Annotated in this window: 196 protein-coding genes and 2 pseudogenes (2 of these 198 cut by a window edge); 87 read left to right on the forward strand and 111 right to left on the reverse strand. The window is 37.9% G+C overall.

The annotated features are described in order from the left end of the window. Both EV142_RS06770 and EV142_RS06775 read left to right on the forward strand, forming a co-directional pair. Nucleotides 1-239, forward strand: partial view of a SusC/RagA family TonB-linked outer membrane protein gene (locus EV142_RS06770; RefSeq protein ID WP_132033796.1) — the final stretch only. 3,040 nt of this gene lie to the left of the window's left edge; 239 of the gene's 3,279 nt are visible here — the last part of the coding sequence; its start codon lies off the left edge, out of view; its stop codon occupies nucleotides 237-239. Nucleotides 240-242: 3 nt separating this feature from the next. After that, on the forward strand, nucleotides 243-2,009 hold the full coding sequence (locus tag EV142_RS06775; protein ID WP_132033798.1) for a RagB/SusD family nutrient uptake outer membrane protein: 1,767 nt from the start codon (nucleotides 243-245) through the stop codon (nucleotides 2,007-2,009). A gap of 90 nt (nucleotides 2,010-2,099) precedes the next feature. Here the strand turns inward: EV142_RS06775 and EV142_RS06780 are convergent, their stop codons facing one another. From EV142_RS06780 to EV142_RS06825, 11 genes are all read right to left on the reverse strand, one after another. Beyond that, a complete protein-coding gene (locus tag EV142_RS06780; protein ID WP_132033800.1) occupies nucleotides 2,100-2,309 on the reverse strand; it encodes a hypothetical protein in 210 nt (69 codons plus the stop codon). Between the two features lie 19 nt (nucleotides 2,310-2,328). Next, nucleotides 2,329-2,730, reverse strand: coding sequence for a hypothetical protein (locus tag EV142_RS06785; RefSeq protein WP_132033802.1), 402 nt, complete (start codon nucleotides 2,728-2,730; stop codon nucleotides 2,329-2,331). 338 nt (nucleotides 2,731-3,068) lie between these two features. Next, nucleotides 3,069-3,968, reverse strand: a complete 900-nt coding sequence (locus tag EV142_RS06790; protein ID WP_132033804.1) for a hypothetical protein — start codon at nucleotides 3,966-3,968, stop codon at nucleotides 3,069-3,071. A gap of 3 nt (nucleotides 3,969-3,971) precedes the next feature. Further along, complete coding sequence (locus EV142_RS06795) at nucleotides 3,972-5,243, reverse strand: ABC transporter permease (protein WP_132033806.1); 1,272 nt, start codon at nucleotides 5,241-5,243, stop codon at nucleotides 3,972-3,974. A 3-nt stretch (nucleotides 5,244-5,246) separates the two neighbouring features. Further along, a complete protein-coding gene (locus tag EV142_RS06800; RefSeq protein ID WP_132033808.1) occupies nucleotides 5,247-5,642 on the reverse strand; it encodes a hypothetical protein in 396 nt (131 codons plus the stop codon). 9 nt (nucleotides 5,643-5,651) lie between these two features. Next, nucleotides 5,652-5,984: an excalibur calcium-binding domain-containing protein gene (locus EV142_RS24350; RefSeq protein ID WP_132033810.1), complete on the reverse strand. Its 333-nt coding sequence runs from the start codon at nucleotides 5,982-5,984 to the stop codon at nucleotides 5,652-5,654. A gap of 2 nt (nucleotides 5,985-5,986) precedes the next feature. Then, nucleotides 5,987-6,217, reverse strand: a complete 231-nt coding sequence (locus EV142_RS06810) for a DUF4236 domain-containing protein (protein WP_132033812.1) — start codon at nucleotides 6,215-6,217, stop codon at nucleotides 5,987-5,989. Nucleotides 6,218-6,307: 90 nt separating this feature from the next. After that, complete coding sequence (locus EV142_RS24010; RefSeq protein ID WP_156062672.1) at nucleotides 6,308-6,466, reverse strand: hypothetical protein; 159 nt, start codon at nucleotides 6,464-6,466, stop codon at nucleotides 6,308-6,310. Between the two features lie 150 nt (nucleotides 6,467-6,616). Further along, nucleotides 6,617-7,285, reverse strand: a complete 669-nt coding sequence (locus tag EV142_RS06815; RefSeq protein WP_132033814.1) for a response regulator — start codon at nucleotides 7,283-7,285, stop codon at nucleotides 6,617-6,619. A 6-nt stretch (nucleotides 7,286-7,291) separates the two neighbouring features. Continuing rightward, on the reverse strand, nucleotides 7,292-8,929 hold the full coding sequence (locus EV142_RS06820) for a tetratricopeptide repeat-containing sensor histidine kinase (protein WP_306462552.1): 1,638 nt from the start codon (nucleotides 8,927-8,929) through the stop codon (nucleotides 7,292-7,294). A 91-nt stretch (nucleotides 8,930-9,020) separates the two neighbouring features. Beyond that, nucleotides 9,021-9,200, reverse strand: coding sequence for a hypothetical protein (locus EV142_RS06825; RefSeq protein WP_132033818.1), 180 nt, complete (start codon nucleotides 9,198-9,200; stop codon nucleotides 9,021-9,023). A 336-nt stretch (nucleotides 9,201-9,536) separates the two neighbouring features. Between EV142_RS06825 and EV142_RS06830 the strand changes: the two genes are divergently transcribed. Then, the gene (locus EV142_RS06830) at nucleotides 9,537-10,472 is read left to right on the forward strand and encodes a hypothetical protein (RefSeq protein WP_132033820.1); all 936 of its coding nucleotides are present in this window, start codon (nucleotides 9,537-9,539) and stop codon (nucleotides 10,470-10,472) included. Nucleotides 10,473-10,603: 131 nt separating this feature from the next. On the opposite strand, the gene EV142_RS06835 is transcribed toward EV142_RS06830, so the two are convergent. Next, the gene (locus EV142_RS06835; RefSeq protein WP_132033822.1) at nucleotides 10,604-11,452 is read right to left on the reverse strand and encodes an SDR family oxidoreductase; all 849 of its coding nucleotides are present in this window, start codon (nucleotides 11,450-11,452) and stop codon (nucleotides 10,604-10,606) included. A gap of 262 nt (nucleotides 11,453-11,714) precedes the next feature. On the opposite strand from EV142_RS06835, the gene EV142_RS06840 reads away from it, so the two are divergent. Beyond that, a complete protein-coding gene (locus tag EV142_RS06840; protein ID WP_132033824.1) occupies nucleotides 11,715-12,083 on the forward strand; it encodes a SpoIIAA family protein in 369 nt (122 codons plus the stop codon). 71 nt (nucleotides 12,084-12,154) lie between these two features. On the opposite strand, the gene EV142_RS06845 is transcribed toward EV142_RS06840, so the two are convergent. Beyond that, nucleotides 12,155-12,430: a PrgI family protein gene (locus EV142_RS06845; protein WP_238698663.1), complete on the reverse strand. Its 276-nt coding sequence runs from the start codon at nucleotides 12,428-12,430 to the stop codon at nucleotides 12,155-12,157. Between the two features lie 123 nt (nucleotides 12,431-12,553). Continuing rightward, entirely contained in the window at nucleotides 12,554-12,742 is a 189-nt protein-coding gene (locus EV142_RS06850) for a hypothetical protein (RefSeq protein ID WP_132033826.1), read from the reverse strand. Between the two features lie 306 nt (nucleotides 12,743-13,048). Here EV142_RS06850 and EV142_RS06855 point away from each other — a divergent pair, with 306 nt between their 5' ends. Then, nucleotides 13,049-13,513, forward strand: a complete 465-nt coding sequence (locus tag EV142_RS06855) for a response regulator (RefSeq protein WP_132033828.1) — start codon at nucleotides 13,049-13,051, stop codon at nucleotides 13,511-13,513. A 109-nt stretch (nucleotides 13,514-13,622) separates the two neighbouring features. On the opposite strand, the gene EV142_RS06860 is transcribed toward EV142_RS06855, so the two are convergent. Beyond that, nucleotides 13,623-14,018 carry a hypothetical protein gene (locus EV142_RS06860; RefSeq protein ID WP_132033830.1) on the reverse strand — a complete coding sequence of 132 codons (396 nt, stop codon included), beginning with the start codon at nucleotides 14,016-14,018 and terminating at the stop codon, nucleotides 13,623-13,625. Between the two features lie 172 nt (nucleotides 14,019-14,190). Continuing rightward, entirely contained in the window at nucleotides 14,191-14,586 is a 396-nt protein-coding gene (locus EV142_RS06865; protein WP_132033832.1) for a hypothetical protein, read from the reverse strand. 355 nt (nucleotides 14,587-14,941) lie between these two features. Between EV142_RS06865 and EV142_RS06870 the strand changes: the two genes are divergently transcribed. Together EV142_RS06870 and EV142_RS06875 are read left to right on the forward strand one after the other, a co-directional pair. Beyond that, a complete protein-coding gene (locus EV142_RS06870; protein ID WP_132033834.1) occupies nucleotides 14,942-15,778 on the forward strand; it encodes a sulfite exporter TauE/SafE family protein in 837 nt (278 codons plus the stop codon). 4 nt (nucleotides 15,779-15,782) lie between these two features. Beyond that, a complete protein-coding gene (locus tag EV142_RS06875) occupies nucleotides 15,783-16,172 on the forward strand; it encodes a DUF1634 domain-containing protein (RefSeq protein WP_132033836.1) in 390 nt (129 codons plus the stop codon). Between the two features lie 125 nt (nucleotides 16,173-16,297). On the opposite strand, the gene EV142_RS06880 is transcribed toward EV142_RS06875, so the two are convergent. The 7 genes from EV142_RS06880 to EV142_RS06910 form a co-directional block, all read right to left on the reverse strand. Further along, complete coding sequence (locus tag EV142_RS06880; protein ID WP_132033838.1) at nucleotides 16,298-17,578, reverse strand: acetyl-CoA C-acetyltransferase; 1,281 nt, start codon at nucleotides 17,576-17,578, stop codon at nucleotides 16,298-16,300. A 597-nt stretch (nucleotides 17,579-18,175) separates the two neighbouring features. Further along, nucleotides 18,176-18,538, reverse strand: a complete 363-nt coding sequence (locus tag EV142_RS06885) for a hypothetical protein (RefSeq protein WP_132033840.1) — start codon at nucleotides 18,536-18,538, stop codon at nucleotides 18,176-18,178. Between the two features lie 5 nt (nucleotides 18,539-18,543). After that, on the reverse strand, nucleotides 18,544-18,984 hold the full coding sequence (locus tag EV142_RS06890; protein ID WP_132033842.1) for a hypothetical protein: 441 nt from the start codon (nucleotides 18,982-18,984) through the stop codon (nucleotides 18,544-18,546). A gap of 10 nt (nucleotides 18,985-18,994) precedes the next feature. Further along, nucleotides 18,995-19,315, reverse strand: a complete 321-nt coding sequence (locus EV142_RS06895) for a hypothetical protein (RefSeq protein WP_132033844.1) — start codon at nucleotides 19,313-19,315, stop codon at nucleotides 18,995-18,997. Between the two features lie 136 nt (nucleotides 19,316-19,451). Continuing rightward, entirely contained in the window at nucleotides 19,452-20,042 is a 591-nt protein-coding gene (locus EV142_RS06900) for a hypothetical protein (RefSeq protein WP_132033846.1), read from the reverse strand. A gap of 1,781 nt (nucleotides 20,043-21,823) precedes the next feature. Continuing rightward, nucleotides 21,824-22,417 carry an SMI1/KNR4 family protein gene (locus tag EV142_RS06905; protein WP_132033848.1) on the reverse strand — a complete coding sequence of 198 codons (594 nt, stop codon included), beginning with the start codon at nucleotides 22,415-22,417 and terminating at the stop codon, nucleotides 21,824-21,826. 894 nt (nucleotides 22,418-23,311) lie between these two features. Beyond that, on the reverse strand, nucleotides 23,312-23,677 hold the full coding sequence (locus EV142_RS06910; RefSeq protein WP_132033850.1) for a winged helix-turn-helix transcriptional regulator: 366 nt from the start codon (nucleotides 23,675-23,677) through the stop codon (nucleotides 23,312-23,314). 80 nt (nucleotides 23,678-23,757) lie between these two features. Here EV142_RS06910 and EV142_RS06915 point away from each other — a divergent pair, with 80 nt between their 5' ends. After that, nucleotides 23,758-24,636 carry an SDR family oxidoreductase gene (locus EV142_RS06915; protein ID WP_132033852.1) on the forward strand — a complete coding sequence of 293 codons (879 nt, stop codon included), beginning with the start codon at nucleotides 23,758-23,760 and terminating at the stop codon, nucleotides 24,634-24,636. A gap of 74 nt (nucleotides 24,637-24,710) precedes the next feature. Here EV142_RS06915 and EV142_RS06920 read toward each other — a convergent pair whose 3' ends face one another. The 4 genes from EV142_RS06920 to EV142_RS06935 all read right to left on the reverse strand — a co-directional run bounded on the left by EV142_RS06920 (nucleotide 24,711) and on the right by EV142_RS06935 (nucleotide 29,573). Further along, nucleotides 24,711-27,062 carry a mechanosensitive ion channel family protein gene (locus EV142_RS06920; protein ID WP_132033854.1) on the reverse strand — a complete coding sequence of 784 codons (2,352 nt, stop codon included), beginning with the start codon at nucleotides 27,060-27,062 and terminating at the stop codon, nucleotides 24,711-24,713. A gap of 326 nt (nucleotides 27,063-27,388) precedes the next feature. Beyond that, on the reverse strand, nucleotides 27,389-27,775 hold the full coding sequence (locus EV142_RS06925; protein WP_132033856.1) for a DUF5367 family protein: 387 nt from the start codon (nucleotides 27,773-27,775) through the stop codon (nucleotides 27,389-27,391). Nucleotides 27,776-27,785: 10 nt separating this feature from the next. Continuing rightward, complete coding sequence (locus EV142_RS06930; RefSeq protein ID WP_132033858.1) at nucleotides 27,786-28,622, reverse strand: SDR family oxidoreductase; 837 nt, start codon at nucleotides 28,620-28,622, stop codon at nucleotides 27,786-27,788. Between the two features lie 72 nt (nucleotides 28,623-28,694). After that, complete coding sequence (locus tag EV142_RS06935; protein WP_132033860.1) at nucleotides 28,695-29,573, reverse strand: helix-turn-helix domain-containing protein; 879 nt, start codon at nucleotides 29,571-29,573, stop codon at nucleotides 28,695-28,697. A gap of 206 nt (nucleotides 29,574-29,779) precedes the next feature. On the opposite strand from EV142_RS06935, the gene EV142_RS06940 reads away from it, so the two are divergent. Beyond that, the gene (locus EV142_RS06940; RefSeq protein ID WP_132033862.1) at nucleotides 29,780-30,343 is read left to right on the forward strand and encodes a Crp/Fnr family transcriptional regulator; all 564 of its coding nucleotides are present in this window, start codon (nucleotides 29,780-29,782) and stop codon (nucleotides 30,341-30,343) included. A gap of 172 nt (nucleotides 30,344-30,515) precedes the next feature. Next, nucleotides 30,516-30,905, forward strand: a complete 390-nt coding sequence (locus EV142_RS06945; protein ID WP_202978491.1) for a RidA family protein — start codon at nucleotides 30,516-30,518, stop codon at nucleotides 30,903-30,905. A 255-nt stretch (nucleotides 30,906-31,160) separates the two neighbouring features. On the opposite strand, the gene EV142_RS06950 is transcribed toward EV142_RS06945, so the two are convergent. Then, entirely contained in the window at nucleotides 31,161-31,883 is a 723-nt protein-coding gene (locus EV142_RS06950) for an AAA family ATPase (protein ID WP_132033866.1), read from the reverse strand. Between the two features lie 214 nt (nucleotides 31,884-32,097). On the opposite strand from EV142_RS06950, the gene EV142_RS06955 reads away from it, so the two are divergent. After that, nucleotides 32,098-32,574, forward strand: a complete 477-nt coding sequence (locus EV142_RS06955; protein ID WP_132033868.1) for a TlpA disulfide reductase family protein — start codon at nucleotides 32,098-32,100, stop codon at nucleotides 32,572-32,574. Between the two features lie 3 nt (nucleotides 32,575-32,577). Then, on the forward strand, nucleotides 32,578-33,186 hold the full coding sequence (locus EV142_RS06960) for a thioredoxin family protein (RefSeq protein WP_132033870.1): 609 nt from the start codon (nucleotides 32,578-32,580) through the stop codon (nucleotides 33,184-33,186). A gap of 111 nt (nucleotides 33,187-33,297) precedes the next feature. On the opposite strand, the gene EV142_RS06965 is transcribed toward EV142_RS06960, so the two are convergent. The 12 genes from EV142_RS06965 to hmpA form a co-directional block, all read right to left on the reverse strand. After that, nucleotides 33,298-33,543 carry a hypothetical protein gene (locus EV142_RS06965; protein ID WP_132033872.1) on the reverse strand — a complete coding sequence of 82 codons (246 nt, stop codon included), beginning with the start codon at nucleotides 33,541-33,543 and terminating at the stop codon, nucleotides 33,298-33,300. Between the two features lie 279 nt (nucleotides 33,544-33,822). Then, nucleotides 33,823-37,797, reverse strand: coding sequence for a hybrid sensor histidine kinase/response regulator transcription factor (locus tag EV142_RS06970; RefSeq protein ID WP_132033874.1), 3,975 nt, complete (start codon nucleotides 37,795-37,797; stop codon nucleotides 33,823-33,825). A gap of 169 nt (nucleotides 37,798-37,966) precedes the next feature. Continuing rightward, the gene (locus tag EV142_RS06975; protein WP_132033876.1) at nucleotides 37,967-40,831 is read right to left on the reverse strand and encodes a TIM-barrel domain-containing protein; all 2,865 of its coding nucleotides are present in this window, start codon (nucleotides 40,829-40,831) and stop codon (nucleotides 37,967-37,969) included. A 216-nt stretch (nucleotides 40,832-41,047) separates the two neighbouring features. Next, a complete protein-coding gene (locus EV142_RS06980) occupies nucleotides 41,048-42,097 on the reverse strand; it encodes an alpha/beta hydrolase (RefSeq protein ID WP_202978486.1) in 1,050 nt (349 codons plus the stop codon). A 77-nt stretch (nucleotides 42,098-42,174) separates the two neighbouring features. Beyond that, entirely contained in the window at nucleotides 42,175-42,990 is an 816-nt protein-coding gene (locus EV142_RS06985) for a helix-turn-helix domain-containing protein (RefSeq protein ID WP_132033878.1), read from the reverse strand. A gap of 5 nt (nucleotides 42,991-42,995) precedes the next feature. Next, nucleotides 42,996-43,397 carry a response regulator gene (locus EV142_RS06990; RefSeq protein WP_132033880.1) on the reverse strand — a complete coding sequence of 134 codons (402 nt, stop codon included), beginning with the start codon at nucleotides 43,395-43,397 and terminating at the stop codon, nucleotides 42,996-42,998. A gap of 6 nt (nucleotides 43,398-43,403) precedes the next feature. Beyond that, nucleotides 43,404-44,669, reverse strand: a complete 1,266-nt coding sequence (locus tag EV142_RS06995; RefSeq protein ID WP_238698664.1) for a sensor histidine kinase — start codon at nucleotides 44,667-44,669, stop codon at nucleotides 43,404-43,406. Further along, a complete protein-coding gene (locus tag EV142_RS07000) occupies nucleotides 44,662-44,961 on the reverse strand; it encodes a circadian clock KaiB family protein (RefSeq protein WP_132033884.1) in 300 nt (99 codons plus the stop codon). Before EV142_RS07000 ends, EV142_RS06995 begins: the two co-directional genes overlap by 8 nt. Beyond that, entirely contained in the window at nucleotides 44,961-45,257 is a 297-nt protein-coding gene (locus EV142_RS07005) for a circadian clock KaiB family protein (protein WP_132033886.1), read from the reverse strand. Before EV142_RS07005 ends, EV142_RS07000 begins: the two co-directional genes overlap by 1 nt. A gap of 7 nt (nucleotides 45,258-45,264) precedes the next feature. Continuing rightward, nucleotides 45,265-46,938: a circadian clock protein KaiC gene (kaiC, locus tag EV142_RS07010; RefSeq protein WP_132033888.1), complete on the reverse strand. Its 1,674-nt coding sequence runs from the start codon at nucleotides 46,936-46,938 to the stop codon at nucleotides 45,265-45,267. A 481-nt stretch (nucleotides 46,939-47,419) separates the two neighbouring features. Next, complete coding sequence (locus EV142_RS07020) at nucleotides 47,420-48,073, reverse strand: hypothetical protein (RefSeq protein ID WP_132033890.1); 654 nt, start codon at nucleotides 48,071-48,073, stop codon at nucleotides 47,420-47,422. 323 nt (nucleotides 48,074-48,396) lie between these two features. Continuing rightward, nucleotides 48,397-49,608, reverse strand: coding sequence for an NO-inducible flavohemoprotein (gene hmpA / locus EV142_RS07025; protein WP_132033892.1), 1,212 nt, complete (start codon nucleotides 49,606-49,608; stop codon nucleotides 48,397-48,399). Between the two features lie 287 nt (nucleotides 49,609-49,895). On the opposite strand from hmpA, the gene EV142_RS07030 reads away from it, so the two are divergent. After that, complete coding sequence (locus EV142_RS07030) at nucleotides 49,896-50,330, forward strand: PepSY-like domain-containing protein (RefSeq protein WP_132033894.1); 435 nt, start codon at nucleotides 49,896-49,898, stop codon at nucleotides 50,328-50,330. Between the two features lie 387 nt (nucleotides 50,331-50,717). Then, nucleotides 50,718-52,178, forward strand: a complete 1,461-nt coding sequence (locus tag EV142_RS07035; RefSeq protein ID WP_132033896.1) for a glycosyltransferase family 2 protein — start codon at nucleotides 50,718-50,720, stop codon at nucleotides 52,176-52,178. 97 nt (nucleotides 52,179-52,275) lie between these two features. Here EV142_RS07035 and EV142_RS07040 read toward each other — a convergent pair whose 3' ends face one another. Together EV142_RS07040 and EV142_RS07045 are read right to left on the reverse strand one after the other, a co-directional pair. Beyond that, complete coding sequence (locus EV142_RS07040) at nucleotides 52,276-52,926, reverse strand: HD domain-containing protein (RefSeq protein WP_132033898.1); 651 nt, start codon at nucleotides 52,924-52,926, stop codon at nucleotides 52,276-52,278. A 99-nt stretch (nucleotides 52,927-53,025) separates the two neighbouring features. Then, nucleotides 53,026-53,883, reverse strand: a complete 858-nt coding sequence (locus tag EV142_RS07045) for a helix-turn-helix domain-containing protein (protein WP_132033900.1) — start codon at nucleotides 53,881-53,883, stop codon at nucleotides 53,026-53,028. Nucleotides 53,884-54,171: 288 nt separating this feature from the next. Here EV142_RS07045 and EV142_RS07050 point away from each other — a divergent pair, with 288 nt between their 5' ends. The 7 genes from EV142_RS07050 (at nucleotide 54,172) to EV142_RS07080 (ending at nucleotide 62,462) form a co-directional block, all read left to right on the forward strand. Then, complete coding sequence (locus EV142_RS07050) at nucleotides 54,172-54,750, forward strand: TetR/AcrR family transcriptional regulator (protein ID WP_132033902.1); 579 nt, start codon at nucleotides 54,172-54,174, stop codon at nucleotides 54,748-54,750. 76 nt (nucleotides 54,751-54,826) lie between these two features. Further along, nucleotides 54,827-55,648, forward strand: coding sequence for an SDR family NAD(P)-dependent oxidoreductase (locus EV142_RS07055; RefSeq protein ID WP_132033904.1), 822 nt, complete (start codon nucleotides 54,827-54,829; stop codon nucleotides 55,646-55,648). Between the two features lie 16 nt (nucleotides 55,649-55,664). Then, a complete protein-coding gene (locus EV142_RS07060) occupies nucleotides 55,665-56,879 on the forward strand; it encodes an MFS transporter (protein ID WP_132033906.1) in 1,215 nt (404 codons plus the stop codon). A 410-nt stretch (nucleotides 56,880-57,289) separates the two neighbouring features. Beyond that, nucleotides 57,290-58,771, forward strand: a complete 1,482-nt coding sequence (locus tag EV142_RS07065; RefSeq protein WP_132033908.1) for an ankyrin repeat domain-containing protein — start codon at nucleotides 57,290-57,292, stop codon at nucleotides 58,769-58,771. 7 nt (nucleotides 58,772-58,778) lie between these two features. Further along, complete coding sequence (locus EV142_RS07070; RefSeq protein WP_132033910.1) at nucleotides 58,779-59,258, forward strand: DUF2271 domain-containing protein; 480 nt, start codon at nucleotides 58,779-58,781, stop codon at nucleotides 59,256-59,258. A gap of 5 nt (nucleotides 59,259-59,263) precedes the next feature. After that, complete coding sequence (locus tag EV142_RS07075; protein ID WP_132033911.1) at nucleotides 59,264-61,465, forward strand: PepSY domain-containing protein; 2,202 nt, start codon at nucleotides 59,264-59,266, stop codon at nucleotides 61,463-61,465. Between the two features lie 10 nt (nucleotides 61,466-61,475). After that, nucleotides 61,476-62,462 carry an FAD:protein FMN transferase gene (locus EV142_RS07080; RefSeq protein ID WP_238698665.1) on the forward strand — a complete coding sequence of 329 codons (987 nt, stop codon included), beginning with the start codon at nucleotides 61,476-61,478 and terminating at the stop codon, nucleotides 62,460-62,462. A gap of 913 nt (nucleotides 62,463-63,375) precedes the next feature. On the opposite strand, the pseudogene EV142_RS24355 reads toward EV142_RS07080, so the two are convergent. The 6 genes and pseudogenes from EV142_RS24355 to EV142_RS07110 all read right to left on the reverse strand — a co-directional run. Continuing rightward, nucleotides 63,376-63,594 (reverse strand): annotated as a pseudogene (locus EV142_RS24355) (transposase); the annotation flags it as partial. Between the two features lie 85 nt (nucleotides 63,595-63,679). Further along, on the reverse strand, nucleotides 63,680-64,075 hold the full coding sequence (locus EV142_RS07090) for a hypothetical protein (RefSeq protein WP_132033913.1): 396 nt from the start codon (nucleotides 64,073-64,075) through the stop codon (nucleotides 63,680-63,682). 169 nt (nucleotides 64,076-64,244) lie between these two features. Then, nucleotides 64,245-64,637 carry a helix-turn-helix domain-containing protein gene (locus tag EV142_RS07095; protein ID WP_132033915.1) on the reverse strand — a complete coding sequence of 131 codons (393 nt, stop codon included), beginning with the start codon at nucleotides 64,635-64,637 and terminating at the stop codon, nucleotides 64,245-64,247. 118 nt (nucleotides 64,638-64,755) lie between these two features. Further along, nucleotides 64,756-65,277: a hypothetical protein gene (locus tag EV142_RS07100; protein WP_132033917.1), complete on the reverse strand. Its 522-nt coding sequence runs from the start codon at nucleotides 65,275-65,277 to the stop codon at nucleotides 64,756-64,758. 657 nt (nucleotides 65,278-65,934) lie between these two features. Then, nucleotides 65,935-66,426, reverse strand: a complete 492-nt coding sequence (locus tag EV142_RS07105; RefSeq protein WP_132033919.1) for a hypothetical protein — start codon at nucleotides 66,424-66,426, stop codon at nucleotides 65,935-65,937. Nucleotides 66,427-66,808: 382 nt separating this feature from the next. Next, complete coding sequence (locus EV142_RS07110; protein WP_132033921.1) at nucleotides 66,809-67,837, reverse strand: LacI family DNA-binding transcriptional regulator; 1,029 nt, start codon at nucleotides 67,835-67,837, stop codon at nucleotides 66,809-66,811. Between the two features lie 362 nt (nucleotides 67,838-68,199). On the opposite strand from EV142_RS07110, the gene EV142_RS07115 reads away from it, so the two are divergent. From EV142_RS07115 to EV142_RS07125, 3 genes are all read left to right on the forward strand, one after another. Continuing rightward, nucleotides 68,200-70,839 (forward strand): TonB-dependent receptor, encoded by a 2,640-nt coding sequence (locus tag EV142_RS07115; RefSeq protein ID WP_132033923.1) that lies wholly within the window; start codon nucleotides 68,200-68,202, stop codon nucleotides 70,837-70,839. Between the two features lie 124 nt (nucleotides 70,840-70,963). Further along, nucleotides 70,964-72,184 (forward strand): MFS transporter, encoded by a 1,221-nt coding sequence (locus tag EV142_RS07120; RefSeq protein ID WP_132033925.1) that lies wholly within the window; start codon nucleotides 70,964-70,966, stop codon nucleotides 72,182-72,184. Beyond that, nucleotides 72,174-74,039 carry a trehalase family glycosidase gene (locus EV142_RS07125; RefSeq protein WP_132033927.1) on the forward strand — a complete coding sequence of 622 codons (1,866 nt, stop codon included), beginning with the start codon at nucleotides 72,174-72,176 and terminating at the stop codon, nucleotides 74,037-74,039. The genes EV142_RS07120 and EV142_RS07125 overlap by 11 nt, the downstream gene beginning before the upstream one ends. 106 nt (nucleotides 74,040-74,145) lie before the next feature. Here EV142_RS07125 and EV142_RS07130 read toward each other — a convergent pair whose 3' ends face one another. Further along, a complete protein-coding gene (locus tag EV142_RS07130) occupies nucleotides 74,146-75,150 on the reverse strand; it encodes a hypothetical protein (RefSeq protein ID WP_238698666.1) in 1,005 nt (334 codons plus the stop codon). Nucleotides 75,151-75,164: 14 nt separating this feature from the next. Further along, entirely contained in the window at nucleotides 75,165-76,397 is a 1,233-nt protein-coding gene (locus EV142_RS07135) for a hypothetical protein (RefSeq protein ID WP_164502522.1), read from the reverse strand. A gap of 353 nt (nucleotides 76,398-76,750) precedes the next feature. Between EV142_RS07135 and EV142_RS07140 the strand changes: the two genes are divergently transcribed. From EV142_RS07140 to EV142_RS07190, 11 genes are all read left to right on the forward strand, one after another. After that, the gene (locus EV142_RS07140) at nucleotides 76,751-77,347 is read left to right on the forward strand and encodes a TetR/AcrR family transcriptional regulator (protein WP_132033931.1); all 597 of its coding nucleotides are present in this window, start codon (nucleotides 76,751-76,753) and stop codon (nucleotides 77,345-77,347) included. Nucleotides 77,348-77,352: 5 nt separating this feature from the next. Further along, the gene (locus EV142_RS07145; RefSeq protein WP_132033933.1) at nucleotides 77,353-77,580 is read left to right on the forward strand and encodes a hypothetical protein; all 228 of its coding nucleotides are present in this window, start codon (nucleotides 77,353-77,355) and stop codon (nucleotides 77,578-77,580) included. A gap of 15 nt (nucleotides 77,581-77,595) precedes the next feature. Then, nucleotides 77,596-78,840: an MFS transporter gene (locus tag EV142_RS07150; RefSeq protein ID WP_132033935.1), complete on the forward strand. Its 1,245-nt coding sequence runs from the start codon at nucleotides 77,596-77,598 to the stop codon at nucleotides 78,838-78,840. 446 nt (nucleotides 78,841-79,286) lie between these two features. After that, on the forward strand, nucleotides 79,287-80,297 hold the full coding sequence (locus tag EV142_RS07155; protein ID WP_132033937.1) for a LacI family DNA-binding transcriptional regulator: 1,011 nt from the start codon (nucleotides 79,287-79,289) through the stop codon (nucleotides 80,295-80,297). A 285-nt stretch (nucleotides 80,298-80,582) separates the two neighbouring features. Beyond that, on the forward strand, nucleotides 80,583-83,675 hold the full coding sequence (locus EV142_RS07160) for a SusC/RagA family TonB-linked outer membrane protein (protein ID WP_132033939.1): 3,093 nt from the start codon (nucleotides 80,583-80,585) through the stop codon (nucleotides 83,673-83,675). A gap of 11 nt (nucleotides 83,676-83,686) precedes the next feature. Further along, entirely contained in the window at nucleotides 83,687-85,201 is a 1,515-nt protein-coding gene (locus tag EV142_RS07165) for a SusD/RagB family nutrient-binding outer membrane lipoprotein (protein ID WP_132033941.1), read from the forward strand. 457 nt (nucleotides 85,202-85,658) lie between these two features. Beyond that, nucleotides 85,659-87,647 (forward strand): beta-mannosidase, encoded by a 1,989-nt coding sequence (locus EV142_RS07170; RefSeq protein WP_132033943.1) that lies wholly within the window; start codon nucleotides 85,659-85,661, stop codon nucleotides 87,645-87,647. A gap of 179 nt (nucleotides 87,648-87,826) precedes the next feature. Next, on the forward strand, nucleotides 87,827-90,103 hold the full coding sequence (locus EV142_RS07175; RefSeq protein ID WP_132033946.1) for a GH92 family glycosyl hydrolase: 2,277 nt from the start codon (nucleotides 87,827-87,829) through the stop codon (nucleotides 90,101-90,103). Nucleotides 90,104-90,186: 83 nt separating this feature from the next. Continuing rightward, nucleotides 90,187-92,472, forward strand: coding sequence for a GH92 family glycosyl hydrolase (locus EV142_RS07180; protein WP_132033948.1), 2,286 nt, complete (start codon nucleotides 90,187-90,189; stop codon nucleotides 92,470-92,472). A gap of 5 nt (nucleotides 92,473-92,477) precedes the next feature. Next, entirely contained in the window at nucleotides 92,478-93,941 is a 1,464-nt protein-coding gene (locus EV142_RS07185) for a glycoside hydrolase family 125 protein (protein ID WP_132033950.1), read from the forward strand. 23 nt (nucleotides 93,942-93,964) lie between these two features. Continuing rightward, nucleotides 93,965-94,867: an ROK family protein gene (locus EV142_RS07190; RefSeq protein ID WP_132033952.1), complete on the forward strand. Its 903-nt coding sequence runs from the start codon at nucleotides 93,965-93,967 to the stop codon at nucleotides 94,865-94,867. A 466-nt stretch (nucleotides 94,868-95,333) separates the two neighbouring features. Here the strand turns inward: EV142_RS07190 and EV142_RS07195 are convergent, their stop codons facing one another. After that, entirely contained in the window at nucleotides 95,334-96,239 is a 906-nt protein-coding gene (locus tag EV142_RS07195; RefSeq protein WP_132033954.1) for a DUF6268 family outer membrane beta-barrel protein, read from the reverse strand. Between the two features lie 145 nt (nucleotides 96,240-96,384). On the opposite strand from EV142_RS07195, the gene EV142_RS07200 reads away from it, so the two are divergent. The 3 genes from EV142_RS07200 to EV142_RS07210 all read left to right on the forward strand — a co-directional run bounded on the left by EV142_RS07200 (nucleotide 96,385) and on the right by EV142_RS07210 (nucleotide 99,030). Next, nucleotides 96,385-97,413 (forward strand): sensor histidine kinase, encoded by a 1,029-nt coding sequence (locus tag EV142_RS07200; RefSeq protein ID WP_132033956.1) that lies wholly within the window; start codon nucleotides 96,385-96,387, stop codon nucleotides 97,411-97,413. Then, a complete protein-coding gene (locus tag EV142_RS07205) occupies nucleotides 97,410-98,102 on the forward strand; it encodes a LytR/AlgR family response regulator transcription factor (RefSeq protein WP_132033958.1) in 693 nt (230 codons plus the stop codon). The genes EV142_RS07200 and EV142_RS07205 overlap by 4 nt, the downstream gene beginning before the upstream one ends. Before the next feature lie 115 nt (nucleotides 98,103-98,217). Further along, entirely contained in the window at nucleotides 98,218-99,030 is an 813-nt protein-coding gene (locus EV142_RS07210) for a polysaccharide deacetylase family protein (RefSeq protein ID WP_132033960.1), read from the forward strand. A gap of 38 nt (nucleotides 99,031-99,068) precedes the next feature. On the opposite strand, the gene EV142_RS07215 is transcribed toward EV142_RS07210, so the two are convergent. Beyond that, complete coding sequence (locus tag EV142_RS07215) at nucleotides 99,069-99,914, reverse strand: AraC family transcriptional regulator (RefSeq protein WP_132033962.1); 846 nt, start codon at nucleotides 99,912-99,914, stop codon at nucleotides 99,069-99,071. A 179-nt stretch (nucleotides 99,915-100,093) separates the two neighbouring features. On the opposite strand from EV142_RS07215, the gene EV142_RS07220 reads away from it, so the two are divergent. From EV142_RS07220 to EV142_RS07245, 6 genes are all read left to right on the forward strand, one after another. Beyond that, the gene (locus EV142_RS07220) at nucleotides 100,094-101,008 is read left to right on the forward strand and encodes a dihydrodipicolinate synthase family protein (RefSeq protein ID WP_132033964.1); all 915 of its coding nucleotides are present in this window, start codon (nucleotides 100,094-100,096) and stop codon (nucleotides 101,006-101,008) included. Between the two features lie 68 nt (nucleotides 101,009-101,076). Next, complete coding sequence (locus tag EV142_RS07225) at nucleotides 101,077-102,660, forward strand: aldehyde dehydrogenase (NADP(+)) (protein WP_132033966.1); 1,584 nt, start codon at nucleotides 101,077-101,079, stop codon at nucleotides 102,658-102,660. A gap of 1 nt (nucleotide 102,661) precedes the next feature. Then, nucleotides 102,662-103,672: a 4-hydroxyproline epimerase gene (locus EV142_RS07230; RefSeq protein ID WP_132033968.1), complete on the forward strand. Its 1,011-nt coding sequence runs from the start codon at nucleotides 102,662-102,664 to the stop codon at nucleotides 103,670-103,672. A gap of 70 nt (nucleotides 103,673-103,742) precedes the next feature. Further along, nucleotides 103,743-104,978, forward strand: coding sequence for an NAD(P)/FAD-dependent oxidoreductase (locus EV142_RS07235; protein WP_132033970.1), 1,236 nt, complete (start codon nucleotides 103,743-103,745; stop codon nucleotides 104,976-104,978). Between the two features lie 21 nt (nucleotides 104,979-104,999). Continuing rightward, nucleotides 105,000-107,159 (forward strand): S9 family peptidase, encoded by a 2,160-nt coding sequence (locus tag EV142_RS07240; RefSeq protein WP_132033972.1) that lies wholly within the window; start codon nucleotides 105,000-105,002, stop codon nucleotides 107,157-107,159. A gap of 316 nt (nucleotides 107,160-107,475) precedes the next feature. Further along, nucleotides 107,476-111,306 (forward strand): M43 family zinc metalloprotease, encoded by a 3,831-nt coding sequence (locus tag EV142_RS07245; protein ID WP_132033974.1) that lies wholly within the window; start codon nucleotides 107,476-107,478, stop codon nucleotides 111,304-111,306. Nucleotides 111,307-111,460: 154 nt separating this feature from the next. Here EV142_RS07245 and EV142_RS07250 read toward each other — a convergent pair whose 3' ends face one another. Further along, complete coding sequence (locus tag EV142_RS07250) at nucleotides 111,461-112,672, reverse strand: M24 family metallopeptidase (protein WP_132033976.1); 1,212 nt, start codon at nucleotides 112,670-112,672, stop codon at nucleotides 111,461-111,463. 362 nt (nucleotides 112,673-113,034) lie between these two features. Between EV142_RS07250 and EV142_RS07255 the strand changes: the two genes are divergently transcribed. The 10 genes from EV142_RS07255 (at nucleotide 113,035) to EV142_RS07300 (ending at nucleotide 125,353) form a co-directional block, all read left to right on the forward strand. After that, a complete protein-coding gene (locus EV142_RS07255; protein WP_132033978.1) occupies nucleotides 113,035-113,661 on the forward strand; it encodes a response regulator transcription factor in 627 nt (208 codons plus the stop codon). 287 nt (nucleotides 113,662-113,948) lie between these two features. Beyond that, entirely contained in the window at nucleotides 113,949-115,367 is a 1,419-nt protein-coding gene (locus tag EV142_RS07260) for a pyridoxal phosphate-dependent decarboxylase family protein (protein WP_238698667.1), read from the forward strand. 7 nt (nucleotides 115,368-115,374) lie between these two features. Then, a complete protein-coding gene (locus EV142_RS07265; protein WP_132033982.1) occupies nucleotides 115,375-116,706 on the forward strand; it encodes a lysine N(6)-hydroxylase/L-ornithine N(5)-oxygenase family protein in 1,332 nt (443 codons plus the stop codon). Nucleotides 116,707-116,716: 10 nt separating this feature from the next. After that, on the forward strand, nucleotides 116,717-117,817 hold the full coding sequence (locus tag EV142_RS07270; RefSeq protein WP_158286305.1) for a heparan-alpha-glucosaminide N-acetyltransferase domain-containing protein: 1,101 nt from the start codon (nucleotides 116,717-116,719) through the stop codon (nucleotides 117,815-117,817). Nucleotides 117,818-117,829: 12 nt separating this feature from the next. Beyond that, nucleotides 117,830-120,259, forward strand: a complete 2,430-nt coding sequence (locus EV142_RS07275) for a GNAT family N-acetyltransferase (RefSeq protein ID WP_132033986.1) — start codon at nucleotides 117,830-117,832, stop codon at nucleotides 120,257-120,259. Between the two features lie 11 nt (nucleotides 120,260-120,270). Further along, entirely contained in the window at nucleotides 120,271-120,870 is a 600-nt protein-coding gene (locus tag EV142_RS07280; protein ID WP_132033988.1) for a GNAT family N-acetyltransferase, read from the forward strand. A 12-nt stretch (nucleotides 120,871-120,882) separates the two neighbouring features. After that, a complete protein-coding gene (locus EV142_RS07285) occupies nucleotides 120,883-122,688 on the forward strand; it encodes an IucA/IucC family protein (RefSeq protein WP_132033990.1) in 1,806 nt (601 codons plus the stop codon). Between the two features lie 88 nt (nucleotides 122,689-122,776). Further along, entirely contained in the window at nucleotides 122,777-124,204 is a 1,428-nt protein-coding gene (locus EV142_RS07290) for an MATE family efflux transporter (protein ID WP_132033992.1), read from the forward strand. Nucleotides 124,205-124,378: 174 nt separating this feature from the next. Beyond that, nucleotides 124,379-124,978: an REP-associated tyrosine transposase gene (locus tag EV142_RS07295; protein WP_132033994.1), complete on the forward strand. Its 600-nt coding sequence runs from the start codon at nucleotides 124,379-124,381 to the stop codon at nucleotides 124,976-124,978. 96 nt (nucleotides 124,979-125,074) lie between these two features. Next, nucleotides 125,075-125,353, forward strand: a complete 279-nt coding sequence (locus EV142_RS07300; protein WP_132033996.1) for an MATE family efflux transporter — start codon at nucleotides 125,075-125,077, stop codon at nucleotides 125,351-125,353. Nucleotides 125,354-125,467: 114 nt separating this feature from the next. Here the strand turns inward: EV142_RS07300 and EV142_RS07305 are convergent, their stop codons facing one another. After that, entirely contained in the window at nucleotides 125,468-125,938 is a 471-nt protein-coding gene (locus tag EV142_RS07305; RefSeq protein ID WP_132034408.1) for a JAB domain-containing protein, read from the reverse strand. A gap of 607 nt (nucleotides 125,939-126,545) precedes the next feature. On the opposite strand from EV142_RS07305, the gene EV142_RS07310 reads away from it, so the two are divergent. The 4 genes from EV142_RS07310 (at nucleotide 126,546) to EV142_RS07325 (ending at nucleotide 130,298) form a co-directional block, all read left to right on the forward strand. Beyond that, nucleotides 126,546-126,734, forward strand: a complete 189-nt coding sequence (locus EV142_RS07310; RefSeq protein ID WP_132033998.1) for a hypothetical protein — start codon at nucleotides 126,546-126,548, stop codon at nucleotides 126,732-126,734. Between the two features lie 793 nt (nucleotides 126,735-127,527). Further along, nucleotides 127,528-129,282, forward strand: a complete 1,755-nt coding sequence (locus EV142_RS07315) for a type VI secretion system amidase effector protein Tae4 (protein ID WP_132034000.1) — start codon at nucleotides 127,528-127,530, stop codon at nucleotides 129,280-129,282. Nucleotides 129,283-129,288: 6 nt separating this feature from the next. Then, entirely contained in the window at nucleotides 129,289-129,711 is a 423-nt protein-coding gene (locus EV142_RS07320; protein WP_132034002.1) for a hypothetical protein, read from the forward strand. A 164-nt stretch (nucleotides 129,712-129,875) separates the two neighbouring features. Further along, nucleotides 129,876-130,298 (forward strand): hypothetical protein, encoded by a 423-nt coding sequence (locus EV142_RS07325; RefSeq protein WP_132034004.1) that lies wholly within the window; start codon nucleotides 129,876-129,878, stop codon nucleotides 130,296-130,298. Between the two features lie 413 nt (nucleotides 130,299-130,711). Here the strand turns inward: EV142_RS07325 and EV142_RS24655 are convergent, their stop codons facing one another. From EV142_RS24655 to EV142_RS07460, 28 genes are all read right to left on the reverse strand, one after another. Further along, complete coding sequence (locus tag EV142_RS24655) at nucleotides 130,712-130,804, reverse strand: IS3 family transposase (protein ID WP_132034006.1); 93 nt, start codon at nucleotides 130,802-130,804, stop codon at nucleotides 130,712-130,714. Beyond that, the gene (locus EV142_RS07335; RefSeq protein ID WP_132034008.1) at nucleotides 130,801-131,223 is read right to left on the reverse strand and encodes a hypothetical protein; all 423 of its coding nucleotides are present in this window, start codon (nucleotides 131,221-131,223) and stop codon (nucleotides 130,801-130,803) included. Before EV142_RS07335 ends, EV142_RS24655 begins: the two co-directional genes overlap by 4 nt. 232 nt (nucleotides 131,224-131,455) lie before the next feature. Then, nucleotides 131,456-132,559: a hypothetical protein gene (locus EV142_RS07340; RefSeq protein WP_132034010.1), complete on the reverse strand. Its 1,104-nt coding sequence runs from the start codon at nucleotides 132,557-132,559 to the stop codon at nucleotides 131,456-131,458. 66 nt (nucleotides 132,560-132,625) lie between these two features. Continuing rightward, nucleotides 132,626-133,264 carry an HNH endonuclease signature motif containing protein gene (locus tag EV142_RS07345; RefSeq protein WP_132034012.1) on the reverse strand — a complete coding sequence of 213 codons (639 nt, stop codon included), beginning with the start codon at nucleotides 133,262-133,264 and terminating at the stop codon, nucleotides 132,626-132,628. A gap of 78 nt (nucleotides 133,265-133,342) precedes the next feature. Then, a complete protein-coding gene (locus EV142_RS07350; protein WP_132034014.1) occupies nucleotides 133,343-134,824 on the reverse strand; it encodes an eCIS core domain-containing protein in 1,482 nt (493 codons plus the stop codon). Between the two features lie 81 nt (nucleotides 134,825-134,905). Next, a complete protein-coding gene (locus tag EV142_RS24220; RefSeq protein ID WP_202978487.1) occupies nucleotides 134,906-136,063 on the reverse strand; it encodes an eCIS core domain-containing protein in 1,158 nt (385 codons plus the stop codon). 69 nt (nucleotides 136,064-136,132) lie between these two features. Next, entirely contained in the window at nucleotides 136,133-137,458 is a 1,326-nt protein-coding gene (locus EV142_RS07360; protein ID WP_132034016.1) for an eCIS core domain-containing protein, read from the reverse strand. Nucleotides 137,459-137,521: 63 nt separating this feature from the next. Beyond that, nucleotides 137,522-138,298 carry a GH-E family nuclease gene (locus tag EV142_RS07365; RefSeq protein ID WP_132034018.1) on the reverse strand — a complete coding sequence of 259 codons (777 nt, stop codon included), beginning with the start codon at nucleotides 138,296-138,298 and terminating at the stop codon, nucleotides 137,522-137,524. A gap of 45 nt (nucleotides 138,299-138,343) precedes the next feature. Then, nucleotides 138,344-138,994: a GH25 family lysozyme gene (locus tag EV142_RS07370; protein WP_132034020.1), complete on the reverse strand. Its 651-nt coding sequence runs from the start codon at nucleotides 138,992-138,994 to the stop codon at nucleotides 138,344-138,346. A gap of 59 nt (nucleotides 138,995-139,053) precedes the next feature. Further along, a complete protein-coding gene (locus tag EV142_RS07375; RefSeq protein WP_132034022.1) occupies nucleotides 139,054-139,611 on the reverse strand; it encodes a hypothetical protein in 558 nt (185 codons plus the stop codon). A 1-nt stretch (nucleotide 139,612) separates the two neighbouring features. Next, complete coding sequence (locus EV142_RS07380; RefSeq protein WP_132034024.1) at nucleotides 139,613-140,980, reverse strand: ATP-binding protein; 1,368 nt, start codon at nucleotides 140,978-140,980, stop codon at nucleotides 139,613-139,615. Next, complete coding sequence (locus EV142_RS07385) at nucleotides 140,970-141,893, reverse strand: hypothetical protein (protein WP_132034026.1); 924 nt, start codon at nucleotides 141,891-141,893, stop codon at nucleotides 140,970-140,972. Before EV142_RS07385 ends, EV142_RS07380 begins: the two co-directional genes overlap by 11 nt. A gap of 68 nt (nucleotides 141,894-141,961) precedes the next feature. Further along, nucleotides 141,962-142,795: a hypothetical protein gene (locus EV142_RS07390; RefSeq protein WP_132034028.1), complete on the reverse strand. Its 834-nt coding sequence runs from the start codon at nucleotides 142,793-142,795 to the stop codon at nucleotides 141,962-141,964. A 24-nt stretch (nucleotides 142,796-142,819) separates the two neighbouring features. Next, nucleotides 142,820-145,321, reverse strand: a complete 2,502-nt coding sequence (locus tag EV142_RS07395) for a kinetochore Spc7 family protein (protein ID WP_132034030.1) — start codon at nucleotides 145,319-145,321, stop codon at nucleotides 142,820-142,822. Nucleotides 145,322-145,403: 82 nt separating this feature from the next. Then, nucleotides 145,404-149,129, reverse strand: a complete 3,726-nt coding sequence (locus tag EV142_RS07400; RefSeq protein WP_132034032.1) for a contractile injection system tape measure protein — start codon at nucleotides 149,127-149,129, stop codon at nucleotides 145,404-145,406. After that, nucleotides 149,116-151,887: a hypothetical protein gene (locus EV142_RS07405; RefSeq protein ID WP_132034034.1), complete on the reverse strand. Its 2,772-nt coding sequence runs from the start codon at nucleotides 151,885-151,887 to the stop codon at nucleotides 149,116-149,118. The genes EV142_RS07400 and EV142_RS07405 overlap by 14 nt, the downstream gene beginning before the upstream one ends. A 5-nt stretch (nucleotides 151,888-151,892) precedes the next feature. Then, nucleotides 151,893-155,615 (reverse strand): hypothetical protein, encoded by a 3,723-nt coding sequence (locus tag EV142_RS07410; protein ID WP_132034036.1) that lies wholly within the window; start codon nucleotides 155,613-155,615, stop codon nucleotides 151,893-151,895. Continuing rightward, the gene (locus EV142_RS07415; protein WP_132034038.1) at nucleotides 155,615-156,049 is read right to left on the reverse strand and encodes a GPW/gp25 family protein; all 435 of its coding nucleotides are present in this window, start codon (nucleotides 156,047-156,049) and stop codon (nucleotides 155,615-155,617) included. Before EV142_RS07415 ends, EV142_RS07410 begins: the two co-directional genes overlap by 1 nt. Beyond that, nucleotides 156,042-156,341: a PAAR domain-containing protein gene (locus EV142_RS07420; RefSeq protein WP_132034040.1), complete on the reverse strand. Its 300-nt coding sequence runs from the start codon at nucleotides 156,339-156,341 to the stop codon at nucleotides 156,042-156,044. The genes EV142_RS07415 and EV142_RS07420 overlap by 8 nt, the downstream gene beginning before the upstream one ends. Nucleotides 156,342-156,455: 114 nt before the next feature. Continuing rightward, nucleotides 156,456-158,255, reverse strand: a complete 1,800-nt coding sequence (vgrG, locus tag EV142_RS07425; RefSeq protein WP_132034042.1) for a type VI secretion system tip protein VgrG — start codon at nucleotides 158,253-158,255, stop codon at nucleotides 156,456-156,458. Further along, nucleotides 158,252-158,929 carry a CIS tube protein gene (locus EV142_RS07430; protein ID WP_132034044.1) on the reverse strand — a complete coding sequence of 226 codons (678 nt, stop codon included), beginning with the start codon at nucleotides 158,927-158,929 and terminating at the stop codon, nucleotides 158,252-158,254. The genes vgrG and EV142_RS07430 overlap by 4 nt, the downstream gene beginning before the upstream one ends. An 11-nt stretch (nucleotides 158,930-158,940) precedes the next feature. Continuing rightward, on the reverse strand, nucleotides 158,941-159,111 hold the full coding sequence (locus tag EV142_RS24015; protein ID WP_158286306.1) for a DUF5908 family protein: 171 nt from the start codon (nucleotides 159,109-159,111) through the stop codon (nucleotides 158,941-158,943). A 5-nt stretch (nucleotides 159,112-159,116) separates the two neighbouring features. After that, complete coding sequence (locus EV142_RS07435) at nucleotides 159,117-159,584, reverse strand: phage tail protein (RefSeq protein ID WP_132034046.1); 468 nt, start codon at nucleotides 159,582-159,584, stop codon at nucleotides 159,117-159,119. Next, complete coding sequence (locus EV142_RS07440; protein WP_127340819.1) at nucleotides 159,574-160,044, reverse strand: phage tail protein; 471 nt, start codon at nucleotides 160,042-160,044, stop codon at nucleotides 159,574-159,576. Before EV142_RS07440 ends, EV142_RS07435 begins: the two co-directional genes overlap by 11 nt. Nucleotides 160,045-160,094: 50 nt before the next feature. Further along, entirely contained in the window at nucleotides 160,095-161,672 is a 1,578-nt protein-coding gene (locus tag EV142_RS07445) for a phage tail sheath family protein (protein ID WP_132034048.1), read from the reverse strand. Between the two features lie 38 nt (nucleotides 161,673-161,710). After that, the gene (locus EV142_RS07450) at nucleotides 161,711-162,547 is read right to left on the reverse strand and encodes a hypothetical protein (RefSeq protein WP_132034050.1); all 837 of its coding nucleotides are present in this window, start codon (nucleotides 162,545-162,547) and stop codon (nucleotides 161,711-161,713) included. Continuing rightward, the gene (locus EV142_RS07455) at nucleotides 162,544-163,113 is read right to left on the reverse strand and encodes a DUF4255 domain-containing protein (protein ID WP_132034052.1); all 570 of its coding nucleotides are present in this window, start codon (nucleotides 163,111-163,113) and stop codon (nucleotides 162,544-162,546) included. The genes EV142_RS07450 and EV142_RS07455 overlap by 4 nt, the downstream gene beginning before the upstream one ends. Nucleotides 163,114-163,634: 521 nt before the next feature. Beyond that, entirely contained in the window at nucleotides 163,635-164,504 is an 870-nt protein-coding gene (locus tag EV142_RS07460) for a helix-turn-helix transcriptional regulator (protein WP_132034054.1), read from the reverse strand. 911 nt (nucleotides 164,505-165,415) lie between these two features. Here EV142_RS07460 and EV142_RS07465 point away from each other — a divergent pair. From EV142_RS07465 to EV142_RS07475, 3 genes are all read left to right on the forward strand, one after another. Further along, complete coding sequence (locus tag EV142_RS07465; RefSeq protein ID WP_132034056.1) at nucleotides 165,416-165,964, forward strand: REP-associated tyrosine transposase; 549 nt, start codon at nucleotides 165,416-165,418, stop codon at nucleotides 165,962-165,964. Nucleotides 165,965-166,900: 936 nt separating this feature from the next. After that, nucleotides 166,901-167,266 (forward strand): SMI1/KNR4 family protein, encoded by a 366-nt coding sequence (locus tag EV142_RS07470; RefSeq protein ID WP_132034058.1) that lies wholly within the window; start codon nucleotides 166,901-166,903, stop codon nucleotides 167,264-167,266. Between the two features lie 23 nt (nucleotides 167,267-167,289). Beyond that, the gene (locus EV142_RS07475; RefSeq protein WP_132034060.1) at nucleotides 167,290-167,676 is read left to right on the forward strand and encodes a hypothetical protein; all 387 of its coding nucleotides are present in this window, start codon (nucleotides 167,290-167,292) and stop codon (nucleotides 167,674-167,676) included. A 66-nt stretch (nucleotides 167,677-167,742) separates the two neighbouring features. On the opposite strand, the gene EV142_RS07480 is transcribed toward EV142_RS07475, so the two are convergent. From EV142_RS07480 to EV142_RS07495, 4 genes are all read right to left on the reverse strand, one after another. Then, nucleotides 167,743-169,125 (reverse strand): exonuclease domain-containing protein, encoded by a 1,383-nt coding sequence (locus EV142_RS07480; RefSeq protein WP_132034062.1) that lies wholly within the window; start codon nucleotides 169,123-169,125, stop codon nucleotides 167,743-167,745. A gap of 162 nt (nucleotides 169,126-169,287) precedes the next feature. After that, nucleotides 169,288-169,992 carry a hypothetical protein gene (locus EV142_RS07485; RefSeq protein WP_132034064.1) on the reverse strand — a complete coding sequence of 235 codons (705 nt, stop codon included), beginning with the start codon at nucleotides 169,990-169,992 and terminating at the stop codon, nucleotides 169,288-169,290. A gap of 1 nt (nucleotide 169,993) precedes the next feature. Continuing rightward, on the reverse strand, nucleotides 169,994-170,980 hold the full coding sequence (locus tag EV142_RS07490) for a hypothetical protein (protein WP_132034066.1): 987 nt from the start codon (nucleotides 170,978-170,980) through the stop codon (nucleotides 169,994-169,996). A gap of 101 nt (nucleotides 170,981-171,081) precedes the next feature. Further along, nucleotides 171,082-171,996: a phytanoyl-CoA dioxygenase family protein gene (locus tag EV142_RS07495; RefSeq protein ID WP_132034068.1), complete on the reverse strand. Its 915-nt coding sequence runs from the start codon at nucleotides 171,994-171,996 to the stop codon at nucleotides 171,082-171,084. A gap of 341 nt (nucleotides 171,997-172,337) precedes the next feature. Here EV142_RS07495 and EV142_RS07500 point away from each other — a divergent pair, with 341 nt between their 5' ends. Continuing rightward, nucleotides 172,338-172,922 carry a Crp/Fnr family transcriptional regulator gene (locus EV142_RS07500; protein ID WP_132034070.1) on the forward strand — a complete coding sequence of 195 codons (585 nt, stop codon included), beginning with the start codon at nucleotides 172,338-172,340 and terminating at the stop codon, nucleotides 172,920-172,922. Between the two features lie 85 nt (nucleotides 172,923-173,007). Further along, entirely contained in the window at nucleotides 173,008-174,108 is a 1,101-nt protein-coding gene (locus EV142_RS07505) for an SDR family oxidoreductase (protein WP_132034072.1), read from the forward strand. 136 nt (nucleotides 174,109-174,244) lie between these two features. On the opposite strand, the gene EV142_RS07510 is transcribed toward EV142_RS07505, so the two are convergent. From EV142_RS07510 to EV142_RS07520, 3 genes are all read right to left on the reverse strand, one after another. After that, a complete protein-coding gene (locus EV142_RS07510) occupies nucleotides 174,245-175,786 on the reverse strand; it encodes a hypothetical protein (protein ID WP_132034074.1) in 1,542 nt (513 codons plus the stop codon). A gap of 425 nt (nucleotides 175,787-176,211) precedes the next feature. Next, nucleotides 176,212-176,949 carry a hypothetical protein gene (locus EV142_RS07515; protein WP_132034076.1) on the reverse strand — a complete coding sequence of 246 codons (738 nt, stop codon included), beginning with the start codon at nucleotides 176,947-176,949 and terminating at the stop codon, nucleotides 176,212-176,214. Nucleotides 176,950-177,176: 227 nt separating this feature from the next. After that, a complete protein-coding gene (locus EV142_RS07520) occupies nucleotides 177,177-177,557 on the reverse strand; it encodes a hypothetical protein (RefSeq protein ID WP_132034078.1) in 381 nt (126 codons plus the stop codon). A gap of 336 nt (nucleotides 177,558-177,893) precedes the next feature. Between EV142_RS07520 and EV142_RS07525 the strand changes: the two genes are divergently transcribed. Further along, nucleotides 177,894-178,922 carry a rod shape-determining protein gene (locus tag EV142_RS07525; protein WP_132034080.1) on the forward strand — a complete coding sequence of 343 codons (1,029 nt, stop codon included), beginning with the start codon at nucleotides 177,894-177,896 and terminating at the stop codon, nucleotides 178,920-178,922. A gap of 89 nt (nucleotides 178,923-179,011) precedes the next feature. On the opposite strand, the gene EV142_RS07530 is transcribed toward EV142_RS07525, so the two are convergent. Beyond that, complete coding sequence (locus EV142_RS07530; protein ID WP_132034082.1) at nucleotides 179,012-179,950, reverse strand: ring-cleaving dioxygenase; 939 nt, start codon at nucleotides 179,948-179,950, stop codon at nucleotides 179,012-179,014. 316 nt (nucleotides 179,951-180,266) lie between these two features. On the opposite strand from EV142_RS07530, the gene EV142_RS07535 reads away from it, so the two are divergent. Then, the gene (locus tag EV142_RS07535) at nucleotides 180,267-181,856 is read left to right on the forward strand and encodes a sigma-54 interaction domain-containing protein (protein ID WP_132034084.1); all 1,590 of its coding nucleotides are present in this window, start codon (nucleotides 180,267-180,269) and stop codon (nucleotides 181,854-181,856) included. Nucleotides 181,857-181,864: 8 nt separating this feature from the next. Here EV142_RS07535 and EV142_RS07540 read toward each other — a convergent pair whose 3' ends face one another. From EV142_RS07540 to EV142_RS07615, 16 genes and pseudogenes are all read right to left on the reverse strand, one after another. Then, nucleotides 181,865-182,482, reverse strand: coding sequence for a TMEM175 family protein (locus EV142_RS07540; RefSeq protein WP_132034086.1), 618 nt, complete (start codon nucleotides 182,480-182,482; stop codon nucleotides 181,865-181,867). Between the two features lie 186 nt (nucleotides 182,483-182,668). Next, a complete protein-coding gene (locus EV142_RS07545) occupies nucleotides 182,669-183,019 on the reverse strand; it encodes a cupin domain-containing protein (RefSeq protein ID WP_132034088.1) in 351 nt (116 codons plus the stop codon). Then, a complete protein-coding gene (locus EV142_RS07550) occupies nucleotides 183,016-183,639 on the reverse strand; it encodes an alpha/beta hydrolase (RefSeq protein WP_132034090.1) in 624 nt (207 codons plus the stop codon). Before EV142_RS07550 ends, EV142_RS07545 begins: the two co-directional genes overlap by 4 nt. A 190-nt stretch (nucleotides 183,640-183,829) precedes the next feature. Further along, entirely contained in the window at nucleotides 183,830-184,120 is a 291-nt protein-coding gene (locus EV142_RS07555; protein ID WP_132034092.1) for a GNAT family N-acetyltransferase, read from the reverse strand. 5 nt (nucleotides 184,121-184,125) lie between these two features. Further along, nucleotides 184,126-185,484: a sigma-54-dependent transcriptional regulator gene (locus EV142_RS07560; protein ID WP_132034094.1), complete on the reverse strand. Its 1,359-nt coding sequence runs from the start codon at nucleotides 185,482-185,484 to the stop codon at nucleotides 184,126-184,128. Nucleotides 185,485-185,493: 9 nt separating this feature from the next. Further along, nucleotides 185,494-187,773, reverse strand: a complete 2,280-nt coding sequence (locus tag EV142_RS07565; RefSeq protein ID WP_132034096.1) for a tetratricopeptide repeat-containing sensor histidine kinase — start codon at nucleotides 187,771-187,773, stop codon at nucleotides 185,494-185,496. 55 nt (nucleotides 187,774-187,828) lie between these two features. After that, on the reverse strand, nucleotides 187,829-188,491 hold the full coding sequence (locus EV142_RS07570; protein WP_132034098.1) for a YoaK family protein: 663 nt from the start codon (nucleotides 188,489-188,491) through the stop codon (nucleotides 187,829-187,831). Between the two features lie 7 nt (nucleotides 188,492-188,498). After that, nucleotides 188,499-188,972, reverse strand: a complete 474-nt coding sequence (locus EV142_RS07575; protein WP_132034100.1) for a Dps family protein — start codon at nucleotides 188,970-188,972, stop codon at nucleotides 188,499-188,501. 1 nt (nucleotide 188,973) lies between these two features. Then, nucleotides 188,974-189,402: a DoxX family protein gene (locus tag EV142_RS07580; protein ID WP_132034102.1), complete on the reverse strand. Its 429-nt coding sequence runs from the start codon at nucleotides 189,400-189,402 to the stop codon at nucleotides 188,974-188,976. Nucleotides 189,403-189,413: 11 nt separating this feature from the next. Next, nucleotides 189,414-191,300: pseudogene (locus EV142_RS07585) on the reverse strand (amidohydrolase). Nucleotides 191,301-191,307: 7 nt separating this feature from the next. Beyond that, nucleotides 191,308-192,069 (reverse strand): M17 family peptidase N-terminal domain-containing protein, encoded by a 762-nt coding sequence (locus EV142_RS07590; protein WP_132034103.1) that lies wholly within the window; start codon nucleotides 192,067-192,069, stop codon nucleotides 191,308-191,310. A gap of 17 nt (nucleotides 192,070-192,086) precedes the next feature. Next, nucleotides 192,087-193,475 carry an alginate export family protein gene (locus EV142_RS07595; RefSeq protein WP_238698668.1) on the reverse strand — a complete coding sequence of 463 codons (1,389 nt, stop codon included), beginning with the start codon at nucleotides 193,473-193,475 and terminating at the stop codon, nucleotides 192,087-192,089. Nucleotides 193,476-193,601: 126 nt separating this feature from the next. After that, entirely contained in the window at nucleotides 193,602-194,234 is a 633-nt protein-coding gene (locus EV142_RS07600) for a hydrolase (RefSeq protein WP_132034105.1), read from the reverse strand. Between the two features lie 151 nt (nucleotides 194,235-194,385). Further along, nucleotides 194,386-194,703, reverse strand: a complete 318-nt coding sequence (locus tag EV142_RS07605; protein ID WP_132034107.1) for a phosphoribosylpyrophosphate synthetase — start codon at nucleotides 194,701-194,703, stop codon at nucleotides 194,386-194,388. 58 nt (nucleotides 194,704-194,761) lie between these two features. Further along, the gene (locus tag EV142_RS07610; RefSeq protein ID WP_132034109.1) at nucleotides 194,762-195,691 is read right to left on the reverse strand and encodes an alpha/beta fold hydrolase; all 930 of its coding nucleotides are present in this window, start codon (nucleotides 195,689-195,691) and stop codon (nucleotides 194,762-194,764) included. A 118-nt stretch (nucleotides 195,692-195,809) separates the two neighbouring features. Beyond that, complete coding sequence (locus tag EV142_RS07615; protein WP_132034111.1) at nucleotides 195,810-196,628, reverse strand: alpha/beta fold hydrolase; 819 nt, start codon at nucleotides 196,626-196,628, stop codon at nucleotides 195,810-195,812. Between the two features lie 601 nt (nucleotides 196,629-197,229). On the opposite strand from EV142_RS07615, the gene EV142_RS07620 reads away from it, so the two are divergent. Further along, nucleotides 197,230-197,421, forward strand: a complete 192-nt coding sequence (locus EV142_RS07620) for a cold-shock protein (RefSeq protein WP_127339275.1) — start codon at nucleotides 197,230-197,232, stop codon at nucleotides 197,419-197,421. A 133-nt stretch (nucleotides 197,422-197,554) separates the two neighbouring features. On the opposite strand, the gene EV142_RS07625 is transcribed toward EV142_RS07620, so the two are convergent. The 3 genes from EV142_RS07625 to EV142_RS07635 form a co-directional block, all read right to left on the reverse strand. Continuing rightward, entirely contained in the window at nucleotides 197,555-198,181 is a 627-nt protein-coding gene (locus EV142_RS07625) for an NAD(P)-dependent oxidoreductase (RefSeq protein WP_132034113.1), read from the reverse strand. Between the two features lies 1 nt (nucleotide 198,182). After that, nucleotides 198,183-198,992, reverse strand: coding sequence for an inositol monophosphatase family protein (locus tag EV142_RS07630; protein ID WP_132034115.1), 810 nt, complete (start codon nucleotides 198,990-198,992; stop codon nucleotides 198,183-198,185). A 78-nt stretch (nucleotides 198,993-199,070) separates the two neighbouring features. Further along, entirely contained in the window at nucleotides 199,071-200,042 is a 972-nt protein-coding gene (locus EV142_RS07635) for an AraC family transcriptional regulator (RefSeq protein ID WP_132034117.1), read from the reverse strand. Between the two features lie 219 nt (nucleotides 200,043-200,261). Between EV142_RS07635 and EV142_RS07640 the strand changes: the two genes are divergently transcribed. From EV142_RS07640 to EV142_RS07700, 13 genes are all read left to right on the forward strand, one after another. Next, entirely contained in the window at nucleotides 200,262-201,923 is a 1,662-nt protein-coding gene (locus EV142_RS07640; RefSeq protein WP_158286307.1) for a right-handed parallel beta-helix repeat-containing protein, read from the forward strand. Nucleotides 201,924-202,007: 84 nt separating this feature from the next. Then, nucleotides 202,008-202,577 carry a Crp/Fnr family transcriptional regulator gene (locus EV142_RS07645; RefSeq protein WP_132034121.1) on the forward strand — a complete coding sequence of 190 codons (570 nt, stop codon included), beginning with the start codon at nucleotides 202,008-202,010 and terminating at the stop codon, nucleotides 202,575-202,577. 129 nt (nucleotides 202,578-202,706) lie between these two features. After that, entirely contained in the window at nucleotides 202,707-203,501 is a 795-nt protein-coding gene (locus EV142_RS07650; RefSeq protein ID WP_202978488.1) for a type 1 glutamine amidotransferase domain-containing protein, read from the forward strand. A 115-nt stretch (nucleotides 203,502-203,616) separates the two neighbouring features. Further along, nucleotides 203,617-203,925 (forward strand): putative quinol monooxygenase, encoded by a 309-nt coding sequence (locus EV142_RS07655; protein WP_132034123.1) that lies wholly within the window; start codon nucleotides 203,617-203,619, stop codon nucleotides 203,923-203,925. A 131-nt stretch (nucleotides 203,926-204,056) separates the two neighbouring features. Beyond that, on the forward strand, nucleotides 204,057-205,451 hold the full coding sequence (locus tag EV142_RS07660; protein ID WP_132034125.1) for an aldehyde dehydrogenase family protein: 1,395 nt from the start codon (nucleotides 204,057-204,059) through the stop codon (nucleotides 205,449-205,451). 235 nt (nucleotides 205,452-205,686) lie between these two features. Then, nucleotides 205,687-208,632, forward strand: coding sequence for an Ig-like domain-containing protein (locus EV142_RS07665; protein WP_132034127.1), 2,946 nt, complete (start codon nucleotides 205,687-205,689; stop codon nucleotides 208,630-208,632). Nucleotides 208,633-208,944: 312 nt separating this feature from the next. Then, nucleotides 208,945-210,291 carry a hypothetical protein gene (locus EV142_RS07670; protein ID WP_132034129.1) on the forward strand — a complete coding sequence of 449 codons (1,347 nt, stop codon included), beginning with the start codon at nucleotides 208,945-208,947 and terminating at the stop codon, nucleotides 210,289-210,291. 19 nt (nucleotides 210,292-210,310) lie between these two features. Continuing rightward, nucleotides 210,311-210,742 carry a hypothetical protein gene (locus EV142_RS07675; RefSeq protein ID WP_132034131.1) on the forward strand — a complete coding sequence of 144 codons (432 nt, stop codon included), beginning with the start codon at nucleotides 210,311-210,313 and terminating at the stop codon, nucleotides 210,740-210,742. A 3-nt stretch (nucleotides 210,743-210,745) separates the two neighbouring features. Then, on the forward strand, nucleotides 210,746-211,162 hold the full coding sequence (locus tag EV142_RS07680; protein WP_132034133.1) for a hypothetical protein: 417 nt from the start codon (nucleotides 210,746-210,748) through the stop codon (nucleotides 211,160-211,162). 40 nt (nucleotides 211,163-211,202) lie between these two features. After that, nucleotides 211,203-211,622 carry a hypothetical protein gene (locus tag EV142_RS07685; RefSeq protein ID WP_132034135.1) on the forward strand — a complete coding sequence of 140 codons (420 nt, stop codon included), beginning with the start codon at nucleotides 211,203-211,205 and terminating at the stop codon, nucleotides 211,620-211,622. A 5-nt stretch (nucleotides 211,623-211,627) separates the two neighbouring features. After that, nucleotides 211,628-212,047 carry a hypothetical protein gene (locus tag EV142_RS07690; RefSeq protein ID WP_132034137.1) on the forward strand — a complete coding sequence of 140 codons (420 nt, stop codon included), beginning with the start codon at nucleotides 211,628-211,630 and terminating at the stop codon, nucleotides 212,045-212,047. Between the two features lie 5 nt (nucleotides 212,048-212,052). Further along, entirely contained in the window at nucleotides 212,053-212,469 is a 417-nt protein-coding gene (locus tag EV142_RS07695) for a hypothetical protein (protein ID WP_132034139.1), read from the forward strand. A gap of 5 nt (nucleotides 212,470-212,474) precedes the next feature. Then, complete coding sequence (locus EV142_RS07700) at nucleotides 212,475-212,906, forward strand: hypothetical protein (RefSeq protein ID WP_132034141.1); 432 nt, start codon at nucleotides 212,475-212,477, stop codon at nucleotides 212,904-212,906. 67 nt (nucleotides 212,907-212,973) lie between these two features. Here EV142_RS07700 and EV142_RS07705 read toward each other — a convergent pair whose 3' ends face one another. Next, nucleotides 212,974-213,735, reverse strand: a complete 762-nt coding sequence (locus EV142_RS07705) for a phosphatase PAP2 family protein (RefSeq protein WP_132034143.1) — start codon at nucleotides 213,733-213,735, stop codon at nucleotides 212,974-212,976. 198 nt (nucleotides 213,736-213,933) lie between these two features. Beyond that, nucleotides 213,934-217,902, reverse strand: coding sequence for a hybrid sensor histidine kinase/response regulator transcription factor (locus EV142_RS07710; RefSeq protein ID WP_244606811.1), 3,969 nt, complete (start codon nucleotides 217,900-217,902; stop codon nucleotides 213,934-213,936). A gap of 370 nt (nucleotides 217,903-218,272) precedes the next feature. Between EV142_RS07710 and EV142_RS07715 the strand changes: the two genes are divergently transcribed. The 8 genes from EV142_RS07715 to EV142_RS07750 form a co-directional block, all read left to right on the forward strand. After that, nucleotides 218,273-221,302 (forward strand): SusC/RagA family TonB-linked outer membrane protein, encoded by a 3,030-nt coding sequence (locus EV142_RS07715; protein WP_132034145.1) that lies wholly within the window; start codon nucleotides 218,273-218,275, stop codon nucleotides 221,300-221,302. Between the two features lie 17 nt (nucleotides 221,303-221,319). Continuing rightward, complete coding sequence (locus tag EV142_RS07720) at nucleotides 221,320-222,846, forward strand: RagB/SusD family nutrient uptake outer membrane protein (RefSeq protein WP_132034147.1); 1,527 nt, start codon at nucleotides 221,320-221,322, stop codon at nucleotides 222,844-222,846. A gap of 77 nt (nucleotides 222,847-222,923) precedes the next feature. Continuing rightward, on the forward strand, nucleotides 222,924-224,099 hold the full coding sequence (locus EV142_RS07725; RefSeq protein ID WP_132034149.1) for a glycoside hydrolase 5 family protein: 1,176 nt from the start codon (nucleotides 222,924-222,926) through the stop codon (nucleotides 224,097-224,099). Nucleotides 224,100-224,377: 278 nt separating this feature from the next. Continuing rightward, nucleotides 224,378-225,418, forward strand: a complete 1,041-nt coding sequence (locus tag EV142_RS07730; protein ID WP_132034151.1) for a glycoside hydrolase family 43 protein — start codon at nucleotides 224,378-224,380, stop codon at nucleotides 225,416-225,418. 259 nt (nucleotides 225,419-225,677) lie between these two features. Further along, nucleotides 225,678-227,498, forward strand: a complete 1,821-nt coding sequence (locus EV142_RS07735; RefSeq protein WP_132034153.1) for a glycoside hydrolase family 2 protein — start codon at nucleotides 225,678-225,680, stop codon at nucleotides 227,496-227,498. Nucleotides 227,499-227,509: 11 nt separating this feature from the next. Then, on the forward strand, nucleotides 227,510-228,532 hold the full coding sequence (locus EV142_RS07740) for a glycoside hydrolase family 43 protein (RefSeq protein WP_132034155.1): 1,023 nt from the start codon (nucleotides 227,510-227,512) through the stop codon (nucleotides 228,530-228,532). Nucleotides 228,533-228,557: 25 nt separating this feature from the next. Beyond that, nucleotides 228,558-229,730: an aldose epimerase family protein gene (locus EV142_RS07745; RefSeq protein WP_132034157.1), complete on the forward strand. Its 1,173-nt coding sequence runs from the start codon at nucleotides 228,558-228,560 to the stop codon at nucleotides 229,728-229,730. A 128-nt stretch (nucleotides 229,731-229,858) separates the two neighbouring features. Next, nucleotides 229,859-230,686 carry the 5' portion of a glycoside hydrolase family 43 protein gene (locus EV142_RS07750; protein ID WP_132034159.1) on the forward strand. Its footprint extends 150 nt past the window's final position, so only the first 828 of its 978 coding nucleotides appear in the window; it begins with the start codon at nucleotides 229,859-229,861; its stop codon lies beyond the right edge, outside the window.

Raw genomic sequence — 230,686 nt, forward strand, 5'->3', positions numbered from 1 at the left:
TTATAAGATTAAATGCGGCACGTATAGGTTACAATTTTGATTTGAAAGGATTGAACTGGATGAATGGCTTAACACTTTATATTACAGGAAATAACCTAATTACAATTACAAATTATACCGGATTTGATCCATTAGTAAATACTCCTAAAGCAACCGACGGAAATCAATCTATTGGAATTGATTACGCAGCTTATCCAACTTCGAGAACGTTCAGTTTCGGAGCAACTTTAAAATTATAAATTATGAAGACAAAGACATTTTTAAGTATAAAAGTTTTAACATTATTCTCTTTTATTTTTCTTCTAAACAGCTGTACTGATCTGGATGAAGTTTTTTTAGATGAAATACCTGGAAATACAGTTTCAGATCCTGCGGGTTCACTTGCTGCCGCTTATGACAGATTGGGTGACGGAACTTTTACCGATCATGGAGCCATTTTTGCCATGCAGGAATACACTACAGATGAAGCAATCTTGCCAACCCGCGGAAGTGACTGGGGAGATGGCGGAAAATGGAGAGATATGCACGAATTTACCTGGAGCTCTAGTAATTCAATCATTGTAGGTAACTGGGATTTATTAACAAATGGTATTACACGTTGTATAACAGCTATACAATCGGCTGAACAAAGTTCAGTTCCTGAAAAAAAATTATTTGCTGCAGAAGCAAAAGCACTTTTGGCTTTTTACACGTATACCACTTTGGATTTATACGGACAGGCTCCATATAAAGATCCAATGGATCCAAAAGCGACTTTACAAATTTTAAAAGCAGATACTCAAATAGATAAATTAATTACAGATGTGGAGGCTTTACTTCCTGATTTAGCTGATATTGGTACACAACGTACACACCACGGAAGATTCACCAAACAAGCTGGTTATGCTTTTTTAGCGACGATGTATTTGAATCGTGCGGTATTTAAAGATCGTTACAATCCTGCATCCAGCTTCAATTTTAATGAACCTGCCGTATCAGGTACCGGAACAGATATGGACCGTGTTATTTATTACACCTCATTACTAATCGATTCAGGGAAATATAGTCTGGAAAGTGATTTTTTCAAAAACTTCGCAAGAAATAATGAAAATGGTAAAGAGCTTATTTTTGCCATTACTCAAAAGATAGATTACATCAGAAACGGTTCTAACAGTTTTGCTTATGTGTCTATGGAGCGTAACCAAAGAGCATCTGCGGCAAACAGAGGTACAAATGCTGCTTGTATTACGCCGGAATTCTATGCCTCATGGGCTGGTAATCACGATGATCCAAGATTTGAGCAGCATTACCAATATGCTGATGGTACCTGGTTTATGAATGATGGTACAGATGTAAGTGTTCCTGCAACTGACATCGTACCTAAAAGTGCCAACCTGCCATGGTTTCATTTTAACAGAGGAATTCAGGCCGGACTTCAGTATGGGCCTATATTATTGCCTTCCGGATCTCTTGAAATGATAGGGAACCGTATTAAAGTTTCGCCATTATTTATGGAAAAAAGTACGGGTACGAGAATGAACTTTACACCAACATTAACGTTTGCCGATCCTAATAAATCTGTTTTTGCCCAAAATGAAATCAATCAGGGAGCACGTGTTTTTAAATATGAATTTGATCCTGAAGGAGGAAACGGTAACAGTAATGTTGATATTCCGTTGTTCCGTTTAGGTGGAATTTATGCGATGCGAGCAGAAGCCTATTTCAGAAAAGGAAGCACAGGTTTGGCGATGGACGATTTAAACAAATTGCGTACCAGCAGAACAAGAGAATCCCTGTTTGCAAATGCTCCCGGGAAAGCCCTTACTTCTTTAGATGCAGAGCAATTGTATAAAGAATTAGGTTTCGAATTGTACTGGGAATTACAAAGAAGACCGGAAAGCATCCGTTTTGGAAAATTTGATTTAGCCGGAACTGCAAAAGCTGCTTCTCAACCCTTCAGAAGAACATTCCCAATTCCACAAACCGTTATAGACCAGAAAGTTTTCAAACAAAATCAAGGGTATAATTAAGTTTTTGTGTTAGTTTATTTTTACGTAAAAGCCTGTTTCTTTATTGGAACAGGCTTTTCTTATTTCCGTAATTTTAACTTAGAATTTCATTTAATCTTCCCAACCGCATAAGGTCAATCCGTAGCCCTGGGCCCGGGAAACAGAGACTTTTGTCAGTTCATGTCTGCAGGCCGTTAGTCCGCGGCAGTTTTCATTATAATGGTATTTTTTCGCTCCTACAGGACCACAGATATAAACTTTGGTTTCTACAGGATGAAAAGAGGTGAGGAACATTAATAGTAGGAGTGGGGCATATTTCATACGATGAGTTTTGGAGTTTTTAATCGACTATTAAGAAGTATTCATTTGCCTGATTATCTATTGCTTTTAGCTTTCCCTGACCAATCCATTCCGTTTTAATTTCAATATCGGGAATGGTATCGAAACGTAATATTCCGGCGCCACTTTTTCCTTCAACATTGATGTTTCCAAAAACGGAATCTCCTTTAGCATTAATTCCTTTTACATCATAGTTGTACTCGTAATGGCCCGATTTGCCTGTCTGGTATTCGTATTGGTAATCGGTATCAACATGATAGGTTTTAGCTTCTTCCGGTGTAATAATTTTTCGGTCATTGGCGGTGATAGCTTCTTTGTAGAAGGTATTTATTTTTGGGGGCTGGACTACTTTTTTGCAGCCAATGAGCAGGAAAAGAAATAGAAAGAGTAGTTTTTTTATCATAATTTTCAGCTGTTAAGAAGGGTTGTGGAACTATACATCAAATACATCAGAGTTTAATTCTAAACGTAATTGATACATTTTAAACAGGTTATAAATTTAGAGTTGAATACGATGCAATAGATGCGTATTTATACCTGAATTTAAACAGTTTCAATTTTATCTTTTAGAATTTATTAGTTCTTTTGATTATTTACTCAAATGTAAAACCAATAAAAATCAGTATTTTATGCTAAACCGTAAAGCATAAAAGAGTTACTGTTATTTTTAGATTGAGTACAAAAAAAGAGGATTAATAAAATCCTCTTGGCAGGTATTTTTGTTTCAATGTGGTGTAAAGATTAATGATTTTGCACTATAAAATCCCTGATAATCTTTTCCATATTAGAAGGTAAATCGGCATTTTTGATTTCGAAGTGTTTTACTTTCATTTCAGAAAACCATTTTGTCCAGTAGGCTTTTATTACTTTCTCCTCATACGGATTACTTTTAGCAGGGTTAATCCCTAAAACCAGCACTTCCAGTTTCGATAAATCATCTCCGGCCCTGATAAAACCAAAATCCCCATTTTGAAATTTTTTCTCCCAGTCTTTTGTATTCAGGCCATTTTTTCGAATAAAATCAGGCGTAATAAAAGTAGTTCGGTTGGCCTCTTTCATTATCGTGCTGTCGTAATACATATAACCGTCGGTTAATATGACCAGTATATTGCGGTCTCCGGTTTCAATGCATTGGTCTTTCACTTTAGTGTCAAAAAAACTCCAGATATCCGAACCAATAAAATTGTTGTCTTCTAGGGCTGATTCATAGATTTTTGAGGTACGGGCCGCATAATTCGAGTTGATGGAATTCAGTAAATCTTTTGAAGCATTATTTTTATCAATAGCAATTTTCAGCTTTTGGGAAATCGAATTGATCTCCGGATCTTTCGGCTCGGGATTAAAAAACAATTGCATTTTATCATCAATCTGCCGTATTCTTTTGGATTTTAAATGTTGCGTAAATGCGTCCGAAACCGATTTTATATACCCCAGATCCCTCTGATAATATTCCATTGTCGGGTTTGGATTTTTCTCAAGGCTAATCCTGTCTGATAAATCCAGCAGGATACTAATGTTATAATTTTCTGCGACAGGTTTTTTAGTTACAGTTTCCTTTTCGTTTTTATCAGAATCCTTTTTGCAGGAAAATGCAGAAATGAATAATAAGGAAAGGGCGAATGTTTTCAGTATGTTTTTCATAAATTAATTTTTAATGGAATACACTAAATGCTGAAAGTCCGGATCTGTTAAATTTAATTTACTCAGATGTTCTTCCGAATGAATTTCGCAGCTTACCAGCAGTTCTTCTTTTTCTTTATACGGCAATGCTATTTCGGTGCCAATTGCCTGAAACCAGCCTTCCTTGTATTGGTGGTGGTAATGCAGATATTCTTTTACCGGAAAAATAAATCCATCAATTTTCGACTGCAGTTCTGCAATTTTACCTGTAATAGTAATAATCTGCTGTTTGAAATCATTTGTTTTATTGCTGTAATCGATTTTTAGTTTTTCCAAATCAATAAGTTTTTCTTTTTTACCTCTTATGAAAGCCCTGATCTTGTCAATGTTTTCAAATTCCTTCATCACAAAATCAAAAACAAGTCCCCAAATAATATAGACCACGAATCCGGCAAATATGATCATCCAGAATTCGGCTTCCCCTAAAGCAATATTTAAATTATAAGGAGCAGAATCGGTAGTTTTGTTAAATTCATAGATTTTCTTTTCAATCTGGTAAGCCAACAGCGCATCAAACAAAAAGGTGGTAAGGAACAAAGCAATCATTCTGAAAACATTTTTAATGCCTTTTCCTTTCTGAACCATATGGATTACATAGCCTAATCCCATAAAGACAAACGGAATCGTCACCACCAAAACCCCTTCAAGCCAGCTTGCCTTAAAGGAATTGGTCAGGGCATCAGCATCAAAAATGGCAGCCGTTAAACTATCATTGGCAAACTCTTTAAAAAAGGCCGAGTAAGAAGCCGAAATGTAGAAAACCAGTACATAAAGCGTTATGGGAAGAAGCAAAAACAAACCGATATAAAACTGGGCTTTCAGGCCTTTTCCGTCTTCGATTCCATATTTATCAGGGTTTCTTTTTACCTCAATAATTTCATTTTTGATCTGGTCGACAGTCTCATTGATATCCTGTTCTTTCTTTTCGTAAATACCAATTGCGGCTTCACATTTTTTAAGTTCCGTTCTGTTTTTTTCCTGTTCTTCGCGGTACGGCTGCTTCAATTTATCCTGTTCCAGTTTTTGTTTTCGGCATTGGTCCTCAAAACTCATATACAGATTTTGAAGACAGGCTTTGAGAACAATCGGTTTTCCGGTTGCTTTTATAGAAGCTGCAAATCCGCTTTGGTAATAGGTAATTCTGATCTTTTCCCTGTCTTCTTCGTTGTCCTCAAAAAGAGTGAAGGGAGATTCCTCAGGTTTTTTTAAACTGAATATTTGTGTAAGTGATTTCATAAGCTAAGCGTTTAATTGACTAATAATTTCTTCTTTTAGAATGTTTTTCTGCACACAATCAATGAGATAGTTCGATAAATCAGTGATGTTTTCGTCCAGGAAATTAAATTTCCTGCAATACTTTTTCAGCATATTCAATTCATCATCAGTAATTTTTCCATCTGCCCAAATGATTCTTGTAAAATCATATAAGTATTCTATTCGTGTGATAAGATCTTCAGGAACAACGAATTCTGTATTCACCGGATTCAGGAAAAGTTTATCGAGTTCCTCCTTCGGAATGCCGCGTTCATCGGCAAAATGATAGAGCATTTGAAGTTCTAATACATCAAACTGATCATCGGATAAGGCCATTTGATATAATCTCAGGAAATGACTTTTTAGTTCTAGTGTTATCATGTTATAATTTTATTTAGATAAATTTTCGCAGGCAATTCCGTCTCCGTCAGCATCCAGGTTTTTATAACAGCTTTTATTGCTGTTGTAGGTTGATTGAGCAGCGGACTGAGATGAAAAATCACCGCAGGTTTTAGTTGGACAATTTGAATTTGGTTTGGATGGTTTATCTGGTGAGTCTGAAGATGAATCTGAGCAAGACATAGGCAATCCTAATAACAAACCTGCTAAAAGAAGGACCAGACATCCGTTATTTTTATTTGAAAATGATTTGGATCTGTTATTGGCATAATGTCCCTGAACATAAGTTCCGTCTTTTCTGTAATATCCATTTCTGTATCCCATAATTATAGATGTTTTATTGTATAAATTAAAAATGTTAAGGCTCCTGTAAATAGAAAGAATACCATACAGCCACTATTTTGATATCGCACTCCGGGTATACCCGTTTTGGTCGAATAGCCATTTTTGCTAAAAGTTCCCATTTTTGTTCTTAAACTTGGAGAAATTCCGGATCTGCTGATGTTTAATCCAAGTCCTCCTCCAAGTTTTACTCTTTTTTGAAATCGAAAGCCCATGATTTTTTAGGTTTAGTTAATTAAAGTTTTTCTATTTTTCAGAAACTTCTATTGACCATTCTTTTTTCATGTCAATCGAAGTCAGGAATGTTATTTTCTTTTTTTATAGTGGTTATTGGTACTTGAGTTTTTATACTTTCCTCCTTTATGAGAACTACCTTTTCCACTTTTGTAATGACCACTTTGGGCTTCAATACTACCTCCTAAAACCAGGAAGAATAAACTAAACAAAACGACTAATTTTTTCATAATTTTATTTTTAAATGATTAATAATTCAAACTTAAACCTATTTAAAACCAGTATTTTACGGAAAACCATAATCGCATTGTTTAAAATTCAGAACATAAAAAAAGCTCCCGAAGGAGCTTGATAAAGTTGTAACAGTATGGTAATGAGATTTAAATAATCCCCATATCTTTCGTAATCGAAACCAAATGAATCGTATTGTTGGCCTTAAAAAAGTCTTTGAGCTTTGAGAGTCGTTTTTCGATAGCACTTTTGCTGTTGGGCTTCACATCCAGGTTTTTAAAAATGGCTATAATTTCATCCTGCGAAGTACCCGATGCCAGATGTTTTAGAATTTGAATATCGACATCGTCCATTTCGAAATTATTTTTTTCCTGTAATGCCGAAGCAACTTCAGGCGAGATAAACGTCTGATCTGAAGTGGAAACAATATGAATGGCTTTTTTTAATTCCTCGATACTGTTTAGGCCTTTAAGCACAAAGGCATCAATTCCTGAATTGTCGAAAAGGGATTTAATACGATAGCTTTTATCTTCGACAGAAAAAGCGATAATCTTAATATCAGGTTGTAATTCGCGGACTTTCTGAATTAGCTCGTCTCCGGCTGTAATTTTCACTTCGCGGTTACCTGTTTTGAACGACAGATCGCTAATTAGTAAATCATAAGGTTCATTTTGATGAATGGCGGCGCGTATTTTAAGAAATGCTTCATCGCAATATTTTGAATGTTGAAAATTTACAATATTTAAATCTTTTAAGACTTGTTCAATTCCTAAACTGATGGCATCAACGTCTTCGGCTACAATTACTTTTTTAAACATATAGAATTATTTAGGCAGAGTTATTTTAACTTTGAAACCTCTCTGAGGCTCTGTATCAAAAATAATAGATCCTTTTATGGCCAGAATACGGTTTTCCATATTTTGGAGACCATTTTTAATAATTTTATTTTTTTCGGCTCCTTTTCCGTTATCGGTATACTGAATAAAAACCGAATTGTCATCAGTGTCAAATTTTACAACCACCACAGAAGCGCCACTGTGTTTTTTCATATTAACCATTAATTCCTGCAGAACCCTGTAAATCGCTACCTTTTTTAAGTCGTCCATAGTTTCCCAATTCGCATTTTCGATGCTGGTAATAATCACGTTTGTACCTTCACTATTATAGGTAGAAAGCATTTCTTTTAAGTTCGCAGCATAATTTAATTTGGTATCAATGGTATTGTTTTCTCTCGAAATTCTGCGAACCCGTGCATAAATATGATCCAGTTTCTGAATCAGGGTTTCTTTACTTTCCGTATCTAAGGATTGAGTCTGCGTAAAAGTCATCGCATTAAAAACATCGTTGGCCAGTTCATCATGAATATCTTTGGCAATTCTGGTTTCGGTGTCGTAGGCTGTTTTTATTTTTTCAATTCGACTTCGCTTTCTCAGGTAAAGAATAAAAAAGAAAAGGGCTGCAATACCAATTATAAAAAAGATACGCTGATATTTTACTTCCTGGAGTGATAATAAGTTTTCAACCCGTTCTAATTTCAGTTTCTGATTCTCCTCTTTTTCCTTTTTGGAATCGTATTTGATCTTGGCAAATTTGTTTTTGAAATTGTTTCGAATATGAATAATACTGTCATTTAAGACAATATATTTTCGTGCATATTTAGTATCGCCATTATTGGTAATTAGAAATGATAAGGCTTTCAGCCGTTCATCAATACTATTCGATTTTGTAGCAAGTCCGTAAGCCGTCTGTGCATATTTATTAGACTTTTTGCGATCGGTTCCGGAATAATATTCAGATAAATGGAGATAACTTTCAATGCTTCCATAAGGATCATCAGCCTGTTTTCTGAGGTCAAGACCCTGATTCATTAATTTAATCCCTTTGTTGCTATTTCCCTTTTTAAAATAAGCAAAGCCCAAATTGTCAATCGCCCTGGCTTTGCTTTTCACAAGAGCTGAATCATCAAAATTTATTGATTCTAAAATCTTAATAGCTTTATCGTATTTTTTTTGTTTGATGTAAACTACAGCAATATTATTTAAAGGATGTTGTTTTGACTGTGTATCCTTGGCTTCATTTATAGCCTGGTTATAATAAAAAATGGCGTCATCATATAAGGACAATTCTTTGTCAGCAATCCCGAAGTAATTATTGATGGAAGCACTATAATTATAATCGTTCTTGATAAAAGGCAATGCCTCAGTCAGTGTTTCCTTGCTGCCATAATAATCTCCGTTCATCTGCTGAACAGCGCACATCATGATCAGACTATAAGTAATATTAGAGCTGTCTTTTATAGATTCAAATAATATTTTTGATTTGTTATAATAATAAAAAGCACTGTTGAAGTTTTTGTTTTTAAAATTGTTTAATGCTTTTTCCTGTAAAAATGCAGCTTCTTTTTTTACAGGACTCTGTGGTATGGATACCGTTGTTTTTTCTTCACAGGAAAGAAAAAACAAAAAAAGAATAAAACAAAAAAACGGGGATCGTAGCATAAAAGTTACTTTCCCCGAAATTAGTAATTAAATGTAGATGATCTACCTGATCCTACTATTTTTTTGGCGGATCAACAGGAATAGGATCATCACCAGGTCCGTCAGCATAAGAAGGTACAGGATTAATTTTCTTTTGAACCTCTTTTGTTGCCGGAGTCTCTAATTCGTCTGCTGTGCAGGAAAATAATGTAGTTGTTAATAGTGCAAACGCTCCCAATATCATTAATTTTTTCATGATTATAAAGTTTATTGATGACATAGGTATGGCCGTCCGGATTCTGTCCGGATCTTGTAAACAATACCTATGAAGGTTGGGAAGTGAAGTGCGTAGAACTATAAGATTTTCATCTATACTTCCCGGGATAAACTCCGTCTTACGGTTTTCCGCACTTGTTAATAGAACTAGTTTTGTACATTTGTTTTTGACCTGCAGATCAAAACGTTAACTAATTTTGTTATGGCAAAGATGCGACGCTTACAAGCCTGCATTGACAAGGAATTCCTGGAATTCCTGCTGTTTCCTGAGTTTCCTAATTGTTCCTAAGAATTCCTAAAAAATCCTGAATGCCTTATGCGAAAAATTACTTTTGAAGATTATAAAAATGCTGTGAGAGCAAAATTTGAGATTGAAAAAGAAGGTGTATACTTTAATTTTTTGACGCCTCCATCACAAGCCAATCTTAGAAATTTATGTTGGGAAAGATTTAAGTCCAATAGCAATGCAGATGATTTAAGTATTTTCTCTTCTTTCTTTGAATTTGAATTTGATCCCGAGAAGAGGAATCATTTTAGGGAACAAACAGATAAGTTTAGGCCAATTGGTACTTTTTTAAGAGGAGCAAAAGATCCTGCCAATCAATTTGCCGTAGAATTGGCAGCAGTTTTAGTTGATTTTCAACCGCGACCATTTAAGAAATACAGGGAAAGAGGTATAGTTATATCAGAAAATCCAATTGATGCGCCTAAAATTCCTCTCGCATTTGCAGCTCTAGAAAATGATGAAGGAAAAGAGGAAAAGAATGAAAAAGATGAAGAAGAAGATAAATTTGAAGGTTCGCTAATAGCTAAAAAACGATTTAATTTTATCCAAAATTTCAGAGCCGGTATTTCAGACAATTTTAAAAAGAAGTTGAAGCTTATTACAATAGGAGTTTTTATTGTTTTTGGCTTGGGATTTATCATAAGCCGTTATACTTTTCCAAAGAAACAATGTATGCAATGGTCCAATGATCATTATGAAAAAGTAGATTGTGATTTAAGTGCAAACGGATTAATCCCTTTTACAATTGAACCATTTGATGAGATTAAGTTTGAACTCAAAAAAGTTACTGTATGCGATACTACTACCTGCTTTAAAAATGGAAAACCAATTATTTGGTATGCCAAAACAGGTGATGCAGCTGATTTTTTTAATACTCATGGTATACATCCTGAAAATGAAAAAGCCTTAAGACCCGTTACACAATACATCTTTAATAAATATAAAAAACCATGCGGATCAAAATAAAAAAAAAGCGGATATACTAAAATGAGTATATCCGCTTTTTTTTTTGCCTCTCTAAACCAGACAGGTTTTAAAAACCTGTCTGGTTTGTTAAATTATTTCAAAAGAATTAGTGCCAATTCGTGGCAAACTTTTTACCCCACAATCTCCCCGCCATTTATATGAATAAACTGCCCCGTAATATAACTGCTGTCTTCACAAGCCAGAAAAACATAAGCAGGAGCAATTTCAGACGGTTGACCGGCTCTTCCCATCGGATTGTCTTTTCCGAAATCGGAGAGTTTATCAAAACTGGCAACAATCAGAGGTGTCCATACAGGGCCCGGTGCTACTCCGTTGACCCGTATTTTTTTGGGTGCCAGCATCGTCGATAAAGATCTGGTAAAACTTACAATAGCACCTTTGGTACTGGCATAGTCTACCAGATGCTCACTGCCACGATAAGCGGTCACAGAGCTTGTATTGATAATAGTATCACCCTCTTTTAAGAATGGCAATGCTGCCTTTGTAATGTAGAAATAGGGATAAATATTGGTTTCAAATGTTTTCTGAAGCTGAGAAGCTGTAATCTTTTCCAGTTCGGTTTGAGGAAATTGTACCGCTGCGTTGTTGACAACAATATTGATGTTCTTAAATTCGGACTGACATTTTTTAACGGCCGATTTGCAAAACTTTTCGTCTTTCAAATCACCACTGATAATCAGGCATTGCTGACCTTCTTTTTCGATTAGTGCTTTGGTTTCCAGAGCATCTTTATCCTCCTTCAGATACACAATGGCGATATTGGCGCCTTCACGCGCAAAATGTACGGCAACACTTCGGCCAATACCACTGTCGCCGCCTGTTATAAAGGCCGTTTTTCCTAAAAGTTTCCCGCTTCCGGTGTAGTTCTCCCGAATGATTTCAGGTAGTGGATTCATTTGATGCTCATTGCCGGGAAGCTCTTGTTTTTGTTCCGGAAATTTTTTTGGTTTTTTCTCCATGATAGCTCCTTTTTGAGTTAGTAAGTTTCCACTAAAGTATCGGATTTTTGAAAAAACAGTTAACCTTAAAAAATCAAAAAGTAACGCAATAAATGCTTTTAAGTGGTTGGTTAATAGGGATTTTGTAAAATTATAGTGAGATCCTATAAGTCAACGGACAGGAATGCGGATTACTTTTGATAGCCATAGAAAAAACTAAGGTTTCATCTTACCGGAAAAAAACTAAAAAGAATACGAATTACTAATTTTAAGGAAATATAAAATGATACATCAGATTGATACAACAGACAATATAGTTGCTTTCAGAGCGTTGGCAGCGGTAACCAAGGAAGATTTTCAGACTGTGGTGGTTCCTGCCGTGGAAAAATTAATAAATCATACCAACGAAATTAATTTCTTAATGGTTTTGGATACTGATATTCAAAATTTTACAGCGGGAGCGTGGCTTGAGGATGCCATGTTGGGAATTAAAAATTTAGGAAAATGGAACAGAGCTGCTATTGTTTCAGATTCCGAGGAGATTATTGCTTTTACGAATGGCTTTAGTTACATAGTTCCGGGAGAATTTCGCGGATTTAAAAAGGAGGCGTTTAATAAAGCCTTAAATTGGGTGGAAGGAAATATAAATTAAGATTTCAACTTTCCTTTTGTTTGAAAATAAAGCAATAAAAAAGCACTTCTGTTTAGAAGTGCTTTTTTGATTTAATGCTCGTAGTAATTTCCGGTAATGTCTGTACTTTTATTTACATTCTCCAGTTTTTTGGACTTCATTTTTTTATAAACAGCTGATGTAAGAAGAGGTATGGCAAGACCGGCTACAAAAGCGCCTGTTTTAGCATGTCCGGTTTTTTTTAACGCAGCACCAATTAAAAGCGAACCTACCCCTGCAAGCACCAATTGTTTGGCAGAAATTTTGGAGGTATTTTGATTTAAATGTGCTGTAGTTCCAACTAGTAATGGATTAATGAAATTTGACATATTTTTAATTTTTTGATTAAACATTTTTAAAATCTGAAATGAACCCAGATTCAGTTTTAAACTGTAAAGGTATAATGATTATTGTGGTTTCATTTCCTTTCAGTAAATTTTCTATTGGCAATACTACTCTTTAGTATCGGATTTTTGTTTCAGATCTTTCACTTTATCGGCAGAAAGACGATTTGGACTATCGTCTATAAATTCTTCGACATTCTGCGTGTTATTGCTTTTTTCTTTTGATTTGTGAAGATTTTCTACGGTATCTTTTTCCGGACAGTTGTCATTATCAGGATCATAATTCTTTTCTACCATGACTTTTCGATTTATAAATTGGCATCAATTATTTATGTATCAAAATTAAGGCCATAACGTGATTTTTTATTATAGAATTAAGCTTTCTGATTATATAATTTTAAGCGAAATAAATCCCTGGCTTCTAAAATTTCGTATATAATTCTGGTTAAAAAAACAGAATGAAAATTATATAAATTTTCAAAAAGATACTGTAAAAAGATATTTCACAAAATTTAGAATCTTTGTAAAATACATTACTGTATAAAATAAAACACAGTAATACGGATGTTCGATGCTCTTATTTATAACCTAAAATAGACTATTATGAATAAAAATGTACCTATTGTGCTTATAGAGAATAATCAGGGAGATCGTAAATTATTTATGGAAATTTTCTCTGAATTAGAGCTTTCTAACGAGGTGCTCTATTTTAATTCAGCTAGTAATGCGTATCATTACCTGACTTCAAAAAAAATTAAAGCGTTCTTAATATTTTCAGATATAGTTTTGCTCAATACAACTGATGAAAAACTCATACATGTCACGTATGAAAATCTCAGTATAGAATTAAATTGTCCCTGTTTGTTTTTTACGACAGCTTTTACACAGTGTTTTGTAATAGATTTATATTCTGTTCCAACACAAACGTACGTCATTAAGCCTTACAGCTATGACAGATTTAAGGAGATTATTAAGACCATTCTTGAGTATTGGTCAAAAATTAAATCGATAGAAGATTATAAAAGTGATCCTCTGCGTAGAAAAAATATTAAAAATAATTTGAATTAGTAAAAACCGGTAACATATTGTTGTTACCGGTTTTTTAATTTTATTCAGGCAAAGCATTTTACAAGCACCTCGTTGTTTATAATTTCCTCCGATTAGCTATACAATTAAATTAAGAACCGGAAATATTTTCTTCTTCTTTTTCAATTTTTTTAATTTCTACTTTTTCTTTTTTAATGGCCTGTCTTAATAAGCCGAACAAACTCATATAAAGGTTAGCCACAAAAACTAAAGAAAACCCTGCAATTATATAACCCCGCCAATCTTCCATCAGAAGTTTGTAATCACAGAAAAAAATAAAAAAAACAGTTACATAGTGACTAAAACAATATTCGCAGGTAAAGAGATAAAAAGCCTTTCTGACTAATATAGTGCGTCCGTTTGCAGCATTTTTGACACACCATTCTCTGGGTTCCCGAAATATTTCTTCGTGAGTGACGGACCAGCTGATACAGGAAATTGGAATAGCTAAAACAAAAAGCCAAATAATTTGATTGGTAATATCCATAATAATTGTAATTTGTTTAAAATCAATTTCTTAAAATTACAAAAAAATAGCACTTTATCTACTATATAGTTTTTAAATACTATTATAAAATTTCATAACCTTACAACAAAAAAGCAGCCGTTAAGATTCATTCTTAACGGCTGCTTTTCTACAATTTTTTTTTGAAAGCCTGCTATTCTCTTGTATGATTTTCGTGAAAATGCTCGTCAGATTCTTCGAGGTCTGCACTGTTGTCATCGTTGTCTAAATCACCGTCTTTTTCCAGGTGATCGATATCGTTTTGATTAAAATCATCATCCAGATTATCCGGCTGGTCATTGGCAATAGGATTGTCTTCATCAATGACACGCTCCTCGTTCGGAATATTTTCATTTCTGTTGTAATCATTGGTCTCATGGTTGATGTCATTCAGATCATCTTTCTTGTACTGCAGTTCTTCTTCATTGAAAGGATCTTTATCAAATAAATTTTCAACGGAAGAATCTCTTTTTGTATCCGTAAGTGTATCCTCATCATGGTGAAAATTACGTTCAATCTGACCGTAATTAACATTGTTGTCTTTTTTCATAAGAGTATATTTTGAGATTAGTTACTTTTTAAAGTTTGCTATATTTCAAAGCTACCGCTAATCACTCCATTTTATTTTACAGAAAATCATATCAAAATTTCATAATCTGCATTTAAAACTAAATTTATGGAAAGAGTTTTTTTAATTTTTTATAGTTTTTGAAAATGGTAAAAGTTAGAAGTCAAAGCTTTTTTAGGAACGTCAGAATTTTTAAGGCATTTTTAAGTATGGGTTTATAGTTTTGATAATCAGGTGTTTGTTTTGGTTTTAGATTTTTTTACGGGTTCATTTTAAAAGAGCATGCTGCAATAGCAAATTTGTATTCGTAAATTAGCTTTCAAATAAATAAATCCAAATGACAGTACTCACATTTACCCTGATCATGATTCTGGGGGCATTTTTAGCTGGTTTTATAGGTTCATTATCAGGATTAGGCGGTGGAATAATTATTATCCCGCTTTTGACGATTGTCCTCGGAGTCGATATTCATTATGCCATCGGAGCGGCTTTGGTCTCTGTAATTGCAACTTCATCCGGTTCAGCTGCAGCTTATGTGAAAGAGGGCATTACCAATATGCGTCTGGGTATTTTTCTCGAAATAGCCACTACTTTAGGAGCAGTAGGAGGGGCATTGCTTTCTGTAATTGCACCCACATCTTTTATTGCTGTCTTGTTCGGACTTACCCTGATTTTCTCGGCGATAAACTCTTTACGAAAAAAAGAAGAACATATTGTTTTGGAATCCAGTCCACTGGCCAAAAAACTGAAATTAGAAGGAACGTATCCTTCGCATGACGGTCAGGTAATACGTTACGGTACCAAAAATGTAATAGGAGGGTTCAGTATGATGGGAGTGGCAGGAATGATGTCTGGATTGTTGGGAATTGGTTCCGGAGCTTTTAAAGTAATTGCGATGGACAATATTATGCGAATTCCGTTTAAAGTATCTACCACCACCAGTAATTTTATGATGGGAGTAACAGCAACGGCAAGTTCCGTTATTTACATTCAGAAAGGATATATCGAGCCCGGAATCTGTATGCCGGTGGTAATCGGTGTATTGTTTGGAGCAATGGCAGGAGCTAAAATATTAGTGCGTACCAACCCTAAAAAACTGCGTGTCTTTTTTGCCTGCCTGATTTTCGTACTGGCTTTAAACATGATTTACAGTGGACTTAACGGAAAAATCTAAGGATATGACAACGGAAAAATTTGGAGAAAAAGATTTTCAGAAAATGGTGGGTAATGTATTGCGCTACGGGGTATGGATTTCCTTATCGGTAGCCTTTATTGGAGGGATTGTTTATTTGGTCCATCACGGCAGTGACATCGAAAATTATTCGGTGTTTAAAGAAAATGACCGAAACATTTTTGAAGTAATTACTGCTGTTTACAATGGTGTAATTCAGGGCAGGGGAGAATCTATTATATTCTTTGGAGTGGTATTGCTTTTTCTGACCCCGGTTTTTAGAGTATTACTTTCGCTATTTTCTTTCCTTTTGGAAAAAGATTATCTGTATGTGGTGATTACTGCAATCGTAATCTGTATCATTATAATGAGTATCTCCTTTGGATTTTCTCACTGAAAGAATTTACGCTTTAATTGATATAAAAAAGTTTAGTTTCACGCAAAGACGCAAAGTAAAATTTAGTAAAATAACTTGGCGACTTTGCGTCGTTGCGTGATTAAAAAACAGACTTTAAAAAAGTATTATTTTTCAATAATCATAGTAATTCCCTGTCCGCCAGCAGCACAAATCGAGATAAAACCTCTTCCTGAACCTTTCTCGTGAAGCAATTTGGCCATTACACCAATAATTCTTCCTCCGGTAGCGGCAAAAGGATGCGCTGCCGCAAGACTGCTTCCTTTTACGTTAAGCTTTCTTCGGTCGATGGCACCCAGCGGTTTTTTAAGTCCAATGGATGCACTAAGTTCAGGACTTTCCCAAATTTTCAGGGTAGCCAGAACCTGGGCGGCAAAAGCTTCGTGAATTTCATAATAATCAAAATCCTGCAGCGTCAGGTTTGCTTTTTCGAGCATTCTGGAGGCAGCGAATAAAGGCGCCAGTAATAAATTCTGTTGATTTTTCACATATTCGATAGCGGCAACTTCCGCATGGGTAATGTAAGCCAGAATCGGTAAATTGTGTTCTTTGGCCCATTCTTCACTAGCCAGAAGAATGCTCGAGGCACCATCGGTAAGCGGAGTGGAGTTTCCGGCTGTAAGCGTCCCGTTTGTTTTATCAAATGCCGGAGCCAGTTTGGCCAGCTTTTCTAAAGTACTGTCTTTTCTTAAATTATTGTCCCTGTCCAGTCCGTTAAAAGGCGTAATCATATCGCTAAAAAAACCTTCGTCATACGCTTTTGCCATATTCAGATGACTTTGCAAGGCCAGCTGATCCTGATCCTCTCGGGCGATCTGATAGTATTTAGCCGTAATTTCGGTATGACCTCCCATCGAAAGACCGGTTTGTGATTCTTCATTTCTGGGCACCAACGGCGTCAGGTCTTTTGGTCGGATTTTCAAAAAGGTTTTAATTTTTTCACCCAATGATTTTGCTTTTCTGGCGTCGAGCAGTATTTTTCGCAGCTTTTCACTCACCGCAATAGGCATATCACTAATGGAATCAACACCGCACGCAATCCCGGATTCAATCTGACCCAATGCAATTTTATTCGCAATATAAATAGCACTTTCAATTCCTGTGTCACAAGCCTGTTGTAAGTCGCAGGCCGGAGTGGCAGGATCCAGAGCTGTTCTCATGACACATTCACGAATCAGGTTATTGTCGGTAGTATGTTTGATGACGGCACCGCCGACCACTTCACCCAGTAATTGGCCCTGCAGTTTGTATTTTTCAATAAGACCATCGAGTGTTGCGGTCATCATTTGCAAATTACTAACGTCTGAATAGAACGTATTCGCTCGCGCAAACGGAATCCTGTTATACCCCACAATGGCTACTTTTCTAATAGTGTCCTGATTTCCCATATCCTTATGCTGTTTTGTTTTTGATTTGATCCTAAAAGTAATCGTAAAAAAGAGTACGGATGTTTTTAATCCGTTCTGATTTAGGATGCTAAATTTAATATTTTAAATTCTTATTCAGGAACTTTTTCTGCGGAATACAACAGGATTATTTTTCAGACTAAGTTCATTCCTAGGAACGAGGAATCAAATGCGCTGCGTACACACTGTTGGTAAATACTGGATGTGATTTACTTTGTCTATTCGCTATCGCTCGCGTCTCGCTCTTCGAAGTGACAAATACATCCTGCAAAACCGCTGTAATAACACAAGAAAAAATAAAAAAAATATCACAGTTTTCGTAATAACGTGAAAATAGAAATAAATCCTATCACAGATTCCGTGATAGGAGTAAAAATAAAAATAGATTTATCACGGTAATGAAATAGGTTACTCTGTAAAAACTATAAAGGAAACTTACAACATGAAAAAAGCAACCCGATTATGAGTTGCTTTTTGGTTTGATTATGCTGCTTTTGGCTCATCGTTACGGGTGCAAATTCAGAGAAGTTTGCGCAGCTTTTTATGAGAAGACTTCGGAGAGCTAAAGTAAACTAATAACTATTTTTTGATAATTAAAGAATAAAAGTCTAATTTTTTACTAATATATATGCTCTTATAATAACTCCAATTTAACGTATTTACTGATTTTCTATATATTTTAATTTCATCAGATTTACTTTTTTTGGAAATTGAATCTCCAATTTTTAAATATTCTTCATTATCACAATAAATATAAAAATTATCATCTTTTATTCTTTTAATTACAATTTTTATTCCGCCTTTTCCTTGTTTAATATCTAATATCCTATCATTTAAAGATAATTCGTAGAAATGTTTAAAATTGCGATACCATATATAATCAAAAGAATACCAAAAGAAAATCATAATAACAATAACTATCCCTATTTTTATTTTTTTCATTTTTTTTAATTACTACTAAAATTTCCCAAATGATATCCAGACGCCCAACCACCATCTCTCTTAATTCCATATAAACCTGAAGGATGAATCAATACCATAGTATATTTTACACCAGCTTGAACTCTAATTCCTGCTCCTCCTGTTATTCCATATGAGACATTATCCCATGAAACTTCATTTTTTTCGTTGAAAGATTGTGAATATTCAGCAGTTCCACCAATAATATCAGCAGCTGTTACTGAAACATATCTAGATGGACCGATTAAACCAGCAGCTGTAATATCACTAACTTTTCCTCTAAATGAGCTTGCGCCAAAGGATAAATCAGCAGCAGCAGCACCAATTCCGATATTAACATCTACATTGTGGCTTATTGTTGTGGATGTAAAATCATGAGACGTTTGTACAGCAGATACTATAAATTTATTCTTTAAAGAATAAACCAAGATACCTAGTTTAATACATACCCGAGCCATCAGAATAATTATCTCCTTTTCTTATAAAATACCATGTTTTATATTCTTTTAAAGAGGGTAATTCTTCATTTGTATATATACATTCAATATCATAAACTTTTTTAAAGTTAAAATCAGAAATTATACCAGTAAATGCTATATCCATGTCCTCAGAAATTATCTCAGATGCCCCTAATTCAATGTATATTCTTAACCTAAGATAATTCAAATCAACATCCCAATCAATAGTAATACCTCTTACCTCCTTAGATATTAGACCAAAAAATGCTCTATGAGCAGATAAAATTATTTCATTTTCCATATTAATTTGGTATTGTGGGTACAAAATGGCTCCTTTGCTTCCGTAATGTAATATTGCAGTATTTGTGTCTGTTGCGGGCACGAGCTAGAAGCATCGCGCTAGCCCAACATTACCTAATGCTCGGACTAGCTGGGGGCTATCGTCGCGTTGATATATCTGAGCCATCTGGTTCATTGTAATCAGGTAATCGGGAAAAAACGTCAAGACCTCCATCTCCCATAATTAGAAAATAATTTTCTGACTTTGAAAATCCTACATATTTATCTCCCTCATAACTATTTTGTTGCAACTCTAAAAAATATTTTTTTCCATTCTTATAATTTAACAGTCTAGGCACCTTGATATTCCAAGCAATAGCAACAACTTCTATCTTCCATGTATTATCTTTTGTCAATAGATTTCCACCACCACCTCTTAATCCAAAAATAAATACAGTTTCAGACTTACTTTGAACAAAAAAAGTCAGATTATCATCAGATATACTTTTTTTAAATGAATTCTCATAATCACGAAATATAATATTCTTTTTAAGAATATCATAAATAAAAACTCCATCTGCATTAATCAGCAAAATATTATCATCTGAAAGCCATCCAATTGCTATTATTCCATTTAGGCGAATAGCCGAATAGTACTCCCATTCATCTGCTTTCCCGACTAAGTTTTCGTCTGATAACTCATTAAATACGCTGACTTCATATTTGTTTTTTAACTCTTGTAATCTCATAACTATGGGTTTATAATTCTACCACTACCAGGAACTTGCCACTTAAGAAAACCGTTTATTTTATTGGAATGAACCCCTATTCTATAAAATCCTCGAATAATGTGAGCATCTGAGGCCGCAAAGTCAGATACGTTTGCGCAGCTTTTCATAAGAACACTTCGAAGAGCTGAGTTTATTCTGTTTTTATAGTTGTGATGCTGAAGTCATGAAAATTTGTACAGCAGGTAATATAAAATTATCAATCTTGGAGTATTACAAAAAAAATCAATATTTTGGAAAAACCAAAAAACAATTACTACATATTAGCGAGTTATTACTTTTTATATTTAAATCCGTCAATAAATCATTTGTTACTGGACAATACTTCCAACTAAAACTTTCATTAACTGATTTATCAATATCAAACCAATAAAATAAATAGATATTTATTTTGTTTAAAGTTTTATTTATTTTCGGTAAAATATCAATAATTTGAGAATTAAGTTTGAATTTAATATTGTATAAATCATCACTCTCCCTGATAACCATCGCATATATTCATCATGAAATTCTTGTGTCCATAATTTATAATCTATAAAGTCTTCTAAATATTTATAAACTATATCATTTAATGAGATAGGCTTTTCATCTCATGTCCCATATTATCTCATCCTGATTAGCCCACATTATTTTGTATAAAATTTTATTACTTACTAGATTTCCCATCCAATTACATTTTTTTTGCTATTGCGTAATACTTTTATCATTGAATGTAAAGGTAACTTTAAGGCATGAAAAAACAACTCGGTTATTGTTCTTTTATCTGATTAATAAAAACAAAAAAGAATTTAAAACTTATCATTGTGCATAGGAGATCGATCATGTTGTGAAAATTATTACAAGAACTATAATAATACCAAAAAGGATTACACCTATCATATGATTCAGTGTAGAGTTTTCATTTTTTATAACAGTACTTTGATTTGGAGACCATATATTTGAGAAAGAAGTATGATTTTTGTTTTTTATCAATCCTACTAGGTTTACATAAATATATCTAATTAGTGCTCCCAGAGATTCTAGTATATACTTTCCAAATATTACTTGTATAAAATCCATTATTTCTGATTATTTTTTTTAGTTGTCGATTTTGTTTATGTCGCGGCGGTTGCGAATTAGGAAAATATTCTCACAGCAAACATAAAAATTTATTTTTTAGAAAAAACACTTCGGAGAGTAGAGCGCAAAGTCAGAGACGTTTGCGCAGCTTTTCATAAGAACACTTCGAAGAGCTGGGTTTGTTTTATCATCCTCCTTCCCCTTTAATTTTTAAATGTTTACTAACGTTATTATTTATTATATCCAAAGTGCCTTTATATTTATACGATTCATCAATTTGGTCAATCACTTCAATATTTAAAATTGTTTTGTAACCATTTCCAAAATATACTTCCTTGTATTTCTTTTCAGATAATTGTATGCTATTAATTGTGTCTTTTTTTCAAAAATATTTCTATACCATTTACTTTTATAATTGCAAAGTCAGAAACGTTAGATACAAAAATATACTTATTCGGTTTGTTAATCGAATCATAATTAAAAGAATAGAAACATCCATCTATAGTATCAGGAATTGATTCAAAATAATCTAAATTATTTTTATTATTTTGATGAGTAATATTATTTTTCTTTTTTGTAATTGTTTCATTTTTAGTTGTTTGGATTTTAGTGTTTTCTTTCTTACAAGAAAGAAAGAAAATAATTACAATTACACTTAATAATTTTTTTTCAAGATTTCATTTTTATAATATTTCAATTGGAGTTGTATGTTTATTTATATTTAAAACAACCCCTTTTTCATTAAATAAACTTGTTATCCTTTTTACTTCAGAGACTATCATTTCTTCAAATGAATTCCATTTGTATAATGATGTAGCATCCCATTCAGCGCAATAATGAACTTTATTAGTTACACTATCTATGTACAATTTAGAGCCATCCCAATTATAACCTCCAATAAAAAAGTAATTTTCTTTTGCATTTTTCGGCTTTTCTTTCAAGTTGGGTGTGAAAATTGAAAAAGGCTGTCTGCTGGCTTCAATAGAACGTCCTAATTCTTTTCTCAAACCATACAAACTAAAAGTAGAGACAAAAATATTAAGACCATTACTAAAATTGGTTAAAAAAAGCTTATAGTCCTTAGGAATTTCCCTCTTTAACTCTTTTCCTAATAGTACTATATCTTTATCGCTTAAGATCGGATAAATCTTATTTAACCAAGCAAGCTGAGCTATGTGAGGAGCTTTTCCTATCAATATAGCTCCATTCTCTGATTTTTGAACTCCTAAATCTTCAAACTTGTATAAATCTTTCTTTAATACTTCTAAATAATTCATAATTAAAATCCTCTATTTATTAAATCCCCAAATGTTGTATTTATAAAATTACCAAAATGTTTAATAATGTGCATAACAATTATCATTGATTATAAAGGAAACTTGATAACAAAAAAATAACCAGTTACAGTTGCCTTCTTGTTTGATTATGCTACTTAGATCATCTTTGCGCAGTTTTTTTATGAGAACATTCTTTGCGGAGTGTGGGGATCAGGATAGTCGTCACAAAAGAGTGTGGCCGTTCAGATAATTATTCCTAATATAATGGCTAACTATATTCATGAAATAAAAGGTACCCACTATATATATAAATGTTAATATATGATGTAGGATAGTATTGTTTATTAACTCTGAATTCATGATCTTGTAAAATCTGTTCTTTTTATAGTAGACAATATAATTAAAAACAAGAGGCAATATAAAAGCAATATAGATTAGGATATCAGGTTGAACTTTCGCAAAAGCAGAAAAATATAATATACCAACAATATTAAATATATTTATGCTTTGAAGTCCACTAAATATTATAAAAGCATGTGTTTTGACATTATTATTCCTATATAATAAATCGGAATATGTTATCTTTAAAAGCTTGTAAATGCTAATCAATACTAAATCAAAAAAAAACATAATCTTTTATTTATTTAAAACCTTTATTTTTTTTTCTTTACTTATTTGTACCTTATTTTTATCTGTCATTCGATTCATGTTTTTTCTATAATATTTCTGATTTATAATATTTTCTGATAAAATTTACTTGGCTAGAGCGTTTTGCTATTTTTTTGCATACGTTTGATATATGTGTTTGCTTTAGACTACTGCTGTTGCATAATACTTTTATCATTGAATGTAAAGGTAGCCTTACTGCGACAGTACTTGAAAAACATGAAACTTTTAACCCCCATAAACCCCGTCCTTTTCCTTAAAAGCCCATTCGGCCATGGCATTAATAACAGGAATCAAACCGTTTCCGGCATTGCTTAAGCTGTAGGTAACAAAGGGAGGGACAACCGGTTTCGCTTCCCTGATGACAAGGCCGTCGTTTTCTAATTGTTTGAGGTGCTGGATAAGCATTTTCTCGGTTATCGCCGGAATGGCCCTTTTCAGTTCGCTATAGCGTTTATCACTGGTGGACAAATGATAGAGGATAATCGGTTTCCAGTAGCCGCCAATCTTTTCCATGACGTAGGTCACCGGGCAGATATCTAATGCATATTGTTTATTTTCCTGAATGGTCGAAGTTTCTTTGATTGCGGTCATGATACATACTTTAGGGTAAGTACTTGTATAAAAGTAAGTACAAATATACCTTTGTTTTTATAAATACAAAACAATTAAAGATGAAAATTATAATTACAGGTTCTTTAGGGAACATAGGAAAACCATTGACGAATCAACTTGTGGCTGCGGGACATGAGGTAACGGTAATCAGCAGTAATGCAGATAAAAAAGAAGCCATTGAAAAAGCAGGAGCACAGGCTGCCATTGGTTCTGTCAGTGATGCTGCTTTTTTGGCCAGGACTTTTGCAGGAGCAGATGCACTTTTTGCCATGACACCGCCTAATTTAGGAGGAAGAAATGTGATTGCGAATACTGTTGAAGCCGGTAAAGCTTTCGCGAAAGCCATACAGGAAGCAGCTGTAAAACGTGTGGTAATGCTGAGCAGTATCGGTGCGGATTTGCCTGACGGAAACGGACCCATTGCTGGACTTTATCCTATAGAAGCCTTATATAATAAACTGGAGAATACAGCGGTTACCTTTTTACGTGCCGGATTTTTCTTTACCAATTTATACAACGATGTTCCGATGATAAAAGGAGCGGGGATTATGGGGGCTAATTATCCCGCTGATGCGAAAATGCCATTGGTACATCCGGAAGATATTGCAGCAGCAGTGGCAAACGAATTGCAAAAAGAGAGTACAGGCAAAAATATCCGTTACATCGTAAGTGACGTGCGTACTCCGGGTGAAATAGCAAAAGCAATAGGAGCGGCAATTGATAAAACCGATTTGCCTTGGGTGGAATTCACCGACGAACAATCGCTGCAGGGAATGATACAAGCCGGATTACCGGAAGAAATTGCCCGTTTGTATACCGAAATGGGTTCGGGTTTGCGAAGTGGTGCAATTGGCACTGATTTCTTAAATGGGAATTTCCCTGTTGACGGAAAAATCAAACTGAAAGATTTTGCAAAAGAATTTGCTGCGAAGTTTTAATTTAAATAATAAATCCACAAAAAAGCCGTCAAGTATTACTTGACGGCTTTTGGTTTTTTAATCAGAACTGTTTTTTAGGCTGAAAAATCCAGTCCTTTTGCTTTAAAGCTGCTAAACAATACCTGACGGGCAGTACTGACCGTTTCTTCTGTTTTGTAAATGCTGCACCAGAATTTGACCTGAATTTTATATTTTCCTTCAGAAATGGCAGTATAATAAATTTGCGATGGTTTGGCATTGTTGACCAAAGTAATACTTTCCAGGGATTCGCTTATAATAGCATTGATATCTTCAGGAGTAGTTTCTCCGGTAATTTCAACAGCAATATCAACCAGTTTAAAATTGTCTGTATACGTCCAGTTGGTGATGTTTTGCGACAATAGGTTTCCGTTCGGAATAATAATCTCGGCACCGTTTGGAGCATTGATTTTGGTTGTACGAAGTCCCATTGATTTTACACGGCCGGATTCGGAACTGATATCGACCACATCGCCAATCTGAATCGGTTTATCAAAAATCAGGATAATACCCGAAACAAAGTTGTTTACGACACTTTGCAGTCCAAGTCCAACACCAACACCCAAAGCACCTAAAAGAATGCTTAATTTGTCCAGAGGCATGCCTGAAGCGGCTACAGCCAGCAGGTATCCGACAATTAAAACAACAAGCCGCGTAATAAGCAGTTTGGAATGCTGTCTTTTATTGATGTTTTCTTCGTTTTCATCATCGTCAATTTCTCCAAAGAAATAAGCTACATACTTTTGAAGTAAATGTGCAATCCAAATAATGATAAAAAATAATAAGATATTACCCAGAGTAAAAGTAATACTGCCGATGGTGTTCGGATGGCTAAGTAAAGATCCGAAAGAAGTCCGTAAGGATTCCCAGATATTCAGATTTGATCCGATTACAACCAGCCACATATAACTGATAATGATAATGAAGGGCTTTTTAAGTGTCTCGGATAAATTTTCATGGTCAAAGATTTTTTCAATTCCACGTTTTACCCTCGTCGTGTAGATTTGCAAAATGATCACTTCCAGGATTATTTTTAGAAGTACGCTCAGTGCAATAATCTGTGTAATTGAAATAAAAGCAGTAAGACTTAGCATATTCGAAAGAGATACTCTTCCGAAAATGTTGTATAAAATCGACAAGCCGTTAAAAACAATAAAAATAATACTGGCCCATTTAAAGAAGCCTTTGATGTACAATTCCCCTTTGACGCTCTTGATCTGAACAAGACCATAACGGATTCCAAAGCCATTAATAATAATAAAGCAACAGCGTTGCAATAAACTAACACTAATGAAAAGGTCCAGAAAACAAAGGGCTAAGAACAGTCCCAAAAGGAAAGTCCAGTTTCTCATGGCATTTGCTGACCATTTGTTTTTGAAAAGTATGGTAAGGAATCCAAGTAAAATCAATTCCAGTATTTCGATAAACAAGGCCGGAGCATATAAGTTGCTTACCACGGCTATATTGAGCCCAATAATTGCTACGGGAATGATAACACCCCTGTTCAGGTATTTAAAATTAAAAAGAGCCAGACTCTCCGCGTGTCCGTTACTTTTTAAATATTTGAGATTGCGGGAGATGTACCAGCCCAGTAATCCCATCAAAAAAGCCAGTGTAAGCAATCCTCCGGCACGATAACTCAGATAATAAGCTGCAACACTCTCTTCGATCAGAACTTTTGATCCGATGCTTTGGGTAACTTGTTTGTTCGGGATTGAATCGGTAACATTCCAGATAAAAGGATATTCCTTTCTGAGCATACTGATCCCTGACTTTTCAAGCGTATTTTCTACGGTAATAAGTGCATTAGAAACGGCAATTTTTCTTTCTACGGTTAATCTTTTGTTTTTATTTAGAACACCCTGGTTTTTAGTCATCAGGCTATCGGTATTCTTGTATTTTTTTCTAAGATTCGCAAATTCATTTTTAAATTGCTTGCGGCGAATGGTATCTTTTATCAGGCCGACCAGTGTTTTGTCTTTACGCAATTCGATAAACCGGTCTTTGATTTTTTCCAGGTTTTTATTGCGTAAGTTGATCGCGTCATTTTGCTCGTCCAGTTCCTGTTGAATTTCTTTAAGGACAACACGGTACATTTGCTGGTTTCGAACATTTGGATTCGCACCTTTCAGACTGGCTAAAATTAAATCGAGCTTGCTTTGGGTTCTTCTGATTTCTCCAAACAAATGATGACTGGCTCCGTCAAAATCGGCATCATTGTAGGCAGTTTCCATTACGGCACTGGCTTTTTCAATAGCCATCAGATAATCACTGTCGGTTGTTGTTTCTTCAAATAATTTAGAACGGCTTTCTGTTTTTTTAGGGGTGCTTTGCGAGTAGGCAAGCGGTGCAAAAAACAGGACGGCCAATAAGGCTGATAAAACAATAAAACTTCTTTTTTGAATCATAATTGGATGTATGAATTAGGGTTCCCAAATGTAATTTTTTTTAAGGGACTTTCACTACAATTTAACAACATTTGAGCGGAAGCAGATGTGACGTTTTTTAAGACAGCGAAGTTGAAATCTTCAGCGGCTAAATTTTGCTTTTTCCACAGCCAGATAGTAGATTTTATACTAAAAAATGAATTTGTAGGAATTGATTTAATTGTATTGTAAACCAATTGATTAAAGTTTGTTACCTGAATTAACCGTTAATAGTATCAAATAATAAAAATCCAATCTGTATAAATTGGATTTTTATGGTTTCAGGAACGAATTCAGGGTGTTCGGAATTACTTTTTGGGTTTAATTTTTAACTTCCAATACCCATATACCGTTGCTGTATTAAAGGCAACCAGTATCCAGATCACCGGACTTGCAAAAAAGTGCGAATAACTGCTCCCTTTCGGAATTTCTACAAAAGGAACGGTAATTGAAACATCTAATAGCACTGCTGTAATCGACATGCCTAAACCTAGAAGTAAACCGTGCTTTTTAGGGTCATTTTTATAATAAAATGAAGCCAAATTTGTAGAAGATAAAAACATTATTACCAGTACTATTAATAGATTTATGTTAAAGCTATGGTTTATGATATCAAAAAGCACTGAAAGATAAAAAGCAGCACTCACGCACACCCATACAAAAAGACCCGCAAGTAACATTTTTACGTAATTCATGACAATGGTTTTAAACAGTTGAGTTATTCCAGATTCCGGTTTTAGCCGTTTCTTTTACGTAGGTACTAAAATCGGTTGCTTTACGGCCTAACACTTTTTCAATGTCGCTGGTAATGCTTGAATTTCTGCCGTCTAATACCTGTTCGAAAAGATAATTCACCAGCCAGATCTGATCTTCCGGAACCTGATATTCCTGTAACATTTGTTGGTATTCTGCTAAAGTCAGTGCCTGAAATTGAATGTCTCTGTCCGTCGCTTTGGCAATCTCTGCCACGGCTTCAGGAAACGTCAATAATCGGGGGCCGGTGAGCTCGTAGGTCTGACCATTGTGTTTGTCGTCGAGAAGGCAGGCTGTAACGACTGCTGCGATATCATTTGCGTCCGTAAAAGGTTCCAGGGCTTCTGCTCTGGATAAAGCGACAAATCCGGCTAAAACAGGCTCTAAAAAGAAGCTTTCGCTAAAGTTCTGACTGAACCAGCTTGCCCTTACAATCGTCCAGTTTTTAGCAGCAGCTTTTACAATTTCCTCGCAAACCCGGGCTTCTTTTTCGCCTCTTCCCGATAATAAAACCATTTTCTGAACACCAAGTGCGGTCGCAAGAGATGTAAAATTCCGGATGATTTCAGCTGCAGCAGGAACCGCCAAATCGGGTTGAAAGGTAATGTAAACCGTATGCACGCCTTCGAGAACGGCGGGCCAGGACTCCGGAGTTTCCCAATCGAAAGCCGGCTGCGCACTTCGCGAACCCATCACAATTTCGACATCGTTTATTTTTTGAAGCTGCTCTGTAACCCTGCTGCCTGTTTTTCCATTAGCACCCAGTACTAAAATTTTCTTTTTGTTCATATCAATATTTCTTTAAATGAATACTGATACAAAGGTGTTGGGTTTGCTATTGAATCATTTGTTGCAAAAGAATTATGATTTGTCTGAAAAGCATTTTTGCTTTACTGTATTCGGGCGGGTTGCAAATTTTTTATAAAAAGCATTCGAGAAAGAACTGAGACTTTCATAACCGACTTCCCAGACAGCTTCCTGTACGGTTTTGTCGCTGTTTTGCAGCAATTCGTAAGCCTTATTCAGACGTTCCTCCTGAATGTATTTGAAGACAGGGACACCAAATAACTCCTTAAAGTTCTTTTTTAACTTATTGCTGTTAAGTCCCACCATTTTAGAAAGTTGGCTAATAGAGGGAGGTTGGGAATAGTGGGTGGTAACGATTTCTCTGGCCTGAAAAATTTTATCACGGTCTTTTTCAGAAAAAGCATTTTTCTGATCACTTGCCAGGAGTCCGAAGAAGTGAGCCAAGAGTTCATTGACCTGACTTTTTAGAAATAACAAACGGGTGTTTTCGATGTAAGTCGTATTGAAAATTTTCTGAACGGCCAGCTGCATATCGAGCGTCATATAAAAAGAAGGGCCTTTTACGAAGTGTTCTTTTGGATGTACTAATTGAGGCAAATATTTTTCAAAAACTTCTTTTTCGGCCTGATGCAGCGACGGCAGGTTTTTTAGTTTCGTAAAAATACTAATGGACTGTAAGGGTTTATCTGGTTCAATTTTGTGTGCGAATTCCACTTTCTGATTGCCAAAAAAGCAAATCGCCAGACCAGTTGTATTGGTTAAGTATTTAGTCTGATTATTGTGTTTTATTTCCAGTTCAACGTTCCCGGAACCATAAAAAGCAAATCCAACAGCATCTCCGTCGATTTCACATTTCTGAACAAATGGTTTGGTGGCATTTGATTGTTCGATTAAAACAATAAAGTCATTTAATTCGATGATGTCTGTTGTCATTTTTTGCTTGTTAGATTAAAAATGGAGTGCTAATCAACGGGAACTAGTTTAAAAATAAGTCTTAAAAATGACTTTTAGTTACAGGAATGAAGTACTTTTTAAAAACAATTAAATGATTTTAAAGTCACCGGCTTTCCGTAAAAAATCTATTTTTGCTTCCGTACTGCGACCATAAATTTAAGGCTTATCCATTTTTAAAAAAGAAAATGCATCAAAAACTAAGGGAACATATTGAAAAAATAATACTATTGACTGATGATGAATTTTCGTTAGTGCTTTCGCATTTTAATTCCCGAAGTTTTAAGAAGAAAGAATTTCTAATTGACAAAGGTGACACCAATATTGATTGTTATTACATCGTTTCAGGCCTTTTAAAGCTCATTTACGAGGACGAAAACGGAAATGAGCATATTGTATCCTTTGCCATGGAAGATTGGTGGGAAAGCGACTTTATTGCCTTTTTTACCCAAACTAACGCTACTATGTCTTTGCAGTGTATTGAAGACACCGATGTTTTCTGTATTTCAATAGAAAATTATCAGAAGTTGTGTGCCGTACTTCAGAAGATGGAACATTTCCTTCTTAAAAAATCAAATTCAGGACATATTGCCTCCCAGCGCAGGATATTGTCTTTTTTAACTTCCAGTGCAAAAGACCGTTACGATTTGCTGCTGAAACAGCATCCTTCGTTATTTCAGCGGGTCAACAAAACCATGCTGGCTTCTTATTTAGGCGTTTCTCGAGAGACATTAAGCCGGCTTTCGTCTTAATTTTCTTTTACTTACTTAACATTTGTGATGTTTGTCACACGTTAGAATCCGGGAATCGATTCAATTTTGCAGCTATAATTTAAAAACTGTAAAAATGAAAAAAGGCCTCAAGATTCTAGCAATGGCAGTCCTGACTGCTGTGCCTGTAATGGCGCAAACCAAAACCAACAAACTGGAAAAGAAGGTAATTAACCCCTGGGAGTGGCAGGACAAACGAAGTTATGTACAGGCAGTAAAAGTGAAAAATCCGGAAGGAACGCTCTATGTTTCCGGACAAACGGCTATTAACGCCGCCGGCATATCGAGCGATGCCGACATGAGATCACAATTGATTCAGACCTTAGCCAATCTGGAAAAAGTAGTAAAAGATTCCGGTTATGAATGTAAAAATATAGTGCGACTGAATGTCTATACCACTTCAGAATCGGAACTTTTCGCCTGTTTCAATGTTTTTCAGGACTGGATCGCCAAACACGGGATCAGGCAAACCAGCACTTTACTGGAAGTAAAAACGCTTTTTGAAACCTTAAAAGTAGAAGTAGAGGCAACGGTCGTGAAGTGATTTATAGGAAATAAGATTTCATGGCTATTCAAAATTAATTACACAGTGTCGTGGCAAATTGAAGTCAGGACTGTATGGTTTTTTCTGACAAAGTGACTGAAAAATAGAAAATTTTCCAAAACGCTCTCCCGAACTTTACGTATAGGAGTGACGGAGCGGTGACGGAGAAATGACCTGAAAAAACACAATGTCAAAAAGGCAGTATTCAGGGTTTTAGCTTTTCAAAAATAAAAACAGCGTTTAGAAACAAGTATTCTAAACGCTGTTTTTTTTATGGGCAAGTTCTAATTCTGCAATGATTTGCTTTTTCATTAGGGTATGAATGTAATCTTTGGCTTCGGCATACGAAATGTTATAGTGTCGCGGAATGTCCTGCAGATGCGAAGGAAAACGCTCCAGTAGCTTGTCGTAATACAGATCAAGTTGATTTTCGTCGGGCATTTCGAATTTCAGGCGGATCTGAAATCTTCTCAATAAAGCGGTATCGATACTGTGATAATGATTGGTGGCGCAAATGAGTAAGCTGTCCGCCGGGAAATAATCAATCAGTTGGATAATCGTGTTGACAAGGCGTCTCATTTCTCCGACGTCTTTATCTTCACTGTCACGGCTTTTTCCGATCTGATCAAATTCATCCAGAAATAAAACTGCTTTCTCCCGAATCGCTTTATCAAACAGGGCTTTTACATTTCTGGAGGTTTCACCAATTCGGGCATTAATTAAAGTGCTCAGGTTGATTATTACGATATTCTTGTTTAAAGCCGTGGCAATGGCCTTGGCAGTCGTGGTTTTACCGCATCCTGAATGACCGTGCAGCAATATTTTATGGTCTGCTTTGAGATCGTATTTTTTTAATTCCTCCAGATACTGATGCTCTTTGATGGTCTGTGCCAACGCAGCTTTGTTTTCGGCACTAAAAAATAAATCATTCAGTGCAATTTTTTCAGTATCGTTTACGGTCAGTTCGTACAGATTCATCAGGAGTTTTATTTTTCACAAAATTAAAGCTTATTCTGCAACATCTCTACTTAAATTTTAGGAGGCAGTAATTCTGATACTGGTAGTTCCGTATTTTGTTAAATTGATCCTAATACTATAAAATGTATGATTGGATTGGTAAAAATATTTCGGCATTAATTTATATTTGTAGGAAGTAATCCCGTTATTCAAACAGTCATTACGCCATTATACGATGAAAATAAGAACCTTTATAATTTGTGTTTTTTTGCTGGCATGTCCCGTAATGTCTTACAGCCAGAATGTAAAGCTGCTTACTGTTGATCAGCTTCAGGAAAGAGTAAAAAACGGAAAAGACAGCACCTATGTGGTCAATTTCTGGGCGACCTGGTGTGCTCCGTGTATCAAAGAATTACCCCATTTTCAAAAACTGAGCCAGGAATACCAATCGGAGAAACTGGCGGTGCTCCTGGTAAGTGTTGATTTTAAATCGAAATTGAATACAGCCGTGGTGCCGTTTGTAAAAAGAAAGAAGATTACCAATCCGGTTTTTCTTTTGAATGAAAGCAATCCGCAGGAATATATCGACCGGATCGATCCGTCCTGGTCGGGCAGTATTCCGGCGACGCTCTTCCTTAAAAACGACAAGAGGAAATTTTTGGAAACTGAACTTACCTATGAACAATTAGTAACCGAATATAAAAAATTATAAATCATGAAAAAGTACATCACCATTCTGCTGGTTTTTACAGCGATTTTATCTCAGGCACAAAGCAAAACGCTTAAGGCGGGAGAAGCGGCACCGGATTTTAAACTAAAAAATGTAGACAATAAAGACATCTCTTTCGAAAGTTATCCAAACGCTAAAGGTTTTATTGTGGTATTTACCTGCAATACCTGTCCGTATGCCAAAGCTTATGAGCAAAGAATAATTGATCTTGATAAAAAGTTCAGACCGGAAGGTTATCCTGTAATTGCCATCAATCCGAATGATCCTGAAGCTTCAAAAGCAGATACTTTTGATAAAATGCAGGACTTGGCCAAAGAGAAAAAATATGCCTTCCCTTATTTGTTTGATAAAGGGCAGGTGGTAACCGACCAATACGGAGCGAAACATACACCTCATCTTTTTGTGGTTTCTAAAACGGCAAAAGGAACTGTCGTAGAATACACAGGGGCAATCGATAATGATCCTGAAGGAACGAAAAGCGAAAAAACAAAATATGTGGAAGATGTAATTGCATCCCTGAAAAACAATCAAAAACCGACTGTAACCGAAACTAAAGAAATTGGCTGTACGGTGAAAAGAAAAGCGAAAGTATAAAAACTAAAAGCTGTAAAATGTTTTAGAAACGTCTCCTAACCGGGGCGTTTTTTTATTTTGGAAATTTTCGAAGATACAATCGTATCCTAATTCCGGTTAGATTCCACCATTTTAGGAATTGGCATCTATTATATTTTGTACAATGACGATAAAAGTTTCCGTGTTTTTAATTTCCTGCTTCATGGACAATAAAACATGATCGGATAATTTAAACTGTTCCATCATGTCTTTTTTCAGGTATTTGATCATGGATTCCAGGCTTCTGGTATCGTTTTCTTTCTGGTTTTTTAATTCCCGCTGTTTACTTTCCAAATAATCTAAAGTCCTTTTTAACCTTTGAACGTTTAATTTTTCCAACTTTTAGTTTCTTAAAATTTAATAAAAAAAGAAAACGATAATCAAAAGTGTGATAAATCCAAGATGTTCCAAAAAACCCATTTACATTTGAATCTACCCTGCTCAAGAGTACCGTTTTTCTTATTTACGTGCAAATTGATATTTTGGATTTAATTTAGCTTAAATTTTTTTAAGCATTTTTACATTTTAAAATTAAAGAAAAATAAACGGTTGTTTTTTAGTGTGTTAAATTATGTTTTCACCAATCTGATGTTAATAAAAAAGGAGCCGAATTAACTGTTATTTCAAATTACGAACATATTCAGAAGGAGAGACTCCGAATTCATTTTTGAAATTAACGGTAAATCGTTTTGGGGAATTGAAACCAACGGCATACGCTATTTCAGCAATCTGGAGCTGACTTTTTTCGAGGAGCTGTCTGGCTCTTTTCAGTCTGACCGTTCTGATGAATTCCGCGGGGCCTTTTCCGGTGATGTGCATTAACTTTTTATACAGGTGTGTTCTGCTCAGCCCTACAATAGCGCTGAGTTCTTCTACTGTAAAATCCGGATTAGCGATATTTTCCTCGACGGTTTTAATCGCTTTTTCGATCAATTGTTCATCAAGGGAAGTAATGGTAATTTCGCTTGGCGCAATGTCAATTTTCTGGCTAAAGGCCTGATGGGATTTTTTTGTCCAGTCCAGAAATTTATCAATACGAAGTTTGAGCAGATTGAAATTAAAAGGTTTGTTCAGGTAATCGTCGGCACCCAGCATAAGACCTTCTATTTTGTATTCTTCAGCAGTTCGTGCCGTAAGCAGGATGACCGGAATGTGCGACCATTCTATTGTCGTTTTGATCTGGGCGCACAATTCGGTACCGCTCATTTTTGGCATCATAACATCACTCACGACAATATTGATATTGTTTTGCTGCAATTTTTCCAGGGCTTCAAGACCATCATGGGCAACCAGAACGGTATAAAATTCAGAAAGACTTTCGGACATGAAATCGCAGAAATCTTTGTTGTCGTCTGTAAAAAGTAAAACCGGTTTTTCGTTTATGTTCTTTTCGGGATGGCTTTCCAATAGCCGAATCTGTTCTTTGCTTTTTACTTTTTGAACAGGAAGCCTGAAGGTGAAAATGCTTCCTTTTGGCGAGTTGTCCTCGACTGTAATACTGCCACCGTGCATCGCGATATATTCGCTTACAATATGAAGGCCAATGCCGCTTCCGGTATTTTCTTCACTTTGTTCGGCCTGGTAAAAGCGTTCAAAAATAGATTGCTTTTCATTTTCAGGAACGCCCTGACCACTGTCGGAAATAGACACCACCACATTTTTCTCTTCACGGTAGAGGTGCAAATTGATACTTCCTCCGTCGGGCGTATATTTAAAAGCATTGGATAACAGGTTAAAAAGTATTTTCTGGACTTTTACGTTGTCAAATTCCATCATAAGCGTTTCCATCTCGCTGGTATAGGAGAACTTCATGTTGCGGTCGGTGGCATAAGACTGGAAAAGGGTGCATCTTTCCTGAATATAATACACAAAATCACCTGATTTAAGATTCAGGCTTTCGGTGCCGACATCCAGTTTACGGAAATCCAATACCGAATTAATGAGCGTCATTAACTGCTCTACATTTTTATAAACAATACTGAGTTTGGCGCGAAGACCTTCTTCCAGCTCTTTGTTCAGAATGGTTTGAAGCGGAATGGTAATCAGGGTCAGCGGTGTTCTGAGATCGTGACTGATATTGGTGAAAAACCGGAGTTTCATTTCATTCAGATTGATTTGCTGAAGATGTTCCAATTGTATGCGCTGCTGTTCCAGTTCTTTCCGGTGTTTTTTTCGGGTATGCTTTATAACGTACATGGTAATTCCGGCAATTGCCATTACATAGAATAAAAAGGCCCAACCCGACAAGTAGAAGGGCGGAGTGACCGTAATGTCTAAAACAGTGGCTTTTTCGTTCCAGATTCCGTCGCTGTTGGAAGCTTTAATGAAAAGGGTATAAGTGCCGGGAGCAAGCGATGAAAATTCGATTTTGTTTTTTTCTGTCGGAAGCCATTGGTTACTAAAACCTTCCAGTTTATAGAGATAACGGACTTTATCGGCATTAACCAAATCTGCGGTCGTAAACTGAATGGCGATTAACTGATCGTCATGACTGAACGTAACTTCTGAAGTCTGCTCCATGGAGCGTTTTAGTAAACGATGGCCGTTATAAAGCGAATCTACCTGAACGGGTACATTACCAAGACTTAATCCGGTAAAAATGACTTTGGCGAGAGGTTTGCTTTTCTCTGCCATTTTATTCGGGTTTACAGTGGTATAGCCTTCTGTTCCGCCCAAAAGAATGTCTCCGTTCTGAAGTTTGTAAATGCCGTGGGTATTAAAGTAATTATCGTGAAGTCCGTCTTTAACAGAAAAGTTCCGGCTGCTTATTTTTAAGATCCCTTTTGTATTGGGTTCGACAGTCAATACCGATAATCCGTTGCTTGTCGTGATCCAGATGTGCCGGTGATTGTCTTCAATAATTCCCTTTACAATATTATCAGACAACCCATTGGTTTTGTCGAAATAGTAGACCGTATCTTTTTGGGTATCCCAGACGGATAAACCTTTGGAATGCCCCAGCCAGATATTATTCCTGCTGTCTTTGTAAACGCTGGAAGTAAAGCTCTGCCTGAATTTTTGCGTTTTGCTTCTGTTTCCCGAAGCTTTAACCTGCTGGCCGGTCAGAATATCGATACTGAAAAGTCCGTTGTCTGTGCCGACGTATAATTGGTCTCCGTTGTCATAAAACATATCGAGCGTAAATTCAAGTCCTTTGACGGTTTTGGCTATGGTTTCAAAGCGGGTGGTGCCGCTTCTGAGGCATTGTATTCCACGTCCAAGCGTACCTATCCATAAGTTGCCATAACGGTCTTCTTTTAAATTCCAGATATCATTCGAATTTAAAGTGCTGTTTTCTTTTGTAAAATGCTTAAAGGTTCCGTCTTCATAGCAAAACAAACCGTTTAAATAGGTGCCGATCCAGATTCTTCCTTTTTTATCTTCTAACAATGAAACAATTACATTGCTCGCCAAAGGCATTTTCGTGATTTTGTTTCCGGAAGATTTTTCTTTGAAATACAAACCATTTCCATCGGTTCCCAGCCAGAGATTTCCTTTTTTGTCTTCCAGGAAAGTGCTGACATCCTTGCAGTCCTGTAATTCGACAGTAACGAGATTTCCAAAACTGGCATTATAATATGAAATCCCTTTTTTGTTGTGACCCGCCCATAGGGTTCCGGTATCATCTTTATACAGACAGCCGATATTATTGGATGCGATAGAAGCAGTGTTGTCGGGGTTGTGGGTGAGGTTGGAAATACTATTGTTTACGGTGTTATAAATAAAAATCCCCTGATGGTCCGTGCCAATCCAGACCCTGCCGTTTCCATCGTCTTTGATGTCGAATATGACATCGTTTTGTGTAGTTACAGCTGAATTGAGCGTGATTTTTTTCCATTCGGTTTGGCTGTTTTTTTGATAAAAGAGGGCAGCTGTATTCGAGAAAATCCATAAACCGTTTTGGGAATCCACATAAATTTTATTCTTTTTGTTTTGAAGGTGCTGTGAAACAAAATCAGGGAGTTTCAAAAAAGATTGTCTTCCGTTGCTTTTGTTTACCTTCAAAATAGTTCCGGAATGGAGCACTCTAAAAATGGAATTGCCGTCATCACCTAAAAAGACAGTTGAAGTTTCCGCTATTTTTTCTTTCGAACTAAAGGTTTTTAAGTTCTTTTTATAGGTATCATACACAAAGATTCTGTTTCCAGACAAAACCCATAAGTCTTTGTTTTTATCGACGTAAACTTTATAATTCTCCTCTGCTTTAATCCCCAAATCTTTGAGTACATTCGGAATATCACTTCTGAAATTATCTTTATGACGCTGATAAACAATATAACTGAATTCGGTACTGATCCAGATATTTCCCAAACCATCTTCCTGCAAGCCTCGGATATCGTCGTTTATGATGGACGACGGTTTATCGGATTTTGTTGCATATACTTTAAATCCGTAGCCGTCATAACGGTTCAGGCCTGATTCTGTTCCGATCCATAGAAAACCATATTGGTCTTTCAGGATACTTTTGATCGTACTGTTCGAAAGTCCGTCATTCGTTTTTAAATGATGAAAAGTATACGATTGCCCCACAGCACCAAAAGAGGCGAGGAGCGACAGAAAAAGGATGTAGAGAAATGGGTTAAATAGTTTCATTTAAAGTTAAAGCTACTTTTGGAAGTACAATATAGGATAATATTTCAAGAAGTGGCATTCTTCCCGTAATCCTTCCAAAGGTATAAAGCAGCGTGGAATACTGCCATAATTTTGGTTTTTATTTAATTAAAAAGAGGCTTATACGAATTCGTATAAACCTCTTTTTGTCTTATTTCAGCTTTATGGTTTGCTGATTTCCGTCGTAACTAATTTCTTTTCCGGCGGCATCATAGGTAAAAGCCTGCGGTTTATCTTTACTTACGGCTACGATCACGAATTTTCGATTCCTGATCATTCCGTCGAATTTTCCTTTTTGCTCCCCAATGGTGAGCGTTCCGGAAGCTTCATTGTAATTGAAAGCTATATTAGAAAAGCTTCCTTTTTCGTAGTTGTAATTTTCGTTTTCATCTTCATACAAGGTGAATTTTCCATCTTGTCCCATGTACACATAAAGCACAATTTTGTCTGCTTTTTTCTCTGTGCTGTATTGCATTTCGGGTCCAACCGGAATAATAGATCCTTCGCGAATGAATAACGGAATGTGCTCATAAGGTGCATCCACATTCAGTTGCTGTCCTCCGGTGATGTAACGTCCTGTATAAAAATCGAACCAGTTGGTTCCTTCCGGAAAGTACACATTACGGTTACGGGCTTCGTATTTATAAACCGGACAAACCATAAACGAGGGTCCGAACATAAACTGATCGCTCACATTCTGCACTTTTTTATCTGCAGCAAAATCCATAAACAAAGGTCTCATGATGGTATAATCCTCAAAGTATGTCATTCCGGCCATGGTGTAGATGTATGGCATTAGTCTGTAACGCAAATTGGTATAATACAAAATAGACTGGTAAGCAGGATGTGTATCCGGAGCTATGTTCCACGGCTCACGGTACGGAAATTGTCCGTGTGCTCTGTACAAAGGAGCAAAGGCACCAAACTGAAACCAGCGTGTGTTCAATTCTCTCCATTCTTTATAATCAGCATTTTCCTGACCATTTTTGTCGTATTGCTGCTGTCCGCTTACATATCGGTCTTCTACGCAGAAACCGCCAATATCCATCGTCCAGTACGGAATACCGCTTACCGCAAAATTAAGTCCGGCAGAAATCTGAGCTTTCATATCTTCCCAACGTGTGGCAATATCACCGCTCCAGGTTGCTGTAGAATAGCGCTGTAAACCTGCAAATCCGGATCTTGTCAGCAGAAATACTCTTTTGTTGGGTTCCACACTGCGTTGTCCATCGTAAATGGCTTCCGCATTCATCAAGGCATACGTATTAAAAAATTCTGTAGAAGAACCCAGGGCCGTTGGTCCGCATAAGGCTTTTCGATAGTCCATATCGGTGCAATCCAGTACGTTCGGTTCGCTGGCATCCATCCACCAGGCATCAATTTTTAGCGGGTACAAATTATCATAGATTTGTTTCCAGAATAATTTACGGGCACCACCGGAATACGCATCGTAAAAAGAGCCCACATAACCAGGGCCAACCCAGTCCTTAACATTATCTTTTATGGCTTGTTGGTACATCCAGCCTTTTTCATCAAATTCCTTAAAATGCTCGGTTGTTTTGTAAAATTTCGGCCAGACAGAAATCATCATCTTTGCATTCATAGCGTGAATAGAATCTACCATGGCCTGCGGATTAGGGAAACGTTTTTTGTCAAATTCATGGCTTCCCCAGGAATCTTCTTCCCAGTAATTCCAGTCGAGGACAATATTATCAATCGGGAATTTACGTTTTCTGAATTCTTTCAGATTACCCACAATTTCATCCTGTGTTTTATATCTTTCGCGGCTTTGCCAGTATCCCATGGCCCATTTTGGCATGATCTGAGATTTTCCGGTTAAGGTACGGTAGCCTTTAATTACTTCATCTGCAGAATTTCCGTGAACGAAATAATAATCGATTTTCTGTGTCATTTCGCTCCACCATACCTGATTGTTTTTTTCTTCCTCCGGTTGGGGTGTAAGCACTCTTAAACCACAATAGGAAGTTCCGCCATCCGGTTTCCATTCAATTCGTAAGGGTACGCGTTTTCCGGCTTCTAAGGGTAAAGAGAATTTATAACTATTCGGATTCCAGGCTGTTCTCCAGCGTTCCGGAACTACCAATTCGTTGTTTAAATATACTTTTACATATCCGGCATAATACAACGTAAATTTGTAGGTTCCGCTTGCGGGTGCTTCAATTGCTCCTTCGTAGGTGACGTCAGCATTTTTTAAAGGGAAATTTTGCGGTAATTTCTTGATGCTTTTAATGTCTTCAAAGAAAATAGATTCTTCTTTGCGCTCGATGTTTTGCACGTCTTTTACATTAGAAACATAAGTCCCTGTCAAAGCTCCCGCATTTCCTTTTTTATCGTATAATTTAAAAACGGTATTCAATTGGGCATAAGGGCGGCTTTCACCAAAACGGCTCAAAGAATAACTGTCCCATAAAACCCCGTAGTTTTTATTCGAAACGATAAAAGGAACGGAAACTTTGGTATTGTATTGAAATAATTCTTCGTTTTTACCTTTGTAATTGAATTCATCGGCCTGATGTTGTCCCAATCCGTGGAAAGCTTCATCGGCAGGGGAATCAAAAATCTGACGAACGGTATACCCTTTGGTACCTTCCACTTCAATCGGAGTAAAATTTCTTCCTCCGCCTGATTTTTCGGCTAAAATTAGTTTACCATCTTTGTCTTTAAAATTGATTCCGCCGTTTATTTTAGAAACCATCACTTTCAAACGCGAGGTTACGATCGAAATAGAATCGGCGACATTGGTCTCTACTTTATAAGGTGTTTTTGATTTTCCGGCAACAATTATCAGTGAAGAATCTTTTGCGAATTCAGCGTCGGGAGTGGCGGAAACGTGAATTAATTCGTCCTGTAGTACCTGAATACGTACTTTCTGAACATCTGTTTTACTGTTTTGCTTTACGCTTACAATGATACCGTCGTCGATAGTTTGATATTGCTTCACCGAACAAGAGGCTAACAGCGTTGCAGCAAATAAGAAATGTATTTTTTTGCGCATGGTTAAATAGTGGTTTTAGTAAAATTTTAAGTTACCAAATTTCAGTATAATAATTCTATTTAGGGGATGTGTATGTTTTTAAGAAGGTATCATCATGAATTATTTGTTTGATTTATGGAGTGCAAATCCTTTAAATGCGGTCTTTTTCCACATTAAAGAAAAGGGGAATAGTTTTAAAACTATTCCCCTTTTTGAGATTCTTAATTTTTGTGTTACTTATTTTAAGGTAGTTTTGATCACTACGCCAGCTTGTTCAATCGCAGTTTGTACGGCAGGCACATTAGCAATTGGATTTAGAAGCCCGTAATCGTGAATTAATCCGGAGTATCTTGTTAGTGTTACCGGAACTCCGGCTTCGTTTAGCTTTCTGGCGTAAGCTTCGCCTTCATCTCTCAAAACATCATTTTCTGCGGTTTGTACCAGTGCAGGAGGTAAGTCTTTCAGTTGAGCCAGACTGGCCTGCAACGGAGAAGCATATATTTCTTTTCTTTTGCTGGTATCCGGTAAATAATTGTCCCAGAACCATTTCATCATGTTTTTGGTTAGGAATCTGCCGTTTGCAAAAGAATTATAAGATTCAGTTTCAAAATTAGCATCGGTTACCGGCCATAATAAAACCTGAAGTTTAATATGGGGTCCTTTTTTGTCTTTTGCCATTAGCGTAATAGCGGCAGTCATATTTCCACCAACACTGTTTCCTACGACAGCAAGGTTTTTACCATCAACACCAATTTCTTTTCCATTTTCGGCTACCCATTGTGTGGCGGCGTAAATTTCATTAATGGCTACCGGATATTGTGCTTCGGGAGATGGAGTATAGTCCGGAAATACGGCTACGGCACCACTTGCAACTACTAGATCCCTTACTAATCTTCTGTGTGTCGGATAATCACCTAACACCCAGCCGCCACCGTGAATGAAGATAAATACCGGAGCATTTGCTTTGGCTCCTTTAGGTTTTGTAATGTGGATTTTTACTTTGTATCCGTTTTGTGAAATCACTTTCTCCGATTCATCGATACCGGAATAATCAACTTCTACCGATTTTTGAGCGCCAACCAAAACATTTCTGGCATCAGAAATACTTAATTGTTCTAATGGTTTTCCGTCACCTGAATTTAAAGCTTTTAAAAACGAACGGACTTCTGTAAAGACCTGCGGGTCATTTTCTCCTTTAAATTGTCTTTCTTGTGCTGTAACCATTGTGTTTGCCATAAACAATGCTGCAATAAATAAACCTTGTTGTAATAATTTAATAGTTTTCATATCTTTTATGTTTTATCAGTTATAATTTGATAGGACAAAAATATGGCGGTAGTAAGGTGCTTAAAATAGACAAAAGTCTATTCTAATTGTACATTTTTCCCTTGAAGGTATTTTTTCTTGAAATTTGAAGGTGTGTCGCCAACTTTATTGGTAAAAAGCCTGTTGAAGTACGCCGGATCTTCATATCCGAGTTGATAGGCAATTTCTTTTACACTTAAAGAAGAATACCCTAAAAGCCTTTTTGCTTCCAGTATAATCCGGTCTTTAATAATATCGTTGGGCTGGGTTAGTTCCAGACGATTGAATTTATTGGATAGTGTTTTTGGAGCTACGCCAAGAATATCAGCATAATCTGCTACCGTATGTTTGGTCCTGAAGTGAATTTCGACCAGACGGCTAAAATCCCGAAAGAAATCCACTTCCCTGGAAGGTTCAGTATTCAGAATACCTAATTGCTGCACCTTCCAGATTCGGGTTGCTTTTATAATAAGTTGTTTCAGATACGTCCGGATCATTTCTTCCTGTGAAGCATCCGGAGTGTCAAATTCTTCCTGAATCTGATTAAAAATCCCTTCCACAAAAAAGACTTCCTTGTCAGGCAAGGCTGTCATTGGCATTTCGAAAATATTATTAAACAACAGACCGTCACAGGCTACTTCGGCATCGTGAATTTGTACGCAATAAAAATCACGATTGCTATTAATGAAAAACAGGGAAGGTGTTCTGGTTTTGTACCGTTTAAAATCTATGGTTACCGCATAATCTTCCGGTAGATAAAGGACTTTAATGTACGGTTTGTAATAATCGCCATTTATTTCCTCCATAGAATCCGGGCTGAGCACTTTAAAGCCCAGCTTTTTATAATTGGATTCGAAAATTTTAGGATTGTTCATTGCGATTATTCCTGTTCTATAATAGTAAGGATGTTTTTTGGAATCTCTTCAAAAGCTTCAAAGGAATACGGTTTGATCAGATAGGCTTTTACGCCCAGTACATCACATTTTTCTTTGTAGGCCGGATTTATACTGGTAGAATAGACAAAACAGGGAATAGTTTTTAAATCAGTATCATTCAAAATCCGCTGCAAAGCTTCAATACCATCCAGTATTGGCATGTTGATATCGGTCAGAATAACATCCGGAATGGGATTGGAAGTGTTTTTGAGGTAATTCAGCAGCTCTTCACCATTGCTCACCAGACTTACTTTACCAAAGTTCGGGTTTTTATTAAAAGTCTCCTGCATTACGTCAGCATCATCGCTGTCGTCTTCGGCAATAACAATATGTAAGTTATTTAGCATCGGCGTTTATACTATTGGAAAAAAAAGATTAAAAGTGGTTCCATTGTTCAATTCACTTTCAACAGTAATATTTCCCGAATGGTTTTCCATGATTTTTTTACAAATTGCCAGACCAATACCATTTCCGGAATATTCGGTTTTGGCATGAAGGCGCTGAAAAATAGTAAAAATTTTTATAAGATGGTTTTGCTCCATTCCAATGCCGTTGTCTTTGATTTGAATTTTTACAAATTTAGTGGATTGATTTGAGATTTCAGATTTAAAATTTTCAATTTGTGAAATTTGAATAAAGGGCGGAATTTCTTTTTTGCTGTATTTAATAGCATTTGAAATAAGATTTGAAAAAAGCTGGCGCATTTGTACTCTTGAAGCCTTAATTAAGGGGAGTTTTCCAATTTCAATAGTTGCATTCCTGTCGGTGATTATTATTTCTAAATCCTCTTTGACCTCAGCAATAACCTGTGCCAGATTGATTTCCATACGTTCTTCCTGTGCGGTGTGGGACGAATAACGTACTAAATCATCTACAAGTGAATTGAGCCGTAATGCAGATAATTTCATCACGTTCATGGATTTAGCATCCATTTCTGAAAGATAACTTCCGTCAATTTTTGTATTGTGCATGACGATTTTTCGAAGCGGCTCTTTAAGATCGTGTGAAATTACATGAATAAATTCTTCCAGATTGCTGTTGATCCTGTTCAATTCATGAATTTTTTCTTCGAGTTCCTTTTGGTGGTCTATTAACGCTTTTTCATGTTTTTTCTTTTCTGTCAAATCGGTGATCACAATTCCGATTCCCTGTACAGAAGGTTCAAAATCAGTTAAGGCAATATAAGCCGGGAAAACATGTTTCTCATTCTGGGTTTTAAACACAATTTCGTGTGTGGTAACACCATATTTCAAGGCTTCTATCAATGCGGTAAAGTTTTCCGGATTTTCGAAATATTCATAGAGATAGTTTCCAATTATTTTTTCGGAAGGCAGGCCTACAAGCTTTGCAAAATAATCGTTGCAGTATAATACGAGTCCATTTTTAGCAATACTCAGTGCGCCCTGTCCAAATTTCTCAATTAAAAGTCTGAAAGTGTAATCGGCGGTTTCCAGCGAATAAAGCTGAGGAACTCCGTTGTTATTTACTACTAATGCATCAACATCTCCTTGTTTTATGGCATCGACAATGCTATTGGCTTCATAAAGTTCTTCTTTTAATGAGGCTATTTCTTTTAATAAAGATTCGATATTTTTATTGTTATACTCCAAATTATTCACTGATATTTAATATCCGTAACACCTTTTCTCTATCGGATAGATCTCCAAGTATAATTCTTTGCGGTGCAGGATCTGTTCTTATTAATGTAGGTATTGCTACAATTTGATGAATTACAGCCTGTTCTGTATCACGGCTGATATCTATAATTTCCAGTTCGTAATTATCTGTCAAATATTTATCACAGATTTTACGAAGGTTTTCTATGGCATGTCCTGATTTTACAGACATACCCGAAACAAAAAGCATAAATTTATGTTGGGTTGTACTTGTGTCGTCAGAGGGATCATCCATTAGTAAGAGATTACAGGTTTAATATTAAGTCCGACAAGTACTCTTTCTTCATTGGAAAGATCACCAATGATTTTACGAATAGGTTCCGGAAATTTTCTAACTAAGGTAGGTACTGCTAAGATTTGATCGCCTTCAGCCAATTGCGGACTTTTAAGCAGATCTATAATTTCAATACTGTATTTTCCAGCCAGATGTACTTCGGCATATTTTTTTATATTTTCGAGTGCTTTTATTGACTTTGGCGTTTGTCCTGCTATATAAAGCAGTAATTGCCATTCGGCTACTTCCTTTTTCATATGATCTCTATTTTTTTTTAGAAGCTAGCTTTTCCTGTAATTCTTCTGTTGCTTTTAGAATACTTAATTCTTCCGCAGCAGATTCGAATTCATTTTTAAGAGCTTCTATATTGGCTTCAAGAACTCTGCGTTTACGCGCAATTTCTCTGTCTTTGCGATCGATTTCGTTTTGAAGCTTAATATCCGATATTGTTTTTTTAATCTGATGTGATTTTCTTGCCGTTCCGGTTAAAACTCCCTGTGGTCCCAATTCTACATCGAGTAATCCAATTCCGTTGCTTGTGATAATAAATTCACGTACCTGATTGGAATGTCCCATTCCTCGTGATTTTACAATAAAAAGCCCTCGGTTTCTTTCGCCGATTCCTTCCATGTCACGTACTGTTATCCAGGTATCTACCAAAGATGATACGGATTCTTCCGCAAGATCAGGTCTTAAATTATCAGTTTGTTTATTCAGGGAAGTAAAAAGAGCTGTAATATTATTGATCTTCAGCATGTCTATCAATCGTACCAGCATGGAGCGGACTTCGTGTTCACTGCCAACTAAAGTCAGATTGCTAATAGGGTCGATAATAATGGTGGTTGGCTTAAATTCCCTGATCAATTTTCTAAGGGTAAGCAAATGCAGCTCAAGACCATTAAGCGAAGGACGTGAAGAGTGTATTTGCAAAGTACCATTCTTAATGTATTTCTCCATATTGACCCCTATCGATTTCATATTTCGAACCAATTGCTGCGGTGATTCCTCAAAAGCAAAATAGAGTGTTTTCTCCTTTTTTTCGCATTGTTCTGCGGCAAAATAGCAGGCAATGGTTGTTTTGGCCGTACCGGCTGTTCCGGATACTAATATATTGCTGCCACGGAAAAAACCTCCACCCTCAAACATAGTGTTCAATCCGGGAACTCCGGTAGAAACTATCTCTGAAGAAACTTCGTTGTCCAGTCTTAATGAGGTAATGGGAAGTACTGAAATTCCATCTGCATCAATAAGGAACGGATATTCATTGGTACCATGTGTCGACCCTCTGTATTTTACAATTCGAAGTCTTCGGGTAGAAACCTGTTCGATAACACGGTGATCCAGCACGATTACACAATCTGAAACATATTCTTCCAATCCTTGTCGCGTAAGCATTGCTTCACCGCGCTCTCCTGTAATAATAGCTGTCACTCCTTTGGTCTTAAGCCAATGAAATAGTCTGCGAAGTTCAGCTCTCAGTATTGCCTGATTATCCAAACCGGCAAATAGGGACTCAATAGTATCCAATACAACCCTTGTGGCTTTTATGGAGTCTATGGCATGACCCAATCTGATGAATAAACCATCAAGATCGTATTCACCTGCTTCTTCTATTTCAGATCTTTCTACTCTTACATAATCGACTACGAGTTTCTTTTCGGCTTTTAGCTTTTCAAGGTCAAAACCCAGTGATTTGACATTTAGAGTAAGGTCATTTGAGGGTTCTTCAAAAGACATGAAGACCCCTGGCTCATTATATTCTGTAATACCTTTAATAAGGAATTGCATAGATAACAATGTCTTTCCGCAGCCGGCTCCGCCACAGACTAAAGTTGGTCGCCCTTTTGGAAACCCTCCATCTGTAACTTCATCCAGACCATCTACTCCTGTCGGAGTTTTTGGAAATATAAAACGATTTGATTTTGATTCTTTTTGCACGCTATAAAATATTCTGTTTACTCAAATATACGTTTTCTTACAGAATTTAACATTCCTATTTATTAAAGTTTTAACAGCTGTTTAAATAAATTCGCAACGTAAAAGAGAATAAAAGAGAAAACCATAATTGCATACCATTACGTCTGAAATAGCGAAAAATAAGGGAATATTTAATTAGTTTTTGATCGCAATCGTTCCATATTTTTGCGGATCAAATTTTTGTTGGCCATCGTTTTGGCTAAGTCCAGAGCGGTTTCAAATTGATGTAAAGCCTTCTTATCATCAAAGTCACTGTATAGATTTCCGAGCAGGGAATACTAAAAAAGGATTGTTGGTCAGATTGAGTTTTTCGGCTTCAGCAATTGCTTCCTGTTTGCTTTTTACTTTTGATAAGACGTATGTTCTGTTCAAGGCTACAATCGGAGAATATTCGAGAATTAAAGAAGGCCCTGTTTATGGAACTTTCCGGTAAGAATAAAAATTACTTATTTAAAATTAAATCTATTTTCTGTGAAAGCCCGTTAGCAATTTCAGGCTCATTTTTCAGGCTGTTGTTCATAATCCAGGGAGTCAGTTTTTGGTTTTCAATGATTTCCTTTTTAGAATACACCAGACTGAAATACATATTCAGTTCCATTGCGTTTGCGGGTAGGGGTTTATTTTTATTTTCTTCCGGGATATCTTCATAATAATATCGGGACTTTTTTAAATTTGGATATTGCTGAAGCAAATAATTATTCAGCTCATAGCGGGGACCGTCGCCTTTGTACAGATCCTCTTGCTGAATTGGAGTGATAAGCAGATTTGTTATATTTTCTTTTAATGTTTTATAATGACTTGAAGTGATCGAAAAATCGCCCTGAGCAATAGTTCCTTTTTCAGATAATTTTCTAATAACGGAAAGCCGCACAAAATCGCCGTTGATTTCGATTACTTTAAAAACAAAATATTTGTTTTCGAAACTCTGGCTTCCATTAGAACCTCTTTGTTTGCTAAAAATAAAACTTCCTACCTGCAGTTTGTGTGCTTCGGTATGAATTGCTTTTTTCCACATATATGGTTTATAGACCATTTGCCGTATCATAAAAAAGACTATTGTACTTATAATCGCGACCACTAAAATTGTTTTGTTCATTTGTTTTTTAAAGTAAAAAAGACGTTGAAATACAAATATCAATAAAGTTACCGGAATAAACATTCGGTCGTTGTAAAAACATAAAAAACCTTCCCAATATAAGGAAGGCTCTTCGCGTTTATTTTTTGTCTTTAAATATAAAGAATGAAAACACATTCGAAATTAGACCTGCAACAAGCCAGGACCGCATCCAGAAAAAGAAGAAATTAGAGGAATCTGCACAATTAATGCCGGCTAATGTAAAAGTAATAAAAAAGGTAGTGGTCCAATTTTGCAGCAATCGAGTCCGATGTTTGCTGTGGTATAATCCGGTAACTTTCACTTTAATTCAAATTAATTAACTGAGGTCCAAATTCTTCATAGAAAATATTCTCCTGATTGACATTCAGGCTAAGGAGTGTTTCGTATTGCGTTTTTATAAACATTTCCGGACCGCAGATATAAAATTTAGCTTCTTCCAGTAAAATGGCTTCCTTGCATTTATGAAGATCTACCCGGCCTTTGATGATCTGATTTGAAGTTTCGTCGTCTGTTTCGATGGTATCATAAAAAATAAAAGTTTCCAGGTGTTTCGCCTCTTTTTTGATTTCAGTAAGCTGATTTTTAAAAGCGTGAACCGATTCATTTCTACAACCGTGAATCCAGATTGTTTTTTTGTTTTGAAATGACATCAGATTTGTTTCCAGCATACTCAGCATGGGCGTAAGGCCAACACCGCCACTGATCAGAACCAACGGATTTTGCGAATCTTTTTCTAAATGGAACAGTCCCGCAGGAGCTGAAATCGAAATAACATCTCCTTCTGCTTTTGCATGTAACGTATTCGAAACCAAGCCGGAGGGATTCGGTGCCAGTCCGCTCTCTTTTTTTACCGAAATCCTGTAATACTCCGGATTAAAAGCACTGGATAAACTGTATTGTCTGGGCTGTAAAAGATCCAGTTCGGGCACAAAAACCTGAACACTGATGAACTGACCGGCCTGAAAATCGGCAATTTCTTTTCCGTCTTCCGGATACAGATAAAACGATTTGATTTCACTTGATTCGGGTACTATTTTTTTGATTACAAATTTTCTCCAGCCGTTCCAGCTTCCGGGTTTCGCTGCATTTTCCTCATACAGTCTTTTTTCAAGATCAATCATGATTTGAGCGAGCTGATAAAAAGCAACGGTCCAGGCATCAAGGATTTCGGGAGTTGCGGCTTCTCCCACAACTTCACCGATAGAAGCAATCAGATGGGTACCCACGATTTTATAGTGTTCCGGCTGAATGTTCAGGCTTCTGTGTTTGGTTCCGATTCCTTTTAGAACACCGATTAAAACAGAGGGATCTTCGATGTTTTCAGCATACGCGAGGACTGCATTAGCCAAAGCCGATTTTTGTCGTCCGTTGGCCTGATTGCCCATATTAAACATATTGCGCAATTCGGGCTGTGCAGTAAACATTCGGGCATAAAAATAATGGGTCAGGTCTTCACCGCTTTCTCTTAATATTGGAATGGTAGCTTTGATAAGCTCTTTTTGATATGTATTCATTTGTGCTATTTGGATTAGGTTTAAATATTGATTTGTAAAATGGTAAAGCGCTTTAGAATTTTCATTCGCAAATGTAGCACTGGACTAAAACTTCATTTTATGACTCAAATCATAAAATTGGAAAAATAAGATTCAGGAGATGTATACCGGCAGATTTGCAATTGTAATAATTTAGTAATATTTTGTAAATGAGTATTTTATAAAATTATAAAGGTTTCTTAAATTGGTTTGTAAATATTTTCTCCTGTTGTAAATTAGTAAAACAATAATTTTAAAACAGACAACCCATGAAAATGAGAATCACATTTGCCGCAGTATTGCTGGGTTTTGCAATATCGGCCAACGCACAAAAGAAAATCGCAGTTACAGAGCTGCCACAACCGGCACAGGATTTTCTGAAAGAACATTTTAGTAAGACAACTATAGACATTGCTAAAAAAGACGCCGAACACGGCGAAAAAGGATACGAGGTTAAACTGAAAGACGGAACAGAAGTAGAATTCTGGAAAGATGGTTCGTACCGGGAAGTAGATGGCGGTGACAAACCGATTCCGACTGCATTTATTCCGGCATCTGTTAAAGAGTACGTGGCAAAAAACTATCCGAACGAAAAAATTACCCACATCGATTACGGACATAAAGACCTGGATGTAGATTTAACCAACAAAATTGATCTCGAATTTACTAAAGAAGGAAAATTTATAAAAGGGGAGAAAGATTAAATTGTCGGGAAATTGAAAAAAAGTAAAAAAGTAAAAAACGAAATGTGAAAAAGGAAATAGTCAGATACTATTTCCTTTTTTTTGTCGTTAGTATTTAGGAAATTCCAATCCCATTTGAGTACTTTTCAAAAGGAAATAAATAAAGATGTAACACTTCAAAGCAGCTTTATTTACCAGCAAATTTAGATTCTGAATACACACAAAACCTGTATAAACATTGTACAAGTGTATAAACTTTATACACTCTTAATAGTGCTTAAATATCGTAAATCCCTCAAAATGTATTTTATAGCATAATGGCACATGCATTGCTAAATGTGTAAATGTGAATTCCTGTTTACGGGAAAATTATAAATGCCATACCATACAAATCAACAGAAGTGCAATATGAAAAGTGAAACAATTATTTCAGATCAATTTTATACTACAAGCGACAATACAAACAATAACGGACATTCAATAAGCAGTTCCATTTTTCGTATTAATAGTACAACATCAACCAGAAACAAAGAAACAACTTCAAGTCCATTGGGATTAATTGTACTGATAAGCACTTTTGCCCTGATGTTGACAGGAGCTTTTATGGTGTATCAATTTCAGCCTGACTTTGATCAGTTCCATATAGAAAGAATCAACTCTTCGTGGGGATTTCCTTTTCTGATTTTAGCTATTGCTTTGTTCGTTTTCCAAAGTGGTGTGTTTGCCTATAATTTATTTCTTTATTTGCGTTACAAACCAATTGAGTCGGTTAGCGATGATTTATTGCCAACCTGTACGGTGATAGTGCCAGCCTACAATGAAGGGAAGCTGGTTTGGGATACTTTATTAAGTTTGGCGAACAGCGATTTTCCGGAGCAAAAATTACAGATTCTTGCCATTGATGATGGTAGTAAAGACGATACCTGGTACTGGATGAAACAGGCAAAAATCAAATTGGGAGATCGTCTGACTATTTTCCAACAGCCTGAAAACGGAGGTAAACGTCACGCACTTTACCGTGGATTTGAATTGGGTACAGGAGAAATTTTTGTAACGGTAGACAGTGATTCCATTGTAAAAAAGGATACTTTGAGAAATCTGGTAAGTCCTTTTGTAGTAAACGAAAAATGTGGGGCAGTGGCAGGAAATGTTCAGGTTTTGAACAATAAAAAAGCATTACTTCCTAAAATGTTAAACGTAAGTTTTGTAATGAGTTTTGAATTCATGCGTTCTGCCGAAAGTATGTTAGGCTCTGTACTTTGTACTCCGGGTGCAGCAGCAGCGTACCGCAGAGATGCCGTTATGAACTGTCTTCCGGAATGGATCAACCAAACGTTTATGGGACAGCCTTCAGACATTGGTGAAGACCGTGCCATGACCAATATGATACTGAAACAGGGACTTCATGTGTTGTTTCAGAAAAATGCTTATGTCCTTACCAATGTTCCTGAAGAATACACAGGTTTGTATAAAATGTTTATCAGATGGAGCAGGAGTAATGTCCGTGAAAACCTGATGATGGCACAATATGTTTTTAAGGATTTTAGAAAAGAATCTAAATTTGGTGCAAGACTTTTGTTTATCAACCAATCTTTAAAAATCATTTTAGCCTATCCGTTCCTCATTTTCATGTTGATTTTTGTAGCAACGCACCCGTTATTATTCTTAAGCTCAACCTTATTAAGTATACTAGTCGTATCTACTTTCCCGGTTCTGTTTTATGCCAAAAGATACAATCTGGCAGATTCGTTCTGGGCGTATTCCTATAGTATCTTTTATACTTTCAGTTTATTTTGGATTACTCCGTATGCCATCGTAACTGCAAATAAAAGAGGCTGGTTAACCCGTGGATTATCCGATAAAAAATAAAATTGTAATTCTGAATCAATAGAGATTAATTGGTGCAAAAAGCTTCTGTTCGAATGAATAGAAGCTTTTTTGTTTGTAAAGCACTACACTTAGAAACTTATTCTTTCCATGGCGAATGCAAAATGCAGTCACAGAAGTTTTTGCGATGAAAGTTCGGAATCATATACGCACAAACATCCGCTTTGATGTTTCCAAAAGTAGTTTCTGTTTTATGTTCGAATCCACTAAAGAAAGTTGGAATAATATTTTTCTTGAAGTCATTACGAGGAAAAGCATCCAGAATCTGAATTCTGTTTTCCTCGCTAAGGAGCTCATAACCTTCACCCATTACATCCAGTCCAACACCGGAATACATCAGGGCCACTTCGGGTTCTTTGTGTTCTGCAATACCAATTGTGGTATGCAGTGCAATTGTATCCCAGACCAGTTGCAGGGATTCTTGTGGTAATCCGTGACTTTTCAGGAAATCACGTGCAGCATTGGCACCGTCTACTTCAAAGCGAAGATCTGCACTGCTATACTTTTTTGTTAATCCCAAATCATGAAAAACGGAGGCAACATATAATAGTTCGGCATCATACTTAAGCTGTTTTCTTTTTCCGTTTAAGGAAGAAAAAAGAAACACGCGCAAAGAGTGATTGTAGATAAATTCTGTTCCGTGTTCCAATAAAAGTTCTGTGGCCTGGTGAGCAATGGAGCTGTCTGGAATGCTGATTCCTGCAACTGTTTTTAGTTTTTTTACTGACATGATCAATTGTTTTTTTCAAAGGTATCAATGTCCAAAAACTCTGGAAATGACAAATTCCGTCAAGCGCATGTTAAAAACAACATTCGTATTTGTAAAATGTTAAACGCCAATGCCTAAAAAAAGCGCTCTGTAATCGAGAGGCGAAACCTGAGTATTCTTTTTAAAGAAATGACTGAACTGATCCGGTGTAGCAAAATTCAGCTGAAAAGCAATCTCCTTTATCGGATCAGAAGTAAATTGCAAAGAGCGTTTGGCTTCCGCTAGTATTTGTCCGTTTATTAATTCCTTGGCACCTCTGTCGCTGCAGCGTTTGGATAAATCAGTCAGTTTGCGGGCAGAGATACCCAAAAGTCCGGCGTAATCGGCTACCTCGCGGGAAGTTTTATAATTTTTACTGATCAATTCTAAAAACCTTGCATAAAGCTGATTTTCATAACTGTCAAATCCTTTTGCAAGGGAATGATTGACATTGGCTATTTTGATCATGATAATTTTCAGATAAGCCGCCATTGCATCCAATTGATTGATGTATTCGTCTTTTTTAAATTCATATAATAAAGACTTAAAAACAGCATTAAGCTCGTCATTATTTTCTTTAAGTAAAGGAATAGTTTGATTTGCAGATGCATTATTAAAAAGAACCGCTTTGCAATTGTTAGCACTCGAAGGTGTTCTTTCCCAAAAACAATCTCCAAAACTGAGTTCGTATCCCGTAAATTTTGAATTAGGTTTAAAATGTATTAGCTGACCTTTTGCAACTAAGAAGAGAGTGTCGGCAGAAATTTCAAATGTTTCTGTGTCTATCACAACTTCTCCAATGCCGGAATTAATTAATAATATCCGATTATAAGTAAGTCTGTAAGTTGATAATTGCCCGTACTCTTTATCTTCAAAAAAATGAATGGAGAAGGAATTTTTAATCTCTTTTTCTACAAGCAAATTGGAAAGGGAAAGCATAATTTTTCGGAGTAATTATTAAAAAAGTGAGGTAAAGATAGTTAGAAAATCAGAGATGGAAACCTTTCTGATGATTTGGTTTTAGCCTTTTTATTAGTTTTTGGCATTTCTGAATGAAATATTCCAAAGTAAATAAATTAGCTGTAAACGCCTGCAAATATGGATAAAATAGCATTTTTATTTTTAATTCTGATGAACAAAAACACCATTCATTTAAAAATAAAAAGTTAAAATTAATTGCGTTTAAGACCGAACGGTCTATATTTGTACCGTCAAAAGGAAAAGATCATGAGCAAAGCAGAAAGAACAAGACAATTTATTATTGAAGCATCGGCACCCATAATCAACAAAAAAGGAATGGCCGGAACTTCCCTTACTGATATTATGGAAGCTACAAAATTAGCTAAAGGAGGCATCTATGGTAACTTCGAAAGCAAAGAAGAAATCTGCATGGAGGCGTTTGCCTATCTAAGATCACAATTGGCAAATAAATTAGATTTAGCTGTTTCTAAAGGCAAATTTGCTGAAACAAAGCTCTTTAATTTATTAGACGTTTATCAGAATGACAAAAGCATGATGGAGGGTTGTCCCATATTGAATTTTGGTACTGAGGCCGATGATACAAATCCAGGCATGAAAGAACTGGTCAGAAAAGCGGTGTTTTCTGCTCAGAAAAGATTCTTTACGATAGTAGAAGAAGGTATAAAAAATAAGGAATTATCAGAAGAATTAGATCCGGAACAGTTTAGCATCAAAGTTTTTGCAATGGTCGAAGGTGCCATTTTATGTGGAAAATTAGCGGGGAATCAACAGATGCTACTTGTTTTGGAAAGCATAAAAAAGGAATTTAAAAGTTATGTCCTGTGACCAAATTTTTTTTTTGCTAATTTTTAGACCGATCGGTCTGTTTTAATATAAAGTTTAATAATTAAATATAATAACAATGTCGAAAGTAATTTTTATAACAGGAGCCACAAGAGGATTTGGAAAAATCTGGGCAGAAGCATTTTTAAAGCGTGGTGACCGTGTAGTGGCAACCGGAAGAAGTATTGAAGCCTTACAGGAATTAAAAGATAAATATGGAGATCTCGTACTGCCGCTTCAACTGGACGTCAATGACCGCAAAGCTTCTTTTGAAGCCGTAAACAAAGCGAAAGAACATTTTGGAAGAATTGATGTCCTGATCAACAATGCCGGATACGGTTTATTTGGCACCATTGAAGAAACATCAGAAGAAGAAGCAAGAAAGCAAATGGAAACCAACTTCTTTGGAGTACTTTGGTTATCACAAGCGGTACTGCCGATTATGCGTGAACAAAAAAGCGGCCATATTATTCAGGTATCCAGTTTCTTAGGACTGATAACGCTGCCTGTTTTGGGACTTTACAATGCTTCTAAATTTGCAGTAGAAGGGTTTAGTGAAACGCTTGCTACAGAAGTAAAAGGTTTTGGAATTAATGTTTCCCTGGTAGAGCCTAATGGTTATACCACAGACTGGTCCGGAGAATCTGCAGTTCAGACCAAAAGCATGTCCATATACGATCCTGTAAAACAAGCTTTTAGTGAAGCTACTGCTACTCCCGGAATTTTTGGTAAACCGGAGGCTACGGCTGCTGTTATTTTAAAATTGACAGATGCTCCGGAACCTCCTTTACGATTGTTACTGGGTTCATTTGCTTATCCGGCCGTTAAAAAAGTATACGAAGAACGTCTGGCAAGTTTCGAAGAATGGAAAAGCGTTTCTGAGGAAGCACACGGAGCATAATTTTATAAAATAAAAAATGAGAGTTTTAAAAGAAAATCACAAGGGCTTTAGTACAATACTGGCCCTTGCTTTGATCCCGTTATCCGGCTTTGCGACAGATATTTATTTGCCATCATTACCGGCAATGGCCAATGATCTGCATGTTTCGGCAGCAGCTGTTCAGCTTTCGCTGGTGTTGTTTATGTTTAGTGTTGGGGTAAGCCAGTTTTTTATCGGAAGTATTTTAGACAGTTTCGGACGTTATAAAATTGGTCTGGTATCGCTGGCCTTATTTTCGGTTACCAGCTTTGTAATTGCAGTGGTGCCTAATATTTATGTGATTTATGCCATGCGAATTATTCAGGGCATTACAATTGCGCTGATTGTAGTCGGGAAACGTGCTTATTTTGTCGACCTTTTTAAAGATGAAAAACTAAAAAGCTACATCAGTTTGTTTTCGATCATTTGGGCCTGTGCGCCTATTATGGCTCCATTTCTGGGAGGCTATCTGCAAAGCAGTTTTGGCTGGAGATCTAACTTTTACTTTTTAGGCGGATTATCACTGGTATTTTTGGTTTTAGAACTTATTTATAGTGGAGAATCATTAAAACATTATCATCCGTTCAGGCTAAAATCAATTGCAGAAACGTATAAGGGAATGCTTAAAACACCTGATTTTACATTAGGACTCCTTATTATCGGAATCTGTTTTGGTATTGTAGTGGTCTTTAGTTTATCCAGTCCTTTTATCATAGAACGTGTTTTGGGTCATTCTGCAATCACGACAGGTTACACTTCTTTGTTGTCCGGTTTATCGTTGATGACAGGCGGAATCATCGCAAAAGCATTAATAAAAAAACCGTTGGGAAAGAAAGTCGGAATTGCGTTTGGTATTCAGATTCTGTTAGTGTTACTGATGATTTTCACTTCTTCATGGCTGACCAATATTTACACTTTAATTGGCTTTATAATTGGTATTCATATCGCCGGAGGTTTTATTTTTAATATTATTTACGGGTATTGCCTGACCCGTTTCTCCAAAAATGCAGGAGTGGCCAGCGGTCTTACAGGCGGTGTGATGTATATGATCAGTTCAATATTCAGTTACGGATTTGCAAATTTATTTAAAGTGAAAAGTCAATTACTACTTGGAGTTGCTGATCTTTCCTTACTTGTAATCGTTACGATCCTTTTTGTGATATTCAACAAATACCGATTACAAAACAGCCTTGGAAATGTTGTTAAAGAATAAATAGAGGTTCGAAATTATATGATCAATTTTGATATCCTGTTAAAAACGTCCCGCTTATTAAGGCGGGATTTTTTATTTACTATTTTATCTTTTTCCGGGACAAAATACAATTCTGGGACGGTTCTTCCTGTAAAGTTGAATGAAAGTCTTTCAAATAGAAGATGAATGCGACGCAAAAGTTGATTTTTTTAGTAAATGATAACCTTAAATTTGTAATATTTAGAACAAATAAATCAATATATAAGATTGAAAATCATTGTGTTGGATGCGATGAAAATTTTATTGAAAAAATAATCCACATTTACGAATCCTTATTTTGAAATATTCTAAATAAGACTTAACTTTCGGCCTTGAAATCCCGCAGTGGAAAGTTCGTTAAACAGATTAGGAATTCGTTGATTGGATACATTATGAAAAAAATATTCTTTACTGCATTACTAGCAGCAGCATTACAGGTAAACGCTCAGGAAAATAAACTTTTAGACCAGAATTTCTGGAAAGCCGCTCCGGATTTAGCCACTTTAAAATCGGAAATAGAAAAAGGAAGTAATCCTGCAGAATTAAATGCAAATGCATTTGATCCCGTTGTTTTGGCGATCAATAACAGCGCGCCAATTGAAGACATCAAATATTTACTGACACTTCCGGGTAACGAAATAACAAAACTGACGCACGACAATCGTATTTACCTGCACTGGGCTGCCTATAAAGGAAATACAGAACTTACAGAATATCTTATTGCTAAAGGTTCCGATGTTAATTTCGAAGACAGTCATGGCACTACGCCACTTGCATTTGCTGCCGGCACCGGAACAACAACTCCCGCAACATTTGATGCCTTTTTTAAAGCAGGAGTTGATCCGAAAAAGAAATACGATGATGGAGCCAATCTATTGTTGCTGGCTGTTTCTGCCGATAAAGACCTGACCATTACGAATTATTTAGTATCGAAAGGACTATCTCTTAAAGATGTAGATAATAACAAACATACCGCTTTTGACTATGCAGCGAGATCGGGAAATATTGAATTATTAAAAACACTGGCAGGAAAAGGAGTGAAGTATACGGATTATGCCTTAATAACGGCCGCTCAGGGAATGCGCAGAAGTGCAAACCCAATCGAAGAGTTTAAATATTTAGTAGAGGATCTTAAACTTAAACCCACAGCAACCTCTTCTACTGGTCAAACTGTGATTCACATACTGGCACGCAAAGAAAAACAGTCTGAAATTGTAAAATATTTTATCGATAAAGGAGTAGACGTTAACCAGGCTGACAAAGAAGGAAACACCGCTTTAATTCTGGCATCAGAAGGAAAAGACATAGAGCTAATTCAAACTTTAGCAGCAAAAGTAAAAAATATCAACGCTGTAAATGCCAAAGGAGAATCTGCACTGACTGCAGCAGTAAAAAGAAGTACTGCAGAAGTTGTTGCATTGCTTTTGAGTAAAGGTGCAGATATCAATGTTACCGACACTGCAGGAAACAATCTCGCCTTTTATCTGATTGAATCGTACAGAGCTTCAAAAGGCGGAGCGCAAAAAGATGATTTCGACGATAAATTAACCCTGTTAAAGAGTAAAGGGATTAACTTTGCAGCGCAGCAAAAAGACGGAAGTACCTTATATTATAATGCTGCGGCCAAAAATAATATCACCCTGTTGAAAAAACTGGACGGACTTAATATTGATGTAAATGCTAAAAATAAAGAAGGATTAACAGCCTTGCATAAAGCAGCAATGATCGCAAAAGACGATACTGTTTTGAAGTATTTGTTGTCAATCGGCGCTAAAAAAGACATCAAAACCGAATTTGATGAAACGGCTTACAGCCTGGCACAAGAAAACGAATTACTAAAAAAGAATAATATATCTGTAGATTTTTTAAAATAAATATTAAATGAAATCATTATCTAAAATCTGTCTGATGGCAGTAATTGCAGGCCTTTTCTCATTTCAGGCTTCGGCACAAACTACTAAGTACAAATGCCTTTTGCAAATGGCAAACTATGTTGGTGAAGGTGCTTATGTGGCAGTTTCCCTTATTGATGCTAAAGGTGAATATGAAAAAACCCTGTATGTAATGGGCGATGATAAAAAATGGTACAAAAGCCTGAAGGAATGGAATAGATTCAATGCTAAAAAACCGGACGTAAGTGCTAAAACGGGAGCTTCGGTTACCGGAGGAGATCGCAGTGTAACGGTATTTGAAATTGAAAATTCAAAAATTAATAAAGGCTATAAAATACGTTTTGAAACCGCTGTAGAAGACCAGAAATATTATGTAGGAGATGCCGAAATACCGCTAACAACAGCTGGAATTACCGAAAAAGCAGAAGGAAAAGGGTACATACGATATGTAAAACTCAGCAATATATAAGGCATATGACATTATCTGTCTGGAGATATGCACACTTAACGATGGCGGTATTTTCTTCACTCTTTCTTGTTTTGGCATCCGTTACCGGAGTGGTACTAGCTGCCGATGCGATAGGGGAGAAAATGCCGCCTTATCGTGTCGATAATTTTGAGAATCTCTACATTGCAGATGTTATTCCTGCTTTGAGTAAAAACTATCTGGAAGTTAGCGAAATCAGTGTAGATCACAATCAGTTTACCACATTAAAAGGTCTTGATGAAGAGGGTAACGATGTTAATGCTTATATCAATCCTGTAACTGGCAAAGTAATAGGGAAGACCGAAAAGAAAAGTGCTTTTATCCAATGGGTTACTTCGCTGCATCGTTCCCTTTTTTTACATGAAACTGGAAGGTTTTTTATTGGTGTTAATGCCTTTTTGCTTTTCCTGATCGCCATTTCCGGTACAGCATTAGTATTGCAGAGACAAAAGGGATTGCGTCGTTTTTTCTCGAAAATCATTAAAGACAATTTTGCGCAATATTATCATGTTATTTTAGGAAGGCTGATGCTTATTCCGATTTTGATCATCGCACTTTCTGGGACGTATCTTTCCATGCAAAGATTTAAGCTTTTTCCGGAGACCAAAATCAATCAGAAAGAGACTCCGGTTGATACTAAAACTGCCAAACAGCAAAATAGTGCGGATTTTGAGATCTTCAAAAAGACAAAACTTTCTGAGGTCCAGAAAATAGAATTTCCTTTTGATACCGAAGATCCGGAAGAGGTTTTCATCCTTAAACTTGCAGATCGCGAACTCCATGTCAATCAGTTTACAGGGCAAATTATAAGTGAAGTCCGTTATCCCGTAACGGTATTGCTTGAAAATCTGAGTCTTGATCTTCATACCGGACGCACTAATGCGATTTGGGCTGTTGTTCTGGCTATTGCTTCACTGAATATTCTGTTTTTCATTTATTCAGGCTTTGCCATGACTTTGCGTCGCAGGGAAACCAAAATTAAAAACAAGCATACCGCAAAAGACAGTCGTTTTATTTTACTGGCCGGTTCAGAAAACGGAAGCACCTTGCGTTTTGCGAATGCTATTCACACCCAATTAATAAGCAAAGGCTTTTCTTCTTATCTGGGCGGTTTAAATGATTATACCCAATTTCCAAAAGCAGAACATCTTATAGTTTTTACCTCTACGCATGGGTTAGGCGATGCACCTTCCAATGGCGGCAAATTTTTATCGCTGGTAGATCAATATCCGCAGGAACAAAAAGTTGAAATAAGTATTGTGGGTTTCGGGTCTAAATCATATCCGGATTTTTGCGGTTTTGCGAAAAAAACAGACGAGTTGTTAGATCAGAAATCATGGAGTAGCCGTTTTCTGGAACTTCATACTGTTGATGATAAATCGCCTTTACAATTTGTAGAATGGGTGAAAAAATGGAGCAAAAAAGCAGACATTGCTTTAGCTTTGACACCGGCAACCTATGCACAAAAGCCAAGAGGAGTGGAGAAGATGATTGTATTGGAAAAAACGGCAGTTTCAGAAACCGATCATACCTTTAGGATCACCCTGCGTGCCGGAAGCAGAACGAAATTTACATCGGGTGATTTGCTGGCCCTTTATCCGGCCGGAGACGGGAGAGACCGTTTGTACTCTATAGGAAAGAGCAAAGGGAATATCAGTTTAGTGGTCAAGTTGCACCCACATGGTCTTGGTTCCGGTTATTTATATCGTCTTGAACCAGGATCGGTTATCAAAGCAAGAGTAATGAAAAATGAAGGATTTCACTTTCCTAAAAAGACTTCTGCGGTGGCTTTGATTTCAAATGGAACCGGAATTGCCCCCTTCCTGGGAATGATTGAGCAGAATAAAACTAAAACAGCATGTCATTTGTACTGTGGTTTCCGAAACCAAACAGAATCGGTTTCTACATACAAAGAATTTGCAGACCATCAGATTAGCAGGCAACACCTGAAAGATTTTCATATTGCCTTTTCAAAGGAACAAAATCAGTGTTATGTAATGGATTTAATTCAGAAAGACGCTGAGTTTTTTGCCGTTTTATTACAACAGGGCGGAACTGTTATGATTTGTGGGTCGCTTGCGATGCAACAGGACGTAGAAAAAATGCTGGACACCATTTGCATCGAAAAAAACGGAAATGATCTGGCGTATTATAAAACAAAAAAACAAGTGCTGGCAGATTGTTATTAAGCCTGAAGTTATGGGGAGAAAAGTAATAAATACAATCGCAATTGGCCTGCTCCTGTACAGTTTTGCCTGCACCGGACAAGTCATGCGGAAGAGAACCACATTGCTCATGGGAAGTCGTTTTGATATTACCATTGTGGCAGAAGATTCACTAACGGCTGAAACCCGGATAAAGGAAACCATTGCAGAAATTACACGTATCGAAAACCTGATTTCAGACTGGAAATCGGATTCTCAGGTTTCCGAAGTCAATCAAAATGCGGGTATTCGCGCGGTAAAGGTCGATAGGGAAGTGTTTGATCTTACGAAGAGAGCAATTGCTATTTCTAAAATTACAAACGGTGCATTCGATATTAGCTTTGCCGCTCTGGAAAAAGTATGGAAATATGACGGCTCGATGACCGAAATGCCAACACCCGAACAAATCAAAAAATCAGTAGAAAAAGTAGGATATCAAAATATAGTATTGGACAGTATTCAATCGACCATATTCCTGAAATTACCCGGAATGAAAATTGGTTTTGGATCCATCGGAAAAGGCTACGCAGCCGATAAAGCCCGTGAAGTGATGGAAGCCAAAGGCGTAAAAGCAGGTATTGTAAATGCTTCCGGAGATCTCACCACCTGGGGAGCACAGCCCAACGGAAAGGAATGGACTATCGGCATTACTAATCCATTTGATACCGATAAATTCGTTAAAATATTTTCCCTGAAAAGAGAAGCCGTTACCACCTCCGGTAATTATGAAAAGTTTATAGAGTTAAACGGTAAAAGATATTCCCACATTATAAACCCCATTACAGGTTATCCCGCAACCGGAATTGTAAGCGCTACAGTCTTCGGACCAAGTGCGGAAATGGCAAATGGTTTCAGTACTTCACTAATTGTGCTCGGAAAAGAGGCCGGACTTCAGTTAATCAATAAATATCCTGCGTATAGTTGTCTAATGATTACGGATAAGGGAAAGGTTTTTAAATCAAAGAATTTTAGGAGGAATTGAGTGGAAGGGTTTTTATTTACATTATTTTGGAACATTTACTTATTACCAGAAGAGCTCTCTAAAAAACATAAAAAAACCTCTCCTGAATGGCGAGGTTTCGCTTTTTGATTATAGTTGTCTGTACGAAGTCAGGAGAAATTCGCGCAGCGTTTCATGAAAACTCTTCGGAGAGCAGGGTAGGCTGTTTCTAAACTAGTTTTAATTAGTTGCAATAAATTCTGAAATTTTTTTCTTTATAATTTTTTTTTTGTCTTGTATGATAAATAAGTTGAGATTGCAAATTTCCATAGCCTAAATAATATTTTATATGGCATTGTTTATGACTGATTATAAAAAAGTCAGGAGACTTTTATCAGGTTTTAATTTTCATGAGAATACAAAAAAATTGCAAATGCCTTTGCGCAGCTTTTCACAAGGAAAACTTCGGAGAGCAAGAGTTATCTCTTTAAAATCTTAAAATGGTATTAATAGATCACATAACATTACCTTTGCTAAAATGTGGTTATATAAAAACCCAAATAATTATGATAGAAATGATAATCGAAATTTTGACATATATTGGTTTGCTTAAATCTTCAAAAAAGAAGAATGAGAACAACAGGAAAGTATAAGTAAATTAATTACTTTCTCATTAGTTAAAATGCCTTTCTTATAATATTCAATTTTTAAAGTATCTTGATTTTCTTTAAACTCATATTGTTCGCCATCTCGTTTTCCAGAGACATAAAACTATTAGACTGTAGTTCCCATCTTTATAGTATAAATAACTGAAACCTTATTTTTTACCATAAAAATAATTGTCCAAAAGATTTATATTACCGTTTTCAGAATATATAGTAATATTACGGTGTGGTTCATTATTAACATAATTCTCCTACTAGCACGAGCGTCTCGCTCGTGAACGCAATCAACATCAATTTATGTCAATTTCTAATACAGTTTGATCATTATCACCAAAGTTTCTTGCTGAATTATATTTCCAATCTACTGGATTAGTAACAAAACCTGTTTCCAGCGGATTGTTATGTATATAGTTTAACTTTTGCTCAAAAACTTTCAAGGACCAAATCTCGATAGGCTTATTATTTTGTTGCCAAAACTGTCTGAATTTCACATTGCTGTTTTTCTTTCCAGTCTAGAGAAATTTGCGCAGCTTTTCATAAGGGATACTTTGGAAAGAGGGTGGGTAAAAATACTAATATGAAAAACAAACCTTTTTATTTCTCTTTCTTGTATTTTTTTAGATATTCGTTGGCCATTTCTCTTGTTTTATTATCGACTTTTGGTGAATTCAAAATGTAATACACATCGTAATAAGCCTGATTATAATGGTACTTATTAGCCATTATAAGGGCATAATACAATGCTGATGTTTGCCTTTGTTCAGCAATATTATATATCGACTGGATTTCAAAATAAGCTTTTGTGTCCCCATGCTCTATAACTCTCTTGCTTAAAGAATCCATAAGTTCTATATTATTCAATTTCTCTTGAAAATAACTAGCTGAATTCTCAGATTCTATAATTATTTCATCATCTTTTTTTTCTTTTTTGCAAGCAGTGAGTGCTAACAATAAAATAAAAAAAACGGGAGTAACTTTAATTTGTTTCATAATAATTGTTTTATTAACCGGCTTCCCGAAGCCTTAATCGCTGTTGCTGTAGCAAAAGATCTCTGACTTTTGCGCCATTTACGAATTTATAATTCGTAAGAATCAAAAAAAAAATGCACAAAGTCAAATTGTGCATTTTGTATATAAGAAATCCTCTACTTTAAGAATATTATTTTCCTTTCATCAATTTTTCTAAATATTCAATCTTTTCTTTTTCAGACTGAACTAAACGTTCGTAAAGCTCCACAACCTTATCAAGAGGATTAAAAGTGCAATTGGCAGCATGTATGGCACCATTATTAGAACTATTATCGTAAAAGTTATTAAAGAAATTAAATACAGATTCTTCCGAAAAGTTTTCAATAGCTTCTACCGTAACACCAAGTGCTTTTGCAATTTCTTTAAGTTTTTCGGGATCAACAGTTTCGCTGGATTCAATACCGGAAATAGATTTCTGGCTTGTTCCAATAGCTTCTCCAAGTACTTCTTGTTTCATACCACGAAGTTCTCTGATTCGGCTTATATTTCGGCCAATGTGTCTGGGTTTGGTTGCTGTGCTCATAGTTCAAAGATAATAATAATGAATAAAAAAATTGAAAAAATTTGGTAATTAGATAATTTGGCAATGTGATAATTTGATAATGCAAACTGCGACTGAAAACCGCGACTGAAAACTTTTTTCACAGAGCCGATAGTTTCTTTTTCAGGTGCTTTTCCTCGTATTGCAGTAGTTGAAGTTTAAATTCGTATTGCTCCTGCTGATGGGGGCTGTTTTTCTGCATAACATCTTGTGTTCTGTCTTTTAGGTGCGGTAAAACTTTGTCTTTGATTTCTTTTTCTACTTCGTCTTCCAGAAAATCAGTAAGTTCGAAACCGTTGCGGGCACACTCGTATTTTTCCTGACACTTTTTGAGTTTAGCGGTGATCCTATATTGGTTGATTTGGTTTAGGTTCAGCCGGTCTTCCCAATACTTCCTTTCGTTTAATTCCGGCTGCTGTCTAGGAGAAGGATTATTTTCTCTCTTTATTTTTTGCTGTTCTACAAAAACCTCCATTTTGACGAGTCTCAGTTGGGCTGCCGACGGCAGAAGACGTTTCCCTAATACATACATCGACCAAAGGCCTGGCTTTATACCCAATAGTGTGGCTATTTCTTCCTGCTGAAACCCCAATAGGTCTCCTGTTTTTTTCTCCCTTTTCATTACTCAGCTTATGGTTGTTGTATTTTAGTACTGTTTAAAATTAATTGCTATTCTCGCTTACAACATTCTGTTGTAAATTACTTGTTGTATTTTTTAATCAACATAAGTTTTTCAACACGGCTGTTGTGAATTATTTGTTGAATTTGTATTACAACAAAAGTTTTTCAACATAATTTTTTTACACGTCATTTTAATTTTTGTTTTACGAGGGAGATTTTTTATATCCTTACTTTAAATAAAAACAAATGTAATAAAAAGATTACAATTAAAAAAAGTTGGGGTAGGAAATATTTTTTGAGTAGTACTAGTTGTGCGAAGTAATTATCTACGCTGGCAAATTTTTGTTACTTAGTGCCCAGCTCCTCGAAGTATTCATCAACGCTGCGCAAATGTCTCTGACTTTGCGCCATTTAGAATTTATCATTTAAAAACGAAAACACCTTAAAGTCTCCGACTTTCATCCAAATATAAATTAAAAACAGATTGGAATTCTCATAGCCTAAATAATATTTTATAAGACATTGTTTAAGTTTGATTCTTAATAAGTTGGGAGACTTTTATCAGATTTTAATTTTCATGAGAACACAAAAAAAATGCGCAAAATTCAGATACATTTGTGCAGCTTTTCATAAGGAAAAATTAGGAGAGCGGGTAAGATTAAATTTTTATTCCATTATTTTTAGGCATATGTAAAAGAATCAGTGGCTCAATAATAAATCCTTTATTTTTATTAATTTCTTTCCCTTTTGAATTAATTACTTTGCTATATTTTTTTATAATATTTAATATAGAATCATTATCGTACCTATTAGATTGAAAATTTATTTTTGATAAATATCGGATTTGTATCTGATCATGACTCTCTTTTTTTAAATAGTTAACCTGTGGAATTAAAGGAAAAGTATCTTTTTCAATAATTAATAAAAAGTCATTATACTGATTTCTCTCGATATTTTTATTTTTAAACTCTAGTGTTGTATATAAATTAACATTAAATTTTTTTACTTTATAATTTATAGAATCATAAATTATTTGATGATTCAAAATAGTGCTAGAAATATTTGAATCATAGAAACTACATTTTTCAAAAATATATATACAAACCATTAATATGCACAGAGTTATCGTTTTTCTTTTAATCATTTCCATCTTTATACATCTTTAAATTATCATTCATCGATTTTAAATAGGTTTCTGTCATTTCTTTTCCTCATCTTGATATTTTATCTTTATAAATATCCCCAGCTCCCTGAAGTCTTCATCGACGCTACGCAAATGTCTCTGACTTTGCGTTTTTTTAAACAAGTATAATTTAAACAGAAATCTCATAAAGTCTCCGACTTTCATCCCAATATAAATTAAAAATAGCTTGCAAATTTTCATTGTCTAAACAATATGCTATAAGACATTTCGACAGCTTTTCATAAGGGACATTTCGGAGAGCGGGATTTTTAAATCAAAAACCTTTAAGGGTAATGGAGTGGGAGATTATTATCCAAAGAAAAAAATTAATGTATAATTTCGGGTCTTTTTATAACCTCTGCGTAGATTCCCTTTCAATAATGTGAGTGGGTAATTCAACAATTTGATGTACTACTGGAATATGTTCTTTTATTTGGGCAATTTCATCAATTAATATCGAGGCAGCACGATAGCCGATGTCGTATCCGGGTTGGTCGATTGTGGTAAGTTTTGGTGAAATTACGGTGCTCATAAACCAATTGCTGAATCCAAAAACGGCAACCTGTTCGGGCGTTTTTATTTTTTTGTCATTAAAATATTTAATAATTCCGATGGCCACCAGATCCGTAACGGCAAAAACAGCATCTACATCATTATGATCGGTCATTAATTTTTCGGCATTTTCGTAGCCGTCTTCAAAGTCCGTATTGTGATCACAAACATAGACCAGAGAAGGATCGTACTTTATATTATGGTCTTCAAGTGCTTTTTTATAGCCTAAAAAACGGTCAATAGAATTTTGGGGAACATAAGACCCGCGAAAATGTGCAATTTTTTTGAACCCTTTTTCTATTAAATACGTTACGGCATCATAGGCAGCTTTCATGTCATTGATAACGACTTTGGAACAATCGACACGTTTGGCAATTTTATCAAATAAAACCACCGGCGTATTTTTTCGGATGGCTTCATTAATATGAAAAAAATCATCCGTTTCATTGGAAAGGGACATCAAAATACCATCCACTCTTTTTTGCAATAATAGGGCAACCTGTTTTTTCTCCAGTTCATATTTTTCACTCGACTGAAGGATAATAACCAAATAACCTCTTTTCTCGGCCTCTTCCAAAATTCCGTTCAGGACGCTGGAAAAAAAGTGATGTACCGTTGCAGGAATGATGACGCCAATCGTTTTGGTTTCATTGGTCCTGAGGTTGACCGCAACAGAGTTAGGCATATAATTCATCTTATCGGCCATTTCAATCACTTTCGCACGGGTAGTTTTACTAATGTCAGTATACCCTTTTAAAGCTTTTGAAACCGTAGTGACAGAAATTCCCAATGCCGAGGCGATATCAATTAATTTTGTATCATTCATGAAATAAATATACTAAAAATTACGAGAGTTCGAGGTGAAAATTATTAAGGGGCAATATTAGGAAAGATTTTTTCAACATTTTAAAGAGAACGTAAATTCCTGAAGAGATAAGGCAGAAAGAAATTAGATATAAATAATTCAGCCATCAAAGATCTAAAAATAGCACGTTTTACTTATGGCTGATAGCTATTGGCATTGTTTACTTCGCGGTTAAATTAGACCAGTTTCCATAAAAAAATAATTTTCGAAAACGTTTTAGGTGTTTTCGAAAACGTTTTCGATTATAATTTCGTAGTCAGGTTTTAATTAGTTACTAAGTTTACACTAACAAGTATGAATTTTACTAACCAAACCAAAAAAAAATGAAACTTATTAACTCGTATGCAGGCGGACTATTTTTAATGTTATGCCTAATTTCTGTACCAAACCACTTGTTTGCACAGGAGAAAAATACTGTTTCCGGAAAAGTGTTCGATGAAAGCGGACAAACTGTTCCAGGAGCAAACGTATCCTTAACAGGATCAGATCAGACTGTGACTACCGATGTAAACGGAAGCTATTTATTTTCGAATGTTGCTGCCGGAACTTATACGATTTCAGCAACCAATGTGGGCTATAAAAGCTTCGGAAAAAAAGTTACTGTAAAAGAAGGAGAAGCAGTAGTAGAAAATTTATTTTTAGAAACAGAATCGCAAAACTTAAAAGAAGTGGTCGTGACAGGATCATCGAGTCCGAGATCGAAACTCGAATCAAGCGTGGCCATTACTTCGATGGGAGCGAAAGCCATCGAAGACAGGGCTCCGGCAAGTACGGCAGCTTTGCTTCAGACCATTCCCGGATTTGTAGTAGAAGCCTCAGGAGGGGAAATCGGAAACAACCTTTTTGCGAGAGGAATTCCATCAGCAGGAGCTTATGAATATGTACAAATCCAGGAAGACGGATTACCGGTTTTTGAAGATGGCGCTTTGCAATTTGCCAACGCAGATACGTTTTACAGACTGGACGAAACGGTGAGTAAAATGGAAGCGGTACGTGGAGGATCTGCCTCAATTTTCGCCAACAATGCGCCCGGCGGAATCATCAATTTTATTTCTAAAACAGGACAAAATGATTTTCAGGGAAGAGCGAAATTTTCCACTTCAGATTACGGAATGTTCAGAACCGATCTTAATTTATCAGGCGCTTTAATTCAGGATAAATTATTTTTTAATATCGGAGGATTTTACAGAGCCGATAATGGAGTGAGAAATACCGGATTTACAGCCAATAAAGGAGGTCAGATCAAAGGAAACCTAACCTATAAATTTGATGATGGAGATTATTTAAGAGTCAATTTCAAACATCTTGACGACAGAAATACTTTTTACCTGCCGATTCCATTAAAAAGCAATAACGGAAAAATTGAAGGCATAGATGGTTTTAATCCAAATTATGGAACATTAACCTCTGTAAATTTCAGTCATCTGAACGTGCCTCAATACGGTGGCGGAACTTTTAGTGCCGATTTAGAAGATGGTTCGCATCCGGTAATCAACTCCGTTGGAGCGGAATTCAAAAAGAAAATTTCAGAGAAAGTGACTTTCAAAAATGCCTTTAAACAAACGGCTATCGATTTGAATTACAATGCCATTTTCCCTAACGGAGGTCCTTGGACACAAGATGCTTATGCAACAGGAATTCAGAATACAACTGCGGCTAATCTTGATTTTACTTATGTAGATAATGGTGCAGCTGTTGATCCCAATGCATTAATTATGAGAGCCGATCATTGGTACATTCATAAAAAAATGAACAATTTTGCCAACAATTTCTCTTTCGCTTTTGATTTGGATCCTGTAAAACTGACGGCCGGATACTATTATTCCAACTGGAAATCAAATCAATACTGGAACTGGAATTCGTATCTGGTAAGCGTTTCAGACAATCCGAGATTATTAAATGTAGAAGACAATACAACAGGAGTAAACCATACCTGGAATGGAGTGGAAAGAATCACCTGGCTGGAAAGAGATGCACAAACGAAAGGCGTTTTGAATGATATTTATGCCGATGCAGAAATCAAAGCGACAGAAAACCTGACTTTTAATGCAGGTGTACGATACAATAAAGACAAGTATTCGGGCTACAGGGATAATGCCAGATTTTTTGCCGAAAATTTAGGAGTTTTAGATAACAATACTGCCGATGATGCGGTTACAACGGTAAAAGGAAATCCTTATACCTACTGGAGATATGATGTAAGCGAATTGTCTTATACAGGCGCTGCAAATTATAAGTTCAATGATAATATGGCTTCTTACGTTCGTTACAGTCATGGTTTCAGGTCTCCGATTGAAGAATCTTTTTATGACAATGCAGCTGATTTAAGCAAGCTTGAAAATACAAAAGTGAATCAGTTGGAATTAGGGTACAAATATTCCGGTTCATTCTTTTCTGTTAATGCCAATGTATTTCACATGAATCTGAAAAATGTTGCCTTTACGGATATTTTATCAGACGGAACTTCTGAAAACAAATTTGCCGATGTAAACAATATTGGTCTTGAAGTAGAGACGAATGCAAGATATGAAATCGTAAACCTGAATTTTACTTTCACTGTTCAAAAACCGGAATATGATAATTTTACGGGTACTAACGCAGACGGTTCTACTTTTGATTTCAATGGAAATACAGCCCGAAGAATCCCGAAATTTTTCTGTAACCTGAGACCAGAAGTAGACATCACAAAAGATTTTACAGCTTATGTACAATTCTCTTATTATGATAAAAAGTTTACCAATCAGGATAACAAACAGGTTTTACCAGCTTATAAAGAAGTGGGGGCAGGTTTAAATTATACCTACAACAACCTTCGTTTTGCAGTGGATGCATCGAATTTATTCAATGAGATTGGTCTAACGGAAGGCGATCCGAGACAAACAACATCAGCAGCAAGTGATGTGTTTATGGCAAGACCTATTTTAGGACGTGCTTTTAGATTTTCGGTAGCCGTTAATTTTTAATTTGAAGTTAGTTAATTGATAGTTCACCAAATGCTGTTGCAAAAACAGCATTTGGTATTTTTGTAACTTTACGTAATTCTTCTTTTATAAAGAGATCTTCTTTATAAAATAAACCCATCCCTTAATGAAAAACATAGGAATCAAAATAGCGCTTTATCTCAATTATTTTGTCTTTGCTATTTTATTGAATAGTGTAGGCATTGTAATTCTGAAATCACAAAAAAACTACGGAGTAGATGAAGTACAGGCCAGTATTCTGGAAGCCTTTAAGGATATGCCTATTGCGATCGTCTCTTTTTTTATCGCCTCTTTTCTGCCCCGGATTGGTTATAAAAAAGCCATGCTGACAGGCTTGGCGCTGGTAACTTTGGCCTGCATTGCCATGTATTTCGGAAACTCGTTTGACAGTGCCAAACTGTTATTTGCAACTGTAGGAGTATCTTTTGCTTTGATAAAAGTTTCGGTGTATTCCTTAATCGGTACGGTAACCGAAAACCAAAAGGAACACAATGCCCTGATGAGCAGTATTGAAGGCGTTTTTATGATTGGAATTGCATTGGCTTACTTTCTGTTTCCGGCTTTTAATGAGGAAAGCAATCCGGATTCCTGGTTAAATGTCTATTGGTTTTTGGCGGGGTTATCGCTATTGTCCTTCTTATTTCTGTTTTTTACAAAATTTGAAGAAATTACAGCAACTGCCGGAGCAAATTTCAAGGATGATTTTCTGCAGATGTTTAAATTGATCGCTAAAATGCTTACAGTTGTTTTTGTAATAAGCGTTTTTTTATTCGTAATGATCGAGCAGGGGATTCTTTCGTGGCTGCCCACATTCAATACAAAAGTATTACACTTACCCGAAAACATCAGCATTATGATGGCGAGTATTTTGGCTATTTCACTGGCAGTTGGGCGACTTGTGGCCGGAATAATAACCAAAAAAGTCAACTGGATCTGGGTGCTTAGCGTTTGTGTAATCTGTGCTATGTTAATCGTCTATTTTGTACTTCCGAATGTGGTGGGTCTTGAAGTGAAAAACATTAATTCTTTAACAGATATTCCCCTAATTGGATTTGCATTTCCATTAATCGGGTTATTTATAGCGCCTATTTATCCCTTACTGAATTCAATTGTATTGAGCTCATTGCCTAAAAACCTTCAAAGTTCAATGACAGGACTAATTGTTATTTTTTCTGCTCTTGGAGGAACATTGGGTTCACGGATAACAGGCTGGCTGTTTAAAAACGAAGGCCCGGAAAAAGCATTTTATTTCACCTTAATTCCGATGGCTTTATTACTGATCTCCTTTTTTATCCTTAAAAAAATTACCGCAAAAAATGAAATTTAAATTACATATCAATCAGACTCTTAGTCAATTGCTGGCTCAGGAAGACACTGATGGCGACAAAAAGATAACCATTGATGACAAAGGGCCAAAACGCTTTTTGCTTGAAGATGATAAAGGAAATCAGATTGCTATCGAAGGAACGTACCAACTTTCTAACTTATTACAGGAATTGGCCTTGTCCAAAAAAAATAAAGCGGAGTTTGCCGAAATTAATTTAGAGGATATAACAGAAGATCCGGTAAAAAGAATTTCGAGAAAAATAAAAGATTTATACTGGAATGGACTTACCAGAACTATTGATGCTGCAGGAGTAAAAAAGATTTTAGAGGATGACAAAATAGAAAATGCAATTTCATATCTGTATGTTCCGGCCGGAGATTCTTTTGCATTTGAGTACTTTAAAAATTTAGAAGCCGCAAATCCTGCTTTAAAAGTGGTGCAGTTGCCTGCAGCTATTGCACCGGAATATGTTTTATCACTGAATAAAAAACCCGGGATTCTGGCGTTGGCGCTTCAAACCAAAAACAATAAAACCGACGGAATTCCTTTTGTAGTTCCCGGTGGAAGATTTAATGAAATGTACGGCTGGGACAGTTATTTCATAACCATGGGACTCTTAATCGATGATAAAATTGATCTGGCACTTGGCATGGCGGAAAACTTTAAATACCAGATTGACCATTATGGAAAAATCTTAAATGCCAATCGAAGTTATTATCTCACGCGAACGCAGCCTCCATTGTATACGTCCTTGATTGTTGATATTATCGAAAGGTCAAATCCTGAAAAAGCATGGATTGAAAGACATTTGAAAACGGCTATTAAAGAATACAAAACGGTTTGGATGGAGCAGGGAAAAAGACGCACTCCGAATGGTTTAAATCGTTACAGAGCAGAAGGAATCGGACTTCCGTTTGAGGTAGAAGAAGGCCATTTTGATGATATACTTGAAAAATATGCGCCAAAATACGGACTGTCAACCCGGGAATTTGAGAAAAAATACCTCGAAAGAGAAATTTTAGATGCCGACCTGGATCATTATTTTATGCATGACAGAAGCATGCGCGAAAGCGGCCACGATACAACAAACCGATTGGTGGGTATTTGTGCGGATTTAAATACAGTTGCAATAAACAGTCTGCTTTATAAATACGAAACCGATATTGCTTTCCTCATTGAAACTATTTTTAATGATGAGTTTCAATACAGTGAAAACACTACTTATTCGAGTGAGGACTGGAATGGAAAAGCAGCGGAAAGAAAGCAAAAAATCAATGAATTGTGCTGGAATGAAACCAACGGCCTTTATCTGGATTATAATTTCGAACTTAATGAACAGCATTATTTTGAGGCAGCCACAACATTTTATCCTTTGTGGGCAAAAATCTGTACAGACGAACAAGCCGCTATTTTAGTTAAAAAAACGCTGCCAAAATTTAAAATGAAAGGCGGAATTGCCGGAAGCACTCCATCGTCTATTGCGGACGTAAGTGAACATGCGCCCACAAGACAATGGGATTATCCGTTTGGCTGGGCTCCGCATCAGATACTATTATGGAAAGGATTATTGAATTATGATTTTCAGGAGGAAGTACAGGAAATGATCTATCGCTGGTTGTGGCTCATTACCCGAAATGCGGTTGATTATAACGGAACGATTCCTGAAAAATTTGATTTGTCTATCAGTTCCCATAAAATTTTTGCAGAGTACGGAAATGTCGGAACCGAATTTGACTACATAACAGAAGAAGGATTTGGCTGGATGAACGCCTCTTACCAATTTGGACTCACACTGCTGAGTTCCGATTTAAAGGAAAAATTATCGCATTTAATCGATCCGGATACTTTATTCTAAAAAAAGAAAGAAATCCCGACCGTTTTTAAAACGTCAATTAGTTGTTGAGAATGTCTTTAAAGTAAAAAAGCTGCTTCCGTAATAATTTGGGAAGCAGCTTTTGTTTTTATTTTTGTTCGCTAATTGCAGCTTTCTTTAGCCTGAGGATTCTAATTTTTTTGTTGGTATTATCCGATAAGAAGATGCGGTCTTCTACTTGTGCAATACCCAGGATTGTTCCAAAAGGATTTTTTCCCATAATGTCCGTCGTATTGATTCTCGCAGAGTAGGTTTTGTTCAAAAACTCCTCTTTTGGATAGAATCGCAGAAAATTGACAGCACCCACATTTTCAGAAGTGATGGCCCAATCGCTACTAATCGAAACCGCAAGAGGTTTAACATCTGAAAATGCCTTGGTTACCGGAACTATCGGATTTTCAAGTGATGCCGCAGCATTGGCACGAATCGAAGCAATATCATAATATAAATAGGCTTTGGCATTTCTTCCCGCAACAACCAGATTTCCGCCTTCTATTTGCAGGGAATAAAATTCATCATATCCATTTAAGGTATTTAGCTTGGCAATCGGCGCTAAGTCCCATTTGCTGGTTTCTGTAATTTGTGAGGCTTCAAAAACTTTAATGGTAGTATTTTTTTCCTTCACAAAAACCAGCCCGTCTTTTACCACGACACCAAAAACGTGTACAAAAGTATTCCACCATTGTCCGTTACCTACCGTATTGATTCCTAAAGTATTAGTTTCATCCAATACAAAAAGACGCGAATCAACACTTCCGAGATAGATCCTTTTATTATCTACGCAAACAGAAGAAAGATTTGTAAAAGGTATGTTTGTGGTTCCTTTCGAAAAAGCAGTTACAGATTTCAGGTACTTTAAGGTCTTTGCATCAAAAATTTCCAGAACATTACCATTGCAGACATATAATTTATCATTGGCAATTGTTATTCCTCTCGGATCAAGCGTGCCTGTTCCGTCTCCAATTTGTGCAGCTGTTACAGATGCTTCATCTGTTGGGTAATAATAATATTTATCGTCTGTAGAAGCGTTTACATCATCGCTGTCGTTGCAGCCTGTTAGTATTAGAAGTAACAGGAAAACTAATTTAGACATCTTGTATAGTTTTTTTAATTCCATTTTCCTTCTCCTTTATATTTTACTAAAAATGTGTTTTTCGGATCAATTTTAAAAACCGGTTTTGTATAAGTTCCGTTTAGATATTTTGTTTTGGTATAGGTCTGTAAAATATCCGGGTCAATAAAAGGAAGATCGTTGATGTAAATCAAATATTTATAAAACTGAGTCAGCATCTCCTGTTGTCCGCCGCCTTCACCACTATTGGCGAAATTACTGTCATGGTTATACCCCGTATGGTGCGAGTATTCATGCGACCAAAGAGACATTTCTCCTTTCCAGTGTCCGGATACGTAGTTGGATTCATACTGAGAAGCCAGAGGTCCGCCTCCCCAGGCAGCATCACCGCCCACCATGGCCATGTAAAGTGTTCTTCCGTCAACATAGTCCCAGTATCTTTTTTCGATCTCCGCTTTTGTAAAATAATCGTACTGGCCATTTGCATCCGCAGTATTGCCATGCCAGTCTGTAGCTCCGTTTACGGCAGTTCCGGCAGCTGCGGCCTGTTCTTTTTTATAAAGGTCAAAATTATTATGTGTCTGATAATAGACAGGATGGCTTAAAGCATAGGAATAATTGATAATCATGGTCACGGCTTCTTTCGCCAATACCGGATTCATAGGCAAATATTTACCATATTCTTCAATATGATACCCGTCATGAAACTGAACCAATTGTGAAGATTTAATTTTCTTGAATTTGGCAAATAAAGGATCAGAGGATTCTACCGAAAATTCAATTGCACCGGATGAAAATCCATCGATCTTATCTATTGTAACTGTTTTTCCGTCTTCCAATTCGTAGTCATTTTTTGCTGAAACCAATGGAATTTGATGAAATGATCTGTGAAAAGCGGGAATCTGGGTAAAGTGATACAGCACAAAACGCTTGTCATAGTTCGGTAATTTAGCATAGATTTTTACATCTTTAAGCCCAACCGGTGAGTAAAGCGAAATCTGAACAGAGTCTTTTCCTTTTTGTATCACCTGCATTGGCTGGTTTACGCGAAACCATCGGTCTTTTTTGTCATACATTCTGGCCGGATCTTCATCGTCTTCAAACATCGTCATCGGATGGTTGGCCGCAGGAAGTTTTGTAGCATCAAGCTGCGGTAAATAATGGGCGGTGTATCCGCTTGATTCCGTATCACTGCAACTGGTTTGCAGCATAAAGGTTAAGAATAATAAGCCTATTGAGAACAGGCTTCTGAAAATGGTAGGTTTCATTGTTGTTAAAAATTTGAATGTTAAAAAAAGGGGGACTTTTTCTTTATGTTGTATCTGTAATTTCTATAAGTGTAAGAGCAAATAAACATTGTATCATGTTTATTTCAGTTCGGCAGCAAATTAACGGAATTATAATACAAGTACTACAATTTAAAATAAAAAATTTTAAATTAATTTTCAATTTCCCTTTATTCACTGAATTTAAAAGTTAATAAATACTAAAACGTATTTTAAAACGGGTTATTGTTTTTTGACAGTTGCTGATTCAAAAATATATTTCGTTCTCCTTAAAAAAAAATAATTAATAAAAGAATGTTCATTCATTTATTATTTTATCTTTGCTAAAAAATGTCATGAGATTAAGAGATATTGATAAAGAAAATCTGGTTATTGCCAATGCAATAGATCAAATCGTACAGGATGGATTTCAGGGTTTCAGCATGAATAAACTTGCCAAAGCATGTAATATTTCTGTTGGTACATTATACATTTACTATAAGGACAAAGATGATTTAATCCAAAAAATAGGGGCAACCGTTGCTATTGAGTTTTTTTCACGTACCATTAAAAATTTCTCGCCGGAAATGTCATTTGAAGAAGGATTATGGGTACAATGGGTAAACAGGGCTGACTTTACCATGAAATATCCCAGAAAAGTTGCTTTTTTTGAAATCATTAAACACTCTCCACATGGAGAAATAATATTAAATTCTACCACCAAATTTTCAGATTTCAGAACGATTATGAAACAGTTTATAGATAACGGTTTGCATAATAATGAAATTTCGCCAATGACATTTGAAGCTTTTTGGTCTGTTGCGTACGGGCCATTATATACTTTATTAAACTTTCATACCGATGGTAAGAGTATGGGAGGGAAACCGTTTGTTCTTACCAGAAAAATTATGAAAGAAGCTTTTCAGGCAACCGTAAAAGCTTTAAAACCATGAAAATTATGGATACAGATTTAAACACAGTACATGTTTTTAAAACAGATATTAGAAAAATGGATACAGGCTGCGCGATGTATCACAAACTGAACGATCACAAAGATATACAGCAATGGAGCATTGATCATGACGATATTGATTGTGTGCTGCGTGTCGTTTCAGAAACGCTTCAACCCGAAGCAATTATTACGCTTATTAGCGATTTTGGACATAAATGCCAGGAATTGGTATAAAAACAAGTTATTAAAATGGAAAAAACTACTGCAGAACCGACTGCTTTTACTTTAAAACAAATCATTATTATAGCCATTCTGGCGCTTTTACAATTTACAGTTATACTTGATTTTGTTATTATTTCCCCGTTGGGTGACATCTTAATGAAAACACTGGACATGACGACAGCCAAATTTGGATTTACAGTTTCCGCTTATGCTTTTAGCGCCGGAATTTCCGGATTACTTGCCGCAGGTTTTGCCGATAAATTTGACCGGAAAAAATTGCTCATTTTCTTTTATACCGGATTTATTATCGGTACCGTTTTTTGTGCATTTGCTGCGAATTACCAGATGTTGCTTTTTGCCAGAATTTTTACAGGGCTTTTTGGCGGTGTAATCGGTTCGGTTTCACTTGCCATTGTAACGGATTTATTTGTAATCCATCAAAGAGGACGAGTGATGGGAACTATACAAATGGCCTATGCAACAAGCCAGATTTTAGGAATACCAATGGGCTTATATTTTGCCAATAACTGGGGATGGCATTCTGCTTTTATTATGATCGCCGTTTTAGCAATCCTGATTCTGATTGCCGTTATCACCCAGATAGAACCCATAACCAAACACCTGGAATTGCAATCCGACAAAAGTCCTTTTCTACACCTGTGGCATACACTGAATAATAAAAACTATCAGATTGGTTTTGCTGCCATTGCATTTTTATCTGTGGGAGGTTTTATGTTACAGCCTTTCGGAAGTGCCTTTCTGGTCAATAATATTCATATTAGCCACCTTCAATTACCAATGGTATTTTTCTTTACCGGGCTTTCGGTACTGTTTATCATGCCGTTGGTGGGAAAATTAAGTGACAAAGTCAATAAATTTAAACTCTTCGCCGTAGGATCCCTGATTTCGGTAATTATGATTTTAATTTATACCAATCTTGATCCCATTCCGTTATGGGAAGTGGTGGCAATCAATATGGTATTGTTCATGGGGATCATGAGCCGTATGATTCCTGCTACCACCCTGAATACAGCCATTCCCGAAATGAAAGATCGTGGAGCTTATATGTCAATAACTTCTTCATTACAGCAAATTGCAGGCGGTATTGCAGCGGTATGTGCGGGTTTCATCGTACATCAGGAAACCAAATCTTCCCCTTTGGAAAATTATGATATTTTGGGATATGTTATTGCTGTAATTACATCCTGTTCGGTACTGCTAATGTGGAGAGTAAATCAACTGGCAAAATCAAAAGAGAAAAGCATAATTTAAAAGAAGAAATTTAAGAAAGTAATATTTCTGATACAATTAAAAAAAGACGGTCTTTGATCGTCTTTTTTTTGCTTTCAGTATTCAGACAAAAAGAGTAAAACGCTTTTAAGTAAGAAGTTATGTGCAAATTTTAAATAGTACAAATTATCAGTTGAGATGCGTTTGAAAATGAGTTCATTAATCTACCAATAAATTATATAGTCAATTTGACTATTTTTTATTTTATTGCCATTTCGAATGAAAAACAAGCTTAAAAACGATGGATTCCAGATAAAAATCAAACTGATGATTATGGGTTAAAATATCATTATTACTGCGTATTATGTTTTAAATTAGCTTTAAAATAATGATTTATTGAAAAAATATTTTACTAAAACGATTTTGTAAATCGGTTTTATATATATTTGTCACATCATTAAATAACCCTTCCGTAAAATAATCCGTTCATGAAAAGAATTACGATTAAAGATATTGCTACCGAGGCCCAAGTGTCGATATCTACAGTTTCTTTTGTTATTAACGGGAAAGGAGAGAAAATGGCAATTAGCCCGGCTGTCATAAAAAAGGTACAGGAAGTTGCTAAAAAGCTTCATTACCGTCCAAGCATGATTGCCAGCAGTCTGAGAACAGGAAAAACGAGATCTATCGGTCTTATTGTAGAAGATATTTCCAATCAGTTCTTTGCAGATTTGGCCAGAGTAATAGAAGACGAGGCAAAAAATATTGATTACAGGGTTTTCTATTGCAGTACGGGAGATGATGATGCACGTTCTGAAGAATTGGTACAAAGCCTTTTGCAGGCGAATGTAGAAGGGTTTATTATCACACCAACTAAAAATTTAGAAAAGACTATTGACCTCCTGCTGAAATTGCAGAAACCGGTGGTTCTGATTGACCGTTATTTCGCCCATCAGAAAGTAAGTCACGTGGTGATGGATAACTATGAAGGTTCCTATTCGGCAACTCGGTTTTTAATAGAGAAAGGATGTAAAAATATAGCTGTTGTCAATAATAAATCTCAAATGATTCAAATGAAACTTAGAGAGAAAGGATATACAGATGCCTTAAAAGAAGCGGGCATTTATGATAAATCACTGGCGCTTTATTTGGATTATCATGCAAATGAAAAATCCAGGATTGATTCACTGGTTGCTTTTTTTAAAGCCAATCCAAAAATAGATGCTGTTTTATTCCTGGCCAATTATATGGGGCTTGCGGGTTTACAGGCTTTCAGGGGTATGGGGTACAGAATACCGGAAGATATTTCGGTGATCAGCTTTGATGATCATGATAGTTTCAAATTGCATACACCGACCATTTCGGTAATTGCACAGCCTATAGAAGATATTGCCATTAAATCTATTCAGTTGCTAATGAGTCAGATGACAGATTTTGATGCTTTCAAAGTTGAAAAAGTGCTTAAAAAAGGCACATTAATTGTCAGGGAATCGGTTTAGATTCTTTGCGTATTTCAAATTAAAAAAAAAATAAAAATCAATTAAAACGCGGTTTTTTTTACCCCTTTTACTAAATCGTTTTAGTAAACAAAACAGCTGAAGCTGCGGTCATATTGACTTTCTAAACCATTTTTTATGTAGTAAAAACCGACAAACGGATAATTTTTTATAACTATACAACTACTTTTTTTTATTGAAACTGAGTTCAAATTTTTTATTAATATTTAAAACAAACAGGTTAAAAACAAACAAAAATCAAAACAAATAAACCAAAAAAAATTGCTTATGAAACGAATTTTAGCAGTGTTAGGAATGGTATTGTTTAGCAGCTTGGGAGCTGTTGCACAAAATCGATTAATAACAGGCATAGTGGCAGATGCAGAGAACAAGGGAATTGTTGCTGCATCAATCGAGGTTCAGGGAAAACCATTTAGCGCAATTACAGACGCTGAAGGTCGATTTAAGATGAATGTTCCGGAAGGAAAGGTTACTTTAAATGTAACTTCTATAGGTTTTGTATCAAAATCAGTGGTGCTTGAGGCAACAGAAAACAGAGTTTCAGTGGTATTAAAAGAAAATGCACAGGAATTAAAAGATGTTGTCGTAACTTCATTTGGAGTTAAGAAACAAAGAAAAAGTTTAGGTTACGCAGTTGGAGAACTGAAAGGAGAAGACCTGACAAAGAACAAAGAAATTAACTTAGGAAACGCGCTTCAGGGAAAAATAGCCGGGGTTAACGTTTCTGCACCGGTAACAGGACCATCCGGTTCGAGCCGTGTCGTAATTCGTGGGGCAACTTCCGCTTCAGGACTTAACCAGCCCTTGTACGTTGTAGACGGTATTCCGATAGACAATACACAACAGGGAAATGCAGGAATGTACGGAGGAGCCGACAAAGGTGACGGTATGTCGTCCTTCAATCCGGATGATATTGCCTCTATGTCGGTATTAAAAGGTAGTGCCGCTTCTGCTCTTTACGGGTACAGAGGATCAAATGGTGTTATCTTAATTACCACTAAAAAAGGAAAAAGCGGAACCGGAATCGGAGTAGATTTTAGTACCAATTCTACTTTTAATACACCGGCAAGTCTTCTGAACTGGCAGGATCAATATGGTGCAGGAGCACCGGATGCTAATGGAGTTCCGACAAGATTTACCAATTTACAGGAACTTAGAGATTCTTACTATTTTGCGTGGGGAGATAAATATGACGGAACGAACTCTCTTGCCATAGACGGAACTACAAAGCCGTACAAAGCATACGGAAAAGATAACGTTGAAAATTTCTACAGAACAGGTTATTCTTTCAGTAATACTTTGGCAATTTCGGGTGGAAATGAAACGACAAATTTCAGATTGTCTTTCGGAAATACGAAAGATGAGTCTATTTTACCGGGAACTACTTTCGGAAGAAATAACGTGACACTGAGTTTAAACTCTGCTCCAAACAAAAAGATAAGTATTGAGTCGAACGCACAATATATTTCGGAAAAAAGTAAAAACAGACCTTATCTGAATGACTCTCCGAGAAATCCTTCTTTCCCGACTACTTTTATGACGCCGGGTACCGACATCAGATGGCTGCGTAATCCGTACGATGTAAATGGAGGAGAAGAAGATTATCTGGGTGCAAACGTATACCATACCAATCCGTACTTTGCTACAGATCAGCTTTTAAACAGTGATCTTAGAAAGCGTTTTATTGGTTCTGCAAAAGTCACCTATAACATTACAGATAAGATTTACGCAAAAGCGGTTTTGGGTATTGATGATATCAACTACGAATATACGGAGATTGAGCCAACCGGAATCAATTACAATATTGGCGGATCAATTGAAGACAGAATTGAGAACCGTTCTGAATTTAACGCTTCAGGTTACTTAGGATACAAAAGTGATATCGCTAAAAATCTTTCATTGGATGCTTTTATCGGAGCAAATCGCCAGGATAACAGATACAACGGGATTAAAATGAAAGGAAATAATTTTATTGTACCGTTCAAATATTTCTATGGGAATACGCAACCGGACAAAACAGAGAAATTGTTTTCGGAACGCGAAGTGAACTCCCTTTTTTATTCTGCTGATTTAGCGTATAAAGATTTCTTATATCTGAGTTTAACAGGCCGTGAAGATTGGTTCTCGACTTTAGATCCAGCAGATAACAGTATTTTTTATCCCTCTGTAAGTACCAGTTTTATTTATTCCGAAGTGATTAAATTACCGGAATGGATGTCTTACGGTAAGATTAGAGCAGGATGGGGTAACGTTGGAGGCGGATTGCAGGAAGCGTATGCTTTAATGCTGACTTATACCACACCCGACGGGCAAACAGATTCACAAGGGCAGCCAATTTTGGGTGTAAATGGTGATACCGTTAATAATAAAAATTTAAGACCGTATAATGTAAGTACCATAGAGTTTGGTTTTGAAAATACATTCTTCAATAACAGATTAAGCACCGATTTGACGTTCTATCAAAAGAGAACAACAAACGATATTGCAGATGCTGATATTTCTAAGGCTTCTGGTTACAGAACAACCAAAATCAACGTTGGGGAAATCCTGAACAAAGGGGTTGAATTTGCAATCAATGTAAAAGCCATAAAAACACCAAGTTTTTCCTGGAGTGTAGGCTATAATTTTGCTTATAATGATAGTGAAGTAGTCAATCTTTCTGATAAAATTCCAACAAAATTATTGGATGATAACAGAGACGCAAGAGCTTCTGTAGTGTTAGAAAAAGGACAGCCTTTCGGAGTAATCAAAGCTTACGATTATTTAAGAGATGCCAACGGAAATATCGTATTAGATACCAACGGAAGATTCCTGAGAGGAAATTTAATTATAGCAGGACAAGGGGTAGCACCAACTTCAATGGGACTTTCAAATGATTTCTCTTATAAAAATTTCACGCTTTCCGTTTTCGTAGATGCTAAATTCGGAGGAGAAATCTATTCGGCTACCAACCAGTTAGGAACGCGTTACGGATTATCTGAAATCACACTTCCGGGTCGTGAAGGCGGCGTAGCAGTAAGCGGTACGGATGTGAACGGCAATCCTGTAAATCAAACTGTTTCTGCTTATAATTACTGGAGAAGTTACAGTGATGTAACCTCAAACTTCGTGTACGATGCTGATTTTGTGAAATTAAGAGCGATTTCTTTTAGCTACAATTTTCCAAAAGCCTATATCCAGAAAACACCATTTCAAGCCATTAGTTTAGCTTTTTCAGCTCATAATTTATGGACGATTTACGACAAAGTTCCAAACATTGATCCCGAGTCCAACTATTCTAATAGTAATGCTCAGGGTATGGAAAGAGCCTCTATGCCATTGACCAGAAATTACCGTGTAACGCTTAATGTTAAATTCTAATAGTAAAAAAGATGAAAAATAAATATATAAAAATATTTTGTGTCGCAATTGTTGGTGCTCTGACACTGGCTTCCTGCGATAAAGGATTTGAGGAACTGAATACAAACCCAAATGCCTTAACAGATCCGGCTTTAAAATCGATGTTTACGCTTGCTGAAATCTATGTAGACGGACAGGATTTTTCGAATACAAGAGGAAATAATATCTACGCCGCGCAATATGTACAGCACTTCGCTTCGTTAGGCGGCGGATCAAAATACACCTATTCTTCGGAATATTCAGGTGCTTTGTTTGGAGAAACATACGGGAAAGGACTGAATCAGATTTTTCAGTTATTATCGGTAACACCAAACTCACCGGAAAATTCCAATATGGTTCAGGCCCTTAGGATTATGAAAGTATTCCTGTTTCAAAAACTGACAGATACCTATGGTGAAGTTCCTTATTTCGAAGCCGGAAAGGGATATAACGGAAATATTTATGCCCCAAAATATGATACGCAGGAAGCCATTTACAATGACCTTCTAAAAGAACTGGATGAAGCCGGAACTGCATTAGATGCCAATAAAGCTTTTGTCGGAAATGCTGATTTGTATTACCAGAGTGATGTTACAAGATGGAAAAAACTGGCCAACTCCCTAATGTTGAGAGTAGCAATGCGTTTGTCTAAAGTAAATCCTGCCAAAGCAAAAGAATACGTAGAAAAAGCAGTTGCAAAAGGCGTTTTTACGTCTAATGATGATAGTCTTGTATTAAAACATGATGCAGGTCCTGCAGGAGTTAAAACAAATCCAATTACCTCTTCATGGGTTCGAAATGACCTGAACGGTGGGGAATCAAATATCAAATTCAGTAAAACTTTTATCGATTTATTGAAAAACACCAACGATCCGCGTTTAAGAATCTATGCCAAACTGGAAGCAACAGGAAACAACAATCCGGCAAGCCAGCAGGGTTTACCAAATGATGCCAAAGAATTTCCGGGCGGGGACAAAAAGCTTTTCTCAGACCCAAATACTTCTACAGTATTGCGTTTAGATGCCCCAACTTTAATCATGTCTTACGCTGAAATAGAGTTTATACTGGCAGAAGCAGTAGTTAGAGGATGGAATGTGGGCGGAACAGCGCAGAAACATTATGAAGACGGAGTAAAAGCGGCTATGGAAGTCCTAACTATTTTCGGAGACAAAGTGCCTGCGGTTACAGCAGCGGAATACAATACGTATATTACCACTTATCCTTTTAAAACGGCAGGAACAGATGCTCAGAAAATAGAGCAAATTATCACTCAAAAATGGATTGTATTGTTGTTCAATGGTTTTGAAGCCTTTTCAGAATACAGAAGAACAGGTTATCCTGTATTAGTTCCGGTAAATGATCCTACGGGAGAGACCAAAGGAACTATTCCGAGAAGATTGATTTACGATCAGTCGGAGTTGATCACCAACGAAGCCAATTACAAAGCGGCAATACAGCGCCAGGGATTGGATTTGATGACAACCAGAATCTGGTGGGACAAAGTTTAAAATAATTAATTTGGTTGGTTAGTTAAAATAAGTCGGGTAATTTCCTGTTACCCGGCTTATTTTTAATCTTTCTGCTAATCTTGTTAAAATAAGCTCTTATTGTTAAGGTTTAATCTAAAGGTATAATGTCTTTTTTTTCGCAATAGCTAAAAATGGCTTTTGCTGAAAAAGAAGGGATTCTTTTCCGTAGAGGTAAGAAATTATAAACAATAAAGGTTCATTTTTTAATTTTAGTACTCTGTTAGATTTAAAAGGAGCTGATAAAAATTAAATTATGGTACGCATTCCCATAGAATTATGCGCAGTTAAGGAAATGATTTCTGAATATTTTGTTAGTTATTCGTAAACGTAACCTAAAGAGCGGGAATAATGGTGTAGCGCTTTATTCCTTCTCGTACTGCCGCTCATTAAATACAAATAATTAAAACTTAGACATTCCTATTTTATACTAAGTAAAATGAATTATAAAAAAAACGTGTATCGGTTACTCTGCATCGGTCTTTTAAATCTTTCATCAGCAGCTCTTGCTCAGCATATGGATTTAAAGAAAGGCTGGAATTACCGTGAACAGAAAACACAAAAGTGGTATCCGGCCACAGTTCCCGGAGAAATACATACCGATTTACTACACAACAAAGCCATTCCGGATCCATTTTACAGGGACAATGAGAAAAAAGTAGCATGGGTCGAACGTAAAAACTGGGAATATAAAACTACTTTTCAGGTATCGGTGGCAACGCTAAAAAAGAAAAATACAGAATTGGTTTTTGACGGACTGGATACTTATGCCACCGTTTATCTCAATAATCAGCTTGTTTTAAAAGCAGATAACATGTTCCGTCAATGGCGTGCAGATGTCAAAAAAATACTAAAACCAGGCAACAATGATTTAGTTATCGTATTCCAGTCCGCACAAAATGTAGTGGATTCACTGGCCAAAAAAGACCTGCCTTTTATAATTCCCGATAATCCACGCGCGTATGTCCGCAAAGCACAATATCATTTCGGATGGGACTGGGGACCAAAATTCACCACCTGCGGTATTTGGAAAATACCAAGACTGGAAGCCTACAATACAAAAGAAGAAGAGCAGCCCTATGTTCTGAACCGCAAGATAGAATTGGTACAACAGCCGGACAGTCTGGGTAAATCATTTTACTTTAAAATTGACGGCAAGCCTGTTTACATGAAAGGAGCCAACTATATTCCTTCCGATTCTTTTCTTTCACGGGTAACCAAAAAAGAATACGAAAAGGTAATTGCTTTAGCCAAAGACGCCAACATGAATATGCTTCGTGTCTGGGGCGGCGGTATTTATGAAGACGATTATTTTTATGATTTATGCGATAAATACGGAATCAATGTCTGGCAGGACTTTATGTTTGCCGGTACGATGGTTCCCGGAGACAAAGCTTTTTTTGACAATGTCAGAGAAGAAGTCAAATATCAGGTAAAACGCCTTCGTCACCATCCCAGTATTGTTTTGTGGTGTGGCAATAACGAAGCCGACGAAGCCTTTAAAAACTGGGGCTGGCAAAAAAGCATGAAAATGTCAAAACAGGATTCCACCCGTTTGTGGAAGGATTACGTGCGTTTATTTCAGGACAGCATTCCAAAATGGGTCAACGAAGTCGATGGTAAGCGTCCGTATATTAGTTCTTCACCTTTGTTTCACTGGTCTGAAAAAGAAAGTGTAAAACAAGGCGACAGCCATTACTGGGGAACCTGGTGGGGATTGGAAGACATTGAAGTCACGCAGAAAAAGACCGGACGTTTCGTGAGCGAATACGGAATGCAGTCCCTGCCCAATTATTCTTCAATCGAAAAATTTACATTGCCCGAAGATCGCTATTTATATTCCGATGTTTTGCAGGCACATCAGAAAGCAGGCAAAGGTTTTTTGAAATTAGAATCCTATTTACACCGGTATTTTATAGATTCCACTAAAATCAAAAAGATGAATGTGGAGGATTACACTTATCTGACCCAGTGTCTGCAGCATTATGCGCTTAAGAATAGTATCGGTATTCACCGTTCCAAAGCGCCTTATAATATGGGAACCCTCGTCTGGCAGCTGAACGACTGTTGGCCCGTGGCAAGCTGGAGTGTTACCGATTATGATAACCGCCAGCCCAAAGCAGCCTGGTACGCCATGCGCGAAGCGTACAGAGATGACAAAACACCCGAAATTGATCTGACCCGTCCAAAAGATTTATTATTGGAAGATCCAAAAATAAGCTGGCAGATAAAAGGAAATAAAGTAATTTTAAAGGCCTTAAAACCTGCAAAATATGTTTGCATTTCAATTAAAGGATATACCGCTAAATGGAGTGATAATTATTTCGATCTGAAAGCAGGAGAAGAAAAGGCAATTTCTTTTGAAGGAAAAATAACAAAGCCTGATATTAAGGTTTTTTCCTTGTATGAGGTTTTGAAGAGGTACTAAGTTGCTAAGGTTCGGAGGTGCTAAGGCTCTAAGTTGCTAAGGTTCTAAGTTGCAAAGGGGCAAAGGGACAAAGGTAAGACTTTGCGAACTTTGCGGTTAATTAAAAAAAATCCGTGCCAATCAGTATAATCCGTGTCATCCGTGGCCCATCAAAAAAGTCAAATAAAAAAACAAAACAAATGTTTACAAAATATAACAAAATAGCTTTCAGCGGAATTTTAGCGCTCAACCTGTTTTTTGCCAATCCGGCAATTTCACAGGAAAAGAAAGCAAAACAAACCAATTTAGATTACACCCAATACGTAAATCCATTTATCGGATCTGCGGGTCACGGCCACGTATTTGTCGGGGCTAATGTTCCATTTGGAGCCGTTCAGCTTGGGCCTGTCAATGTTTTTGAAGGCTGGGATTGGTGCAGCGGATACAATTATGCCAGCAATACCATCTTAGGTTTTACGCACACCCATTTGAGCGGTACGGGAATCGGAGATTTAAATGATATTCTTTTATTGCCCGTATCCGGAAAAGTAGCCCTTACCAAAGGAACCAAACAAGACATGGCAAACGGTTACGGCTCTTACTTTTCACATCAAAATGAAGTAAGCCAGCCCGGATATTACAGCGTTGTATTAGACAAGTATAAAATCAAAGCAGAATTAACGGCAAGCGAAAGAGTGGGTTTTCATAAATATACTTTTGATGCCGCTGCTGACGCGCATGTTTTGTTAGATCTTGCCGATGGAATAGGATGGGACAAACCCGTAAAAACCTTCATAAAAAAGATAAACGAAACAACCATTGCAGGATACCGATATTCTGCAGGCTGGGCCACAGATCAGCGCATTTATTTTACAATGGAATTCTCCGAACCCATAACAGCTATTGCTTTATATGACAGCATTGCTTCTGTAAAAGGCAATGAAGGCGAAGGTGTGAGAATGAAAGCTGTTTTAGATTTTAAAGCTTTAAAAAGCAAACAGGTTCTGGTAAAAGTCGGAATCTCCCCGGTAAGTTCCGAAAATGCTGCCGCCAACATAAAAGCCGAAATTCCGGGCTGGAATTTTGATCAAACCGTAAAAGAAGCCAATTCAAAATGGAATAAAGAACTCAACAAAATTCAGATAAAAGCAGACGACAAAACAATGAAAGTTTTTTATACTTCATTATACCATACCATGTTTGCACCTTCTATTTTTAATGACGCCAACGGAGATTACAGGGGGACCGATAAAAAAGTATACGAGAAAGCCGATTTCACCAATTACACCACTTTTTCACTTTGGGATACTTACCGTGGTTTACATCCTTTGTACACGATCACACAACCCGATAAAATTAATGATATTGTTAAATCATTTTTGGCGATTTATCAGCAGCAGGGCAGATTACCGGTCTGGCATTTGATGGGGAATGAAACCAATACCATGAACGGAAATCACTCCATTGCGGTGATTGCAGATGCCTACCTGAAAGGATACCGGGATTACGATACGGCACTTGCCTACGAAGCAATCCGAAAAACAGCCATGCAGACCCGCGACGGAATGGATTATGTTCAGAAATTAGAATATATTCCTGCTGATAAAATGTTAGAATCGGTTGGAAATGCCCTTGAATATGCCATCGATGATTACTGTGTGGCCCAAATGGCAAAAGCCTTAAACAAAACAGAGGATTACGCTTATTTTACAAAAAGAGCGAATTTATATAAAATGTATTTCGATAAGGAAACCACTTTTATGAGAGGTAAATTAACCAATGGAAACTGGAGAACGCCTTTCAATCCGCTTTCTTCAGCGCACCGTAAGGATGATTATGTAGAAGGAAATGCGTGGCAGTACACCTGGCTGGTGCCTCAGGATCCGTATGGTTTGATCGATTTATTTGGAGGCGAAGATCAATTCTTAGCCAAATTAGATTCCCTTTTCCTCATCACCGATAAAGTAGAAGGAGAAGAAGTTTCTCCCGATATCAGTGGTCTGATCGGACAATATGCGCAGGGAAATGAACCGAATCACCATATTCCGTACCTATATGCTTACGCCGGACAGCCGTGGAAAACTGCCAAACTAATTCGTGAAATTGACGATAAATTTTATACCACAAAACCGGACGGATTATGCGGTAACGAAGATTTAGGACAAATGTCGGCCTGGTATGTTTTCTCTTCCATGGGATTCTATTCCGTTAATCCGGCAAACGGAATCTATGTGTTGGGAAGCCCATTGGTCAATACTGCGACAATCCATCCTGCAGCAGGGATTTCCTTTACACTGAAAGCAATCGACAACAGCAAAACAAACATCTATATTCAAAAAGCAGAGTACAACGGCAAACCCTATACAAAATCCTATATCACACACGATATGATCGTAAAAGGAGGAGGATTGAAATTGTATATGGGCAGCAAGCCTTCTTTGACTTTTGGAGTTAAGAAAGAAGACAGGCCGATTTAGGGAGTTTTTTAGTCACAGTTTACAGTTAGCAGTCATAGTCACAGTTTACAACTCATAATTCACAACTCACAATTAATAAAAACATGAAAATAAAGAGTTTAATTTTTTTAGGAGTACTACAAGCTTGCTTTTTAGCAAATGCGCAGGTTAAAACTTTAGACCCTGTAGAATATGTAAATCCACTGATGGGTACACAATCGCTGCCTAATCTTTCCAACGGAAATACCTATCCGGCGATTTGCAGGCCTTGGGGAATGAATTTCTGGACACCGCAAACCGGAAAAATGGGCGACGGATGGGCGTATACCTATACCGCGGAAAAAATCAGGGGATTCAAACAAACCCATCAGCCATCACCTTGGATGAATGATTACGGCCAGTTTTCGATTATGCCCGTTACCGGTAAACTCGCTTTTACAGAAGACGAGCGTGCCAGCTGGTTCAGTCATAAGGCAGAAGTTTCAAAACCGTATTATTATAGTGTTTATCTGGCGGATTACGATGTTACAACAGAAATTACCGCAACAGAAAGAGCAGCACATTTTCAGATTACCTTTCCGGATAACGAAGAATCTTCCATTGTAATTGATGCTTTCAATAAAGGATCTTACATTAAAATTATTCCGTCCGAAAATAAAATTATCGGTTACACCACCCGCAACAGCGGAGGCGTTCCCGAGAATTTCAAGAACTATTTTGTATTGGAGTTCGACAAACCATTTTCAACCCAATCAACCTGGAACGACAAGATTTTAGAAAAAGACAAATTAGAATTAAACGGCATTCACGTGGGTGCCGTAGTGGGTTTTAAAACCAAAAAAGGAGAAAAGGTACATATAAAAACCGCTTCCTCTTTTATCAGTATCGCACAGGCAGAATTAAATTTAAAGAACGAATTAGGAGCAGCTACTTTTGAAGAAACAGTAGCAGCATCTAAAAACGAATGGAACAAAGTATTAGGAAAAATAACGGTAGAAGATACGAATGAAGACCAGTTAAAAACTTTTTATTCCTGTTTGTACCGCACGGTTTGTTTTCCTCAAAAGCAATATGAAATAGATGCAGAGGGAAAAGTGGTGCATTATAGCCCGTACAACGGAAAAGTACTGCCGGGTTATATGTTTGCCGGAACCGGTTTTTGGGATACCTTCCGCGCTTTGTATCCTTTGTTGAATTTAGTCTATCCTTCTATCAACAAAGAAATGCAGGAAGGTTTATTAAATGATTATAAAGAAGGTGGTTTTTTACCCGAATGGTCCAGTCCCGGTTTTCGAAATGTCATGGTCGGTAATAATTCAGCCTCCGTAGTTGCCGATGCGTACCTCAAAGGATTAAGGGGTTATGATATCAATACCTTATACGAAGCCCTGTTGCACGGTGCCAATACCGAAGGACCAATGGACGCCGTGGGCAGAAAAGGAGTGAATTATTACAATACTTTAGGCTATGTTCCGTATGATGTGAATATCAACGAAAATGCCGCCAGAACTTTAGAATATGCTTATGATGATTTTACGATTTGGAAATTAGCAAAAGCGTTAAATCGTCCGAATAAAGAAATCAAGCTGTTCGAAAAACGAATGATGAATTATAAAAACCTGTACAATCCGGCTATCGGATTAATGAGCGGAAGGAACAAAGACGGAAGTTTTCCGGCCAATTTTAATCCGTTTAAATGGGGAGACGCCTTTACGGAAGGAAACAGCTGGCATTACAGCTGGAGTGTGTTTCATGATGTTCAGGGGCTAATCGGTCTGATGGGAGGACAAAAAGCATTCACAGCCAAATTAGATGCCGTATTTACTACTCCTCCGGTTTTTGATGATAGTTATTACGGATCCGTAATTCATGAAATCCGTGAAATGCAAATCATGAACATGGGACAATATGCGCACGGTAATCAGCCGATTCAGCACATGATTTACCTGTACAACTACGCAGGAGAACCCTGGAAAACGCAATATTGGTCAAGAGAAGTCATGAATCGACTCTACAAACCCACTCCGGACGGATATTGCGGTGACGAAGACAACGGACAAACTTCGGCCTGGTATATTTTCTCGGCCATGGGATTCTATCCGGTTTGTCCCGGAACCGATCAATATGTTTTGGGTGCCCCCTTATTTAAGAAAACAACCCTGCAGTTGGAAAACGGAAAACAGCTTATTATCAATGCTCCGGACAATTCGGCAATCAACAAATACGTCAACGAATTAAAATGGAATAATACGGCACATACCAAAAATTACATCAATCATTTTGAGGTATTGGAAGGTGGCGAATTAAAATTTGACATGAGCAGTTCCCCTAATTTACAACGCGGTACAGCAGCAGAAGCGTATCCGTATTCTTATTCAACTTCAAAATAAATTATATGCAATCACGTAGAAAATTTATAAAAAATACCGGCATTTTTTCAGCAGGACTACTGGCCATTCAAAGCAATGCTTTCGGATTTAATTCAGATACTTTTCAGTTTCCCTTAAAAGATTTAGTGAGCAAAAGACCGCCGTTGGCCGAAAGAAAATTTACAAGTCAGGCCGTAGAAGCAGCCATTGTGCGCATCAAAAAGCAAATTGCCAATCCCGAACTGGCCTGGTTGTTTGAAAATTGTTTTCCCAACACACTCGACACTACAGTCGATTTTGAAATCATTGACGGCAAACCGGATACCTACGTCATTACGGGAGATATAGATGCCATGTGGCTTCGAGACAGTACAGCACAAATCTGGCCTTATATCCCGTTTGTCAAAGAAGATCTTAAACTGGCCGAATTGGTAAAAGGAGTCATAAACCGTCAGGCAAAATGCATCCTGCTGGATCCTTACGCCAATGCATTTTACAAAGATTTTACAAAAGAAAGCGAGTGGAAGCATGACCTGACCAAAATGCAGCCCGGCATCCACGAAAGGAAATGGGAAATTGACAGTTTATGTTACCCCGTCCGACTGGCACACGGCTATTGGAAAGAAACCGGAGACATCAGTTTATTCGATGAGCAATGGAAAAAAGCCATGCTGCTCGTGTTACAGACTTTTAAGGAACAGCAAAGACTGGATGGAAAAGGAGGACCTTACAGCTTTCAGCGTCAGACCGCCTGGGCGACAGACGGAGTGCCTTTAGGTGGCTACGGTTATCCGGTAAAACCATGCGGCTTAATTGTTTCTACTTTCAGACCGAGTGACGACAGTACGTTGTTTGGTTATTTGATTCCGAGTAATATGTTTGCTATCGAAGTACTGGGTTATCTGATTGAAATATTCTCCTTACCGGCTTTAAAAGACAATGATTTGGTAGCCAAAGCCAAAGAATTAAGAGAACAGGTACAAAAAGGACTAAAAGAAAACGGAATTATAGACCACCCGAAATTCGGAAAAATCATTGCTTTTGAAGTAAACGGATATGGCAGCTTCCACATGATGGACGATGCCAATGTTCCTTCTTTATTGTCTCTGCCTTATTTAGGCGCAATTGCTCCAAATGACCCGTTGTACCTTAATACCCGTAAAGTGGTACTGTCAGAAAACAATCCTTTTTTCTATAAAGGAAAAGCCGGAGAAGGAGTTGGAGGCCCGCATACGGGAGTAGACACCATCTGGCCGATGAGTATTGTGCTGAGAGCCATTACAAGTGTAGATGAAAAAGAAATAAAAACCTGCATTAGCAATCTGATCAAAACCAATGCCGACACGGGATTCATGCACGAGTCCTTTCATAAAGACGATGTCACCAAATTTACCCGAAAATGGTTTGCCTGGGCCAATACCTTATTTGGCGAAATGATCGTTCACACCAGTATCCAATACCCTCAGATTTTAAAAGACAAGAATATCTAGAATAGCAAGTTAAACAAGGAAAAATGAATATACCATATGCCATAGGGCTAGATATAGGAGGGACACATATTACGGCAGCAGTGATCAATATAAAAGAGATGAAAGTTATAGACTTCTCTCTGCACAAAGAATCTTTCGATTCTAATTTACCGGCTGACGAGGTGATGGATATATGGAAAAAAGCAATTGCTACAGCCATAGAAAATTCCAAAGTTACAGCAATGACAGGTTTGGCGGTATGCATGCCCGGCCCTTTCGATTATCAAAAAGGTATTTGCTGGATAAAAGACCAGTCCAAGTACGAACATTTTTACGGATTGAATATTCGGGACTTACTTTTAGAGCACCTGAATCACTCCACTGATTTCCCGGTACTTTTTGAAAATGATGCCGTTTGTTTTGGCAAAGGTGAAGTTTTTAAAGAGAAAGCGAATCTGGCCAAAAAAGTAATGGCCGTTACGTTAGGAACGGGTCTTGGCGCCTGTTTTATTGACAAAGGAGTATCTGTTGCTGAGGGAGAATGCGTACCAACAGACGGAGAAATTTACAACCTTCCTTATAAAGAGGGCATTGCAGAAGACTATGTTTCGGCAAGAGGCCTTTTATCGCATTACAAGGCTTTGAGCGGAACAAACCTTCATAACGGACTGGAGCTTTATAATCGGGCTATTAAAGGTGATGTTATTGCTATAAAAGTATTGGAAGAAATGGGAGAGGATCTGGCAGCAGTTGTAATTCCGTGGCTGGAAAAATTTGGCGCAGATCATTTTATTATCGGAGGAAAAATTGCCAACGCAAGTGCATTTTTTCTGCCTCTTTTCAATAAAAAAATCAAAGAAGCAAATTTGGAAGTCACCGTCTATGTTTCTACAGATAATGAGGCAGCTGCTTTGTTAGGAGCTGCCAGTATGCTTTATAAAGCTTAGATTTTTATAAATTTACGCTGGGAATAAATCTTCAAAAAAGAAAATTGTTTTTAGAATGCGCAAAGATCTAATTGACCTTTGCGTATTTTTTTTAAGAACCTCTTTTTAGAGTCTGTTATGTAGGCAGATTAGCCTGCATGAGTCAGGTAAGAAAAGTGGTGTGAAAGTTAATTTTATTTTCACATTCACAAAGAAAGTGTTTCAATACATCTGTTTCTTTTATTTTGAAACAAAAGTTTTGAAACAAAAATTGTTTCAAAACATCCATTTTTTTTATTTTGAAACAGAAAGCTTTGCAACAGAATCTATGAAACAGAAAGTGTTGCAAAACTTATTTTATTTTTCATTGTCTTTGTATTTTTTCATTCGGAATTAAGAAATGAAAGCAAACAAATAACAAAGTAAGGCTGTAATAAGAGAAATCATAGAATGATTTTTATAAGATGATTGTAAGGTTTTAAGGAAGCTAATAAAACTTATAATTAATCTGTGCTGCTGCGTAAAAGGAAGACTGAAACTGATATTGGTTTGTACTGCTGAAAAGGCTTTTCAAGGTTCGGTCTGTAAAATAAGCGGGACGCACAGCGCTGATTCCAAGCGTAATCGGAAGTGTAATTTTTTTGCCAATCCTGATTTCCGGTCTCAATCCCGTTACAATATACTGATGCGTAAAGATGACATCTTTTCCTTCTTTTTCAACAAGAGCCATTTGCCCGTTCATGTCCGCAATCAGGCTTAAAATAAAAGACTTGTTGATCTCATATCCGGCCGATGCCTGAAAACCGCTCATAAGGGAAACCTTAAAAATATACCTGCCCGGAGCATTATAATTCAGATACAGCGCAGGAAATAACATAGGATATCCAAACGTATTATTGAAAGCCAGTCCCGCACCGAGATCTAATTTCGAATTCATCTTTTTGATGAAAACGGCACCTGCATTTCCGAGTACGCTTCTGACGCCCATTTTTGAAATTTGTGTCTGGTCGGTATAAATTCCGGCACCCGCAAACAGTAACATATTCCATTTTTTGTTTAACGGACGCATGTTGAACAAAGAAAACTGCGCATTGACAATCTCAGACGGCACCATATTTTGGGTAAAATTTTTATTAGTAAGGACTGCGTAAGAGCCGGAAAGCGCCACACCCCAAACCACAGCAAGACTGTCTTTGTTTATGGTCATCGAAATAGGGATTTTAACATTTGCCTGATACACTGCTGCAGATCCTTTACTGTTTCCGAACTCATTATTGTTTTCATCACCATAGCGGGATGTTCCAAAATGTTCCGCCTGAAGGGTTATTTGTGCTTTTGTTGGTGCAGAGGCAAGCAGTAATACTAGTAAAGTAAACAATGATGTCGTTTTCATATTTTATGTTTTTAAATTTGACAGGGCAAAACTATTCTATCATTCAAAAGCTTTTTCCTGCTTTTGACTAATAGTCGTAATTTGTTGACCAATGGTCCGTGCTGCGATCGAAAATAAATTAATTTTGTAATTTCAATTTGTAGCCATGTTTACGATCAAAAAAGCAAACCTTCTTTTCTGGATTTTTTTATTTCTTATTGTTTTATTGCAACTGTCATTGTCCAGCAGTCCAAATTTTACCTTGGGTGTAGCTCTTATTCATGCCGTTGCTATTGTATTAATTTTGCGGGTACACGTCTATTTTCTGAATGTTTTAATCAAGAAATATCTCAAAACGCACGATACGGCCGGATTTATAATTTCGGCTCTATCTATTAGTTTTGCTACGTCCATCCTGCTCACTGCAGCAGGTTATTTTATTACAATTGGGCTGTTAGCGGATGCGAATCTGCTGGAAAACGAGCTCATTTCTATGTTTTGTGGTATGTTGCTGGTAAGTATCCTGATTGCGGGAATGAGTTATTCCATTGAATTGTTCAAACAAAATATAGCTTCGGAAAAAAGACATCAGGAATTAAGAAATAGTGTACTGGAAATGGAAATCGATCATTTGAGAACACAATTAAGTCCTCATTTTACCTTTAATATTCTCAATAATCTGCAATTTCTGATCCGCAAAGATCAGGATGAAGCACTCGAATTGTTATCCAGATACAGCAAGATTCTGCGTTATTATGTCTACGAATCACAAAATAAATGGATTAAACTGGACGACGAAATTGCTTTCCTCAAACATTATTTTGAATTGGAAAAAGACCGTTCGGGTGAAGAACTTGAAATTTCCTGCCAATGGGATATTCCGGAGAATACACTACTGATCATTCCTTTTCTCTTATCGACATTTGTCGAAAATGCTTTCAAACATGTTTCTTCTTTTAAAGAGAAAAAAAGTTACATACAGCTGCATGTTTTTTTAAAGGATGAAAATCAATTGTTTCTGCATATAAAAAATGCATCAGGACAGCAGGTATCAAATCCGAAAAAGGGCGGAGTTGGCTTAAAATATGTGAAGAAAAGACTGGAGCTTTCGTATAAGGATAATTACGAATTGGAATTGATTCCTGAAGTTGATTCTTACAGTGTGCGTTTAGAATTAAACCTTACTAGCGTATGAAATGTATTGTGATTGATGACGAAAGGATTGCCCGGGAAGGTTTAGAGTCCTTTATTAGTGAATTTGATTTTCTAAGCAATGCCGGCGTTTTTTCTAACGCGCATCTTGCCCTTGAAAAACTAAAGACAGAAACCGTTGACCTGATTTTTCTGGACATAGAAATGCCCTTGCTCAACGGACTGGAGTTTGCAAAACTCATTACCGATAAACCAGCGATGATTATTTTTACAACTGCCTATTCCGAATATGCATTAAAAGGATATAAAGTAAATGCCGTTGATTATTTACTAAAGCCCATTTTTTTTGAAGACTTTAAGTCAGCCGTTTTAAAGGCAAAAAAAATGTATGATTTAATGTATCAGCAGGAGTTAACTTCAAAACCCTTGTTTTTTAAAGAAAACGGTGTAACCGTAAAAGTTCGTCCCACACAAATTATGTACATTAAAAGTATGCAGAATTATATCGAAATATATACGGAGAACAATAAAAAGAGTATCATTCATCAGACTTTAAAAAGCATTGCGGATCAACTTCCTGAAGAAAATTTTTTGCAGATTCATCGTTCGTATCTTGTAAATACAAAATACATAACACAGATAGATGGTTTCAGGCTCTGCTTGAAAAATACGGTTTTACCGATTGCAAGAAATCGAAAAAGCAAGGTTATGGAGCGGTTTCTTACTTTATAATAAGAGATGGAGGACGATTAAACGGGTTCGTTCAGCAGGTTTTTTATATAAATCGTCCGGCAAGTTTATTCTTTTGGATTAATGCTTATATTTGAGAATATAATTTAAAAAAGTAATGACAAAACAGAAGTTTTTATACCTGATTTCCTTTATCACCCTTATTGTTATATCCCTTGTAGCCTTTGATGTCAGTACTGATGTTCCTGTTCCGCCCGTCGCTCCCAAAAAAAAGGAAAAACAGGAAAAGTACCAGCCGGGCGTTGTATTAACGTTTGATGATGATTATGTAGATACCTGGTATCATGCCGAAAAAGAACTGCGTCCCTACAATTGGAAAGCTACTTTTTTTATCTGCAAGTACAGTGCTTTTACAAAAGATCAAAAAGAAAAATTGCATTACCTTCAAAAAATGGGACATGATATAGCCGGACATGGTTACAATCATGAAAACGCGGTAAAATACGTGGCGCAATATGGATTGGATGCTTATGTAAAAAATGAAATCCTTCCGCTTAAGGAAGCCATGCTGAAAGACGGATTCGATATTAAGTCCTTTGCTTATCCAGATGGTGCGAGAAACAGTGCACTCGACAAAAGATTACTGAATTATTTTGATTTTATAAGAGGCACTACCTATGGAGAGCTCTATCCGAAAAGCCAGTACTGTTACTATGAGGACAATCGCGTAATCTACGGTTTAGGGATCGATGATGATTACGAGCAATTTAATCTCGAGTACTATAAAAGTCTTTTGCTGTATGCCAAAGAACATAACAAAATCGTTATATTTTACGGACATAAAACAGTCGATAACGCAGATGAAAAATTAGAAACTCCTATTGGACTCCTAAAGCAGCTTTGTGCCTTTGCAGCAGAAAACAAGCTTAAGTTTTATTCGGTAGATGATTTAAAGAACTTAAAAAATTAGTCGATTTCTCTGAGATAAACTTTAAAAGCCCATTGCTTTTAGATGTTGATTTTTCTGTATTGTAAAGGAGAAAGCTGTTTCAGTTCTTTAAACTTTCGATTGAAATTAGAGATATTATTGAATCCGCATAATTCGGCAATTTCCAGAACAGAAAGCTCTCCATTGCTGGACAGCAGTTTTGCCGCCCGCTCAATCCGGACTTCAATCAGAAATTGAAAAAAGGATTTGTTCGTCCGTACCTTAAAATACCGGCAAAAAGCATTTTTGGTCATGTTCGCTATAGAAGCAATTTCATCAAGGGTAATGTTTTGGTGAAAATTAGTCATTACATATTCAAAAACAGTCTGCATTCTTTTGCCCTCATTGTCGGTTATTTTTTTGTGATACAAATAATTGGACAAGGGCTCATTTTCAGTTGTTGAAAGCCACTTTAAAATATCCAGAAACAAAATAAAACGGGAGCAGCTGTCTGCTTTTTTCAGTTTCTTAAAATATTTGACCACTTTTTTGGGAGCGTTATGAATAATGAATCCGTTTTTACTGCTTTCCAGAAGGGGATAAATGGTTTTGAAAGTAGATAATTCAAAAAAATCTTTTCCAAAAGAAGTAAAGGTAAAAAACAGGGTTCGCATCACAGAAACTTCGTTTTCCCGGACATCACTTCTAAAAACATGAGGCAGGTTGCTTCCAATCACTAAGATATCACCTTCCTGATATTGCGAAATTGTATCGCCGGCAAAAACGGCACCTTCCCCTTTTTCGATAAAACTAATCTGAATTTCTTCGTGCTGATGTAATTTGTCGTAAAAAGATACTTCTATATCTTCTTGATAGATAAGCGGTTCTTCTCCGGATTTTGGAATTTTAAATGGAAAAACTTTCATGGGTGGGTTGGTTAGTTACAACCAAATATATTGTATTTCAGTAATAAAATGATGGTATACTAATCTGTTTTTTGTATTTAAAAGTTATATAGGGTAATATAGTATCGTTTTGAGGTAATTTTCTGTGAGACAGCTTAGTGGTTTCTCGATAATTTTGGTTGACAATAAAAAGCAATACTATGGGGATTCAATGGAATGGCGTTATGCCGGCAGTTACTACAAAATTTACTGCAGACGATAAGTTAGACTTCAATATGTTTGAGGTCAATATGAAAGCACAATTAGAGGCCGGAGTATCGGGAATTATTCTGGGAGGAACATTAGGGGAAGCCAGTACACTTTTGGAAGAAGAAAAAAGAGAATTGGTCAAACATACGGTTTCGCTTACGAATAATAAAGTTCCTGTGATTATGAATATTGCAGAACAAACCACAAGAGGGGCAATCTTAGCCGCCAACAAAGCCGAAGAAGACGGTGCCGGAGGATTAATGATGTTACCCCCAATGCGCTACAAAGCTTCCGATTATGAAACGGTAGTTTATTTTTCAGAAGTAGCCCGAAATACGTCGCTTCCGATTATGGTCTACAATAATCCGATCGATTACAAAATTGAAGTGACCTTAGACATGTTTGAGGAATTGCTGAAATACGATAACATTCAGGCCGTAAAAGAATCCACAAGAGATATTTCGAACGTGACCAGAATGATCAATCGTTTTGGAGACCGTTTAAAGATATTATCAGGCGTAGATACCCTGGCTTTAGAAAGTATATTAATGGGTTCAGATGGATGGGTTTCCGGTTTGGTTTGTGCTTTTCCGGCAGAAACCGTGGCCATTTTCAAGCTGGCAAAAGCAGGAAGAATCGCCGAAGCTCTGGCCATTTACAGATGGTTTTTGCCCTTGCTGGAACTGGATATTAATTCCTTTTTGGTACAAAATATCAAACTGGCCGAGGTCGCAACCGGAATCGGAAGCGAATATGTTCGCGCTCCGAGACTGCCGCTTCAGGGTAGTGAGCGTGAAAAAGTACTGGCCATTATAGCAGAAGGATTGCGTAACCGACCGACATTGCCGGATTATAAAAATCTATAATAATACATTCATCGGACTGGCTTTGCCTGTTTTTAAACAGCAGAGTATGCATTACTAATACAACAACTATGATTACAGGAAAAAATTATATAGGAAGTCAGCTTAAAGCAGCCGGAACCATCACCTTAAAAACGTTCAATCCGCTTTTAAATACCGAAAATCCGTGGGTTTTTACAGAAGCAACTGAGGAAGAAATAGAAGAGGCGGTTGCTTTAGCCAGTCAGGCATTTGTACGTTATAAAAAATGTTCCGGATTAGAAAAGGCTGCATTTTTAAATGCCATTGCCGATGAAATTCTGGCATTAGGAGATGAATTGTTAGTTCAATATTGTAGCGAATCCGGTTTCCCAAAAGGCCGCGCAGAAGGGGAGCGGGGCAGGATGATAGGACAGCTGCGTTCATTTGCAGAAATGCTTGTCGAGGGAAGCTGGGTTCAGGCTACAATAGATACCGCAATACCGGAGCGGCAGCCTGCCCCGAAAGAAGATTTACGTAAGATGCTGGTACCGTTAGGACCTGTTGTCGTTTTTGGGTCCAGTAATTTTCCTTTTGCCTTTTCAACCGCCGGAGGAGATACGGCTTCAGCTTTGGCTGCAGGTTGTCCTGTTATTGTAAAAAGCCATTCGATGCATATCGGAACTGGTGAACTGGTGGCCTCGGCCATTATAAAAGCCGCACAAAAAACAAATATGCCCGAAGGCGTCTTTTCAAATCTTGCAGGGGGAGGAAGAACGCTGGGTGCCAGTCTGGTCAAACATCCCTTAGTAAAAGCGGTAGGTTTTACAGGCAGTATCAGCGGAGGACGTGCTTTATGTGACCTAGCAGCACAGCGTCCTGAACCAATCCCGGTTTTCGCCGAAATGGGAAGTGTAAACCCGGTTGTTCTGCTGCCCGATGCCTTGAAAGAAAACAGTCAAAAATGGGCGGCTGCTTATGCAGGTTCAATTACTTTGGGGGCAGGTCAGTTTTGTACCAATCCCGGTTTATTATTAGCGGTAAAAGGAGCGGCCTTAAATGAGTTTGCAGAAGAATTAACCACAGCAATCGAAAATACTCAGCCTTCCTGTATGCTGCATGCTTCCATGCAGGCTGATTTTGAAGAGGGTATCCTAAAAAGAGAAGCACAAAAAGGAGTTTCGAGAGTAGCGCAATTTAAAGGAGAAGTGCCTCCCAACCATGGCAGAGCCACTATTCTGAAAGTGAGTGGGGAAGAATTCCTGAAAAATAAAGTACTAAGCCAGGAGGTTTTTGGTCCATTTTCAATCCTCGTAGAATGTGATAATGAGGCCGAATTAGTTCAAGTAATTAATACCTTGGAAGGACAATTAACAGGAACCATTATCGGTGCCGAAAATGAATTGCAACACCATCAGGACATTATTTTTGCTTTGCAGAAACGGGTAGGAAGATTGATTTTTAATGGTGTTCCAACCGGTGTAGAGGTATGCGCTGCTATGTTGCACGGCGGCCCCTATCCGGCATCATCAGATTCGAGATTTACTGCGGTGGGAACACACGCCGTTTACAGATGGGTGCGTCCGCTGAGTTATCAGAACTGGCCGGATGATTTGCTGCCGGCTGAATTGCAAAATGAAAATCCAATGCAAATTCTGCGTACAATAGATCATAAACTAACACGATCCAAAATATAAAATGCTAAAGAAAACTTTTTTTTGTGTAGACGCACACACCTGCGGAAATCCCGTAAGAGTGGTTGCCGGAGGAGGGCCCAATTTACTGGGTGATTCCATGAGTGAAAAACGCCAGCATTTCCTGAAAGAATTTGACTGGATCAGAAAAGGTCTTATGTTCGAACCTCGCGGCCATGACATGATGAGTGGCAGTATCTTGTATCCGCCCAGTAATCCGGACAATGATTTTGGGATTTTATTCATCGAAACTTCTGGCTGTCTGCCGATGTGCGGTCACGGAACCATCGGCACCATAACCATTGCAATCGAAGAAGGACTCGTTATTCCTAAAACGCCCGGTAAAATCAAAATGGAAGCTCCGGCTGGTTTAGTACAAATTGAGTATCAGCAGACAGGCACTAAAGTCGATTGGGTACGTCTGACCAACGTCAAATCTTATCTGGCGGCAGAAGGATTAACCATTCAGTGCCCGGAACTCGGAGAAATTATTTTTGATGTGGCGTACGGAGGAAATTATTACGCCATTGTAGATCCGCAGGATCATTTTTCCGGTGTTCAGGATTTCACCGCAGGTAAAATTATCCAGTACAGTCAGGAATTACGCAACCGGATCAATGAGGAATATCCCAATTGTTTTATTCATCCTGAAAACAATACGATCAGGGATGTGACCCATATGTTATGGACCGGACATCCTATTGATCCGAAATCATCTGGCAGGAATGCTGTTTTTTATGGAGACAAAGCCATAGACCGTTCGCCTTGCGGTACAGGAACTTCTGCAAGAATGGCGCAATTGCATGCAAAAGGAAAGCTGAAAGCAGGAGAGGAATTTATTCACGAAAGTTATATAGGAAGTAAATTTATTGGAAAAGTAGTCGAAGAAACAAGTATCGGAGACATTCCGGCCATTGTTCCCAGTATTCAGGGCTGGGCAAAAGTATATGGCTACAACAACATCATTATTGATGAAAGTGATGATCCTTACGCATTTGGATTTCAGGTACTTTAAAAATTCGAAAAAATAGTTGGCGATTGATAAAGGTACTAAGTCTTGTCAATGAACTTTTAATTAAAAATGTATGAAAAAAGTAGGGATTGTTGGCGGTGGAATTATTGGCTTGTGTTCTGCTTATTATCTGGACAAAGAAGGTTACGAAGTAAGTATTTTCGATGAATCGCCCATGGATAACGGCTGTTCGTACGGAAATGCCGGAATGATTGTGCCTTCACATATTATACCTTTGGCACAACCCGGAATGATCGCGCAGGGCATGAGATGGATGTTTGACAGCCAGAGTCCGTTTTATGTAAAACCGCGTCTCAATACCGATTTATTAAAATGGGGCTGGCAATTTTATAAACACGCCAACAGAAATCACGTAGAGAAAGCAATGCCGGCTTTACGTAATCTTTCGATGTTGAGTAAAGAGTTATATCAGGATTTTGCAAGAGAAAACAATTCCTTTTTTTACGAGGAAAAAGGACTTTTAATGCTTTATAAAAGTGATAAGGTAGCAGAAGAAATGTACCACGAAGGCAAAGAAGCAGAACGATTGGGTCTTGAAGTCGATTATCTTTCTAAAACAGCCGTTGCAGCTTTGGAAACAGGAACCAAAACCGATGTTATTGGCGGTGTTCATTATAAAAGTGATGCCCATTTGTACCCGCAAAAATTCATGAAGTTTATCAAAGGAGAATTAATTCGTTTAAAAGTGGAAATCCATTCCTGTACTACGGTTAAGGATTTTCATTTCGAAGGAAATAAAATTGCTAAAATAGCAACGGATAAAGGCACTTTTGCAACCGATGAAGTAGTATTGGCGGCGGGTTCGTGGAGTCCTTCATTAGCAAAAAAGCTAAATATCTCCCTCTCGATTTTACCCGGAAAAGGGTATAGTTTTACACTAAAAAACAAAAATCAAAAGCCGGCAATTCCATCGATTTTATGCGAAGGAAAAGTAGCGGTAACGCCTATGAACAATGACATTCATTTTGGCGTAACTATGGAAATAACGCATACCGCAGATACCAAAATAAATACAAACAGGCTTCAGGGAATCGTAACTACCATTAATGATTTTTATCCCGAAATGCAGATTGAAATGCCAAAAACAGCAGATACCTGGTTCGGATTCAGGCCTTGTACACCATCCGGAATGCCGATTATTACAAGAGATAAAAAAATTGTAAATTTGACACTGGCTACAGGACATGCCATGATGGGATTAAGTCTGGCACCGGCAACCGGTAAAATTGTAACGGAGATTATCGTTGGTAAAACAACTTCTGTAGATACAAAAATGTTTCAACTGTAATTAAGAATAAAAACCACTACTATGAAAAAGTATTTACTACTGTTACTCTTTGTTTGTTCCTCTGTTTTTGCGCAGCATGATATCGACATCAATAGTCTGAACTGGTTACCCGATTCCCATTCGTTTTGGGTCAATAAAAGTAACACTATAGAAGTGTATGATGTGGACAAATTAGACAAGCACGCCACAATTCTGACGCAGCAGCAGTTGTCTGAATCCGGCTTTAATGGAGAAATTGAAGATTTGGTCTGGAATACCAATAAAACAAAAGTACTGTTGTATACGAATTCAAAAAAAGTTTGGAGAGCCAATACAAAAGGAGATTACTGGTTTTTTGATTTAGCAACGGGAAAAGGAAAACAATTAGGAAAAAACCTGGATGCGTCTTCATTGATGTTTGCGAAATTTTCAGGGGATAGTGAAAATGTAGCCTATGTTTCCAATCATAATATTTACCTTGAAAATATAAAGACGGGAAAAATAACACCGCTGACCACAGATGGAACCGATAAAATTATCAACGGAACATTTGACTGGGTGTATGAAGAAGAACTGGCAGCCCGAGACGGATTCAGATGGAGCCCTGACGGCAAGAGTATTGCTTTCTGGCGCGTAGATGCATCGGAAACCAAATTTCATTTCATGATTAATAATACCGATTCTTTGTATCCGGTTGTCGTTCCGGTTGAATACCCAAAAGCAGGAGAGAAACCTTCGTCGGTTAAAATCGGTGTAATTGATATCGCTTCTTTACAGACCAATTGGCTGAATATTCCAGGAGAACCGGATAACAATTATTTAGTGCGAATGAAATGGCTGACAAACCAGTCGGTTATGGTGATTCAGTTAAACCGCAATCAAAATCAGGTTGCCTTTTACAATTGCGATACCAAATCAGGTGCCGCTAAGGTAATTTATAAAGAAGAATCTGCAGCATGGATCGATGTTTTTGATATTTCCTCCGGTCAATACGATGGCTTCCCTTGTCATTTTGTAGAGAATGGAAAATCCTTTTTATGGAGTTCTGATGCAGATGGCTGGATGCATATTTATAAAATCAGCAGTGATGGTAAATCAAAAGAATTAATTACGACCGCTAATTTTGATGCTTATTTTCAGGCCTACAACGATAAGACCAAAACAATTTATTTTAAAGCAAGTCCAACAGATGCGACACAACGTTATTTGTACGAAACCAATCTAAATTCAAAAAAGACCAAAAAAGTAACGCCGGATCTGTTTGACGGTACCAACGAATATAGTTTCTCCACAGATGCGATGTATGCAAAACACACCAATTCCAATATCAACAGAGACTACAATACACGATTAATTGCATTAGCTGGACATAAAAAAATACTACCGCAGGAAGCCGATTCCTTTCAGGCACCTCAGCGTGATTACACTATGGAGAAATTCAAAGTAACCACAGTAGACGGAATAGAGATGGATGGAATAATGGCGAAACCATTGGATTTTGATCCTTCAAAAAAATATCCGGTATTCTTTTATGTGTATGGAGAGCCAATGGCATCAGTCGCCAATGATGAACCTTATTTTTACCCGTTTATCGGCCGGGTAATTCCGGAGGGATATATCGGAATAGCGATGGATAACAGAGGAACCCCTGTAATGAAAGGAACGAAATGGAGAAAGTCAATTTATAAAAACATCGGAATTATAAACACCCGTGATCAGGCCATGGCAGCCAAAGAAATTCTAAAATGGAAATTCGTGGATTCCGACCGAATAGCCGTTCACGGCTGGAGCGGTGGTGGAGCAGTAACTTTAAACCTGATGTTTCAGTATCCTGATATCTACAAAACAGGTATCGCAATTTCAGCCGTTACAGACCAGCATTTTTACGATAATATTTATACAGAACGTTATATGGGTATTCCGAGTGAGAATGAAGCCACTTATATTCAGGCCTCTCCTGTAACCCATGCCAAAAACTTAAAAGGAAACCTGTTGTACATTCACGGTACAGGCGATGACAACGTACATTATAAAAATGCCGAGGTACTGATAAACGAACTGATTAAATACGATAAAATGTTTGACCTGATGATTTACCCAAATCGCTCGCACAATATTGATGAGGGTGAAGGAACAAGTAAGCATTTACTGGATACCTTTGTGAGGTTTATTGAAAAGAATTGTCCTGCCGGAGGGAAGTAGTTTTTTAGTCGCAGTCTCAGTTTTTAGTCTCAGTCTCAGTCTTGAGTCTTCAGTCTTGAGTCTCAGTCTTGAGTCTCAGTATTCAGTTTTCAGTGTCACTCTGAGCGAAGTCGAAACGCGTTTCTACTGTAAAGTTTAGGTTTCAGTTTTCAAGTGAGACTGAAAACTGCGACTGCGACTGTTCTTACAACTGCGACTTTCCTCGCGACTGAAGACTAAAAAAAGCTAATTATATACCAATTCTTACTAAAATAGTATCAGAAAGAAAGAATCTGTAGGGTTAAATTTGGTTATTACTAATTAAAACCAAAAAACCATGAAATTAAAACTACTACTGTTCTTTCTGATTTTCAGTGTATTGAAAGTTAGTGCTCAGGGCTTGCCTTGTCGGACAACCGAAGAAAATGCAAAAGTGTACCGGAATCATCCGGCTTCGCTTCAGGAGAAAAAAGACTTTGATGTATTTAGCAAAAAGTTTGCTTTACAGCGAAAAAACAAAACCTCAAAAGAAGCCGCTGTTACCTATACCATTCCGGTGGTATTCCATATTTATAGAGACGTTCAAAGCGGTAAAACCGTTACCTATGAAAAAATTGTAAATCATCTGGCACAACTCAACGATGATTTCAACGGAAGAAATGCCGATTTTCAGACTGTCGAATCTTTTTTTCAGCCCCGAAGAGGAACTATAAATGTGGAATTCAAACTGGCGAAAAAAGATCCTAATGGAGGCTGTACTTCAGGGGTTATCTTTCATCCCGCCAAAAACGGTTACGGAAATGGCGGGGGGTATGATGATCAGATTGCAGCCGATGCCTGGGACAATACCAAATACATGAATGTTTACATTCAGAATGATTTGTATAATGATGGTGCCACCAATAACTCCGGAGTGGCCTGGTATCCCAATTCCGATATGACGGCAAGTAATACGGCCCGTGTGGTGTTTAATGGCGCTTACCTGTATGACAACTCCTATAGCAAGGAATTCTCCGCAACCTTAACGCATGAGTTTGGTCACTTCCTAAATTTAATTCACACTTTTGAAGGAGGCTGCTCCGGAACCGATGAAGTTGATGATACTCCGGCAGAAGACGCAAAGCATACTTTGGCTTGTACACCCGGTACTAATTGTAGCGGAGATAAAGTGAATTTTGAAAATTATATGGGATATAATGGCGCTCAGGGCTGTTATAAAATGTATACCCAGGGTCAGATCAGCAGAATGCTCGCTGCTTTAGAGCACCCTGCCCGTAAATCGTTATGGCAGGCTCAAAATCTGATCGATACGGGTGTGAACTTAGCAGGAAGTGCTTTGCTGGCTTCGGTAGCATCCTTTAAAGAAGCATTGATAAATGATGGTTCTTTTAGTACTTCATCAACAGTAACCCTAAGCGGTACCAAAAATTTTGCACTTAGTTCCGGAACACTCACTTCAGGGACACATTTCACGCATACTTTTCCGGCAGGAATAACACCTGTTCTGACCGTAAATTCAAACAAGCAGATTACAATAACCCTTACAGGAAAAGCAACCAGTCACGCTTTGGCAAATAATGCTTCAGGCGGAATTACTTTTTTACCGGCCGCTTTTGTAGGCGGAATTGCTGATTTATCGTGTACGGCACTGTTCTTTAATTTTAGATTTTCAGATCCGTACGGAATCTTTTTTGTCGATATGCCGGATGTTACCGTTTCATCGGATCTGACATGGAAATACTTTGAAATTGCCAAAGGAGACGATCCTGCCTTTGGAGGCTGGAGATTTGATGCCAATGCTTTGAAAATCGAAACCTATGCTAAAAGAATGGTATGCGAAAACGGTACCAAAAATATAACATTGCTGGCATCGAATACAGCAGTTGGACCTGTAAGCAATATGACTGTGCCGGGAGCATTCCCTAATCAGCTGGATCTGCGAACAGCAGCTTACACTGCATGGGACGGAAAAACCGGTTATGCAGGTTTTGATTATCTAATTGATGGTTTAACGTGTTACGGCTGGTTTAAAATTACCGTCAATGCCAACGGAGATGGATATACGATCTCTGAATACGCCTATAACACCCAGCCGAATACTCCGATTTATACCGGAATGACCGCTAAAACGGCTGTAGTTTTATCCGAAGGAACCTTATATGAATCGGAAGCAAATGATGGTAATATAACCACAAGCACTACAATTACCTTGTCCACCAATAATGGAACATTTACCAAAAGTAGTGGAACCTGGACCGAAGGAACACATTATACCATAACGGGAGTTCCGGCGGGCTTAACAGCGACTCTTAGCCTTCAGGGAACTAGTAAAACAGTCGTTACTTTTACCGGAAAGGCCAATGCCCACCTTCCTGCTAACGACGCGGCTGTTGTGATTACTTTTAAAGATGCTGCCATTACAGGCGGAATTGCGACGCTGGACAATGCTTCCAAAACAATCAACCTGAAATTTGATGCACCCTACGGTATATTTTATGTCAATAATACCGATTATGTAGCATCGGCAGCAGCCACCTGGCAATTTTTCAGCTTAGGAATAGGTGATAATACCGACTACGGTGCCTGGCAATTTGCAGCAGCTGCTTTGAAAATGGAAACCTATGGCAAAAGATTAGTTGGGGAAACAGGTACCAGAAACATTTCATTTATCCCTGAAGGAACTATTATCGGAGCATCCAATACTTTTGTAGCGCCCGGAAGTGCCTATCCGGATCAATTGGATTTAAGAACTCCCGCTTATACAGCCTGGGATAATAAAACAGGATACGTCGGTTTTGAATATAAAAGCAGAGGACGTACTTGTTACGGATGGATGCACGTAAAAGTAGAAGCTGGCGGAACAGGATATACCGTTTTGGATTTTGGCTATAACACCAAACCCAACGAATCCATTAAAGCCGGAATACAAAATACAACTACCGTTCCGGCACCTTCCAATTTAACAGCAACGGCAGCAAATTTAGAAGTGCAGCTCAGCTGGGTGAATAATGCAACTAATGCCACCAGTATAGTGATCGAAAGAGCCGGATCAGATGCTGTTTTTGCCGAAATTGCGACTTTAGCCCCTACGGCAACTACGTATACGAATTCCGCTTTAACGGCAGGCAGCACCTACCAATATAAGATCAGGGCAAAAGCGGCAGCTGTTTATTCGGAATATTCGAATGTCGTTTCGGCTGTTATTCCAAACACGGCTTTGTGTACGGTTCAGGCCGCAAACGGTTATGAATTTATTAATGCGGTAACGGTAGGAAGTTTTACCCATACTTCCGGAAAAGATACCTCCGGTTATACCGATTATACTTCAAAAGTAATTACGCTGACTCCGAATACCAGTATAAATATCAGTTTAGTTCCCGGTTTTACGGGTTCTTCCTATACGGAATACTGGGGCGTTTGGATTGATTACAACAAAAACAATCAGTTTGAAGCAACTGAAAAAGTGATTGATGGCCTTTCATCGAAAACTGCAGTAACAGGAAGTTTTACACCAATCAACTTTACCGGAACTACCCGTATGCGCGTCGTAATGAAATACAATGCAAATCCAACAACAGCCTGCGGTAATCTGGGGGACGGGGAAGTAGAAGATTATACGGTTACGGCAGGGGTAACAAATCCTGTAACTTTGCCAACACCAATCAATCTTTCCAATGCAGGGGTTTATGCATCAGGCTTTTATGCTTCCTGGGCGACCATGCCTGAAGCGGCATCCTATGAAGTACAATTAAATAATTCAGGCTGGACAACAGTCGGCACTTCGGCAACCTACTATTTATGGATTCCGAAACAGGGTACACAAACTGTTTATGAATTCAGGGTAAGAGCCAAAAACGGAACAGCAGTGAGCGAATGGAGTGCTTCCCATACCATCGATCTGCAGTCCGGTAATCTGGGACTATCAGCAATAGATGAGGTTAAATCATTTGCCATGTATCCAAATCCGGCTTCTGATATAGTCAACTTTAATTTTGGCAGTCTTGATATTTCCAAAGTCAGAATAATGATTTACGACAGCACAGGGAATGTCGTTGGTGCAATGGACAATAACACTTCCTTCTCCGTAAATTCCCTAAGAAAAGGAGTCTATATGGTAATTGCCACAGACGGAAATTCTACAGAAAAGAAAAAGTTGTTAGTAGAATAATTCATTTGTTAGTTAAAAGTAAAAGAGACTGTTCCATAAGTTGGGCAGTCTCTTTTTTTTAGTTTGCAGTCACAGTCTCAAATTACGCAACAGTTTAAACCTGAAACCTGAAACCTGAAACCTGAAACCTGAAACCTGAAACCTGAAACTAAGACTACAAACCAAACGGGTTATCAATACTCTCCATAGGAGTTGTAAACCACTTTGGCCCGGAAGCGGTCATATAAAAATGATCCTCATGACGAATTCCGAATTGTCCAGGAATACAGATCATGGGTTCATTACTAACCACCATTCCTTCTTCTAAAAGGGTTGGATTTCCTCGCACCAAATACGGGTATTCATGAATGTCCAGTCCGGTGCCATGTCCTACACGATGCGGTAAGCCCGGAATTTCATAATCACCGCTTAATCCCGCTTCGGCCAGTACTTTTCGGGCGGCATCATCTACAGAACCACAGGTAGCACCAATTTGAGCGGCATCAAAAGCAGCTTTTTGCGTTGCTTTTTCTAAGTTCCATATTTTTCTGTGTGCCTCGGTTGGTTTGCCGTACACATACGTTCGTGTGATATCAGACAAATAGCCTTCTAAACGGCAGCCGGTATCAATTAAAACAATATCGTTGTCCTTTAAATCCTGTGGAGCAGTAACCCCATGAGGATATTGTGAATCTTCTCCAAAAAGGACAATACAAAAATAAGAACCGGAAGGAATTCCGGCTTTGATATGGGCTTTGTTGATAAAATCAGTAACCGTTTTTACTGCAATACCCGGGTATAAAATACGTGCAGCAGCTTTTTGAATTACCATCGTGATCTCTTTTGCCTGTTGAATGATGGCAATTTCAGCTGCGGATTTATGCATTCTGCAGCCCGCAGTTATGGGTTGTGCGTTTATAAAACTATAATTCAGATTGGTTTTGACCACATTATCGGCTAAAAAGTAAGCCGCAGATTCGTCCAACGCAATGGTTCCGTTTTGAATGTTTTTACTTTCTAAAACAGCTCCAAACAACTCATACGGATTCTCATGTTCTTCCCAGAAATTTAGGTTTCCGTTCACTTGCAGGAAGGTTCTAAATGTACCTTCTTCAAATTTAGGAACAATATATTCGATACTTCCATCTTCAAAAAGCAGGGCTCCGACCATTCGTTCCGACGGATTCCATTTGGTTCCCGTAAAATAATACAGGTTGGTTCCGGCATTGAGGTAGATGGCTTTACAGTTTTGTTTTTTCAGAAGGACTGTTGCTTTTTGAATGCGCAACTGATATTCAGCTAATGCAATAGGCTGTACATCAAGGGTCATGTTTTGTATTTTCTCTAATTCTGTACTTGCGGTTGAACCGCCAACTCCAATTGTCATTTGCTTCTTTTTTAAGTTGTTTATATCTGCTTTGATTGTTAAGTGATAATTTTATAAATCAGTTTAGGTCAAAATTAAGCCACTATTTCGGGATTGTTATATTTTCACTTAAACCAGTTAAAATACTATAATTTACAGGTAATATAATATAAAGTCAGGTGCTAAAGTGCTTCGTTTTAAGTTCAACTGAAAGTTATATAAATGGGGCAGATCAAAATATTTCATTCCTTTTTCGTTTTGAAAGTTTATTTTTTTTGTACTTGGTTTCTTTCTTTTATTAACCTATGTGACAAAAAAATAATACAGTAATATCAATTTTATTATCTATTTTTGTTTAGACCAATTCTAAATAAAGATTAATAATGAAAAACTTCCTTATTGCTGATTCTGAAAACCTACACATAATCGGGCTGAGATATACACTGAAAAAAATTGTAAAAAAAGCAAATTTAACCATTGTAAACTCTAAAGATGAGTTACTTAATCATTTTGAGAAAAACAACGTAGAGTATCTTATCATAGATCCCAACAATATTTTTTTATTCTATGAAAACGACTTCAAGCAACTGCGAATGACTTTCCCGGATTGTAAAATCATCATTTTATCCTATTTTAAAAACAAACAAACCGTCAATAGTTTCTTACAGGACGGAATTGACGGTTTTATTTGCAAAGATTGTCAGGAACAGACCATTTTTGATGCCTTGTACAAGATTGAAAACGGGGAACGCTACTTCTGTCCTAAAACACTAAACGGACTGATGGACGTATTCGCTTTACCCAGTTCAGATGCCAGCCAAAAACTTACTTTCAGGGAATATGAAATTTTAAAACAAATTGCAAAGGGTAATGATGGAAAAAGTATCGCCTCTCATCTTTTTATCAGTATTCATACTTTTAGAACACATCGGAAAAACATCATGAAAAAAACAGGCAAGCATACCACGCCGGAGCTTATATTATATGCCATTGAGAAAAAAATGATTTAATTTTCGTTCAAATAATTATATATATACTAGTTATTTCCTACTATACATGTAGTACGCCTTATACCTCTTTTGTACAATTCTATTTACTACTGCTGTAGTATTGACTTTATTTTGTATCGAATTTACTTTTGCTGACAACTATTATTCAGAATCAATCTAAATAAATTAAGCAAATGGAAGCAAAGGAACAGATAAGAACAATTCAATTAAAGAGCGTATTAGAAACAGACCATCACAAGCATATCTTTTCTAATAATAAAAAGTCAGTCTCTCTTTATAAAAAGAGCATGAAAAAAGCAATTAAGCTAATTGCCAATCATTTAGAAAACAGGGATACCCCCTTCACAGGGACAAGTATTACTGCAATCAGGGAAAAAATAGATGCAATAGCCCTTGAAGATAATTATGGAGGAAAGAGTTTAGAGTATGTTTTAGACGAATTAAAAGACATTTATCTGAATGATTGCATCCATTTTCATGATCCAAAATACATCGCACATCTCAATTGCCCTATTCTGACGCCGACCCTGGTGGCAGAGGCGTTTATCTCCTCTTTAAATTCCTCAATGGATACCTGGGATCAGAGTACCGGAGCCACTTTTATAGAATTGAAACTGGTAGAATGGACCATTGAAAAATTAGGTTATCCCCAAAGAGCTGACGGAATTTTCACCAGTGGCGGAACACAGTCCAATATGATGGGACTGCTTTTGGCGCGCGATCATTATGTAAAAACACATTATAATATAGATCCTAAAATGGAAGGGCTTCCTGCCGATGCCTCAAAGTTCAGGGTTTTATGTTCAGAGGTAAGTCATTTTAGCTTAAAAAAGAATTTAAGTTTATTAGGATTAGGTCAGAATGCCGTAGTTCCGGTAGCCGTTGATGAAGATTTTAAAATGAATAGTCAGGCACTGAAAAAAGTAATCCAGCAACAAAAAGATTTAGGAAATATTCCGATAGCCATTGTGGGTACGGCGGGAACCACAGATTTTGGTTCTATAGATCCCTTAGCTGAAATAGCTGCAATAGCAGCAGAAAATAGATTGTGGTTTCACGTTGATGCCGCTTATGGCGGAGGATTACTGATCAGTGAAAAGCATAAAAATAAATTAGCCGGAATCGAACTTTCAGATTCCGTGACCATTGATTATCACAAAACATTTTACCAGCCGGTAAGTTCCAGCGGGTTTTTTATGAGAGACAAATCGTATGTCGATTACATCAAATACCACGCAGATTACCTGAATTCCAAAGAACAGGAAGACGAGGGAATTCCGAACATGGTCAAAAAGTCCATACAGACCACGCGCAGGTTCGATGCCCTGAAATTATGGTTCACCCTAAGAATCATTGGTACGAAAGGACTAAGCACCTACATGGAAAAAGCAATAGACAATGCCCTGTTTACCGCAAATTTACTGAGAAACAGAAACGATTTCGAATTGATACATCATCCGGAAATCAGCACTATTGTATTTCGTTACACACCCTGGAAAGCAGACGAAAGATCGTTCTGCGGCCTAAACAGTTACATTAGAAAAGCCATTTTTAACGAAGGAAAAGCCATTATAACCAGTACGAAAGTCTACAACGAAGTATTCCTGAAATTCACCTTGCTAAACCCACTTACTACTCCTGCCGATATTGAAGAGATTATCGCTTTAATCGTTAGTCACGGCCAGGAATATTCATTGATAAATTAATACCCTTATGGAAAATAAAATATACGACTTTATAGCTGTTGGTGTTGGACCTTTTAATCTGAGTTTAGCCTGCCTGACCGCACCCATTGAGAACCTTGACGGTTTATTCTTTGACAAAAATGATTCTTTCAACTGGCATCCCGGAATGCTTTTGCAGGATACCACACTGCAGATTCCATTTCTGGCGGATCTGGTGACACTTGCCGACCCGACAAGTCCGTTTAGTTTTCTGAATTATATCAAAGAACAAGGTAAAATGTACTCGTTTTACATTCGTGAAAACTTTTTATTACTGCGAAACGAATACAATCAGTATTGCCAGTGGGCGATTAAAAAATTACCGAATGTATTTTTCAATACAGAAGTTTCCACTATCGAATACGATGAAAATCAATCGATCTACATCGTCAAAGCAGTTTGTACTAAAACCAATGCCATTACCTTCTACCAAACCAAAAAATTGGTATTAGGAACAGGAACAGCACCTCATATCCCGAAATCCTGCAAAGCCCTTAAAGGAAAAGCAGTGCATTCTTCCGGCTATATTCAGAATAAAGCAGCGCTTCAGCAACAAAAATCAATCACCGTATTAGGGAGCGGACAAAGTGCTGCCGAAGTATTTAATGATTTATTGCAGGAAATCGATGTTTATGGTTATCAGCTGAACTGGATTACGCGTTCGTCCCGTTTTTTCCCAATGGATTACAGCAAACTCACCTTAGAAATGACTTCACCGGAATATGTAGATTATTTCTACAGCCTTCCGTCGGAAAAAAGAGACTACCTGCTCAAAGATCAGAAACTGCTTTACAAAGGAATCAATAAAGACCTGATCGGAACGATTTTCGACACCATTTACACTAAAAAAGTAGTGACGGAAATAGATGTGAATTTAAGAACCAATGCAGCTTGCATCAAAGCAGATTACGAAGAGGAGAAGCAGTCTTTTGAATTGGAATTGCATCAGGTCGAACAGGATAAAAAATACCGTCATACTACTGATGCATTGGTTTTGGCAACAGGGTACAGCTATGAACTGCCTCGTTTTATAGAAGGAATTTCATCCCGAATCCAATGGGACGAAAAAGGACGTTTTGACGCCAACAGAAATTACAGTATTGACAAAAACGGAGGCGAAATTTTTGTTCAGAATGCCGAACTGCATACGCACGGATTTGTCACACCGGATTTAGGAATGGCCTGTTATCGTAATTCTTATATCATCAAAGAAATCACGGGTACAGAACATTACAAAGTAGAAACCAAAATTGCTTTTCAGGAATTTGGGGTTGCCGTATCTGAGACGATTGAATCGAATGTATTTGAAGAAATCTCCTAATTATAAAACGATGGAAACACAACAAAAAAAGAGAATTTTAGCAATAGATATTACCAGGGGAATGAGTGTGATTTTTATGATGATGATTCACACCATGCTGATTTACGGCACTATTCCGACACAAACCCACACTATTTTGGGAGAAATTACTTTATGGCTGGGCAGAGGCACCACCTTGTTTTTAGTGAGTATGGGCATTTCATTTGTACTGTCAAGAAGACAAAGTTTTCAGAAAGTATGTAAAAGAGGTTTATACATTTTAGGAATTGGTTATGGCATGAACTTCCTGAAATTCCTGATACCCGAATTCCTGTTTGGCGGATTGCCCGAAGCCTTTGTGAGCGCCTACGGATTACAATCAGGAACACTGCAAACCGGAATATTCTTTTTGCTTTTAGGAGACATTCTGCAATTGGCTGGTGTAACGCTGTTTATAATGGGAATTATCAACCATTTCAGTACAAGTAAATATGTTCCGTTAATCGTGGCTTTGGCCATCATCGCAATTTCCAAGGAAGTGAGCGGTTACAGAATTGGAATTACCGGATTAGACTATATCTGCGACTTATTTTTCAGCAATCAGTTTAATATTTATTTCCCTGTATTTCCGTGGAGTGCCTTTATTTTGCTGGGCATGTTTTTAGGAAGATGGTATAAGGAATTAGAGGAAAATCAAACGGTATTTTTTAAGAAAATGCTAGTTCTCGGTTTTGTTTTTATTGGAATTGGCGGCGTATTGAATTTTACTAATTCCGAATATCATTTTGGGGATTACTATCATTTAGGTCCCGGCGGAAGCATTTTATTGCTGGGTGCCAATATGGTTTTTTACTGGCTGGTCAATTTTATAGTACAGCTGTTTAAAGAAGACAATCCCGTTTTTAAAGCACTTATTTTCTGCAGTAAAAATGTAACCAGTTTGTATGTCATTCAATGGGTGCTGATCAATTGGGGCATGTATGCGATTGGTTTTTGGGAACACGACCAACTCACGGTTTTAGCTTTATTTCCGGTAGTAATAGGATTGAGTATTTCGATTCAGCTTGTCTACAATTCCGTTCGTTCTCAATGGCGTGAAAAATGGTCTGCAGCACCATTATCAATTAACTAAAACAACAGAGAAATGAATTTATACAATGGAAAACCGGTTATAAAAGGATCGCTGAATCCCATTTATACAATCACGATTCCGGAATTCGGCACTATCGATTTTCGTCCGTTACAGCTGGATCTTGATACGGAAATTATTCACGACTGGGTCAATCGCGATTATGCGCAATATTGGGGCATGCAGGGAAAATCGGTGGAAGAAGTCCGTACAGAATATGAAAAATTAAGCAGTGAATCCGATATTTTTATCGGACTGGTCAATGGCGAGGTTTCCTTTTTACTGGAACGTTACAATCCGAAACTGGACATTATCGGCAATTACTACACGGTTCAGGATTACGATTGCGGGATGCACGTCATTGTGGCGCCCTGTACAAAATATATCCCGCAGTTTACGTGGCATATTTTCTCGGGTATCATGAAGTTTATTTTCAGTGACCTGAAAGTACAGCGTATTCTGGTAGAACCCGATATCCGAAACAAAAAAATGTTCGAAATCTGCCACAGGGTTGGTTTTGTAGATTCGGAAGTAGTGCAGTTACCGCATAAAACAGCGTTGCTGGCTTTCTGTAACCGCGATCAGTTCATCAAAAAAACAAATTTATTTAACCTCAATTATATTGAAATGAATAACGAAAATCAAATAGAATTTCCGGAAAATGCTATTGCGCACATTCAGCCCGAAGTATGGGAAAAAGCCAATCGTTTATTGGTTAAAAAAGCACTTTGTGAATTTTCGCATGAGTTTTTAATCAGGCCAATTCAGGAAGAAAGTAATGAAAAAGGAAATCAGTATGCTTTGGTAACAGACAATGGCAAAACCGTGTATCGTTTTACGGCACAATTGCTGGCCTTAAATCATTTAAATATTGACCTGCATTCTATTTCAAAAACGCAAAACGGAGCAGCAGCCGTTTTAGATGCTGTCGAATTTATTCAGGAATTCAAAAGCAACTTAGGCATTTCAGAGCAGTTATTGCCTTCTTATATCGAAGAAATCATCAGCACTTTATACGGAAGCGCCTATAAATTATTAAAGGACAATTCCACTTCCAAATCCCTGGCCAATTCTGATTTTCAGACCATAGAGCAATCCATGATGGAAGGCCATCCAGGATTTGTGGCGAACAACGGGCGCATCGGTTACAACAGCATGGATTATAAAGCCTATGCACCCGAAACAGGAAATCCGTTTAAAATGATCTGGCTGGCCGGTCACCGTGACAGAACCGTTTATGCAGGAACCAAAAAACTGGATTACGAGACGCTGATTCAACAGGAATTAGGAACAGAAACACTGGCGCACTTTAATAGCATTATCGAGAAAAAAGGAGCAGACCCGAAAGAGTATTTCTTTATTCCTGTTCATCCGTGGCAATGGTTCAATAAACTGGCGAATTTATTTTCACCGGAAATTGCCAAAGTAAAACTGATTTGTGTAGGCTACGGTCCGGATTTGTATCAGGCACAACAGTCGATCCGCACTTTGTTTAATTTAAGCAATCCTAAAAAGTTGTATACGAAAACCTCACTTTCAATCCTGAACATGGGATTCATGCGTGGTTTGCCCGTATTTTATCTGGGTACCGCGCCTGAAATGGCCGAATGGCTGGACGCCTTATTAAGCAAAGACGAATACCTGCAAAAAGTGGGCTTCGGGATGCTGGGCGAAGTGGCTTCGGTAAGTTACATCAATCCGTATTTTGAGGAATTCGGAAAACACAATCCGTACAATAAGATGATCGCTTCCTTATGGAGGGAAAGCCCCGTAGCCAAGCTCGAAAACGACGAACAACTAATGACCATGGCCGCTTTTTTACATCTCGATAAAGACGGAAACGCATTGGTTTCAGAAATTATAAAAGCATCCGGACTTTCGATAGACAATTGGCTGACGGAATATTTCAAAGTATATCTAAGCCCTTTATTGCACTGTTTTTACCAATACGATTTGGTTTTCATGCCTCATGGCGAAAATCTTATTTTAGGATTAGAAAATCACGTTCCCGTTCGTTCCTTCATGAAAGATATTACCGAAGAAGCTGTGATCCTGAACCCTGATGTTGCAGTTCCGAAAAATATTGAAAGAATCTACGCAGAAGTGCCGGAAGAGGTAAAATTGCTTTCTGTTTTCATCGATATTTTTGATGGTTTTTTCCGTTTCCTTTCTGCCATTTTAGTGACGAGCGACGGTTATGACGAAAAACGCTTTTGGGAATTGGTAGCCGATTGTATTTCAGATTATCAGGAGGCAAATTCGCATTTGAATTCAAAATTCGAACAATATGATTTGTTTGCCGATGAATTTCAATTGTCCTGCCTGAACCGCCTGCAACTGAATAACAACAAAACCATGATCGATTTAGATGATCCGGTGGCTTTGCTGCAATTTCAGGGAAAACTGCAAAATCCGATCGCTCCGTATAAAAAAATAATAGCTTAATTCCGCAACAGATGACTGATACATTATTAACGCATCCTGAAAATAAAGCCGTTACCGACATTGTTTTTGTAAAAACGATTCCGGGTTTAGGTGTTTTTGAGCTTCGCCCGATAGATCTGGAAGCTGATATTCCGCTGCTGCACAACTGGGTCAATCGCGAGTATGCGGTGTACTGGGGCATGAACGGATTTTCGGTGCAGGAAGTATACGATTCGTACCGTAAAATTCTCGAAAAAACCGATGTGTATATGGGAATTTTCAATGGTACTGTTTCTTTTCTGTTAGAATGTTATAATCCGGAAGAAGACAGTATTGGCGATTATTACAAAGTAGAAAAAGGGGACAGGGGCATGCACATTCTCGTAGCGCCTTTTGAGAAACCGATTAACAATTTTACCTGGTCAGTTTTTACCGTGATCCTTGATTTTATTTTTTGTGATGCCAACAACCAGCGCGTCGTGGTGGAACCGGATGCCCGCAATCATAAAATTCATTTACTGAATAAAAAGGCAGGATTTGTTTTTCAGACCCTGCTGGATCTTCCGCACAAACAAGCACATTTGGAATTTTGTACACGCGAAGACTATTACAAGGCTTTACAGTCGATTTAAATTAAAAAGAAAATGGAAATACCCACTAAAAGTATTGCACATATCACCAAAAAGAACTGGGACAAAACCAATGTACTTTTGCTAAAGAAAACGATAGGCGAATTTGCACACGAATTGCTCATTGTTCCAACACTAAAAAACGGAAAAACCTATGGTTTGTTTTCGCCCGATAAAACTTTCGAATATACCTTTGAAGCTTCTGTTCTGGCATTAAACCACTGGTCGGTTTCGGCTGATTCCATTCAAAAGAAAACAGCAGACGGAGAAGAAGTGCCGTTGCGCTTATTGGAATTTCTAATTGAATTTAAAGACGTTTTAGGAATCGGGGAGAAGCTTTTGCCTACTTATCTGGAAGAAATTACCAGTACGTTATACAGCACTGCTTATAAAATAGAGCATGAAAATTATTCGTCGGAAGCATTGGTAAATCAGGATTATCAGGTCATCGAGCATGCCATGACAGAAGGCCATCCTTGTTTTGTGGCCAATAGCGGAAAGAACGGTTTTAATATCGATGATTTTGCGCAGTTTTCACCCGAAGCCAATGCGCCAATTCAGCTGTTATGGCTTGCCGGACACAGGAGCAGGGCGACTTTTTCCGGAATTGAGACTTTGGACTATAAAAAAGTACTGGCTCAGGAATTGCCTTTGGAAACCATTACTTCTTTTGAAAATATAATGGAGTCGAAAGGTTTCAATAGTGAGGAATATTACTTTTTCCCGGTACACCCGTGGCAATGGTTCAATAAACTGGCGCTTATTTTTGCGCCGGATATTGCCGAAGGCCATTTGGTTTGCCTCGGTTATGGAAACGATACGTATTCGGCACAGCAGTCCATTCGTACTTTTTTTAATACGAGTGCTCCCGAGAAATTTTATGTCAAAACAGCACTTTCCGTCATCAATATGGGCTTCATGCGCGGTTTGTCTCCGTATTATATGGAAAGCACGCCAACCATTACACAATGGGTAGCCGATGTGGTAGAAAACGATGCCTATTTACAGCAAAAAGGATTCACGTTATTGGGTGAAGTAGCCACTATTGGCTACCGGAATTTCCTGTACGAACCGCTCGGACGAAGTCTGCCCCATAATAAAATGCTCGCGGCCCTATGGAGAGAAAGCCCCATTCCGAAATTGTCAAAAGGCCAGCAAATCATGACCATGGCGGCCTTACTGCATGTCGATCAGGCCGGGAATTCTTTGGTGTCCGAATTAATCAAAGCCTCCGGAATCACTGCAAAAGCATGGATAAAAAGCTATCTCAATGCGTATCTTTCACCTTTACTGCATTGTTTTTACGAGCACGAAATGGTTTTTATGCCACACGGCGAAAACCTGATTCTGGTGTTCGAAAATCATGTTCCCGTAAAGGCCATCATGAAAGACATTACCGAGGAAGTAATGGTTTTTACTACCAAAAGGGAACTGCCGGAAAAAGCAAAACGCATTCAGATTGAAATGAGCGAACCGCTAAAGATTTTGTGTTTGTTCAATGATATCTTTCAGTTTTATTTCCGTTTTCTGTCGGCTATTTTATCTGAATCGGGGACACTTTCCGAAAGTGATTTTTGGGAAGAAGTGGCGAATTGTATCCATGAATACCAGGATACACATCCGCAGCTGGAAGAGCAGTTTAAAAAGTACAATCTTTTTGTATCCGAATTCGATTCCTGCTGCCTGAACCGCCTGCAATTGCGAAACAACAAGCAAATGCTCGATTTGGCTTCGCCTATAGAAAGCCTTCAGTTTGTAGGGAAATTAAAAAACCCGATTTCGGTATTCATACCCAAAGACAAACTTTCGGCAGCATTTTAACTGGGCTGAAAGGTTTGTTTTTACTGGTTTTCTTTCTGGATTGAGATCCGGGAAGAAAACTGTATTTTATAGAATTAAAAAAAGAATTATGTTATATCTCACAAGGTCGGTAAAGTCAATTCGCGGTACGTTGGATCGTTTTTTTGAAGTTTTGAAAAAGGCCGAATCATTTGATTTTACGTCCGGAAGCATCAAAAAAGCCATTATCATCCTGTCTATTCCGATGGTATTGGAAATGGTCATGGAGTCGGTATTTGCGTTGGTCGATTTGTATTTCGTGGGACATTTAGAAGAAAGCAACCACGCCATTCAGATTGTAGGGTTGACCGAATCGTTGTTTGCCATTATTTATTCGATCGCCATCGGAATCAGTATTGCCACGACTGCCATTGTAGCCCGGCGCATTGGGGAGAAAGAACCCACCGAAGCCGCAAAATCGGGCGTTCAGGCCATCGTAATTGCCATTATTATTAATCTGCTGATCAGCATTCCGGGTTTTATCTATGCCAAAGAGATACTGCAATTAATGGGAGCTTCGCCCTCATCTATCGTTTATGGTGCCATCTATACCCGAATTATGATTGCGGGAAGTGTAGTGGTCATGCTGATTTTTTTGATTAACGGAATCTTCCGCGGTGCCGGAAATGCCATCATCGCCATGAAAAGTTTATGGATTGCCAATATTTCGAATATCATTCTTTGTCCCATCTTAATAAATGGTTTTTGGTTTATTCCGCCCATGGGAATCATGGGAGCCGCCATTGCCACTACTGCCGGAAGAGCAATCGGAGTGGCCTATCAGTGTTATTTTCTCTTTTACGGAAAAGGAATTTTAAAAATAAAAGGAAGCTATTTTATTCCGCAGATCAAATTAATTAAAGCCATTATAAAACTCGCCACACCCGGAGTTTTGCAATATGTAATCGCTTCCTGCAGCTGGATTTTCCTCGCCAATCTTGTCGCTACCACCGGAGGTGCTTATGCTTCGTCAGGGTATCAGACGGCGATCAGGATTATGATGTTTTTTATCCTGCCTGCCTGGGGACTCAGCAATGCTGCCGCGACTTTGGTGGGGCAGAACCTCGGAGCCAAAAAAGTAGACCGGGCCGAAAAATCAGTTTATAAAACAGCCAAATACAACATGCTCTTTATGGGGTTTATCATGCTGGTGTGCTTTTTTAGCGCCCATTACCTGATTTCCTTTTTTACCGACGATGCCGAGATTGTGAAAATTGCTGTCAATGCCCTGCAGATTATGAGTATCGGCTTTATTTTTTATGGTTTGGGAATGGTTTTAAACAACACGTTTAACGGGGCAGGAGATACGTGGACCCCAACATGGATTAACATTTTCGGTTTCTGGATTTTCCAGATTCCGTTTGCGTATCTTTTGGTTCACTATTACAAATTAGGGCCATTGGGTGTTTTTATAGCCATTCCGGTGGCAGAGACTCTTATTACGGTTTTGAGTGTGGTTGTTTACAGAAGGGGGAACTGGAAGCGGATAGCGATTTGAAAGTATAAATAATTCTCCTGAAAAGCTGCGCAAATGTCTCTGACTTTGCGTAATTTTTTTGAATGTTCTTGTAAGTTATAAATCGAATAAAAGTCTCCTGACTTTTACGCTCAGGTTTTTTAATACAAATAATGTAAAATAAAATCTATTTTTGTAAGAAAAATAAATATAAAAATGAAGGAAGGATATGTTATTAGAGACCAAAATTTACCACATTTTATCACTTCAACAGTAGTTGACTGGATTGATGTTTTTACACGACAAACGTATCGGGATATAGTTATTGAGAGTTTTGATTATTGCATTAAAAATAAAAGAATGATTTTATATGGTTATGTTATTATGAGTAACCATATTCATTTAATTGTACAGTCTGAAGATGGAAAATTATCAGATTTAATAAGGGATTTTAAAAAATATATAGCAAAAAATATTCTCGAAAAAATTCAAAATAGCAACGAAAGCCGAAGAGATTGGATGCTAGAACGTTTCAAATTAGCTGCTCAAAGTCATCAGAGAAACAAAGAGTATCAGTTTTGGCAGTACGGAAATCATGCCGAGGAAATTTATAGCAATACATTTATGTGGTCAAAATTAGATTACATACATTTAAATCCTGTTAGGGCCGGGCTTGTAACAAAAGCTTCAGATTATATTTATTCCAGTGCCAGCAATTATGTTAATGATCGTGGATTGTTAGCAATTGAAAAAGCAGATAATCCTGTGGTGGACGTTTTAGATTCTAAATCGTTTACAAAATATAATTTGCATTAAAATTTAGTTTAAAGTCAGAGACTTTTATGACGTTTTCGTTTTTTGATGGGATTTTTATAAAGGCGCAAAGTCAGAGACATTTGCGCAGCGTTAAGAATGAACACTTATGAGGAGCAGGGTATCGGCTTTATTTTTTATGGTTTGGGAATGGTTTTAAACAACACGTTCAACGGGGCAGGAGATACCTGGACCCCAACATGGATTAATATTTTCGGCTTCTGGATTTTCCAGATTCCGTTTGCGTATCTTTTGGTTCACTATTACAAATTAGGGCCATTGGGCGTTTTTATAGCCATTCCGGTAGCAGAGACTCTTATTACGGTTTTGAGTGTGGTTGTTTACAGAAGGGGGAACTGGAAACGGATAGCGATTTGAAATAAGTTATCGTGTACCTAATTTGTCATTCCGAGTAACGAAGGAATCGCATCAATTATTCCTTTTGCCAGCGAGAGGAATTGGAAGATAGCTATTTGAAAATAATTAATAGCACTAAAGTTTACCGTGATCGGCAAAAGAATAATAATTTTCGGGACTAATAATCAAATGGTCTACCACATCAATATTGAGTATAGCGCCCGCTTCTTTGATTTTTCGGGTAATCAGTGTATCGTTATGTGACGGAATAGTTTTGCCCGATGGATGATTGTGAACCATAATAAGACCGGAGGCATTGGCTTTGAGTGCTGCCGAAAACAATAACCGAAGGTCAACAAAAGTTTGTGATATCCCTCCCGAAGAGACTTCGTAAACACCCAGTACTCTGTTGGATTGGTTGAGCAGGAGAATCTTAAACTGTTCGAAAAATTCGATTGTGTCCGGATTCCAGTTTTTTACGGCCAGTTCATACGCTGCCTCCGAAGAGGTGATGTGCGGGCGTTCTGAAGCTTTTACTTTGGTTTTGTAAATGAGTTCTATTTCTGATGCGATTTTCCAGTCTGGTTTTTCTTTTTTGGTTTTCATGGGTTGAAATGCTGATAATAATTGATTGTTTTTAATCTGTTTCATAGTATTTCAAATTGACAGATAAAAAAAGACATTAGCAACGACATATATGTTAGTGATTTAAGTTAATCAACTCCCAACATTATTTCACTCTAATTCTGCCAGTTTGGCATCTGATTTTCTTCCGTCATTTCTCCGTCACGTTACCGTCACCGCTCCGTCACCGCTCCGTCGCTCCTATACGTGAACTTTATCGTAGATTTTTGGATTAATTGGGTCTTTTTCGGTCATATTGTCAGCTATTTCACTCTCCTGAATCGTGATTTTAGTTTTTAACAATTTGGCATTTTCTATATCAGTGGTATTGCTAAATATTTTTTTTAAATTGTTTTTCTTTATTAAATTTCTTAAAATTTTAATTTTTGTTAGTTTAAAATGTTAAAATTCGTAGTCTTTTTCTACAGTTATTAATTAGATCCCGACACTTATAAATCGGTTTTTTTAATACAATATTTATTTTTTAAGTTAGCAGAGAAATGATTACTGTGCAATTGTTGCATACTCTTTCACTGGTGAACGCAAGGTTTAAAATCAAATTATTTATTAACACTAAAACAATTTAATTATGAAAAAATTAGAATTAAATCAGATGGAAAGTCTGAGTGGAGGAACAAACAAAAGAAATTGTTTCTTATTAGGTTTTTTTGCAGTAGCAAGTTTGGGATTGGGGGCATTTGCTTCAATAGGTGCAGCTGCAGCTGTAGGAATAAGTGCAGGAGCCGGAGTCACTGGAATGGCTTCTAATTGTTTTTAAATTTAAACAAATGAAAAAAATTTTAGTAGGTTTTAGTTTGGGTATTAACGTGTTAATTATATTTAATAATAAAAAGCATTTCATAAGCGAAGATATAATTACTTTATTGTTGGTTTTGCAGATACTATTTATTTTTATAATTACACTATTATACAGTAATAAAAAGAAAAATTAGAGTCATGAAAAAAAATACAATCAAGTAAGATGGAAGGTATTTATGGAGGAGTTAAATGTGGTACTGTAGGTGCATTAACAGCTCTGGCAATTGGAGCAGGAATGGCAATTAGTCCGGCCACTAGTATATGGGGACTTTCCAATAATTGGAGTTCAATTATAAATTGTGTAAAGTAGTAATACATAAAACATAGGACTCACAATTTACCGCATATAGTATACATTTTATGTTTAATAAAAAAGTATCTAGTATTGAAACATATCCCTGCGAAGTCGTTCTGATTTACAGGGATATTTTTTTATTCCTAATTCTATAGTTTGACTACTATTATAATCTTCCATTATTGTTTTTCTCTCTAAACATTTCTTAATCTTTTCCTTTTTGTTCGCTTAAAATGTTAAAATTAAGAGTTTCTTTCTACAGTTATCAATCAGAACCCACCACTTATAAATCGGTTTTTTTAGTACAATATTTATTTTTTAGGTTAGCAGAGAAATGATTGTTTTATGATCACTATCAGGCTCTTAGCGGAAGAATTTCCGGCGGAGTAATGTAGATTTCGAGACTCTCATTACAAAAGAACCCGAATATAAATATGAACTAACACAACTTAAGACGATGAAAAAGATTAAATTAGGTATTGTTTCTCTTTCCCTTTTATTATTGTTATCAAATTGTAATGAAGAAACATTCGATAAACCAAAAGAGGTATCTGCTGCTACAGCAGTGTTATCGGGGATAAAACAAGAAGATGTAACCTTAGATGACATTAAAAACGATGATTATTTAGGCCCGGTTTTGCAAAAGGCATCAAAAAAAGTACGGCAAAACAAAAGCAGTTCCAAAAATCCGAATCCGGAAATCTTCAATCTGGATTTATCCAATGAAGTGAAAAAGTTTGTCTTACAGGACTATACCTCTTATACAATACCAATCCTCAATGATTTTGTAGGCTCTTATGTTTTCCAAAATTTGGTGATTGAAAAAGATAAATTAAGGGACGCAGTCTATTTGGTGACGTATTACCCTGATGAAAATTATCAGGAATCTATTAAACAAGGACTAGTTGCTGCTAACGACAACATTGATTTTACAGGAAGTAAAAAAATGGAGTATTTATATTATAAACGAAAAGTAAATATTGATGAAAGAAGTACAGTTAATAGTACCAATAAAAAAGTTGCAGAAGCGGGTTTTGATGATGAAATAGACGAACCTTTAACTATTTGTGTAGAAACATACAAACCTAAAACCTGTACGGCAGGGGGGAATCATCAGCCGGGAGAACCGTGCAATGGCAGTTCCGGTCAGCAGCCCGGATGGATTGTTTCTGTAAGCTGCACCAATATCCCTTCGCCGCTTCCTCCTCCGATTGGTCCTGGGCCGGGATCTGTGTGTTCCGGTTGTGCAGAACCGGGAGGTCCCAATAGAGGCGGAGGCAATTATTTTCCGAAGGGCAGCGACAACACCAATTGGGCACCAAAATACATCTGTGTTAAACAAGGAGCTAATGGAGGATGCGCTAAAATGGAACCCTATATTCCAATTTTAACAATTCCTATGGATGATCCCCATAACTATTATGCTTCGGTTTTGAGTCGTGATAAAGTAGATTTGCTGTTGGGATTCCACTATAAAGAAGCCCGAAAAAGCATTGATTATTATTTAAAAAACAATAAAACACCAAAGGGCGGTTACAGTATAGAAACCAGAGTTTTTGTAAATTGGGCATTAGATTATTTTAAAAACAACCCAACTACAACCTTTAAAGATTTTGACAATTGGTTTATGGGAATCCAGGAAGGGAGTGATGGAGGAGATCCGTTTGACCTGCATGATTATGACGGGGTTCAGGTGCAGAAGCAAAAGCTGCCGGGACGAAATGCTTTTTATAATGCCTTTCCGAAAAATGGGACAGCGGGCATGAAAAGCCCTGAAGTGTATAAGTTGGTGGGAGGACATATGTTTCAGGAGAATAAAGATCAAAATACCAACTATGAAAATGCATGCGCTATACGGGTTTCAAGAGGACTGAATTATTCAGGAAAACCGATACCTGTATTTAGAAATAAAACCGGTCAGCAAAAAAGTGAAAAAGGAAGTGATGGCTTAAATTATATTTTAGATGCAAGCAGTTTATTGTCTTATATGCTAAAAGCTTATTCAGATACACCACCCCTGCATTTAAAAAATAAAACAGCGCAAGAATATGAGAAAGCATTGAATGGCAAATGGGGCATCTATATTATGGTTCCTAAAACCGACGGAACTTTTACAGCTTCGGGTCATGCCGATTTTTTTAGCCAGAGCGGCTGCCTTTCGGCTTGCTATTTTAATAAAGCAGCAGAAATCTATTTTTGGGAATTAAAATAATTATTTATGAATGCTAAAATCTTACTACCGCTACTAACCGCTTTTTTCTTAAGCTGTAACTCTTATGAAAAATTAGGCGATTTTAAATACAGAACAACTATTGATAGAGTCTTTAATGACGATTTTGGTGGTGTAATTATTTCTATAAAAACGTATTACAGTCCTACAAAAGATACATTCTTATTTGGAAACAAATTTAAAATCCAAAAACTTGATTTTGAAGGTGAAAACGATACCAATTATATCAATGGAAAGTTCAAGTATGATCCTGTAAACAAAACGATAACAACTACTCAAATTTTTAAAAACGGATATGAACGTTTTTTAGAGGTAGATTCACTTGTCAGGGTATTTGTTCAGAAAATAGACGGGAGTGTAGTTTTAAAAGAATATATTGAATACAAAGATGGTATAGGAAGAAGTGAATAAGTCTGACTATCAAACAAAAAGAATATTATACAATTATTTGGTTACAATACTAAAATGAGAACCAAAAAATCAGGGTCACATTTCAATCAATTAGGATCGAAATGTGCCATGATTTTATGACGTTATTTCTACAGTTATAAATCAATTCCCAACACTTATAAAATATGAAAGCTAAAATCTTACTACCGCTACTAATCGCTTTTTTCGTAAGCTGCAGCTCTTATGAAAAAATAGGTAATTTTAAATACAGAACAACTGTTAAAAGAGTCTTTATTGACGATTTTGGTGGTTTAATAGAGTCTATAAAAACCTATTACAGTCCTACAAAAGATACATTCTTGTTTGGCCATATCATTAAAACCCAAAAACTTGATTTTGAAAATGAAAACGATACCATTTATACCATTGGAAAGTTCACATATGATCCTGTAAACAAAACGATAACTTCTACTGAAATTTATAAAAACGGATATGAACATTTTTTAGAATTGGATTCTCTCGTTAGGATACTGGTTCAGAAAAAAGACGGTAGTATCTTTCTAAAAGAATATATTGAATATAAAGAGGGGGTAAGAACAAGTAAATAATTTTCAATCTCCGCTCTCCGAAGTGTTCCTTATGAAAAGCTGGCAAATGCCTACTTTAATTTTGCGTATTTTTTTGTTTCTTATAAAATTGTAAACGTGTTAAAAGTCTCCTGACTTTTATAGAAACATGGTGTCATTCCGAGGAACGAGGAATCACATCAAGTATTCGCCAACAGCATGTGCTCAGCAGATGTGATTCCTCGTACCTCGGAATGACAAATAGGTACGGTAAAGCTTGCGACAGCAGGAATAAAAAACCCTTGGTTCAGACAAAATAGATTTTATAATTTCCCATTGGCAACTAAGGTATTCAGTTTACTTTCTAATGCAGTTAACTCCGCTCTCCGAAGTGTTCCTTATGAAAAGCTGGCAAATGCCTACACTACACCCAAAAGTTTTAGACGAATTTATAATTAAATTTGATAACAATGAGCTCGATATTGTATCGGGCTCATTCTTTTTAGATTTAGTTTTATTCTATCGTTATTGTAGTAATATATATTCAATTATTTCTTGTTTTAATTGATTCTAAAATTTTAAATTCGATATAAACGAGTCCGTATAGTACTAAAATTTCTCCAAAGAAATAGAAAATTCCCAATACCGTAAGCTTGTCAAAATAAAAAGCGACAAACCCTAATGTCAGGATACTATAGATTAAATTGGCGGCGATGATTAGTTTTAAAAAAGGCTGAAACTTATTTTTCAAAAACAGAAAACAGGAGAAAGAATAAACTGCAAAAATTGATGCTGTTATTAAAAGTGGTGTAAGAATTTCCGAAGGCATTCCAAAATGGAGACCGGAAGAACTAAGGGCGGCTATTAAAAAAACGGCTGTTAACAGTGCTCCAAAACCGTCAGTCAAAAAAATACTTTTGGGTTTTAAAGCAATTGTTTTTACGATTTTGTTTAGTAGTACAATCATATTTATCTGCTGAAAAAAGGTTGTTAGTTAAAAAAAGCCAAAGTAAAAAGCACACAAATTACGAATGAAAAATAAAAAAATACGGTTATTACTGTACTTTTAGTCTATTGATTTACTTTAGAACTAACTATAAAAAAATCATGACACATTGTAATCAAAACGTGTCATGATCTTTTTATCTTAAATTAGTTGGCAACAAATTATTATTTGTTGCTTTGTTATAAGCTGAATTTTATTTAAATCCCTCTTTTACAGCTGCATACATTGGTTTTTGTATAAGTTCATCCACATTATACGTTTGGCCGCCACCGGGGATATAATTTGGTGGAATAGTACCAGTTGTAAATTTCCCGGAATACTTGTTCATACCAAAAGTGCATTCAGAGCCTTCCTTAAGTAAAGTCTGATTGAGGAACTGAAATACACAAGCTCCTAAAAAGTTATTTCTGGGTTTGGAGTTTTCCAATTGGGACAGCACAAATGCGGCCTGATCTTCTTCTGTTTTCACTGGTGAATCCTGTTTAATCGGAACGCCCATTTCAGCAAAGAAAAAAGGTAGGTTGGGAAAATAGGAAGGAAAAGTGTTATCAATATAATTTGCAATAAAAAAGCCTTCGTTCTGAGGGTTCATAGAAGCGATAAAACGAGTATTCCAAACCGATTCCAAACCAATACTGATAAGGGCAGCCTGAAGTTGCTGGATGGCAATGATTCCCGGAATTCTTTTACCAGTCGGGTCTGCAAACGAAACCGGTGCCGTAATGGGAAGCAGGGCTGATGCAGGAATATTTAAACTTTTTTCAGCATTGATCAGAAGCTGAATCATTTTGGCCACATCTGCTATGGTATAACCATTCTCAAAATCAAATTCGTTACCAATTCCCCATATCCCGGCCGCTCTATGAGGAGTTGTTGTACCCTGATAAATTTCTGCAACCATTGCCGTTATAAAAGCGGTAATATTTTTACCTGCATGTAAATGTTGTAAGAAATAATTAGAGACTGGTATAAAAACTTTAATATTAAGAGACGCACATTCGTCTAAAAACGCAATATGGGATCGCTGATATTCACCCGGCTGCTGTCCCGGTGCAGGTGGCACACTCCAGTCGTACAGATGCACGAAGTTGATGTTGAGATCATTCACAAAATTAGAAAGATCTCCACGTCCTCCATTTGCTTTTCCCCATAAGAGCGGGAAGTCGGAATTGGTAAAATCGGTATCAAAATATTTTTGTGGTGGAGTTAAAGCATCGTCTGACGGTACGGGTACGTAGGCGGTGCCTCTGATCGGTAATAATGCCGAAGCATTTGCAATGTTTGAAATGTTGTTCATAAGGGTTTGTTTTAAAGGTTACTAATTAAAAAAAAGCAGCTATTATTGCGGCTATACTTATTATTTCTATTTTTTACTTGGTCTGCGCAGATAATTCTTGGCTATATTTTTTTGATGTAAAGCACGGTATTTACGGGCTCCGGTTCTTTTTGCTGCGGCTCTGTTTCCTCTTGAAGTGTTACAGGTACCACAAAGCACCCTGCCATTACGTATCAGATTTCTGCCGCCTTTTGAAGCATGTTTGATGTGATCGATCTGAAACTGTCCGTCGCCCATTCTTCTTCCTCTAAACGTGGCATAGTGCGCCAGTGCATGCTGGAACCCGCAATTGGTACAGGTATGAAACTTGCCGCCATGTTTCTTTTTATTGGCAGCAAGCATTTTTTCCCGTTGCTGTTTCGTAAAAGTCACTCCTTTTGCTAACTGGGCAACACTCGTCGAAGGCCTTGGGGAAGTCGTAATGAGCGGACTTTTTCTCACGAGCTGCCTTGTACCTGTTTCAGCCGTTCGCAGGGTATTAAAATCAGCAATGGCCTGATACGATTTCAGCTGCTTTACAGGAATTGTTTTATTTCTTAAACCGATTGACGGCATTCGATTATCAGCCAACTGAAACACAGAAGCGGTTGTGTTTTTATTTTTTGAGGCACTGTTTGCCGCAAGTTGTATCGTTTTTTCTTCTGAAATTTCAACAGGTGTATTCATGATAATTTCTCTTTATATTTTAAAGTTTCTCCATTAAAAAGGATAAGAAAGTGGTTTCATAGTTATGTATACCGCTAATTAGGTTGTCATACTAATTCCAAACCAGGCGCTTAATTCTCCCGATCCTGCGGTTTTATCTTTTATTTCATGGTTGCCATCTTCTTTCTTATTCCAAAGTCCATAATGGGTAACCGTCAGATAGATAAATCCTGTTTTATAATTTAAAACAATTTTACTGTAATGAAAGTCATTCTGAATACCTGTTCCGGTGTATTCGGCATAACCTGTAGGGCCGGCATTATGAGGTAAGTCTTTGTCTTTAATATAAGGATGCCTGCTGGTGGCAGCATAATGGGCATGTAAAGCAGTGGCATTGGGAGGGACATCACCAGTATTGGCCGGCAATTGCTTTTGATCATTAACATGCCAGGATCGTAAGGCACCCGGTACATTAGGGTTTTTTTCTCTGGCAGCTCTTGAAGCAGCGTCACGTTCATCCATTACGTGGCCTAATCTCCAGGAAGTATAAATATCCCGGAGCAGGTGATGCAGCCCTCCCGGAATTTTACTTTTTACGACACTCCACTGAATGACTGAAATATTGGGGTGAACGATACCCGCACCACCGGGATGCATTGGAATAAGGGAGGGCAGGGGACTTATTTTGGATAAACTTGTAAGGGCATCATTGGCAGTTGCCCAGCTGTCATCATTGGTATTGCTGTACTCGTGTTCAACAGCGATATGTAAGGTATTTTTAGCATAAGCCAGTACCGTATTAATTTCTGTCCGGAGTGTATCTAAGAGTGCCGGTACTGCCGTCCAGTCATGACTCTGTTCTGCAGCAAAATAAGCTTTGGCATAGGAAAGATAAGCTGCGGTCATCGTTTTAAAATTATCCATATCTTTCATAGTTGGTCTGATATCCGCAGCATTTGCCCTCGAATAATCCATTTGTATAAAGTCATTAAAATAACTTCGCACTAAATCCTGGGTTGGTGCTGCACCATGTAGAAACTGAGTAAAGGAAAAACGAATCTGGAGTCGTTGCACCACTCTTTGTACAGCAGTTGAAATGGGTGCCTTTATCAATGGTTTTTGAATAGAACCTTCAGCCTGTAAAGCTTTCGCCCCCATAACATCAGCCTCTTTTTCCAGTCCCTTGTCATCGTTGATATTCACTTTACCTTTCATTTGCAAAGTCGGTTTTACCCGTCCTTGTTTTTGCTGCACCACATGCCAGGCTTCGTGCGGTAAGTGTTTTTCCTGCCCCGAAGCAATATGAATGTCGGTTCCCTGTGCATAAGCGTGTGCCTGAAGCCGGGCAGGCTTGTCGGAGTTATAATGTACTTTTACATCATCCATACTATGCCCGGAAAGGTTTTCTATTCCGGATTTTAAGGGGTCGGGCAGTCCGGTATTGTTGGTTTTTCGTTGCAGGAGAGAGGCAGGGCGATTATCTTCAAGTGTTATTGCTTTATTCTGAGTGGTTTTAGTCGTTAGGCTATTAGAAACAGATTGTGTTTTGATGTTGTTTTTTATATAATTTGACTGTTCCATAAGTTTTGCAATTAATTATTCTCTTTTTTTAGTATAACCATCGGTTTCTAACAATAGGAGTGAAAATAGAGTTGTGTTATTTTAGATGTCTACCAAAAAACGGTCCCTGCCTGTACGCATTTTATACACTACATCTTTTAGTTTTTCTGAAAATATCATAACCAAATTACTGAAGGCTTCTTCTCCCTCTTCCTTTGTCTGGATTGGAGTGTCTAATGCATCTTCATGCATAAACTTCATAAATTCCATATCTACTTCATTGTCATTTAGTGCCATTAAATGTATAATCTGACTGGCGTTTATTTTTTGTTTTCCGGCTTTACCCAATCCCCCATAGACTGCTTTTTCTATGTCTTTTGGCGCATCTGTTCCGTTCATGCCCTGTACCAGAAGAAAAGTACTTTTACTTACAGATTGCTCTATGAGTTGTCTTGGTGTAGTGTGACCTAAACGTATTACAACAGTACGGTTTAAGGAGTTGGAAATAAAATGATCTACATTAGCAATAAATTTATTGATCACCTCAACGGGTATTGGGGTGTTTCTCAATAAATCGAATGACATTCGCGGATTTTCGCCTCCAATAGCGTTCAGGGGGACCGCGTCGCCACCTTCGGTTCCATGTAATTTTTCATTTTCTGCGGAAGCTTTTGTACCATGATGCCTTAAACCGAATTTGTTTTCATACATAAACTTTATGTCCTCCTGGGTAAATCGTTGTACTGTTGCTGTTCCGTAGTTTTTTGTGGAGGAAAAAGACGTATTTTCCGGAGCAGAATGAGATATGCTTTTATTCTGAATGGCTTTCGCACCCATAACATCAGCCTCTTTTTCGAGCCCTTTATCATCGTTTACATTTACTTTACCTTTCATTTGCAGAGTCGGTTTTACCCGCCCCTGTTTTTGCTGTACTACATGCCAGGCTTCGTGTGGTAAATGTTTTTCCTGTCCGGAAGCGATATGAATGTCGGTTCCCTGTGCATACGCGTGTGCCTGAAGCCGGGCAGGTTTGTCGGAGTTATAATGCACTTTGACATCATCCATACTATGGCCGGACAGATTTTCTATTCCGGACTTTAATTGGTCGGGCAGGCCGGTGTTGTTTGCTTTTCGCTGCAGAATAGAAGCAGGGCGGTTGTCCTGCAAGGCTGTTGCTTTATTTTGAATGGTTTTCTCACTCAGACTAGTCGAAACAGCTTGTGTATCGCTTTTGGTTGTTGTATTGAAAGTCTGCTCCATATTATATTTTTTAGAGGACAAAGTAGTCTGTGATTGTATTTTTTATCTGCTACAGTCTGCATTAAAAGATTAAGGTAAAAGACCTGTTTCTTCTGTTTCTTCTGTTTGTTTTGGTTTTTGTATTTGTGCATCTTCCAATTGTCCTATTGTTGGAGTTTTATACTTTTTGTGAGCTTTATAAATCTGATCGGCTGTTCTCACACCTTTGGAAGTGGCCACTCCAAGACTTAAACTACCAGTTACAGTTTTGAGTGCGTTTCCTCCGTGAATGCCATTGGGAAGATCTATAGCACCTGATCCATAGGTTATAAGGACTTCAATCGCATGTAGAGCTGCTGCGAGAATAGTGGCTGCTTTTTGACCTCCGGTATACTCGGTTTTATCCAGAAAATCACTCACGAAATGCATTACTGAGCGCAATATTTTTGTAATACTAAATGCCAGTCCTAACGGATTGACAGTCAAGGAAGCACCTACAAGTGCTGTAGTAGCTTCAATCATACGAAGTAGATTCATACCTATTTTCTGGAAGGGACCAGCCTCCTCGCCACTAAAATAAGTCAATAAACTACGAATAATTTTTTCGGATCCTACAAGTATAGCTATAAGACCCGGAGTGAACCCATCTTTAGATAATTTTAGGGTTGCTATACCGGCAGCCACTGATAATGATCCTTCCAGAAGTAAAAATACGGAGACAGCAGTGCTCCCTAAAAAATATTGTTGTACTTCGTCTGAGTTTTGAAATTGTGTCACCACAACCTGATTGCCGGCATGGCTGACACCACTCATGGCCTTTGCCTGAACGGTTTCCTGCCATTTTCCATAACCTTCCTGACTCATCACGGCATAGTTTATCCCCGGAACTCCCAGATGATCCATACTTTGAAATTGGACTGTGTGCTCTTCCTGTACTTTTTTGGGCTGAATGGTTTTGGTATTTTCTTTAGGGCGTGAAATGCTGGCCCGCTGAATAGCCCGCTGTCCCATATGGGTTGCTTCCTGTTCCAGTGCCGGATCATTATTTACCGGTGTGCCGCCAACCTTCATGGTCGGTTTTACGCGTCCTTCCATTTGCTGTACCACATGGCCTAATTCGTGGGGCAAATGTTTTTCCTGCCCCGGTGCCAAATGAATGTTTGAACCCTGTGCATACGCAAGGGCTTGTACAGTAGCCGGTTTGGAGGAATTGTAATGTACTTTGACATGATCCAGGTTTTTATTGCTAAGGCTCTCCATTCCGTTTTTTAAAGCATCAGGCAAGCCGGTGTTATTGCTTTTTCTTTGAATGGAAGCAGAGCGATTATCTTCCAGTTCTATTGCTTTATTGCCCTTTAAGTTTCCCACGGAAGAGGTAAGCTGTTTGGTTTCTGTTTTATCCTTTGCGTATTTCATAGTAGTATAAAATTACATTTACTGTTTCTCCATCATTTAAAGCCCGCTGATCATCGGGCTGTCTCAGGCCGTAATACCTGCACTTCCGGAACCCGGATCAGGGTCCGGATCTTTGCGAAAATCTTTGTAGTTGCCTTTATTTTCATGCTCACCTTCATCGGTAACATAACCTTCTTCATCGTCGTCACTTTCGTACTCGAGCTTTTTTCTTTTCTCGTATTTATGGCTCTCATTGCATTTTTTGCATATAGCCCTTAAGCGGGACGGATCATTATGATCCGCTCTTATTTCTTCATGAGTAGCTCCTCTTGCTTTCAGGGCAAGTTCGCGCCCTGCCCAGGGTGGATAATGATCCAGGGCTAAGGCACGCAGGCTGTGTCTGTTTCCTCTTTTACTGGTATAGGCAAACTTCGTGAGGTTCAAATTGGTCTTGCCTTTCTTTATGGCCGCCAATGGCCGCCTGCAGGCAGGACACGTAAAAACATGACTGTATTTGCTGTTGGCGTGGGCACGTCTGTGAGCTGTTCGCCTTAGAACTCTTTCTGCAATTCGTTTCGGTATGGTGAATCTTTTTTGCTTTTTACCTTGCGGCGGCAGGTATTCATCATCGTCTTTTTTCTTTTTCCGGCCCAATTGAATGACTCCATTGCCTAATGTTTTACTTTGCAGCTGAACAGTTGGCTGTGCAGGAGAACTATTGCCTGTTATCTCCTGTAGCTTTCTCTGAACCAGTGACAGCTCCCGATTATCTTTCAGTTGCACCGCAGCACTACTACGATTTGCATTCGCGACAGCTACTGTGATGCTGTTTTCGGATATTTTTTCCTGGTGTCTCGCCATTGCCTGTTTTTTAAAATTAAAAAGCTTCCCGTTTTGTTGCGAATCTTAACTGGATTGAATGAATTTTGTAAAAGCGGGTTCATCTCCATTAAAAACATCAAAATCATTGGACTGATTATCTAAGGTATAGCTGGCGGATTTTTGCCATAACGTCCACGGCTGGGATTTCCAGACATTTGGTAAGGTAAGTGTGGCATTGTAATCGGCTATCCACAATTTGTACGCGGCAAAAGCAGGATCTGTCAGATAGGCATTTGCCGTGTTGTTGTCTGTGTAAATAAGTGGTTTTCTTCCTGTTTTTTGTTCCAGTAGCGTTAGGAATTGCAGTAAATTGGGCTGTATCGTGGTTTTATCAATACCGGGATCGATACTGGTTTCTTCAAAATCTACAATAGGAGGGAAATCGGTTTTTGAAAGTTGGCCAACAACTCCCAAATAATTGGCCACCTGTTTGGCGGGATCATCGTCGCAATGGTAAAAATGATACGCACCGCGCACAAAACCTTTTGCCTGAATTGCCGGCCAGTTGGTTTTAAAATCCGGATCGTTATAGGTAATGCCTTCTGTGGCTTTGCAGATGATAAACGTAAGGTTGTCCGTCTGTTTGTTCAGAGAATTGATTTCGTTTCCCTGGTATTTTGAAATATCAATTCCAAAAACGGTAAAATTATCGGCTATTGTTGGTGCTGTACTCATAGATTTTGAATTTTGGTTCGTTAAATGCCTTCAGGCTGTATATTTGGTTTACTTGTTTTTTAATTTTTTAATAAGGTTACGTATACGGGTCCTATTGCCCCTGAATAATCAATAGCGGAACAAAAAGGATGATGGTGAATCAGTTTTTTTAAAGCCTCCAGTCTTCGGTCGTAATAGGGGAGTTCTATTTTTTTGCCGGTGATGAGTGGAATGAGATCGTCATTTTTTAAGGGAGATACTTTAAACAAGGGTTCCTGAATCTCAAAAAAGACATCTTCATTGTCCAGTATAAAATCAATATTGAAGTTTTTGTTTTTTAAGGTTTTATTATCGTTTTTTAATAAGAGATGAATATGATCTTCTATTTTATTCAGCATATTTTCAATTGATTTTTCGGGTGTTTTGACTACTAAATACACACTCTTTGCTGTAATTAGATACCCATTGACGATAAGATCATGGTATTTACAGGAATGATTGAGCGCAATTGCGATAAGGGTATGGGTATAATTCAGATCGAAATTGTTTTTCCAGTTTCCGATTTTAAGCTCCGTTTGATGCGTATACAAGCGCTTTTTAGGAAGCACGATTTCGGATGTATGTTCAACGTTTTTCATATCAGTTCATTTGTGTAACACTTAGCGTTCGGTTCTCCTTCTTAAACTCACGTCTGATGCCTTCCAGTAAAACCTGAAACCCCACTATAGTTTCGTTTTTCTGTATCGCTTTCAGGGCGCAGTACCGGAGCACATTGATAATGGCACCTCCTGCCAGTTCATATTGTTCTGCAATGTTTTCGAGATCAATAGCAGGATCGAGTTTGCATTTTCCCGAGAAAGCATTTTCCCATAACAGCAAACGCTCTTCAGGACCCGGCATCCCGAAATGAATCATAGACTGAAACCTTCTTGAAAAAGCCTCGTCCATATTTTCCTTCAGGTTGGAAGCCAGTATGACCACTCCCGGGAAATCTTCAATACGTTGTAATAAATAACCCGTTTGCTGGTTGGCATGCCTGTCGTTTGAGGAGGAGGCACTGGTTCTTTTGCCAAAGAGCGCATCTGCCTCATCAAAAAACAAGATCCAGTCTTTATGCTGCGCAACATCAAATATTTTCGACAGGTTTTTTTCGGTTTCCCCAATGTATTTGGAGACAATCATCGAGAGATCGACCCGGTATACTTCCCGATTGGTATTTTTGCCCAGTAAGGTAGCGGTAAGGGTTTTTCCTGTTCCCGGTGGTCCGTAAAAAAGCGTCCGGTATCCGGCTTTAATTTTGTTTTCAAGTCCCCATTCGGTCATCAGTGTTTCTCCGTGATTCAGCCAGGCATTAATTTCCATGACCTGTTCCATAACCTGATTTTCCAAAACCAGATCCGACCAGTTGAGGTTGGTAAAAATTTGTTGTGCCGGAAACGAAACACTATGCTCCAGTCGGGGTAAAGTTCCGGTGATAAAATAATGCAGCCAGCGCTCGTTAACCGCCAGGGTCTGGTTTAAAAGCGGAACGTTAGATTCTGCTGCTTCCAGTACTAAAACCTGTTCTTTCGAAAGGATGTTAGCAGCGCTGAGCACATTCAATACTTCAACCTTTAATTCCGGATTGACAGCTGTGATTAAAAAAGACAAGGTCTGACCTGTGGGTATAAATCCGCTGTGGTTTTTATTGATGACACCGCCAAATTCTGTAAAACCACGATCGTACAGGGCATTTTTGCTGAAAAAAATATCCAGTATTTCCGGTTTGATCTGTGGAGCCAGTATCAGGGCAAGGCAAAGCCTTTCGAACAGATTTAAATTCCATTCTGCCAGTTTTGTATAGTAAACGCCGTCTTCCGTTTCATCTTCTGCCTGAGGTGGCGGAATGTCTATCCAGTGATTTTCATGACCCTCCTGAAGCAGATAACTGCAGATGACCTGATCGATTACTTTTTGCAGCCAGTCCATTTCCCGGTCCAGTACCAATATGTTGGGGTTAGTTTCCATAATTAGCAAATAGTTTTTCAACATCGTCTAAATTGGCATCTGCCCATTTAAAATACAATAAAGCCGTGTTTGGATTTAGTTCATTGGCTTGTAACATATCCAGAAAATGACCCTGTGCATTCTGCAGGATTATTTGGGAACTATAATCGGCATCGTTATGAAAATTGCTATCATAAAAAGTGTCTGTCCATTCACTCGAATTATTGGTTTTAGTAATGAAATCACTAACGAAAAAAGCCAGTTTATCATCCTGCACCACCAGTTTTTTAGCCTTAAAATAAGCGGGTTTTCTTTTGGTTTCGCGATGATAGTACTCAATATCCTTAGACTGAATGGTTTTGGTGTCCGGATGCCCGAAAATATCAACGAGACCAAAGTTTTCGGTTTCACTGGCGAATTCCAGTTCTGCATTTTTCTCACCCGCGATGGCCAGTGTGGTGTGAGCGGCGGTGGCACTTTCTGTGACGATATAAATTTCCCGAAAGGAGAATAAGGTCTGCGTCAGTTTTATAATTAATTGCTGCTGAATTTCATTCCAGTTATTAATTTTTATGGACTGCGGTTCCTCGGCCTTAAAAATAAAGCTGCCCTCATGGGCAAAAGCCAGTATCTGCTTGCTGAATTCAAATTGTCCTTCAATAGCACTATGACCATGTCCACGGCCGGAATAAGGTTTTGAAATTCCCTCGCTAAAATTCCAGTTCCACGCATTCAGCAGTACTGCAGCACTTAAATCGGCCTCTTCCGGAGCTATGATCGTATTGCGGTACAGATTGCCCAATACGATAATCTCTCCATTTTTTATCTGAAAATAATCGCCGGGAAACAGACTTTGGTTTAAGGGTTTGGTCGGGATAAATCCGGCTGTTTTTAAATAAAAATGTCTGTAGAATTTTTTGTAGATGCTATCCATACGACTAAAAATTAAGAGATGAAAGTCCACTGCAACAGCTTATGCAGCAGTGGACATTTTTAGTTTCCTTAAGAGGCCAGAGCCGCAGCATTTGCAGCCGCCAGCGCATCCTCCAGTGATTTAAGTTCAATCTGGGCTTTGTTCAGTTGAGTAGTTGCCGAATTCAATTGTCTCGTCGTTTCGTCATTGGCTCTGTTGGCCTCCAGATAAGCGGATTTTGCTTCAATATCTGCAGTGGCAAGCAAGGCCAGAATCGATTTATTATCTTTTAGTGTAAAAGTTTGGTTCACACTCTTTTTTCCGGTCAGCGTCAGGTAAAGCGTTAAGGCCTGTTTTTGTTCCAAAGCTGTAATCGCTTCAGATTCCAAAGCCAGTGACTGGGCGGCAAAGATTGATTTCAGGGCATTAAGGGTCAGGGCAACAGCATTGTTGGCGTCTGTTCCGGCAGCATTTATTTTAGTGATCAGATCGTCTGAAATAAGCGGGTTTAAGGCTTTTTTGCGGATTACGAGATTGGATAACTTATTGATAATTTCTACCGAGTAAATCAGTTTATTAATTAATGCCGCCATTTCTTTGGCTACCGCTCCGGTGTTTTCATTGGCAGCGGTCATCTTAGAAAAGGCGATTTCAGAATTTTGCGTCAGGTCTAAGGCATTCTGAACCACCTGCTCAGCAAGCTGTTTGTTGCTTAAGGACTGGGTTCTGCTGTTTTCTGCCTCTACCACATAGCCCTGATATTTACTGGCTTTCTGATTTAAAGACGAAACAACTGCCAGTTGCTGCTGCACGACAGCCTGTGCATCTGTTACCTGAGACGTTAATAAATCCAGATCGGCCTTTTTCTTTTCTGTAATTCCATATCTCTTCGGAGTTGGTTTTACTAATGCTATAGTTTCCATAGTGTAGAATTTAACGGGTTAGTTTTACTGATTATTTGTTATTGAAAAAAGAAATGGTTCTTCGTTTTCCCAATCGGATAAATTATTGTTGTATTGATTTTGATTGGTCTCATTCCCGGAATAAACAGAAAGGACAACAGGAATATATAATTTTCCGTCTATCAATGCGTTACCAAAATTGTCAGTCGTGGTCGGGTCAATTTTGGCCTCGTAAGACAAGGAATGTTTAGACGAAGGCAGGGCTGTTGTATAATTCCCTGAAGCAACATTTTCCGCTAATTTCAGATTGAAGAAAAAGCCTTTTTTATTTTTTATTTTTGGCAATTTTTCGGCCATTATCTTTTCAAAAGAAAGATGCAGCTCATTTAATTTTGCGGTAACGGTTAACAATTTTGAATTAATTTCCGTTTGAACCTGACTGTAATTATTGACGATACTTTTATTTTCCGCAGTAAGTGCTTTTATTTTATCTTTGTCCTTAACCGGGTCCAGATTTTTGATCTCTTTTTGAAAGGCATCATCCAATTCCTTAATCTTCAGGGTTATGGTTTTTAGTTCTTCCTTAAATTGACTGATATCATTTTGGGAATACTGGATTTCTTTTTTGATTACGGCTACTTCTATACTTTCTTCAAAATAATCCAGTTCATAGCTCGTAAAAAGATCTTCATTATACGATAAGAACATACATCTGTACTCTGTATGTTTATGATCCGTCTCGTCTACGGTAAAGCTGATGCCATAAGGTGACAATACCGGCAGGTCGGGATTAAGAATATGTCTTGCCGGTTCTTTTTCTACAGCAATATCGTTTACCGCTTTTAAGGTGTTTTTTAAACTAAAAGTCTCCGATGGGGCAGATAGAAAATCATCGTACGTATTGATTCCTTTTTTATAATCATCCGTAAAGATGGTCAGCAGAAAAATCACGTATTTTTCACCCAGGGCCAGCATTTCATTATCAGAATCCACTAAATCTATACTTTGGATATTTTTAAAGCCTTCTCTTTTGGAGTTGGCAGCCAACTGGGCAGTAGTGACCACGTTTTTCTGATCATTTTCAGCCTGTGTTTCCGCAGCAGTCAGATTGGTTTTGGCATTGGTTACGTTTGTAGTGGCAATTTTTAGCGTATCGGCGGCAACTTTGGCCGCATCAACTGCCTTTGTTTCATTCAGTTTCGCATTTTCAAGCGACTGCTCTAAGTTGGTCAAAGCTCTGGATGCGTCTGTGGCCGCTTTGGAGAGATCGGCATTTTTAGGCTCTTTTTTAGAAGCTTCAGCAGTATGTGTCGCTTTTTCTTTGGCAGCAGGCAGTTCTTTGTTTAATTTGGCGATTTCCTCTTTTTCTTCTGAAACAAGTACATCAGCTTCCTGTTTTTCTTTAGTGGCAGCTACTAAATCAGCATTGGCATCGCGCAGTGTATCTTTTGCCTGAACGACTTTCTCTTTAGATAACTTGGCGGCATTCAGAGCAGCAAAGTACGCATTCGAAGTATCAACAGCAGCAGTAAGCGCTTTTGACGGATCGGTTTCTGAAGGATATTCAAGTGACGGAATAAGCTGTACATATTGCAGTGAATTCCCCATTGCTTCTTCTGCCGTCAGTGCCGAGAAGGTAGATTTTTTACTGTCCTTTACCAGGAAGATATTATAACTTTTTACCGGATTGTCTAAACCAAGAGAGGCAGTATTGGCTGTTTTTTCATTGCTGTTAAAAGGCGGTTTGTAAAAATCAAAAGAAACATTGTAAGAACCGTCATAAACGCTGGGAACATGTACTTTCAGATTATAGTTCAGGCTTTTGTTGTTGAGATTGTAAGCCACTTTTGCGGCCTGCAGTTCCACCTTATTCGATTCTATTGCTCCCTGTGCTTTTTTGGTCGTCACACTTGCCGCTGCCTTGGCATCATTCTGGGCCGCAACAACAGCTGCAATAGCGGTAAAATCGGAGGTTGCCACTTTTAGCAGATTGTCTACGGCAGTATCGGTAACTTTTGCCTTGTCCTGTACGGTCGATGAGGCCACTTCGGCAATAGAGGCAGAGGTTTCCATGGCATGCTGGGACGCCACTTCTGCCAGGTAAGCGGTTGTATTCATCAGCGTGTAAGCCTCAAAACTTTGCTGATAAATCTGCGTACCGTAGTCGGCGGCATTCACGATACTAAAGATGCTTCCCATATCGCTTGCCAATCGTACAATCGCATTGGCAGCAACCTGAATGTTGGCGGCACTCGTGGCTACATTGGTTACCGATTGCGAAGTGTAACTGTTTTGCTGTGTGGCAGACAATAGCGTATTGGTCGAAATGTTCTTGCTTTCAGTAGCCAGTTTTTTAATGTTCTGCGACTGATTGTATTTTTTCGTTGCCGTAACAGACTTGTCGTTGGTTACTATTTCAGCACCTTCGGCATAATAAAGTGTAAACATCGAAGAATTCAATTGGGAGTCCAATTTTTTCTTATTCGATTCCTGGCTTTCTAATGAAGCCAATACACTGGAATGTAAATTTTCACTGTAGCTGTTCATAATTGTTTTTTTAGTGGATTAATTTTTATTTTCAAGGGTCGGTTTATTATAGATATTTTTTCATTTTTAAATTCACACTGGTTTAGTACGGCCAGTTTACATGCAGCGGTTTATCCATCCACGGGTATTTCATGATCGAAAAGGCAAACGGAGATTTGTTGATTAGTACGTCGTACGGTTTCTTGTCGACGGTAAGTTCCCAGCGGTCCTCCATTTCAAATAAAGTGCCTTCGCGAACGAGCCAGTTGCCCCTGAAACCGCTCACCGAACATTCGCCAATGGCGTCCCAGTACGAAATAGCTGCCTGTATCAGCCCATTGATTAATTCCCTGTTGGCTTCAGAGATTTCGATGGCATCAGGAACGGTGTGCAGCAGCGATAAACCGCATAGTACCTTGTTCAGCGGTAAATAGGTTTCTTCGGTTTCTGTTAGTCCGGTAACGACGTATTGCAGATACTGAGCGGCACTAATTTGATTTTCGATGCTCGTAAATTTGTTATCCACTACTAATCCAAGGCGTTCAAAAAGCATGACGACATAATCGTTTAAGAGTACGATTCCGGCATTTCGGACTGTAATCCCTTCCTTTAATACTGTTTTCGCAGGTGTATGGACTTTTAATTTTTCCATCTTCGAAATTACTGCCGTTTTTTGCACCTTCAGAACGATTTGTTTTTCATTCTGTATAATTTCCCTGAAACTAAGCTGCAGGGACGGTGGAAACTGATAGATTTGCTTTTCCAGATCTGCCAGGAAGCTTTTTTTAGGAATTCCTTTTTTGGTCACGACATCCCAGATCAGTTCGTTCCAGATTTTATCAATAGAAATGATGCGCCAGTTGTCGTTGGCTGCCGCCCCAAGCAGTTTCCGTAACAAAAGACTTTGCAGGTCTTTGGCGGCAATTCCGCGGATGGTAATGGCACCGAGAACATGATAGAATTTCTCCAGAATTTTCAGGTACGATTCTTTGTTTTTGTCCAATTGGCTCACGGCTTCACATAAAGTACTGAAACTAATGTTCCGGCTGAGCCAGTCAGTTTGTGCTTCAGAAAGGAATTCTTTTTTGATTATTTTAAAGAATATTCCGGGTGCTTCGGCTATGATTTCATTCAATACGGCTTTAATCTCCCATGTTCCTGAAGTGGCTAAACCAGTTGGAATTTGTTTTTGGACAATGACTTGTAAACACCAGTCGTATTTTTCTTTTTCAGTTAGTTTTTGTCCGTTAAAAAGTATCGCGTTTCCGGAAGTTTTTAATGATTTTTCTGCTGTGGTCTGATCCGGAAACAAACTATTTTCAGGAATGAGATCATCTTTATATATTTCGGTATAAGAACTTGCTGTTGCGGTTTTGAAAGCTGTTTTATCCATCGTTTTTGTTTTGTTTTCGAATACCATATTTGGAGAAGCAATCACTTTTTTGAAATAAACCGTAAAAGCTTTTTGCAGCATTTTCTCCAACAGCACTTCATTTCCTTTATAAGCTGAATAGTTCAGAAGGGTTTGCCAGAACAATTCCTTCAGTTCATCGCTGATTTTACTTTTCGAAACGGATTGGGCTTGTCTGATGATCGCAGCAGACTGGCTTTTGATCCATTTATTTTTCAGGAATATTCCATTCTTTAAAAAATAGGAAATGAGGTCCTGACTCTGTTTTTTGTCCTGTTTTCGCAGCAGACTAAATTGGGCGTCTTCAAAATTAGAAACCAATAAATTCGACAACTCCAACTGAGCGTCGGGAGATGTGCTCTGAATCAACAGGGCAAGGGCCGCAATATCAATAGCACTGTTGCTTTTTAACTGATTCAGAAAACTTTTTTTAGTCGTAATGCCAAATGATTTCACCCTTCCGGATTGCAATAATTTAGTGATAAACTGAAAGTAATCCTTCCGCTTCGTATTCGTCACTTTTTTGGCTAATTCATGTAGGACCGTTTCCAGAAATACAGACAAATTGTGTTCGGGATGCAGCAATATTTCCTGAACGCTTAACAGCAATAAATCTTCGGTAAGCAGTTCTTCCGGAAACTCGTATTTTTCTTTGGCATTTAAAATTTCATAGACGATTTGTATCGTGCGTACCAGTTCTGTTTTTTTATAACCGGTTTTGTGGACCAACAATTGTAATACCTCACGGTTCAGCACCAACGGAAGTATTTTTTTGATAAAATCTTTATTTCCGTACGACAGCATTACTTCAAAAGCCATTTTCGGATGCAGGGAAATCGTTTTGATCAGTGCGTTTTGCAAGTCAGCAAAAACCTCATTTTTAGTCGATTTTTTTTGCAGCTGCAATTCCAGTTTCGACATGAGATTCCTGAAATGCACGGCAGGATAATTTGAATTATTTCGGCCGATTTCACTGCAATAAACACGGGAAAGCTTGTTATAAATTACGGCTGAATGGGTTGTTTTTAAAGACTCGGGAATTCGTGCCGTTGTAAAGGCTTCCAGCAATTGTTCGGTATCGAGATGGTTCTTTTTGCTTAACGCTTTGATGCAGTGCAGCAGAAAAGCAGTATGATCCGTATTTTTGTTTTGGATCAGAAAAGCAATTCCAATTTGCCATAATACGTTGCTTTTTGTTTTGATCTTCAGTCTGTTGCTTGAAATATTCAGGTAAAGTATCGTATCCAGATTTAGGGAAGACGTACTGGTGTCGAGTTTTGAGAATAGTAGTTTTACGGCAGTTTCATCCAGATCCCCGATAAGAGAAATCAGTGTCTCTTCTGTATGCAAAACCCTTTTTATAATACTGCCCAGTTTACCGCTATTCTGCTGGTTAAGCGCTACCATCAGTTCATTCAGGTTATCTTTTGCTGTTTTGGATTTTCGCAATTTCCGATCCTTAAGTAATTGTTCGAAAAGAGTCCAGTAATCCACACTTTTTTCAGAATGATAAGGCGCTTTTTTTTGTGTTTCGTATTCCTGTGTCAGTGTTTTTAAGGAGAATATAAAATCGTTATGCTGGGTTGTTTTGTCCGACAGTTTAATGATCGTATTTTCAATTAATAAAATAAGTTCCAAATACGAAATATTATAATGATTCGCCATTTGCAGAATGCTGCTTTTCATAAAAGCGATTTTATTAAAAAGCGTTCCGCGTTCCAGCAGCAAAAAGTTAAGAATAAAGAAATAAAGGTTCTTTTTGAAACTCGCCGTGCTGGTCTGAATAATGGTTTCTTTGACCTGCAGATTGGTCATCACCGAAGAAAATTCGATGATAGAACCGCTGTTATTAGGTTCCAGTGCGGCTATTATTTTATTGACATTTTTCTCTTCAAACTGCCATGAAATTCTTTTTCGTACTTCCTCGTGCGTTACTCCGGTTTGTTTGATAATCGCAACCACTTCAGCTAAATGCTGTTGCAGCAGTTCGGCCATAATCTGATTTACGGAGCCTTCCTTATTTTGAAAATTCCACGGCAGGTACCCTTCCAGTAAAAAAACGGTAAGGTTCTCCAGCATCGATTTTTCTTTGTTGTACACCGAAATCAGGTTTTGTTTCTGATTGTTCTGATTGATGATCAGTTCGGCTATTTTCTCGCGCAAAAGGCTACGGATTTTAACACTCAGATCGAATTCAAGGTCGCTGTAATCACAGGCACCCAGATCTAATTCGAGTGACTGGATTCTCCAGCTTTGTTCCGGCGGGCAAAGTTCATTGAATACGCTGGCCACTTCTCCGGGCAACATAATTTTGCTCCAGCTACTTAGACGTTCCTGAAGTCGGTATCCTTCTTCCCGGGTATCAAAAGTAGTGTCCCACTTCAGACTTGATACAATATGGCTGTTAATTTGTTCCATTTTTTGCTTCTAAAATTGTGGTTAAACTACTAATCAGGTTGAGGGCAGACGATACAGAATCGATAGATACCGGCTGGTCATTGTTAGGGGTGGAAGAACCTTCCTGCTCCGTTGGCAGCGGAAGTAATTCGTCTTTGTAGCGCAAACTTTCATACCAGTACATATAATCCGGAATAAAGGTTTCTAATTCCTGAATGCTTAAAAAAAGACATTCATAACTTACATTAAAAGGGACATTCAGTTTAAGAAATTGTTTCAATCTCTTTTTGAATTCCGGGGTTTGCAGCGACGGAATAAAATCCGGGAATAGCAATAAGAAGCTCTTTTTGAAAACTTTAGCATCAAGCGCTATTTTGGCATTACCGGAAGACACCGTTATGCGGAACGAATAATTGGAATCGGCTGTTTTTACGTAATCCTCTTCGTTGACGGTCGCAATGCTGCTTGCCGTAAACGGATATTTGGTTCCGGAAAACAGCAGATAGCCGTTTTGCAGTTCACTATCCAGTGTGGCTTCGCTGCTGGCGTTTAAAACATAATTCAGGTTGGTCAAGGTTTCAAAACTGATGTTGTCAATCGTGTAATAGGCTTCATTTACCGAATTCGGTTTTAGGACTTCGAGATTAAATTTCAACGGATTCAAAAGCAAAACCGTTTCCAGCAGCAGACTGCCGTGTCGGTTTGTCGTAAACCACGAAGCTTTCTGGATGGTTTTGTAAATCGTGGTATTGTATAAATTTTCAATATTGATTTTTTGACTGTCCAGTCGCGCTGAGATGAAATTTTTGTATATGTTTTTAAGCCCGAACAATAAATTCAGCTTCAGTTCCAATCCCGAAAAATTATTGAAATCCTGTTGGTGCAGTTTTTCTTTTGTATTGATTTGCTCGGATTTGAATATAAAATCGGTCGTATGTTCGTTGATAGAACCGAATTCCTTATCACTAATCTTCGGTAGGTTTATATCCGGATTTCCATCGACATGAGGGGCTATTTTTTTAGCGCCCAAATAGTTATAGCCCTTTTGTCTGTTGTAGGACAGCAGTCCGAGGTTTTGCAGATACAGGCTTTTTAAGATGATCTGGTCTTTTCTTTTGTCTCCGGTATAAACGGTGTCCTGAATAATTGCATCGATTACTTTGGGAGATTCACCATGTCTGGCCAGAAGGTGGTCCAGAAGATTGTTTCGTCGGTCGAGGTTTGTTTTTTCCTCTTCCATGATTTTCATTAAACCAAAAATATACGGATTGTATGGATCCTGCTGGTATTCGAACCAGCTTTTCTCCAATAGCTCAGCCCTGGATTCTGTACCGGAACTGTAATTAAAAGCCGTATTGTCTTTTAGCAAGGGTTTAATGTGAGGAATGCTATACAGGGACTGATAAAAGTAACTGGGTGCAAAGGTTTTATAAGGCACCGGATATTCTAAATGTTTTTGATCGTATGGATCTTTTACAGCATAAAAATTATCTTCATCAGAAGGGGCTCCGCAAAGGGCGTTTTTAAAAGAAAACAGTTTCGAAATATTCGCCAGTTGCGAAAACTGATTGGCCAGTATCTGATCAAATAACGTCAGATATCCTTTCAGCTGACGGGATTGTGCCACCTGAACGGGCAGTGAGGCGTTTTCTAAAGTGTCATCCCCAATGCCGTACTGCTGCGGGAAGGTATTCTGAATGGAGTAGTAGGTATTGATATCCCTAAAACTGCTTTTGGGTGCTTTGGAATTGGTTTTGTTGTTGATAAAAGCGGTGGTTTCATTAAAATTATCCATCCTGATTTGTAAAGGCCCAAAGCTGTCAGGCGGCAAATCTTTTCCGTTTGCATTTACGATCAGTTTCTGGTTTTGAAAAGAAGCCAGTACATCAATAGCCAGTATCTCACTTATTTCAGCTTGAAGCACTGTAACCGATGCTTGGTTCTGATACAGCTGCACGCCCGATGCTGAGGCAATACCGGGCGTAGACGCTATAATGGGTGCCAAATCAATTCCTTTTATCGAATCTTTTTTATCGGTTAAGGATTCCGTTAAAATCCAGCCGTTTGCCAATTTCGGGCCGTCAAAAATTGCTTCTGCCGTGTATCCGTTTTGTTTTAAAGTATCGTAATCTGCCTGTGTTATTTTTGAAAAGATATAGGAGCGGATATTGTTTTGCAATTCCAGTAAAACAGTATAGGGATCGGCATTTTTTTCGAGTATGATTTTCGTATCTATCCAACACGCTACCGGGAGTAAAGCCATTGGGGTATTGAAAATTTCGCCCAGGTTTCGGCTTTTATTCAAAAGGTAAAAGGCCGATTTACAAAGCCCTGAAATTTCAATTGGGTCTGTAATCGCCGGATTTATATAAAGATAAACCTGATAGACTTTGTTAAAAGGAAAAGCATTATCGTTATAGCAAAGTAGGGTAACATTGTCTACATTTTCTATGCCGTCGATCAGGTATTTTTTATAATCATCAATTGTATAGGGAGCCGTAGTCAGGATTTCGGAAGGTTGATAGAATTGGTTTTCCATTTCCATTTTCCCTTCAGCATCGGTCAGGATATCGGCAATGCTAAAATCGGTACAATAACCCAATTCCGTCAGCGCATAACAAAACTGGTCCAGAATGGTCATTCCGGGATCACTCGGATTAAAGTTGGTCCATTCACTTCCGATATGCTTTTGCACATAAGCAATCGCCTCTCCTTTCAGGAAAGAAAAATCCTGGGAAGCGGGAAGCTGTTTTTTGGTGATGTGATTTGCGGTATCCATCTGATTTAAAATGTAATATTATGTTGGTCTGCAGAAACTAAAAGGGTGGTCGGCCCGTACGACTGAAGCCTTGTTTTGGCGCTTTTCAAGGTTGTTTTTATTCCCGTTACCGGATCGAGCCTATAGCTTGAAAAAGAAACAGCATCGACTGTGGCAACGCCTTCCATATTGAGGAGGAACGTATGTACTTTGGCGTCAATAAGCGGTTGGTCTATTGCGATCTGAGGATCATAAGCGGTGATCCACGGCGATAAATAGTTTTTTAGGGCGAGGTTTACGGTATTGTGAATGAGCGTTTCCTGATAACCGCTTTTCAATCCTATTTGGGCCGTAATGCAAACATATTCCGGATTAAAATTGGAAATATTTACCGTAGCAAAAGGTGATGTGCTGTCTTTTATGAATTTCTGTATGGCACTTTCGACATCATTCGTTACCAGAGGAAGATAAGCACCAGTATCACTTTCATCGGTTATTTTTCGCACTACGTAAACCGTAGTGCTGTTGTCTGATTTTTTATGCACCACTTTGGAGAAATAAACCGTATCAAATCTTTCAGCGATCAGTGTATAATAATCGGCAGGGCTAACGGCTCTGTTTTTGGTTTTAATACTATGGCTGACTCTCTGGTTTTTATGGGTGTTAGTTTCTGCGGCTTTTCCGCCAAAAGAAGCAAAGGGCTGAACCAGTGTTGCGATTTGCGGAATCACAGTCTGCGGTTTGGTGATCGTATTGCTGCTGATTTGCGGCGTTTGCGTATCGGTCAGAAAGGTCGTTCCGGTTCGCTGTACCCTAAATCCGTTGGTTTGTAAAAAAGTCGTGTTCGAATACGTATTCCCTTTACCGCTCACCACAATGGAAAGCCAGTTATTGGTACCGGGCATAAAAGCTCCGTTGTTATTACAGTCTTCCGGAATGGGAAGTTCTATAATACCCGAAGATTTAAACTGACTGGTCTGATCGGATAAGGCTTTTATTTCTTTCCAGCCGGAATTGTTCAAATAGAAATACGAAACACTGTCACCGGGTGTAATTGTTGTGGCATTTCGCGCGAGTTCAAAATAGAAACTTAAAGTACTGTTACAGATTAATTGTTCCAGTTCCAGGAATAACGCTCCCGAATAACTGAATGACGGATAAACCGGGAAACCGCTTGTCAGGCCGGTTTGCGGAACGCCTACGATACTGGTATTGAGTAAGGTGGAAGCTGTATCGGTACTGTCAAACAGCTGATAATTTTTAAAAGGGGTATAAACAAAATACTGCAACGGATAATCTCCGGCAGAGACGTCCAGTTTATACGTCACACTTGCTTTATAATCGGCCGAAAACGTTTTGATTTTGGGTGCAAATGGCAAGTTGGCGGGTACTATAAATTTTGAAATCGGGTCGCCTTTTGCTTTATTAAAAAGATTACCATTTTGCAAAGCAATATTCGCTACGACATTCGGATAGATTTCGGAGCCAAAGCCGTATTCATTTCCCGATAAAACCATTCTTATAAATCCTGAAGAACTGGTATCCGTAAATTTGAAAGGCTGCACCTGAATGTACGGATCCGGTTGCGGTGTTTTAGCTGGCGTTGTATCTGCGATCTCATGATTATTATACTTGTAATAACTGCTGCACGTACTGTTGAAAGGCACATCCGGATCTCCCGCTGTCGGGTCAAATAAGTAAAGCGGAGTTATAATTTCCTGTACCGGAACGAAAACAGGGGCAGTTTCGGGTGTAACAGGCGGAACGACAGGTTTACTGGTTTTGGTCATAATCAGACCGTTCCATGTTTTTTCCTGCAGGATATTAAAATCAGCTATAAAAGAAGGATTATTAAACGGTCCCGGAACAGGGGGCGGCAGTGGATCGGTTGTTCTGTTGAGCAATCGCGCCAAACTGACTCTGGATTTTACTACTGGTCCTGCAGCATCCGGATCGGCAATATAATTGTTGTAAGCGGCATAATACGTCCGGAAATCGGAGGGAATCTTATCCCAGTCTATATTGATGACAAAACTGTCCAGAGGTTTGCTGAAGATCTCATTGTTTCCAATTATAAAATTAGAATGGAATAGCGGAATCGGCCCAAAAGGAGGGAAAGGATTTTTGGTATTCAATTCCCCAAAATCATTATACAGCTGAAACGTTTTAACTCCTGTGATATCCAGTGCGATCGTGATCGCCAGTATTTTTGGTGGTGCAGCGGGTTTAGAAATGGTTTTGAATATAATTTTAAGCATCGGCCACGTTGTTTGCAGTCCGTCCGGATGAACCACAAAAGGCTCAATGGCCGGTTCCGCAGGATCCAGATTAATTTCTATGGCAAGGCTTTTGGCAGTCGGAACAAATGCGGAAGGGGCTAAAGGAACTTCCAGCCAGCTGTTTGCGGTACTCAGAAAATAGCTGGCACCCTGAAACTCCGTTAGATTAATTTCCGAATCCAGTTCGAGTGTCACGGTGATGTTTCGTTGGCCTTCTCTCAATAGCAACATTGGGGAAGCAAAAGCCATTCCGGTGTACAACGGCGCAGTCGGAGGAGTGGTAGCTCCAAAAGTAGACCAGCTGATTGTTTTGCCCGTCTCATCTTGCTGAACAGCGGAAGGTTTGGCAACAGACTGTAAGTTATAAGACAAAGTATTGGGTGCTGCCTGATAAGAAAGGGTCTGCACACTTTTTATAACGGCCGGATTCAGCGTTACGTCTTTTAGGGAAGCAAATACAACCGGATTCTTTTCCGCATCAACTCCGCCGTTAAATAAGGTACCCGCCGGCAACTCCAATACCGAATTGTTTTTGGCCAGTGCAGCACATAAAAAGGCGCTGTCTGCCAGGGCAGGTAATTCTTTTTGTTTCAGAATGGTTTTATAATAAAAATCAAGGTGCTTTTGTGAAATTCCGTTCAGTTGCTCCTGCTGTATCTGGAGTACGTTTACAAAAGAACGCAGCAATGTCGTATCCGGGAATTTACTTTTTTGAAGACTTAATTTTTTGAATTCATTGGCAGAATGATGTATGATAGTTTCTAAAAAGTTAAACAGCCGATCGCCGATTTTCGTTAAAATAGTCAGGCAAAAAGAAGTTACGTTATCCAGTGCCTTCAGAATCGTCTGTTCAGTATCATAGCCGAAAATTTCCCAAAAAGGCCTTTTGTCTTTATTAATCGTCCAGAGAGGTACGTCAAAAGAAACAAAATCAGGATAAGGCGCAGCTGCAATATAGGTCCCTTTAGACGGAGCCGTATACAAATATTGTCTGAAGGACTGAACCGCCCAAAAATCAATGCTTAGTTTGTTCTGTACCTCGTGTAAAATATAATTTTTAAGGTCGTACGTTTCGTTGCTGCTTTGCATATAATGGGTCCAGCGTTCCATGATTTTATAAATAGCGCTAATGTGATCAAAGAGCTGATTGAGTGCTTTGGAATTCAAAAAACCCTGACTGTTAGTGCTCAATAAAGTCTGAATCTCCGTACAGCTGTTTTTATAAGTCGAATGCAGTCCTTTGTAATTGGTTCGGGAGATAGCGGCCATCAGAAAAACGGGATCTTTCAGTAAAAACGGATTCCAGTTTCCTTCGATGGTGTTGGTGTCATTATAAAAATTAATAAGCTTGCTAAATTCGGTCAAAAAGTACAGCCAGTCCTGTTCGGTCCTTCCGTCTATCAGACAGGGATTCGGAACGAGTGCTTCGTTAAGTGAATTCAGGGCGCTATTTTGATCGATTACAAGCATTATTTTCGGGATAAATTGGTGCCTTCTTTCAGGTGAAAAGGAAACACATAATTATGTCTGGTATTGGTTTTGGAATAGAGGTAAGTGATCAGTATCTGGATGATGCCATTGGTCATATCCGTTGAAGCAACCTGTACATCCTGTACCACAATTCTGGGTTCATAGCGCAATAAGGAAAACCGGATGGTTTCTATAATTTCGCCTTTTAAATTAGGATCAATTTTTCTAAACATAAACTGTTGCAGGCCGGAACCGAAATTGGCTTCCAGCGTACGTTCTCCCTTGCGGGTATTGAGGATAATATTGATAGATTCGTGAATGTTCTTCTCATTGGAAGACGTATTCAGCTGATAATTGCCCGCAGAAAAGGACACGGGAAAAGCCCATCCCGCACCTAAAAAGGTATTTTCTCTTTTATCTTCCGTATTATCCACCAATCATTACATTAAAGGCTCCAAGTACAATTGATCCCCCGTGAGCAGTCTGATCCCCTAATCTTGCGGCCGGTAATCCGCCAATCATAACCGTCGCCGATCCCTTTATGATCGAATCCGGCGGCCCGACACAAACCAGCATATCGCCAACCCGTGCTGCCGGTAATCCTACGATAAGAACCGTTGGTTCTCCTACGCCAATTATTGGCCCGCCAACGTGGGGAACCGGCGGTACAGCAGGAGTAACCATCGGACATTCGTGAAAATCTGTTAATCGTGCTGCTGGTGGCATGTGTTTATTGTTTATTGTTTGTTGTTTGTTGTTTGTTGTTTGTTGTTTGATCGTTTGTTTGAAAACCTTTGAACCTTTGCATCTCTGCACCTTTGTCCCTCAGAACCTCAGAACCTAGTTAATCATCACCATTGCGCCTTTCAGCGTTAATTCCATTCCGCCCGAAACCTGTGCCATTTGTCCGCCCTGAGCGGAATATTGCATGTCGGCATTATCTTTAATATTCAATCCTTTGGTGGCGACATCGCCGCCACTGGATTCGATGGTAACACCCTGCATGCCTTTGATACTGACATTTTCCTGTGCCGAAATACTTATGTTTTTCTGACTGGACAGGTCAATGCCGCTTTCCGACATGACAATCGTGTTTTGATTTTGATCGCTAATGGTGATTTTCTTTTCTTTATCGCTGACGATGATCGTATTTTTATTAGGCGTGGCAATGGTCCAGACGATATTCTCATCATCAAATTGCACCGAGATCCCTGATTTGGAAACAATCGCTTTTACCGAATTTTTTTCATTGGGTTCCAGACCCGTAAACGGTTTTATTTTCGTACCGCTGTATAAACTGCCCAGAATGACAGGATAGCGCGGATCTTCGTTTAAGAAACCAAGAATAACCTCGTCTCCGACTTCAGGCAAAAAGAAGGCTCCGGCACCACTGGTCGAATAAAAATTGGACAGTCTGGCCCAGATTCCCGCACCATTGGCATCAAACAAAGGTACATTGACCAGAATCCGGAATTGCGAATCGGGATCTTCATACATTTGTTTTACGGTTCCGTTGAACAAACCCCTCGCGCCCGGAATAAGTCCGGAGGCAGGGGGAGACATCACATCGGGTTTTTCGGTAAACCAAAGGGGCGAAATGCCCAGATAGACTTCAGAAATCCAGTTTCCCTGTGAGAGATCATGCACAACGCCCGCGATGAGGTAATCGCCGTTAAAACGATCCCCGACACCACTGAAGGTCATGTATTTTCCGGGATCAATCAGGTTGGTTCCCTGAAATTTGGCTTCACCCGTTATTTTGGAATATTCACTTTTAATGATTTGAGCTTTCGACCAGGTATTTAAATCTGCCGTTTCCAAAGGTGCCGATGTCTGCAGCTGAAAAGCAGAAAGGCCGATCACTTCAGATAATTTCTTGGAGCTTAAATTTCCGGATCCGCTTACATTGGGCGTTGCTTCACTATTGATGACGGCCTGATTTTTATAATCCCAGGTGTTAGACGTTACATTCCCTAATTGATTCGTCGCATTTAGTTTGGCATTAAATTCAAGCAAATTGTCTCCATATGTAACGGTCAATACCGAAGAGGTCTCACTATCGGGCGCCGTGACGGAAACTTTACCGTTTAGGGTCGTTACAATTAAGCCGTTGGTTTCTGCAAGTGCAAGGATATAGTCCCAGTCCGTTACGTAATATTGTACCTGTTCCGGCCAGGTGGTGGTGGTTGCCGTAACATTGGCACTTAATCCGGAATAGGTTCCTATAATAGACGAAATAATATCGCTGTCTTTCTGATTGGAATACGTCAGGCTTTTTCTCCCTACAATCATTTTGACGGCCGCATCACGGCATTCAATTTCCAAAGCCGATCCTACCAGACTGTCAATGCGAATGGACTGGCTCATGATTAAGCCGGTAAAAATTACGGTATTCGTTTCATCATAACCCGCCAGAATACTAATTTCAGCACCCGGAACAAAAGTTGCCGAAGAGCTCGCCTCAAATTCCCCCGTACTGGCTTCTCCGTCTAAAATTACAATTTTAGCACTGGCAATTCGGTTGACGCTCTTTTCGATATGAACAGAAAGCACGCTCAGTTCGTCCGGTATGGTACTGCCATTGACCTGAATAGAGAAGGTTGCGATTCCGCCGGTTTTTATTTCGCTTGAAGTACTCATGAGTTGGAAGGATTTACAGGAGGAAATATGAGTTTATCAATCCCATTCAGGTTCCTGAATTTATTGAGTTTGTTGTATTGGGCCACTTGTATGTAAAGCGAATCGTCATTCCAGGTTTGTAAACACAATTGCGGTAAAGACATTCCTTCGGATACCGTAACAATATGCGTTAAGTCCGGAGACTCGGGCGCATCGGTCATCGTAACTGTTTTGGGAGAAACATACTGGCTGAAGGACAACGATATTTTGGCTCTCAGCGGACTTCCATCGGGTTTGAACAGCGTATAGGAAATATCAATGGATTCCAGCACGCCATTAAACGTAATATTCTGTCCCCATTGCACTTTTACAAAATTGGGACGGTGTATTTTACCGTTGTACGTGTAAATAATGGTTTCCAAAGCCGTTATTTCTTTCGCCATATCAATACGTTTGCTGTCTACAACACCGGTACAGTCAATCACAATTTCAAAACTTAACTTATCACTTGGGGTACTTTTATATTTTTGCGAAGCAGAGCTTGTAGCGGGAGCCTGCTGTTCGTTGTATTCAATGCTTTTTTGTACCTTGATCGACTCCGGATTTATCATAAAGGCATACGGATTCCCGGCGAATTTGTTTTGAAATTCTTCGTCCGTATATCCCGTGATTTTCATTAATTCTAAACCTGCCATTTGTCTGTTCTTTAACGTTTATAGCTGTTCACCTGATTTTTCTCGGCAATTAATCTTTTGCATTCTTCCAGTACTTGTTTCTTAAAAAGCGATAATTCTTTTTCTTTGGCCACAGAAGAGTGCTTCGCGTTGCTGCTTACAATCTCTGTTTTGATAATGAGTTCCCTTATTTCGATTGGCATACGTATCAGTTAAAAAGATTTTCAAAAGTTGTTTTGGATGAAATATTGAAATAGGTATAGGCCAGTTCAATAGATTCAATGGCAATTCCGCTTTCCTGAGAGTTGAGGTCAGAAACGGCATATTTAACCGGATAGGCATTATTGAACGTCCATTGCATACAGACAATACCGCTTGCATTGAGCAGGCTGAGTATCACATTATGGGGCTGGATCGGATTCGATAATCCCTGGTCAATACAGCTGGCGCACCAATTTACCAATTGGGAACCGACGGGAACAATGGCTCTTTTCAGGATTAAGTTCTGACTGTTAGAAACCGTTGGGAGGCGGTATTTAAACCTGTTTTCGCCTCCGCAAACAATTTCTTCTATACTTAATTCTTTAGAAATACCGGATACTTCCTTGAAAGCTGCATCTACACCCGAAAAGGAAAGTGTAAAATAAAAGCTAACCGGATAATCACTATTTGCCACCGTTTTTAATGATGAGCTGTTCGTGTGCAATTTCTATAGTGTCTACGGCAACCTCATTTCCGTCAGATTTCAGATCTGTACTGGTAATTTTAGTCGGCCAGGCATTATTGAGTGTCCATTGCATGGTTACATTTCCTTTTTCGTCTAATAATTTGATCAGTACTGTTCTTCTTTTGATCGTATTCATTACGACCTGCTGGTGCCAGTCCCAAAACGTATTATCGTTTACGAAGATGCCGCGTTTCATGGTAATATTGCCGTATTTGGTAATGCCGGGCATTTTCTCGACAGAAAAAAGCGGACTGTTACTTTTACGATATTCTATAATCTGATTTTCGACATCCATTCCCGTAACTTCCTGAAAAGCTACTTTTGTCAGTTCGGTTCCAAGATCTACTTCAAACCTAAACTTAGGCATCGGCCACGTTGCGCCTTGTACGCTTCCATCATCTGTTGGCATAATATTTTATTTTTAAATTAAAAATTTACTTAAATTGAATTGATTGCTGCTTAACTGGACGCTACCATTTGTTGTTGAAAGGTCAGCACAATGAATTCCGCCGGATGTACTACTGCTACTTTTACGGTAACATTCATAAAGCCGTTCAGGATATCATCTCCGGTCATGGTAGAACCCAGACCACAGGCTACAGAAAAAGCATCAGAGGCACTGGCACCCTGCAAACCGCCCTGTTTCCAGATGGACGTTAAAAAACTCGAGATCATAGCGATAACCGCTTCCCAGGTATTTTTGTCATTTGGTTGAAAAACATATGCCTGAGCGGCCAGTTTACAGGATTGCTCCAGGAAGATCATCGTTCTTCTTACCGGAATGTATTTCCAGTCCTGACTGTTTCCATCGAGTGTTCTCGCACCCCAGATCAAAATACCAAGTCCGTTAAACAATCGGATCGCATTGATCGATTTACCCGAAACGGCATCCACATTTAAATTGGCCTGCTGGCTTTCTGAAATTGAAATCGGTAATGAAGCCGCTCCTACAATAGAAGTATTGGCAGGTGCCTGCCATGGTCCAACTGCATTGTCTGTTGTGGTAATCACCCCGGCCATAGCCCCGCTTGGAGGAAGGATATTGGCATCACTCAATACATGTTTGATAATCAGGGAGTACGTCTGACTCGCAATTAAAAGTGCATTATTGTTCTGAGTAACCGTTAGCGTACTGGCAGGATTCTGAATGCCGGCAATAATGGTAGCCACACTAGCATTGGGCGCGCTTGGCGGATTGATGATAGGTTCTAATTGTTTGAGGTCTCCGCCAAACAAATTCGTATAATCAATATCCTGATTCTGCATGATGGTCGTCCCGATAAAAGGATAATAGGCCATTCCGTAATTCAATCCTACAGAGCCGGTATTCATTCTGAAATTAGAAATATCCTGCGTATATAAAATCGGATCCGGATCATCGCCACCAATAATATCAAACAGACACATGGCCGTTTGCATCGTGGTACATTGCAACAGCATGGCTTCCATAAGCGTACCATTGTCGGCTACACTTAGCAGCGTGGCCTCCGGACAAATATACATGGTCGGTTCGGGCTCATTTTTTAGAAGGGCAAGACCCGTAGTCAGGTCGTTTAACTGCACGTTCGGATTGATAAGCGGTGTACCCGCAGTCATTGGTTTTTTAGACTGGGTGCCGTAAGTACCAACAGATACGATGTAAGCGTCGCCGCCGCCGTTTTCATAAAAAAGGCGTACACTGTTGTACAGATAATAAACAGTTGTAGGATCCGGAACAATGGAGTAGAAGGACCCTGCAATCAGCATATAATCTCCCTTTTTAGGTTGACTGTCTTCTTTTACTAAATAATATTCAGGACTGTATTGTTTCGCAGGACTCGCTGGTAGCGGTGGATCCGGGTAACAAAAAAAGGCTTGAAAATCAGCAAACGATGTAATTCTTACCGGAACATTCGTATACGATTTCCCTTCGTAAGAAGCTTGGGGTGTGTATCCAATAAATGCTGGTACTGCCGTAGCAACTGCTACAACGGAATTCGGAAAAGCATTTAATTCTTGAATATAAACACCAGGAGTCTGGATGGTAGATAAATTCATTGATTTTTAGTTTTTAAGGTTCATTTTTAAATAGTTTTTTATAAATAGATATACATGGGTGATGTAACTTGAATAGTTCCGGTGCTGCCGATGATTCCAATTCGGGAAACATCGGGAACAGGCAGTCCTTTCAGGAGTACTTTGCCGCCTGAATTTTTCTGATCGGACTCGGTGGGTTCTTTTTGGCTGATTAAATCGAATTTGTATTTTGGTTTTTCGCTCAACGGAAGATCCGTTTCGCCGGAGGTAAAAAGAAGCGCTTTTTCTCCTGTCGGCACAACGACCTGTTGTGGTCCGTCAAACTGCATTTTTCCTTTTTCATTAATGACCGGATGATTGAGTGGAACGGCATTTTTATTGATCACATAATACTGCCACTGCGTTGCCCGGGCTGTAAATTTTATTTCAAAATGTGACGGACTTGTATCGGCTGTTTTTGTTAGATCTTCAAAAGAGATTCGCAGTGACCCTAAAAACGAATTGGATTGCTCCTGTTGCAAGGTTTCATTCAACACTACAACACCGTTGCTGTCCTGATTTTTGGGATCCTGGCTGGTGTAGGTAAGCTGTCCCGCAAAGTTGATGGGCATTGCGGTGAACAGGGCAAAAAAAGGATTATCGGATTCGATATTAAATTCGAAATAGTCCAGCGATGTGGTTTTCGATATATAATGTAAAGTATCAGTCAGAGAGGAATTGGATTTTAGGAAAAGTTCAAATCCATTGGAAATACGATTCATCCTGACGCCAAATTTCCGGAATACTGTTTCGGTCACAGGGTCCGGAATAAAATGCAGGCTGTTGCATTTGCCGGTATCAAAAAAGGTATGGTATACCATAACATCAAAAGCTTTTATGTAATCGCCCTGACTCATGATAGTATCGTATTATTGGTATGGGTAACCGCCGGTACAATTTCTGTCATTTCGTTGGCCTGAACCTTGATTAGTTTCATTTTATAAATGATCGAAGGCTGGTATTTGGCACCCATGGCCGTCCATAAGCTGTGCATCTGGTGGTAGGAGATTTTTTCATATTCGAATTCCAGTCTCGTGATCCCATCGGGAATACTCGAAGAGGAGGAAGCGTCTAAATAATTGTTGATCTGAAAAAAGTACATAATGGCATCCAGAAATTTTAAGGATTCGGTATAATCATCAAAATTACTGCTGATTAAAATGTCCAGATTGTATTTTTCTACCGGGTTAAAACTCGAGTAATTGCCGTTTTCGAGTCTTTTGTTTTTGATATAAAAAGGCTGATTGGTTTCTTTTTCTACATTAATCAGGGATAAGACTACTTTGTTCTGGTTGGCTTTCGGAAAAGCGCCGTTGGTATCAATAAGATAATTCAGGACGATTTTTTCTTCATCCAGTCCAAAACGGTTTTTTAAAAACTGTCCCAGCAATTTATTCGTAAATAGAAGTGACTGATGTATCATGGTTAGGTAATTCTAAATTTCGGCTGAACGGACCAAACAAACTGGTAGTCAGATTATACTGGTAAAATTACTGTATAAAGCAGTCCCGATACGATTTTGAGAATGTACTTTTCGTATACATCCTGTAAAATTGTGGGCCTTTTGTAGACAAAATGTAGACAGGGGCTTTTTTTGCGTGAAAAAGAAAAATTTTATCCGTATGTACCTAACAGAATACGGATCAATGCTCACTACTTATTTTTACCGCAAAGAACGCAAAGATTTTTATCCAGGATGGCCATATAAATCGCAAAGTTCGCAAAGCTAAATCATTCAGAGTTTTGCGAACTTTGCGTTTTATAAGAGCTAAAAGTAGAGGTCCTTGTGTTCTTTGCGGTAATTTTTTTTTCACTTTCCCCACATTTTGGGATTGATACCCGAATTTTTCTGTTTTGAAGACTAAATAAAGGTGCTGTAAACAAAAAATTCGATTACGAAAAGTAACCGAATTTTTATTAGTATAAAGTTGAGGTATTGATACTTTACGAAACCGTTCTTAAGTACGAAATAATATCCTGCTCTCTTTCAAGCGTCAATTTTTTCTTCAGGCGGTATTTATGAGTCCGCACACTGTCCTGGTTGATTCCCAGAAGACTGGTGATGTCATGGTTACTCATATTCATTTTGATATAACAGCAATATTTTAAGTCTTTCGCACTTAAGGAAGGATGTTTTTTGGCAAGCGTCAATAAAAAATCGGGATTAGACTGTTCAAAGTAAATCTTAAAATCATCCCAGAGTTTGGTGTCATCCGCAACCGTTTTTATCGAATTCACAATAGACATTAATTCTCTGCGGATGGCATCATTTACATTCGGATAAAGGTAGGAAATGCGGGTTTTGACCTTTTGCAGGATTTCAACTTTTTGGTCCAGTTCCATTACATAATGACTCAGTTCCCTGGTAGTGCTGCTGTTGTTGTTTTGCAGGGCAGCCTCCGCAAAGGAAGCTACTTTATCGCTGTTTGTTTCTGCTTTTTTTAATTGAAAGATCGACTTGATTCTGTAGATCAGAAAATCAGTATTGCTGATATGTTTGTAGGGATACGCAAAAATGATACAGTTTTTAGACCAGCAGGTCGACTCACATTCATAGTTTTGCGTCAGGCACAAAATGGGCGTATCAATTTTATTGAAGTTGAAATGGCTGTCGTTTATAACGGGCTGGTTCCTCCTGAAACACAAAATAATCAAATCGGGCTGGAAGGATTGCACAGTACTGTAAATATCGAGCGCGCGTGAAACAGCAGCGATAGAAAAAGTAAAATCAGCTATTACAGACAGGATGTTCAGTACCTGAGTCAGCACGCTGGTATCGTCACATCCAATCAATATTGATTTTTTTTCAGGCATTCCGGTGGTTGATTTTTTGGTTTTTGGCAGGGTTGTTAAAAGTACTGCTTTAGTGCAGTTCAACAGAAAAAGATGTCACAGGATGGGTTTTTATTGTCATGAGATTGTTTTTTTTTTAAGGCGTTGCTATCTTTTAAACAGTAAGTCTTATATTTCAAATAATAAAATGGATGTACTAATTAGATAGTATAGCATTCCTATCACTACTGTTTTTACCCTTAATTCTGCCAGTTTGACATTAAATTTTCGTTACGTCATTCCTCCGTCACGTTGCCGTCACTCCTCCGTCACCGCTCCGTCACTCCTATATCTGAACTTTATTGGAGATTTTTGGTTTTTTTGCTCTTTTTCGGTCACCTTGTCAGGGAAATCTGAGCTTTTAATCGTAATTATAGTCCCTGCTGAAAGAGGTGTTTTTATATACTTTCAGTACAGCTCTGATTTGGGGCTACTAATCCGTATTGTTGCGCTGCCTTTTTTACCAAGGTTTAATCGTAGAAAGTGCTACACCGGCTGGCGCGAGCGTCCCGCTCGTGAACGCAATCATAATAAAACAGAAACCTCGCCATTCGGCGAGGTTTCTGTTTTATTATAGTTAATGGTTCAGAGTTAGTGATGAGATTTTATATTTTCCTTGCTAGCGCGGACGTCTCCCCATGCTGGCGCGAGCGTCCCGCTCGTGAACGCAAGCAAAATAAAACACAACAGAAACCTCGCCATTCGGCGAGGTTTCTGTTTTATTATAGGTAATGGTTCAGAGTTAGTGATGAGATTTTATATTTTCCCTGCTAGCGCGGACGTCTCGCTCGTGAGTGTAATTAAATCAATAGACGCAACACTTTTTCTCTGGTAGAGCAACGTCGTTGCTTGTAAATAAAAAGTATTTCTTACATTGGCTTCAAAATGTTGTAATGAGTAGAAAATATAAATTTGGTGACAATAGTGGAGCTTATTTTATCAGTTTTGCCACAGTTTATTGGATCGATGTATTTACAAGAGAAGAATATTTTGGAAATATTGTTGAATCTTTAGATTATTGTCGAAAAAATAAAGGAATGGAAATTTACGGATATTGTATTATGCCAAGTCATGTCCATTTAATTTTTAGGTCAGAAAATAAAGATCCTTCAGGACTAATTAGAGACTTTAAAGGATTTACGTCAAGAAAAATGATCAAGTCCATAGAAAACAATCCACAAGAAAGCAGAAAAGAATGGATGTTATGGATGTTTGAGCGAGCAGGAAAGAAAAATAGCAATGTGAAATTCAGACAATTTTGGCAACAAAATAACAAACCAATCGAGATTTGGTCCTTGAAAGTTTTTGAACAAAAGTTAAACTATATACATAATAACCCACTAGATGCAGGTTTTGTTACCGATCCAGTAGATTGGAAATATAGTTCAGCAAGAAACTATAGCGATAATGACCAAACTATTTTAGAAATTGACATAAATTGATATTGATTGCGTTCACGAGCGAGACGCTCGCGCTAGCGGGGGAACTCAAAGATATAAATGCCCCCGCTCCCCGAAGTGTTCTCATGAAACGCTGTGCGAAAGTCTCCCGACTTCGCACCCGCAACGATAATCCAAAAAGAGAATAAAAAAAGTAAAACCTCGCCCAATGGCGAGGTTTTTTATGTTTTTAGCATATGTAAAAACCCCAAAGAGAGCTGCGTTTTTTTTGGAAGAATGCCAAATTTATAGTCCAACTGAAAAAGAATATTCCTGGCATTCTTCCAAAAAAAATGCTTAGCCTTGTGGCGATTGAACCAATAAAAAATAAATCCCTGCTCTTATAATAGGAAGAACAGTTTTAACCAACGTAAAAGGGCTGGTAACCGGGACCTGGACAAGGGTTCTAAGCACCCCTTCATCCCTTGCGGGAGAAACAACCACTACCTTTTATGATAAAATTAAAACCATTGCAACAAGCACTTATACAAAAAAACATTTAGGAGGCATAAGCCATACGGATCATGAAATTGATTTTACAGGAAAAACGTTAACCCGCTCCCCGAAGTCTTCTTATGAAAAGCTGCGCAAATGTCTCTGACTTTGCGCAGTTTTTTTGTTCCTTAGAAATTATAAACCTGATAAAAGTCTCCCGACTTTTTTGGAATCAGTCTTAAAACAATGTCTTATAAAATATTATTTAAGCTGAAATTGCAATCTGTTTTTAATTTATATTTGGATGAAAGTTGGAGATTTTATGGTGTTTTGTTTTTAAATTGCACATTCTTAAATTGCACAAAGTCAGAGACATTTGCGCAGCGTTTATCAAGACTTCAGGGAGCAGGCGGTTTTCGCTTTTTTGACAGGATTTGTTTAAACGCGCAAAGTCAGAGACATTTGTGCAGCGGGTTAATGCGAAATATTAAAAAATAAAATAAAATGAAAAATATAGATAAAAATGCAGCGCCTAGTTCTGAAGAAATAGAAATCTTTTTGAAACAAGTAGATTTTATTTTGCCTGATGGATTTATAAGTTTTTTTAAGGAAACAAATGGAGCTGATATTAGTACTGATGAAAATTATATTCTACTATGGGCATTAACTGATATGATGGATATGAATAAGGATTATAAAGTACAAGACTATGCACCAGAGTTTTTTATTTTTGGTTCTGATGGAGGTAATACTGCTCTTGCAATAGAAAAAATTACGGGAGATATTTACGAAATGCCATTTATTGGTATGTCAAACGATGCAGCTATTTTTAAAAATAATAGCTTTAAAGAGTTTATTGAGGATATATAGAAATAAGTAAAACTTAATTAAAGATGAAGTTAAATTACTGTGGAATATTAAAAACGAATAAAAAAGTAGCTTTAAATGTTGCAATAATTTTATTTGTAGCTTTTCTGTTTATCAGGTCTTTTTTTATAGAAACAGACCAAAAAGTATTTGAAGGAGGATTAAAAAACATTCAAGAAGAGCAGTTTCAAGGTATAGTTGCCGATAAAAAATTTGAAAAATTTAATCATAACGCCTCAGTTATCTATTTAAAGAATACTACTAAAGTTGCTATTTTTGGAGAATTTTGGTCAAAGATTATGATTGGAGATTCTTTGGAGAAGAAAAGGGGAGAAACAATTATTACCGTTTATAGAAATAATGAAAAGTTTATATTAGACAATAAAGAAATTCTTGATAGATTTAAAAAATGAATGATAATAGGATTTCTGTCTCCTCCTAAAATAAATTAACAGAAATACAGTAGTTTCCTGTCTCAACTACTCAATCCAACCATTTCTATTAAAAAAAACTTTACGCGGATATTTCTTGGCATAACTGTCAATGAGCTGCATGATGTATTGATTGCTGACGTAAGGCGTAACGAAATCTTTTATTTGGGAAGGTTCTGTAATCGCAACATCTGAAGTGATGTATCCCATACCATAAAAATGACCTTTTTCGACCCAGATACAACTGCGTTCCTCAGCAGATCTGCCTTTATCGATAATGGCGAAAGTCGATCGGCTGTTTCGGAAAAAGTCTATTGCAGTTTCAATTTTCGAATTGTGAGACGCTGCATCCGGTAACTCCGATAGATCTTTGGCCGGCATAAATTCTCCGAGCTCGGGCTTTGAATATTTACAGAATCGATAGTCAATATCGAATTGTTCGGAGAGGGAGCGCAACAGGTTGATGGCAGCAAATTCACTATTGAAGACTTCAATGCTGTCCTGAAATTTACCCATTTTTCCTATTGCCAGATACCGATAGCCGTTACGGGCTTCATACTGATAAAGGCCATATTTTGCTTCAAAGCGTTTTAGGGCCCTGTTGTAGGCAGGCCAGAGCTTTTTGATTTCGGTACATTCCAAAAGCAGTGCCATCAGTTCGGTGGCGCAGACCTCAAAGGAAATACTGTGAATGTCCCGCAGGAAGTTTTGCCTTTGCGGATTGATATTATGACCGCTGAAATGAGAACCAACCCGTTTTTTGATGTTAATGGCTTTTCCGACGTAAATTACTTTTTTGAGCTGATTGTAGAAGTAATACACGCCTGGTTTTTCCGGTAACTGTTCAAAATCCTGTGGCGGCAGGTTAGGAGGCAAACGCTGGTCCTGTGCCGTGTTCTTAATCATTTTTGAAATGACGCCTTCAGTATCCCATTCCAATAGCCGTTCCAATAAGATTACTGTTGCGTCTGCATCTCCACCGGCGCGGTGTCTGTCTTTTACGGGTATATCCAGAGCATTACAAAGATTACCCAGGCTGTACGAACCCAGACCCGGTTTGATCTTTCTGGCAGCACGAACGGTACAAAGTTTTCGGGCAGTCCACTTTAGGCCTGCTTTTTCGATCTCATGACGCACAAAGGAATAATCGAAGTTGACGTTATGGGCAACGAAGATTCGATCGGTCAGCATCTCCAGCACTTTTTCGGCAATATCATCGAAGATCGGGGCATGCTGCACCATTTCATTGTTAATTCCGGTTAAGGCAAAAATGGGAAGCGGGATCTCCTTTTGTGGATTTACGAGTGTTTCAAATCGGTCAATTACCTTGGTTCCGTCGTGAATAATAATGGCAATTTCCGTAATCCGGCTGCCACTGGCATTACCGCCGGTGGTTTCGATATCTACTATGGCATATTGCATTTTTTTCATCGGGAACTAAAATAGAAATAGGTTCATCGGTTGATTTTCCTTTGATTCTTAAGAAGTTGAAAATCGTATTGACAAAAATAGCACAGATTGTAGTAGTGTGTAGTGGAAGTCTTGTTCTAAATTGTAACAAAAATTATAATTGAAATTTCGGAACTTACTGTTTTAATCCTGCTCAAACGATTTTAAGCTGCCGTCGTCATTAAATTGTATGGAGTATTTCTCACGGCTTCCATTGATGGTTATGGGATACCATCTTATCTGATTGTTCCAGATGGTGAGGTAAGTACTCGACAGGGGTTGGGCTCCTTCAATTTCCTGCGCTTTTTTATTGTAAATATCGGTTAGTTTCGCTGCATTCACGAAACTGGTTTTGTTTAAAGAAACCAAACGTCCTTTCACATCATCATGCACGGATAACTGAACAGGTTTGGGTTCAGACCATTTGTTGTCCCGAAATTCGTAGGCATCAACATATTTTGGATTCTCCGGATGCTGGAGCATCACGTTGATGGTACCGTCATTATAAAAATATAAAGTGGAATAAATAAAAATTTCCTTCCCGGCATATTGCGGCAATTTTCGCAATGCTGCTTCTGCATTTTTTAAGGCATTGGTGTCTGTTAGAAAATCGATTTCCCTGCCTTGAAGATGGTGTTGCCGCAGCACTGTAGTATGTTTTTCGAGTACGGTATTTATGATCTGCTGAACATCAGGCTGTGTGTTTTTCAACGGTTCAGGATTCGGTTTTTCTGCTTCTTTATGAACCAGTGTATCCTTCGTATGGAATGTTTCATCGATACTTTTTGATACCTGTTCGCAGCTTACCAACAGCAAACCGGAAATCAGTAGAATAATTATTTTTTTCATTTTATTCAATGTTATTTAAATCTTTTGCAAAGGCAATTTGTGCCGGATTTTCAGGGAGATAAAAAATGTCAATATGCTCTTTTTTGGTCACGTCAAGTTCCAGAAATCCAATAACTTTTTTCAGGCTTTTTTTATGAACGTGATGTTTCTGATCCGTGTATTCCAGTTCAAAATGCATCATGGGCTGCTCATTAATATAGGTTCCGGTCTGGCTGACTCTTATTAATTTGGCCTGGGTTCTTATGCCTTTGAATTTAATCACGGCCGCGTCATCATTTAAACCGGTTATTTTTCTAAAGATAAATTGCACGAGGTAACGGTAAAATAAAAGCGTCATCGGACAGATAATCAACGGATGGCCAATGCACATAAAACGCCAGCCCATACCATAACTTTCGAAACGATACGAGAAAACGTAATACGCTATTATTGCTATCGTGAGAATAGTCCAGCCCAGTATTCGTAAGATCAAAGTTGGAAGTTTTACGGTTGCTGTTGTAGTGGCAATGATAAAATGCGGAGTACGCTTCATATCCCTGTTGAGCAGCAGGTTTAGCTTTTTTCCGGCTTCAAAGCGTCGCTCGTGGGGTTTACTGTCTGTAATTATGGTCTTATGGGTAATTTCGGTATTGGACAGGTTTTTAAACGATAATTCCAGTTCGTACGTAGTGAATTTTGATTTTGGCTTTGAAATTTTTACAGCACTTATAATTTTTGCTTCGCGCTGTACACCGTTAGTTTTTATTTTTTCTAAAGTGCTTTTGGTGATGAAAATCTGTACAATCCATTTTTGGAAATAACCAATTAAAAGAATGAGCCAGAGGAGTAAGGATAGCACCACATAACCCATAGCCAGATACGGGTTTTTATCTTTTAGGGTGCTTATATCAAATTCACTATTGATCGCATAATACATAAACATAGGAAAAGGAATGGCAAAAAAGAGCAGATAAAGCGCCCAGAAGGTAATGGCAAAATGTTTTTTCATTCCTTGTACTATTTTGGATTATTACTATTGGCAGCTACTTTTTAGATTATCAGCTGCTAATCAAATTTAAACAAAATATAAATAGCAGCATACGCTAAAAATCACAGCCATTCCCCCGAAGTATTATAATCTTCCGGAAAATAGGTAAGATATTGCACCATCCGTGGACTTTTTCCCTTGTTTGCAGTGGCACAATGGGGTAATGTATTGTTCCAGATGATAAAATCGCCGGCCTTACCAGGTACAGGTTTTGGCTTCAAGGTCTGAATCGCTTTTTCCCTTGGGTATTCATGTGGTTCAAGGTTTTTCAGCCAATTATTGATTTGGTTATGAAAGCCCGGTACGCAATGAAAAGCACCATCTTCAATTCCGCAATCCGTGAGGTAGAGGAGCCCCTGCAATCCAAACGGAATGGGTTGTTTTAAACTGGTATCCCAATGAAGCGGACTGCCTAAAAAAGTAAAATCATTGGTTTCCGGCGGATTAAAACTTACTTTGTCTATCGTTTTGTAGATTTTGGCGGTGCCATAAAGCTGTTCGTATGCTTTTCTGATTCTTGCAGAAAAGCGGTTTCTGTTTAAGGTTTCATGATCCGAAAAATTAAGCATTAATCCTTTCTGGTTTTCATGCCTTACATACCAGGTTTCCTTTTTGTGGGGATCCATTTTTAAGTAGTCCCAGATCGCCTGTTGTGTAGCTTCGCAATCTTCTTTCGAAATAGCATTTTTTACAATCACATAGCCGTTTTGATTCCAGAAATCGAGATCCTGCTCCGAGAGTACTTTATCGGTAAAAGCTTCTGATTCGTTATTTCCGTTTTTTTGTCGGGTAGTAATCCAGGTTTTAAAGGTTTCAAAATCGGGTTTTTCAAAGTATAAAAACTGTAAAGTGTCTTCCATGCCAATCCCCAATTGGTATAAGGCTTTCATTTCTTCGTCCCAGTTATCCCCTGTAGTTGAAGAGCTGACAGGTTGTACAGCACGTTCCCATAGTTTTTCAAGAATAGTCCAGGGCATAGTAGTATGAGTTTTAGTTGTATAATGGAAGCGGAGATAAAAATACAGCTCTTTTACGAACAGGAAATGGGTATTTATACCTGATCTCAGGTTTTACACGAACCTGTTTTCAATAGGATTTATTGGAAGGCAAACAATAAAAATTCAAGCCCTAACGAAATGGGATCCTGTAATTTTCAGGAATCAGGTGGCTGTTCTGAGTTGCGGGAAATTTTTGAAATCCAAAACCATTCTCTACTTTTTTAAATTATCAATTACTCTGTTATTGAGTCTGTGAAAGTTAAAAAATAAATAGCATACCTTTGTTATACTTCCTCAATCATAAGTAAGACACCAAAAAAATGTACGATATCATTTTCAGACATATTGAAGAAAAAGTCCGCCTGACCCAGGCGGAAAAGGAACTGATAAAGACTTTTTTTACACCCAGAAAACTAAAGAAAAAACAATTTCTGGTAGTGGAAGGACATGTTTGCAGCTATTTGACATTTGTCTCGAAAGGACTTTTAAAGGCGTATCATGCAGATGATAAAGGCAATGAACATATCAACCAGTTTTCTCCGGAAGGCTGGTGGACGTCGGACATGAGCAGCTTTTTTAGCGGAGGAATCTCCTTTTACAGCATAGATGCCATGGAAGATTCAGAAGTCTTGCTGATTACCAGCGAAAATTTTGAAAACTTAACCGTACAGGTTCCCGTCATGGACCGGTATTTTCGTTTGCTTTTTCAAAATAGCCTGATTACCAAAGAAAGAAGGTTAATAAGTTCGCATACGCATACTGCAGAAGAAAAATACAGGCATATTTTAGACAACAATCCTGATCTGATCAAACGCATACCTCAAAATTTGTTGGCTTCCTATCTTGGACTTTCGCCAGAAACGCTGAGCCGTCTTAAAAAGAATATTGTTTTAGGTCATCAATAATTGATTTAGATCAAGCGAATTTCTTGTTTTAGGTCATCGTTTCGAAGCCTGTTCAGGAAGTACTTTTGAAAAAAATAAAGTACTTATGAATGCTCAAAAATCAACCCTGCCGGATACAGCCGGAAATATAGCCTTAGTAGTAGGAGCAACCGGAATTGCCGGAAGCAATCTTGCCGCAAAACTGCTGGAAAAGGGATGGACTGTCTTTGGACTTTCCCGAAATCCGAAAAATGATACTAAAGGTTTACGCCCCATTGCTGCTGATTTACTTCATCCGGAATCGTTAACTGCCGCTTTACCTGACGTGGCACCGACCCATGTTTTTTTCACAACCTGGATGCGAAACGATACGGAAGAGGAAAATATCAGGGTCAATAGCGCCCTGATTCGCAATTTGCTGAACGTACTGTCTCCTAAAAAATCAGTAAAACATGTTTCACTGGTAACGGGTTTAAAACATTATCTTGGACCGTTTGACGCTTATGCTACAAACGGAACTTTACCGGAAACGCCGTTAAGAGAGGAACAGCCCCGATTAGACCTGCCGAATTTTTATTACGCACAGGAAGATGCAGTGTATGAAGCTGCTGCCAGAGATGGCTTTACCTGGAACATACACCGACCGCATACGCTAATTGGCAAAACCATTGGGAACGCCATGAATATGGGCACAACATTAGCGGTGTATGCGAGTATTTGCAAACGCGAAGGAACACCGTTTATCTGGCCGGGTTCTGAAGCACAATGGAACGGGGTATCTGATGTTACGGATGCTAAAGTGCTGGCCGATCAGCTTATCTGGGCTGCACTTAACCCTGAAGCTCACAATCAGGCCTTTAATGTTACCAATGGTGACGTTTTTCGTTGGAAATGGCTCTGGCCACGAATAGCACAATGGTTTGAAATTGAATATGAAGGATACAATGGAACTGTAAAACCTCTTGAAATAGTACTAAAAGAAAAGAATGCTATCTGGAAGGAGATTGTAAAAGAACATCAATTGATAGAAGGAGATTTGGGTCAGCTGGTATCTGCCTGGCATACCGATCTTGATTTGGGAAGACCTTTAGAAGTTCTGACAGATATGTCGCGAAGCAGAAAGCGGGGATTTACAACTTATAAAGAGACCAAAGATTCATTTTTTGAATTGTTTACCGAATTAAGAAACGATAAAATAATACCTTGATTAATTAGATAATTTGGCAATTGGAAAATGATATAATTTTTAATTGTGACTACCTGATTAATGCTCTAATTGACTGATAAAAAAATGGGACAAAGAAAAACTTCTTTGTCCCATTTTGTATTTGAATATACTATTTTTAATTATCGCAGAAAGAACCAATTTGCTGTAAATGTCTTTCGGTTTGGTATTTATTGAAGTTGTCCCATTTAGGCGGGGAACTTGTTTTTTGTCCGTACATTGCATCCAGGCAAATATTGTTGTCTTTGTATTTGTTATGTAAAACAGCCAGAATTTTAAAGAAAAATTCATCTAGTAATACGATAGCTTCAAACTCTGCTTTTAGTGTATCGAAATTAGAATCTGATGGATTTAATACTTGCAGTAAATCCAGGACTTCTTTCTTTTCCTCTTCATTGATTTCAGTGGCATAACCCATTTTTAAGGTTTTGAAAACCAGATTATTCCAGGCTTTGCTGTCATGTGCCCACTGAACATCAGGGAGGTTTAAAGAATGCTCACAAATAAGTATAATAGAGAAAAGAACGTCATTTAAGTATTCCGCCGGAAACTCGTCAAAACTTCTGAATTCGAAACCGCTCTGGTACATTTTTTCCTGATTAAAATCAAGACCCACTTCAGATAACATTTCATATTCCATGTCAGCTTCAATCTGATCACGCCACCAAACGTTTTCTTCCTTTTCGAATTTCAGTAATTTTCTAAAATCATCTACATTATACGTTAGGATTTTACCTTTTGGCATTGCTTTGTTGTACGTTCCCACACCAATGTAACGCGACATGGCATTTCGCATAGAACCGAGGGTAAACTTTTTATCCAGGCTGTATTTATCACTTATCACGCCCATAATGTCCGGACTTCCAAGAGTGGCTATAAAAAACGGTTCAAACCATTGCAATAAATAAATGGCATTGGCATGTGTTTTTTCAAAATCAGTGTAATCTACAATTCTGCTGTCTTCTGTTAACGACGGTAAAGTGATATGAAAATGGTACGTTCCGTTATTAAACAACACCAGGTTTTCCTGATTCGTCATGAACATATTGAGTCCGTTGTTGTAATCCGGAAAACTTAATTTTCCGTTTAACACAGATGATTCATTGATTTTATCCAGGAATAGTTTTTTAGTCGCTTTTAGTTCTTTGCAAGAATCTGCTATTGTTCTGTTTTCAAAATATTTGGTCACAAATTCAATAGAATCACCATCAAAATGTACAGAGCCCATTGTTTTGTTTCTTTGGGTAATCATACTCTGAATATTGTACGGCTGATCTTCAAGGAAAAGTTCCATGATTGATTTTCCCAGATAGTCAGGATTTTCAGTTGGCTGTGCAATCGCCTCACCAGTTTCGGTATCGATTAATGGTTTTATGGGCGATAATGTTTTGTGCTGATAATTGATATCCAGTTTTTCCAGCGAATGACTGTTCATCATTCGGCTTACTTTATAGTTTTCGTTCAGACCAAAAGCTTTTTTCAAAATAGGTGTTAAGCTTTCCGGTTTGTAACATTTTCTATAGTCGATACTGTATTTCTCAAAACCAATTTTTTCTTGTATAAACTCACCAGAAACTATTAGGGATTCTTCAAATTGCATGTAGGTTTCGTTTTCCAATCCTATTCCCCAATAATATTTTTTTGTCTGATTGTCTTTCATTTATACGTTCTTTCTTTTTTAAGTTATTTTAATTTTAAAGTCATTTTATTCAGAGATATAAATCCAATCTGTTAAAATTAGAGACAGGAAACCTATAACGGATGAAGCATATTGTTGCCTCCATTATAAAAGTTTTTGTTTACTTTTAAGAATATAGGAATTTATATTTTAGAAATTCTGTACTTTTTATCGACTGAAAGAGCAATTAAGAAGTAAAATTCATAATAACGTTATAAATTTACTGTTGTTATTAATCACTTTTGTATCAATAATTTAGGACAGGGAAGAGTCAAAACACCACTTTTGCTATTCCTGTTTTTTCTAGGTTGCAAAAGTAGTTTTTTATTATCGTATTTGCAAGTGGTTAACTTGTTGATAATCAATATTTATTTTTGAATGTGTATACGATTGCAGCAATTGTATTTTTATTCATGATAATAAAACACATAAGACGAATACAATTCATCTGTCCACCAGTCTTTTCTGATTTCCGCAAAGTAATTGTAATTCAGCTTTCCTGCCTGTGACTGCAGCGGATATACTACTACACCATTCTCGCGATAAGCCTTATGCAAATCTGTTTCAGGAACAACAGGAACAATATGTCCGGAAAGTCCTCTTTGTCTTCTTTTGGCGCAAATAATTCCAATGCCGCCGTTAGCATTTACTTTAGTCTGCATTTCATCCACAGAAAACATTCTTTCCCAGCCAAAACTGACTCCCCATTCCAGGAACCAATCGTGTATGGCACTGGAATAAATGCGATCTACGGTTTGTTCAAAAACAGGTTCTACTTCCTGTCCCTGCAAAACTTTTTCCAGGGATTCCGGCGTCCACCAAACGGTTGGGAGGTATACTTTAGAGAAATAGCAATAGTCGTACGAGTAAACATTGCAGTAGGTGTCTTCTACTGTTTTTTGATATCTCAGGTTGGTTTCAACATCCAGTTTGTCAATCAGTCGTGCAATACTTTCTTTTTTAGTCGCAGCATTCGTTAGATCCCTATACGGAATACTGGAATCACCGAGAGGTTTTTCCTTCATTTCCATAGCATCTAATCGGGATCCGGGATCCGGTAACAAATCTACTTTCCTGATCTGACTATTCGGTATTGTATTTTCATCTAAGGGTAACGATGCTACTGATACAGTATGTTTTTCCATCTTGACTGCTTAAAATTAATTGGCTTAACGCTGCTGCATTTATTATTTGTACAGCGTAATTTGGTAAGCCAGCGGGTAAATGTAAGGATTTTAAAATTTCTAAGAGTTTTAGAAAAAGACAAATTACAGAAAAAATAAGGATTAGTTTAATTGTCTTGGCTGTTTTAAATACAAAAAAAGCGTACCGTTGGGTACGCTTTTTACTTTTTTAAATTATCTCTGTTTTGCTAATCTTTGTCCTCTTCTGATTCCTCATCCTCATTGTTAATCACATCGTCATCATCATTTGTAATGGATTCTTCACCCGGAACATTTTCTGCTGTAACGTTTTCCGTGTTTTCAAATTCAGTGTGCTCGTTTTCAAGCTCTTTAATGAATTCCGGTTCATTTTGATACGGATCTTCCTCTCTGGCATAATTATCAGGATCCACCAGTGTATTCTGGTCTATATAATCAGGATCACTCTCTCCAAATTCTGGTGTTGGCTCTGTATGAGCTTGTGCCTTAAAAGGATTTTCGCTTTGAATGTTATTTCCATCAACCAGCGTATTCTGATCGATAAAATCAGGGTCTGTCTGACCGTATTCGTTGTTGTTTTGCTTTTCCATAACGCTGTTTTTAAATTAATTCTATTTTTATAATTGAACTTTTAATGTCCTTTTCCCGAAAGAAATACTGGATTAGCTTTCCTTTTTAAAAGTCGGTATTTTACAAATTTAGGGCAGACCAATCTTGAATGTATTATAGAAAGAGCAGTTATAGTTGCATAATTAATAGGTGGTTGTGTTAAAATTATCTTATAAAGGAAGCCCGGAAATGTCTCAGAGGAAACGCTTCCTGTTAAATACAGGTACGGAGTTGTTAAATTTTATTGTTGTATTCGAATTTTCTTATTTGCAGAGAATAAAACAGCAACAATCAACGTTCTTAAACAAAACTATATTATGGGCTTATTTGATTTTATGATAGTGGAAATAGCTATGGATTTGGGAACAGCGAATACTTTAATAATTTACGACGGAAAAATTGTAGTAGATAGTCCTTCCATTGTGGCCAGGGATATTAGAAACGGGAAGATTATTGCTGTAGGCCAGGAGGCCAGTTTGATGCAGGGTAAGACACATGAGAATATTAAAACGATCCGGCCGCTTAAGGACGGGGTAATCGCAGATTTTGATGCTTCGGAAAAAATGATCAGCTGGTTTATCAAAAATATACCGCAGATCAAGAAAAACTTTTTCACCCCCGCACTTCGAATGGTCGTCTGTATTCCAAGTGGTATTACCGAGGTTGAAATGAGAGCGGTAAAGGAATCCTGCGAACGTGTAAACGGCAAAGAAGTATTTTTAATTCATGAGCCTATGGCCGCTGCAATCGGAATTGGTCTGGACGTGATGCAGCCCAAAGGAAATATCATCGTTGATATTGGAGGAGGAACTACGGAAATTGCGGTTATTGCTCTTGGAGGCATAATTTGCGATAAATCGATAAAGATTGCCGGAGATGTTTTTACCAATGATATCTTGTATTATATCAGAACACACCATAATTTATATATTGGTGAAGGTTCTGCAGAACGCATAAAAATTGAGGTGGGTGCTGCAACGGAGGATCTTGAGGATGCTCCCGAAGATATAACAGTTCGCGGAAGGGATTTGCTAACTGGAAAACCCAAAGAGGTCAAAGTTTCGTTCCGGGAAATTGCAAAAGCTCTGGATAAGTCCATACAGCGAATTGAAGATGCTATTATGGTAACGCTTTCAGTGACACCACCGGAGCTGGCTGCAGACATTTACAATACGGGATTGTACCTTGCAGGAGGAGGCGCCATGCTGCGTGGTCTTGACAAAAGGCTGTCCCAAAAGACAGAATTACCGGTTTATATTGCAGAAGATCCTTTAAGAGCTGTTGTGAGAGGTACAGGTATTGTGTTAAAAGATATCGTTAAATATAAAAGTGTACTGGTGAAATAAGAAACAGTTTTCAGTCGCAGTTTACAGTCTCAATATAAACTGAAAACTGCGACTGTGACTGAATACTGAAAACTGAGACTAAAAAAGAATTAATTAATCTTCACCAGATGCGCTTCAATTGCAGCTCGGTCTGATTCATATTGTGCCGGAAGTTTTAAATTCTGACCTAATTCTTCTAAGCTTTCATCAACGGTAAAACCGGGATTTTCGGTAGCGATTTCAAACAAAACTCCGCCTGGTTCTCTAAAGTACAAAGAGTGAAAATACTGTCTGTCGATTTGTGGTGTTATGGATAATCCGTAAGCTTCGATTTTTTCACGGAAGTGCATTAAAATTTCATCATTCTGCACTCGGAAAGCCACGTGGTGAACAGATCCGTTGGCTACATGACCGCGTTTTTCTTCTGCCAGTTCTACAAGGTCAACAATAGCAGCATTTTCTACAGTGTCTGTTGCGTAACGGTAACGGTTTACCTCCTGGTCAATCAATTTATATCCAAATATATCGGTTAAGATGGCAGCAGTAGCTTTGATACTGTTTAAAGTCAGTGTGATGTTATGAAAACCTTTTGTTGCGACATCGGCTTTTACTTCGTCAGTTTCCCAGGGTTTTCTGTTATCATCTGTTTTAGATTCGATTAACTCTAATTTTAGTCCGTCCGGATCTAAGAAAGTCAAATATTTTTCACCGAATTTTTCAGCAGGTTTATTGTAAATTACATTGTATTTTTCAAAACGTTGCTGCCAGAAATCAAGACTTCCTTTTGGTACGGAATAGCCAATTTCTGTTGCCATTCCGGAACCTTTTCTTCCTTGCTGGATTCCTTCTCCCCAAGGGAAAAAAGTTAAGATGGTTCCGGCACTACCCACCTCGTCACCAAAGTAAAAGTGATACGTTCCCGGATCATCAAAGTTGACTGTTTTTTTAATGAATCTTAATCCTAATACGTTGGCGTAAAAGTTGAAATTACGTTTCGCGTCACCTGCAATTGCAGTAATATGGTGTAAGCCTAAAATTTTATTTTCCATGGTTTCTATTGATATTAAATTGTTATTGATTTTCTTTTACAAATTTACGTCCGTTATGCCTCATCATCGATTAACCTAGATTAAGAAATAAAAACGCGATCTTTTTTAAATCTGACCAATACTAACCAAATAACATTCCGTTTGTTTTAAGGTGTTGCTAATTAGTAAATTACATGCTTGTTGTACGTTTTTAATTATACGATATATCGTAATTTTATGCGGAGTATATGCTTTATTTCAAAAATCGATAGTAATTTAATTAGTTCTATTTCTTAAATTTACCCTGTTACGACCTAATACCACACCAATCACTACTATGGAAAAGCCTACAGATCCGACTGCAGTTATCATGAACCGGCTGCAGGAAAGAGAAAGAGAACAGATTTTGATTCTGTCGATCTGCAAGGCGCTTTCGGAAGCAGAAACCAAAGAAGAATTTCACTTTGTTGTAAGCGATTTGTTAAAAGAGCATCTTTCTTTTGAAGATTTTATTTTTGCTTTTTCCAATGAAGCCGAAACGGCCTATGAAATTTTCTATCAATTGACAGCACCAAAAACACAAGACAACAAGACCTATTCTACAGCAGATGGTTTTTTTGACGCTTGTGCCAACAATGCCGATACCGTTATTTTTGATTTAAAAGCCTTAACGGAACGGAAAAATAACATTCCGGACTATCTTCATTCCATAAATACCAAAGGTTTTAAAAACGGAATCGGAATTTGTCTTCCGTATAGTAAAGGAAGCAGAAATGTACTTTTTCTTTTCTTTAGAAATACCACCGCTTTTACCAGAGAATCCAATCGCATTATTCGGGGTATCGCGACTCAGTTTTCCATTACTTTCCGCAATCTCAAAATGACGGAGCGGTACGAAAGCAATTTAGCCGAATTGATACGGCTGAAAAGTACTCCTGAACTAAAAAAAGTACCTGTAAAAAAGGAAGAACCTCAGGGCTTTTATGGAATTGTAGGGAAAAGCGAAGCTATGCAACAGGTATACGAATTGATTCAGCAGGTTGCAGCGTCGTATTCGACCGTTTTGATTTTTGGCGAAACCGGAACCGGAAAAGAACTGATTGCAAGTGCGATTCATCAGTTGTCTTTGGTTTCTAATGAAAAAATAGTGAGAGTCAATTGTGCCTCGATTCCGGAAAACTTAATAGAAAGTGAATTATTCGGACATGAAAAAGGCGCTTTTACAGGCGCTACGGAAGTGAGAATCGGTAAATTCGAACAGGCCCATAACGGCACTATTTTTCTGGATGAAATAGGGGAGCTGCCTTTGGAATTGCAGGGCAAACTGCTACGGGTTTTGCAGGAGAAAGAAATAGAACGAATTGGCGGTAAAAACACCCTGAAAGTAAATGTTCGGGTCATTGCCGCGACCAACAGATTACTGGAAAAAGAGGTTGTCGAAGGCCGTTTCAGAAGTGATTTGTATTATCGCCTTAATGTATTCCCGATTGCGCTGCCGGCTCTGCGGGATCGTCCGGAAGATATTGAACTATTGGGGAATTTTTTCCTCGAAAAGCATTCGCAGAAAAACGGCAAAAAAGTCAAGGGCTTTTCTAAAAAAGTAATAAACAGCATGACCGCCTATGCCTGGCCCGGAAATGTCAGGGAACTCGAAAATATGGTAGAGAGAGGCACCTTATTTGCCAAAGAGGAAATGATAAAAGAAATGAGTTTCCCCGAAATTTTTAAAACAGAATCTACGATTTCCGAAACGGATTTTTATATCAAAACGCTGCAGGAAGTAGAGAAGGAGCACATTCTGAAAGTTGTACAAAAATGCGGCGGGAGAATTTCAGGACCGCAGGGCGCTGCCGTTTTATTAGATTTGCCCGGAACTACACTAATTTCGAAAATGCAGAAACTGGGGATCAAAAAAGGACATTTTTAGGTTGATTGCTATTCCTGCGCCATATTTATTTTCCCTGAAGAAACAGCCCAAAAAATTAATAAAAGCATACAGATTGCCAAAGCAATGACAGGAAACCGGAATGAAATACCAAATGCAATTAGATAGGTTGGCAGTCCGTACAAATAATTTTTCCTGATTTTTCGGATGGCCGAATTGGTAATTCCGGGACGCAATAGTTTTTTGTTGGTACTCGCGATAAACCACAAAAGATTGTACGAAAGATTGATCAGTACAAAGATTCCGGTATAAATCGCAACAGCAACAGAAGCAGCTTCTCCGTTGAAAAATCGTGCCAGTAAAGCGGTCGGATACGATACGGTGGTAACCAGAAAAAGAATCAGGCCGTTGGCAAACATGATGGCTGTATTGCGACTGTAAATCTGCTTGAAAATTTTATGATGGTTGACCCACATGATAAAAATACTGAAAAAAGAAAGCGTAAAAGCCAAATAGGTGGTCCATTCGCCTTTTAGAAAAGCAAGCAGTTCAGCACCGTTTTTTACTGCAGTGGTGTCCGGAGCATGAAGATCCAAAACCAAAAGCGTAATGGCAATGGCGAAGACGGCATCACTGAAATTCTCGATTCTTACGGTTTCTTTTTCCATTTTATGATTTTAACTTGTTGTGTAATTTAATTAAAACAGACAGAAATGTATTTCTAAATCTATGTGATTTTCTTTTTCACGCAGATTTAGCAGATTTAGCGGATTTTTTTAATCTGTTTAATTCTTTAATCTGTGGCTATCTATCCCTCTTTCAGATTTTTTAATCGGTAACTATTTATTTTAAAATTAAAGTTTTATAAAAATTGATTTTCGAAGTTTCGGTTCGATGTTTTTTGTCTTGTGGCCCTTTCCGGTCGTGTCTTCCACTAATAAAATGGATCCTGTTTCAAAATTTCTTTTTTCTCCTAATGAAGTTTCAATTTCAACGCCTCCTTCCAGTAAAACAATATACTGGCGGTCGGGCGCATTATGAAAATCGTAATCGTAAGCAGGTTTGACTTCTCTGAAAACGATCGATTTTACCGGTTCATCATCAGATAAAAAGCCAATATCACCGTTGTTTTTCAACGGCACTTCGAAGTCTTCAAAATGACTTTCGCCATTCTCATCGCTATAGACTCTGGTAATTTGTATCATGATTTTTTAGAGAATACAAGTTGGTTGGCCAGATCAATTTCGTCCTGACTTATGGTGTGTCCCATATTAGCATAGATTTTTTTGGTAACAGCTGCTCCTAACTTTTTAAGTAGTGCTTCAGATTCATTGACTCTTTCGACCGGAACGTGAAAATCAGGATCGCTTGTTCCGATGAAAATGGGTGTGTTTTCAAAGTTTCCGGCATAATGCTCTTCGTATACTTTATCACCGATAAGTCCGCCTGTAAAAGCCACCACACCGCCATATTTGGCAGCATTTCTGGCTGTAAATTCTAAGGCAAGACAGGCTCCCTGGGAAAATCCAAGAAAGTAAATGTTTTCCTTTTCAATTCCGTTTTGCTGAACGGCGACAACTACCTGATGAATGGTGTCTAACGATTTTGAAAAAGAAGGTTCATTCTCAGCAATTGGTACCAAAAACGAATACGGATACCACGTTCTGTTTTCGGCCTGAGGTGCTATCAGGACAAAATCTTCCACCTCCAGATGTCTTGCAATCGAAAGGATATCATGTGCGCCTGCACCACGGCCGTGAATCATGATCAGGGCTTTTTTGGCTTCATTTAAAGGTACACCGTCTGTTATAATTTCTGTATTCATGAGCTTTATTTTTTAATTAATAAGTGGTAATGAAATTTTTTTCCCGCAGATTCAGCAGATTGGGCAGATTTTTTTGCCTTCAATCGTTTATCGCGATAGCTATCGGGAGTGGTATTTCACAATCTTGTCATTTCGACGGAGGAGAAATCTCCGTAAGTAAATCCGTAATGAAAACCCAATCAGGAAATAATTATTTTTTCCAGATGTCTTCATATTCATCCGGATGTCTTTTGAATTGTGCGTGAACGTAAGGACAAAGCGGCAGCACTTTTAGATGATTGGCACGTACATAAGAAACCATTTCCTCCAGCAGTTTTTTGGCATAGCCTTTTCCTTCGGCTTCCGGTTCAACTCCGGTATGGTAAACCGTTAGTAAATCGTCTTTGATGCTTACAGTCATTTCGCCCAGTTTTTTATCATCGACATACAGATTGAAAGCTCCGTGTTTTTTCTCGTCTAATTCCAGTTTTATTGTTTCCATATCTTTTAATTATATCCTTGTTTTATATCTAATTTTTTCATTTTTGCATACAAAGTCTGAGGCTGCATTTTCAGCAATTCTGCTGCACCGCCCGGTCCGGAAACTTTTCCGTCGCAGATTAGCAGTGCATTCAGGATGTGTTCTTTTTCCATTTCTTCCATAGATTTCATTTTTCCGGACTGTTCCTGTAACGGATTTGAAGGATGGGAAGGAAGATCAAATTTTTCGATTTCATTGGTTTTGGCCAATAATACATTTCTTTCGATCAAATGTTCTAATTCGCGAATATTTCCCGGCCAGTCGTATTGCATCAGTTGTTCTAAAGCGGAAGGACTAATACCGGTGACATTTTTTCTTGAATTTGAGGCGTATTTCTTTAGAAAATAATGGGCAAGAGCTTCAATATCTTCTTTTCGTTCTTTTAAAGTGGGTAACTGAATTGGAAATACGTTTAGCCTGTAATACAAATCCAGCCTGAAACGCCCTTCGGCAACTTCTTTTTCTAAAGAACGGTTGGTTGCGGCGACAATACGGACATTGATTTTGATGGTTTTATTTCCTCCAAGCCGCTGGATTTCTTTTTCCTGCAGCACCCGTAATAATTTTACCTGGGAATCTAAGGGTAATTCACCAATTTCATCCAGAAAAATAGTACCGTTATGGGCCTGTTCAAACTTTCCGATTCGTAAAGTATTGGCTCCTGTAAAAGAACCTTTTTCATGCCCGAAAAGTTCTGATTCTATGAGGGAATGGGGCAAAGCAGCACAATTGACCACCACAATTGGATTCGATTTATGAGCCGAAAGATCGTGTATCGAATGTGCTACACGTTCTTTTCCGGTACCGCTTTCACCCAGAATCAATACTGAGGTTTCGGCAGGGGCTACAATTTTTATTTTTTCGATTACTTCTTTCAAAAGAGGACTTGTTCCGATAATGCCGTCAATTTCCTGATTTTCGGTTTCGGTCTGAAGCGCTGTAAATGTTCCGTTTTCCTGATCAAATCTGTATTTGGCAATATCGAGCATGACCATAAGATCTCTTTCCCGGAATGGCTTCACCATAAACCCATACGGATGTGTTGCTTTTACGGCTTCAAGTGTCGTCTGATTGGTATTGGCGGAAATGTACAGAAAAGGCAATTGCATTTCGCGCAGTTCCCAGGCCAGGTCAATTCCGGTCAGATCCCCTTTTAGCATGATATCCAGTAATACCCAATCCGGTCTTTTTTCGCCGATTAATTTTCGGGCCTGTACCACAGAAGAAGCAATACCGGTTACCTGATAACCCGCTTTGAGCAGCATGATTTTTAAATCGTTTGCTACAATAAATTCATCTTCAACAATTAGAATTTTCTCCTTCATTACCTAAATTTATATTATTTCAGAATTTTCAACAGCCCCTTCAAATTCCGTGTTTCTTGTAAATGTGATTGTGATGGTGAGCCCATTCTCATTTTCCATGTTAAAAGTGCCGTCAATCTGATCGCTTAAACCAATCATAAGATTCATGCCCAGAGAATTTCTTTCGAGCGTTTCAAAATGGTCCGGAAGTCCAACTCCGTTATCCTTAACGATAAGCTGATAGTCGTTTTTTTTCATATTTTGAAGCGAAATAAGTACCTCTCCTTTTCTTTCTAACGGGAAAGCATATTTAATAGCATTATTGATTGCTTCGTTTATGATTAATCCAAGTGGTACTGCCTGTGCCACATCCAGATATACTTTTTCGGTGTTTAAAACAAAATTGATGTTTTGATCGGTATCAAAACATTCTTTCATATAGCTGATCAGTTCATGAATATACCACGACATATCTATATTCGCCAGATTATCCGACTGATATAATTTTTGATGGATCAGTGACATCGCATGCATTCGGTGCTGGCTGTTTTGTATGGCCAGTAAAGCATCTTCGTTATCCAGATAAGCCGATTGTGTGTTTAATAAACTAATCACAATCTGAAGGTTATTTTTAACACGATGGTGAATTTCTTTTAAAAGCCATTCTTTTTCAATCAGCATTTTTTTGTTCAGTTCGTTCTGTTCATTAATCTGTTGTCGCTGAATTTCCAGCTCTTCGTTCTTTTTCTTTTTGGACCTGAAGCTGTTGTATAAAAACGCTAAGAAAAGGATTAAGACCAAAACGCTTCCTATAAAAACATAGCGTATAATCTGATCGTTATGAATTTTTATTTCCTGTAATTTTCCCTGCTGTGTGAGCAGTTTAATGTTTTTGTCTTTTTTTTCTGTTTCAAATTGAAGCTGCAATGCTGCGGACTGTTTCAGTTTTTCCACGTTAAAAAGAGAATCTCTCAGGAGTTGATGTTTCTGCAAATGTTTTATGGCAGATTCGTATTTTTTGCTGGCATGATCGGATTGAAAAGACAAGAGTTCAACCTGAGAATAAAGAATAAGCTTATTCGATTTTTTAGCAAATTCCCTGAATTTTTCAATGTAGGCATACGTTTTTTCTACCTGCCCGGATTGTTGTAAATAAATGATAATTCCGGTAAGTTTATAAGCAAGACCGACATTCGATTCCTTATAATCTTTTAGTATCTGCTCATAATAAGGCTTAGCTTTATCCAGTTGTTTAAGCATAGAATAGCAGACTACAAATATAAACCGCTGTCTTATTCTGGTAACCTCATCTTGCGGGGGATAATCCGTGGCAGTTCGTTTAAGCGTGCGCAATGCTTCATGATAATTTTTTTGCTGGCAGTACAATGATGCCAGATTGTAACTTATTGTATTAATGTCACTTACGTTTTTATTCTCTAACGCAATATTCAGCGCTTTTTCAAAATTAGAAAAGGCTAAGTCATATTTGAGAAGATCATAATAAGCAAGGCCAAGATGATTGTAAATGGTACACAGCTGATAACTGGTATCGTGAGTTTCTTCGGCTGTTTTTTCTGCCATTAATGCATATTGCAATGATAGTTGCGTGTTTTGTAAAATCCCGTAATTGTCTGACATTAATGTATAGACACCCTGAAGGGCTTTGAAACCAATAGCTTTATAAATAACAACTGCATTTTCTAAATGCACTAATGCTTTTTGATTTTCTTCTATACTTCCGTAATAATCGCCAAGATCTTTTAAAGCATCTGCCTGTTTTTTGTAAGCCTTGCCTTTTTTATAAAGCGGAATTGCGATTTCAAGATATTTTATTTTTTCTTCCACATCCTCTTTTTCATAACCTTTGTAAGCACAAAGCTCTCTGTAGACATCTGCTTTTAGAACGGGTAAATTGTTTTTTATCGAATAGGCCAAAGCTTTATTCGTAATAATTTGTGCTTTTTTAGCATCGCCTTTTTCCCTGCAAATTTGTGCGGACAACAGAATTGCTTTTCCTTTTCCGAGTTTATAATCTAAGCTGTTGCTTAATTTTTCTGCTTCAAAATTTAAATTATCTGCACTGTCAAGATCTGTTTTAAACTCTCCCGGTTTGGTAAGATAATAATTGCTCAAAGCCAAAAGGAATTCGACCTTTTGGCTGTTATTTTCAGCGGAAGCAATTTTCTTTTTTAGTTGATCGGGATCTTCCTTAGACTGGGCAATTCCGGAAATGCCTGTAAGTACAAACAAGAAGGCTGTAGATAAGCTTCTTATGTGTTTTTTGACAGAAATAAAAGGGATAAAATTCATTTTTTAAAGATAATATATTATCAGAAATCCGCAACTCTATATCCGGGTTTGTTTACTATTCGCGGTGGTAGAGGTAACATATAATCATGGCTGCTCCGGGCAAAACCAAAGTCCCCAAACCGAAAAACTTTCCTGCAACTGCCCCTAAAAAACAGCCCGTAAGAAAACCGATTATGGTAACCAGCTGTTTCTTAAAACTGAGCAGTACTTCGGCCTCTTTTAATCCATTTTTCAATAAGTTTCCGAGGTCAAGAGAGGCTTGCGTTACATTTCCGGTCATCATGGTGGTCGGACCGTGCGTTTCTTTGGCATACAATTTTCCGAAAGCATTCTGCAGTCCCATTGCAAATACGGTTGTCATCGCAATAGTATACATGGCCCATTCGGAAAAAAAATCAAAGTAACCCAAAACGTAGGTAGCAATACCGCTTAAAACCAATATAATACCTTCCCAAAATAAGATAGTGTAATGATTGATACTTTTTAAGGCAATTCTTCCTCCCACAATTACAGCCAGAATGAAAACCGGAAAAGTCAGTAGTTTTACCCAAGCGTGCAGGTCTGAGCCTTTGATAATCTGATAGGCAAAGACAATAAAGTTACCCGTAACATGCGCCGAAAAGATCGAGTCTGCCGCCACAAAAGTTACGGTATCGCAATACCCTGCTATCATGGTGAGCAGCAGGGTAACATACCAAATATTTTTTTGTATTTCCATAATTTGTTTATTTGAGGTGGGCGCGAAGCATCCAGGCCATTTTTTCGTGATTTTCTAAAAGACCCGTGATATAATCACTGGTTCCGGCATCGTGCAATTCTGCAGCAAAATTGTTGATGTTCTCGCGTAAGTGAATTAAAATGCTTTCGTGATCGGCCAATAATTCTTTGATATATCCGGTACTGTCATTTTTCTCTCTGGATTCTTCGGTAAGATGAGTCAATGCCAGATATTCTTTAAGGGTTCCGGGAGCGTAATGGCCTAAAGTTCTGATTCGTTCTGCAACGGTATCTACAATTTCGTCAAGCGCTTCGTATTGCTGTTCGAAGAAAAGGTGTTTGTTGTAAAAGTCAGGACCTTCAACATTCCAGTGTGCTTTTTTTGTTTTTGTATAAAGTACAAATTCGTCTGCAAGAACTTTGGTTAATACCTCTGCTACTTTGGAGATGCTTTCTTGTTTAATTCCGATGTTGGCTTTCATTTTAAAGAAGGTTTAATAAATAATAATCAAGTGAATATTTTCCGGCACCAAGTGCCAAAATTAATAATAGGGACAGGGTGTACATATAAGGAACATCACGTACTTCGAGTGAATCTTTTCTGTGCACCACAAAATAACCTACGGCTGTAACCCCAATGGTTGGCAATACGGCAAATCTTGTACCGATGCCCAGAATAATAAGAAACGGCACTACCGTATCGGAGAAAGTGGCCACCAATGCGTTTAACTTTTGAGGTAAATGCAACGGATTTGGAACCTGTTCTCTTTGTCCGTTTTCAACCCTGAATTTTTTCATTCCGTGTACCCTGAAAAGTTCAACAGCCAGTAAAACCCTAAAAATTAAAAGTGCTGCATTATTGAATGTTGTTCCTAAATCGGAATACAGGATTTGTTTTATAATTTCGATCATATCTTTACAATTTAAAAGGCAAAACAGGAACAGCCCAGGGCGCCCCAAAATGCGTTATAGTTATTAACCGGAACATTGCTCATTCGGGCAACATCGTGACTGTGAGCGTGAACATCGCAGCTTCCGCTGCAACTGTGTATCTGAGAAGTCAGACTTGGTTTTGCAGTTGCTTTTGAATTCTTTTCGATAGCGCTCTGCAAATTGCTTCTGGTTGGATATCCGTTGTAAATATTGGTAGGCGACCAGTCCGGCAGAATCGGAATATGTGGTGGTGAAAACGAAGAGAAATCTCCGTTGGCATACACAATTTTTCCATCGACAATGGTCAGATCAGCTTCAATTTTTTTAATGTCTTCATCGTCGATATTAAAATAATCACGGTCTAAAACCACCAAATCTGCAAACATTCCGGTTCTGATATCTCCTTTTTTGGCTTGTTCCTGAGAGAACCAGGCACTTCCTCTGGTGTACAATTCCAAAGCAGTTTCCCTGCTTAACCGACTTTCATTATACAATTGCAAACCTCCAACCGTTTTTCCGACCGTCATCCAGTACATAGAAACCCACGGATTGTAACTGCTTACTCGTGTCGCATCAGAACCTCCGCCAACAGGTACTTCCATTTCAAGCATTTTCTTGATCGGCGGCGTGTTTTAGGCTGCTTTTGCGCCGTAGCGGTCTGTGAAATATTCGCCCTGATACGCCATTCTGCTTTGTACGGCGATACCGCCGCCCAGATTTTTGACACGTTCGATATTTCTTTCGTCAATCGTTTCGGCATGATCAAATATCCACGGTAATCCGTTAAACGGAATTTCCTGATTGATTTTTTCGAAGACATTTAAAAATCTGGTGATACTTTCGTTGTAAGTCGCGTGAAGTCGGAACGGCCAGCGATTTTCAACCAAAAGGCGCACTACTTTTTCGAGTTCCGCTTCCATATTTTCAGGAAGATCCGGTCTTGGCTGCAGGAAATCTTCAAAATCGGCAGCTGAGAAAACCAACATTTCACCGGCACCATTATGACGGTACATATCGTCTCCCTGATGTAATTTTACGGTATCGATCCAGTCTTCGAAATCTTCAAATTCGTGTTTTGGTTTTTGTGTGAAAAGATTATAGGCAATTCTAACGGTAAGCTGTTTCTTTTCATTCAATTCATTCACTACTTTGTAATCGTCCGGAAAATTCTGAAATCCGCCGCCTGCATCAATAACACTGGTGATTCCGAAACGGTTCAGTTCTTTCATGAAATGACGTGTCGAATTAATCTGATGTTCATAAGAAAGTGTAGGACCTTTTGCCAAAGTCGAATACAAAATCATGGCATTTGGAGTCGCAATAATAAGTCCGGTTGGTTCACCATTCGAATCGCGTTCAATTTGCCCTCCGGGAGGAGCGGGCGTATTTTTAGTATAACCCACTGCTCTTAACGCCGCTCTGTTCATAATCGCCCTGTCGTACAAATGCAGAATAAAAACCGGAGTTTCGGGAGCAATCGCATTGATTTCTTCTAAAGTAGGCATTCTTCGTTCCGCAAATTGAAATTCAGACCAGCCGCCAACCACACGAACCCATTGCGGGTTTGGCGTTCGGTCTACCTGTTCTTTCAACATTCTGAGGGCATCTGCAAGAGAAGGGACACCATCCCAGCGTAATTCTAAATTATAGTTTAGGCCGCCACGGATCAAATGAATGTGTGAATCGTTAATTCCCGGAACCACTCTTCTGTTCTGAAGATCGATTATTTTGGTTTCTTCAGCTGCAAATTCCATTACATTGCTGTCATTTCCCACTGCAATAAACTTCCCGTCTTTGATGGCTACTGCCGTAACATTTGGAGTTTCGGCGTTGAAACTATGAATTTTGCCGTTGAATAAAATTAGATCTGCTTTCATAGTTCCGTTATTTAGAGTTAAGCGTCGCAATGGCTTCTTTAATTCCTTCTCCTGCAACCGTATAAAATGCCGGTCCCGCAAGCAAAGTGATTTTACTTAAAGGCTTGTGATCGGATAATTTTTTATCTTTCAGATAGGTTTGTGTTCTGTAGGCTTCAAATGAACCTAAAACTACATTTGTTGCCACTAAAGCGGTTGGAGAATCGATTCCGGCATCTTTGATATCGCTTGCAAAGGAGTAATCGCTTACCCCCAGGCGTAATGCTTCGCGCATCGCAACACTTCCCACACTGATCATTAAGTCCGGTGTGAATTTAGTGCGGTCACCCAGACCGATAAGCAATAATTTTTTGGCAGCCAAAGTTCCTTTTGGAGGCGTGATCAATAAAGTCTCCAATGAATGTCCTGTAAATTTGCCGCTTTTGCGTAATTCGGTAATAATCCCTTTTAAGGCATCATCTAAATGTACCATTCCGTTTAGGTTCGCAGGAAGGGCAGGAGGGTTGAAGATGTCCCCTTCTGTATATTCAAAAACACAGGCCACCTGTAGTTCTGCTTCAGCAGAAGAAGGGCCCTGAACCAGTCCGTTTATGGCAACATTGTCTACTTTTCCCCAGGTAATAGTCGTTCCAAGCGCAGCCATTTTGGTTTCAGGAGCAGTTTGGGCGAAAGTTATATTGGTGAATGAACCGGCAAATAAAAATGTGATCAAAAGAAACAGAGAAAAATATCTAAGTCTGCAGTTGTTGAAAATTGCTATGTTTTTCATAGTTATAAATTTAGTTGTTAAAATTTAAATCCGAGTCTGGCGTTAAAAAACACACCGTCTTTGGAATTTGGAATTATGTCATCGATAAAAGCCCCGGTTTTAAAATACTGAATCCCGCTGACCACCGAAATATATTTGTTGACGCTATACGAAAAATTGGCAAGATAAGCGGTCCCGATATAACGTTCTGCCGAAGCACTTCCGGGAAGGTTTAAAGTACCGCTTGGCCTGTAAACACCGTCCTGCAGTGAATATCTCCAGTTAAAAACCACATCGACCTGCATCTTTAGCTGTGGCAGTAAATCTATAGTAGCGTAGGGATGAATATCGATCAGGTTTACCGGACCCACCTGCGGACTAAAACCAAAATAACCTCCTTTTGGATACAACGGATTGAACGTTTGCAGGTTGCCATTGCCTTTATTTCGATCTCCGGAGATATAGTCGTTTCGAAGATTGATCGTGGGTTTGAATTTTAAGTTTTCGAAAGAATAACCTACATCAACCGATCCTGTCCAGGCGTTGATATTTCCGGAACCAAAACTCCCAAATTGATACGCAGCTTCGAGATTATAAATAAAACCACCGCCGTATTTCCAGAATCGGGAGCCTACAGTATGTCGTTTTTCGCACGCCATTCCTTCTTCAAACAGCGATTCTTTTCTTTGGATTCCGAGATAATAAAGATCCAGATTTCCAGCTTTCGGGAATATTATTTTCGAATAAGCGCCCCAAAGATTCAATTGTTTCGACATTTTATTGTCAAAAACTCCGGTGTTTATGGTATCGACCATCATGGCAAATCCGTCAATTGAGAATCGGGCAGAAGAATACATTATTTTTCCTCCTGTAAAGTAAAGCCTGGCATTTGGTCCTTCTCTTACCGAAATCAATCTTCCGGAACCATAATCAAGTTCTTGTCTTCCGGTACGAATGATTAGTTTTTGATCTTCTTTCTGCCATACACTGACATCCAGAAAAAGATTCTGTACATTCAGCTGATCTTCGTCAATACCACGCGGACCGTTGCTTCTTCCGTCCTGCAAGGCACTTCTTAATTGGGCAAATACTCTGAAGGTTTTTCCTAAATGAATATCGGCATGAAGATCGTAGCGCTGCAATAAGAAGTTGTTGTGACCAATATGGAGTCTTCCCCAGTCTTCATTGTTGAAATCAACGTATTCATATCGGGCTTCCCCTCCAAGAGAGAGATAAAAATCCTTCTCTTTGTTCAGGGGAATAAATTTTAAATTCTCATAAAAATTTCTGCCTGAATCTTTTAGGAATTCGTAGTTTTCGTCATAGCGCAAAAGTTTAAAATTTTGTGCCGATGCCATGCTTCCAATCAATAGAAAAGACAGCATAATTGCCCTGATGTTTTGCGATATGGATTTTATTGAAGTCAAAATAGTTTTCAGTTTACAGTTTACGGTTTACAGTTTATAGTTTATAGTTTTCAGTCTGCAGTTCACTAATACTGTTTATTGTAAACTGCGACAGCGACTGCGACTGAAAACTGTTCACTTTTAAAATTAATGTTTCAGCATGTTGTGGGCATAATGGATTCCTAAACCGTAAGAACCACCGTACTTTTTCATTAGGTTCGTTACCGGAGCATACGTTTCCTCACGTGCCCAGTCTCTTTGAAGTTCTAACAGATATTGTATAGAAGTTATAGGTTGTGCACCTGCCTGAATCATTCTCTGAACCGCACGTTCGTGGGCTTCTTTGCTTACATCACCGCATGCATCTGTAATTACATATACTTCGTACCCTTCTTCAATAGCAGACAGGGCTGGCCCGACGATACAAACTCCTGTCCATAATCCTGCCAGTACTAATTTCTTTTTATTCTTACCGGTTATTGCTTTATAGGCATTTTCATCTTCCCAGGTATTCATAGTGGTACGGTCAATATATCCTGAAGTTGCAATTGGATAAAATTCTTCTACTTCCGGAAAAACAGGACCGGAAAAGCTTTCTTCTGCTACTGTTGTAACCACTGTTGGTACATTGAAGATTTTTGATGCGCCGGAAATAATGGCAACGTTCGTACGTAATTCGCTTAACGGAATATTCGTTGTAGCAAAAGCCATTTGCCCTTCGAAGTCAATTAGTACTAAAGCGTGATTGTCGGGTGACAATAAGTTAACTGATGGTTTCATAATTTTTTTAGATTTATAATTTATATGATGTTAGTTATTCTAATAAAATGCCAAACTTTTAGTTTGTTGTTAATTAAGTGTTTATGACTTAAGATGAGATTTATCTCTTACGATATGTCGTAAATTCATTATTGCTTTCCTGAATTTATGATTAGTGTGTCGAAAGTTTTCGGATCATTTCAGCCGAAACAGCGTCGGCATAGATTCCAAAAGCACTTGTTAAAACACCTTTTATATTATAGATATCGGAAATGATTCCGTAAACAATATCTTCATCTCCGGGATCCGTATCTCCTTCAAAACGAAACAGATATTCAATTTTGAATTCTTCCGGTGACATGGTCTGTGTGTTATTGTTGTACCGGATACAGTTTTCGTCAAGATTAAAGTTTTCGGTAAAACCTTCCTGATTCAGCCATTGTAAAGCTTCTGTTACGGTATCAAATGACGGTTGTTGAAATGAATTCATAATTTGAAAGATTACACGGCCTGTAAAAGATTATTTGTTACAGGCGGTTTAGATTGATTTATTGTTTTATAAATTTGATAAATTCCTGATTGAATTTGTCTTTTTCTTCAATAAAAGAAGCGTGACCGCTTTTATCAAAAGGAACCAATTGCGAACCTGCAATGGCTTTGTTCATTTGTTCTGCCAGGGCAAAAGACACAATTTTGTCTTCTTTTGCATGAAGGATCAGCGTTGGAATTTTAATTTTTGGAAGATCACCTCTCAAATCCTCATCTCTTAAAGCAATTAAAGCCTGTTCCATCGCATAAGCAGAAGACTGCATTTCGATTCCGCCTAACCATGCGCCAATTCCCGGAGACAGGGAAGTAGCCGATAAAGTAAATCTTTCGCCAACGGCAGCCAGTAAAGCAGGTCTGTCTGAATTGTTTAATTCAACCCATTGCGTAATATCTTCTTTTGTAAAAAACGGATAAGGATAATCCGGTTTTTTAGTATGACAAGGTGCTGCAGCGGAGAATAAAGCCAATTTGCCCACATGAGCACTATTGTATTTGGCTACATAATGCAACGCAATTGCTCCACCCATCGAATGTCCGCCCAAAGTAGCGTCTTTAATATCCAGTTTGTCTAAAACTACTTTAATATCTGCTGCAAACTGATCGTAATTGTATTTTCCGTATGGTTTATCCGATTGTCCAAAACCCCTCAGGGTGATTCCGATTACGCGGTAACCAGCTTTCACAAGTGCATGATATTGGTATTCCCAACTGGCATCGCTCAACGGATAACCGTGTATTAAAACGACAGGTTTTCCTTCTCCAAGATCGGTAACGTGAAGTTTTACATTTGGCGCAACTTCAATATATTCGGCTCTTGTTTCGGTTTGTTTTTCTGAGGTGTCAGTTGTTGCTTCCGCTGTTTTCGTTTCGTTGTTGCAAGCGGTAAAAATGGTCGTGAGCAGGATTACTGCACAGATACTATATTTCATCTTTATTGTTTTTTAGTTGGTAAGGAAGAATCTGAGCAAAAATGCCCGGGGATTATTTTTTTTAAACTGTCTGCAAAAGCGAACCTTTACAGACAGTTTTTGTAACTGTAAGGTCTGCTTATGCTTTAATAAAAGCCAGAATATCATTATTGATGGTTTCAGCCTCTGTAGTTGGCATACCATGAGGAAATCCGGGATAAGAAATTAATTTTCCGTTTTTCAAAAGTTTTGCTGCTCTCGGTGCCTGATTAAAAGGTACAATCTGATCGTCTTCTCCGTGTAATACAAGAACCGGAATGTCTAAATTCTTAAGATCTTCTGTGAAATCGGATTCAGAGAAAGCTTTTATTCCTTCATAATGTGCCAATACGGAACCCATCATTCCCTGACGCCACCAATTGTGTCTGATTCCTTCCTGAACTGGTTTTCCTTCGCGGTTCCATCCGTAAAACGGAATCGGGAAATCATAAAAATATTGTGCTCTGGTAAATCCTGTACCTTGTCTTATTTCATCAAAAATAGCTAATGGTACCCCTTCAGGATTAGTTTCATTTTGAATCATTATTGGTGTTACGGCACTAATTATAATTGCTTTTGCAACACGTGCTTTTCCGTATTTTGCAGCATATCGTACCACTTCACCGCCACCAGTGGAGTGCCCTACGTGAATAGCATTTTTTAAATCTAATGCAGCTGTAAGTTCGGCTATGTCTGATGCATAGGTTTCCATATTATTTCCTTCAGAAGTTTGACCGGAGCGTCCGTGCCCGCGGCGATCATGTGCAATAACTCTGTAGCCTTGTTTTAAGAAAAACATCATTTGTGCATCCCAGTCATCACTGGATAATGGCCATCCGTGGTGAAAAACAATTGGTTGTCCTGTTCCCCAGTCTTTGTAAAAAATTTCCGTTCCGTCTTGTGTTTTAAATGTGCTCATTTTTTTATGGTTTTAGATTATTAAATTTTAGAAATAATGATTAAAATTAGTTGGGTGATTAAATTCTGATTTTGATTGAATGGTTGTTGTTATTTTTCTTTTACAAACTTACAGCAGCTGCAAGAGTCCGTCGATTAACCTAGATTAAGAAAAAAATAATGACTGGATTTGGAGAGAAAGAGAATTTCCCTGTTTCCTTTTTAAGGGCTGTTTTTCATGTTGTACATTTTTTAATTTATGATAGATGCAGAACAATAGCCAAATAATATGCCCTAACTCCAAAAGCTAATGAAGTCAGGGTTTTATGTTTTTTGACAGTGATTTTAGATTACGATATATCGTAAATTTATAGAAGCGAAAGATGAAATTTTATGTTTATTCTTTTGAAAAGCCATTGAGGTTCTCCCGAATTGCAGAAATTAAAAGACGTTAACCCAGTATTCTTTAGGTAAAAAATGGATTTTTTAATGCCAATTAAAAAAATAAAATTGCTGCTGCGTGCCCTGCAGAAGCCTGTTGAATAAAAAAAATAAAATAAAAATCTCAAATTCAGCTAGTTCTCATTTAAAAGTATTACATTTGGCTAATTAAATATATTAAAATGCAAGAAGGTACAGTAAAATTCTTCAATGAAGAAAAAGGTTTTGGATTTATAACTCCTAACGATGGAGGAAACGAAATTTTTGTTCATGTTTCAGGTTTATCAGAAAACATTCGTGAAAACGACCAAGTAAGATTTGACGTGGAAGAAGGCCGTAAAGGTCCAAACGCAGTAAACGTAGTCATAGCATAATTATACTATAACAGTGAGCTTATAAAGGCACCCGCTAAAACGGGTGCCTTTTTTATTTATTTATGTTGTGGTTTCGTTGCCGTTTGAAATAACTCCAAAGACTTCTAATTCGAACATTGACTTATGCTCTTTACTAAGTTGTCAATGTTACATATTGTGTTAAAAACCGTGTGTTTTCGGCTTCACTTACTAAGAAATGAGCCACGGCTGCTCTTGAAATTTTACCCACTTTCATCCCTTTTTTAAGTTGAGGCAATACCTGGTAAGATTGGGTTAATGGACCGTTTGTCAGTATTCCCGGCCTAATTATTTCCCAATTGACAGTACTGTTTACAATCAGCTCTTCCATCAACGTTTTATTGCTGTATTGTTCTTTCAGAAAAAGCCTAATGACCGTTCGCATAAAAAAGCTCAGATAATTTTTGCTTTCTCCTGATCCAAAACCTGTAATTATGAGTACCGGGGATAAGAAATTTAATTCTGCTGTCGCCGTTATAAGTGCCTTTGCAATATCTGAAAATAAGGTAGTCGCTTTTTTATTTTTAGTACCAACGGTGATCAGTACAGCATCTGAATCTTTTAGCGCTTGTTTTAAATCTGCTGTAATAGTGGCACTTCCGTTTATTTTGGTCAGTAAATGATGATCCGGAATTGCCGAAGTATCTGTTGAGAGTGCCGTTACTGTATGCCCTCTTTCTAATGCCTGAATTACAGTTTGCAACCCAATACCTGCACCGGCTCCTATGACTGTTATTTTCATTTTATGATTTTTTGGAGGTTAATTGTATGAATTGCTGAGCTGTTTCTTTTTTGGCTACTAACAGACTCTCACTTCCCCATTTCCAGGGTGTTCCATCGGTTGTTAAAATTACTGCGCCGGCTTCTCTGGCAATGAGTATGCCTGCAATCCAGTTGTAAGTATCGAGATCTTCCTGAATAAAAAAATCAATTCTGCCTGCACCAATATAAGCCAATTGCAAACCATGCGGACCATAATTTCTGACAATACCAAAATTTTGAATTAAGCTCGTTACCGTAGAACCTGTTTTTTGGGATAAACCATTATGTGATTTATCCTGATGTCCATATTCAAAAACGGATAACATCACTGCAAAATCGGTTTTTCGGCTTAGTTGCAATGGTGCGTCATTCATAAAGGCACCTTCGCCGTCTTTAGCCCAAAAAATCTCATTGGCCAGTGGGTCAAAAATCACCGAAAAATGAGGTTGACCATGGCGGACGAGCACCAGATTTATGGTCCATCCTGCCATGTGCTGCAGATATTGTATAGCTCCGTCCATGGCATCGCAAAGCCAATATTCGGCATGCGGGGCGGGATTTCTTTGCGCTTCGGTATCAAACTCATCCCCAATATGCCAGGGTGTATTTGGAAATTCAACCGATAAATCTTCTTTTAAGCAAGTCAGACACAAGGTATCTATGTTTTCCAATTCTGCTACAAGTTCGTCCATAGTTTGTGGTATGGTATTTTGCTTATAGTCTTTTAAAAAGAGGTTTCCGGCTTTTTTTACTGCTTCGAGTACGATTGGGATATTAATTTCGTGTTGCATGATAATTGTTTTTAATTATAATGCAAAGCTAGAACAGAGGAGAAACTTAAAATAGAACGAATGGCTGGAAGGATAGTCCTAATCACGGAATTGTTTCCGAAATTCAAGAGGAGTCATGTTTGTCAGCTTTTTGAAAAGTTTTCCAAAGTAAACCGGTTCGTCATATCCCACTTCGTGGGCAATTTCTTTTACGCTGTTATCGGTAAAGTATAAAAGTCTTTTGGCCTCCAGAATTGAAGTTTCCTGAATATGAATGGATATCGGATTTCCGGTTAATGCTTTTACGGTATCGTTTAAATGAGCAGCTGAAATGGCTAATGCAGCCGCATATTGTGCAGGTTGTTTCCAGGTTTTGAAATGCTGTTTCAGCAATTGGCCAAAGGTGTCTTTAAGAATAATCCCCCGACTTGTTTTCTGATTTTGACTGGATGAACCGGTCATAATTTCTCCAATGATCAGGTTCAGGAGGCCATTTAATAAGCTGTGACTGGCTTTATGAACAAATTTATTGGTGTTTTCTGATTGTAATTTTTCTATCAAAGCCATTAAAGTTGTGGCCTGATGAAATAGATTTGCAGTGGGCTCTAAGGGAAGTGGAGCATTCATTTTGTTTTCCATTAGCTGAAGAAGTTCTTTATCTACCAGTGAAGGGTCAAAATTAATAATCCATCCTTTTGGAGAATCCACTTCAATGATGTAATGCACTTGTTCGGGAAAGACACAAATTAAAGCCGGGGCATTAAACTCAACATTTTCAAAATCAATATTCAGCTTAAAGCTTCCCTCAGTAGCCAGCATCAACTGACAATGATTGTCCCGGTGTGGTTTAGAAATATCGTGTTCCTCACTGTTGTTGCCCTTCATATTACGAATAAAAACGCCTGCCTTTGCATTAGGCGTCAGTGGGAATTGTTCGATATGCTGGTTTTTGTTTTTCAAGTTCTGGAACACAATTTTATTTTTAAGCCTTGTGTCAATGATTTCTTTTCCGTTTTCGGCTACTGTATTTTTTTCTTTTTTTTTAGTTCCTAACGATCTAATTTTCTGCAAATCTAACCAATATGTTATTATTTAACCTAATAAATAGCAACAGGTTGTAATGATGAAGGAAGCAATAGATAACACAGCTGTTATTTTGAATATTTGGGAGGCTATTAAATAAAAATAACAGCTCGTATTTTGGTCTTTAATTAATACATTTGGCTTACCAAATCTCTAACAGAACGTCAAACCATGATCAGAAAAAAAATAATTTTAATCCTTTGCATTTTGTCGAATTTTTGTTTCGCACAAACCAATTATTATGTTGACATAACAGGTAATAATGCGAATTCGGGTTCTCTTTCTTCACCTTGGAAAACAATACAATACGGTTTAAATCAATTGCCTGCCAATGGTATTTTAAACGTTTTTCCAGGAACTTACTCAGAGAAAATTACAATTCCGAACAATAATATTACCCTTAAAAATTACTCGGCAGTACTGCCGGTTATTGATGCAGGCGGGATAACCTCTCAAAATGCTATTCTTGCTGTCAACAATAAAAGTAATGTAACTATTGAAGGGATTGAGCTGCAAAATAATATTCAAAATGATGCTCAGGGAATTCTAATTGAAGGAAGCGGAACAAATATTACCGTTAAAAACTGTAAAATACACGATATTCATTTTTCAGCGAATCCCAATGCAGCTGTAAATGAAACCGTCAATGCGCAGGGAATTATAGTATTTGGTACCAACGCCACGACAGCAATCACAAATTTAAAAATACAGAATAATGAATTGTATAATTGCCGATTAGGGTACAGCGAAGGAATCGCCGTTAATGGAAACGTAAACGGATTTGAAGTCACTGGTAATAACGTCCACAATCTAACCAATATTGGTATCGATATCATTGGTCACGAAGGAACCTGCCCCAATCCGGCAAACGATCAGGCACGAAATGGATTGGTTAAAAACAATACGGCGCATCATTGTACTGCTGCCTATTCAACATCCGGGGGAATTTATATTGACGGGGGAAAGAACATCACTGTTGAAAACAATACCTCGTATCATAATGGCTACGGAATCGAGGTGGGATGCGAAAAAATCGGTCAGACTACAGATGGAATTATCATTAGAAATAATGTTTTTTACGATAATGAGATTTGTGCCCTAGCCATGGGAGGATTTGCTTATCCGTCAGGTTCCGGAAAAGTAATCAACTCGTCTTTTAGAAACAACACCTGCCTGATGAATGATTACAGCGGTTCGGGAAACGGAGAATTATACCTTTCTTATAGTGAAAACAGTACGATTGAAAACAATATTTTCTATACAAGTACCCAAAATATTCTGGCCTATGCAGAACTGACACAGCCGGGCTTAAAATTTAATTATAACAACTTTTTTTGCCAGGCGGGTACGGCCAGTCTAACAACAGACTGGAACGGCAACGAGTATGCAGGATATGCCGCTATTGTAACGGGAACGGCAACCAACACGAATTCGATATTTGCCAATCCGCAACTGACGACTGCCAGTGGTACAAATCCTGATTTTCATCTTCTGACCAGTTCTCCAGCCAAAAATGCCGGAAATCCCGCTTATGTTCCTGCAAATACGGAAACGGATTATTATAACCAATTAAGAATTGAAGGAGGAATAATTGACTGTGGAGCAGATGAATTTGGGAGTGCTAATCTGGGAATTGATGAAATGGAAATATCTAAATTCAGTATTTATCCCAATCCGGCCACTAATTTCATTACTATTGATTCTGAAATACCAGTCGAAAAATACCAGATATTTAATGGCAGTGGACAAAAGCTGATGGAAGGATCTGAAAGGAATAAAATCAATATTTCAGAACTGGGCGCAGGGATGTACTTTATAAAGTTTCAAATTGAAAATAAAAATTACGTATCCAAAATAATAAAACGATAAATTTCACCAGCATTCAATCATAAATAAAAGGGGAATTTTGATGCCATTATAAATCTTCTATCTTTGAGAAGGTGAAAATAAATTATGGAAAAGCTAAGAAAACATATTGAAGAGATCATACCCATTAGTGATGAAGAGTTTGAATCGATCAAACCATTTTTTACGATTCGAAAGGTATTAAAAAATCAATATCTCATTCAGCAAGGTGATGATGCCAAATATGAATACATCATTATGAGCGGTATTTTCAGGCTATTTTATCTTGACGAAGAGGGTAAAGAACACATCGTACAGTTTGCAACAGAAAATTGGTGGATGTCTGATTATATGGCCTACTTCAATCAGAAGCAGGCCAATATGTATGTGGTCTGTATGGAAGCAGGAGAGGTGTTATGCCTGACATTGGAAGGAAGGGAGAAACTCTCTGTAACGCTTCATAAAATGGAACATTTTTTCAGGGTAAAACTCACCAAAGGATATATTGCGCTTCAGCAAAGGGTGATTTCTTTACTTTCCAATAATCCGCAGCAGCGCTACAGAGAATTTGCGGATCTTTATCCCAATCTCATGCAAAAAATTCCCAAAAAATACATTGCGGAATATCTTGGAGTAAGCCGGGAAACCCTAAGCAGGCTGTACTCCAGCCATAAATAACAGACCTTTTTAACGCTCAAGTGTGATTTTCATCACACTTTTTTTGTGACTTTCCTCCTCGTTCTGAGGAGGGGAACTGCTATAAATTTGCCTTATAAATAATTCATAACAACTTAAAAAATTATAGAAATGAAAAAACTTATGATGGTAACAGCGGCACTTGCCTTTTTTTCTTCCTACGCACAAAATCAAAAAGAAAACACAGCAGTAAAACAAAAAACAACCCTTAAAAACGAAACAAAAATGAACAAGAAAATTTTAATTATCGTATCTAATGCCAATGCAATTGGACCCAACAACAGAAGAACCGGAATTTTTCTTCCGGAAGTAGCGCATCCTTATGCCGAATTCGACCAAGCAAATTACCAAATAGACTTTGCAGGTTTAACAGGAGATACGCCTTATTTAGATGCGCTTAATCTCGCAAATGATCCTCAGAACTTAGCCTTTCTAACAGGCAAGGGATGGGAAAGCATGCAAAAAGCCGTTAAATTGTCTGATGTTGATGTTAGTCAATATGATGCGATTTTTGTACCTGGCGGACTGGCACCAATGGTTGATATGCCGGAAAATGCACTTCTAAAAAAAGTGATTAAAGAAACCTACGAACGAAATGCTGTTGTTGGAGCAGTCTGTCACGGACCGGTATCCTTATTAAATGTAAAACTAAGCGACGGATCTTATCTGGTTAACGGTAAAAACATCACTTCTTTTACAGATGAGGAAGAAAAAGGTTATGCTATAGCCGATGTGCCTTTCTTACTGGAAAGTGCCCTAACCAAACAGGGAGCAAAATTTCATGCTGCCGCAATATGGTCAGCACACAGCATTGCCGATGGTAATCTGGTAACCGGACAAAATCCTGCTTCCGCAAAAGGAGTGGCTGAAAAAATGATTTCGATTTTGGAATCTGCTAAAAAATAATGGACTGCTTGTATTGGCCTCTTCCAAAAAGGGTTGGGGTCAATATTATTTTTAATACCGTGGAATTCTCTCCGACAATCTAAATTTATAGTATAAAATTTAAAAAAAAATCAAAATGGAAAATCAAAATCCGATTCATGTTTTTGCCACATGGAAAGTTAAAGAAGGGCAGGTTGAAAATGTTTTAAGCTTGTTAAAAACGGTGCATGACGCCAGTATCAGAGAAGAAGGTAATCTGTTTTATAAAATTCATCGAAGTAATTCAGATTTAAATACAATTGTTTTGTTCGAAGGATATTCGAGTGAAGCTGCCGTAGCGGAACATCGTAATTCGTCTCATTTTCAGGAATTTGTTCTGGGGAAAATCGTCCCTTTATTAGAAAACAGGGAGATTATTTTAACGACACCTATAAGTTATTTGTAGGCCGAAAATGTTAAATAGTATAAAATAAGACATTGCAGCCAGCGATAATTTGATTAAATTTAAAAAACAAATCAGGAGACAAACTTCGATTAAAAAAGAAGCAGGGTTTTAAGTTCAACTAAAAAAACATTATGGAAAAAACGATAAAAGTACTATTCCCGTACGATCAAAGTATAGTAAAGGAGTTACCGCTGATCAATAAAAACGATATTAAAAATATACTGGATATTGCCGAAAACTTATTTAAAGAGCAATCCAACTGGATTCCGGCCTATAAAAGAATGGAAATATTAGAAAAGGCTGCTTTCCTAATGAAGGAAAGGAGCGAGGAATTAATTCACTTGGCAATCAGCGAAGGCGGAAAACCCTATCAGGATACAAAGGCAGAAGTGGCAAGAGCGATCACAGGAGTAAAGTTAGCCGCAGAGCATATTTCGCAAATAAAAGGAGAACAAATTCCAATGGGACTTACTGAAGCCTCCTTAAACAGAATCGCCTTTACCTCAAAAGAACCTATTGGAATTGTGGCAGCGGTTAGCGCTTTCAATCACCCATTAAATTTAGCAGTTCATCAGATTGCGACTGCTATTGCCGCGGGTTGCCCTGTGGTATTTAAGCCGGCAGGCAATACGCCATTATCAGGTCTTGCACTTGCCGATATTTTAAAAGAAGCCGGTTTGCCGGAAGGCTGGCTGCAAGTGGTGTTATGTGATAATGAAACAACAGAATTACTGGTGACAGATCCGAGAGTTCATTTTTTATCTTTTATTGGTTCTGCAAAAGTAGGCTGGTACCTGAAAAGTAAATTAGCCCCGGGTACCCGATGTGCCCTGGAGCATGGCGGAGCAGCACCGGTTATTGTTGAAAGTGATGCCGATTTTAAAGAGATGATTCCGGATTTGGTAAAGGGAGGTTTTTATCATGCCGGTCAGGTTTGCGTATCGGTTCAGAAAATTTATGTCAATCAGGAAATTTGTGACCTTTTTACGGAACAGTTTTCCGAGGCAACTTCTAAATTAATTGTTGGGAATCCGTTTGATCAAACAACAGATGTAGGGGCGCTTATTACACCAAAAGAAGTAGATCGTGTAGAAGAATGGGTGAATGAAGCTGTTACTAAAGGAGCTAAAATAATTACAGGTGGAAAAAGAATATCCGATACTTGTTTTGAACCTACCGTTTTGTTCAATCCTTCAGAAGATTCTAAAGTTTCGACCCATGAAATTTTTGGTCCAGTAGTTTGTATTTATCCGTTTACAGACCGGGATGAAGCCATAAGAAAAGCAAATGCACTCGATGTTCATTTTCAGGCTGCTGTTTTTACAAAAAATCTCGGTATTGCTTTGGATACCGTTAAAAAGTTAAATGCCACCGCCGTTATGGTAAACGATCATACTGCTTTTAGAGTAGACTGGATGCCTTTTGGCGGAAGAGATGCTTCAGGTATTGGCATGGGAGGAATTTCCTATTCGATCAATGAAATGACAAGAGAAAAACTAACTGTTATTAAAAGCAAATTTCTGTAATTATTGGTTTAAGAGCGTATTGCCTGGTCTTAAATCAGAAACTTCTGATCTGTATTTTTTCTTGATTTTTTATTTATACTAAAAACATATAGTATTGATTATTAGTATTTTGTATTGACGAAATCGTTGTATAAATCTTGATTTTTAATGTATCTTTTCTTTATTTTTCTTTTTAAGTCTAGTTTCGTTATATCCTTTTTTTAGGAACTAACTTACTAATTTAAAAACCAAAATTATGAAGAATCAATTACATGCTATTTTTTTTACAAGAGAAAAATATGGCCTTCTCATAGGGCTTTTTTTCATTCTCTTAACTTCAAATTTACAGGCACAGCGGGGCTATTACGATGCGCCGTATAAAAGGTATGAAGCAAACCTGGGGCAATTATCCAATGGTGCTGCCACTACTTCAAAATCCTATGTGCAGTCTGATCTGCAATCGGAAGCTACAGAGCAGCAATGCGTAAATCTGTCTGCTACGAACGCTACTGTTCAATGGACACTAACAGAAGCTGCGGACGGACTTGTAATCCGATACAGTGTTCCTGACGGACAAACAGCCACTGTGGGTGTGTATAACGGGAACACAAAAATTACAACGCTCACCCTGACTGCAATCTGGTCGTGGGAATATTTGTGGAGTAATGGAAATCCAAATAATGGCGGAATTACAAACCAGAATCCAAGAATGCGATTTGACGAAGTGCGCTATAAGCTTCCGGCTAAAATCGCTGTTTCCGGAACTTTAAAATTAGTGAGGGAAACGGGTAATATCCATTTGGATTTTGCCGAGATGGAACCTATTCCGGCAAGTGTTACCGCTCCATCAGGTTCGGTGACCTATACCGGAAACGGAAGTGATCTCCAAGCCTTTATTGACGCAAACGGCGGTAAAAAAATATTTATTCCAACTGGTGTTTTTAACGTTAATCGCGAATTATATTTCGGCTCGGCCAATACTTCGTTAATAGGAGCGGGAATGTGGTATACACAAATTAATTTCACGAACACCAGCAGCGGGAATGGAGGGTTGCGTGCCAATGCATCCAATATTTCATTTGCGGACCTTTATTTAACGACAAATTCGGCATCCAGAAGTAATTCCTATAAAGCCATAAACGGAGTTTTTACAGCCACTTCAACGGTAAAAAATATATGGGCAGAGCATTTTGAATGCGGTGCCTGGATTGCACAATACAATGTGGGAGGCCCTGCAATTGCCGATGGATTTACACTGTCTCATTGCCGTTTCAGAAACAACTATGCCGATGGAATTAATCTTTGCAAAGGAACTGTGAACTCCATCGTGGAGCATTGTAATTTTAGAAATAATGGCGATGACGATCAGGCAATCTGGTCTGCGGACGGACAGGAATGTATCAACAATACTTTTAGATACAATACTTCAGAAAACTGCTGGCGTGCCTGTGGCCTTGCTATTTACGGCGGAAAAAATAACAAAGCGTACAATTTAATTATAAAAGACAATCTGGAAGCGGGTATCAGGGTGAGTAATAATTTTCCAGGAGCGCCATTTAACAATGATGGACTACACGAAATTCACGATATTACCGTAACCACTTGCGGCACTTTTAATGATACTTACAATAATCCGGTAGCCGCCGTGGATATTTTCAGTGCTACTAATGCCGGAACTCAGGTTAAAAATGTGCAGCTTTATAATATCGATATTACAGATTCCAGAAATGATGCTATTTCGATCAGTAAAAGGTCAGGAGACGGTATTTATAATCTTAGTTTTAAAGACATAACGGTTAACGGAACAGGTAAAGAATATCCAAACAATAATGCCCTAAACCGAAATTGGGGAAGAGGCTTTTTTCTACTCATAGCGGGTTCTCCTGCCGGAAATGGTACGTATTGTAATATGAATTATTCCAATAGAGGGGGTAATGCTACTGTTAATGAAGAAATCAGTGCAATTGGTACATTTTCCTGGACACCAGGTTCTAATTGTTCAAGTACATCAGTTCCTGTAACGGGAGTAACAATTTCGCCAACAACCGCTAATTTAGGCGTTGGTGCCACACAACAATTAACGCCAACTGTTGCTCCGGCCAATGCGACAAACAAAACGGTGACGTACAGTTCTAATAATACCGGAGTGGCGACCGTAAACGGGGCAGGTTTAATCACTGCTATTGCTTCGGGATCAGCTACCATCACGGTGACCACGCAGGACGGTGCCAAAACGGCCACTGCTGCAATCACCGTAAACTCATCAAATGTAGCGGTTACGAGTGTGAGTCTTAGTCCGGGATCAGCAACATTGTCCGTAGGCGCGACACAACAGTTAACACCAACAGTTCTTCCCTCTAACGCAACGAATAAAGCGGTTAGTTATGCTTCAAACAATACCGGTGTAGCAACGGTTAATGCTGCGGGTTTAGTCACCGCAATTTCAAACGGAACAGCAACAATCACCGTAACCACTTCAGACGGGAATAAAACAAGTACGGCAGCAATTACGGTCAGTACTGCAACCGGAAACTACTTTACCATTAAAAACAGGTGGACCAACAACTATTTATACGATGCCGGTGCCAATGTAGGATATGGTGCAACTGTGGCCAATAACAATTACAAATGGGAAAAAGTTGCCGTTGACGCGACTTATTTTATATTGAAAAATGTAGGTACCGGAGATATAATGCATATTGAAAACTTAACAGGGGCCGTGCAATGTACGGCAGGATCATCCGGCTGGTGGAGTGCCCAATGGTCAAACGAAAATGTTGATGCTAACTGGGTGAGAATTAAAAACAGATGGCAGACCGGAAGCATGATTCATATTGAAAACTTAAATGGTTCTGCTCAATATGCCGGAGCTCAGAACAATTGGGAAAGTGCACAATGGCAATTTCAAAACACTACTACCGCTAAAATGAGTAGTATAAAAGAAGAAATTAGTACCCAAAATAATGCCTTTATCGGGATCTATCCGAACCCGGCAACCGATAATGAATTTAATATTGTATTCCCGGAATTAAAATCGGGTGCTGTCGCAACAGTAACGGTTACCGATAGCAATGGCAGAAGGGTTTTGGTAAACAAGCTTAATACTTCCGGAAAGATCAATCATAATTTAGCCAAAGGAATATATTTTGTGACAATCAGTTCCGAATCTTTCACTATTTCTAAAAAGCTGATCGTTAAATAATTGGGTTGAAATAACATTCCGGAGAGACTCATTCTAAAATAAAGGGAACGATTTTAGAATACCTTAAATTAAACCAGTGATTTATCACTGGTTTTTTTATGGGCTAAAATACTTTTTGTACCGTTTTTACCCTTAGCGAATCGACTAAAATACAATAAAATTTATCCTGACAAAAAACAAGTTATGCTAAATATCAGACCATTTATTACATGAATAATAGAGTTTGTTTATTCCTGATGGTTGCTCTCCTTTATTAAATATAGTTTTAAGTGATGTTTTTAATAGAGTAATTAACCTTAATTTCTGTAAATTATGGATGGTAAACTAAAAAAGGCAGCTTCTATCTTTATCTTAATAAGTGTAGGAGTTTTTCTGTCACGATGCCAGCAAGAAGAAAATGAAGCACCCGACATTCAAAAAAGGGAGCAAAACAAAGCCGTTACTGCTGCAAAAAAATGGTTTGAGAACAGTAGGCTGCAGCTCGAAGCATTAGCCTTCACCGAAACGATTGACTGGAACAATGCCATTGTAACTAATGGAGAAATGGGAAGGACGATAGAAGTTCCTCTTATACTGAAACCAAATACCAATACCAATGTGGTGACTGATGAAGACTACAAAACGCATATGAGATTATTATTTGTTCCCGACATAGCAGGTCAATACAAAGTGTACGACATTGTTTACACAACAAAAGACTACGCTTTTGACAATACGAATAGGGAACAAAATTTCTACCATATCGATCCCAGATATTCGGGCTACATCACCATTCAGGACAGTCAAAATAAAATTATATACTCAGGGGAATTTGTAAACGGAATGGTGACCATCCTGCATAATTTAAGTCGGGGATCAAACGAAACTTCGCGAACATACTGCAGATATTGGGTTTATGTAGGTTCTTCTGTAAACTGCAGCAGCTGGGTTTGGGAACCTGATTATGGAAGCGGATACAATTGGGGACCTCCCGGTATGTCAGGTGCTGTTCCCCGGACGTACTTCCCTTCTTTTAAATTAGATCCCTGTGGTGCCGCTAAAACAACAACAGGAATTTCAGCAAAATCAGGTTATTTAAACGCTAAATCCGATATTATGCAGGCGAGTGCTGACGGAAAGGAACACAGTATTACTTTAGGGAATGGTACAGGAGGTGCTTTAACCCAGGCACCTATGAACAACGGAGGCACAAACGGAGTAAAGGTCAACCAGAATTGGCCCGGAGCTTTTGCCGCGATGCACAACCACCCCAATAATTCTCAGGTATCTGCAGGAGATATCTATGCTGCGGTAACGCTGAATACAACAAACAGTAATTTTACAACTTCTTTCATCTTTACAGAAGGACAGACCTATGCCATTGTGATTACGAATTTAACAGCGGCAAAAGCTTTTGTGACAGCTTATCCGGCAGATATATCTCCTATATATCCGCCTGAATTTCCTGATGTTATTTTTAGCCAATTACTAGCGCTCGTAAATGTCATGGGATCAAGTGTAGAAGGAAAAACTAATGCAATAGCTTTTACTTTAGATAAATTTAAATCAGGAATAACACTATTGAAACAAGAACATTCAGGAGAATTTAAACCTATTAATTTTAAAGAGATTACTCAGGCTAATGGCAGTAAATCATACAATTCAATACCTTGTAATTAATTTATAAAATGAAAAACAAATGAAAAACATATTAAAAATATCCGCGCTTATAGTTCTATTTATAAACATTAGCTGCAAAGCACAACAAATGGTTCAAACGCCTAATGATGTCTATAAATTAAAGAAAAATGAGCAGCAATTTCTTAACAAGCCATTAAAAAATCTTCTGAAAGAAATAAAACCAGAGATAAAATCAGCTTTTGGAACGTTGAGCTCAGTAGGTTATCCATCGTATTTTTCATTTTCATTTATTAGTTCACACGAATTAAAACAAAAAAAGGAAGGAAGAAAACTTATAGGATTATACGTTTATGTAAAAGAGCCCGTTGATGAATGGGATTATGGTACCAGACCAAAAGAAATAGAATTCTCCTGGCGAAAAGAAGATGTGGAGAAGTATGGTAATTTTACTGTAGTGAGGATTAAAGTAATTGAACGAATAGAAGACTAAAGTATGGAAAGTACTATAAAAATATTAGCAATATTATTTGTTATAAATTCTAACTGTAAAGCACAACAAATGCTTCAAGTGCCAATGGATGCCTATAAGTTAAAAACGAATGAACAGCAATTCATCAATAAACCTTTAAGAAATTTATTGAAAGAAATAAAACCGGAAATAAAATTTGTTTCAGGTACAGTAGATTATCCACCATTTTTTTCTTTTCGATTCATAAGCCGTGAAGAAATAATGAAGAAATCAATAAATGATAATACGTTTGGTATAGGTTTATATGTATATGTAAAAGAACCTTTAGACTGGGATTTTGATAAAAGACCAAAAGATACAGCCTCTAAATGGACAAAAGAGGATCTGGAAAAGTACGGAAACCTTACTTTAGAGCGAATTAAAGTTATTGGTAAAGAATAATTTTGTTAATATTCAAATCCTTAAAATAAGACTAAGTACCATGAAAATCATATTAAAAACATTTATAATTCTATTCGTATTTGCAAACATTAGCTGCAAGGCACAACAAATGGTGCAAACACGTAATGATGTTTATAAATTAAAAGCAAATGAACAGCAATTTCTCAATAAGCCTTTAAAAAATCTTCTGAAAGAAATAAAACCTGAGATTAAGATGGCTTTCGGAATAGTAGATTATCCATCATTTTTTGCTTTCAAATTTTTTACTCCCACTGAAATTAATCGAAGGGTCATTGGGAGAAAACATAATAGTATTTATATATATGTAGAGGAACCAATTGACTGGAATTTTGATAAAAGAGTTAAGGGAAAAGAATACCAATGGACAAAGGAAGATTTAGAAAAATATGGTAATCTTACTGTAACTAGGATAAAGGTAGTTCAACGAATAGAAGACTAAAAAGTATGAAAAATACATTGAAACTAGTACTGTTGTTTTCTGTGATACACTGTAGCTGCAAAGCACAACAAATGGTAAAAACTACTAAAGATGTCTATCTATTAAAAACAAATGAACAGGAATTTATTAATAAACCTTTGAAAAAACTTCTCAAAGAAATAAAACCGGAAATCAAAACTGCAAATCCTACTAATGATAATCCCTACTATTTTAGTTTTAAATTTAGAACACTGGAGCAAAGATTACAAAATAAAGGAAGTAAGGAAGATCGTGTATCGCTATATGTCTATGTAAAAACTCCTATTGACTGGAAGTATGACGAAAGACCCAAAGGCAAAGAATTAGTTTGGACAAAAGAAGATCCAGAGAAATATGGCGATCTAATTGTAGTTCGAATCAAAGTAATTCAACCCGTAGAGGAATAGATGCTATGAAAAATGTATTAAAAATATCCGCACTTATATTCTTATTTATAACCATTAGTTGCCAAGCACAACAAATGGTGCAAACACCTAATGATGTTTATAAATTAAAAGCAAATGAACAGCAATTTCTCAATAAGCCTTTAAAAAATCTTCTTAAAGAAATAAAACCAGAGATAAAAATGGCTTACGGATCGTTGGATAATCCATGTTATTTTGCTTTTAGATTTATTAGTCCTAAAGAGATAGAAAGCAAACCTGCCAATTCTAATATACTCGGATTATATGTATATGTAAAAGAGGTTGTTGATGAGTGGGGACTTGGCAAAAGACCTAAAGAAATAGAATTTATATGGACAAAAGAGGATCTGGAAAAGTACGGTAATTTTACTATAATTCGAATTAAAGTATTAGGGAAAGATTAAAAAATATGAAAAATACTGTCAAAATAGTAGCAATATTATTATTTGTTATAAATTTCAACTGCAAAGCACAACAAATGGTACAAACACAAGATGATATTTATAAATTAGTATCCAATGAAGAGCAATTTCTCAACAAGCCTTTAAAAAACCTTCTGAAAGAAATAAAACCAGAGATACAATCAGCTTTTGGAGTCAAGGTTCCAAAAGGTTATCCATGCTATTTTATGTTTTCATTTAATAGTTCACACGAATTAAAACAAAAAATGATAGAGGGAAAATTTACAGGATTATATGTTTATGTAAAAGAGCCTGTTGATGAATGGGATAATGGTAAGAGACCACAAGAAATAGAGTTTGAATGGACCAAAAAAGATGTTGAAAAATACGGCAATTTAACTGTAATTAAAATTCAGGTAATTGATCAGACAGAAGATTAAATAACATGAAAAATATAGTAAAACTCTTCTTTGGGATTTTTTTTAAAATGAAAATGTAAGATCAGCATTAAAATGTTTTAAAATAACAGAGACTAAACTGTTTGCCATCATAGGAAGGCATAAGAAAAGAAGTCAATTTTTTTTCTTTGCCATTAAATAATTTTCGGGAAAGATAAGGATTGAGCCAGTAGGCTGCTTTGGTGCTCAGTATTCCGATTCCGGCTCCGGCGGCTACATCCGTAAGCCAGTGCCTGTTGTTGTACATTCTGAAAACTCCTGTTCCCGTGGCGATGGCATAACCCGCAACGCCGTACCAAATGGACTGGTCCTTGTACTCCTGATACAGAAACTCGGCACCCGCAAAAGCGATAGCAGTATGTCCTGATGGAAAAGAATCATTGGTAGTTCCGTCGGGCCTCTCTACATTTGTGATTGATTTTAACCCAAAAACAGTTCCCACACAAATAATGGTGGAGGTAGCCAGAATAACAGAGCGGTCCCTCATGTTGTTTTTGCCTTTAACGCCAAAAGCATTTAGAGCGTATACGGAGACTGCCGGAACATATCTTGAAAAATCATCGATAGTTACTTTCGTGTCGATGCTTTCGTTAACTTCATTACGAATCTGAAAATTAAAGCTTTTTATCTGCCCGCTTTCAGCTCCCCACAAACCGTAACCAAATAAGATCCCCGGAATGATGAGCTGTTTGTAATTGAAACGTATATTTTTGACAGTATCAGCAGCGATACTATCTTTTTGCTTGTAATCCTGCGCAATTGCGGTACAGGATATCGAAAGCAAAAATAGAAACAGGCTGATTTTTCTCATTTAAATCTATGAATTAATATACAATACCATAACGGACTTTCAAAATTCCATCGGGACTATTTCCGTATCATTTAAGTCTTAAGTTTAAAGATATTAATTTTATGGGAGTCTGCCACAAGTTACGTTTTCAATTTGACTTAATTTCTCCTTAAGTTTTGAATTCTCTTTCTTTAAAAGACTAATTTGTGCCTGAAACACTTATTTATTCAATGCAATATATTCTGACGGCGTCATCGAAAAATGTTTTTGAAAGTTTCTTCCAAAACTCGTTTGTGATTTATAGCCCACCATTTCAGCAATTTCATACATTTTGAAATTCTCATTCAAAAGCAGTTCTGCTGCTCTCTTTAAACGTACAATATTGATCAGTTCGTTCGGACTCAAATTCGAAATATCTTTGATTTTTCGATACAGGGTAGAACGGCTCATATTCATGATCTCGGCAAGAGATTCCACACTTAAATCAGGGTCCGTAATGTTTTTAAGAATTTCATCATCGAGTTTTTTAAGAAACTTTTCATCGGTTTTATTGTGTGCGATGCTTTTAATGTGCGAAAGGGGAGAACTCGCATAATAATTCATAATCTGTTTTCGGTTTTCGATCAAATTATTCGCCTGAACTTTTAGGTAATCCATAGAAAAAGGTTTGGCAATATAGGCGTCGGCACCCACTTCCAAACCATCAATCTGTGATTTCAGAGAGTTTTTAGCCGTTAATAAAATCACCGGAATATGACTGGTTTCTAAATTTGTTTTAATCTCCTTGCACATTGAAATTCCGTCCATGACAGGCATTGATACATCGCTGATCACAAGCTGAATATTTTCGTTATGAATTACTTTCAGTGCCTCTTCGCCATTTTCTGCTTTTAAAATAGTGTACGAAGAAGCTAATCCCGCAGTAATGAAATCCAATAAATCGATATTGTCTTCTACGACTAAAACCTGAGGTTTTTCATTTTTGGTTTCTACTTCTGTTTTTTCTGTTTGCGTTTGGTTCCCTTCTTTTTCAGAATCGGTATACAACATAAATTCCTCTTCCTGATGCAGCGGTAACACAAGCTCGAAAATATTGAGTTTGGCATGTAAGACTAATTGTAAAGTTCCGTTGTGCAGTTGTGTTAAGGCATGCGCCAGTGAAAGGCCAATTCCTGTTCCGGAAGTACTGTCCATATTATCCACTCTGAAAAAGGGCTCAAAAATTTTGTCTTTGAGCTGAAACGGAATCAGATTTCCATCGTTTTGAACCAGCAGCGTCAGTTTCTTATCCTCTCTGTAAAGCGTTATCGAAACCTTATCTGTGGAGTATTTGATAGCGTTGCTGATTAAATTACTCAGGATTTTTTTCAGGGCTTCTTTATCCACAAAGGCAAAAATGTCTTTTTCACCGAGCTGCATTTCAAATTCAATTCCTCTTTCTTCAATTAATGGGCTGAATCTCAAATGCAGATTTCGGACGATAGACGAAATATTGGCCTCCACAAAAGTCAGTTTCAAACCGCCAATTTCTGATTTTCTGAAGTCTAATAATTCATTCACCAATTTCAGCAATCTCGATGTGTTTTTTTTCATTATCGAAAGATTCTGCGGTACCTCAGGCGATTGGTGTTCCATAATCAAAAGTTTCTCCAGCGGCCCTTTGATAAGGGTCAGCGGAGTCCTGATTTCATGGGCAACGTTGGTAAAAAAGTCAATCTTGGCCTGATAGATTTCTTTTTCTTTTTCGTCGTTCAGATGTTTTATTTTGCGGTTATTCTTAATCTGTGTCAGATTTTGAGAATACCGGATAATGTAATAAAATAAGCCGCAAATCAATAGAAAATAAAAGCAATAGGCGTACGAACTCGCCCAAAAGGGTGGCAAAATCCTGATTTTCAGCTTCACTTCCTTACTCCATACCCCAAAACTGTTTAGCGACTTTACCTTAAAAACATAAGACCCCGGAGCCAGTTCCGTAAAGAAAACTTTATTGTTTCGTTCCAGGTATACCCAGTCCGTGTTGACATTTTCAAGCTGATACCAATATTCGGTAAGTTCTGGAGCGGTATAGTTTAGGGACGCAAATTCAAGATTAAATGACGACTGATTGTTGTTCAGTTCCAATTCATCGAGATGGGAAATAGATTGTTTTAGGGGTGAGTCATTTTTATTGACCTCTACATCCTTGTTATTGATCTGAAGGTTGGTGATAAAAGTAGAAGGCGTGTATTTGTTTTTCGTAAAATGCTTCGGATTAAAACTAATCATTCCGTTTAGGTTTCCAAAATACATATCGCCGTTATTGTCTTTATACGCTGAACTGTAATTAAACTGATCGCTTAATAAACCATTGGCAGTAGTGAAAATTTTGATGCTTTTATGATCCGGACTAAATTTTACCAGACCTTTGGAAGTGGTCAGCCATAAATTTTTGGCATCGTCTTCTAAAATAGAATACACCACACTGCTCGGAAGACTATTTTTGCTCGTAAATTTGGTAAAAGTCCTCGTTTTTTTATCAAAAAGATTCAGTCCGTTTTCAGTAGCAAACCAGAGATTTTTGTGGCTGTCTTCAAAAATAGAATTAATCGAATTATTGCTGATGCCGCCCGGATTTTTATAATCATACATAAAAACGGCTCTTTTATGGCTTTTCGGATTATAAAAAAACAAACCGTCCCTGTAGCTTCCTGCCCAGTAATTACCGTCACTATCTTCTTTAAAACTCGTGTAATGCGTGCTTTCCGGAAATATTTTCAGGATATCGAAATTGTCATTTTTTTCGTTAAACCGATAAATTCCCATAGTTGTAACGACCATCAGATCTTTGTTTTTTGTTTCGGAAAAAGAAAAAATAAAATTGCTTCTCAAACCACTTGACGGATCATTGGCACTGTAATGTCTTATAACAGAACCGGTTTTATGATCTAAAACATCTAAACCATGTTCGAAAGTGCCCACCCAGATTTTGTTTTTCCTCGGCAATAAAGCATGAATATTGTAATACGAAACACCGCTTTTACTGCCATTGGGCAGGTACGAAGTAAATTGCTGTGTTTTCGGATTAAACCGGTTCAGTCCGGCATCCTCGGTACCAATCCAGAGGTCACCGTAATCATCTTTGTGAATTTCCCTTACGGCGCTTCCGCTAATGGAATTCTGGTTCTTCTGAGGGAAATATTTCTTAAACTGCGTGTATTGTTTTTGATGGTAATTGATTCCGCCAAAATACGTTCCGATCCAGATTCCGTTTTCCTTATCAATGGTGATCGAGTAGGCAGCATTATCTGAAATCGCATAGGGATCATTAAAGTTTTTACGAAGATTTAGGCTTGCTTTTGTTTTAAGATCATAAACATATACGCCGGATTCGCTGGCAATCCAGAGTTCTTCATGGCCTTTCTTTTTAAATTGTCGGACAAAAACAGGTTCTTTAACAGAGAATTTTAAATCTGTTGTATTTTTAGTAGTGACATTATAAACCAATACACCATGATCCTGCGTACCAATCAGAATATTGTTTTTGTCTAAAGCATAAATAACAGTAATCCTAAAGTTCGCTTTATTTGCTGGGGGATTTATAGTAATATTTTCAAACGAAAGACTTTCTTCAGAATAATGGTAGACTTTATTTAGAGAAGAAGCCCAAATCTCACCATTTTCATCGCTGGTGATAGAGGTAGTAATAAAGTATTTATTAGGATTAAAAGTCTTGGTTTCTTTTTTTGTGGTGGCGTATTTGTAAAGGATATTTCCGGATATAAACCAGATGTTTCCTTTTTTATCATGATTTATATCGTTGATCCTGTCATTAATAGCTTCGTTCAGCACCGTAAACTGATCTGTCTTTTTATCGTATTGATACAAACCTTTATCAGTTCCTACCCAAATAATACCTTTATATGGATGCAGCGATTGTATATAATTGCTTCCGAGGCTGTGTACAGGGTCTGACTGACTTCTGTACGTCTTAAAACGATACCCGTCAAAGCGGTTCAGGCCGTCTTTCGTGCCAAACCACATAAAACCGTCTTCGTCCTGCATGGAGGTAATGACAGTATTATTGGAAAGTCCTTCTTCCACCTGAAAATGCTTAAAATAATATTCTTGCGAATGAATAAAATTCATCGAAAAAAAGGATACTAACAGAAAAAGAAAGAATTTACGCATTGTTATATTTTTTATCATAAAAAGAAGTTTCTTCAAATCGTGTCAATGTTCAACAGAATGTTGCACGACGTTTAAAATTTCAAAATAATTATACCATTTGAATCATTTGAGATAGAAATTGACACAAATCAAGCATTTTATTTTGAATAAAAATCATCTACTTTGGATTTTAAATAAATGATATTGATAATTTTTAGGCAAAAAAAGTATAGTATCAATAAAATTAAGTTTGAAAAAATACGTCAAATATAATTTTGAAATTAAATGAACAGATTATTACTAAAGAACAATATTAATTATTTTTTAGTTCGCATCAGAGACGATTAGAATATTTAATAATTAAATGTAAAACCAACCAAAAAAGAAAACTATCTAAAATGAAAAATCAATGAAAACAAAGTTCACTCAAATTTTAAAGCAGAGATATTACCTCTTGTTTTTCTTTAGTTTATTAGTACAACAAACGTATGCCCAACAAATTGCCATAAAAGGAAAAGTAACATCGGCAACAGGAGAAGCAATTCCGTTTGCCAATGTAATTATCAAAAACACTTCAAATGGTGCTGTTACCGATTTTGACGGAAGCTTTTCGATTACAGCCAAGGCAAATGACATTTTGGTTTTTAGCTCCCAGGGTTATAAATCGAAAGAAGCAGCCATCAACAACCAGACTTCCATAAATATTGCACTGGCAGAAGATGCCCTGGCACTTAATGAAGTGGTGCTGGTGGGATACGGTTCCCAGCAAAAGAAAGATTTAACCGGAGCGATATCTTTAGTAAAGGCCGATGAAATCCAAAAGCGACAAATTACAACAGTAGCCGATGGACTGCAAGGCCTTGTTACGGGCGTAAAAGTTCGTGGCGGAGGAAAACCGGGTCAGGAAGCGAATATTGAAATCCGTGGTCTGAAAAATCTTCAGAATGCAAATCCATTATACGTAATTGACGGTTTGGTTACTTCAGCCAACAGGGATTTTAACCCGAACGATATCGAAAGCATCCAGGTTTTAAAAGATGCCTCGGCAGCCGCCATTTATGGGTCAAGAGCCGCCAATGGTGTCATTATTATTACCACCAAAAAAGGGAAGAAAGGACCGCTTAAAGTAGAAGTTTCCGCCAAAACAAGTTTTACCACAATGCCTACTTACAGTTTAACGGGAACGGAGGAGTTCGCAAAATTAAACAATCAGGCCTATGATAATGCTAAATTGGATAGTGGTGGAAATACAATATACAATAGACAAAATCTTAATATGGCCGTAAATACAGACTGGCAGAAAGAAGTTTTTAAAACCGGAATGATTAAGGATTATAATGCCAGTGTTTCCGGTGGGGGCGATAATTCGACTTTCTTTATGTCGGCCAATTATTTCGGAAATGAAGGAACGGTGATTTCAACAGATTTTGACAGGATTTCATTCCGTGTTAATTCAAGCGGATCAAAAGGAATTTTCAGCATTGGGGAAAACCTGGCCATCAGTAATTCTAAAACAGATGAAATGTCCGGAAATCCAATTATTGATGTGTACAGACTAACACCGACGATTCCGGTATATGACGCATCTAACCCAGGCGGTTATGGTTATGGAAAACAGGGCGTAGCCGATACTTTTGGTACCAACCCTTTGGCCATTGCTGATTTTGCAGACACTAAAAATGAAAATTTCAGGATCAGGGGAAATATCTGGGCCGAAATAAAATTTGCATCCTGGTTAAAATACCGTTTCAATTTTGGATATGAATCCAGTTTTGATTCGTACAAATTTCTTAGAAAAGTGGGGAACTGGTCCTTAAACCAACCACCGGATCAATCGTATACAGATCAGAACAAAGGAAGATCAGAAACAAAACTGTTTGAAAATACCCTGACTTTCAAAAAAGAATTCGGTAAACATGACCTGACTATTTTAGTGGGGCAGACTTTTCAAAAAGACATATACAATCAAATTTACGGAACAAAGAGAAATCTGCCGATAAATTCAGCAACAGGGCAGTACTATGATGTTTTAAATCAGGGCGATTCGCCGGTAGTGGGAGGTTACATCAATGAAGCGGCGCTGGCCTCTTATTTAGGAAGATTAGAGTACAATTATGATAACCGTTACTTATTCAACGCTGTAATCAGACGTGACGGATCATCAAAATTCAGTAAGGGAAATCAATGGGGAAATTTCCCCTCCCTTTCTGCCGGATGGAGAATTAGCAATGAATCTTTCTTTAAATCAGAATTCATTAAAGATTTAAAATTAAGAGCGAGTTACGGAGAATTAGGCTCCGGAAACATTAAGGAGTACGAATCTAAAAGTTTTATTAATAATTTCGGACAGATTGTTTTAGGAGACACACAAAATTTATATCCTTCTGCAACTCAGGTTAAACTTTCAAACGCAGAATTGCGTTGGGAAAAGCTAAAACAAACCAACTTTGGTTTAGACGTTGCCGTTTTAAATAATGATTTGCGTTTTACAGCCGATTATTTTATCGCCCGTACCGAAGATGTATTGTTTGGTTTCCCAATTTTATTAACGACAGGTAACGACGGAGGAAACCCAATTTCGAATGCGGCAACTGTAGAAAATAAAGGTATTGAACTGGAATTGGCCTACAGCAAAAAAATCAATGACTTCTCGTTTAATGCTTCTTTAAATTTCACAAAAGTAAATAACAAACTGGTTGCCTTAGGGAACGGACAAAACGAAAATATTGTAGGGAACACCATGACACGTGCAGGAAATGCTGTCGGAATGTGGTATGTTTTACAAACGGACGGTTTGTTTCAGTCTCAGGAAGAAGTTCAAAATTACAAGAATGCAGCCGGAAAAGTAATTATGCCCAATGCCGTACCGGGAGATATTCGTTTTAAAGATGTGAATGGTGACGGGGAAATTAACAATAAAGACAAAGACATTGTCGGAAGCCCGTGGCCTGAATTTGAAATGGGATTCAATGCCGGAGCAGAATACAAAGGTTTTGATTTCTCTATGAACTGGATTGCGTCGCACGGTGCAACTGTTTATGACGGATTTAGAAGCGTAGTAGATCGTTTTGATGATAATAGTAATTACAGAACCGGAATTCAGCCGTGGACTCCTGAAAATCCAAATACTGATTTTCCAAGAATTACAAAAGGGTCAACATTAAATTCAAGAGGAGACAGTGATCGTTTCTTAGAAAGCGGAGATTTTATCAGACTTAAATATATTGGATTTGGGTACAATTTACCGGATAGTGTTTTAAAAAATTCAGGAATTACAAGAGCAAGATTAACATTATCAGCACAAAACGTTATTACCATTACAAAATACAAAGGGTTAGATCCGGAGTTTACCAACAGTAATATTTTCGAAAGAGGTGTAGATAATGGTGCCTTCCCGAATCTTCAGACGTATTCTTTTGGTGTTGAATTTAGCTTTTAATTTTAAAAAACAGCATAATGAAAAAAATAATAATAGCAATCGTAGTTTTTTCAGGCCTCTTTTTTGCATCATCCTGCGAAAATGAACTGGACCTGAACAGCCAAACTGATATTGAAACAGGACAATATTGGAAAAGTGAAAGTGATGCTCAGGCAGGTGTCAATTCCATTTATGCCATGTTTTATAAAGACGGCTTATGGGCAAGATGGATGTATTTTCGCTTAGACTTAACTTCTGACGAAGGATTTAGTAACAGCCCGTGGACAGAACTGGCCGACTGGACCAGATTCAATTATATCAATTATAATTTTTGGGAAGGAAATGCAGTAACGTGGAGAGATACTTACAAAGCTGTTTTCAGATGTAATCAGGTTTTAGCTTATGTTCCGAACATTGCTTTTCAGAATGAAGAGGATAAAAAGAAAATTTTAGCACAAGCTAAATTTTTTAGAGCATTACATTACTATTATGCAGCCATTCTTTGGGAAAATATTCCATTGGTTTTAGAGCCTTCAACTCCGGCTGATTTACCGCAACAAAGAAATGTAACCGAAGTTTGGGCCCAGATTGAAAAAGATTTAAACGAGGCGTATACCGATTTACCGGCAGACTGGACAGGAGATAACACCGGAAGACCGGATAAAGGGGCAGCAAAAGCTTTTCTGGCAAAAGTATACATGCAGCAGCACAAATGGCCTGAAGCAAAAACAGCTTTAGAATATTTAATTACCGGTCCGGGAGCCAAATACAGTTTAGTTTCAAACTACAGAGACAACTTTACGGATGTAAATGAAAACAACAACGAGTCTGTATTTGAAATTCAGTTTGGCGATCAGAGAAAAGGCGGAACCGGTGAAGATCCAAATGCTGCAGTTTCCAGCAATCGTGGTCAGTTTTTTGCACCAAGGGGAATTGGATGGTCTGATGGACAAGCCCGTTATTGGTTAGTCGATGCCTTTAAACAGGAAAAAAATAAAGATGGAAATTTAGATACAAGATTGAGATACACTTTATATTATCCGGCATTAGAAGCCGATTTTGAAGACAAAACCTATGGAAGAAACTGGGAGTGGGGTAATAATGAAGCCTGGTTCAGAAAAGGAAGCCGTGATTATTACCGAAACAACGAAGATTATTACAGTCAGGTTAATTACCGATTAATTCGTTATGCTGATATTTTGTTACGCTACGCCGAAGTTTTGAACGAAACAGGAAACACAGCAGGAGCTTATCAGTATGTTGATTTGGTGAGAGCACGTGTAAACATGAATACTTTAGCTGTTTCACATCCTGAAATCGGAAACGATCATGATAAATTTCTGGAAAGATTAAAAACAGAACGCGTTTTGGAATTAGCCGGTGAAAGTGTTCGTTGGGAAGATTTAAAACGCTGGGGAGATTTAGATTCCCAAGCTTCTGTGGATAAAATTTCACTTCGTGATCCTGATTTTAAAAACTTTACAGTAGGTAAAAACCAAAGATTACCTATTCCGCAGGTAGACGTGGACAACAATCCCAACTTAGACCAGCACCCGGAATATTAAACTATTTTTTAGGGGAATCAGAACGCATCTGGTTCCCTTAATCACAAAGAACCTCCGTTCTAATTAAGAAAATTATAATGAGAAAAATAAAATTGTATCTGACACTCGTGTTAGCAGGCACACTATTGCTAAGTTGTAACAACAAAAAAAGCAATTCGGAAGAAAATAAAAAGGAAACAGCCATAGTTGAAAAAAGAGACATCTGGACCAAAGAACAAGCCCATCAATGGTATGCCGAACAGCCGTGGTTAGTGGGCGCCAATTATTATCCGAGCACCGCCATCAATCAATTGGAAATGTGGCAGGCCGATACTTTTGATCCCAAAAGAATCGATCAGGAATTAGGCTGGGCAGAAGGAATCGGCATGAATGTAATGCGCGTTTACCTGCACGATTTATTGCACAAACAAGACGCAGAAGGTTTTTACAAACGCATGGATACTTTTTTAGGAATTGCCGATAAACACCACATCAAAATTCTGTTTGTTTTGTTTGATTCCTGTTGGGATCCGTTTCCGGCCTTAGGAAAACAAAGAGCTCCCAAACCGCATACGCACAATTCAGGATGGGTGCAGAGCCCGGGTCAGAAAGCGCTTCAGGACTCGACGCAATATACTCGTTTAGAGAAATATATCAAGGAAACCGTTTCGAAATTCGCCGCTGACAAGCGTATTTTAGGCTGGGATGTCTGGAACGAACCCGATAATATGACCGGACCCTCTTATGAAAAAGTGGAGATTAAAAACAAAGCGGCATTGATTCTGCCACTTCTGAAAAATGTATTTGCGTGGGCAAGAGAAAGCAACCCTTCACAACCGTTAACTTCTGGAGTTTGGGTAGGCGATTGGAGTGATGAAGCGAAAATGCTGCCGATGCACAAAATGCAGATTGAACAATCTGATGTGATTACTTTCCACAATTACAACAAACCGGAGGATTTCGAAAAAGTAATCAAACAATTGCAGCGCTACGGAAAACCGCTAATCTGTACCGAATATATGGCCCGACCAAACGGAAGTACTTTTGAAGGTTTCCTTCCAGTCGCCAAAAAATACAACGTGGGAATGATCAACTGGGGATTAGTAGACGGAAAAACACAAACCAAATACGCCTGGGACAGCTGGACTAAAACATACAATGCAGAACCAAAAGTCTGGTTTCACGAGGTATTTCACAATGACGGAACGCCATACATCAAAGCAGAAACGGATTTGATTAAGAAAATGACTGCAGAGGCGAATAAGAAGAATTAGATAATGAGATAATGTGTCAATTAGATAATTAGACTTCTTAGATTTTTAGAGAGTTAGATTTTTTTTTTGCCACAGATTGCACGGATTGGACAGATTTTAGCGGATCATTTCAATAGGCACGCGCAAAAAAAAATCTGCGTAATCTGCATAATCTGCGAGAAAAAATTAGTGAAAATTCGTGGAATTCGTGGCAAAACTTTTTAATCCGTAAAACCCGCGAGCAACACATCATAATAATCCCTTAATCTGTGGCAAAAAACATTTTAATCATAAACAGAATGAAAAAATACACAATAAAACAGCTATTTGCACTGGCAATATTTCTTTTTGGTTTATCATCGTATGCACAACAGCCAGATCCGCCGGGACAGGTCAAAGGAAATGCGAAACCCAAAAACGAAGCCTACCTGTTTGCGCATATGACCCATAACGATTATGGCAGATTGTATTATTCCGTAAGCCTCGACGGTTTGCACTGGGAGAATCTGAACAGCGGCAAAAGAGTTTTCGAAGACTATAAAGGACATCCCGATATCTGCAAGGGACCGGACGGAAAATATTACATCGCAGGAAATACGGGCGATGATGCAAAAACAATTAATATTTGGGTTTCGGATGATTTAATCACCTGGAAAAAACATGCCGATTATACACCCGATTTAAAAAGTACCCCGGATTATTCGAATGCTTTACAGCGCATTGGAGCTCCGAAGTTGTATTACGATAAAGACTCGGAACAATTTATTATGACTTGGCACACCCCACATTTAGACGGAACTAAAGAAGATCCGGAACGCTATTGGGGAAGTCAGCGAACGTTATATGTTTTATCTAAAGATTTAAAAACTTTCGAAGGAACTCCAAAACGTTTATTCGATTGGGATATGGGAACCATTGATGTTTTCATTCGTAAAGTGGGCGATTCGTATTATGCTGTGATTAAGGATGAAACCTATCCAACCTTGTATTGGACCACTGGAAAAACCATTCGGATTGCAAAATCAAAATCACTTTTAGGCCCTTATTCTTTGCCCCAGCAATCGATAAGTCCGAATTTCAGGGAAGCACCTATGCTGGTCCCTTCTCCGGATGATAAAATCTGGTACATGTATTACGAACAATATCCAGGAGTTTCCTACGGACTATCGATAGCCGATAACCTAAACGGACCATGGTTTCAGGCCTCAGGTTATACTTTTTTTGCCGACTGGGACAAATACAGCTTTCCCGAAAAAGTACGCCACGGCTGCATGATTACCATTTCAGGAAAGGAATACGATAGTCTGGTGAAGAAATTTGGTCTTGCGAAAAAGTTATGAATTGTGAATTATGAGTTTTGAGTTAGGACGAAGGTGTGGTTGTGTATTTTGAGTTAATACTAAAAACAGAGATTATTGTACCGGAAATAAATAATTAATCAGCACCTAATCCAACTCCTAATTCACAATTCATAATTAAAAATTTGGTTAGTTAAGTTAGTGTTTGAAATTACCAGACTATGTGGATATAGTCTGGTAATTTATTTAGTACAGAAGAAACAGCAATAATCATGGAAATTATTGCATAAAACGATATAGAATGAATAAGAAAACTACAGTTCTCGTGGCGCTTTTTTTAAGCTGTCTGGTTCATGCACAATGGAAACCACAAGGTGATAAAATTAAGACGAAATGGGCATTACAGGTTGATCCGGCAAGAACGTTACCTGAATATCCGCGTCCGATTATGGAGCGCAGCCAATGGAAAAACCTGAATGGTTTATGGAATTACGCCATTCAGGATTTTGGAAAAACGGTACCTTCAAAATATCACGGACAGATTCTGGTTCCGTTTGCGGTGGAGTCCAGTTTGTCCGGTGTGATGAAAGAAGTGGGAGCACAAAAGGAACTTTGGTATGAAACCAATTTTTCCATCGAATCCAATTGGGATGCGCAAAATATTCTCCTGCATTTTGGTGCTGTAGACTGGAAAACCGAAATCTGGCTCAATGATGTAAAAATAGGTTCCCATACTGGCGGATATACCCCGTTTTCATTCGATATCACCTCATTTATTAAAAAAGGAAACACACAAAAATTAGTGGTAAAAGTTTGGGATCCTTCCAACGATGGGCCTCAGCCAAGAGGGAAACAAGTAAAAAATCCGGAAGGAATCTGGTATACACCCGTAACAGGAATCTGGCAAACGGTCTGGATCGAACCTGTAAATGCTAAAAATATTACGAATTTAAGGACAACTCCCAATGTAGATCAAAACAGCATTAGTATAAAAGCCGAAGTTGCAGGAGCAGAAACAGGAGATGTAATTGAAATTTCGGTTTTTGACGGCACACAAGAAATTGCAAAAGAAAAAGCGGTGGTTGGGGAAAACCTGGATATCGTACTGGATCACCCAAAATTATGGTCGCCGGAAAGTCCGTTTTTATACCAGACGAAAATTAGTCTGATTACTAAAGACAAAATCGTCGACGAAGTAAAAAGTTATTTTGCCATGCGAAAAATTTCATCAAAAAGAGATGAAAATGGCATTATGAGAATGCAGCTGAACAACAAAGATTATTTCCAGTTCGGACCTTTGGATCAAGGCTGGTGGCCCGACGGATTGTATACGGCACCAACCGATGAAGCTTTAAAATTCGACCTGATCAAAACGAAAGAGTTAGGTTTTAATATGATTCGGAAACATGTAAAAGTAGAACCGGAACGTTGGTACACCCACTGTGATCAATTGGGGATTTTAGTCTGGCAGGATATGCCAAGCGGCGACGATCAGCCGATCTGGCAAGACAGGAAATATTTTGACGGAACCGAATTACAGCGTTCTGCAAAATCGGAAGCCATCTATAAAAAAGAGTGGAAAGAAATCATGGATCATTTATATTCTTATCCGAGTATTGTGGTCTGGGTTCCGTTTAACGAAGCCTGGGGACAATTTAAAACGGTTGAAATTACCGAATGGACCAAAAATCATGATCCAAGCCGTCTGACGAATTCATCGAGTGGCGGAAATCATTTTCAAACCGGAGATATACTGGATTTACATCATTATCCGGGACCGGAATTGTATTTGTACGATGCCGGAAGAGTAACCGTTTTAGGCGAATATGGCGGAATCGGATTGCCGCTTGAAGGACATTTATGGAAAGCAAAAGACAATTGGGGTTATGTAAAATTCAAAAATGAAAATGAGGTTACTGCCGAATATATAAAATACGCACAAATGCTTAAAAACTTTGTAAAATCAGGATTTTCGGCAGCAGTGTACACTCAAACAACTGATGTTGAAGGCGAAGTAAACGGTTTTATGACGTACGACCGAAAGATTGATAAAATGGATTTCAAAAAAGTGAATAAAATCAATACGGAGGTTATTGATGTCTTAAATAAAAAGAATAAATAATACTCTTTCCAATGAAAAAATACCTGATTCTTATTTTGTTTTTTACTGTTGCTTTTGTACAGGCACAGACTTTTTCAAATCCAATTTTGCCTTCGGGCGCAGACCCTTACAGCACGTATTACAAGGGATATTATTATTACACGAATACACTTCAGGACCGATTGGTTTTATGGAAAACAAAAAGCCTGACGGATCTTAAAAATGCCGAAAGCAAAGTCGTCTGGAAAGCACCAAAAGGAACCGATTATTCAGGAGATATCTGGGCACCGGAATTTCACCTTATTAATGGAAAATGGTATGCGTATTTTGCTGCAGACAATGGTGATAACAACACACACCGGATGTATGTTTTAGAAAATAAAGCCGCAGATCCTTTTAAAGGAAAATGGGAATTTAAAGGAAAAATTGCCGCCAAAACCGATAAATGGGCTATTGACGGAAATGTTTTCGAATATAAAAAACAGCTTTACATGATTTGGGCGGGCTGGGAAGGCGATACTAACGGACAACAAAATATCTACATCGCCAGAATGAAAAATCCGCTTGAAATTGAAGGTGACAGGGTAATGATTTCTGCACCAATTCACGACTGGGAAACCCATGGAGCGTTGCACGATGACGTAAATCCGGCTCAGGTAAATGTGAATGAAGGGCCTCAGTTTTTGTCGAATGGCGATAAAATCTTCATCGTATTTTCAGCCAGCGGTTGCTGGACCGATTATTACGCTTTGGGATTGTTGACATTTAAAGGCGGAGCTGATTTACTGGACGCAACGGCCTGGAAAAAATCGGAAGAGCCGATTTTTAAGCAATCGGATAAAAATAAAGTGTATGCACCCGGTCACAATTCGTTTTTTAAATCTCCGGACGGAAAAGAAGACTGGATTTTATACCATGCCAATTCAAATCCCGGAGAAGGCTGTGGCAATAAAAGATCGCCAAGAATGCAAAAAATCAGTTGGGATATCAACGGTTTTCCGGTTTTGGGCGAACCGGTAAGCGAAACAACGAGATTGCAAATTCCATCAAAATAATCAGGAACATTTTAAAATTATAAAAATGAAAAATATAAAAATAGCAGGCGTTTTGTTACTGGCCCTTTTTCAGTTGAACTGCAAAGACAATACAAAAGAAGTTCCGTCTAAAAATACTGCTGAAATAGAAATTGATTCGATTAAGCCACTTTTAGAGACTAAAAATTTTGATACCGTTATCGAGGGAAAAAAAGTCAATTTGTACTGGATTGAAAATAAAGGCATAAAAGCCGCTTTTACCAATTACGGCGGAAGATTAATTGGACTCTGGGTTGCCGATAAAAACGGAAAACAAACCGATGTAGTGGTAGGAATGAACAGCGCAAAAGGTTTTAAAACGGCAACAGAGCCGTATTTTGGAGCTACCATCGGAAGGGTTGGAAACCGTATTGCAAAAGGACAATTTACTTTGGAAGGAAAACACTATCAGGTGCCTTTAAATAATGGAAAAAATGCTTTGCACGGCGGTCTTAAAGGTTTTCAGGATGTGGTTTGGGACGTTGATAAAACCAATGAAAATACTTTGGTTTTTAGCTATACGTCACCGGATCGAGAACAGGGTTTTCCCGGAAATCTAAAGGTAAAAGTAACGTACACACTTGAAGCGGATCAAACTATTAAAATGGAATATGAAGCGACAACCGATAAAACCACTCTGGTCAATTTAACCAATCATGCTTTTTTTAATCTGAATGGAGAAGGAAGCGGAACGATCCTGAAACATGAACTGCAAATTTATGCCAATGAATTTACGCCGGTGGATGAAGGTTTAATTCCAACAGGAGAACAGAAACCGGTTCAAAATACGGTTTTCGATTTTACGGCAAAACATACGATCGGAGAACGTATTGAAGCGAAAAACGAACAGTTAAAATTTGGAAAAGGATACGATCATAACTATGTTTTAAACGGAACGAAGAAAAAAGGAATGAATCATGCCGCCACAATTTCCGGAGACCAGTCTGGAATTACGCTGGATATTTATACTCAGGAACCGGGTCTGCAATTTTACAGTGGAAATTTCATGCAATCAAAAAATACCTTTAAATCGGGTGCTAAAGATGATTTCAGAACTGCTTTTGCCTTAGAAACCCAGCATTTTCCGGATGCTCCGAATCAGCCGAAATTTGCATCGATTGTTTTGAAACCGGGAGAAAAATATCATACGGTTTCTTATTATCAGTTTTCGGTAAAGTAGAGGAGGGGGATTAGACAATTAGACAATTAGATAATTAGATAATTAGATAATGTGAAACCTGAAACCTGAAACTTGAACTTGAAACTTGAAACTTGAAATTTAAAATATAAAATAGCAAAAGCAATTAGATGAAAAAAATAATAACCTTAGTAAGCTTTATGAGTGTTTTCGGGGCTTGTTCGCAGGAAAATAATTCAGTTGTGAAACCTGTTGAAGTGGTGGCAAAAAACATTTTTGTAGCCGATCCCACTATTTATTACAGTAAAGGAATGTATTATTTGTATGGAACCACCACCGGGAATATCGCCAATGGTGAGGGGTTTTTAGTTTATACTTCTTCTGATTTAAAGAAGTGGAGTGAACCGAAAGGAGCGCAAAACGGACTCGCTTTAAAAAAGGGTGATTCTTTTGGAGACAAGGGATTCTGGGCACCGCAAATTTTAGAGTACGATAAAAAGTTTTACATGATTTATACCGCCAATGAAAACATTGCTGTTGCGACTAGTGACAGTCCGTTAGGGCCTTTTAAAAATGAATCGAAAAAACCAATTATTGAAACCGGAAACCAAATTGATCCTTTTGTTTTTATCGATGAAGATGGAAAAAAATATTTATATCACGTAAGATTAACGAACGGAAACCGAATTTTTGTGGCGGAAATAAATGACGATCTTCAAAGTATTAAACCGGAAACTTTAACCGAATGTATTTCCGGAACTTTACCCTGGGAAAATACCGAAAACACGAACTGGCCGGTAACAGAAGGACCTACGGTTTTAAAACACAATGGCTTGTATTACCTGATTTATTCAGCAAATGATTTTAGAAACATTGATTATGCAGTAGGGTATGCCACCAGCAAAAGTCCGCTTGGGCCTTGGGAAAAATCAAAAGACAGTCCGATTATCAGTCGAAAAAATACCAGCCAAAACGGAATTGGCCACGGAGATATTTTT

This window comes from Flavobacterium circumlabens, from assembly GCF_004345565.1.
In the GTDB taxonomy this organism is placed as follows: domain Bacteria; phylum Bacteroidota; class Bacteroidia; order Flavobacteriales; family Flavobacteriaceae; genus Flavobacterium; species Flavobacterium circumlabens.

Coding starts and splice junctions, on each gene's coding strand:
- EV142_RS07105 (WP_132033919.1), bottom strand. CDS start 66,426: ATGGAAATGATTAAAAGAAAAACGATAACTCTGTGCATATTAATGGTT.
- EV142_RS07480 (WP_132034062.1), bottom strand. CDS start 169,125: ATGAAAAAAATGCAATATGCCATAGTAGATATCGAAACCACCGGCGGT.
- EV142_RS07055 (WP_132033904.1), top strand. CDS start 54,827: ATGTCGAAAGTAATTTTTATAACAGGAGCCACAAGAGGATTTGGAAAA.
- EV142_RS07090 (WP_132033913.1), bottom strand. CDS start 64,075: ATGAAACAAATTAAAGTTACTCCCGTTTTTTTTATTTTATTGTTAGCA.
- EV142_RS06840 (WP_132033824.1), top strand. CDS start 11,715: ATGATACATCAGATTGATACAACAGACAATATAGTTGCTTTCAGAGCG.
- EV142_RS07560 (WP_132034094.1), bottom strand. CDS start 185,484: ATGAAGGAGAAAATTCTAATTGTTGAAGATGAATTTATTGTAGCAAAC.
- EV142_RS07130 (WP_238698666.1), bottom strand. CDS start 75,150: ATGTCTAAATTAGTTTTCCTGTTACTTCTAATACTAACAGGCTGCAAC.
- EV142_RS07670 (WP_132034129.1), top strand. CDS start 208,945: ATGGATGGTAAACTAAAAAAGGCAGCTTCTATCTTTATCTTAATAAGT.
- EV142_RS07110 (WP_132033921.1), bottom strand. CDS start 67,837: ATGAATGATACAAAATTAATTGATATCGCCTCGGCATTGGGAATTTCT.
- EV142_RS07195 (WP_132033954.1), bottom strand. CDS start 96,239: ATGAAAACGACATCATTGTTTACTTTACTAGTATTACTGCTTGCCTCT.
- EV142_RS06970 (WP_132033874.1), bottom strand. CDS start 37,797: ATGAAACTATTTAACCCATTTCTCTACATCCTTTTTCTGTCGCTCCTC.
- EV142_RS07475 (WP_132034060.1), top strand. CDS start 167,290: ATGAAGTTAAATTACTGTGGAATATTAAAAACGAATAAAAAAGTAGCT.
- EV142_RS07430 (WP_132034044.1), bottom strand. CDS start 158,929: ATGGCAGGTTTAGAATTAATGAAAATCACGGGATATACGGACGAAGAA.
- EV142_RS06880 (WP_132033838.1), bottom strand. CDS start 17,578: ATGGGAAATCAGGACACTATTAGAAAAGTAGCCATTGTGGGGTATAAC.
- EV142_RS07035 (WP_132033896.1), top strand. CDS start 50,718: ATGAAAAGTGAAACAATTATTTCAGATCAATTTTATACTACAAGCGAC.
- EV142_RS07095 (WP_132033915.1), bottom strand. CDS start 64,637: ATGAGCACAGCAACCAAACCCAGACACATTGGCCGAAATATAAGCCGA.
- EV142_RS24010 (WP_156062672.1), bottom strand. CDS start 6,466: ATGAAAAAATTAGTCGTTTTGTTTAGTTTATTCTTCCTGGTTTTAGGA.
- EV142_RS07500 (WP_132034070.1), top strand. CDS start 172,338: ATGTACGATATCATTTTCAGACATATTGAAGAAAAAGTCCGCCTGACC.
- EV142_RS07610 (WP_132034109.1), bottom strand. CDS start 195,691: ATGAAATATAGTATCTGTGCAGTAATCCTGCTCACGACCATTTTTACC.
- EV142_RS07685 (WP_132034135.1), top strand. CDS start 211,203: ATGAAAATCATATTAAAAACATTTATAATTCTATTCGTATTTGCAAAC.
- EV142_RS07030 (WP_132033894.1), top strand. CDS start 49,896: ATGAAAATGAGAATCACATTTGCCGCAGTATTGCTGGGTTTTGCAATA.
- EV142_RS07400 (WP_132034032.1), bottom strand. CDS start 149,129: ATGGAACAAATTAACAGCCATATTGTATCAAGTCTGAAGTGGGACACT.
- EV142_RS07405 (WP_132034034.1), bottom strand. CDS start 151,887: ATGGATACCGCAAATCACATCACCAAAAAACAGCTTCCCGCTTCCCAG.
- EV142_RS07240 (WP_132033972.1), top strand. CDS start 105,000: ATGAAAAAGTATTTACTACTGTTACTCTTTGTTTGTTCCTCTGTTTTT.
- EV142_RS07600 (WP_132034105.1), bottom strand. CDS start 194,234: ATGAAACCATCAGTTAACTTATTGTCACCCGACAATCACGCTTTAGTA.
- EV142_RS06800 (WP_132033808.1), bottom strand. CDS start 5,642: ATGATAACACTAGAACTAAAAAGTCATTTCCTGAGATTATATCAAATG.
- EV142_RS06990 (WP_132033880.1), bottom strand. CDS start 43,397: ATGCTAAATAACTTACATATTGTTATTGCCGAAGACGACAGCGATGAT.
- EV142_RS06825 (WP_132033818.1), bottom strand. CDS start 9,200: ATGAAAAAATTAATGATATTGGGAGCGTTTGCACTATTAACAACTACA.
- EV142_RS06870 (WP_132033834.1), top strand. CDS start 14,942: ATGACAGTACTCACATTTACCCTGATCATGATTCTGGGGGCATTTTTA.
- EV142_RS06875 (WP_132033836.1), top strand. CDS start 15,783: ATGACAACGGAAAAATTTGGAGAAAAAGATTTTCAGAAAATGGTGGGT.
- EV142_RS07230 (WP_132033968.1), top strand. CDS start 102,662: ATGCTAAAGAAAACTTTTTTTTGTGTAGACGCACACACCTGCGGAAAT.
- EV142_RS06980 (WP_202978486.1), bottom strand. CDS start 42,097: ATGAAAACTATTAAATTATTACAACAAGGTTTATTTATTGCAGCATTG.
- EV142_RS06850 (WP_132033826.1), bottom strand. CDS start 12,742: ATGGTAGAAAAGAATTATGATCCTGATAATGACAACTGTCCGGAAAAA.
- EV142_RS06935 (WP_132033860.1), bottom strand. CDS start 29,573: ATGACAACAGACATCATCGAATTAAATGACTTTATTGTTTTAATCGAA.
- EV142_RS07395 (WP_132034030.1), bottom strand. CDS start 145,321: ATGAACAGCTACAGTGAAAATTTACATTCCAGTGTATTGGCTTCATTA.
- EV142_RS07360 (WP_132034016.1), bottom strand. CDS start 137,458: ATGAAATACGCAAAGGATAAAACAGAAACCAAACAGCTTACCTCTTCC.
- EV142_RS07285 (WP_132033990.1), top strand. CDS start 120,883: ATGGAAATACCCACTAAAAGTATTGCACATATCACCAAAAAGAACTGG.
- EV142_RS07300 (WP_132033996.1), top strand. CDS start 125,075: ATGAACACTTATGAGGAGCAGGGTATCGGCTTTATTTTTTATGGTTTG.
- EV142_RS07620 (WP_127339275.1), top strand. CDS start 197,230: ATGCAAGAAGGTACAGTAAAATTCTTCAATGAAGAAAAAGGTTTTGGA.
- EV142_RS07220 (WP_132033964.1), top strand. CDS start 100,094: ATGGGGATTCAATGGAATGGCGTTATGCCGGCAGTTACTACAAAATTT.
- EV142_RS07020 (WP_132033890.1), bottom strand. CDS start 48,073: ATGAACAAAACAATTTTAGTGGTCGCGATTATAAGTACAATAGTCTTT.
- EV142_RS07120 (WP_132033925.1), top strand. CDS start 70,964: ATGAAAAACATAGGAATCAAAATAGCGCTTTATCTCAATTATTTTGTC.
- EV142_RS07165 (WP_132033941.1), top strand. CDS start 83,687: ATGAAAAATAAATATATAAAAATATTTTGTGTCGCAATTGTTGGTGCT.
- EV142_RS07485 (WP_132034064.1), bottom strand. CDS start 169,992: ATGAAAAAAATAATTATTCTACTGATTTCCGGTTTGCTGTTGGTAAGC.
- EV142_RS07470 (WP_132034058.1), top strand. CDS start 166,901: ATGAAAAATATAGATAAAAATGCAGCGCCTAGTTCTGAAGAAATAGAA.
- EV142_RS07655 (WP_132034123.1), top strand. CDS start 203,617: ATGGAAAATCAAAATCCGATTCATGTTTTTGCCACATGGAAAGTTAAA.
- EV142_RS07045 (WP_132033900.1), bottom strand. CDS start 53,883: ATGCTTTCCCTTTCCAATTTGCTTGTAGAAAAAGAGATTAAAAATTCC.
- EV142_RS07715 (WP_132034145.1), top strand. CDS start 218,273: ATGAAAACAAAGTTCACTCAAATTTTAAAGCAGAGATATTACCTCTTG.
- EV142_RS07515 (WP_132034076.1), bottom strand. CDS start 176,949: ATGGAAAAACATACTGTATCAGTAGCATCGTTACCCTTAGATGAAAAT.
- EV142_RS07555 (WP_132034092.1), bottom strand. CDS start 184,120: ATGGAAACAATAAAACTGGAATTAGACGAGAAAAAACACGGAGCTTTC.
- EV142_RS07215 (WP_132033962.1), bottom strand. CDS start 99,914: ATGAAAGTTTTTCCATTTAAAATTCCAAAATCCGGAGAAGAACCGCTT.
- EV142_RS24350 (WP_132033810.1), bottom strand. CDS start 5,984: ATGGGATACAGAAATGGATATTACAGAAAAGACGGAACTTATGTTCAG.
- EV142_RS07275 (WP_132033986.1), top strand. CDS start 117,830: ATGAATTTATACAATGGAAAACCGGTTATAAAAGGATCGCTGAATCCC.
- EV142_RS07255 (WP_132033978.1), top strand. CDS start 113,035: ATGAAAAACTTCCTTATTGCTGATTCTGAAAACCTACACATAATCGGG.
- EV142_RS07155 (WP_132033937.1), top strand. CDS start 79,287: ATGAAAAGAATTACGATTAAAGATATTGCTACCGAGGCCCAAGTGTCG.
- EV142_RS07115 (WP_132033923.1), top strand. CDS start 68,200: ATGAAACTTATTAACTCGTATGCAGGCGGACTATTTTTAATGTTATGC.
- EV142_RS07540 (WP_132034086.1), bottom strand. CDS start 182,482: ATGGAAAAAGAAACCGTAAGAATCGAGAATTTCAGTGATGCCGTCTTC.
- EV142_RS07245 (WP_132033974.1), top strand. CDS start 107,476: ATGAAATTAAAACTACTACTGTTCTTTCTGATTTTCAGTGTATTGAAA.
- EV142_RS06955 (WP_132033868.1), top strand. CDS start 32,098: ATGAAAATAAGAACCTTTATAATTTGTGTTTTTTTGCTGGCATGTCCC.
- EV142_RS07550 (WP_132034090.1), bottom strand. CDS start 183,639: ATGAATACAGAAATTATAACAGACGGTGTACCTTTAAATGAAGCCAAA.
- EV142_RS07340 (WP_132034010.1), bottom strand. CDS start 132,559: ATGAACAACATTTCAAACATTGCAAATGCTTCGGCATTATTACCGATC.
- EV142_RS07140 (WP_132033931.1), top strand. CDS start 76,751: ATGAGATTAAGAGATATTGATAAAGAAAATCTGGTTATTGCCAATGCA.
- EV142_RS06930 (WP_132033858.1), bottom strand. CDS start 28,622: ATGAACAAAAAGAAAATTTTAGTACTGGGTGCTAATGGAAAAACAGGC.
- EV142_RS07460 (WP_132034054.1), bottom strand. CDS start 164,504: ATGCCTGAAAAAAAATCAATATTGATTGGATGTGACGATACCAGCGTG.
- EV142_RS06915 (WP_132033852.1), top strand. CDS start 23,758: ATGAAAATTATAATTACAGGTTCTTTAGGGAACATAGGAAAACCATTG.
- EV142_RS07545 (WP_132034088.1), bottom strand. CDS start 183,019: ATGATACAAATTACCAGAGTCTATAGCGATGAGAATGGCGAAAGTCAT.
- EV142_RS07225 (WP_132033966.1), top strand. CDS start 101,077: ATGATTACAGGAAAAAATTATATAGGAAGTCAGCTTAAAGCAGCCGGA.
- EV142_RS07305 (WP_132034408.1), bottom strand. CDS start 125,938: ATGAAAACCAAAAAAGAAAAACCAGACTGGAAAATCGCATCAGAAATA.
- EV142_RS07675 (WP_132034131.1), top strand. CDS start 210,311: ATGAAAAACATATTAAAAATATCCGCGCTTATAGTTCTATTTATAAAC.
- EV142_RS07125 (WP_132033927.1), top strand. CDS start 72,174: ATGAAATTTAAATTACATATCAATCAGACTCTTAGTCAATTGCTGGCT.
- EV142_RS07190 (WP_132033952.1), top strand. CDS start 93,965: ATGAATATACCATATGCCATAGGGCTAGATATAGGAGGGACACATATT.
- EV142_RS07535 (WP_132034084.1), top strand. CDS start 180,267: ATGGAAAAGCCTACAGATCCGACTGCAGTTATCATGAACCGGCTGCAG.
- EV142_RS07570 (WP_132034098.1), bottom strand. CDS start 188,491: ATGGAAATACAAAAAAATATTTGGTATGTTACCCTGCTGCTCACCATG.
- EV142_RS07730 (WP_132034151.1), top strand. CDS start 224,378: ATGAAAAAATACACAATAAAACAGCTATTTGCACTGGCAATATTTCTT.
- EV142_RS24220 (WP_202978487.1), bottom strand. CDS start 136,063: ATGGAGCAGACTTTCAATACAACAACCAAAAGCGATACACAAGCTGTT.
- EV142_RS07650 (WP_202978488.1), top strand. CDS start 202,707: ATGAAAAAACTTATGATGGTAACAGCGGCACTTGCCTTTTTTTCTTCC.
- EV142_RS07575 (WP_132034100.1), bottom strand. CDS start 188,972: ATGAAAGCCAACATCGGAATTAAACAAGAAAGCATCTCCAAAGTAGCA.
- EV142_RS06950 (WP_132033866.1), bottom strand. CDS start 31,883: ATGAATCTGTACGAACTGACCGTAAACGATACTGAAAAAATTGCACTG.
- EV142_RS06860 (WP_132033830.1), bottom strand. CDS start 14,018: ATGGATATTACCAATCAAATTATTTGGCTTTTTGTTTTAGCTATTCCA.
- EV142_RS06830 (WP_132033820.1), top strand. CDS start 9,537: ATGCGAAAAATTACTTTTGAAGATTATAAAAATGCTGTGAGAGCAAAA.
- EV142_RS06790 (WP_132033804.1), bottom strand. CDS start 3,968: ATGAAAAACATACTGAAAACATTCGCCCTTTCCTTATTATTCATTTCT.
- EV142_RS07080 (WP_238698665.1), top strand. CDS start 61,476: ATGGGGAGAAAAGTAATAAATACAATCGCAATTGGCCTGCTCCTGTAC.
- EV142_RS07690 (WP_132034137.1), top strand. CDS start 211,628: ATGAAAAATACATTGAAACTAGTACTGTTGTTTTCTGTGATACACTGT.
- EV142_RS07710 (WP_244606811.1), bottom strand. CDS start 217,902: ATGATAAAAAATATAACAATGCGTAAATTCTTTCTTTTTCTGTTAGTA.
- EV142_RS07345 (WP_132034012.1), bottom strand. CDS start 133,264: ATGAATACACCTGTTGAAATTTCAGAAGAAAAAACGATACAACTTGCG.
- EV142_RS07505 (WP_132034072.1), top strand. CDS start 173,008: ATGAATGCTCAAAAATCAACCCTGCCGGATACAGCCGGAAATATAGCC.
- EV142_RS06855 (WP_132033828.1), top strand. CDS start 13,049: ATGAATAAAAATGTACCTATTGTGCTTATAGAGAATAATCAGGGAGAT.
- EV142_RS07680 (WP_132034133.1), top strand. CDS start 210,746: ATGGAAAGTACTATAAAAATATTAGCAATATTATTTGTTATAAATTCT.
- EV142_RS07615 (WP_132034111.1), bottom strand. CDS start 196,628: ATGAGCACATTTAAAACACAAGACGGAACGGAAATTTTTTACAAAGAC.
- EV142_RS07070 (WP_132033910.1), top strand. CDS start 58,779: ATGAAATCATTATCTAAAATCTGTCTGATGGCAGTAATTGCAGGCCTT.
- EV142_RS06810 (WP_132033812.1), bottom strand. CDS start 6,217: ATGGGCTTTCGATTTCAAAAAAGAGTAAAACTTGGAGGAGGACTTGGA.
- hmpA (WP_132033892.1), bottom strand. CDS start 49,608: ATGAATACATATCAAAAAGAGCTTATCAAAGCTACCATTCCAATATTA.
- EV142_RS07720 (WP_132034147.1), top strand. CDS start 221,320: ATGAAAAAAATAATAATAGCAATCGTAGTTTTTTCAGGCCTCTTTTTT.
- EV142_RS06780 (WP_132033800.1), bottom strand. CDS start 2,309: ATGAAATATGCCCCACTCCTACTATTAATGTTCCTCACCTCTTTTCAT.
- EV142_RS07065 (WP_132033908.1), top strand. CDS start 57,290: ATGAAAAAAATATTCTTTACTGCATTACTAGCAGCAGCATTACAGGTA.
- EV142_RS07580 (WP_132034102.1), bottom strand. CDS start 189,402: ATGATCGAAATTATAAAACAAATCCTGTATTCCGATTTAGGAACAACA.
- EV142_RS07525 (WP_132034080.1), top strand. CDS start 177,894: ATGGGCTTATTTGATTTTATGATAGTGGAAATAGCTATGGATTTGGGA.
- EV142_RS07440 (WP_127340819.1), bottom strand. CDS start 160,044: ATGCCAACAGATGATGGAAGCGTACAAGGCGCAACGTGGCCGATGCCT.
- EV142_RS06895 (WP_132033844.1), bottom strand. CDS start 19,315: ATGGAAAATGAAATAATTTTATCTGCTCATAGAGCATTTTTTGGTCTA.
- EV142_RS06815 (WP_132033814.1), bottom strand. CDS start 7,285: ATGTTTAAAAAAGTAATTGTAGCCGAAGACGTTGATGCCATCAGTTTA.
- EV142_RS24015 (WP_158286306.1), bottom strand. CDS start 159,111: ATGCCAATCGAAATAAGGGAACTCATTATCAAAACAGAGATTGTAAGC.
- EV142_RS07180 (WP_132033948.1), top strand. CDS start 90,187: ATGAAAATAAAGAGTTTAATTTTTTTAGGAGTACTACAAGCTTGCTTT.
- EV142_RS07170 (WP_132033943.1), top strand. CDS start 85,659: ATGAATTATAAAAAAAACGTGTATCGGTTACTCTGCATCGGTCTTTTA.
- EV142_RS07565 (WP_132034096.1), bottom strand. CDS start 187,773: ATGAATTTTATCCCTTTTATTTCTGTCAAAAAACACATAAGAAGCTTA.
- EV142_RS07490 (WP_132034066.1), bottom strand. CDS start 170,980: ATGAAAAAACATTTTGCCATTACCTTCTGGGCGCTTTATCTGCTCTTT.
- EV142_RS07745 (WP_132034157.1), top strand. CDS start 228,558: ATGAAAAATATAAAAATAGCAGGCGTTTTGTTACTGGCCCTTTTTCAG.
- EV142_RS07335 (WP_132034008.1), bottom strand. CDS start 131,223: ATGATTGTACTACTAAACAAAATCGTAAAAACAATTGCTTTAAAACCC.
- EV142_RS06940 (WP_132033862.1), top strand. CDS start 29,780: ATGCATCAAAAACTAAGGGAACATATTGAAAAAATAATACTATTGACT.
- EV142_RS07645 (WP_132034121.1), top strand. CDS start 202,008: ATGGAAAAGCTAAGAAAACATATTGAAGAGATCATACCCATTAGTGAT.
- EV142_RS07665 (WP_132034127.1), top strand. CDS start 205,687: ATGAAGAATCAATTACATGCTATTTTTTTTACAAGAGAAAAATATGGC.
- EV142_RS07150 (WP_132033935.1), top strand. CDS start 77,596: ATGGAAAAAACTACTGCAGAACCGACTGCTTTTACTTTAAAACAAATC.
- EV142_RS07060 (WP_132033906.1), top strand. CDS start 55,665: ATGAGAGTTTTAAAAGAAAATCACAAGGGCTTTAGTACAATACTGGCC.
- EV142_RS07000 (WP_132033884.1), bottom strand. CDS start 44,961: ATGGATGATCCCTCTGACGACACAAGTACAACCCAACATAAATTTATG.
- EV142_RS06920 (WP_132033854.1), bottom strand. CDS start 27,062: ATGATTCAAAAAAGAAGTTTTATTGTTTTATCAGCCTTATTGGCCGTC.
- EV142_RS07380 (WP_132034024.1), bottom strand. CDS start 140,980: ATGGAAACTAACCCCAACATATTGGTACTGGACCGGGAAATGGACTGG.
- EV142_RS07260 (WP_238698667.1), top strand. CDS start 113,949: ATGAAAAAAGCAATTAAGCTAATTGCCAATCATTTAGAAAACAGGGAT.
- EV142_RS07295 (WP_132033994.1), top strand. CDS start 124,379: ATGAAGGAAGGATATGTTATTAGAGACCAAAATTTACCACATTTTATC.
- EV142_RS06975 (WP_132033876.1), bottom strand. CDS start 40,831: ATGCGCAAAAAAATACATTTCTTATTTGCTGCAACGCTGTTAGCCTCT.
- EV142_RS06925 (WP_132033856.1), bottom strand. CDS start 27,775: ATGAATTACGTAAAAATGTTACTTGCGGGTCTTTTTGTATGGGTGTGC.
- EV142_RS07320 (WP_132034002.1), top strand. CDS start 129,289: ATGAATGCTAAAATCTTACTACCGCTACTAACCGCTTTTTTCTTAAGC.
- EV142_RS07210 (WP_132033960.1), top strand. CDS start 98,218: ATGACAAAACAGAAGTTTTTATACCTGATTTCCTTTATCACCCTTATT.
- EV142_RS07705 (WP_132034143.1), bottom strand. CDS start 213,735: ATGAGAAAAATCAGCCTGTTTCTATTTTTGCTTTCGATATCCTGTACC.
- EV142_RS07625 (WP_132034113.1), bottom strand. CDS start 198,181: ATGAAAATAACAGTCATAGGAGCCGGTGCAGGTATTGGGTTGCAAACT.
- EV142_RS06960 (WP_132033870.1), top strand. CDS start 32,578: ATGAAAAAGTACATCACCATTCTGCTGGTTTTTACAGCGATTTTATCT.
- EV142_RS07700 (WP_132034141.1), top strand. CDS start 212,475: ATGAAAAATACTGTCAAAATAGTAGCAATATTATTATTTGTTATAAAT.
- EV142_RS07590 (WP_132034103.1), bottom strand. CDS start 192,069: ATGAAAAACATAGCAATTTTCAACAACTGCAGACTTAGATATTTTTCT.
- vgrG (WP_132034042.1), bottom strand. CDS start 158,255: ATGAGTACTTCAAGCGAAATAAAAACCGGCGGAATCGCAACCTTCTCT.
- EV142_RS07200 (WP_132033956.1), top strand. CDS start 96,385: ATGTTTACGATCAAAAAAGCAAACCTTCTTTTCTGGATTTTTTTATTT.
- EV142_RS07235 (WP_132033970.1), top strand. CDS start 103,743: ATGAAAAAAGTAGGGATTGTTGGCGGTGGAATTATTGGCTTGTGTTCT.
- EV142_RS07495 (WP_132034068.1), bottom strand. CDS start 171,996: ATGCCCTGGACTATTCTTGAAAAACTATGGGAACGTGCTGTACAACCT.
- EV142_RS07145 (WP_132033933.1), top strand. CDS start 77,353: ATGGATACAGATTTAAACACAGTACATGTTTTTAAAACAGATATTAGA.
- EV142_RS07390 (WP_132034028.1), bottom strand. CDS start 142,795: ATGGAAACTATAGCATTAGTAAAACCAACTCCGAAGAGATATGGAATT.
- EV142_RS07205 (WP_132033958.1), top strand. CDS start 97,410: ATGAAATGTATTGTGATTGATGACGAAAGGATTGCCCGGGAAGGTTTA.
- EV142_RS07725 (WP_132034149.1), top strand. CDS start 222,924: ATGAGAAAAATAAAATTGTATCTGACACTCGTGTTAGCAGGCACACTA.
- EV142_RS07310 (WP_132033998.1), top strand. CDS start 126,546: ATGAAAAAATTAGAATTAAATCAGATGGAAAGTCTGAGTGGAGGAACA.
- EV142_RS07280 (WP_132033988.1), top strand. CDS start 120,271: ATGACTGATACATTATTAACGCATCCTGAAAATAAAGCCGTTACCGAC.
- EV142_RS07695 (WP_132034139.1), top strand. CDS start 212,053: ATGAAAAATGTATTAAAAATATCCGCACTTATATTCTTATTTATAACC.
- EV142_RS07445 (WP_132034048.1), bottom strand. CDS start 161,672: ATGAATTTATCTACCATCCAGACTCCTGGTGTTTATATTCAAGAATTA.
- EV142_RS07175 (WP_132033946.1), top strand. CDS start 87,827: ATGTTTACAAAATATAACAAAATAGCTTTCAGCGGAATTTTAGCGCTC.
- EV142_RS07530 (WP_132034082.1), bottom strand. CDS start 179,950: ATGGAAAATAAAATTTTAGGCTTACACCATATTACTGCAATTGCAGGT.
- EV142_RS07740 (WP_132034155.1), top strand. CDS start 227,510: ATGAAAAAATACCTGATTCTTATTTTGTTTTTTACTGTTGCTTTTGTA.
- EV142_RS06785 (WP_132033802.1), bottom strand. CDS start 2,730: ATGATAAAAAAACTACTCTTTCTATTTCTTTTCCTGCTCATTGGCTGC.
- EV142_RS07510 (WP_132034074.1), bottom strand. CDS start 175,786: ATGAAAGACAATCAGACAAAAAAATATTATTGGGGAATAGGATTGGAA.
- EV142_RS07375 (WP_132034022.1), bottom strand. CDS start 139,611: ATGAAAAACGTTGAACATACATCCGAAATCGTGCTTCCTAAAAAGCGC.
- EV142_RS07325 (WP_132034004.1), top strand. CDS start 129,876: ATGAAAGCTAAAATCTTACTACCGCTACTAATCGCTTTTTTCGTAAGC.
- EV142_RS07075 (WP_132033911.1), top strand. CDS start 59,264: ATGACATTATCTGTCTGGAGATATGCACACTTAACGATGGCGGTATTT.
- EV142_RS07735 (WP_132034153.1), top strand. CDS start 225,678: ATGAATAAGAAAACTACAGTTCTCGTGGCGCTTTTTTTAAGCTGTCTG.
- EV142_RS06865 (WP_132033832.1), bottom strand. CDS start 14,586: ATGAAAAAAGACAACAATGTTAATTACGGTCAGATTGAACGTAATTTT.
- EV142_RS07265 (WP_132033982.1), top strand. CDS start 115,375: ATGGAAAATAAAATATACGACTTTATAGCTGTTGGTGTTGGACCTTTT.
- EV142_RS07370 (WP_132034020.1), bottom strand. CDS start 138,994: ATGAGTACAGCACCAACAATAGCCGATAATTTTACCGTTTTTGGAATT.
- EV142_RS07250 (WP_132033976.1), bottom strand. CDS start 112,672: ATGACAATTGGAGTTGGCGGTTCAACCGCAAGTACAGAATTAGAGAAA.
- EV142_RS07365 (WP_132034018.1), bottom strand. CDS start 138,298: ATGGCGAGACACCAGGAAAAAATATCCGAAAACAGCATCACAGTAGCT.
- EV142_RS07315 (WP_132034000.1), top strand. CDS start 127,528: ATGAAAAAGATTAAATTAGGTATTGTTTCTCTTTCCCTTTTATTATTG.
- EV142_RS07520 (WP_132034078.1), bottom strand. CDS start 177,557: ATGGAAAAGCAAAACAACAACGAATACGGTCAGACAGACCCTGATTTT.
- EV142_RS07350 (WP_132034014.1), bottom strand. CDS start 134,824: ATGGAACAGTCAAATTATATAAAAAACAACATCAAAACACAATCTGTT.
- EV142_RS07630 (WP_132034115.1), bottom strand. CDS start 198,992: ATGCAACACGAAATTAATATCCCAATCGTACTCGAAGCAGTAAAAAAA.
- EV142_RS06905 (WP_132033848.1), bottom strand. CDS start 22,417: ATGAATTATTTAGAAGTATTAAAGAAAGATTTATACAAGTTTGAAGAT.
- EV142_RS06985 (WP_132033878.1), bottom strand. CDS start 42,990: ATGAACAATCCTAAAATTTTCGAATCCAATTATAAAAAGCTGGGCTTT.
- EV142_RS07005 (WP_132033886.1), bottom strand. CDS start 45,257: ATGAAAAAGGAAGTAGCCGAATGGCAATTACTGCTTTATATAGCAGGA.
- EV142_RS06835 (WP_132033822.1), bottom strand. CDS start 11,452: ATGGAGAAAAAACCAAAAAAATTTCCGGAACAAAAACAAGAGCTTCCC.
- EV142_RS07270 (WP_158286305.1), top strand. CDS start 116,717: ATGGAAACACAACAAAAAAAGAGAATTTTAGCAATAGATATTACCAGG.
- EV142_RS07410 (WP_132034036.1), bottom strand. CDS start 155,615: ATGCTTGTAATCGATCAAAATAGCGCCCTGAATTCACTTAACGAAGCA.
- EV142_RS06900 (WP_132033846.1), bottom strand. CDS start 20,042: ATGAGATTACAAGAGTTAAAAAACAAATATGAAGTCAGCGTATTTAAT.
- EV142_RS07605 (WP_132034107.1), bottom strand. CDS start 194,703: ATGAATTCATTTCAACAACCGTCATTTGATACCGTAACAGAAGCTTTA.
- EV142_RS06795 (WP_132033806.1), bottom strand. CDS start 5,243: ATGAAATCACTTACACAAATATTCAGTTTAAAAAAACCTGAGGAATCT.
- EV142_RS06775 (WP_132033798.1), top strand. CDS start 243: ATGAAGACAAAGACATTTTTAAGTATAAAAGTTTTAACATTATTCTCT.
- EV142_RS07040 (WP_132033898.1), bottom strand. CDS start 52,926: ATGTCAGTAAAAAAACTAAAAACAGTTGCAGGAATCAGCATTCCAGAC.
- EV142_RS07450 (WP_132034050.1), bottom strand. CDS start 162,547: ATGAGTCAGGGCGATTACATAAAAGCTTTTGATGTTATGGTATACCAT.
- EV142_RS07100 (WP_132033917.1), bottom strand. CDS start 65,277: ATGAAAAGGGAGAAAAAAACAGGAGACCTATTGGGGTTTCAGCAGGAA.
- EV142_RS07455 (WP_132034052.1), bottom strand. CDS start 163,113: ATGATACATCAGTCACTTCTATTTACGAATAAATTGCTGGGACAGTTT.
- EV142_RS07290 (WP_132033992.1), top strand. CDS start 122,777: ATGTTATATCTCACAAGGTCGGTAAAGTCAATTCGCGGTACGTTGGAT.
- EV142_RS07135 (WP_164502522.1), bottom strand. CDS start 76,397: ATGAAACCTACCATTTTCAGAAGCCTGTTCTCAATAGGCTTATTATTC.
- EV142_RS06910 (WP_132033850.1), bottom strand. CDS start 23,677: ATGACCGCAATCAAAGAAACTTCGACCATTCAGGAAAATAAACAATAT.
- EV142_RS07420 (WP_132034040.1), bottom strand. CDS start 156,341: ATGCCACCAGCAGCACGATTAACAGATTTTCACGAATGTCCGATGGTT.
- EV142_RS06845 (WP_238698663.1), bottom strand. CDS start 12,430: ATGTCAAATTTCATTAATCCATTACTAGTTGGAACTACAGCACATTTA.
- EV142_RS07185 (WP_132033950.1), top strand. CDS start 92,478: ATGCAATCACGTAGAAAATTTATAAAAAATACCGGCATTTTTTCAGCA.
- EV142_RS07160 (WP_132033939.1), top strand. CDS start 80,583: ATGAAACGAATTTTAGCAGTGTTAGGAATGGTATTGTTTAGCAGCTTG.
- EV142_RS07385 (WP_132034026.1), bottom strand. CDS start 141,893: ATGGATAGCATCTACAAAAAATTCTACAGACATTTTTATTTAAAAACA.
- EV142_RS07050 (WP_132033902.1), top strand. CDS start 54,172: ATGAGCAAAGCAGAAAGAACAAGACAATTTATTATTGAAGCATCGGCA.
- EV142_RS07465 (WP_132034056.1), top strand. CDS start 165,416: ATGAGTAGAAAATATAAATTTGGTGACAATAGTGGAGCTTATTTTATC.
- EV142_RS07660 (WP_132034125.1), top strand. CDS start 204,057: ATGGAAAAAACGATAAAAGTACTATTCCCGTACGATCAAAGTATAGTA.
- EV142_RS06885 (WP_132033840.1), bottom strand. CDS start 18,538: ATGAAAAAAATAAAAATAGGGATAGTTATTGTTATTATGATTTTCTTT.